The sequence below is a fragment of the Enterobacter sp. JS8-1 genome, from assembly GCF_049187015.1.
In the GTDB taxonomy this organism is placed as follows: domain Bacteria; phylum Pseudomonadota; class Gammaproteobacteria; order Enterobacterales; family Enterobacteriaceae; genus Enterobacter; species Enterobacter mori.
The window spans coordinates 3,996,707-4,224,781 of the sequence record NZ_CP185805.1; the positions used below are offsets into that span (position 1 = coordinate 3,996,707).

The 228,075-nt window shown below is 56.5% G+C and carries 216 protein-coding genes, 2 tRNA genes, 1 other RNA gene, 1 pseudogene and 1 riboswitch (2 of these 221 only partly in view); of the genes and pseudogenes, 103 read left to right on the forward strand and 117 right to left on the reverse strand.

Annotated features, from left to right (window positions below):
- From ACOQH0_RS19010 to ACOQH0_RS19030, 5 genes and pseudogenes are all read left to right on the forward strand, one after another.
- Positions 1–166: the final stretch of a YggT family protein gene (locus ACOQH0_RS19010; RefSeq protein ID WP_010435467.1), read on the forward strand. 401 nt of this gene lie to the left of the window's left edge; the window shows 166 of its 567 coding nt (coding positions 402–567); the start codon falls outside the window, past its left edge; the stop codon is at positions 164–166.
- Positions 163–459: a DUF167 family protein YggU gene (gene yggU, locus ACOQH0_RS19015; protein ID WP_421510991.1), complete on the forward strand. Its 297-nt coding sequence runs from the start codon at positions 163–165 to the stop codon at positions 457–459. Before ACOQH0_RS19010 ends, yggU begins: the two co-directional genes overlap by 4 nt.
- Before the next feature lie 3 nt (positions 460–462).
- Positions 463–1,056 carry an XTP/dITP diphosphatase gene (locus tag ACOQH0_RS19020; protein WP_421510992.1) on the forward strand — a complete coding sequence of 198 codons (594 nt, stop codon included), beginning with the start codon at positions 463–465 and terminating at the stop codon, positions 1,054–1,056.
- Positions 1,049–2,191 carry a radical SAM family heme chaperone HemW gene (hemW, locus tag ACOQH0_RS19025; protein ID WP_010435478.1) on the forward strand — a complete coding sequence of 381 codons (1,143 nt, stop codon included), beginning with the start codon at positions 1,049–1,051 and terminating at the stop codon, positions 2,189–2,191. Before ACOQH0_RS19020 ends, hemW begins: the two co-directional genes overlap by 8 nt.
- Positions 2,192–2,254: 63 nt before the next feature.
- Positions 2,255–2,592: pseudogene (locus ACOQH0_RS19030) on the forward strand (endonuclease domain-containing protein).
- A gap of 76 nt (positions 2,593–2,668) precedes the next feature.
- Here the strand turns inward: ACOQH0_RS19030 and ACOQH0_RS19035 are convergent.
- Genes ACOQH0_RS19035 through trmB form a run of 3 tightly spaced genes read right to left on the reverse strand, consistent with a single transcriptional unit; the run spans position 2,669 to position 4,488 of the window.
- Positions 2,669–3,385, reverse strand: a complete 717-nt coding sequence (locus ACOQH0_RS19035) for a DUF2884 domain-containing protein (protein WP_042714747.1) — start codon at positions 3,383–3,385, stop codon at positions 2,669–2,671.
- A 57-nt stretch (positions 3,386–3,442) separates the two neighbouring features.
- A complete protein-coding gene (locus ACOQH0_RS19040; RefSeq protein WP_010435485.1) occupies positions 3,443–3,769 on the reverse strand; it encodes a YggL family protein in 327 nt (108 codons plus the stop codon).
- Positions 3,769–4,488 carry a tRNA (guanosine(46)-N7)-methyltransferase TrmB gene (gene trmB / locus ACOQH0_RS19045; RefSeq protein ID WP_089599965.1) on the reverse strand — a complete coding sequence of 240 codons (720 nt, stop codon included), beginning with the start codon at positions 4,486–4,488 and terminating at the stop codon, positions 3,769–3,771. The genes ACOQH0_RS19040 and trmB overlap by 1 nt, the downstream gene beginning before the upstream one ends.
- A 144-nt stretch (positions 4,489–4,632) precedes the next feature.
- On the opposite strand from trmB, the gene mutY reads away from it, so the two are divergent.
- The 4 genes from mutY to ACOQH0_RS19065 all read left to right on the forward strand — a co-directional run bounded on the left by mutY (position 4,633) and on the right by ACOQH0_RS19065 (position 8,645).
- Entirely contained in the window at positions 4,633–5,685 is a 1,053-nt protein-coding gene (gene mutY, locus ACOQH0_RS19050) for an A/G-specific adenine glycosylase (protein ID WP_010435488.1), read from the forward strand.
- Positions 5,686–5,711: 26 nt separating this feature from the next.
- A complete protein-coding gene (locus ACOQH0_RS19055) occupies positions 5,712–5,984 on the forward strand; it encodes an oxidative damage protection protein (RefSeq protein ID WP_023309138.1) in 273 nt (90 codons plus the stop codon).
- A 56-nt stretch (positions 5,985–6,040) separates the two neighbouring features.
- Positions 6,041–7,117 carry a membrane-bound lytic murein transglycosylase MltC gene (gene mltC, locus ACOQH0_RS19060; protein WP_421512373.1) on the forward strand — a complete coding sequence of 359 codons (1,077 nt, stop codon included), beginning with the start codon at positions 6,041–6,043 and terminating at the stop codon, positions 7,115–7,117.
- 271 nt (positions 7,118–7,388) lie between these two features.
- Positions 7,389–8,645: a nucleoside permease gene (locus ACOQH0_RS19065; protein WP_421510993.1), complete on the forward strand. Its 1,257-nt coding sequence runs from the start codon at positions 7,389–7,391 to the stop codon at positions 8,643–8,645.
- Positions 8,646–8,724: 79 nt separating this feature from the next.
- Here ACOQH0_RS19065 and citG read toward each other — a convergent pair whose 3' ends face one another.
- From citG to ACOQH0_RS19105, 8 genes are read right to left on the reverse strand one after another with little or no spacing between them, the layout of a single operon-like run.
- Positions 8,725–9,528 carry a triphosphoribosyl-dephospho-CoA synthase CitG gene (citG, locus tag ACOQH0_RS19070; protein WP_421510994.1) on the reverse strand — a complete coding sequence of 268 codons (804 nt, stop codon included), beginning with the start codon at positions 9,526–9,528 and terminating at the stop codon, positions 8,725–8,727.
- The gene (gene citX, locus ACOQH0_RS19075) at positions 9,506–10,045 is read right to left on the reverse strand and encodes a citrate lyase holo-[acyl-carrier protein] synthase (RefSeq protein ID WP_421510995.1); all 540 of its coding nucleotides are present in this window, start codon (positions 10,043–10,045) and stop codon (positions 9,506–9,508) included. Before citX ends, citG begins: the two co-directional genes overlap by 23 nt.
- A gap of 2 nt (positions 10,046–10,047) precedes the next feature.
- The gene (citF, locus tag ACOQH0_RS19080; RefSeq protein ID WP_421512374.1) at positions 10,048–11,565 is read right to left on the reverse strand and encodes a citrate lyase subunit alpha; all 1,518 of its coding nucleotides are present in this window, start codon (positions 11,563–11,565) and stop codon (positions 10,048–10,050) included.
- A 10-nt stretch (positions 11,566–11,575) separates the two neighbouring features.
- Positions 11,576–12,451, reverse strand: coding sequence for a citrate (pro-3S)-lyase subunit beta (gene citE, locus ACOQH0_RS19085; protein WP_010435505.1), 876 nt, complete (start codon positions 12,449–12,451; stop codon positions 11,576–11,578).
- Positions 12,448–12,741: a citrate lyase acyl carrier protein gene (citD, locus tag ACOQH0_RS19090; RefSeq protein WP_008499773.1), complete on the reverse strand. Its 294-nt coding sequence runs from the start codon at positions 12,739–12,741 to the stop codon at positions 12,448–12,450. Before citD ends, citE begins: the two co-directional genes overlap by 4 nt.
- A 16-nt stretch (positions 12,742–12,757) precedes the next feature.
- Entirely contained in the window at positions 12,758–13,780 is a 1,023-nt protein-coding gene (citC, locus tag ACOQH0_RS19095) for a [citrate (pro-3S)-lyase] ligase (protein ID WP_421510996.1), read from the reverse strand.
- A 10-nt stretch (positions 13,781–13,790) separates the two neighbouring features.
- Entirely contained in the window at positions 13,791–14,654 is an 864-nt protein-coding gene (locus tag ACOQH0_RS19100) for a fumarylacetoacetate hydrolase family protein (RefSeq protein ID WP_010435513.1), read from the reverse strand.
- Between the two features lie 17 nt (positions 14,655–14,671).
- A complete protein-coding gene (locus ACOQH0_RS19105; RefSeq protein ID WP_023333366.1) occupies positions 14,672–16,033 on the reverse strand; it encodes a 2-hydroxycarboxylate transporter family protein in 1,362 nt (453 codons plus the stop codon).
- A 345-nt stretch (positions 16,034–16,378) separates the two neighbouring features.
- On the opposite strand from ACOQH0_RS19105, the gene ACOQH0_RS19110 reads away from it, so the two are divergent.
- A complete protein-coding gene (locus tag ACOQH0_RS19110; RefSeq protein ID WP_010435519.1) occupies positions 16,379–18,016 on the forward strand; it encodes an ATP-binding protein in 1,638 nt (545 codons plus the stop codon).
- Positions 18,006–18,698, forward strand: coding sequence for a response regulator (locus ACOQH0_RS19115; protein WP_010435522.1), 693 nt, complete (start codon positions 18,006–18,008; stop codon positions 18,696–18,698). Before ACOQH0_RS19110 ends, ACOQH0_RS19115 begins: the two co-directional genes overlap by 11 nt.
- Positions 18,699–18,752: 54 nt before the next feature.
- On the opposite strand, the gene ACOQH0_RS19120 is transcribed toward ACOQH0_RS19115, so the two are convergent.
- Positions 18,753–20,888: an ornithine decarboxylase gene (locus ACOQH0_RS19120; protein ID WP_421510997.1), complete on the reverse strand. Its 2,136-nt coding sequence runs from the start codon at positions 20,886–20,888 to the stop codon at positions 18,753–18,755.
- A gap of 181 nt (positions 20,889–21,069) precedes the next feature.
- Here ACOQH0_RS19120 and ACOQH0_RS19125 point away from each other — a divergent pair, with 181 nt between their 5' ends.
- Positions 21,070–21,783 (forward strand): DUF554 domain-containing protein, encoded by a 714-nt coding sequence (locus tag ACOQH0_RS19125; RefSeq protein WP_421510998.1) that lies wholly within the window; start codon positions 21,070–21,072, stop codon positions 21,781–21,783.
- Positions 21,784–21,878: 95 nt separating this feature from the next.
- Positions 21,879–21,954: transfer RNA gene (locus ACOQH0_RS19130), tRNA-Phe, on the forward strand.
- A 78-nt stretch (positions 21,955–22,032) separates the two neighbouring features.
- On the opposite strand, the gene ACOQH0_RS19135 is transcribed toward ACOQH0_RS19130, so the two are convergent.
- Positions 22,033–23,820, reverse strand: coding sequence for an ATP-binding protein (locus ACOQH0_RS19135; RefSeq protein WP_421510999.1), 1,788 nt, complete (start codon positions 23,818–23,820; stop codon positions 22,033–22,035).
- Entirely contained in the window at positions 23,817–24,449 is a 633-nt protein-coding gene (locus tag ACOQH0_RS19140; protein WP_421511000.1) for a LuxR C-terminal-related transcriptional regulator, read from the reverse strand. The genes ACOQH0_RS19135 and ACOQH0_RS19140 overlap by 4 nt, the downstream gene beginning before the upstream one ends.
- 175 nt (positions 24,450–24,624) lie before the next feature.
- Here ACOQH0_RS19140 and ACOQH0_RS19145 point away from each other — a divergent pair, with 175 nt between their 5' ends.
- On the forward strand, positions 24,625–24,939 hold the full coding sequence (locus ACOQH0_RS19145) for a lipoprotein (RefSeq protein ID WP_010435531.1): 315 nt from the start codon (positions 24,625–24,627) through the stop codon (positions 24,937–24,939).
- A 114-nt stretch (positions 24,940–25,053) separates the two neighbouring features.
- Complete coding sequence (locus tag ACOQH0_RS19150) at positions 25,054–28,056, forward strand: autotransporter outer membrane beta-barrel domain-containing protein (protein ID WP_421511001.1); 3,003 nt, start codon at positions 25,054–25,056, stop codon at positions 28,054–28,056.
- 61 nt (positions 28,057–28,117) lie between these two features.
- On the opposite strand, the gene ACOQH0_RS19155 is transcribed toward ACOQH0_RS19150, so the two are convergent.
- Positions 28,118–28,645: a helix-turn-helix domain-containing protein gene (locus ACOQH0_RS19155; RefSeq protein ID WP_010435537.1), complete on the reverse strand. Its 528-nt coding sequence runs from the start codon at positions 28,643–28,645 to the stop codon at positions 28,118–28,120.
- 672 nt (positions 28,646–29,317) lie between these two features.
- Here ACOQH0_RS19155 and pgaA point away from each other — a divergent pair.
- Genes pgaA through pgaD form a run of 4 tightly spaced genes read left to right on the forward strand, consistent with a single transcriptional unit; the run spans position 29,318 to position 35,457 of the window.
- Positions 29,318–31,756, forward strand: a complete 2,439-nt coding sequence (gene pgaA, locus ACOQH0_RS19160) for a poly-beta-1,6 N-acetyl-D-glucosamine export porin PgaA (protein ID WP_421511002.1) — start codon at positions 29,318–29,320, stop codon at positions 31,754–31,756.
- 8 nt (positions 31,757–31,764) lie between these two features.
- Positions 31,765–33,702, forward strand: coding sequence for a poly-beta-1,6-N-acetyl-D-glucosamine N-deacetylase PgaB (gene pgaB / locus ACOQH0_RS19165; RefSeq protein ID WP_421511003.1), 1,938 nt, complete (start codon positions 31,765–31,767; stop codon positions 33,700–33,702).
- Positions 33,695–35,026, forward strand: coding sequence for a poly-beta-1,6-N-acetyl-D-glucosamine synthase (gene pgaC / locus ACOQH0_RS19170; protein ID WP_410975355.1), 1,332 nt, complete (start codon positions 33,695–33,697; stop codon positions 35,024–35,026). The genes pgaB and pgaC overlap by 8 nt, the downstream gene beginning before the upstream one ends.
- A complete protein-coding gene (gene pgaD / locus ACOQH0_RS19175; RefSeq protein ID WP_421511004.1) occupies positions 35,023–35,457 on the forward strand; it encodes a poly-beta-1,6-N-acetyl-D-glucosamine biosynthesis protein PgaD in 435 nt (144 codons plus the stop codon). The genes pgaC and pgaD overlap by 4 nt, the downstream gene beginning before the upstream one ends.
- Before the next feature lie 52 nt (positions 35,458–35,509).
- Here pgaD and gss read toward each other — a convergent pair whose 3' ends face one another.
- A complete protein-coding gene (gss, locus tag ACOQH0_RS19180) occupies positions 35,510–37,372 on the reverse strand; it encodes a bifunctional glutathionylspermidine amidase/synthase (RefSeq protein WP_421511005.1) in 1,863 nt (620 codons plus the stop codon).
- Positions 37,373–37,525: 153 nt separating this feature from the next.
- Between gss and ACOQH0_RS19185 the strand changes: the two genes are divergently transcribed.
- Positions 37,526–38,074 carry a DsbA family protein gene (locus ACOQH0_RS19185; protein ID WP_010435551.1) on the forward strand — a complete coding sequence of 183 codons (549 nt, stop codon included), beginning with the start codon at positions 37,526–37,528 and terminating at the stop codon, positions 38,072–38,074.
- Between the two features lie 107 nt (positions 38,075–38,181).
- Here ACOQH0_RS19185 and ACOQH0_RS19190 read toward each other — a convergent pair whose 3' ends face one another.
- Genes ACOQH0_RS19190 through ACOQH0_RS19210 form a run of 5 tightly spaced genes read right to left on the reverse strand, consistent with a single transcriptional unit; the run spans position 38,182 to position 43,564 of the window.
- On the reverse strand, positions 38,182–39,159 hold the full coding sequence (locus ACOQH0_RS19190) for an ABC transporter ATP-binding protein (RefSeq protein WP_421511006.1): 978 nt from the start codon (positions 39,157–39,159) through the stop codon (positions 38,182–38,184).
- Positions 39,156–40,133 (reverse strand): ABC transporter ATP-binding protein, encoded by a 978-nt coding sequence (locus ACOQH0_RS19195; RefSeq protein ID WP_421511007.1) that lies wholly within the window; start codon positions 40,131–40,133, stop codon positions 39,156–39,158. The genes ACOQH0_RS19190 and ACOQH0_RS19195 overlap by 4 nt, the downstream gene beginning before the upstream one ends.
- Positions 40,126–40,971 carry an ABC transporter permease gene (locus ACOQH0_RS19200; protein ID WP_421511008.1) on the reverse strand — a complete coding sequence of 282 codons (846 nt, stop codon included), beginning with the start codon at positions 40,969–40,971 and terminating at the stop codon, positions 40,126–40,128. The genes ACOQH0_RS19195 and ACOQH0_RS19200 overlap by 8 nt, the downstream gene beginning before the upstream one ends.
- A gap of 4 nt (positions 40,972–40,975) precedes the next feature.
- Positions 40,976–41,929, reverse strand: a complete 954-nt coding sequence (locus ACOQH0_RS19205) for an ABC transporter permease (RefSeq protein WP_010435561.1) — start codon at positions 41,927–41,929, stop codon at positions 40,976–40,978.
- A 45-nt stretch (positions 41,930–41,974) separates the two neighbouring features.
- Positions 41,975–43,564, reverse strand: coding sequence for an ABC transporter substrate-binding protein (locus ACOQH0_RS19210; protein ID WP_421511009.1), 1,590 nt, complete (start codon positions 43,562–43,564; stop codon positions 41,975–41,977).
- Positions 43,565–43,809: 245 nt separating this feature from the next.
- Here ACOQH0_RS19210 and yghU point away from each other — a divergent pair, with 245 nt between their 5' ends.
- Together yghU and ACOQH0_RS19220 are read left to right on the forward strand one after the other, a co-directional pair.
- Entirely contained in the window at positions 43,810–44,676 is an 867-nt protein-coding gene (gene yghU, locus ACOQH0_RS19215; protein ID WP_010435563.1) for a glutathione-dependent disulfide-bond oxidoreductase, read from the forward strand.
- Between the two features lie 160 nt (positions 44,677–44,836).
- Positions 44,837–45,169 (forward strand): YMGG-like glycine zipper-containing protein, encoded by a 333-nt coding sequence (locus ACOQH0_RS19220; protein ID WP_042717804.1) that lies wholly within the window; start codon positions 44,837–44,839, stop codon positions 45,167–45,169.
- Positions 45,170–45,214: 45 nt separating this feature from the next.
- Here the strand turns inward: ACOQH0_RS19220 and ACOQH0_RS19225 are convergent, their stop codons facing one another.
- Complete coding sequence (locus tag ACOQH0_RS19225; protein WP_421511010.1) at positions 45,215–45,856, reverse strand: LuxR C-terminal-related transcriptional regulator; 642 nt, start codon at positions 45,854–45,856, stop codon at positions 45,215–45,217.
- 13 nt (positions 45,857–45,869) lie between these two features.
- Positions 45,870–46,472 carry a helix-turn-helix transcriptional regulator gene (locus ACOQH0_RS19230; RefSeq protein WP_421511011.1) on the reverse strand — a complete coding sequence of 201 codons (603 nt, stop codon included), beginning with the start codon at positions 46,470–46,472 and terminating at the stop codon, positions 45,870–45,872.
- 196 nt (positions 46,473–46,668) lie between these two features.
- Here ACOQH0_RS19230 and fucR point away from each other — a divergent pair, with 196 nt between their 5' ends.
- Positions 46,669–47,385: an L-fucose operon activator gene (gene fucR, locus ACOQH0_RS19235; RefSeq protein ID WP_421511012.1), complete on the forward strand. Its 717-nt coding sequence runs from the start codon at positions 46,669–46,671 to the stop codon at positions 47,383–47,385.
- A 37-nt stretch (positions 47,386–47,422) separates the two neighbouring features.
- Here fucR and ACOQH0_RS19240 read toward each other — a convergent pair whose 3' ends face one another.
- Positions 47,423–48,967 (reverse strand): methyl-accepting chemotaxis protein, encoded by a 1,545-nt coding sequence (locus ACOQH0_RS19240; RefSeq protein ID WP_421511013.1) that lies wholly within the window; start codon positions 48,965–48,967, stop codon positions 47,423–47,425.
- Positions 48,968–49,197: 230 nt separating this feature from the next.
- Here ACOQH0_RS19240 and ACOQH0_RS19245 point away from each other — a divergent pair, with 230 nt between their 5' ends.
- The gene (locus tag ACOQH0_RS19245; RefSeq protein WP_421511014.1) at positions 49,198–50,238 is read left to right on the forward strand and encodes an aldo/keto reductase; all 1,041 of its coding nucleotides are present in this window, start codon (positions 49,198–49,200) and stop codon (positions 50,236–50,238) included.
- A 94-nt stretch (positions 50,239–50,332) separates the two neighbouring features.
- On the opposite strand, the gene ACOQH0_RS19250 is transcribed toward ACOQH0_RS19245, so the two are convergent.
- A complete protein-coding gene (locus tag ACOQH0_RS19250) occupies positions 50,333–50,821 on the reverse strand; it encodes a TIGR00645 family protein (protein ID WP_010435582.1) in 489 nt (162 codons plus the stop codon).
- Between the two features lie 81 nt (positions 50,822–50,902).
- Positions 50,903–51,406: an ESA_00282 family adhesion-associated protein gene (locus ACOQH0_RS19255; protein ID WP_042717810.1), complete on the reverse strand. Its 504-nt coding sequence runs from the start codon at positions 51,404–51,406 to the stop codon at positions 50,903–50,905.
- Positions 51,407–51,510: 104 nt separating this feature from the next.
- Here ACOQH0_RS19255 and ACOQH0_RS19260 point away from each other — a divergent pair, with 104 nt between their 5' ends.
- The 4 genes from ACOQH0_RS19260 (at position 51,511) to ACOQH0_RS19275 (ending at position 53,169) form a co-directional block, all read left to right on the forward strand.
- On the forward strand, positions 51,511–51,915 hold the full coding sequence (locus ACOQH0_RS19260) for a hypothetical protein (protein ID WP_348553269.1): 405 nt from the start codon (positions 51,511–51,513) through the stop codon (positions 51,913–51,915).
- Positions 51,896–52,354 carry a cytoplasmic protein gene (locus tag ACOQH0_RS19265; RefSeq protein ID WP_421511015.1) on the forward strand — a complete coding sequence of 153 codons (459 nt, stop codon included), beginning with the start codon at positions 51,896–51,898 and terminating at the stop codon, positions 52,352–52,354. The genes ACOQH0_RS19260 and ACOQH0_RS19265 overlap by 20 nt, the downstream gene beginning before the upstream one ends.
- A 120-nt stretch (positions 52,355–52,474) precedes the next feature.
- Entirely contained in the window at positions 52,475–52,711 is a 237-nt protein-coding gene (locus ACOQH0_RS19270; RefSeq protein WP_421511016.1) for a hypothetical protein, read from the forward strand.
- 38 nt (positions 52,712–52,749) lie between these two features.
- A complete protein-coding gene (locus ACOQH0_RS19275) occupies positions 52,750–53,169 on the forward strand; it encodes a hypothetical protein (protein ID WP_100166416.1) in 420 nt (139 codons plus the stop codon).
- Positions 53,170–53,252: 83 nt separating this feature from the next.
- On the opposite strand, the gene exbD is transcribed toward ACOQH0_RS19275, so the two are convergent.
- Positions 53,253–53,678 (reverse strand): TonB system transport protein ExbD, encoded by a 426-nt coding sequence (gene exbD, locus ACOQH0_RS19280; protein ID WP_010435590.1) that lies wholly within the window; start codon positions 53,676–53,678, stop codon positions 53,253–53,255.
- Positions 53,679–53,682: 4 nt separating this feature from the next.
- The gene (gene exbB / locus ACOQH0_RS19285; RefSeq protein WP_010435591.1) at positions 53,683–54,414 is read right to left on the reverse strand and encodes a tol-pal system-associated acyl-CoA thioesterase; all 732 of its coding nucleotides are present in this window, start codon (positions 54,412–54,414) and stop codon (positions 53,683–53,685) included.
- A gap of 252 nt (positions 54,415–54,666) precedes the next feature.
- Between exbB and metC the strand changes: the two genes are divergently transcribed.
- Entirely contained in the window at positions 54,667–55,854 is a 1,188-nt protein-coding gene (gene metC / locus ACOQH0_RS19290; protein WP_421511017.1) for a cystathionine beta-lyase, read from the forward strand.
- A gap of 142 nt (positions 55,855–55,996) precedes the next feature.
- Positions 55,997–56,656, forward strand: a complete 660-nt coding sequence (yghB, locus tag ACOQH0_RS19295) for a DedA family general envelope maintenance protein YghB (protein WP_089599576.1) — start codon at positions 55,997–55,999, stop codon at positions 56,654–56,656.
- A gap of 39 nt (positions 56,657–56,695) precedes the next feature.
- On the opposite strand, the gene ACOQH0_RS19300 is transcribed toward yghB, so the two are convergent.
- Entirely contained in the window at positions 56,696–57,595 is a 900-nt protein-coding gene (locus ACOQH0_RS19300) for an AraC family transcriptional regulator (RefSeq protein ID WP_336666136.1), read from the reverse strand.
- Between the two features lie 195 nt (positions 57,596–57,790).
- Between ACOQH0_RS19300 and yqhD the strand changes: the two genes are divergently transcribed.
- The gene (yqhD, locus tag ACOQH0_RS19305) at positions 57,791–58,954 is read left to right on the forward strand and encodes an alcohol dehydrogenase (RefSeq protein ID WP_421511018.1); all 1,164 of its coding nucleotides are present in this window, start codon (positions 57,791–57,793) and stop codon (positions 58,952–58,954) included.
- 105 nt (positions 58,955–59,059) lie between these two features.
- Complete coding sequence (gene dkgA, locus ACOQH0_RS19310) at positions 59,060–59,887, forward strand: 2,5-didehydrogluconate reductase DkgA (RefSeq protein ID WP_420984272.1); 828 nt, start codon at positions 59,060–59,062, stop codon at positions 59,885–59,887.
- Positions 59,888–59,976: 89 nt separating this feature from the next.
- On the opposite strand, the gene ACOQH0_RS19315 is transcribed toward dkgA, so the two are convergent.
- The gene (locus ACOQH0_RS19315) at positions 59,977–62,265 is read right to left on the reverse strand and encodes a YgiQ family radical SAM protein (RefSeq protein ID WP_421511019.1); all 2,289 of its coding nucleotides are present in this window, start codon (positions 62,263–62,265) and stop codon (positions 59,977–59,979) included.
- 64 nt (positions 62,266–62,329) lie between these two features.
- Here ACOQH0_RS19315 and ACOQH0_RS19320 point away from each other — a divergent pair, with 64 nt between their 5' ends.
- A complete protein-coding gene (locus tag ACOQH0_RS19320) occupies positions 62,330–63,487 on the forward strand; it encodes a DDE-type integrase/transposase/recombinase (protein ID WP_421511020.1) in 1,158 nt (385 codons plus the stop codon).
- A 116-nt stretch (positions 63,488–63,603) separates the two neighbouring features.
- On the opposite strand, the gene ftsP is transcribed toward ACOQH0_RS19320, so the two are convergent.
- The 4 genes from ftsP to ACOQH0_RS19340 all read right to left on the reverse strand — a co-directional run bounded on the left by ftsP (position 63,604) and on the right by ACOQH0_RS19340 (position 68,757).
- A complete protein-coding gene (gene ftsP, locus ACOQH0_RS19325; RefSeq protein WP_421511021.1) occupies positions 63,604–65,016 on the reverse strand; it encodes a cell division protein FtsP in 1,413 nt (470 codons plus the stop codon).
- Between the two features lie 59 nt (positions 65,017–65,075).
- The gene (gene plsC / locus ACOQH0_RS19330) at positions 65,076–65,813 is read right to left on the reverse strand and encodes a 1-acylglycerol-3-phosphate O-acyltransferase (RefSeq protein ID WP_010435607.1); all 738 of its coding nucleotides are present in this window, start codon (positions 65,811–65,813) and stop codon (positions 65,076–65,078) included.
- Positions 65,814–65,978: 165 nt separating this feature from the next.
- Positions 65,979–68,237, reverse strand: a complete 2,259-nt coding sequence (gene parC / locus ACOQH0_RS19335) for a DNA topoisomerase IV subunit A (protein ID WP_089599583.1) — start codon at positions 68,235–68,237, stop codon at positions 65,979–65,981.
- A gap of 118 nt (positions 68,238–68,355) precedes the next feature.
- The gene (locus ACOQH0_RS19340) at positions 68,356–68,757 is read right to left on the reverse strand and encodes a YgiW/YdeI family stress tolerance OB fold protein (protein ID WP_421511022.1); all 402 of its coding nucleotides are present in this window, start codon (positions 68,755–68,757) and stop codon (positions 68,356–68,358) included.
- A gap of 139 nt (positions 68,758–68,896) precedes the next feature.
- On the opposite strand from ACOQH0_RS19340, the gene qseB reads away from it, so the two are divergent.
- From qseB to lysM, 5 genes are all read left to right on the forward strand, one after another.
- A complete protein-coding gene (gene qseB, locus ACOQH0_RS19345) occupies positions 68,897–69,556 on the forward strand; it encodes a quorum sensing response regulator transcription factor QseB (protein WP_303569238.1) in 660 nt (219 codons plus the stop codon).
- On the forward strand, positions 69,553–70,890 hold the full coding sequence (gene qseC, locus ACOQH0_RS19350) for a quorum sensing histidine kinase QseC (RefSeq protein WP_421511023.1): 1,338 nt from the start codon (positions 69,553–69,555) through the stop codon (positions 70,888–70,890). The genes qseB and qseC overlap by 4 nt, the downstream gene beginning before the upstream one ends.
- Before the next feature lie 104 nt (positions 70,891–70,994).
- Complete coding sequence (locus ACOQH0_RS19355) at positions 70,995–71,576, forward strand: NAD(P)H-dependent oxidoreductase (protein ID WP_421511024.1); 582 nt, start codon at positions 70,995–70,997, stop codon at positions 71,574–71,576.
- 30 nt (positions 71,577–71,606) lie between these two features.
- The gene (locus tag ACOQH0_RS19360; protein WP_421511025.1) at positions 71,607–71,921 is read left to right on the forward strand and encodes a putative quinol monooxygenase; all 315 of its coding nucleotides are present in this window, start codon (positions 71,607–71,609) and stop codon (positions 71,919–71,921) included.
- Positions 71,922–72,074: 153 nt separating this feature from the next.
- Positions 72,075–72,515 carry a peptidoglycan-binding protein LysM gene (lysM, locus tag ACOQH0_RS19365; RefSeq protein WP_421511026.1) on the forward strand — a complete coding sequence of 147 codons (441 nt, stop codon included), beginning with the start codon at positions 72,075–72,077 and terminating at the stop codon, positions 72,513–72,515.
- Between the two features lie 32 nt (positions 72,516–72,547).
- On the opposite strand, the gene ACOQH0_RS19370 is transcribed toward lysM, so the two are convergent.
- The 3 genes from ACOQH0_RS19370 to ACOQH0_RS19380 are packed head-to-tail and all read right to left on the reverse strand — an operon-like array spanning position 72,548 to position 76,876.
- The gene (locus ACOQH0_RS19370; protein WP_089599590.1) at positions 72,548–73,735 is read right to left on the reverse strand and encodes a glycoside hydrolase family 88 protein; all 1,188 of its coding nucleotides are present in this window, start codon (positions 73,733–73,735) and stop codon (positions 72,548–72,550) included.
- A 27-nt stretch (positions 73,736–73,762) separates the two neighbouring features.
- The gene (locus ACOQH0_RS19375) at positions 73,763–75,028 is read right to left on the reverse strand and encodes an oligosaccharide MFS transporter (protein ID WP_089599592.1); all 1,266 of its coding nucleotides are present in this window, start codon (positions 75,026–75,028) and stop codon (positions 73,763–73,765) included.
- 33 nt (positions 75,029–75,061) lie between these two features.
- Positions 75,062–76,876 carry a DUF2264 domain-containing protein gene (locus tag ACOQH0_RS19380; protein ID WP_421511027.1) on the reverse strand — a complete coding sequence of 605 codons (1,815 nt, stop codon included), beginning with the start codon at positions 76,874–76,876 and terminating at the stop codon, positions 75,062–75,064.
- 166 nt (positions 76,877–77,042) lie between these two features.
- Between ACOQH0_RS19380 and ACOQH0_RS19385 the strand changes: the two genes are divergently transcribed.
- Positions 77,043–77,882 carry an AraC family transcriptional regulator gene (locus ACOQH0_RS19385; protein ID WP_421511028.1) on the forward strand — a complete coding sequence of 280 codons (840 nt, stop codon included), beginning with the start codon at positions 77,043–77,045 and terminating at the stop codon, positions 77,880–77,882.
- Between the two features lie 29 nt (positions 77,883–77,911).
- On the opposite strand, the gene ACOQH0_RS19390 is transcribed toward ACOQH0_RS19385, so the two are convergent.
- From ACOQH0_RS19390 to ACOQH0_RS19410, 5 genes are read right to left on the reverse strand one after another with little or no spacing between them, the layout of a single operon-like run.
- On the reverse strand, positions 77,912–78,787 hold the full coding sequence (locus tag ACOQH0_RS19390; RefSeq protein WP_010435624.1) for a MurR/RpiR family transcriptional regulator: 876 nt from the start codon (positions 78,785–78,787) through the stop codon (positions 77,912–77,914).
- Positions 78,784–79,734 carry an iron-siderophore ABC transporter substrate-binding protein gene (locus tag ACOQH0_RS19395; protein WP_421511029.1) on the reverse strand — a complete coding sequence of 317 codons (951 nt, stop codon included), beginning with the start codon at positions 79,732–79,734 and terminating at the stop codon, positions 78,784–78,786. The genes ACOQH0_RS19390 and ACOQH0_RS19395 overlap by 4 nt, the downstream gene beginning before the upstream one ends.
- Positions 79,735–79,744: 10 nt before the next feature.
- Positions 79,745–80,785: a FecCD family ABC transporter permease gene (locus ACOQH0_RS19400; RefSeq protein ID WP_421511030.1), complete on the reverse strand. Its 1,041-nt coding sequence runs from the start codon at positions 80,783–80,785 to the stop codon at positions 79,745–79,747.
- The gene (locus tag ACOQH0_RS19405) at positions 80,782–81,765 is read right to left on the reverse strand and encodes a FecCD family ABC transporter permease (protein WP_421511031.1); all 984 of its coding nucleotides are present in this window, start codon (positions 81,763–81,765) and stop codon (positions 80,782–80,784) included. The genes ACOQH0_RS19400 and ACOQH0_RS19405 overlap by 4 nt, the downstream gene beginning before the upstream one ends.
- Positions 81,762–82,574 carry an ABC transporter ATP-binding protein gene (locus tag ACOQH0_RS19410; RefSeq protein ID WP_010435633.1) on the reverse strand — a complete coding sequence of 271 codons (813 nt, stop codon included), beginning with the start codon at positions 82,572–82,574 and terminating at the stop codon, positions 81,762–81,764. The genes ACOQH0_RS19405 and ACOQH0_RS19410 overlap by 4 nt, the downstream gene beginning before the upstream one ends.
- Positions 82,575–82,957: 383 nt before the next feature.
- Between ACOQH0_RS19410 and ACOQH0_RS19415 the strand changes: the two genes are divergently transcribed.
- On the forward strand, positions 82,958–85,087 hold the full coding sequence (locus ACOQH0_RS19415) for a TonB-dependent siderophore receptor (RefSeq protein ID WP_421511032.1): 2,130 nt from the start codon (positions 82,958–82,960) through the stop codon (positions 85,085–85,087).
- 83 nt (positions 85,088–85,170) lie between these two features.
- On the opposite strand, the gene parE is transcribed toward ACOQH0_RS19415, so the two are convergent.
- From parE to nudF, 5 genes are read right to left on the reverse strand one after another with little or no spacing between them, the layout of a single operon-like run.
- Entirely contained in the window at positions 85,171–87,063 is a 1,893-nt protein-coding gene (parE, locus tag ACOQH0_RS19420) for a DNA topoisomerase IV subunit B (protein WP_029740698.1), read from the reverse strand.
- A gap of 28 nt (positions 87,064–87,091) precedes the next feature.
- On the reverse strand, positions 87,092–87,673 hold the full coding sequence (yqiA, locus tag ACOQH0_RS19425) for an esterase YqiA (RefSeq protein WP_042714984.1): 582 nt from the start codon (positions 87,671–87,673) through the stop codon (positions 87,092–87,094).
- Positions 87,673–88,500: a 3',5'-cyclic-AMP phosphodiesterase gene (cpdA, locus tag ACOQH0_RS19430; protein WP_089599602.1), complete on the reverse strand. Its 828-nt coding sequence runs from the start codon at positions 88,498–88,500 to the stop codon at positions 87,673–87,675. Before cpdA ends, yqiA begins: the two co-directional genes overlap by 1 nt.
- Positions 88,501–88,527: 27 nt before the next feature.
- Positions 88,528–88,950: a DUF1249 family protein gene (locus tag ACOQH0_RS19435; protein WP_003862516.1), complete on the reverse strand. Its 423-nt coding sequence runs from the start codon at positions 88,948–88,950 to the stop codon at positions 88,528–88,530.
- The gene (gene nudF, locus ACOQH0_RS19440; RefSeq protein WP_089599604.1) at positions 88,947–89,579 is read right to left on the reverse strand and encodes an ADP-ribose diphosphatase; all 633 of its coding nucleotides are present in this window, start codon (positions 89,577–89,579) and stop codon (positions 88,947–88,949) included. The genes ACOQH0_RS19435 and nudF overlap by 4 nt, the downstream gene beginning before the upstream one ends.
- A gap of 203 nt (positions 89,580–89,782) precedes the next feature.
- Here nudF and tolC point away from each other — a divergent pair, with 203 nt between their 5' ends.
- From tolC to ACOQH0_RS19460, 4 genes are all read left to right on the forward strand, one after another.
- Positions 89,783–91,249, forward strand: coding sequence for an outer membrane channel protein TolC (tolC, locus tag ACOQH0_RS19445; RefSeq protein WP_192872891.1), 1,467 nt, complete (start codon positions 89,783–89,785; stop codon positions 91,247–91,249).
- 141 nt (positions 91,250–91,390) lie between these two features.
- Positions 91,391–92,533 carry an IS481 family transposase gene (locus tag ACOQH0_RS19450; RefSeq protein ID WP_421510610.1) on the forward strand — a complete coding sequence of 381 codons (1,143 nt, stop codon included), beginning with the start codon at positions 91,391–91,393 and terminating at the stop codon, positions 92,531–92,533.
- A gap of 195 nt (positions 92,534–92,728) precedes the next feature.
- Positions 92,729–93,394, forward strand: coding sequence for a DUF1190 family protein (locus ACOQH0_RS19455; RefSeq protein ID WP_042718999.1), 666 nt, complete (start codon positions 92,729–92,731; stop codon positions 93,392–93,394).
- Between the two features lie 2 nt (positions 93,395–93,396).
- Positions 93,397–94,557, forward strand: a complete 1,161-nt coding sequence (locus tag ACOQH0_RS19460) for a glutathionylspermidine synthase family protein (RefSeq protein ID WP_421511033.1) — start codon at positions 93,397–93,399, stop codon at positions 94,555–94,557.
- Between the two features lie 82 nt (positions 94,558–94,639).
- Here ACOQH0_RS19460 and ygiD read toward each other — a convergent pair whose 3' ends face one another.
- On the reverse strand, positions 94,640–95,428 hold the full coding sequence (gene ygiD / locus ACOQH0_RS19465) for a 4,5-DOPA dioxygenase extradiol (RefSeq protein WP_421511034.1): 789 nt from the start codon (positions 95,426–95,428) through the stop codon (positions 94,640–94,642).
- A 131-nt stretch (positions 95,429–95,559) separates the two neighbouring features.
- Here ygiD and zupT point away from each other — a divergent pair, with 131 nt between their 5' ends.
- The 5 genes from zupT to ACOQH0_RS19490 all read left to right on the forward strand — a co-directional run bounded on the left by zupT (position 95,560) and on the right by ACOQH0_RS19490 (position 101,748).
- Positions 95,560–96,333 (forward strand): zinc transporter ZupT, encoded by a 774-nt coding sequence (zupT, locus tag ACOQH0_RS19470; RefSeq protein WP_010435656.1) that lies wholly within the window; start codon positions 95,560–95,562, stop codon positions 96,331–96,333.
- A 424-nt stretch (positions 96,334–96,757) separates the two neighbouring features.
- Entirely contained in the window at positions 96,758–97,333 is a 576-nt protein-coding gene (locus ACOQH0_RS19475) for a fimbrial-like protein (RefSeq protein ID WP_421511035.1), read from the forward strand.
- Between the two features lie 79 nt (positions 97,334–97,412).
- Positions 97,413–99,935 carry a fimbria/pilus outer membrane usher protein gene (locus tag ACOQH0_RS19480; protein ID WP_421512375.1) on the forward strand — a complete coding sequence of 841 codons (2,523 nt, stop codon included), beginning with the start codon at positions 97,413–97,415 and terminating at the stop codon, positions 99,933–99,935.
- Between the two features lie 14 nt (positions 99,936–99,949).
- Positions 99,950–100,684 (forward strand): molecular chaperone, encoded by a 735-nt coding sequence (locus ACOQH0_RS19485; protein WP_421511036.1) that lies wholly within the window; start codon positions 99,950–99,952, stop codon positions 100,682–100,684.
- Between the two features lie 2 nt (positions 100,685–100,686).
- Entirely contained in the window at positions 100,687–101,748 is a 1,062-nt protein-coding gene (locus ACOQH0_RS19490) for a pilus assembly protein (protein WP_421512376.1), read from the forward strand.
- A gap of 57 nt (positions 101,749–101,805) precedes the next feature.
- Here ACOQH0_RS19490 and ribB read toward each other — a convergent pair whose 3' ends face one another.
- Positions 101,806–102,459: a 3,4-dihydroxy-2-butanone-4-phosphate synthase gene (gene ribB, locus ACOQH0_RS19495; protein WP_010435670.1), complete on the reverse strand. Its 654-nt coding sequence runs from the start codon at positions 102,457–102,459 to the stop codon at positions 101,806–101,808.
- Positions 102,460–102,565: 106 nt separating this feature from the next.
- A riboswitch (FMN riboswitch) is annotated at positions 102,566–102,716 on the reverse strand.
- A gap of 121 nt (positions 102,717–102,837) precedes the next feature.
- On the opposite strand from ribB, the gene ubiK reads away from it, so the two are divergent.
- Positions 102,838–103,134, forward strand: a complete 297-nt coding sequence (ubiK, locus tag ACOQH0_RS19500; RefSeq protein WP_020689465.1) for a ubiquinone biosynthesis accessory factor UbiK — start codon at positions 102,838–102,840, stop codon at positions 103,132–103,134.
- Positions 103,135–103,249: 115 nt separating this feature from the next.
- Here ubiK and hldE read toward each other — a convergent pair whose 3' ends face one another.
- From hldE to ACOQH0_RS19515, 3 genes are read right to left on the reverse strand one after another with little or no spacing between them, the layout of a single operon-like run.
- The gene (hldE, locus tag ACOQH0_RS19505; protein WP_421511037.1) at positions 103,250–104,680 is read right to left on the reverse strand and encodes a bifunctional D-glycero-beta-D-manno-heptose-7-phosphate kinase/D-glycero-beta-D-manno-heptose 1-phosphate adenylyltransferase HldE; all 1,431 of its coding nucleotides are present in this window, start codon (positions 104,678–104,680) and stop codon (positions 103,250–103,252) included.
- Between the two features lie 40 nt (positions 104,681–104,720).
- Positions 104,721–107,579 (reverse strand): bifunctional [glutamate--ammonia ligase]-adenylyl-L-tyrosine phosphorylase/[glutamate--ammonia-ligase] adenylyltransferase, encoded by a 2,859-nt coding sequence (gene glnE / locus ACOQH0_RS19510; RefSeq protein ID WP_421512377.1) that lies wholly within the window; start codon positions 107,577–107,579, stop codon positions 104,721–104,723.
- An 18-nt stretch (positions 107,580–107,597) separates the two neighbouring features.
- The gene (locus ACOQH0_RS19515; protein WP_421511038.1) at positions 107,598–108,899 is read right to left on the reverse strand and encodes an inorganic triphosphatase; all 1,302 of its coding nucleotides are present in this window, start codon (positions 108,897–108,899) and stop codon (positions 107,598–107,600) included.
- A 237-nt stretch (positions 108,900–109,136) separates the two neighbouring features.
- On the opposite strand from ACOQH0_RS19515, the gene ACOQH0_RS19520 reads away from it, so the two are divergent.
- Entirely contained in the window at positions 109,137–109,757 is a 621-nt protein-coding gene (locus tag ACOQH0_RS19520; protein WP_010435686.1) for a TIGR04211 family SH3 domain-containing protein, read from the forward strand.
- Between the two features lie 60 nt (positions 109,758–109,817).
- Positions 109,818–111,059 (forward strand): multifunctional CCA addition/repair protein, encoded by a 1,242-nt coding sequence (locus ACOQH0_RS19525; protein WP_421511039.1) that lies wholly within the window; start codon positions 109,818–109,820, stop codon positions 111,057–111,059.
- A 13-nt stretch (positions 111,060–111,072) separates the two neighbouring features.
- On the opposite strand, the gene bacA is transcribed toward ACOQH0_RS19525, so the two are convergent.
- Together bacA and folB are read right to left on the reverse strand one after the other, a co-directional pair.
- Entirely contained in the window at positions 111,073–111,894 is an 822-nt protein-coding gene (gene bacA, locus ACOQH0_RS19530; protein WP_010435693.1) for an undecaprenyl-diphosphate phosphatase, read from the reverse strand.
- A gap of 106 nt (positions 111,895–112,000) precedes the next feature.
- On the reverse strand, positions 112,001–112,369 hold the full coding sequence (folB, locus tag ACOQH0_RS19535; protein WP_148400548.1) for a bifunctional dihydroneopterin aldolase/7,8-dihydroneopterin epimerase: 369 nt from the start codon (positions 112,367–112,369) through the stop codon (positions 112,001–112,003).
- A 107-nt stretch (positions 112,370–112,476) separates the two neighbouring features.
- Between folB and plsY the strand changes: the two genes are divergently transcribed.
- Both plsY and ACOQH0_RS19545 read left to right on the forward strand, forming a co-directional pair.
- A complete protein-coding gene (gene plsY / locus ACOQH0_RS19540) occupies positions 112,477–113,091 on the forward strand; it encodes a glycerol-3-phosphate 1-O-acyltransferase PlsY (RefSeq protein WP_010435699.1) in 615 nt (204 codons plus the stop codon).
- A 93-nt stretch (positions 113,092–113,184) separates the two neighbouring features.
- Positions 113,185–114,651 (forward strand): MFS transporter, encoded by a 1,467-nt coding sequence (locus tag ACOQH0_RS19545; protein WP_421511040.1) that lies wholly within the window; start codon positions 113,185–113,187, stop codon positions 114,649–114,651.
- 40 nt (positions 114,652–114,691) lie between these two features.
- Here the strand turns inward: ACOQH0_RS19545 and ACOQH0_RS19550 are convergent, their stop codons facing one another.
- The gene (locus tag ACOQH0_RS19550) at positions 114,692–115,114 is read right to left on the reverse strand and encodes a MarR family winged helix-turn-helix transcriptional regulator (protein ID WP_089599627.1); all 423 of its coding nucleotides are present in this window, start codon (positions 115,112–115,114) and stop codon (positions 114,692–114,694) included.
- A gap of 147 nt (positions 115,115–115,261) precedes the next feature.
- On the opposite strand from ACOQH0_RS19550, the gene ACOQH0_RS19555 reads away from it, so the two are divergent.
- The 9 genes from ACOQH0_RS19555 (at position 115,262) to ureG (ending at position 121,903) form a co-directional block, all read left to right on the forward strand.
- Complete coding sequence (locus tag ACOQH0_RS19555; RefSeq protein WP_214598118.1) at positions 115,262–116,275, forward strand: alpha/beta hydrolase; 1,014 nt, start codon at positions 115,262–115,264, stop codon at positions 116,273–116,275.
- Positions 116,276–116,423: 148 nt separating this feature from the next.
- On the forward strand, positions 116,424–117,251 hold the full coding sequence (locus ACOQH0_RS19560) for an urease accessory protein UreD (protein ID WP_421511041.1): 828 nt from the start codon (positions 116,424–116,426) through the stop codon (positions 117,249–117,251).
- 10 nt (positions 117,252–117,261) lie between these two features.
- Entirely contained in the window at positions 117,262–117,564 is a 303-nt protein-coding gene (locus tag ACOQH0_RS19565; RefSeq protein ID WP_006811999.1) for an urease subunit gamma, read from the forward strand.
- Between the two features lie 10 nt (positions 117,565–117,574).
- On the forward strand, positions 117,575–117,889 hold the full coding sequence (locus ACOQH0_RS19570) for an urease subunit beta (protein WP_212474478.1): 315 nt from the start codon (positions 117,575–117,577) through the stop codon (positions 117,887–117,889).
- Entirely contained in the window at positions 117,882–119,585 is a 1,704-nt protein-coding gene (ureC, locus tag ACOQH0_RS19575; RefSeq protein WP_172701228.1) for an urease subunit alpha, read from the forward strand. Before ACOQH0_RS19570 ends, ureC begins: the two co-directional genes overlap by 8 nt.
- Before the next feature lie 9 nt (positions 119,586–119,594).
- Positions 119,595–120,053, forward strand: a complete 459-nt coding sequence (gene ureE, locus ACOQH0_RS19580; RefSeq protein WP_172701303.1) for an urease accessory protein UreE — start codon at positions 119,595–119,597, stop codon at positions 120,051–120,053.
- Between the two features lie 9 nt (positions 120,054–120,062).
- Entirely contained in the window at positions 120,063–120,602 is a 540-nt protein-coding gene (locus ACOQH0_RS19585) for a HupE/UreJ family protein (protein ID WP_010435726.1), read from the forward strand.
- Positions 120,602–121,276: an urease accessory protein UreF gene (locus ACOQH0_RS19590; RefSeq protein WP_421511042.1), complete on the forward strand. Its 675-nt coding sequence runs from the start codon at positions 120,602–120,604 to the stop codon at positions 121,274–121,276. The genes ACOQH0_RS19585 and ACOQH0_RS19590 overlap by 1 nt, the downstream gene beginning before the upstream one ends.
- A gap of 9 nt (positions 121,277–121,285) precedes the next feature.
- Positions 121,286–121,903, forward strand: coding sequence for an urease accessory protein UreG (gene ureG / locus ACOQH0_RS19595; RefSeq protein WP_010435731.1), 618 nt, complete (start codon positions 121,286–121,288; stop codon positions 121,901–121,903).
- 72 nt (positions 121,904–121,975) lie between these two features.
- Here ureG and tsaD read toward each other — a convergent pair whose 3' ends face one another.
- Positions 121,976–122,989, reverse strand: a complete 1,014-nt coding sequence (tsaD, locus tag ACOQH0_RS19600; RefSeq protein ID WP_010435734.1) for a tRNA (adenosine(37)-N6)-threonylcarbamoyltransferase complex transferase subunit TsaD — start codon at positions 122,987–122,989, stop codon at positions 121,976–121,978.
- A gap of 236 nt (positions 122,990–123,225) precedes the next feature.
- Here tsaD and rpsU point away from each other — a divergent pair, with 236 nt between their 5' ends.
- From rpsU to rpoD, 3 genes are all read left to right on the forward strand, one after another.
- Positions 123,226–123,441: a 30S ribosomal protein S21 gene (rpsU, locus tag ACOQH0_RS19605; protein ID WP_001144069.1), complete on the forward strand. Its 216-nt coding sequence runs from the start codon at positions 123,226–123,228 to the stop codon at positions 123,439–123,441.
- Positions 123,442–123,556: 115 nt separating this feature from the next.
- Positions 123,557–125,302: a DNA primase gene (gene dnaG, locus ACOQH0_RS19610; protein ID WP_089599648.1), complete on the forward strand. Its 1,746-nt coding sequence runs from the start codon at positions 123,557–123,559 to the stop codon at positions 125,300–125,302.
- Between the two features lie 165 nt (positions 125,303–125,467).
- A complete protein-coding gene (rpoD, locus tag ACOQH0_RS19615; protein ID WP_010435741.1) occupies positions 125,468–127,309 on the forward strand; it encodes an RNA polymerase sigma factor RpoD in 1,842 nt (613 codons plus the stop codon).
- A 48-nt stretch (positions 127,310–127,357) separates the two neighbouring features.
- Here rpoD and ACOQH0_RS19620 read toward each other — a convergent pair whose 3' ends face one another.
- The 4 genes from ACOQH0_RS19620 to mug all read right to left on the reverse strand — a co-directional run bounded on the left by ACOQH0_RS19620 (position 127,358) and on the right by mug (position 129,706).
- The gene (locus ACOQH0_RS19620) at positions 127,358–127,825 is read right to left on the reverse strand and encodes a hypothetical protein (protein WP_421511043.1); all 468 of its coding nucleotides are present in this window, start codon (positions 127,823–127,825) and stop codon (positions 127,358–127,360) included.
- Between the two features lie 14 nt (positions 127,826–127,839).
- Positions 127,840–128,445, reverse strand: coding sequence for a protein rhiA (locus ACOQH0_RS19625; RefSeq protein WP_421511044.1), 606 nt, complete (start codon positions 128,443–128,445; stop codon positions 127,840–127,842).
- 51 nt (positions 128,446–128,496) lie between these two features.
- Positions 128,497–128,997: a hypothetical protein gene (locus ACOQH0_RS19630; RefSeq protein ID WP_421511045.1), complete on the reverse strand. Its 501-nt coding sequence runs from the start codon at positions 128,995–128,997 to the stop codon at positions 128,497–128,499.
- Positions 128,998–129,199: 202 nt separating this feature from the next.
- A complete protein-coding gene (gene mug / locus ACOQH0_RS19635) occupies positions 129,200–129,706 on the reverse strand; it encodes a G/U mismatch-specific DNA glycosylase (protein WP_421511046.1) in 507 nt (168 codons plus the stop codon).
- A gap of 124 nt (positions 129,707–129,830) precedes the next feature.
- Here mug and ACOQH0_RS19640 point away from each other — a divergent pair.
- Positions 129,831–129,906, forward strand: a tRNA-Ile gene (locus tag ACOQH0_RS19640).
- Between the two features lie 85 nt (positions 129,907–129,991).
- Here the strand turns inward: ACOQH0_RS19640 and ACOQH0_RS19645 are convergent.
- The 25 genes from ACOQH0_RS19645 to ACOQH0_RS19765 all read right to left on the reverse strand — a co-directional run bounded on the left by ACOQH0_RS19645 (position 129,992) and on the right by ACOQH0_RS19765 (position 147,462).
- Complete coding sequence (locus ACOQH0_RS19645; RefSeq protein WP_100166454.1) at positions 129,992–130,192, reverse strand: ogr/Delta-like zinc finger family protein; 201 nt, start codon at positions 130,190–130,192, stop codon at positions 129,992–129,994.
- A 66-nt stretch (positions 130,193–130,258) separates the two neighbouring features.
- Positions 130,259–131,413, reverse strand: a complete 1,155-nt coding sequence (locus tag ACOQH0_RS19650) for a phage late control D family protein (RefSeq protein ID WP_421511047.1) — start codon at positions 131,411–131,413, stop codon at positions 130,259–130,261.
- Complete coding sequence (locus ACOQH0_RS19655; RefSeq protein ID WP_218308297.1) at positions 131,410–131,874, reverse strand: phage tail protein; 465 nt, start codon at positions 131,872–131,874, stop codon at positions 131,410–131,412. The genes ACOQH0_RS19650 and ACOQH0_RS19655 overlap by 4 nt, the downstream gene beginning before the upstream one ends.
- 11 nt (positions 131,875–131,885) lie before the next feature.
- On the reverse strand, positions 131,886–134,165 hold the full coding sequence (locus tag ACOQH0_RS19660) for a phage tail tape measure protein (protein WP_421511048.1): 2,280 nt from the start codon (positions 134,163–134,165) through the stop codon (positions 131,886–131,888).
- Entirely contained in the window at positions 134,155–134,313 is a 159-nt protein-coding gene (locus tag ACOQH0_RS19665; protein WP_421512378.1) for a GpE family phage tail protein, read from the reverse strand. The genes ACOQH0_RS19660 and ACOQH0_RS19665 overlap by 11 nt, the downstream gene beginning before the upstream one ends.
- A complete protein-coding gene (locus ACOQH0_RS19670; RefSeq protein WP_421511049.1) occupies positions 134,310–134,603 on the reverse strand; it encodes a phage tail assembly protein in 294 nt (97 codons plus the stop codon). Before ACOQH0_RS19670 ends, ACOQH0_RS19665 begins: the two co-directional genes overlap by 4 nt.
- Positions 134,604–134,660: 57 nt before the next feature.
- Positions 134,661–135,179, reverse strand: a complete 519-nt coding sequence (locus ACOQH0_RS19675) for a phage major tail tube protein (RefSeq protein ID WP_014833332.1) — start codon at positions 135,177–135,179, stop codon at positions 134,661–134,663.
- 11 nt (positions 135,180–135,190) lie between these two features.
- Positions 135,191–136,384: a phage tail sheath protein gene (locus tag ACOQH0_RS19680; protein ID WP_421511050.1), complete on the reverse strand. Its 1,194-nt coding sequence runs from the start codon at positions 136,382–136,384 to the stop codon at positions 135,191–135,193.
- A gap of 146 nt (positions 136,385–136,530) precedes the next feature.
- Positions 136,531–137,046, reverse strand: a complete 516-nt coding sequence (locus ACOQH0_RS19685; RefSeq protein WP_421511051.1) for a tail fiber assembly protein — start codon at positions 137,044–137,046, stop codon at positions 136,531–136,533.
- A 14-nt stretch (positions 137,047–137,060) separates the two neighbouring features.
- The gene (locus tag ACOQH0_RS19690) at positions 137,061–139,235 is read right to left on the reverse strand and encodes a phage tail protein (RefSeq protein ID WP_421511052.1); all 2,175 of its coding nucleotides are present in this window, start codon (positions 139,233–139,235) and stop codon (positions 137,061–137,063) included.
- An 11-nt stretch (positions 139,236–139,246) separates the two neighbouring features.
- A complete protein-coding gene (locus ACOQH0_RS19695; protein WP_010435777.1) occupies positions 139,247–139,777 on the reverse strand; it encodes a phage tail protein I in 531 nt (176 codons plus the stop codon).
- Positions 139,770–140,678, reverse strand: coding sequence for a baseplate assembly protein (locus ACOQH0_RS19700; RefSeq protein WP_421511053.1), 909 nt, complete (start codon positions 140,676–140,678; stop codon positions 139,770–139,772). The genes ACOQH0_RS19695 and ACOQH0_RS19700 overlap by 8 nt, the downstream gene beginning before the upstream one ends.
- A 5-nt stretch (positions 140,679–140,683) precedes the next feature.
- Positions 140,684–141,034 (reverse strand): GPW/gp25 family protein, encoded by a 351-nt coding sequence (locus tag ACOQH0_RS19705; protein ID WP_421511054.1) that lies wholly within the window; start codon positions 141,032–141,034, stop codon positions 140,684–140,686.
- Positions 141,031–141,672 (reverse strand): phage baseplate assembly protein V, encoded by a 642-nt coding sequence (locus tag ACOQH0_RS19710; protein WP_421511055.1) that lies wholly within the window; start codon positions 141,670–141,672, stop codon positions 141,031–141,033. The genes ACOQH0_RS19705 and ACOQH0_RS19710 overlap by 4 nt, the downstream gene beginning before the upstream one ends.
- A 121-nt stretch (positions 141,673–141,793) precedes the next feature.
- Positions 141,794–142,261, reverse strand: coding sequence for a phage tail protein (locus ACOQH0_RS19715; protein WP_421511056.1), 468 nt, complete (start codon positions 142,259–142,261; stop codon positions 141,794–141,796).
- A complete protein-coding gene (lysC, locus tag ACOQH0_RS19720) occupies positions 142,224–142,469 on the reverse strand; it encodes an Rz1-like lysis system protein LysC (RefSeq protein WP_089601092.1) in 246 nt (81 codons plus the stop codon). Before lysC ends, ACOQH0_RS19715 begins: the two co-directional genes overlap by 38 nt.
- Positions 142,357–142,782: an Rz-like lysis system protein LysB gene (lysB, locus tag ACOQH0_RS19725; protein WP_325827711.1), complete on the reverse strand. Its 426-nt coding sequence runs from the start codon at positions 142,780–142,782 to the stop codon at positions 142,357–142,359. Before lysB ends, lysC begins: the two co-directional genes overlap by 113 nt.
- A complete protein-coding gene (locus ACOQH0_RS19730; RefSeq protein ID WP_029485203.1) occupies positions 142,779–143,288 on the reverse strand; it encodes a lysozyme in 510 nt (169 codons plus the stop codon). The genes lysB and ACOQH0_RS19730 overlap by 4 nt, the downstream gene beginning before the upstream one ends.
- Positions 143,272–143,493, reverse strand: a complete 222-nt coding sequence (locus ACOQH0_RS19735; protein ID WP_006178624.1) for an HP1 family phage holin — start codon at positions 143,491–143,493, stop codon at positions 143,272–143,274. The genes ACOQH0_RS19730 and ACOQH0_RS19735 overlap by 17 nt, the downstream gene beginning before the upstream one ends.
- On the reverse strand, positions 143,484–143,687 hold the full coding sequence (locus tag ACOQH0_RS19740) for a tail protein X (RefSeq protein ID WP_010435799.1): 204 nt from the start codon (positions 143,685–143,687) through the stop codon (positions 143,484–143,486). Before ACOQH0_RS19740 ends, ACOQH0_RS19735 begins: the two co-directional genes overlap by 10 nt.
- Positions 143,688–143,865: 178 nt before the next feature.
- Entirely contained in the window at positions 143,866–144,306 is a 441-nt protein-coding gene (locus ACOQH0_RS19745) for a DinI-like family protein (RefSeq protein WP_089601086.1), read from the reverse strand.
- Positions 144,307–144,415: 109 nt separating this feature from the next.
- Positions 144,416–146,605 carry a replication endonuclease gene (locus ACOQH0_RS19750; protein WP_421511057.1) on the reverse strand — a complete coding sequence of 730 codons (2,190 nt, stop codon included), beginning with the start codon at positions 146,603–146,605 and terminating at the stop codon, positions 144,416–144,418.
- A gap of 1 nt (position 146,606) precedes the next feature.
- Complete coding sequence (locus ACOQH0_RS19755; RefSeq protein ID WP_047347784.1) at positions 146,607–146,828, reverse strand: TraR/DksA family transcriptional regulator; 222 nt, start codon at positions 146,826–146,828, stop codon at positions 146,607–146,609.
- Positions 146,828–147,055: a DUF2732 family protein gene (locus tag ACOQH0_RS19760; protein WP_421511058.1), complete on the reverse strand. Its 228-nt coding sequence runs from the start codon at positions 147,053–147,055 to the stop codon at positions 146,828–146,830. Before ACOQH0_RS19760 ends, ACOQH0_RS19755 begins: the two co-directional genes overlap by 1 nt.
- Before the next feature lie 68 nt (positions 147,056–147,123).
- Positions 147,124–147,462: a DUF5347 domain-containing protein gene (locus tag ACOQH0_RS19765; RefSeq protein ID WP_010435814.1), complete on the reverse strand. Its 339-nt coding sequence runs from the start codon at positions 147,460–147,462 to the stop codon at positions 147,124–147,126.
- A gap of 227 nt (positions 147,463–147,689) precedes the next feature.
- Between ACOQH0_RS19765 and ACOQH0_RS19770 the strand changes: the two genes are divergently transcribed.
- Positions 147,690–148,265 carry a phage repressor protein CI gene (locus tag ACOQH0_RS19770; RefSeq protein WP_421511059.1) on the forward strand — a complete coding sequence of 192 codons (576 nt, stop codon included), beginning with the start codon at positions 147,690–147,692 and terminating at the stop codon, positions 148,263–148,265.
- A 102-nt stretch (positions 148,266–148,367) separates the two neighbouring features.
- Here ACOQH0_RS19770 and ACOQH0_RS19775 read toward each other — a convergent pair whose 3' ends face one another.
- Both ACOQH0_RS19775 and ACOQH0_RS19780 read right to left on the reverse strand, forming a co-directional pair.
- Complete coding sequence (locus ACOQH0_RS19775; RefSeq protein ID WP_421511060.1) at positions 148,368–149,051, reverse strand: outer membrane protein; 684 nt, start codon at positions 149,049–149,051, stop codon at positions 148,368–148,370.
- A gap of 559 nt (positions 149,052–149,610) precedes the next feature.
- Complete coding sequence (locus ACOQH0_RS19780; protein WP_421511061.1) at positions 149,611–149,964, reverse strand: DUF6911 family protein; 354 nt, start codon at positions 149,962–149,964, stop codon at positions 149,611–149,613.
- A 484-nt stretch (positions 149,965–150,448) separates the two neighbouring features.
- On the opposite strand from ACOQH0_RS19780, the gene ACOQH0_RS19785 reads away from it, so the two are divergent.
- Complete coding sequence (locus tag ACOQH0_RS19785) at positions 150,449–150,904, forward strand: SymE family type I addiction module toxin (RefSeq protein ID WP_421511062.1); 456 nt, start codon at positions 150,449–150,451, stop codon at positions 150,902–150,904.
- 42 nt (positions 150,905–150,946) lie between these two features.
- On the opposite strand, the gene ACOQH0_RS19790 is transcribed toward ACOQH0_RS19785, so the two are convergent.
- From ACOQH0_RS19790 to ACOQH0_RS19800, 3 genes are read right to left on the reverse strand one after another with little or no spacing between them, the layout of a single operon-like run.
- A complete protein-coding gene (locus ACOQH0_RS19790) occupies positions 150,947–151,261 on the reverse strand; it encodes a hypothetical protein (RefSeq protein WP_421511063.1) in 315 nt (104 codons plus the stop codon).
- Positions 151,258–161,160, reverse strand: coding sequence for a hemagglutinin repeat-containing protein (locus ACOQH0_RS19795; RefSeq protein WP_421511064.1), 9,903 nt, complete (start codon positions 161,158–161,160; stop codon positions 151,258–151,260). The genes ACOQH0_RS19790 and ACOQH0_RS19795 overlap by 4 nt, the downstream gene beginning before the upstream one ends.
- Before the next feature lie 9 nt (positions 161,161–161,169).
- Entirely contained in the window at positions 161,170–162,819 is a 1,650-nt protein-coding gene (locus ACOQH0_RS19800; protein WP_421512379.1) for a ShlB/FhaC/HecB family hemolysin secretion/activation protein, read from the reverse strand.
- A 288-nt stretch (positions 162,820–163,107) separates the two neighbouring features.
- On the opposite strand from ACOQH0_RS19800, the gene ACOQH0_RS19805 reads away from it, so the two are divergent.
- The gene (locus ACOQH0_RS19805; RefSeq protein WP_421511065.1) at positions 163,108–164,277 is read left to right on the forward strand and encodes a DNA repair protein; all 1,170 of its coding nucleotides are present in this window, start codon (positions 163,108–163,110) and stop codon (positions 164,275–164,277) included.
- On the opposite strand, the gene ACOQH0_RS19810 is transcribed toward ACOQH0_RS19805, so the two are convergent.
- Positions 164,278–165,042 carry a siderophore-interacting protein gene (locus ACOQH0_RS19810; protein ID WP_421511066.1) on the reverse strand — a complete coding sequence of 255 codons (765 nt, stop codon included), beginning with the start codon at positions 165,040–165,042 and terminating at the stop codon, positions 164,278–164,280. It lies immediately after the preceding gene.
- Positions 165,043–165,189: 147 nt separating this feature from the next.
- Between ACOQH0_RS19810 and ACOQH0_RS19815 the strand changes: the two genes are divergently transcribed.
- Positions 165,190–165,684, forward strand: coding sequence for a PadR family transcriptional regulator (locus ACOQH0_RS19815; protein WP_010435828.1), 495 nt, complete (start codon positions 165,190–165,192; stop codon positions 165,682–165,684).
- On the opposite strand, the gene ACOQH0_RS19820 is transcribed toward ACOQH0_RS19815, so the two are convergent.
- Together ACOQH0_RS19820 and ACOQH0_RS19825 are read right to left on the reverse strand one after the other, a co-directional pair.
- A complete protein-coding gene (locus tag ACOQH0_RS19820) occupies positions 165,681–167,240 on the reverse strand; it encodes a methyl-accepting chemotaxis protein (protein WP_421511067.1) in 1,560 nt (519 codons plus the stop codon). The two genes, ACOQH0_RS19815 and ACOQH0_RS19820, sit on opposite strands and share 4 nt — an antisense overlap.
- Before the next feature lie 328 nt (positions 167,241–167,568).
- Complete coding sequence (locus ACOQH0_RS19825; RefSeq protein ID WP_421511068.1) at positions 167,569–169,089, reverse strand: methyl-accepting chemotaxis protein; 1,521 nt, start codon at positions 169,087–169,089, stop codon at positions 167,569–167,571.
- 425 nt (positions 169,090–169,514) lie between these two features.
- Here ACOQH0_RS19825 and ygjG point away from each other — a divergent pair, with 425 nt between their 5' ends.
- Entirely contained in the window at positions 169,515–170,894 is a 1,380-nt protein-coding gene (gene ygjG / locus ACOQH0_RS19830; protein ID WP_421511069.1) for a putrescine aminotransferase, read from the forward strand.
- Between the two features lie 85 nt (positions 170,895–170,979).
- Here ygjG and ACOQH0_RS19835 read toward each other — a convergent pair whose 3' ends face one another.
- Positions 170,980–171,582, reverse strand: coding sequence for a helix-turn-helix domain-containing protein (locus ACOQH0_RS19835; RefSeq protein WP_256458850.1), 603 nt, complete (start codon positions 171,580–171,582; stop codon positions 170,980–170,982).
- Between the two features lie 42 nt (positions 171,583–171,624).
- Between ACOQH0_RS19835 and ACOQH0_RS19840 the strand changes: the two genes are divergently transcribed.
- The gene (locus ACOQH0_RS19840) at positions 171,625–172,311 is read left to right on the forward strand and encodes a B3/4 domain-containing protein (protein WP_421511070.1); all 687 of its coding nucleotides are present in this window, start codon (positions 171,625–171,627) and stop codon (positions 172,309–172,311) included.
- A 12-nt stretch (positions 172,312–172,323) separates the two neighbouring features.
- Entirely contained in the window at positions 172,324–173,172 is an 849-nt protein-coding gene (locus ACOQH0_RS19845) for a dihydrodipicolinate synthase family protein (protein WP_421511071.1), read from the forward strand.
- Positions 173,173–173,261: 89 nt separating this feature from the next.
- Here ACOQH0_RS19845 and lsrG read toward each other — a convergent pair whose 3' ends face one another.
- From lsrG to lsrA, 6 genes are read right to left on the reverse strand one after another with little or no spacing between them, the layout of a single operon-like run.
- A complete protein-coding gene (gene lsrG / locus ACOQH0_RS19850) occupies positions 173,262–173,555 on the reverse strand; it encodes a (4S)-4-hydroxy-5-phosphonooxypentane-2,3-dione isomerase (RefSeq protein ID WP_010435840.1) in 294 nt (97 codons plus the stop codon).
- On the reverse strand, positions 173,552–174,439 hold the full coding sequence (gene lsrF, locus ACOQH0_RS19855; protein WP_421511072.1) for a 3-hydroxy-5-phosphonooxypentane-2,4-dione thiolase: 888 nt from the start codon (positions 174,437–174,439) through the stop codon (positions 173,552–173,554). Before lsrF ends, lsrG begins: the two co-directional genes overlap by 4 nt.
- Positions 174,440–174,450: 11 nt before the next feature.
- On the reverse strand, positions 174,451–175,452 hold the full coding sequence (gene lsrB, locus ACOQH0_RS19860) for an autoinducer 2 ABC transporter substrate-binding protein LsrB (protein WP_042715406.1): 1,002 nt from the start codon (positions 175,450–175,452) through the stop codon (positions 174,451–174,453).
- 1 nt (position 175,453) lies between these two features.
- Positions 175,454–176,431, reverse strand: coding sequence for an autoinducer 2 ABC transporter permease LsrD (gene lsrD / locus ACOQH0_RS19865; RefSeq protein WP_108416165.1), 978 nt, complete (start codon positions 176,429–176,431; stop codon positions 175,454–175,456).
- The gene (gene lsrC / locus ACOQH0_RS19870) at positions 176,432–177,463 is read right to left on the reverse strand and encodes an autoinducer 2 ABC transporter permease LsrC (protein ID WP_100166482.1); all 1,032 of its coding nucleotides are present in this window, start codon (positions 177,461–177,463) and stop codon (positions 176,432–176,434) included.
- The gene (gene lsrA, locus ACOQH0_RS19875) at positions 177,460–178,947 is read right to left on the reverse strand and encodes an autoinducer 2 ABC transporter ATP-binding protein LsrA (protein WP_421512380.1); all 1,488 of its coding nucleotides are present in this window, start codon (positions 178,945–178,947) and stop codon (positions 177,460–177,462) included. Before lsrA ends, lsrC begins: the two co-directional genes overlap by 4 nt.
- A 215-nt stretch (positions 178,948–179,162) precedes the next feature.
- Between lsrA and lsrR the strand changes: the two genes are divergently transcribed.
- The 3 genes from lsrR to ACOQH0_RS19890 all read left to right on the forward strand — a co-directional run bounded on the left by lsrR (position 179,163) and on the right by ACOQH0_RS19890 (position 183,943).
- Positions 179,163–180,131, forward strand: a complete 969-nt coding sequence (lsrR, locus tag ACOQH0_RS19880) for a transcriptional regulator LsrR (protein WP_010435856.1) — start codon at positions 179,163–179,165, stop codon at positions 180,129–180,131.
- Positions 180,132–180,165: 34 nt separating this feature from the next.
- Positions 180,166–181,743: an autoinducer-2 kinase gene (gene lsrK / locus ACOQH0_RS19885; RefSeq protein ID WP_421511073.1), complete on the forward strand. Its 1,578-nt coding sequence runs from the start codon at positions 180,166–180,168 to the stop codon at positions 181,741–181,743.
- A 178-nt stretch (positions 181,744–181,921) separates the two neighbouring features.
- Positions 181,922–183,943 (forward strand): FAD-dependent oxidoreductase, encoded by a 2,022-nt coding sequence (locus ACOQH0_RS19890; protein WP_421511074.1) that lies wholly within the window; start codon positions 181,922–181,924, stop codon positions 183,941–183,943.
- 118 nt (positions 183,944–184,061) lie between these two features.
- On the opposite strand, the gene rlmG is transcribed toward ACOQH0_RS19890, so the two are convergent.
- Entirely contained in the window at positions 184,062–185,198 is a 1,137-nt protein-coding gene (rlmG, locus tag ACOQH0_RS19895; protein WP_023333530.1) for a 23S rRNA (guanine(1835)-N(2))-methyltransferase RlmG, read from the reverse strand.
- Positions 185,199–185,283: 85 nt separating this feature from the next.
- On the opposite strand from rlmG, the gene ACOQH0_RS19900 reads away from it, so the two are divergent.
- From ACOQH0_RS19900 to sstT, 4 genes are all read left to right on the forward strand, one after another.
- Positions 185,284–185,787, forward strand: a complete 504-nt coding sequence (locus ACOQH0_RS19900; RefSeq protein ID WP_010435864.1) for a YgjP-like metallopeptidase domain-containing protein — start codon at positions 185,284–185,286, stop codon at positions 185,785–185,787.
- A 70-nt stretch (positions 185,788–185,857) separates the two neighbouring features.
- Positions 185,858–186,856: a Gfo/Idh/MocA family protein gene (locus ACOQH0_RS19905; RefSeq protein ID WP_421511075.1), complete on the forward strand. Its 999-nt coding sequence runs from the start codon at positions 185,858–185,860 to the stop codon at positions 186,854–186,856.
- A gap of 250 nt (positions 186,857–187,106) precedes the next feature.
- Positions 187,107–188,075 (forward strand): TerC family protein, encoded by a 969-nt coding sequence (locus tag ACOQH0_RS19910; protein WP_221552834.1) that lies wholly within the window; start codon positions 187,107–187,109, stop codon positions 188,073–188,075.
- Between the two features lie 218 nt (positions 188,076–188,293).
- A complete protein-coding gene (gene sstT / locus ACOQH0_RS19915) occupies positions 188,294–189,535 on the forward strand; it encodes a serine/threonine transporter SstT (RefSeq protein WP_010435872.1) in 1,242 nt (413 codons plus the stop codon).
- Between the two features lie 92 nt (positions 189,536–189,627).
- On the opposite strand, the gene ACOQH0_RS19920 is transcribed toward sstT, so the two are convergent.
- On the reverse strand, positions 189,628–191,115 hold the full coding sequence (locus tag ACOQH0_RS19920; protein ID WP_421511076.1) for a UxaA family hydrolase: 1,488 nt from the start codon (positions 191,113–191,115) through the stop codon (positions 189,628–189,630).
- A 17-nt stretch (positions 191,116–191,132) separates the two neighbouring features.
- Complete coding sequence (gene uxaC / locus ACOQH0_RS19925) at positions 191,133–192,545, reverse strand: glucuronate isomerase (RefSeq protein ID WP_421511077.1); 1,413 nt, start codon at positions 192,543–192,545, stop codon at positions 191,133–191,135.
- A 475-nt stretch (positions 192,546–193,020) separates the two neighbouring features.
- On the opposite strand from uxaC, the gene ACOQH0_RS19930 reads away from it, so the two are divergent.
- From ACOQH0_RS19930 to ACOQH0_RS19980, 11 genes are all read left to right on the forward strand, one after another.
- Positions 193,021–194,319 (forward strand): MFS transporter, encoded by a 1,299-nt coding sequence (locus ACOQH0_RS19930; protein ID WP_089600214.1) that lies wholly within the window; start codon positions 193,021–193,023, stop codon positions 194,317–194,319.
- A gap of 132 nt (positions 194,320–194,451) precedes the next feature.
- A complete protein-coding gene (exuR, locus tag ACOQH0_RS19935) occupies positions 194,452–195,228 on the forward strand; it encodes a transcriptional regulator ExuR (protein WP_010435883.1) in 777 nt (258 codons plus the stop codon).
- Positions 195,229–195,572: 344 nt separating this feature from the next.
- Positions 195,573–196,235, forward strand: a complete 663-nt coding sequence (yqjA, locus tag ACOQH0_RS19940) for a DedA family general envelope maintenance protein YqjA (protein ID WP_010435886.1) — start codon at positions 195,573–195,575, stop codon at positions 196,233–196,235.
- Between the two features lie 2 nt (positions 196,236–196,237).
- Complete coding sequence (mzrA, locus tag ACOQH0_RS19945) at positions 196,238–196,621, forward strand: EnvZ/OmpR regulon moderator MzrA (protein ID WP_010435888.1); 384 nt, start codon at positions 196,238–196,240, stop codon at positions 196,619–196,621.
- Positions 196,622–196,764: 143 nt separating this feature from the next.
- Entirely contained in the window at positions 196,765–197,133 is a 369-nt protein-coding gene (locus ACOQH0_RS19950) for a DUF1090 domain-containing protein (RefSeq protein ID WP_108416154.1), read from the forward strand.
- Between the two features lie 29 nt (positions 197,134–197,162).
- Positions 197,163–197,468 (forward strand): DUF883 family protein, encoded by a 306-nt coding sequence (locus tag ACOQH0_RS19955; protein ID WP_010435890.1) that lies wholly within the window; start codon positions 197,163–197,165, stop codon positions 197,466–197,468.
- 2 nt (positions 197,469–197,470) lie between these two features.
- Positions 197,471–197,869: a phage holin family protein gene (locus ACOQH0_RS19960; protein ID WP_010435891.1), complete on the forward strand. Its 399-nt coding sequence runs from the start codon at positions 197,471–197,473 to the stop codon at positions 197,867–197,869.
- The gene (locus ACOQH0_RS19965) at positions 197,866–198,162 is read left to right on the forward strand and encodes a YqjK-like family protein (protein ID WP_010435892.1); all 297 of its coding nucleotides are present in this window, start codon (positions 197,866–197,868) and stop codon (positions 198,160–198,162) included. Before ACOQH0_RS19960 ends, ACOQH0_RS19965 begins: the two co-directional genes overlap by 4 nt.
- 252 nt (positions 198,163–198,414) lie before the next feature.
- Positions 198,415–198,807, forward strand: a complete 393-nt coding sequence (locus ACOQH0_RS19970) for a DoxX family protein (RefSeq protein ID WP_010435893.1) — start codon at positions 198,415–198,417, stop codon at positions 198,805–198,807.
- Between the two features lie 72 nt (positions 198,808–198,879).
- Entirely contained in the window at positions 198,880–199,866 is a 987-nt protein-coding gene (locus tag ACOQH0_RS19975) for a glutathione S-transferase family protein (protein WP_421511078.1), read from the forward strand.
- Positions 199,867–199,972: 106 nt separating this feature from the next.
- Positions 199,973–200,338 (forward strand): DUF805 domain-containing protein, encoded by a 366-nt coding sequence (locus ACOQH0_RS19980; RefSeq protein ID WP_131633430.1) that lies wholly within the window; start codon positions 199,973–199,975, stop codon positions 200,336–200,338.
- 46 nt (positions 200,339–200,384) lie between these two features.
- Here the strand turns inward: ACOQH0_RS19980 and yhaJ are convergent, their stop codons facing one another.
- Positions 200,385–201,287, reverse strand: coding sequence for a DNA-binding transcriptional regulator YhaJ (yhaJ, locus tag ACOQH0_RS19985; RefSeq protein WP_421511079.1), 903 nt, complete (start codon positions 201,285–201,287; stop codon positions 200,385–200,387).
- A 104-nt stretch (positions 201,288–201,391) separates the two neighbouring features.
- Between yhaJ and ACOQH0_RS19990 the strand changes: the two genes are divergently transcribed.
- A complete protein-coding gene (locus ACOQH0_RS19990; RefSeq protein ID WP_010435898.1) occupies positions 201,392–202,093 on the forward strand; it encodes a pirin family protein in 702 nt (233 codons plus the stop codon).
- Between the two features lie 89 nt (positions 202,094–202,182).
- Here the strand turns inward: ACOQH0_RS19990 and ACOQH0_RS19995 are convergent, their stop codons facing one another.
- The 11 genes from ACOQH0_RS19995 to ACOQH0_RS20045 form a co-directional block, all read right to left on the reverse strand.
- Complete coding sequence (locus ACOQH0_RS19995) at positions 202,183–202,593, reverse strand: Spy/CpxP family protein refolding chaperone (RefSeq protein WP_420985822.1); 411 nt, start codon at positions 202,591–202,593, stop codon at positions 202,183–202,185.
- Positions 202,594–202,742: 149 nt separating this feature from the next.
- On the reverse strand, positions 202,743–205,037 hold the full coding sequence (gene pflB / locus ACOQH0_RS20000; protein WP_421511080.1) for a formate C-acetyltransferase: 2,295 nt from the start codon (positions 205,035–205,037) through the stop codon (positions 202,743–202,745).
- Positions 205,038–205,052: 15 nt separating this feature from the next.
- Entirely contained in the window at positions 205,053–206,261 is a 1,209-nt protein-coding gene (gene tdcD / locus ACOQH0_RS20005) for a propionate kinase (protein WP_421512381.1), read from the reverse strand.
- 30 nt (positions 206,262–206,291) lie between these two features.
- Positions 206,292–207,623 carry a threonine/serine transporter TdcC gene (gene tdcC, locus ACOQH0_RS20010; protein ID WP_010435911.1) on the reverse strand — a complete coding sequence of 444 codons (1,332 nt, stop codon included), beginning with the start codon at positions 207,621–207,623 and terminating at the stop codon, positions 206,292–206,294.
- Between the two features lie 9 nt (positions 207,624–207,632).
- A complete protein-coding gene (tdcB, locus tag ACOQH0_RS20015; protein WP_421511081.1) occupies positions 207,633–208,622 on the reverse strand; it encodes a bifunctional threonine ammonia-lyase/L-serine ammonia-lyase TdcB in 990 nt (329 codons plus the stop codon).
- 92 nt (positions 208,623–208,714) lie between these two features.
- Entirely contained in the window at positions 208,715–209,635 is a 921-nt protein-coding gene (gene tdcA / locus ACOQH0_RS20020) for a transcriptional regulator TdcA (protein WP_089599061.1), read from the reverse strand.
- Positions 209,636–210,298: 663 nt separating this feature from the next.
- Positions 210,299–210,675: RNase P RNA component class A (gene rnpB / locus ACOQH0_RS20025), an RNA gene on the reverse strand.
- Between the two features lie 32 nt (positions 210,676–210,707).
- Entirely contained in the window at positions 210,708–211,853 is a 1,146-nt protein-coding gene (garK, locus tag ACOQH0_RS20030) for a glycerate 2-kinase (RefSeq protein ID WP_421511082.1), read from the reverse strand.
- A 76-nt stretch (positions 211,854–211,929) separates the two neighbouring features.
- Positions 211,930–212,820, reverse strand: coding sequence for a 2-hydroxy-3-oxopropionate reductase (gene garR, locus ACOQH0_RS20035; RefSeq protein WP_421511083.1), 891 nt, complete (start codon positions 212,818–212,820; stop codon positions 211,930–211,932).
- Between the two features lie 20 nt (positions 212,821–212,840).
- A complete protein-coding gene (garL, locus tag ACOQH0_RS20040; protein ID WP_421511084.1) occupies positions 212,841–213,611 on the reverse strand; it encodes a 2-dehydro-3-deoxyglucarate aldolase in 771 nt (256 codons plus the stop codon).
- 15 nt (positions 213,612–213,626) lie between these two features.
- Entirely contained in the window at positions 213,627–214,961 is a 1,335-nt protein-coding gene (locus tag ACOQH0_RS20045) for an MFS transporter (protein WP_421511085.1), read from the reverse strand.
- A gap of 411 nt (positions 214,962–215,372) precedes the next feature.
- On the opposite strand from ACOQH0_RS20045, the gene garD reads away from it, so the two are divergent.
- On the forward strand, positions 215,373–216,944 hold the full coding sequence (gene garD, locus ACOQH0_RS20050) for a galactarate dehydratase (RefSeq protein ID WP_421511086.1): 1,572 nt from the start codon (positions 215,373–215,375) through the stop codon (positions 216,942–216,944).
- A 57-nt stretch (positions 216,945–217,001) separates the two neighbouring features.
- On the opposite strand, the gene ACOQH0_RS20055 is transcribed toward garD, so the two are convergent.
- Positions 217,002–217,805 carry a DeoR family transcriptional regulator gene (locus ACOQH0_RS20055; protein ID WP_089599844.1) on the reverse strand — a complete coding sequence of 268 codons (804 nt, stop codon included), beginning with the start codon at positions 217,803–217,805 and terminating at the stop codon, positions 217,002–217,004.
- 239 nt (positions 217,806–218,044) lie between these two features.
- On the opposite strand from ACOQH0_RS20055, the gene kbaZ reads away from it, so the two are divergent.
- The 9 genes from kbaZ to ACOQH0_RS20100 all read left to right on the forward strand — a co-directional run bounded on the left by kbaZ (position 218,045) and on the right by ACOQH0_RS20100 (position 227,274).
- The gene (gene kbaZ / locus ACOQH0_RS20060) at positions 218,045–219,352 is read left to right on the forward strand and encodes a tagatose-bisphosphate aldolase subunit KbaZ (protein ID WP_421512382.1); all 1,308 of its coding nucleotides are present in this window, start codon (positions 218,045–218,047) and stop codon (positions 219,350–219,352) included.
- Between the two features lie 19 nt (positions 219,353–219,371).
- Positions 219,372–219,845, forward strand: a complete 474-nt coding sequence (gene agaV, locus ACOQH0_RS20065; RefSeq protein WP_421511087.1) for a PTS N-acetylgalactosamine transporter subunit IIB — start codon at positions 219,372–219,374, stop codon at positions 219,843–219,845.
- Between the two features lie 10 nt (positions 219,846–219,855).
- Positions 219,856–220,635, forward strand: coding sequence for a PTS N-acetylgalactosamine transporter subunit IIC (gene agaW, locus ACOQH0_RS20070; protein ID WP_010435940.1), 780 nt, complete (start codon positions 219,856–219,858; stop codon positions 220,633–220,635).
- A complete protein-coding gene (gene agaE / locus ACOQH0_RS20075) occupies positions 220,625–221,503 on the forward strand; it encodes a PTS N-acetylgalactosamine transporter subunit IID (RefSeq protein WP_421511088.1) in 879 nt (292 codons plus the stop codon). The genes agaW and agaE overlap by 11 nt, the downstream gene beginning before the upstream one ends.
- A gap of 16 nt (positions 221,504–221,519) precedes the next feature.
- Positions 221,520–221,954: a PTS galactosamine/N-acetylgalactosamine transporter subunit IIA gene (gene agaF / locus ACOQH0_RS20080; protein ID WP_421511089.1), complete on the forward strand. Its 435-nt coding sequence runs from the start codon at positions 221,520–221,522 to the stop codon at positions 221,952–221,954.
- Positions 221,951–223,084, forward strand: a complete 1,134-nt coding sequence (gene nagA / locus ACOQH0_RS20085) for an N-acetylglucosamine-6-phosphate deacetylase (RefSeq protein WP_421511090.1) — start codon at positions 221,951–221,953, stop codon at positions 223,082–223,084. Before agaF ends, nagA begins: the two co-directional genes overlap by 4 nt.
- A 246-nt stretch (positions 223,085–223,330) precedes the next feature.
- Entirely contained in the window at positions 223,331–224,479 is a 1,149-nt protein-coding gene (locus ACOQH0_RS20090; protein ID WP_421511091.1) for an SIS domain-containing protein, read from the forward strand.
- 12 nt (positions 224,480–224,491) lie between these two features.
- Positions 224,492–225,364 (forward strand): tagatose-bisphosphate aldolase subunit KbaY, encoded by an 873-nt coding sequence (gene kbaY, locus ACOQH0_RS20095; protein WP_010435948.1) that lies wholly within the window; start codon positions 224,492–224,494, stop codon positions 225,362–225,364.
- Positions 225,365–225,384: 20 nt separating this feature from the next.
- Positions 225,385–227,274, forward strand: a complete 1,890-nt coding sequence (locus tag ACOQH0_RS20100) for an enterotoxin (RefSeq protein WP_421511092.1) — start codon at positions 225,385–225,387, stop codon at positions 227,272–227,274.
- 18 nt (positions 227,275–227,292) lie between these two features.
- Here the strand turns inward: ACOQH0_RS20100 and ACOQH0_RS20105 are convergent, their stop codons facing one another.
- Positions 227,293–228,075 carry the 3' portion of a Fic family protein gene (locus tag ACOQH0_RS20105; protein WP_421511093.1) on the reverse strand. Its footprint extends 198 nt past the window's final position, so 783 of the gene's 981 nt are visible here — the last part of the coding sequence; the start codon falls outside the window, past its right edge; its stop codon occupies positions 227,293–227,295.

Genomic DNA, 228,075 nt, shown 5'->3' on the forward strand with positions numbered 1-228,075 from the left:
CGAACCGCTGCTGCGCCCTATTCGCAACCTGCTGCCTTCGATGGGCGGTATTGATTTCTCGCCGATGATCCTGGTACTGCTGCTTTATGTGGTCAACATGGGTATCGCTGAGCTGTTACAGTCCACGGGCAACATGCTGCTGCCGGGGCTGTGGATGGCGCTATGAGTGCCGTAAGCACCTGCGCTGACGGGCTGGTTTTGCGGTTGTATATTCAGCCGAAAGCCAGCCGTGACAGTATTGTTGGGCTGCATGGCGACGAGTTGAAAGTCGCCATCACCGCCCCGCCGGTTGACGGCCAGGCGAACGCGCATCTGACCAAATATCTGGCAAAACAGTTTCGCGTCGCCAAAAGCCAGGTCATCATTGAAAAAGGTGAACTTGGGCGGCATAAACAGGTAAAAATCTTCAATCCGCAAGCAATCCCGACGGAAGTCGCGGCTCTGACAGAACAGGACTAAACCATGCAGAAAGTTGTTCTCGCGACCGGTAACGCCGGTAAAGTGCGCGAGCTGGCCTCGCTATTAAATGATTTTGGGCTGGACGTGGTCGCCCAGACCGAGCTTGGCGTCGAGTCCGCCGAAGAGACGGGCCTGACGTTTATCGAAAACGCGATCCTGAAAGCGCGCCACGCCGCACAGGTCACCGGCCTGCCCGCGATCGCCGATGACTCCGGCCTGGCCGTGGACTTCCTGGGCGGTGCGCCGGGGATTTACTCTGCACGCTATTACGGCGTGGACGCCACCGACCAGCAAAATCTGGAAAAGCTGCTTGTCGCCCTGAAGGACGTACCGGACGAACAGCGCACCGCGCAGTTCCACTGCGTACTGGTTTATATGCGTCATGCGGAAGACCCGACGCCTATCGTCTGCCACGGCAGCTGGCCAGGCGTGATTACCCGTGAAGCTGCGGGCAACGGCGGCTTTGGCTACGACCCGATCTTCTTTGTCCCGACCGAGGGCAAAACCGCCGCGGAACTGACCCGCGAAGAAAAAAGCGCGATTTCCCATCGTGGACGCGCACTGAAACTGTTACTGGAAGCGTTACGTAATGGCTAATTTGCCACCACTGAGTCTTTATATTCACATCCCGTGGTGCGTGCAGAAATGCCCGTACTGCGATTTCAACTCGCACGCGCTGAAGGGTGAAGTGCCGCATGATGACTACGTTGCGCATCTGCTGGCCGACCTGGACGCCGATGTCGCTTACGCACAGGGACGTGAAGTTAAAACCATTTTCATTGGTGGCGGTACGCCGAGCCTGCTTTCAGGCCCGGCAATGCAAACGCTGCTGGACGGCGTGCGCGCGCGTCTGAACCTGGCAGCGGATGCTGAAATTACGATGGAAGCCAACCCCGGCACCGTTGAGGCCGACCGTTTTGTCGACTATCAGCGTGCGGGGGTGAACCGCATCTCCATCGGCGTGCAGAGTTTTAGCGAGCCGAAACTGAAACGTCTGGGCCGCATTCACGGCCCGGAAGAGGCGAAGCGCGCAGCGAACCTGGCGACCGGGCTTAATCTTCGTAGCTTTAACCTGGATTTAATGCACGGCCTGCCGGATCAGTCGCTGGAAGAGGCGCTGGACGACCTGCGCCAGGCGATCGAACTGAACCCGCCGCACCTGTCGTGGTATCAGCTCACCATCGAGCCAAACACCCTGTTTGGCTCGCGCCCGCCGGTGCTGCCGGATGACGACGCGCTGTGGGATATCTTCGAGCAGGGCCACAGGCTTCTGACCGCTGCGGGCTATCAGCAGTATGAAACCTCCGCCTACGCGAAGCCGGGCTATCAGTGTCAGCACAATCTGAACTACTGGCGCTTTGGCGACTATCTGGGGATTGGCTGCGGCGCGCACGGCAAGGTGACCTTCCCGGACGGGCGCATACTGCGCACCGCTAAGACCCGTCACCCGCGTGGATATATGGAAGGCCGCTATCTGGAGCGTCAGCACGACGTCGAGGCGGCGGATAAGCCGTTTGAGTTCTTCATGAACCGCTTCCGTCTGCTGGAAGCCGCGCCGCGCGCGGAGTTTGCGCTGTACACCGGGCTGCCGGAATCGGTGATTCGCCCGCAGATCGACGAGGCGCTGGCGCAGGGGTACCTGACCGAGTGTGATGCGTTCTGGCAGATCACCGAGCACGGCAAATTGTTCTTAAACTCCCTTCTTGAGCTGTTCCTCACCGAAGATTCCTGAAGGCTGATTCAGGATTTTGCATCCCGTTCTGCCGGCTGAGGGAAAGGCTGGCAGAGTGTGGGAATGGACAAATCAAAACAACTCCGCAAACAAATGACGCCCGAAGAAATACGCCTCTGGTATTTGCTCAGAGGCCGTCGCTTCTATGGGTATAAGTTTCGCCGCCAGATGCCGATTGGCACGTATATCGTCGATTTTGCCTGCTTTAAGGCGAAACTGATCGTTGAGCTGGACGGGGGCAACATCAGGATGAGGAGAACTATGATTCACGTCGTACCGCGTTTTTGAATACGAACGGATGGGAAGTCGTACGGTTCTGGAATAATGAATTTCGCGTTAACGAAGATGAAGTGTTAAATATCATTCTTCAACGACTGCAATGCCTGATGCCCTCACCCTAACCCTCTCCCACAGGGAGAGGGAACTCTAACGCCCTCTCCCCTGGGGTGAGGGGTGAGGGCCCAGCGCGCACAAATCTTACTTCAGCGTCCCCACCAGCGCCTTCCGGCTATCTTCCAGCGACACCACGCGTTTACACACGTCTTTGCCAAACTGCTGGAAATCATCTTCCTGGTTTTTCCACTCGTTCTGAATCGAGGTCTGCAAGCCGCCAAGGCTACCCAGCACGCCCTGCAGCGGGTTACCGCCGCCTTTCAGCACGGCTTTCGCCCCCATCTCGTTGATGCTGTCCTGCAGGATGCCGCCCATCGCCTGATTCACCAGCTGCTGCCCGTCAGCACGGACCTGATCAATCGCCTTGTAGTGGAACGTCAGACCATCGGTACGATTCTCGATAATCCGGTTCATCTGTTCTTTAAGCTGCTTGTCCAGCTTGGTCAGACGGGTGCGCATATTGCTGCTCTCACCCACCTCTTTGGTGATGATCTTATCCAGCGCCACGCGGCTTTTCTCAACGCGCGTCAGCGCGCCGTCGTTAATCCACGGCAGTGCGGTACGCAGTTCGGCCTGGTAATCCTTCGCCTGCTCGCGCTGGGCGGCAGTCAGGTTTTGCGGTTTGCCGTTAAACGTCACGTTACCATCCGGCGTAATCACCAGATTGCCGTTCTCGCCTTTGACCTGCACGGTTTGCGGGTTTAACACCACATCGTCACGCGGGGTGACGCTACATTTATACTCCGCATGGGCGGTGGATCCGATTGCCAGTAAAGCAACCGCCAGCAACGTTTTGCGCATCTTTAACACTCCCTCAGACAAAATGGGCCAGCTAATGCTGGCCCTGTACTTGCTTTATTAGTCCCACCAAACGTCGAAAAGTTCGCTGATGCGGACATCTTCCAGTTTGTGGTCTTCAAGCCATTTGCGTACCAGCGCCTGATGTTCTTCGGTGCATTTACCGACTTCCTGGGTGCAGATCAGACCTTCCCACGCCAGATAGCCGCTACCGTCGAAGGCCAGCTTGTTTGGCTCGATCACATCATTGATGAACGCGTCAACGTCCTGATCGATCTGCTCAACGCTGGTGCCTTCCGGGAAACGCCAGGCAACAGAGAAGCCCACTTCCTGGAATTCTTCGATGTGCATCTTTTTACGCAGACGACGGCTACGATTCTTTGCCATTATTTCACCCTCTCGAACATTAAGTCCCATACACCGTGACCAAGACGATGGCCACGCTGTTCAAATTTTGTCACCGGACGTGAATCCGGGCGCGGTACATAGTCGTTGCTTTCAGACTGGTTTTTATAGCCATCCAGCGACGACATCACTTCCAGCATATGTTCCGCATAAGGTTCCCAGTCGGTCGCCATGTGGAAGACGCCGCCCAGTTTTAACTTACTTTTCAGCAGCTCGGCAAACGGTGCCTGAACGATACGGCGTTTATTATGACGTGCTTTGTGCCACGGGTCAGGGAAAAAGAGCTGAACCATGTTCAAAGAATTGTCAGGAATCATTTTGTGCAGCACTTCCACCGCGTCGTGACACATGACGCGCAGGTTCTCAACGCCCTCTTCGTGGGCCGTTGCCAGGCATGCACCGACGCCCGGCGAGTGCACTTCGATACCGAGGAAGTTCTGCTCCGGTCGCGCTTTCGCCATGGTCACCAGCGAGGTGCCCATACCAAAACCGATCTCCAGCGTCACAGGCGCTTCTCGGCCAAACAGGTCGGCGAAGTCGACAGGCTGTTCAGTGAACTCAACGCCCATCACCGGCCAGTAGTTGTCCAGCGCGTGTTGCTGCCCTTTTGTCAGGCGGCCCTGACGGCGGACAAAGCTGCGAATACGGCGCAGCGGGCGACCGTTTTCATCAAATTCCGGTGAAATGACGTCGTTTTTCATAAAAGAGTTGTCTGCTTGTGAGAGTGTTCGGGAAACGGGCATTATCCAAAGTTAAGGCTTCTATGCAAGCATGGGAAAGATCCGGTTTACAGCAGATTGACGCTGTGCTGCAATCTGCGTCCCTGATTATGTGAATCGATGACCATGCAAGCCTCTCAATTTTCAGCCCAGGTGCTGGACTGGTACGACAAATACGGGCGTAAAACCCTGCCCTGGCAAATTGAAAAAACGCCTTATAAAGTATGGCTCTCCGAGGTGATGTTGCAACAAACGCAGGTCGCCACGGTCATTCCTTACTTCGAGCGTTTTATGGCGCGCTTCCCGACGGTCACCGATCTGGCAAACGCGCCATTAGACGAAGTGCTGCACCTGTGGACAGGCCTGGGCTATTACGCCCGCGCGCGTAATCTTCACAAGGCCGCGCAGCAGGTCGCGACGCGCCATAACGGTAAATTCCCGGAAACCTTTGACGAGGTGGCCGATCTCCCCGGCGTCGGGCGCTCCACCGCAGGCGCGATTCTTTCCCTTTCATTAGGCAAGCATTTCCCGATCCTCGACGGCAACGTGAAGCGCGTGCTGGCACGCTGCTATGCCGTCGACGGCTGGCCGGGTAAGAAAGACGTAGAAAAACGCCTTTGGGAGATCAGCGAAGCGGTCACCCCGGCGAAAGGGGTGGAGCGTTTTAACCAGGCGATGATGGATCTGGGCGCGATGGTCTGCACGCGCTCAAAACCAAAATGCGAACTCTGCCCGGTGAATAATCTCTGCGTGGCGTATGCCAACCATTCGTGGGCGCAGTATCCCGGTAAGAAACCCAAACAGACGCTGCCGGAGCGCACCGGCTATATGCTGCTGATGCAACACGGCGATGAGGTGTTCCTTGCCCAGCGTCCGCCGAGCGGTCTGTGGGGCGGTCTATACTGCTTCCCACAGTTTGAAAATGAAGATTTGCTGCGGGAATGGCTTAAACAGCGCGGAATAGCCGCCGATAACCTGACGCAGCAGACGGCGTTTCGCCACACCTTCAGCCATTTCCATCTGGATATTGTGCCCATGTGGCTTCCAGTGTCCTCATTCACCTCGTGCATGGATGAAGGCACCGCTCTCTGGTATAACTTAGCGCAACCGCCTTCAGTCGGGCTGGCGGCTCCCGTGGAGCGCCTGTTACAACAATTACGTGCCGGTGCAATGGTTTAGCATCGGCAAGAAAAAGAGGAATGAGTATGGCCAGAACGATTTTTTGTACTTTCCTGCAGCGTGACGCTGAAGGCCAGGACTTCCAGCTTTATCCGGGCGACCTGGGTAAACGCATCTACAATGAAATCTCCAAAGAAGCCTGGGGACAGTGGCAGAAAAAGCAGACCATGCTGATCAACGAGAAAAAACTCAGCATGATGAACCCGGAACACCGGAAGCTGCTGGAGCAGGAGATGGTGAGCTTCCTGTTCGAAGGCAAAGACGTGCACATCGAAGGCTATACGCCGCCGGAAAAATAACAGCGAGCGGGGGAAACCCCGCCGTTAAAGCAAACACAACACGCACTCCCGGAATGATGAAAAAACTTTTAGCGCTAGCTCTTATTGCGCCGTTGCTTGTCTCTTGTTCTTCCAAAAAAGGCGATGATTACAACGAAGCCTGGGTTAAGGACACCAACGGTTTTGACATTTTGATGGGGCAGTTTGCCCACAACATCGAAAACATATGGGGATTTAACGAAGTTCTTATCGCCGGACCTAAGGACTACGTTAAGTACACCGACGCCTATCAGACCCGAAGCCACATCAACTTTGATGACGGTACGATCACGGTTGAAACCATTGCAGGCACTGAACCTGCTGCGCGCCTGCGTCAGGCGATTATCAAAACCCTGCTGATGGGTGACGATCCGGGCTCTATCGATCTCTACTCCGACGCAGACGACATTACCATTTCCAAAGAGCCGTTCCTGTACGGCCAGGTCGTCGATCAGACCGGTCAGCCGATCCGTTGGGAAGGCCGCGCCACGAACTTCGCGGATTATCTGCTGCAAACGCGCCTGAAAAGCCGCTCGAACGGCCTGAAGATCATCTACAGCATCACCATCAACCTGGTGCCGAACCACCTCGACAAGCGTGCGCATAAGTACATTGGGATGGTGCGTCAGGCGTCACGTAAGTACGGCGTGGATGAGTCGCTGATCCTGGCGATTATGCAGACCGAATCTTCATTCAACCCGTACGCGGTAAGCCGCTCCGACGCGCTGGGGCTGATGCAGGTTGTGCAGCACAGCGCCGGTAAAGACGTGTTCCGCTCGCAGGGTAAATCCGGCACGCCGAGCCGCAGCTATCTGTTCGATCCGCAGAGCAACATCGATACCGGCACCGCCTATCTGGCGATGCTGAATAATGTGTACCTGGGCGGAATTGATAACCCAACGTCGCGCCGCTATGCGGTGATCACGGCCTATAATGGCGGTGCGGGCAGCGTGCTGCGCGTCTTCTCCAGCGATAAGGTGCAGGCCGCGAACATCATCAACAGCATGGCGCCGGGGGATGTCTACTCAACCCTCACCACCCGCCACCCGTCTGCGGAATCCCGCCGCTATCTGTATAAGGTGAATACGGCGCAGAAGAACTATCGTCGCCGGTGATCAACACACCTTCTCCTGCAAGGAGAAGGTGTTCTGCTTTCCCTCTCCCCGTGGGAGAGGGTCAGGGTGAGGGCATCAGGCCGCACTCATCCAACCCCACCCATACGAAAATGTTATTTGCATCACAATCCAAACTGCAAATTAATGTGGATTGCATTTTTTTGCGGGAGGTAACAAAACATATCGTTGCCAACTGATAGAATTGCATCAAATAACAACCCTGAATGTTCCCAAAACAACATATCTCCCGCTCACTTGTGAGGAAAGTAACATGAACCTTAAGCTGCAGCTTAAAATTTTGTCGTTTCTGCAGTTCTGCCTGTGGGGTAGCTGGCTGACCACACTCGGCTCCTATATGTTTGTGACGCTCAAGTTCGACGGTGCGTCTATCGGTGCCGTATACAGTTCGCTGGGTATCGCGGCTGTCTTCATGCCAACGCTGCTCGGTATCGTGGCGGATAAATGGTTAAGTGCGAAATGGCTGTACATGCTTTGCCATCTGGTAGGCGCGGGGACGCTGTTTATGGCAGCCCAGGTGACCACGCCGGGGGCGATGTTCATGGTGATCCTGCTTAACTCGCTGGCCTATATGCCAACGCTTGGCCTGATCAACACCATCTCCTACCACCGCATCAAGTCTGCGGGCATGGATATCGTGACCGACTTCCCGCCAATCCGTATCTGGGGCACCATCGGCTTTATCATGGCGATGTGGGGCGTGAGCTTCGCGGGCTTTGAGCTGAGCCATATGCAGCTCTATATCGGCGCGGTGCTCTCCGTGGTGCTGGCCGTGTTTACCCTGACGCTGCCGCACATTCCGGTATCAAACCAGCAGAAAAACCAGAGCTGGAGCGCTATGCTCGGCCTGGACGCGTTCGCGCTGTTTAAAAACAGACGCATGGCGATCTTCTTTATCTTCTCCATGCTGCTGGGCGCAGAGCTGCAGATCACTAACATGTTCGGCAACACCTTCCTGCACAGCTTCGATAACAACCCGCTGTTTGCCGGAAGCTTTATCGTCGAGCACGCGTCGGTGATGATGTCCATCTCTCAGATCTCTGAGACGCTGTTCATCCTGACCATCCCGTTCTTCCTGAGCCGCTACGGCATCAAAAACGTGATGCTGATCAGTATCGCTGCATGGATGCTGCGCTTCGGCCTGTTCGCCTACGGTGACCCAAGCGCGTTCGGTACCGTGCTGCTGGTGCTGTCGATGATCGTTTACGGCTGCGCCTTCGACTTCTTCAACATCTCCGGTTCGGTGTTTGTGGAAAAAGAGGTGAAGCCTGAAATCCGCGCCAGCGCGCAGGGCATGTTCCTGATGATGACCAACGGCTTCGGCTGTATTCTGGGTGGCGTGGTGAGCGGTAAAGTGGTTGAGATGTACACCACCAACGGCATCACCGACTGGCAGCCCGTGTGGCTGATCTTCGCCGCGTACTCGCTGGTGCTGTTCTTCGCGTTTATCGCGCTGTTCAAGTACAAGCACGTGCGTGAACCACACGGTGCGCAGCCGATCGCGCATTGATTGTTGTGCCCGGTGGCGCTGCGCTTACCGGGCCTACAAAACCAGACCGTAGGCCGGGTAAGGCGAAGCCGCCACCCGGCTATTTTATTGCAGAGAGCACCCACCCCACCGACAGCAAATCCGCACTGCCGCCCGGGCTCAGATTGCGTTCAATCAATACCTTATCCATTCTAAGCAACGCCTCGCGATCCCAGCCGTTAGCCAGTAATTCCCGCGCGTAGCCCTGAACGTAGCGCAACCCTTCCATGCCGCCGCGCGACACCAGATTGCTGTCCTGATTAACCGCCATCAGGCGCAACAGCAGGCCATGAAGCGACTGTCCGTTCCACGAATCCAAAGCCTTACGCACCGTCGCGAAGCCGCTCTCCGCCTCGCCGCGCGCGCCGGTAAATCCGTACTGCTGAAACTGCCGCTCGCCCGCCGTCGCCTGTCCGCTGCGTGCGGCCAACTCACGCGATACCAGCCCGCTGCAGATGTTACTCACCTCACAACAGAGGCTGTCTGCGGAGATATTTTTCACACGCCCGGCGGCGAAGCACAGTAAACCCAGGGCAAAAATCCCGCCTTTGTGGGTGTTCACTCCATTCGTTGCGGCGTACATCGCCTGCTCGCAGGCCATCCCCATCGGGCGGAGGATCCGAAGCTGTGCGTCAGCGGGTTTATCTGCATGCACGCGACCGAGCTCGGCAAAGCGCGAAAACCACGGCGTAATCGCCGCAATGCTGCGGACGAACAGCGCGTGGTCCATGTCGCGATGAGAACCGTTATTGAGCTTGTCCACCAGCCCCGGCTTGGGCGTCAGCTCCAGCTCCTGCCACAGCGCCGCTTCGGCAAGCGCGGGCACGTCAACCGGGCGCGGTTTAGTCGCGAGCAAACCAGTCATCGATCGTCTTCTCCACGCGGGAAACCACCTGCTCAACGGGATGCTTTCGCGAACGGGAACAGGCGTGAGCGGGCTCGTCGCAGATCAGGCAGCGTCTGAGATTCGTCCCCAGCGACTGACGCCCGACGTGGCCGTGCTGAGGGCAGATCACGTCCAGATCCCACAGCCTGCCGAGCGGGTGCGTCTGCTCCAGATCCGCACAGTGCGCTTTGATTTCCGCCGCTGGATGGGCCACGCACCACAGGGCTTCTGGCCCTGTCGGGAGCCACAGCACCTGGCGGTCCAGCACCTGCCAGCGGTTCTCCCACAGCAGTTGGTCGCACATCTGCAACGCCACGCCCATGCAGTTGCGATAGCGCAGGCTGTCTTTGATTTCTCCCGGCGTGACCAGCGTGAGGGAAATCACCGGTTGTTGATAGTGCTCAAGCATGTCAGCCTGGCGCGCTGCGCGGCGCTCTTTCGCCGCCAGCAGTTCGTCCAGGCTGACACCCGCCCGCACGGGTGTCGCTGAAATCATACTTACTCCTTCACCTGTCGTACGATGTCGATCACGCTGCCGTCGCGGTAGCGGATCACCCCGACGATTTTGTCGGTAAATTCAATCGGTTTCGGTACGCCCGTCAGGGAAATCGCCCGCTCGTAAAGCGCGCTGATATCCACAACGTTGAGCCCGGCTTCCAGCAGCCGCTCGCGGATCTCCGGGCGCGCCGGATTGACCGCAATGCCGTGGTCGGTGACCAGCACGTCAATGCTTTCGCCCGGCGTGAGGCGCGTGGTGACGCGCTTCACGACCGTTGGAATACGGCTGCGCAGTAGCGGCGCGACCAGGATGGTCAGGTTCGCCGCGGCGGCCACGTCGCAGTGTCCGCCGGAGGCGCCGCGCATCACCCCATCGGAGCCGGTGATCACGTTGACGTTGAAATCGACGTCGATTTCCAGCGCGCTGAGGATCACCACGTCGAGCTGGTCGCAGCTTGCCGCCTTACTGCCGGGGTTAGCGTAGACGTTGGTGGAGATCTCCACGTGGTTCGGGTTGCTCGCCAGCGAAGCCGCCGCCTGGCCGTCAAAGCACTGGGTGTCGAGCAGCTTTTCGATCAGCCCCTTCTCGTGCAAATCCACCAGGCTGCCGGTGATGCCGCCGAGCGCAAAGCGGGCCTTCACGCCGCTGCGCTCCATCTTCTCTTCCATAAAGCGCGTACAGGCGGTCGCCGCCGCGCCGGAACCGGTCTGCATCGAGAAGCCCGATTTGAAGTAGCCGGAGTGTTCAATCACGTCCGCCGCATAGCGGGCAATCATCAGCTCGCGCGGGTTGCTGGTGACGCGCGCCGCGCCGACGCTGATTTTCGCCGGGTCGCCCACGCTCTCAACCTGCACGATGTAGTCCACCTGGTCCTGCACCAGGCTGGCGGGCATATTGGGGAACGGCACCAGTTCTTCCGTCAGCAGCACCACCTTGCGGGCAAAGTGCGCGTCCACCATGGCGTAGCCCAGCGAGCCGCAGCAGGATTTACCGTGCGTCCCGTTGGCGTTGCCAAACTCATCGCTGCACGGCACGCCGAGAAACGCCACGTCGATATTCAGCTCGCCGTCCTGGAGCAGCTTCACGCGCCCGCCGTGGGAGTGAATTTGCACCGGCTCGTCCATCAGCCCGTGGGAGATGGCGTCTGCCAGCCTGCCGCGCATCCCCGAGGTGTAAATCCGGGTGATAACGCCGCTTTCGATATGTTCGATCAGCGCGTCGTTGCAGGTCATCAGCGAGCTGGAGGCCAGCGTCAGGTTTTTGAAACCCATCCGCGCCAGCAGCGCCACGACGGTGTTGATCACCCGGTCGCCTTCGCGAAACGCATGGTGGAAGGAGATGGTCATCCCGTCCTGCAGGCCGCTTCGCATCACCGCCTCTTCAACAGAGGCGCAGAGCTTGCGGCTGTGTTTCGCGTCGCTGTCCGCCAGCCACGGCGTGGCGCTGTGGGCGGTATCAAAGGGCTTCAGGTCCCGCAGATGGGGAAAATTCACGTGAAGAAGTTCTGTCTGATTCATCATCTCATCCTTACCGACGCACGCCGGAGGCCGCCGCGCGCTCCAGCACCACCTGCGCGTGGTTAATAATCGGTGCATCCACCATTTTGCCGTTGAGCGACACTACGCCAAGGCCGTTACGCTCGCCCTCTTCTGCCGCCTCAATCACCCTTTTGGCGTGATCCACCTCTTCCTGAGTCGGGGCGTAGGCGTTGTGCAGCAGGTCAATCTGGCGCGGGTTAATCAGCGATTTGCCGTTGAAGCCCATCTTGCGGATCAGATCGACCTCGCGCAGGAATCCGGCCTCGTCGTTAACGTCTGACCACACCACGTCGAAGGCGTCGATGCCCGCCGCGCGGGCGGCGTGCAGCACGGCGCAGCGGGCGTAGAACAGCTCGGTGCCGTCGCCGCGCTCGGTCTGCATGTCCATCACGTAGTCAAAGGCGGCCAGCGCAATCCCGATGAGGCGCGGAGAGCTGCGGGCAATCGCCACAGCGTTGATGACGCCAATGGCCGATTCAATCGCCGCCATCACGCGGGTGGAGCCGACCTTGCGGCCGCACGCCTGCTCGATACGCTCGAGATGACCTTCCAGCTCGTAGATATCGTCCGGGGTGTCGGTTTTTGGCAGGCGGATCACGTCCACGCCCGCCCGCACGGCGGCTTCCAGATCCAGCAGGCCAAACGGCGTACTGAGCGGGTTAATGCGCACCACGGTTTCGATATCCTGATACATCGGGTGCTGCAGCGCGTGGAACACCAGCATGCGCGCGGTGTCTTTCTCGCGCAGGGCGACGGCGTCCTCAAGGTCGAACATGATGGAGTCAGGACGGTAGATAAAGGCGGTGGAGAGCATGGCGGCGTTGGCGCCCGGCAGGAACAGCATGCTGCGGCGGAGTTTGCTCATTTTAGCGCCCCCCAGTTGATGGCCTGTTCATCGGCGGCACGCATCAGTGCGCTCTGCAGGCGGGCGCGGATCACACAGTCCAGCGCCCCTTTGTCTTCAATAATGATTAATCCCTGGTGCACGTTCATGGCGCGCAATGTGTCGTTGACCACCTGGCGGATCTGCTCGCCAAACTGCTTAATCACTTCACTGTGGATGACAATCTCCAGCTCGCCGTGAGCGGGAGCGATTTTCACCATCAGGTCGCTGGACTCCTGCGTTCCGGCCAGCGCCTCCCTTACAATTTTCATGATAAATTCCTGGTAGTTAAGCGACTTCGGCACTCGCACGGTAATGCGTTTCGAGATGCGCGAAGGTGGAGTCCGGGACAATCTCCCGGATCCGGGAAAACTGCTGTGTCTTCAGTAAGCGGCGCACTTCCGAGGCCGAAATGGCGTTGCCGGTGGCCTTGATGCGCGGCATTTCCACCACGTCGATATGCGAGGCCAGCAGGTCGTGCAGCGTCTGGTTGTACTGGCGGGTGATATCGCAAAACGGCTCCGAGCCGATAAAGCGGTGCGTGATGCCGAGCGCCGGGGCAATAAAGTCCCGGAAGATCAGCACGTCGATCTCGCTCCACGCCTGCTGCACCCTGCCGGTCTCCTTCAGGAAGTAGGCCGGGAAGGTGGCGCGAGAGATGATGTACTGCGAGCCTTCATGCACTACCACGTTCGGCAGATGCGCCACGCCCGCGCGCACCATCTCGAGACGCGCGTTGAACGGGAAGAACGAGGCGTCTTCACGCACCACGAACAGATGCAGGGCATCGCACCGCGTCGCCGCCTGTTCCACCAGATGGCGGTGGCCGAGGGTGAACGGATTGGCGTTCATCACTATCGCGCCAATATTCTCCCCGCAATTGCGCTTCGCGCGCAGGGAACGGCAGTAGCGTTCAATCCCCTGCGGGGTGTTCTCCATCAGCACCGCGTTGTTTCCGCTCTGGGCAATCGGCCAGAAGCCGCTGCGGGCAAAGCGCTCCCGGTTGCACGGACGGGTGCAGAGGAAGAGGTGAAAATGGCCGCGCTCCAGCGCCGCATTTTCCACCTCTGCCAGCAGCCGCGCGCTGAGGTTCTCGCCGCGAAGCTGCTCGTTGACCGCCACGCATTTGATGACGTTGGCAGCAAGCCCTGCGCAACCCACCAGCTGAGAGCCGGACCAGGCTTCGACAAACAGCGTGATGTCGTTGTCCAGGCCAAGGCCGCTGTCTGCCAGCAGGTAACGGATCTGGCTTAAGCGTTCCGGATGCTTCGCCACGAGGGTGTGGCGAAAATCGATGGGTTGACTGTTCATGCCGCCTTACTCAGTGTGCCGCCGCAAGCCCAACGGCCGGCGCTTCCATAATCACGTTGCTCAGGTGACCGATATGCTCGATCTCCACCTCAATGCGATCGCCCTCTTTCATAAACAGCGGCGGGTTACGCTTTTTACCCACCCCGCCCGGGGATCCGGTGATGATCACGTCGCCCGGACTGAGGCGGGTAAAGGTGCTGATGTACTCGATCAGCTCCGCAACCTTGTGGATCATGCTGCTGGTGTTGTCTTCCTGCACCATACGGCCGTTCAGCCAGGTGCGGATTGCCAGCTGATGCGGATCCGGGATTTCGTCCGCTGTCGCCATCCACGGGCCAAACGCGCCGGTCTGACGCCAGTTTTTACCGGCGGTAAACCAGGTGTGCTGCCAGTCGCGGGCGGAGCCGTCCATGTAGCAGCTGTAGCCCGCCACATGGCGCAGGGCGTCGTCGCGGCTGATGTTCTCCCCGCCTTTGCCGATGATCACCGCCAGCTCGCCTTCATAGTCAAATTCGCTGGAGTGGCGCGGCTTCAGCACCGGCTCGTTGTGGCCGGTCTGGGAATCCGGAAAGCGGACAAACAGCGTCGGGGCCGGGTTATGCTGGTCAAATTCCTTGCGTTTGTCGGCGTAGTTCATGCCCACGCAGAGGATTTTTTCCGGCTGCACGATCACCGGTAAGAAGGTGATGGCGCTCAGCGGCACGTCCACGGCGTCGTTCAGATAGCGGGTGGCCTGCGCCAGCCCGTTGCCCTGTAGCAGCGCCTTGAGGTCGCCGTAGCGGTCGCCGAGACGGCGGCCTAAATCAATCACGCCGTCGGCCTGGACGATGCCGTAGCTGCGTTTTCCCTGGTATAAAAAGCTTGCGAGTTTCATTGTTCTTTCCTGAAAACTTAAACGAGGAAGTTGCCCAGAATCAGCAGTGAGATGGAGACGTTAATCGCCCCGCCGATACGGGTAGCAATCTGGGCGAACGGCATCAGGCTCATGCGGTTGCCTGCGGTCAGGATTGCCACGTCGCCGGTACCGCCCTGGCCGCTCTGGCAGCAGGAGACGATGGCGACATCAATCGGGTGCATGCCAATCTTTTTGCCGACGAAGAAGCCGGTCGCCACCAGTGCGGAAACGGTGCTGACGATCACCAGCAGGTTGCTGACGGTGAACGCCGCCACCAGTTCATGCCACGGGGTGATGGCCACGCCGACGGCAAAGAGGATGGGGTAGGTCACGGAGGTCTGGAAGAATTTGTACACCACCTGCGAGCCTTCCAGCAGGCGCGGAGAGGCACCGTTGCAGAGCTTCACCAGCACCGCCATAAACAGCATGCCGACTGGGGCAGGCAGACCAATCAGCTTGTGTCCCAGCATGCCCAGCATATAGAGCAGCACCGCCAGCAGCGCGCCGGAGGCGATAGTGGTGACGTCCGCTTTGCCGGAAAACGCAGGCTGAGAGACAGTAGCATCGGCATTCGCGCGGTTCGGCATCAGCTGGCCTTCACCGGTCAGGTGCGGGTAGCGTTTACCGAGCTGGTTCAGGCAGCCGGAGATAATGATTGCCGTCAGACCGCCGAGCATCACCATCGGCAGCACGCGGCCGAGCGCCACGCCCTGGTCCATGTGCAGCAGGGTGGCATAGCCGATGGAAAGCGGAATTGCCCCTTCCCCGACGCCGCCCGCCATAATCGGCAGAATGATAAAGAAGAAGATCTGGAACGGCTCCAGACCCAGCGCCAGGCCAACGCCCATCCCCACCAGCATGCCGACGATTTCGCCGCACAGCATCGGGAAGAAGATGCGCAGGAAGCCCTGAATCAGCACCGTGCGGTTCATGCTCATGATGCTGCCGACGATAATGCAGCAGATATAGAGATAGAGAATGTTGGTGGATTTGTAGAACTTGGTGGTGGACTCGACCACCACGTCCGGCAGCAGGCCGTAATAGACCAGCGCGGAAGGGATAAAGGTGGCGCAAATCGCCGCCGCGCCGAGCTTGCCGACAATCGGCAGGCGTTTGCCAAACTCGCCGCAGGCAAAGCCGAAGAAGGCCAGCGTGGCCACCATCACCACGATATCGCTCGGCAGTTTCCCACCCAGGCAATCAATGGCAATCAGCGCGCCCGCCAGAACGAACAGCGGCAGAGGAATAATCCCGATTTTCCAGGTATCCATAATATGCCACCAGCGCTCTTTGAGCGAAGGTCGCTGAATTTCAATCGGGTCGTGGGTAACAGAGAAAGAATCGTCAGTTGTGCTCATAATAAGCCCCTTGGTTATTTTGTGCGTTCAGCTTAGAGTCACAAAGGCTTACTTTATGTGAGGAATGGCATATTAAAAGCGAAGTTTTAATGGCAGCTATGGTTTTAATGGTTTCTTTTATTTAATGTGATTTACACCTTATTTATTTCCGTGGTTTTTATGGTTTCTTTTCTTAAATGAACAAATAAATAACATTTATTAATTTAGCCTTAAGACGCCTGGCGTTTCGGATAAATCTTTTACAGGCGCTGCTGTGCAAGGGATCACAAGTTTTCTGCAAAGCAGGCGTCACCACGAGAAAAGATGATATATTAGCCTGCCTTGTTGATACCCGGCGTGATAGTTATGAAAGTGTCATTTCAGATCAAGCTGTTTATTTCGCTGGTCGCTTTTTTCTCGGTACTGTTTGCGCTACTGGGTGGATATTATTACGTCGACGTTGGAAGACAGCTTTATCAGGAAATGAGCGCACGTGCAAAAATACAGGCCGAAGAAATTGCGCTTATTCCTACTTTGCGAAAAGAAGTCGAACAGAAAGATATCAACGGCATCAGCGACTTTATGCAGAAAATAGCGGCCCACAGCGACGCCAGTTTTATTGTGATTGGCGATAATAAAGGGCTGCATCTGTTTCACTCGGTGTTTGCTGACCGGGTGGGAAAAACGCTGGTCGGCGGCGATAACGACGAGGTTCTGCAGGGTAAAAGCACGACCACTATCCGCAAGGGCGGCTTAGGTATTTCACTTCGCAGTAAAGCGCCGATTTTTAACGATGCGGGGCACGTCGTGGGGATTGTCTCGGTGGGCTATCTCACCAGCTATCTGGATACCATTACCGTCAATAAAGTGGTTAACATTCTGATTGCCGCCGTGCTGCTGCTGATCGCCCTGTTTATCTTCTCCTGGTTTTTCACCCGCAGTATTAAGAAGCAGATCTTCTCGCTGGAGCCACGCGAAATTGGCCTGCTGGTACGCCAGCAGAAGGCGATGATGGAATCCATCTATGAAGGGGTCATCGCTATCGATGACGATCTGCGCATCGAAGTGATCAACCAGGCGGCACGCAAGTTATTAGGCTTAAGCCAGCCCGCCCGCGAGCTGCGCGGACAACTGATTAGCCAGGTGATCGATCCTGTTCCGTTCTTCAATACGCATACCATGCTGGCGAAAGACACCCATGATGAAATCTGCCGGTTTAACGATCTTACGGTCATTGCCAGCCGGGTAAGGATCATGCTGGAAAACTCGCTGCAGGGCTGGGTGATCACCTTCCGCGATCGCAATGAGATCGACACGCTCAGCGCCCAGCTCAGCCAGGTTAAACGCTACGTTGATAACCTGCGCATCATGCGCCACGAGCAGCTCAACCGGATGACCACCCTTTCCGGCCTGCTGCACATGGGCCGCTATGAAGAGGCGATTGGCTATATTCAGGCGCAGTCAGAGCACGCGCAGGAGCTGCTGGACTTTATCTCTTCACGCTTTAGCTCTCCGACGCTTTGTGGCCTGCTGTTAGGCAAAGCCGCGCGTGCGCGGGAGAAAGGCGTGGAGCTGAGTTTCGACCCCGCCTGCCGGATGGATAAATCCTTTCTGCCGCTGCTTGAATCGGAACTCATCTCGATTATCGGGAACTTGCTGGATAACGCGATTGAAGCGACGCAGCGCGCACCGCTTCCGCATGCGCCGGTTGAAGTGCTGATAAAACTGAGCGAGCAGGAACTCATCATCGAAGTCGCCGACCAGGGTATTGGCATCAAACCGGAGATCCGTGAACAAATATTTGAACGCGGCATTACCACCAAAACGCGCGGCGATCACGGTATTGGCCTGTATCTGATTGAAAGCTACGTCACGCAGGCGGGCGGCGCCATCGAAGTTGCGGATAACACGCCGCGCGGTGCCATTTTCTCACTGTTTATTCCCGCCACGGGAGCTGCCCGGCGTCCCGCACAAGAACTGGAAGATAATGATTATGCAACATGAACTTATCGACGTACTGATTGTTGAAGACGAGAACGAACTGGCGCAATTGCATGCGGAGCTGATCGGTAAACATCCGCGTTTGAGGCTGGTCGGGATTGCCTCTTCACTGGCTGACGCGCAGACGCAGCTTGAGAGCAAGCAGCCTCAGCTGATGTTGCTGGATAACTACCTGCCGGACGGCAAGGGCATCACGCTTATCAGTAACCCAATGCTGGCCCGCGCCAACTGCTCAGTGATTTTCATCACTGCCGCCAGTGACATGGACACCTGCAGCCAGGCCATCCGCAACGGCGCGTTTGACTACATCCTCAAACCGGTGTCGTGGAAGCGGCTCAGCCAGTCGCTGGAGCGCTTTGTGCAGTTTGCCGAGCAGCAGCGGGTCTGGAAGATTGTCGACCAGCAGAACGTGGATTCACTCTATCAGTTGCAGGCAAAAAATTACCGTCAGGACAACGGCAGCAAAGGCATTGAAGAGAATACGCTGGCACTGGTACAAACACTTTTTAATGCCAAAGCAACGCACTGCTTTTCCGTGGATGAAGTGGTGAGCGAAACCGGTTTGAGTAAAACCACCACCCGGCGCTATCTGGAACACTGCGTGGAGGCGGGGTTTCTCAGCGTAGAGATGCTGTACGGGAAGATTGGGCATCCGAGGAGGATGTATAAACGTAGTGCGGTTTGAAGAAAAGTTCCCTCTCCCTGTGGGAGAGGGTTAGGGTGAGGGCAACAGCCCGCACTATCTCAATACATACCCATACAGCCGCTTAATCCCGTCGGCATCCTTCTCGCTGTACACACCCTGCAGCTCCGGCGAGAAGCCCGGCAGCATATTGATGCCCTCCTCCAGCGCCAGAAAATAGCGCTGTACCGCCCCGCCCCAGACTTCACCCGGCACCACGCACAGCACCCCTGGCGGATACGGCAGCGCGCCCTCAGCGGCAATGCGTCCTCCGGCATCACGAATACGCACCAGCTCCACGTTCCCGCGAATGTACTCCTGGTTGGCATCCTGAGGGTTCACCACGACGTCGGGGAAGCTTTCCCGGCGGAACATCGCCTTTTGCAGATCTTTCACGTTAAAGCTGACGTAGAGATCGTGCATCTCCTGGCACAGCTGGCGGATCGTGTAATCACGGTAGCGCACGGGATATTTCTGGTAGATGGTCGGCAGAACGTCGGCCAGCGGCGTATCGTCTTCAATGTGCTGTTCAAACTGTCCCAGCATCGCCACCAGCTGCGCCAGCTTCTCGCTGCTTTCGGCAGGGGTCAGCAGGAACAGGATTGAGTTGAGATCGCACTTCTCCGGCACGATGCCGTTCTCACGCAGGTAGTGCGCCAGAATCGTCGCCGGGATACCAAACGCGGTGTAGTTACCGGTTTCCGCATCGATACCCGGCGTGGTCAGCAGCAGCTTGCACGGGTCAACAAAATACTGGTCACGGGCGTAGCCCTCAAAACCGTGCCAGTTCGCGCCTGGCTCGAAGCTGAAGAAGCGACGCTCGCTGGCGATGATGTGTGTCGCATGATCCTGCCACGGACGCCCCGCCACCACCGGTGGGATAAAGGGTTTAATCATATGGCAGTTGGCGACAATCGCCTTGCGCGCTTCAATGCCCAGCTCGACGCACTCCGCCCACAGCCTGCGTCCGCTTTCACCTTCGTGGATCTTGGCGTTCACGTCCAGCGCCGCGAACAGCGGATAAAACGGGCTGGTTGAGGCGTGCAGCATAAAGGCATTGTTCAGCCGCTTGTGCGGGCAGAAACGTGCCTGACCGCGAATGTGGTTATCCTTTTTATGGATCTGCGACGTTTGTGAGAACCCGGCCTGCTGCTTATGCACCGACTGGGTCACGAAAATCCCCGGATCGTTCTCGTTCAGTTCCAGCAACAGCGGGGACGTTTCCGCCATCATCGGGATAAATTGTTCGTAACCTACCCAGGCAGAGTCAAAGAGGATGTAGTCGCAAAGGTGGCCGATCTTATCGATCACCTGACGGGCGTTGTAGATCGTCCCGTCGTAGGTGCCCAGTTGAATGATGGCCAGACGGAACGGGCGAGGCGCATCGGCCTTGTCCGGGGCAACGTCACGGATCTGATTTCGCAGATACGCATCGTCGAAACAGTGCTCGTCAATACCGCCGATAAAACCAAATGGGTTACGTGCCGCTTCAAGGTAGACCGGCGTGGCCCCTGCCTGAATCAGCGCACCGTGATGATTCGATTTATGGTTGTTACGGTCGAACAGCACCAGATCGCCGCGGGTCAGCAGCGCGTTGGTGACAACCTTATTCGCTGCTGACGTGCCGTTCAGCACGAAGTAGGTTTTATCGGCATTAAAGACTTTTGCCGCGAACTTTTGCGCATGCTTGGCGGACCCTTCGTGGATCAGCAAATCACCCAGCTTTACGTCGGCGTTGCACATATCGGCGCGAAACACGTTCTCACCGAAGAAGTCATAAAACTGCCGCCCGGCGGGATGCTTTTTGAAAAACGCGCCGTGCTGATGCCCGGGGCAAGCAAAAGTGCTGTTGCCCATCGCAACATACTGGCTCAGGGTGTCGAAGAAAGGCGGCAGCAGATCCTCTTCGTAACGGCAGGCGGCAGCCTCCAGTTCCAGGAACTCCTGCGCTTTTCCTGCTATTACAGCAGTGACACCTTCAGGAACATTCGTCGGCTCCTGCGAGAACATAAATACCGGAAGCTGAAAGCCCGTACGTTTCAGCAGCGCTAGGATGCCGCTACAGCTTTCAGCGACCGTAATGACCACTGCCGCCACATCGGTAAAATCAGTGTTATCCAGCGTCACCATTTCCCGGTGAGTAGACACAGTAGAGACCAGCTCGCGGCTGACGGCAATTTTCATGGTTTTCATAGGCGCAGTTACCCTCACCGGGCGGTGAGACAGGGAGGAGAAAATTCGCGCAATAATGTCACCTTTTATTTTTAGGCGCAAGAAGGAATCAGTATGCACTTAGCCTTGCAAAGCTAAGCGTCATGCAGCGTTGTCGTGTCATAATCATGCAATACCAATGATTAAGTAACAGGAGTTAACGGTGGTAATTGGACCCTTTATCAACGCCGGTGCCGTATTGTTAGGCAGCGTACTCGGCGCAGTGTTAAGCCAGCGGTTGCCGGAACGTATTCGCACCTCGATGCCCTCCATATTTGGCCTGGCCTCGTTAGGCATCGGCATCCTTTTGGTGATCAAATGCGCCAACCTGCCCGTCATGGTGCTCGCGACCCTGCTCGGCGCGCTCATTGGTGAATTTTGCTACCTGGAAAAAGGCATCAATAATGCGGTAGGCAAAGCCAAAAACCTGATTACCCGCCCCGGCAAGGCGAAACACGGCACCCACGAGTCGTTTATTCAAAACTATGTCGCGATAATTATTCTGTTTTGCGCCAGCGGCACCGGGATTTTCGGTTCCATGCAGGAAGGGATGACGGGTGACCCAAGCATATTGATTGCGAAGGCGTTTCTTGATTTCTTTACGGCCACTATTTTTGCCACCACGCTCGGCATTGCCGTTGCCGCGATTTGCGTGCCGATGCTGCTGATCCAGCTGGCGCTTGCCACCTGCGCCACGCTGATCCTGCCCCTGACTACGCCTGCGATGATGGCGGACTTCACCGCGGTTGGCGGCCTGCTGCTGCTGGCGACAGGGTTGCGTATCTGCGGGATCAAGATGTTTGCCGTGGTGAACATGCTGCCCGCGTTGCTGCTCGCCATGCCGCTCTCCGCGCTCTGGACGCACTTTTTCGCTTAAGAGTACGGCGAAATGGTGAGAGATTGCGCAGTCTGTAACGAAAACAACATTTTTCGTTGACGGCAGGGGGCAGATCGGGTTTAATGCGCCCCGTTGCCCGGATAGCTCAGTCGGTAGAGCAGGGGATTGAAAATCCCCGTGTCCTTGGTTCGATTCCGAGTCCGGGCACCAAATTCATATTAACGGACCTCCACGGAGGTCCGTTTTTGCATTCTAAGCCCGCCAAAAACAAGACTTCTTCACGTCCTTTTATCCACGACATCCCGACCACTGCGTCAGCAGCGCATACAATTTAGCTGGCTCCAGAGGCTTACGCAGCACCAGGTACCCCTCCTGCTCTGCCTCCAGCAGAACTGGTGAATTAAATTCGCCGCTGACTATCGCGCCGCTCATATCCGGCAGACGTTCAAAAAGCGCTTTAAGAACGTCGAAGCCGCTTTCACCGGATCGCAGGCGCTGGTCGCACAGCACGGCGAACGGCTTAAAGCCCTCGTCGATTATGGCGAACGCTTCTTCAGCGGAGGCCGCGCAGCGCACGTTGATTCCCCATACGCTCATCAGGCTCTCCCAGGCAGACGTCACCAGCGGGTCGTCATCGACGACCAGGCAGGAACCGTGCAGCGGTGCATAGCGTACCGGCGTGGCGGTGCTATCACAGGCGGGTGCGGTGTCCAGCGTGATGTCTTCGCCAGCATATTGAGTGAAGCGCATCCAGAAGCGTGAGCCTTTACCTTCAATGGATTGCATCCCGTACTTCACCTTCATCAGCTTGGCACAACGGGCCACTACGGCCAGTCCCAGCCCGTGTCCGGCGCTGTCAATCTTCCATGCCAGCTCAGGGCGATAGTAAGGTGAGAAGATTTTACCTTTCTCGTCATCGGCGATACCGACACCCGTATCCCACACCTCTACCATACACTCCTCACCGCGTGGTCGGATGGCGACCAGTACGCCCCCCTGTAGCGTGTAGCGAAGGGCGTTTTGAATCAGGTTAATCAGGGATTGTCGCACCAGCAGCGGATCGCCTGTCACGTAGATGCGGCGTTTGGGTCGACGGGTAGACAGCCGCAGGGCACGGCTGTTGGCCTCTTCGCGAAACAGCGTGATCACCGAGTCAAGCAGAGCGCCGATATCCACTTTGGTCGGGGCAGAAAGGACATTCCCGGATTCAATTTTGCTGAGATCGAGCAGAGAGTTGAGCATTAAATGTACCGAACGAACGCTCTGCTGCAGGTCAAGGAGTTGCGGCGTCAGGCTATCGTCCCGGTTTCGGTGGAGAATGGCTTCGATCAGAAAACCCATGGCGTGCACGGGCTGGCGCAGATCGTGGCTGGCGGTTGTCAGAAACTGATTTTTATCCAGCAGAGCCTGCTCCGCGTCCTCTTTGGCCTGACGAAACTGTTCCGCCAGGCGCGAGCTTTTTTCCTCAAGAAGCGCTTGCTGTATAAAGAAAGCGTGTGAAGTTAATGCATGGCGGTAAATCGCGAAGCCGTAAAGCAGATTCAGCATGAGCACGATGAACATTAACTCATCCAGCCGCCAGATAATGCCGAGGTTCAGCACCCCCCAGGAGGCGAAGAAAAAGCGCGTAAAAGTGCTGATGACCGGCGTCAGATGCGTCGCATTGGCGGCGACGATAGCGGCGATGCTGATATTAAGGAGCAGGAAAAAGTCAAAGTTCTGCGTCTGCGGGGTAATTAAATAGAGTGATGAAATGCCCAGCCCGTGGACAAAGGCGATATTATTAATACGCGGAAGCCAGCGACGCAGCACGTCCTTTTCAATATTGTCTTTCGCTTCGCGCTGATAGCGTCGATGCAATATTCGTATCGCCACTGCACATAGCAGATAAATGATTATCCAGGTAATCGTTGGGCCGAGGTCATCCCCAAGCATATAAATCCAGATGGCGAAAGGGATCCCGACAAAGGGCACCGCGCTAAAGCTAAACACCAGCCGCAGAAAGGTGTTGTTTAGCAAACGGATCTGCGCCGGAGGAGAGATACCCTCGTTCTGTAAGCTCTGGAAAAACCTCATTCCGACGGTTCCTGCTTGCCATGCAGAAGCGTGATGGCCTCTACCCTGCTGTTAACACCTATCTTTTTCAATATATTGCTGATGTGTTCTTTGACCGTGGGCTCAGAAATTGAAAGCTGCGCGGCGATTCTTTTATTTGGCAGGCCACGCATAATCATATTTAATACATCTATTTGCCGCGGCGTTAAGTTAAATTTACTTAACTTGTCATTATTCGACTGAACGGAAAGTTCGCTTCCATCAGGGAACCAGGTCAAATTATTAGTGAGTGCGAAAACGGCCTGTGAGAACATTTCAGGCGGTTCGCTTTTCAATACAAAACCGTGCCCCCCGGCGGCATGAACTTTCCGCCAGAGATCATTATTGTCATCCCCGCTGACCACCAGGAGTCGTATCTGTGGGTAAAGGTGTTTCACTTCTTTGAGTAATTTCAACGCCGTTCCGGACGAGAGCCAAAAATCGATTACCAGCAAACGTGGTGGGCCATTATCCCTAATTTGACGGTAGCAATCGTCTTCATTCGTCACCACATACGCCTGCTTAAATTGGCAATGTGTAATCAGATAATTGGCGATACCGCTAGCTACCAATGGATGGTCATCAACGACCAACGCATAATTCTGTCCCAAAGGGTCCTCCTTTAACCTTCGCATATCTGAGAGTACAGATGAATTATTATCTACCCACCCTACTTTAGGAGGGTTTTTTCGATTAGGAAAGGGAAATATATTATTCGCTGATTTGAGTAAATGAAAACATAAATACAATCAGTAAAATTAACTGATTGGATATCAAGGATAATTTATGAAAAAACCTCTCGTCTTTTTAACCGTTACGTTGATGCTAACCGGTTGTTCCACGCTGAAAACCGATCAGGCTATTCCACTCCTGCAGGCGGAGACCGCTAAAATGCTGGGGCTGGGCTCATCAGATGAAATAACCGTGACCAATGTTAATGGCGCCCAGCCGGACGCACTGGGTGGACAAAAGCTGTCTTATCGCGCCACGACGGAAAAAGGGCGTATTTTCGATTGCTCATCAATGATGATGCCGGGGATTTTAGGATCCGCACCGACACTCAGCGCGCCAACCTGTACCCCTGTCGTCACTCATAAATAATTAACTTCAAATCAAAAGGCGTACATAAATAACGCCTTTTATATTTTCTGACGTATCTGAGTTTTCATAAAAACGATTTTCCAGACATCACGCTAATGAGTACGGAGATAGCCCGTGAATAACTCTACATCGCATGCTTTAGCGGTTAAGACGCCGCTTTCCAGACTTTACCTCGCTCTATTTTCCGCGCCGCTGTTACTGCTTTCACCTGCCGATTTCGCACGTGCAGCCGATGCAATTTTTGATGGCGACGCGCGTATTACCGAAACGCTGGGTTACACCGGAGATGTTTATGTTGGACGTAATCAACGCGGAAACCTGCTGATCGATAATGGCAAAATCACCGCCTATAACATCAATATCGGTCGACTGTTCGACGGCCAAATTTATGAAAGCGTGGTCACGGTTCGTGGGCCAAACGCTGAGCTTAACGCGGTGAACGATCAATACGTCCTGCGCGGTGACCTTAATCTTGGCCTCGGCACCCTGCGTGTCGAAGAGGGCGCGCTGGCGAGCGCGAAGGAGATCGTTGTCGGCACCACCCGCGGCTACGACAGCCACCTTATCGCCACGGGTGCGGGTTCTCGCGTGACCAGTAATTTTCTCAGCGTAGGCACCGATCTGGGGGCACGCTCCACGCTGGCGATTGAAGACGGCGCGGCGCTCAGCACCGCCTACGATGCGCGCATCGGCAACGGTACCGGGCCGGGTGAAACCGACACGCTGAGCCCGAAAGCCACCGTCACGGGGAGCGGCTCACAGTGGAATGTTGGCCGTACATTGACGCTTTATGGCGATCTGGACGTGCTGAACGGCGGAACGGTTAACGTTGGCGGCGTGCAGGTGGCGGGCGTCTCCGGGGCGGGTAAAACCGCCGAGCTGGTTATTGCGGGCAAAGACTCGCGCTTTACCAGCGGCAGCAGCGTGAGCGTGGGCGATTATGGCAATGGCGTGCTGTCTGTGATTGACGGCGGTTCATTTTCCGCTGGTAGCAATACGCTGATCGTGGGGACGTCGGGTTCCGGTTCGAACCGGGGTGCGCTCATCATCGGCAGCCGCGGCAATATGGACACCGGCACGGGTTTAACTGAGCCAACGCTTGGCACAGCGGGCGGCGCGGGTACTCTCGATGCGAATACGGCAATCAGCCTGCGTGGCGGGCTGTTCGGCAGCTATGTCTACTTCAACCATACCGACGGAAATTACGTCTTCAGCAACACGATGAGCGGTGAAGGTGAGGTGATCAATACCTCCGGGCAGACAACGCTAAACGGCGATCTTTCAGCCCTGCAGGCGAACGTGACCGCGCGCGGTGGCAAAGTCATTATTGCCAGCAATATCAACACCCAGCCAGAAGACGATATTTTTGATATTCAGACTCTTAGCGCCGAGAACGGCGGAACGCTGATCCTCAACGCGACGGCGGGATCCGACGTCAGCAACGGGCTGGGCTACAGCAGCGCCGCGTCAATCAAAGCCGGCGGCACGCTGGGGGGGAACGGCACGCTGGGCCAGACCGAGATCCTGTCCGGCGGGCATATCTCGCCCGGTGACGGCAATATCGGTACGCTGACGCTGAAACGCTATCTGAACTTTATCGGCGAATCCTTCTATGATGTTGATATTGCCGGAGATGGTCGCAGCGACCAGCTGCTGGTATCGGGCAAAACGACCATCAGCGACCAGGCTAAAGTACAGGTCACCGCGCTGGACCCGCAAACCAGCTACAAAACGGGCCAAAGCTATCGCATTTTAACCTCGAACGGGGGAATTGACGGTCAGTTCGCCGGAGCGATCTCCAAATCTGCCTTCCTGGACGTAGCGCTCAAGCAGGGCCCCAATGCCGTCGATCTGACCATCGCCCAGAAAGAGACCGGCGGCGAGAATCCGGGAGGTGAGAATCCTGGAGGAGAAAACCCCGGTGGCGAAAACCCGGGCGGTGAGAATCCAGGCGGTGAAAACCCAGGAGGAGAAAATCCTGGCAGCGGCAAGCCCGGGATTTTCCAGACCGTGGCCAAAAGCAGTAACCAGTGGAATACCGCCGGTGCGCTCTCCACGCTGACGCAAAGCGGCCCGTCGCTGGCGCTGTACAACTCGCTGCTGGTGCTGAGCGCGCCGGAAGCGCGCGAAGCGTTCAACCAGCTGTCCGGTGAAGTTTATCCGTCAATGCAGTCCAACCTGATCGCGGGCAGCACGCAGGTGTTTAACGTGTTAAACCAGCGTATGCAGCGCGCGTTTGATAACGACAGCCTGCCGATACCACCGTTAGCGATGTCGCTGGTGCAGCAGCCGGAGCCGCAAAATAACGGCGTCTGGGGTCAGACCTTCAGTTCATGGAGCCGAAACAACGGCGACGGTAACGTGGGCAAGCTGGACGGCAATACCACCGGCTTCCTGCTGGGGGCAGATCGCAAGCTGGCGGATCATAACGTGCGTGTCGGTGGCTACTTCGGCTACAGCCGCGGTGATTACGACGTCGATAGCCGTCGTTCCTCAACGGATACCGACAACTACCATCTTGGCCTGTATGCAGCGGGTCAACAGGATGCGTTCTCCCTGCGCGGCGCGCTGGGTTATACCTGGCACAAGATCGAAGGCGAGCGCACTGTTGATTTCAGCGGCTTCTCGGATCGTCTGAAGTCGGATTACGACGCCAACTCGCTGCTGGCGTTCACCGAAGCGGGCTACCGTTTCGGCCAGCCTGATATGAATATTGAGCCGTTCGTCAATTTATCGTACGTCCGACTGCATACCGACAGCTTCCGGGAAGACGGCGGTGCCGCCGCGCTGAGCGTACGTAACGAAACGATGAACACCTTCTATTCCACCCTCGGGGTGCGCGGTGTGACCGAGCTACCGAAGAACGTTAACCTCTACGGTTCGTTGGGCTGGCAGCACGCCTATGGCGATAAGAACACCTCTTCGCGCATGGCGTTTGCGGGCAGCGACACGTTCATTACTCAGGGTCAGGCCGTGGATGAGGACGTGATGGTGGGTGATATCGGCGTGAGCGTACAGCTGTCGCGAGCGGCGACGCTGGATGTGGGTTATCAGGGGCAATATGGTGCGGATACCCGCGTCAACTCGGTTAACGCGAATCTACGCTGGTCGTTCTGAATCATTTCTATGAAAAGAACCCGCCCTTGTGGCGGGTTCTTGCTTTTGGGCACTCAGGAATTCAGGGATCGTTCCCACCTGCGTCCAGCAGTTTGTTTTTAAAGATAAACAAACACGCCTCGTTGAAGTTCTCCACTCCCAGGCGTTCCGAGAGCGTCGTTCGTTTACGATAGAGGCTTTTCACCGACGTATTCAGCTCCTCGGCAATGGCTTCCATCGACATCCCTGCCCTCAGCAACCGCAACATGATCGCTTCGTGCGTGCCCGGCCGCAAATTAAGTAGCCACCTCGTGGTCAGGCGTCTGCCCTTCATATTAAGAATCAGATTAAACAGCGAGGCCATATCTGGCGCGGTGAGCGACGTGTTCATAAATAACTTCATACTGAGCAGATTCTCCTCGCGGTGTCGCATATCAAGCATAACGCAGCAGATTGTTTTTTTCGTTCTGGCCGGATGGCGTATCAGGTAATCATATAAACGGAGCGGAGCACGACTATCAATCAACACAGAATATTCATCTGCACCGTTATCAAATATGTTTCTGTCAATCTTGTCGAGCAGGATAATATCCGGAAAAAAAATCCGCATCCCCCTCACAAGGTAGCGATCCTGAGTCACTAACACTATTGAAGTTGCCACTAACCATCCCTTTTAGATTAAAGCAAGAACGATCCTTCAGAAAGAAGGCCGCCTTCGTTTTATAGCGCTGTTATTTTAACGATAAATGTATTCTGGCTTTGGATATCCCTCAATACAGACATTGATGAGAAAGACTTCCTGTAGACTATCATTCAATGGCTGCCATTAATTATAAATAAAAAACAATCGCAGAAAAGTCACTTCTCTAAACATTAAGAATTTTTGTCATGAAACTTCCCAAATATGTACCAGAAAGTACTTTAATTGACACAGCAAAACCGCATAAAAAATATATAACAGGCTGTCACAATAAAAATAAAATAAATAACTTTCAATGAGTTACAAATAAACAGTCAATTCAATAAAAACGTTAAAAACCGCTCGATACAGAATTATCTCAAAACGATAAACCCGCTTTTCAACATATTTATCAGGCAACATATCAGGTGTACATTAGCTTTCACCCAATCCCCTGAGATAAGGATCCATAATTACCTTTAGGTAAGTATCCCACAACATCACTGCATTTAGATTTAATGTTCTCATTTATGGCCTTTAACGCTGAGTTTAAAGGCGGCCGTGTTATGCAATGGATTCACGATAAACAAATGGCAAATAGATATGGAAAGATCGCTTCGCTTCAATACGTTATTCTTTTATCGCACCCCAACATTATTGTTCCTGTTATTCCTCTTTCCTGTTCTGGCTCAGGCGACTGAATCCGTTTATGAGCAACAGATTCAACAGGCACGTAACGGTAATTACACGCCGTTTCTCGATTATCTTCAGCGTTATCAGCAGCAGCATGCCCTGACACCTGAACACGTTGCGGACTGGTTACAGGTGGCAGCCTGGGCGGGTCATGATGACGAGGTTATTCAGGTCTGGCAGCGTTATGGCATTTATATGCCGCTGCCTGCCCGCGGCGTTGCTGCCGTCGCGCAATCCAGGCGAAATCAAAAAGCGTGGCAGCCAGCCCTGGCGCTCTGGAAAGAGGCGCGTAGCCTTGCGCCGGATAACGACGATTATCGTATCGGCTATATAAAAACCCTGGCCGATGCCCGCATAGATACGCTTGCCCTGCAGGAAGCCCAACGGCTGGTGGCGGAAAATCCCTCTCAGGCGCATCTTCAGACGCTCTCCTATGTCTGGTTACGCCAGGGGAAAAGCTGGGATCGGCTTCTGGCAGACACGCGCGCGCTGAATATCGCACCTGAAAATAAAGCGCTCCTCAGCGAGCTGATCGACGCGCTTACGGATAACCGGGTGAATACCCCCGCGCTCCAGCTTTCACAAAGCGTGACGCTGTCTCCCGCGGAGCGTCGACGTCTTGAGCGTAATGCCGCCGCCGAACGGGTTCGCCTTGCCGATGTGCCAGGCAGAACAGAAAAGGAGCGCCTGCAGCTTGCCCAATCCGCGCTGAATCGTTACGACACCCTGCTTGCTCGCTGGCAAAACGAGCCGCAGGCGGCGGAAGACGTCGTCCTTGCGCGTATCGACAGGCTTGGCGCGCTGTACGCCCATGCTGATTACCCAAAGGTGATAAGCGAATATCAGGATCTTACGGCAGCCCAGCATCCGGTGCCGGGCTGGGCAATTGGCTGGGTCATCTCCGCGTATCTGCAGGAGAAAAACGCGGCCGCCGCCTTCGCGCTTCTGCAACGCTATCCGCAATATGCTTCCGACCCGCAGGATGAGGAGCACGCGCTTTTTTACGCCTGGCTGGATACGGGAGAGTACGAGGCCGCCCGCCAGTACGTTGAGCGCCAGACCCGCGACGTCCCCTGGACCCGTTACGATTTTGGTTCCCCTACCCCTCAGCCGAACGATCGGTGGCTTACCGGGCAGTCGCTCCGTTTTAACTATTTGCTGGCGACGAATGCCCTGCCGGAAGCCGAAACGCTGGCGCACCGTCTGGCGACAACGGCGCCGGGCAATCAGGGGCTACAGATTGACTACGCCACCCTGCTTCGGGCGCGGGGTCTGCCACGCGCGGCCGAGCAAAAGCTGAAAACGGCGGAGGCGCTGGAGCCGTCCAATACAGAGCTAGAGCAGCAGCAGGCCTACGTCGCGATGGACCTGCAGGCGTGGCGACAGATGGATTTACTCGCCGACGACGTTCTGGCTCGCGCACCCGCCGACCGCAGCGCCAGGCGTCTCGACAGGCTCCGAACGGTCCACCACATGTCCGAACTGCGCCTCAACGCGGGCAAGGGCTTGCACTCAGATAACCCCGTCAGCGGGACACACGACCTGAACTGGGACGCCACGCTCTATGGCCCACCCGTAGCGGATAGCTGGCGGCTGTTTGCAGGTGCCCGCTACGCGCAGAGTCATTTCGATGAGGGCAAAGGTGCCAGCCGTCACCTTTTGGGCGGCGTCGAATGGCGGCCACGCGACTTGCAGCTCGAGGCCGAACTCTCCAGCAACCGCTATCACGGTGAAAACAAGCCGGGCGCTCGCCTCTCAACGACGTACTTTGCGACCGATCGCTGGCAGGTCAGCGGCAGCCTTGAGCGCCTGTCGCGCACTACGCCCCTTCGGGCGTTACGCAACGGAATTAGCGCCAACCGGGGTGAAGGCGGGGTGCGCTGGTACCAAAACGAGCGGCGTGAGTACCAGTTCAGCGCCGCCCTCAGCCGCTTCTCCGATCATAACCGTCGCCAGGAATACACCCTCACGGGTAAGGAGCGTCTCTGGCAGACCCCGTCCCTGACGCTGGATCTCGAACCGGGGATCGCCGCCAGTAAAAACAGCCAGCGGGACACGCTCTATTACAACCCGGCGCGGGATCTGTCCGTGACGGCTGCCCTGGCCGTTGACCATGAGATGTATCGCCATTACGACACCCTCTGGAGCCAGCAGGTCGTGGCGGGAGGCGGCAGCTACTGGCAGAAAAATCAGTCCGCTGGCGCCATCGCCCTGCTGGGTTACGGACAACGCGTTCAGTGGAACAACGTTATCGATACCGGCGTGATGCTGAACTGGGATAAGCGCCCTTACGACGGCAAACGCGAGAGCAACCTCTCCGTCACGTTTGACGCGACTTTACGCTTTTAAGGATGAATATGCTGAACACACGTTTTTCCGTGAGCCTGATACTCCTCGGCTGGCTCTGCCTCAGCGCGAGCGTCTGCGCGCAGGCGATCTCGTTCATTGCGCCCAAAGCGCGGCCGCAGCTGGAGGCAAGTAAACCCTGGCCGAAGAACCAGTTTCTGGTCCTGGCCTATCACGACGTAGAAGATGATGCCGCTGACCAGCGCTACCTCTCCGTTCGCACCAGCGCGTTAAACGAGCAGATAAGCTGGCTTCTGCACAACGGCTATCACGCCATCAGCGTGCAGGACATTCTCGATGCGCATGACGGGAAAAAAACGCTGCCGCCAAAGGCCGTTCTGCTCAGCTTTGACGACGGTTACAGCAGCTTCTACACCCGCGTCTGGCCGCTGCTTCAGGCGTGGAACGTCCCTGCGCTGTGGGCGCCGGTGGGCAGCTGGGTCGATACGCCAGCGAATCAGAAGGTGAATTTTGGCGGCCTTATGACGCCCCGCGATCGCTTCGCAACGTGGGACATGGTGCGCGAGCTCAGCCAGTCACCGCTGATTGAGATCGGATCGCATACCTGGGCCTCGCATTACGGCATTCAGGCTAACCCGCAGGGCAGCCGCGAACCGGCGATCGCCAATCGCTTTTATGATAAAGCAACGGGACGCTATGAAACCGACCAGCAGTTCAACCAGCGGATCGGCGATGACGTTCGCAAAGTGACTGAAAAAATCACGCAGGTGACGGGCAAAGCGCCGCGCGCCTGGGTCTGGCCTTACGGCGCCGCCAGCGGTACCTCGCTCGCTATCGCCAGGCAGCAGGGTTATCAGCTGGCCTTTACCCTTGAGGACGGGCTGGGAAATGTGCAGGATCTGGGCAACATCCCCCGCCTGCTGATCGCCGGAAATCCCTCGCTCAAGGCGTTTGCCAGTACGGTCAGCCAGGTTCAGGAGCACGATCCCGTGCGCGTCATGCACGTCGATCTCGACTACGTTTACGATCCCGATCCGGCTCAGCAGACCCAAAACATCAACAGGCTGATCCAGCGGGTCTACGACATGAAAATCAGCCACGTTTTTCTACAGGCGTTTGCCGATCCGCAGGGCGACGGCAGGATCACGGCGCTCTATTTCCCGAACCGTCGTTTGCCGGTTCGGGCCGATCTCTTTAATTTTGTCGCCTGGCAGCTACAAACCCGCGCGGGGGTAAAAGTCTTCGCGTGGATGCCGGTGCTCTCGTTCGATCTCGATCCTTCCCTGCCGCGCGTGCAGCGCCGGGATCGTCAAACCGGCCAGCTGCACGAAGCCACCGAGCCCTATATCCGGCTCTCCCCGTGGGATCCGCAGGTGCGCCAGCAGGTGACGGACATCTATGAAGATCTGGCCCGCTATGCCAGCTTCAACGGGATTTTGTTCCATGACGATGCGGCGCTGACGGACGTGGACGATGCCGGACAGGACACGACTCGCCAGAAGAGCCAGCGGCTTATCAGCGTTACCCGCACTCTGAGCCAGGCGGTGAAAAACATCCGTGGCCCGCAGATAAAAACCGCCCGCAACATGTTCGCCTTACCCATTCTGCAGCCCGAAAGCGAAGCGTGGTTCGCGCAGAATCTTGATGATTTTCTGGCGGAGTATGACTGGACGGTACCAATGGCCATGCCGCTGATGGAGTCCGTCCCGGCAGACGAGAGCGATGCCTGGCTGACGCGTCTGGTTAACGCGGTCGCCGCGCGCCCCGGCGCGCTCGATAAAACGATTTTCGAGCTGCAGGCCAGGGACTGGGACCAGAAACCGCAGCGCGCCGTTGCCGATAGCCAGCTTGCGCAGTGGATGCGCGTGCTCCAGCTGAACGGCGTCAAAAATTACGGTTACTACCCCGACGACTTCCTCAACAACCAACCTGATATCTCGCGCATCAGGCCTGAATTTTCTTCGTACTGGTACCCTGACAATGACTGATCGCATTATCGCATTCTCTATTTTATGTCTGGTATTCGGGTTGCCGTTGGGCGTGGCCGCCCTCTTTACCGGCGAACTGATTCTGGATTTTGTGTTCTTCTGGCCGCTGTTCATGTCGGTGCTCTGGATAACCGGCGGCCTCTATTTCTGGTATCAGCTTGAACGCCACTGGTCGTGGGATAAAGACACGCCTGCCCCGACGCTCGCCGGTGAGCCGCTCATCTCCATTCTTATCCCCTGCTTCAACGAGGGACGAAATGCGCGGGAGACCATCAGCGCCGCGCTGGAGCAGCGGTATGAAAATATCGAAGTTATCGCCATCAATGACGGCTCGTCTGACAACACCGCTGAGGTGCTGCAGGCGCTGGCGCAGGAACAGCCGCGCCTGCGGGTGATTAACCTCGCGGAGAACCAGGGGAAAGCGCTGGCGCTCAAAGCCGGGGCGGCAGCGGCCCGGGGCGATCTGCTGGTCTGCATTGACGGCGACGCCCTTCTCGATCGCGATACCGCCGCTTATCTGGTGGCCCCGCTGATTCAGTACCCCCACGTCGGCGCGGTGACCGGGAACCCGCGCATTCGCACGCGCTCCACGCTGATTGGCCGCATTCAGGTGGGGGAGTTCTCCTCCATCATTGGGCTCATTAAGCGGACGCAGCGGATCTATGGCCGGGTCTTTACCGTCTCCGGCGTCATCGCCGCCTTTCGCCGACAGGCGCTGGCGGACGTCGGGTACTGGAGCCCGGACATGATCACCGAAGACATCGACATCAGCTGGAAGCTCCAACTGCGCCACTGGGATATCTTTTTTGAGCCGCGAGCGCTGTGCTGGATTTTGATGCCGGAGACGCTGAAGGGCCTGTGGAAGCAGCGTCTGCGCTGGGCCCAGGGCGGCGCGGAGGTGTTTCTGGTCAACCTTCGCAAGATTGTGCGCTGGGAGCATCACCGCATGTGGCCCCTGTTTATGGAGTATGCGCTGTCAACGCTCTGGGCCTTCGCGTACGCGATGACAGTGCTGCTGTTCATCATCAGCCATGTCGCGCCCATTCCACCCAACCTGACCGTGGAGAGCCTTTTTCCACCGGAGTTTACCGGGCTGCTGCTGGGGGTGATGTGCCTGTTGCAGTTCCTGGTCAGCCTGTACATCGAGCGGCGCTATGAACGAAGAGTGGCCAGCTCGCTTTTCTGGGTGATCTGGTTCCCGATGGTGTACTGGATGATTGGCCTGTTCACCACCCTCGTCGCATTTCCAAAAGTCATGCTTAAACGCCAGCGTGCCCGCGCGCGCTGGATCAGTCCGGACCGGGGAAAAGGAAGCCTGCAATGAATGAAAATACCTTAATTTTGACCGAGCATCGGCTCTTGCCACGTCTTTTCGATGCCGCATTAACGCTGGTGGCGTGGGGAGGATTTCTGTTTTTCCTGTATGCCAGGCTCTGGATGCAGTTAACCGAGGAGAGCGACTACCGCTGGGGCGCGATTATTGCGTCCTTTAATACGGTCCTGATCTATTTGCTGTTCGCCGCGCTCAACGGCTGGCTGCTGATTTTGTGGTACCAGTACAACCGCCGCCGCGCCCACGTAAGGCGGCGCCAGCCGGGCTATTTCCACCAGGAGGAGCTGGCCCGCAGCTTTAACGTCTCACCGCAGATCATCTCCGAGATGAGCCAGTACAACCTGCTGACGGTGTACCACGATCAGATTGGCCGCATCATCGATCTGAAGGTAAGCGGGCAGCAGGAAGAGGAAGAACCGTAACAAAAAGCCCCCGCAGGATGCCCTGCGGGGGCTTTGTTAGAGCAGGTGTGCGTTACTTATCCTTCACCACAATCAGCGGTTCAATATCGCTCTCTTTTTTCACCACCAGCGAGTCATCTCCGCGCAGGCAGGTCCCGCCGTAGTTCCCGCCCACGGTAAAGGTGCAAACCTGAATATGCTTGCCGTCGACCTTTGGCAGGCACCACAGCTGCTGGTAAATATTTTTGCGGTCAACAAACTTGCCGCTGGATTTATCCAGCAGTTCGTCCTGGGCGCTGATCAGGTCGATATTGCTGCCGCAGCGGCCGGCAATCGGCTTAACGGCATAGCCGGTCTGTTTCAGCAGCTCGTTCACCTCAAAATCGGTATCGAGCAAGTAACGGTGGTTCGGGAACAGCTGCCACAGTACCGGGAGAATCGCCTTGTTGCCGGGAATAACCGTCCACAGCGGTTCAAACACCAGCACTTCCGGGCGCAGCAGGACGTCAATCAGGCGAACCTCGCCCTCGGGATGTCCGGTGCGGATCGGCACCGCGGCGTATTCGGTTTCGCTGACCTCGCGGATCTGCTCAATTGCCGTTTCCCACGCCCAGGTTTTCCACACGCAGTTGACGTGGCGGCCTTCATCGTCAATCAGCTGTCCGGCGGCATCCCAGCTGAGCGCCTCCAGCCCGTGCAGAATTTTGGTTTCAAACCCGGCCTGCAGCAGAGAACGCTGGATAAAGAGCGCGTGATAGTCCTCTTCGACATCGTTGTCCTGCATGATGTGCACAAACGGACGCGCGTGGCTGTGTTTCCACGCCCCGGTCAGCTCTTCCAGCAGGCCTTCCGCCGGGTTGTGCCCGTTGCCGCGATAGCCGTTTTTGACCCACTCTTCGAGGATCAGCCCGCCTTCCGTGTGACAGGACGCGGAGTCGGCGTTGTACTCGTAAACCTTAATCCCGCGCTCATCCATGCAGAAATCCATACGACCGGTAATCATATGGTGACGACGCCATTGCCAGGAGAGGCGCAGACGCGGCCAGAGGATTTTCGGGATGTCGAAAAGCGCCAGCAGATTATCGTCTTTCAGCACCTTATCCGTGGCGTGCAGGTACATCAGGTGCAGTTCGTTGGTGGCTTTGATCAGCTCCTGCTCGGCGCTTTCGGTGATGGTGAAGTACTGGCAGGGATCTTTATTGATAAAGTGACCGTTCGCGCGGACATACGCCTGCTGGAGCGCGTCATTCTCGTTGAGCCATTTCCCGTCGAACTGACGCTGGTTTTTCAGCCGCGCGCCGCTGATTTTCAGCAGTTCACCGTCGATTTCCGGCTGCGGAATGCTGTGCTCTGTGTCGTCGGTCTGGATCATCCAGCCGAGAATTTCCGTGTCGCTGAACGTGTCATGAAGGGTGTAACAGCCGTTCTCAACGCTCAGACGCAGCTCGCGCGTCCACTGCTGCCCGAGCGGCAGCGGAGCGTGAATGACGTTCTGCTCCGCAATACGCACCTTATCGTCGAGAAGCTGGGTGATCACCGCCACGTGGCCGGTCTCGTGAAACTCTCCGCCCTTTTGCCAGATCAGCAGCGCCCCGGCGCGCGGCGCGCGTTTCGAACCGTTGGCAAAAGCCTGAAGGGGCAGAATGTTATCGTTCACCACCTGGCGCAAAAAGCGCAGGGAGAAGATTTCCCACGCCATGCCGACGTCGGTAAACACAAAGCCATAGTTGAGGAACAGGAAACGGCGGGCAAACTCAACGCACTGCCACTTGTGGCCCATGTATTCGTTACCGATATAGCTGCGAAAATCTGCGTCTTCCGGGTATTTTCGCGGGTCCAGACTGCCGTAATTTGAAGAGTAAATCGCCACGCCACCGGGCGCATAGCCTAACAATGTCCCGAATGGCGCATCACTGCTTAACTTTCCTTTACGCATGTATCCAACCTAAAACAGGCAGGCGGCAATTTTTTGAGGGGTTGTCGTCGTCTGCACGTTGTAATTAACCTGACAGAGGTGGATTTATCATACACCTGCGTGGCAAATTATTCGTCGCAACAATGACTAAAATTCACAACATCTGGAGTCAACATGAGCGAACAGGCGCAAGCGCTGGAATGGGGCCACGGCCCGCGAACCTTTGAAGTGTTCCTGGAACCAACCTGCCCCTTCTCGGTGAAGGCATTCAATAAGCTGAATGCGTTTCTGGAACAGGTTGGGGAAGACAAGGTCACGGTCAAAATCCGTTTACAGTCCCAGCCGTGGCACCTGTTTTCCGGGGTGATTGTGCGCTGCATTCTGGCAGCATCCACGCTGCCGGACGGCAAAGCCGCCGCGCGTAAAGTGATGCAAGCGGTGGCCGACCATCGCGAAGAATTTGAATTTACCGACCACTGCAGCGGCCCGAATATGCAGGCCACGCCTGACGACATTATCGCTCGGATCGAGGGCTACAGTGGGGTGCAGGTTGCAGGCGCGTTTGCCCGGCCGGAACTGCAAAATGAGATTAAATGGCACTGCAAATACGCCCGCCAGAACGGCATTCACGTTTCGCCGACGTTTATGGTTAACGGCCTTGTGCAGGCGGATTTAGGCAGCGGCGATGACGTAGAGGTTTGGGCGAAGCGGGTGTTGGGATAGCGTTGTGGAGCCGTTCATGCCGGGTGGAGGCTTCGCCTTACCCGGCCTACGAAACACAACCCCCCTGTAGGTTGGGTAAGCGAAGCGCCACCCGACACGTTTAAGGCTCAAATCTTAAACAACCAGCATGCCGCGAAATGCCCTGGCGCAATCTCCTGCATCGCAGGCTCCTGAGTCTGGCAAACCGGCATGGCGTGCGGGCAGCGGCTGCAGAACTTACAGCCCGGCAGCGCGGACGTGGGGCCTGGAATATCGCCGCGCAGGGTGACGTCTTCGAGATTGCGGATGCGCGGATCGGGCTGGGGAACCGCCGCCAGTAGCGCGCGGGTGTAAGGGTGCGCCGGGCGCTGATACAGCTCATTCGCGGGGGCTACCTCCACCAGTTTACCGAGATACATCACCCCAATGCGGCTGGAGATATGGCGCACCATGGAGAGATCGTGGGCGATAAACAGATAGGTTAGCCCCAGCTCCTGCTGCAGATCCTGCAAAATATTCACCACCTGCGCCTGCACCGAGACGTCCAGCGCCGAGAGCGGCTCATCGCACAGCACAAATTCAGGATTCACGGACAGCGCGCGGGCAATACTGATGCGCTGACGCTGCCCGCCGCTGAACTCATGCGGGAACCGTTCAAGGTGTTCGTGCTTCAGCCCCACTTTGTAGAGCAGCGTTTCCGTACGTTCTCGCTGTTCTTCGCGGCTGTAGCCGTGGATCTGCATCGGTTCGGCCACCAGCTGTCGCACCGTCATACCGGGGTTAAGCGAGGAGTAAGGATCCTGAAAAATCGCCTGCATCCGCTTGCGCAGCGGCTTGAGCTCTCTTTCGCGGGCGTGGGCGATCGCCTGCCCGGCAAAGTGGATCTCGCCAGAGGTAATATCGAAAAGGCGCAGTATGGCGCGCCCGAGGGTGGATTTTCCGCAGCCGGACTCCCCCACCAGGCCAAACGTCTCGCCGGGCTGGATATCAAAGCTCACGCCATCAACCGCCTTCACGGCCACGCCTTTACGCAGCCAACCGCCGTTGAGCGGATAGTGCTTGCGTAGATCGCGCACGCTCACTAATGGCGCCTGTTGTTCACTCATGCCTGAATCTCCTTATCGGCCCATAGCCAGCAGGCGGCGCGATGGCCCTCTCCGGCGGTGTAAAATGCGGGTTGCCGTTCACACTGGGGCATGCGCTTCGGGCAGCGTTCCGCGAATGGACAGCCCGGCGGCGGGTTAAGCAGGCCAGGCGGCGAACCTTCAATGGGCGATAAACGTTGATTCACCTCATCCGGGCGCGGCAGCGAGGCCAGCAGCCCCTGGGTGTAGGGATGCGCGGGGCGATAAAAAATGTCCTCCACGCTCCCCTCCTCCATCACCAGCCCGCCGTACATCACCACCACGCGGCTGCAGACCTGCGCCACCACGCCGAGATCGTGGGTGATCAGTAAAATCGCGGTCCGGGTCTGCTGTTGCAGACTTTTCAGCAGGCGCAGGATCTGCGCCTGAATGGTCACGTCCAGCGCGGTGGTCGGTTCGTCGGCAATAAGAAGCTTCGGGTTGCAGGAGAGCGCAATAGCGATCATCACGCGCTGGCGCATTCCGCCGCTGAACTCGTGCGGATACTGATTGTAACGGCGTTCCGCTTCGGCAATACCCACCTGATCCAGCATGGCGATTGCTGCCGCTTTGGCCGCTTTTTTCGATAGTTTTTTATTTCGCACCAGGATCTCAGACATCTGCTTGCCGATAGTGAGCACCGGGTTCAGGGCGGTCATCGGATCCTGAAAAATCATCGCGATCTCGTTGCCGCGAATGGCGCGCATCTGCGCGGGGGTTTTCTGCGCCAGCTCCTCATTCTGGAAGCGGATGCTGCCGCCAGTTATCCGTCCGTTGCTCCCCAGAAGCTGGATAATCGACTTACAGGTGACGCTTTTCCCGCAGCCCGACTCGCCGACGACACCGACGAGTTCCCCCGGCTGAACCTGAAAGCTCACGCCGCGCACCGCGTGAACCTCGCCCTCGCGGGTGAGGAACGTGGTTTGCAGGTTTTCAAGCGCCAATAAGTTACTCATCGCGATTCGCTCCTGGCTCAAAGGCGGTACGGAACACATCGCCCAGCACGTTAAAACTGAACACCGTCAGCAGGATCAAAATGCCGGGGAACATCGCCAGCCACGACGCTTCGCCAATATAAGACTGGGCGTTGTTAAGCATGCTTCCCCATGATGCCGCAGGCGCCTGCACGCCCAGCCCTAAGAAGCTGAGCGTTGACTCCATCAGAATGGCCGAGGCGATATTCAGCGTGGCCGCCACGATAATGGTCGGCAGCACGCCGGGAATGATGTGGCGCACGATAATACGCAGCGGATGCGCTCCCGACGCGCGGGCATAAAGCACGTACTCGCGCTCTTTCACCGATAGGGTTTCAGCACGCACCAGACGCGACATGTTCATCCACGTCAGCAGGCTGATAATCAGAATGATGTTATCCACGCCCGGCTTGAGGTAAGCATTCACCACCAGCAGCAGGAAGAAGGCCGGAATGGCCATCAGGATATCCACGGCGCGCATCATCAGGTTATCCAGCCAGCCGCCAAAATAGCCGCTCACCGTTCCTACCACCGTGCCGATAAGCGTGGAAAAGAGCATGGCAAGAAAACCGACCATCAGGGAGATCTGGCCGCCATACAGCGCGCGGGTAAAGTAGTCGCGCCCGTATTCGTCGGTGCCGAACCAGTGCGCGGAATCCGGCGGCAACGTGCGCGCGCCGAGCGCCATCCGATCCGGATCGTACGGACTCAAGCCCGCACAGAGCGCGGCGACAACGAAAATAAAAAGCACAAACAGGGAGAACTGCGCCGGACGGTTGCGGCGCAGCTGGTGACGAACCTGCTGCCAGCGTCTGCTCATCCGGTTACCTCAGCGTACGAATGCGGGGATCGGCGAAGCGATAAAGCACGTCGGCGATCAGGTTACCGACGATCAGCATCATCGACGAGAGCATGATGATCGCCATAATCAGCGGGTAGTCCAGCGAAGCGATCGACTGGATCCCGAGCAGCCCCATCCCCGGCCAGGAGAAGACGCTCTCGGTCACATAAGCTCCCACAATCAGCTCACCGAACGACAGGCCGAACAGGGTAATCACCGGCAGCAGCACGTTTTTCAGCACGTGGCGGAACAGAATACTGGAACGCGTGGCACCGTAGGCAAGCTGGGTCTGCACGTAATCGGCGGAGAGCTGCGAGATGGTGTTGGAGCGGATGTAGCGCACGTAGCTGGAGAGGTTATAGAACGTGAGGGCAATACACGGCAGCACGCCGTGGCGCAGCAGATCCAGCCCGTTGTCCTCCATGCCGATGGTGCGCATCCCCATGCTGGGAAACCAGTTAAGCTGCACGGCAAAAACGGTGATGAGCAAAATGCCGAACCAGAAAATCGGTACCGAGATGCCGATATAGGCAAACAGGTTCAGCAGGTGATCCAGCCAGCGGTGCTTAAATGCCCCCGCCAGCAGCCCCAGCGGGATCGCCAGCACGATCGCCATCAGCAGCGACGCCCCCATCAGCCCCAGCGTGGCCGGAATGCGTTCACCGATCATCTCCAGCACCGGGCGGTGGTAAATCAGCGAATAGCCGAGATCGCCCTGCAGGACGTTTTTCAGCCACAGAACGTACTGCGTGACCAGCGGCTTATCCAGCCCCAGGCTCTGGCGAATACGTTCGATATCTTCCGGGGCCATACGCGGCGTGATGTACGCCGCCACCGGATCGCCGGGCGCGAGCTTGACCAGCAAAAACGCCACCAGCGAAATGAAGAAAAGCATCGGCAGCAATTGCAGCAGCCGACGCGTGAGGAGTGTGTTCACGACGTGCCCTTACCAAAGCCCCGACCTGACGGCCGGGGCAATCGCTTATTTCTGATAGATTTTTGACAGATCCTGGAACAGGTAGACCGGTTTCGGCTCTGCTTCCTGGGTGCCGCCGAAACGCTTGTCCACCGCGACGGTCGCATTGGTATAGGCGATCGGGTAGTAGGTCATCTCGTTCGCCACGGTCTGCTGAATTTGCTTATAGATATCGGCACGTTTCGCGGCGTCGGTTTCCACGGCGCCTTTATCCCACAGGGCATCGAACTGCGGATTTTTGTAGTGCGCGTAGTTATAGGCCTCGTTGCTCATGAACAGCGATTTATAGCCGTCCGGCTCTGAGCCCATGATGTAGCCGCCCAGGTTCAGCTCCCACGCGGTGTTATTCATATCAAGACTGCGCTGAGACATGGCGTTGGAGTCCAGCGGCATCAGCTCCACGTTCACCCCAATGCCCTTCAGCGCCTGCTGAATGTAGAGCGCCATGCTCTCCTGGGTTTTGTTGGTGTTCACATACGCCAGGCGCAGCTTGAGATTTTCCGGCGCGCCGGACGCTTTAAGCAGATCTTTGGCCTTTTGCAGGTCAAATTTGTACTGCTCGACGTCATCCGTCTTGTAAAGCGTATCTGGCGTCAGGAACGAGGTTGCCGGTTTGGCGTAGTCCAGCGAGGTAAACGCGGTCTGGGCCAGCTCGTCCTTGTTGATGGCGTACGCAATGGCCTGACGCAGTTCTTTGCTCTTCATCACCGGCACGTTCTGGTTGAACGTCATATAGGCCAGACGACCTTCCGGATAGACCACGAAGTCGAACTTACCGGTATTTTTCAGGCGGTTCACGTCCTGCGGGTCAACCATCTTGAGGTTGATTTCACCGTTTTGCAGCGCCAGGTTGGCGGCGTTGCTGTCTTTGGCGAAACGGTAGGTGACCGAATCAAGCTTCGCTTTGCCGTTCCAGTAATCGTCAAAACGGGTCAGGGCGTAATACTGACCGGCGCGATACTCTTTAAATTTGAACGGCCCGGAACCGACCGGCGCATCGTTTTTGGTGCTCTTTTCCAGATCGCCTTCACCGGCGAACACGTGCTGCGGGATCGGGTAGATCTGTACCAGGGTGCCGGTAAAGGCCGCGCTGACCTGCGGTAAGGTGAACTTAACGGTGCGCTCATCAACCTTGCTCACTTCAACAGGCTTGCCGCCGTAGGTAAACATACTGCGGAAGAAGCTGTGCTGTTTAGCATCCAGCAGCTTGTTGAACGTAAAGACCACGTCGTCCGCCGTCAGCGGCTGTCCGTCCTGCCATTTCAGATTGGGTTTTAACGTCAGGGTGTAGCTCAGGTTGTCGGCAGAAGGCGTCAGGCTTTCCGCCAGGCCCCACTCAATGTTGCCGTTATTAAAGCTGTACAGCGGGGCATAAAGCGCCTGCATGATCGTTAACGTTGTGCGGTCACTGGCGTAGAGCGGATTAACGGCTAACGGGTCGCCGGAGGTAATACCGATAATGAGCGAACCGCCCTCTTTTGGCGCGTCGCTTTTTGCCGCTGAGGGCGTGCTTGTCTCTTTATTTTTCGCATCATCACAGCCCGCCAGGCCTAACGCGAGCGAAACGACCACTGCCGATAACAGAAGCTTGCGCATCTCACTAACTCCTTGCCTTATAAAGTGTTTATTACTGCATCTTTTATTTATGTTGAAGCATCATATTCAGCTTTAGCGGTTTACGCATTAATTATGAAAATGCGATTTTCGATTAAGCTTATGCCGGATTTGATATATATAAGCAGCAGAAGGAATAGCGGTTAATTGATTGCGCTCACAACGTTAAACGGTTCACAAATCTCCTGCTACACTGCCTCAACACATCACTAAAAAGGCAGGCCAACATGTCAGACAACACGTATCAGCCACCAAAAGTATGGGAATGGAATAAGAACGGCGGCGGCGCGTTCGCCAATATTAACCGCCCGATCTCCGGCGCGACGCATGAGAAGGATTTGCCCGTAGGCTCTCACCCGCTGCAGCTCTACTCTCTGGGAACACCGAACGGCCAGAAAGTGACGATCATGCTCGAAGAGCTGCTGGCGCTGGGCGTGACGGGCGCGGAGTACGACGCGTGGTTGATCCGCATCGGCGAAGGCGATCAGTTCTCCAGCGGGTTTGTCGACGTGAACCCGAACTCGAAAATCCCGGCGCTGCGTGACCACTCTACAAACCCGCCAACGCGCGTCTTTGAATCCGGCAATATCCTGCTTTACCTGGCAGAGAAATTCGGTCACTTCCTGCCGAAAGATCCGGCGGGACGCACCGAGACGCTGAACTGGCTGTTCTGGCTCCAGGGCGCGGCGCCGTTCCTCGGCGGCGGCTTTGGTCACTTCTACAACTACGCACCGGTGAAGATTGAGTACGCGATTGACCGCTTCACCATGGAAGCCAAGCGCCTGTTCGACGTGCTGGATAAACAGCTGGCGCGCGGTCGTTACGTCGCGGGCGAGGAGTACACCATCGCGGATATCGCCATCTGGCCATGGTTCGGCTGCGTGGCGCTGGGTAGCGTTTATAACGCCGCCGAATTCCTGGATGCAGAGAAGTACACTCACGTGCAGCGTTGGGCGAAAGACGTGGCGAATCGCCATGCCGTTAAGCGCGGACGCATCGTTAACCGCACCAGCGGCGAGCTGAACGAGCAGCTCCACGAACGCCACGCGGCGAGCGACTTCGAGACGAATACGGAAGATAAGCGTCAGGCCTGACGCTCTGCCGGGCGGGCCACCGCCCGGTAACAACGATCCTTTCCGAGGGCATGATTAGCTTAAAGGTTGAGCCGGTATTACTGGCACTATTCGCCCTCTTTTCTCACGCCTGGCTGTGAGAAGCGAAGTATCAACCAACGGCTATTACAAAGGATCTGTTATGAAATTCATCAAAACAGCGCTGGTTATCAGCACCCTCATTATTTCTACCTCGGGTATGGCGATGGACAAAACTGCCGCTGGGGCCGTTGCCGGCGCCGCAATTGGCGCAGCTACGGGCAAAGACCTGAAATCCACAGTAGGCGGCGCGGTCGTTGGTGCGGGTACGGGTGCCATGTTTAAAAACGGTGAAAAAGGCAAAGATGCGCGTAAGGGCGGTGCCGTGGGCGCAGTCGTTGGGGCGGGTACAGCAGCAGTGACGGGCAATAGCGTACTGAAAGGTGCAGCCGTTGGCGCAGGCGCTGGCGCGCTGATTGGTGAAGCCACGCACTGATAATTTACGCCGGGCGCTACGGTGCATGCCCGGCGTTCTCTCGCTTTATATCCTCTCGAAACGCCCTGAATGACGCCCGGGGCTATTAACGTATTTGCTTAACGTATTTATTTTTTGGCTTAACTCTACGTCACTCTTCGCGCCGAGCTTTTTCATAATTCTACGCTTATGGCTGCTGACCGTTTTCTCACTGCGATAAAGTAGTCTCGCTATTTCAACACCCGAGTATCCCTGCTTCAGGAATACCATGATCCGATGCTCTGCCAGCGTCAGCCTGGTGGAGGTCTCTTCAGATATCTTCTGCCGAAAGCGCATAATAAGCGGACTGAGGTAGCGTTTGCCGCGCATCGTTACATCCAGAATGTCGCGGAGGTGAAACGTCATTTCATCGACGCAAAGTAATGAACAGCGACACTCTTTCTCAAGGCGTCCTGCCAGCACTTGCTGAAAAGCATTCACTAAAACCAGGGTGGATTTTTTTTGCAGTAAAGAGAGTATGGACTGAGGTATATCCTGCATCGTCTTGTACTGAGTGCCATCCACAATAACTACATTCGCATGGTCATTTAGCCCTAACGGGGATAATTGATAACTCCAGCCTTGATGATGGCTGGCAAGATTGTCCAGGCAGCCACGTATCCCAGAAAGATAAATATCGGTACAGGCTACATAACGGATCTGGCACATAAAAATGACAACCTTAATCATAGAGTGAGGTGAGCTGCGAAAGATGAGACATTAAAAGGGTCCAGCCCGCATGAGTATCAATGTTCATACGAATACGGGCGTTACGCTTGAACGTGAATACCGTTTTGTAACTGCACTTGCGACGGTTCGCGATATCCCGCGTTTGCATTCCGGCCGCGTAATCCAGAACAATATTAAGCTCGGCAGGAGAAAAATATTCTCTACGCTGTTGTATCGCGTCGGCCGCAGCTATCTCTTTAAGCAGTTGACCTTCCAGCACGTCTTCCGTGAGACAGCGCCTGGCTCCCGCCGCTGTAAGCATCTTCGTTAACAACGTATCGTTCATTGGAAGGTAAACCATGGAGGTTAAAGGCATTTTTCGGGAAGAATGGATCAGGCGAACCAGACCTGGCAGCATATTGCCCAGGCCGCCAGCTCCTACTAACAGGTATTTTTGTTCATCGGTTAGCGCACACAGCTCCTCGGTAAGATGTTCTACAGAGCTGCATGGAATAACCTTTACGTTATTCTGTTGTAAAAACGAACAAACTCCAGAGCGTATCAATCCCCGAGGCTCGAAAAGGATCACCCGAATATCCGAATAAAGGCCTTCCATTGCGAAATATCCTATAAAAATTTAGAGATACAGGATAATTCTCAGCAGGGTTTATTCAACGCAAATGGCGTCCAATATTGGATCTCGCCTCCCTTAGATGCCTTATCGAAAGTTCCTCTCTTTTTTCAACAGCATATTTACAAGCCCCGATAAACTAGCAAGAATCATTTTTATTTCTATCAAAGTGGGCTGATGCATGAAGCTGACCCGACAGCAGCACATTATTGACCTCCTGAGCGGCTGCGACTGGCTAACCACTGACGCACTGGCAGAAACGCTCGCCGTCAGCAGGGAGACGATCCGTCGCGATCTGAATGCCCTTCAGCAGCAGGGTAAGATCCTGCGCCAGCACGGCCGCGCGCGGCTTATCCATCTGAACAGCCGCGACAGCGGAGAGCCGTTTGGCGCGCGCTTAAAAAGCCATTACGCCGATAAAGTCGATATCGCCCGTCACGCGCTGGACTGGATCAGCGAAGGGATGACCATCGCCCTCGATGCCAGTTCAACCTGTTTTCACCTGGCGCGCCAGCTCCCGGATATCGAACTCACCGTCTTTACCAATAGCCTGCCGATCTGTCATGAGATGGCCAAACGCGAGCGGATCACGCTTATCTGCACCGGCGGCACGCTTGATCGCAAGTACCGCTGCTACGTCAATCCGGCGCTGCTTACGCAGCTGAAAGGGCTGGAGATAGACCTGTTTATCTTCTCCTGCGAAGGCGTTGATGAGCAGGGCACGCTGTGGGATCCGGTAGAGCATAACGCGGTCTTTAAATCACTGCTGTTAAGCCGCGCAGGCCAGTCGCTGCTGCTGATTGATAAAAGCAAATTCCAGCGGTCAAGTGAGGTGAGGATAGGCCAGCTGTCACAGGTGACGCAGGTGATTCAGCGGGATCGTCTTTCAGGGGGATAAGGGGTCAGGCCGCGACAGGCGACCCGACCCGATAAGGTTATGCGGTGAGGCGGAATTTTTGCACCGAGCGCTGAAGCTCTTCAGTCTGGCGTTCCAGGGCTGCGGCAGCGGCAGAGACCTGCTCCACCAGCGAGGCGTTCTGTTGGGTGACGCCATCCATCTGGGTGATAGCGATGCCCACCTGAGAAATGCCCTTACTTTGCTCTTCTGACGCAGACGCAATTTGCTTCATGATGGTCGTCACTTCGGTCACGTCGCGCAGAATCGCTTCCATCGTCGTGCCGGTGTCGTTCACCAGCCGTGCGCCCTGCTCCACGCGGGAAACGGAATCGGCAATCAGCCCTTCAATCTCTTTTGCCGCATTGGCGCTGCGGCTGGCCAGATTACGCACTTCACCCGCAACCACGGCGAAGCCACGCCCCTGTTCCCCTGCACGCGCTGCCTCAACGGCTGCGTTGAGCGCCAGAATATTGGTCTGGAACGCAATGCTGTTAATCACGGTGGTAATTTCCGCGATCTTCTTCGAACTGTCAGAAATACCGCTCATGGTGGTGACCACGTCTTCTACCAGCGAACCGCCACGGCTGGCGGTCGTCGAAGCCACGTCCGCCAGCTCGCTGGCCTGACGTGCGCTTTCGGCGTTCAGTTTTACCGTCGCCGTAAGCTGCTCCATACTCGCGGCGGTCTCTTCCAGCGCGGCGGCCTGCTCTTCCGTACGGGACGAGAGATCGTTGTTCCCGCTGGAGATCTCCGTCGCGCCGCGCCAGATATTTTCGCTGCCGGAGCGGATGGTGCTGACCGCTTCACGCAGGCTGTCCTGCATGGCGCTCAGTAAGGGAACCAGCTGTCCCACGCAGTTGCGGCCAAACGGCTCAATCGGCTGGCTGAGATCGCCCTGGGCAATCTGGCGGAACTGCTGGCGAATACGAGCCAGCGGTTTCACCAGCATCGCCACCAGGTAACGGTCGGTGAAAAGCAGGATCAGCAGGCCAATAATCGTGGCGACGATAATCACCGTGCGGGTCATGCTGGTCAGGCCGTCCACCACCACGCGGGTGCTGTCGAGCGACTTCGCGGCGGCGTTGTTAAAGTTCTCCGCCGCGGCACCGAACGCGCGGCTCAGCGGTGGCGTGACGTTGTTGGCCTGCTGACGATAGCCGTCCAGCGACTGCTTAGCCTGCTGCATCTGCGGGGTTACGCCCTGATCGAGCAGGGCCTGCCAGCTGCTAATGACCTGAGCAGAAACCTGTTCGTCCATGGGACCGGGGGAGATGGCCTTCATTTCGGCCAGCTTCTTACTCATGTTATCCAGCGCCTGTTGGGCAGAGGCCAGGTCCGGCGTGCCGCCTGCGGCTTTGACCTCCATTGCGCGGCTCAAACGGGTGACGAAACGGAAATACTGATCGTTACCCTGACTGAGTACCGTCATCTGTTTGACCAGCTGCCGATCCACTTCGTTACCATCAGAAACGCGAGACAGTGACCAGGTGCTGTATAGCCCAACCCCCGCCCACATTAAACAAAAGATCCCAAGAATCGTCAGCATGACGAAGCGGATCGTGAAATTACGGAGCATATTCATAAATCTTCCTTGCCGAGAGGGTGAGTTCGCCCAGAGGCGAGTACTACTCTCGTTATCGGCAGGGAGCGCGGAAATTATAACCTTTTGTGATTATTTTTAATTAGTGTGGCTTCACAGGTCACACAGCTGCCGTTAACCATTATGCCCACGCTTAGTGATGTAATGGGTGATGTGATAAGTTCAGAATGAAAACGCTGTTTCGAAAATTCATCGATAAGAAAGGAGACATCATGTCCTGGCACCCTTACACCGGCCGCTATGAGAATATGCAGTACCGCTACTGCGGGAAAAGCGGCCTGCGTCTGCCCGCGCTGTCACTGGGACTGTGGCATAGCTTCGGCCACGTCCAGCCGCTGGATGCCCAGCGGGCGCTGTTGCGTAAAGCTTTCGACCTCGGCATCACCCATTTTGATCTCGCCAATAACTACGGGCCACCGGCGGGCAGCGCCGAGGAGAATTTTGGCCGCCTCCTGCGCGAAGATTTTGCCGCGTATCGCGACGAGCTGATTATCTCCACCAAAGCGGGCTACGACATGTGGCCGGGGCCGTATGGTTCCGGCGGTTCACGTAAATATCTGCTCGCCAGTCTCGACCAAAGCCTGAAGCGTATGGGCGTGGAGTATGTGGATATTTTCTATTCCCACCGCGTGGATGAAAACACGCCAATGGAAGAGACGGCCTCAGCGCTGGCGCATGCCGTACAGAGCGGCAAAGCGCTGTATGTGGGCATCTCCTCCTACTCAACCGAGCGCACGCAGAAAATGGCCGAGCTGCTGCGCGAGTGGAAAATCCCGCTGCTGATCCACCAGCCGTCTTACAACTTGCTTAACCGCTGGGTCGACAAGACCGGTTTGCTGGATGCGCTTGAAGCAAACGGGACGGGCTGTATCGCCTTCACCCCGCTGGCGCAGGGTCTGCTGACCGGGAAATACCTGAACGGAATTCCTCAAGGTTCACGCATGCAGCGCGAAGGCAAAAAGGTGCGCGGCCTGACGGAAAAAATGCTGACCGAAGCCAACCTGAACAGCCTGCGCCTGCTGAATGAAATGGCGAATGCGCGTGGGCAAACCATGGCGCAGATGGCGTTGAGCTGGCTGCTCAAAGATGAACGCGTGACGTCGGTGCTGATAGGTGCGAGCCGTCCAGAACAGCTGGAGGAGAACGTTCAGGCGCTGGAAAACCTGCGCTTTACGGAGGACGAACTCAAGCGGATTGACCAGCATGTGGCGGATGGGGAGTTGAATCTGTGGCAGGGGTCGTCGGATAAATAGTGCGGTCTGATGCCCTCTCCCCGGCCCTCTCCCACAGGGAGAGGGAGCTGACTATCCCCTCTCCCTGTGGGAGAGGGTTAGGGTGAGGGGGAAATTATTTCTTACTGATCTTATCCAGATACCCCATCACAAACGCAGACAGCACAAACGTCAGGTGGATGATCACATACCACATCAGTTTGTTATCCGGGACGTTTTTCGCGTCCATAAACACGCGTAACAGATGAATAGAGGAGATCGCCACAATCGACGCAGCCACTTTGTTCTTCAGCGACGAGGCATCCATTTTGCCCAGCCAGTTGAGCTTCTCTTTGTGCTCGGCGATATCAAGCTGGGAAACGAAGTTCTCATAGCCAGAGAACATCACCATCACCAGCAGTCCGCCCACCAGCGTCATGTCCACCAGCGACAGCAGCACCAGAATCAGGTCCGCTTCGGCGATCGAGAAGATGTCTGGCAAGACGTGAAAAATTTCCTGGAAGAACTTTATGCTCAGCGCGACCAGTGCCAGGGAAAGGCCAAAATAAACGGGTGCCAGCAGCCAGCGAGAGGCGTACATTGCGTTTTCAAAAAAGCGTTCCATAGAGTCCTGTCTGCAATCGAAACCAGCGGGCAGTATATCTCAACGACGCTCACTGTTTGCAACAACTAACCAACACCACGCCTACACCTCTTCCGGGTTAACCTCCGGTCGCGCGTACTCCGGCCAGACCAATACCACCAGCTCCGGGTAGGCTTCCAGACTGAACTCGCGAAAACACTGACGCAGGTTTAATACGTCCAGGTCGGAATACGAGACTTTCTCGCCATTAAGACAGCGCTTTTTGATATTGTCATAATATTTATAGACAGCGGAATTCAGGTCGCTGCAGCGACGCTGCGCTTCAAACAACCCCGGCGTGTCATTAATTTCTGACATTTTCATCCGCTTAATTGTCGCGTGCAAAAAGTCGATATATTCATGGTTCACCCGCCAGTACCAAACCGGTGTCACCGAGTTCATCAATACAGAGAAATGATCTTCTCCTTCCTCTTTTGTCATCAACTCTGGTTGCGGCGGTTCACTGGCGTCTTTCGACACTTTCGTTTTATTGAACTCTTGCATCAATAAAAGCACACCAGCGGTCAGTAATAGTAATGTGATGACCGTAAAGAAAATGCTGTTCATGGGTAGGCTCCATTTTTTTTGATTTTAAAATTGCCTCATGTTATTGTCAACGAATCTCACGCCTTTACCAACCCCACCCTGTTGAAATTAAAGGAAATTAAAAAATGCTGCCCGACAGTCTCGTCCCGGCTAAGTACCACATTACGCCTGTGGAACAGCAACCGACGAAAGAAGAAAAAGAGGCTAATTTTACTCAGGGAAAAAGAAAGCTCTCCGATTTCGAGTCTGACATATTAATTGGTGTTTCCCGAACGGGCAAATCCCGTAATATGGTGTTGGAGGAGCATGACCGCCATATTAAAGACCGTTTATTTCGCGCTGTGAAAATTGAAGCCTTGGCGCACCTGCTGAATGACCTGCAAGCCGAAGGTGAAATAGATGCCCAGCAGCTCAGTCAAATAATGGCTGAAAAGACCAAAGAAATAAACGAAATGGGTAATGAAATTTGGCTTAATTTAATTACTCGAGAAAAAAACGCCCCCATTTTTTATGACTTCGGGGAAGATTAACGTGAAACCAGTTAATGATAATAATGTCTATTTGACTTTAGATGATAAAAAAAGCGATGAATTTATCTTAAAGCAAAATCTCGAAGCATTAAAAAAGAGTAAAAATGAAGAGATGACGCGTATTACCCAGGATCTGGTATCGATCCCGGCCACGCTCGTGCGCCTGAAATGGCAGAACCGCCGCGAAATATACCCGTTACAGGTAAAAGAAGAGATCTACGGTGCCGTGATGAATGCCATCATCGAGCAGCGCCCGGAGCTGAAAGAGAAGCTTCTGGGACGTCTGGAGGCCAATTATCAGTATCTGCTGGCGAGAGAGACCGCGACGCTGCGCCTGACCCGTAAACTGTCTGAGGGGGATTATCGCACCTCAAACATCACGTGCGTTGCGCTTGATGAGGATGCACTGGCAACCCACCCCGCCGAAACTAAAAGCTAAATACTCTTTTCCTCTTTCTGGTCGTAGAAAATCACAACTCCTGCGCGCTTGTTGTAATACGATTGCGCGGAGAAAAAATCACCGCCTTAAATGATGTGTATCAATGTTCAAGGATTGATCATGGGTAAATATCCCCAAAAATCAAACTGCAAGGATGCAATCATGGCTGTACTGCCCCTCATGCCAACCAGAGGAACGAGCGTTGTTTTAGACAACATGCGCGAAGCCAGCACGCATAGCGTGGGACGAAATATGGCGCTACCGCAAACCTATTACTGGTTTTATCAACAGGTCAGAAATCATGGTCCGTGGGATTACAAACAACAGCGCCATGACCTGGCTACCTTATGGGGATGACCCGCACGATCAGTTTTGGATTAAACAAGGAATTGATTATGCCAGGCAGCACGGTTATTAAATGGTTGCATCGCGCGCTGACTGTCGCACTACTCGTTTTTGTGGTATTTCAGTATTACGCCAACCAGCCGCCAGATGATGAACTTTATTCAGAACAACAAATTACATCTGATATGTATTTATACATCACTAAGTACAAGGGCGGAGGAGCGACGGTTTCAGATGTGTACCGCTATTATCTTGACGCCAAGCAACAAGCAAATCCGCTTAACCATCTGAAAAAGAGGACACCGTTTATGGTTGCTGATACCGGCAGCGCCAGAATCACTGGGTACGGTTCGCACGTCAACGCAACCATTACCGGACGTATTTATTCGTTTACTAATTCAGATCTCTTTTACGCCGGTAATGTGGCTATCATGCCCGTTATCAACCTCAACGCGACCGGAACACGTTGAGAGGAAAACCGTATACGCTATTACTCGTTAGATTGGCCGTGCTCCCTCACAATGAAAAAAGCTGGCTTTCGCCAGCTTCCTTATCACTTCGCGGCCGCTTTTTCTTCGCCAACCAGACCAATCTTCAGGTACCCCGCCTGATGCAGCGTGTCCATCACCCTCATCATGGTTTCATAGTCGACGGTCTTATCTGCACGGAAGAAGACGGTGGTGTCTTTCTTGCCGCCGGTCAGCTGATCCAGCGCCGGAATGACTGACGCATCCGTTACCGGGTCGTTACCCAGGAACATGGATTTATCCGCTTTCACCGACAGATAGATAGGCTTTTCCGGGCGCGGCTGCGGCTGGCTGGACGAGGCCGGGAGATTCACCTTCACGTCGACCGTCGCCAAGGGTGCAGCCACCATAAAGATAATCAGCAGAACCAGCATGACGTCGATAAACGGCGTCACGTTGATCTCATGCATTTCACCGTTATCGTCCAGATTTTCGTTTAGACGCATTGCCATACGATCAACCTACGCGCAGTTTAGAGGCCGCATGCACCGGTTTAACGGAGCTGGCGTTGAGGTCCAGGTCACGGCTTTGCAGCAGCAGAACCTGTGCAGCAACGTCACCGAGCGTGGCTTTGTAGCTGCCAATCATACGCGCGAAGATGTTATAGATTACGACCGCAGGGATCGCGGCAACCAGACCAATGGCCGTTGCCAGCAGCGCTTCTGCGATGCCTGGTGCAACCACCGCCAGGTTAGTCGTTTGAGTCTGCGCGATGCCGATAAAGCTGTTCATGATGCCCCAGACGGTACCGAACAGGCCGACGAACGGAGAAATCGCCCCGATGGTCGCCAGATAACCATTACCGCGGCCCATATGACGACCGACGGCAGCTACGCGGCGTTCCAGACGGAAGCCGGTACGTTCTTTAATGCCTTCGTTATCTTCACTGCCTGCGGAGAGTTCCAGCTCGTTCTGTGCTTCATTAACTAACATGCTGGTCAGGCTTTTCGCATGGAAGGATGAGGTCATATCAGAAGCCTGATCCAGAGAGCGGGCTTCGGCCAGCTGCTGCTGTTCGCGCTTAAGGCGGCGCTTCTGAGAAAGCAGCTCGGCGCTCTTGCTGAAGAAAATTGCCCAGGTGACAACGGACGCCAGAATCAGGCCGATCATCACAATCTTAACCACGATGTCAGCATGATGATACATGCCCCAAACGGAGAGATCCGTTTGCATCAAATTATTACCCACTCTGTATCTCCAGGACGCAAATCACAAAATCTGAGCGTAATAATATCAAAACGTCGTCGAATTGATAGTAGTTCTCATTAGTATTTACATAGTGCCGTAATTTTCGCTCACATTCCTTGCGCTTACGCAGTAAAAATTTCTTATGCGTATTTTTCATAATATTTTCTGCTTATTCGATAAGCATCCGGGTGCACATTTTTACAATCGTGGTAGTCTGGACGTCCAGACGTATAAAAAACAGGGTTAGCGAACATGACAAAGAAGCATCTTGATACCACGCTGGTGCAGGCAGGACGCAGCAAGAAATACACCCAGGGATCGGTAAACAGCGTGATTCAACGCGCTTCCTCGCTGGTGTTTGATACGGTTGAGGAGAAAAAAATCGCCACGCGCAACCGCGCGAAAGGCGGGCTGTTTTATGGTCGTCGCGGCACGCTAACCCATTTTTCTCTGCAGGAAGCCATGTGCGAGCTGGAAGGCGGCGTGGGCTGTGCACTGTTCCCCTGCGGCGCGGCGGCGGTTGCCAACACCATTCTGGCGTTTGTGGAACAGGGCGATCATATCCTGATGACCAACACCGCCTACGAGCCAAGCCAGGATTTCTGCACCAAAATCCTCAGCAAGCTCGGCGTGACCACCGGCTGGTTTGACCCGCTGATCGGGGAAGGCATTGCCGAACTTATTCAGCCAAACACGCGCATTGTGTTCCTGGAATCTCCCGGCTCAATCACCATGGAAGTGCACGACGTGCCTGCCATCGTGAAGGCCGTGCGCAGCAAAGCGCCGGATGCGATTATCATGATCGACAACACCTGGGCGGCAGGCGTGCTGTTTAAGGCGCTGGAATTCGATATTGATATTTCGATTCAGGCGGCGACAAAATACCTGATTGGGCACTCGGACGGCATGATTGGCACGGCGGTCTCCAACGCGCGCTGCTGGGATCAGCTGCGTGAAAACGCCTATCTGATGGGGCAAATGGTGGACGCAGACACGGCCTACATGACCAGCCGGGGCATCCGCACGCTGGGAGTTCGTCTGCGTCAACACCATGAAAGCAGCCTGAGAGTTGCCGAGTGGCTGGCGCAGCATCAGCAGGTGGAGCGCGTGAATCACCCTGCGCTGCCGGGCAGTAAAGGTCACGAATTCTGGCAACGTGACTTTACGGGCAGCAGCGGCCTGTTCTCCTTCGTGCTGAAAAAGCGGCTGAACAACGACGAGCTGGCAAGCTATCTGGATAATTTTACCCTCTTCAGCATGGCCTACTCCTGGGGCGGCTTTGAATCCCTGATCCTGCCTAACCAGCCGGAACAAATTGCGGCCCTGCGCCCCGGCGGCGAAGTGGACTTCAGCGGCACGCTGATTCGATTGCATATTGGTTTAGAAAATGTGGACGATTTAATTGCGGATTTGTCAGCAGGGTTTGAACGTATCGTGTAGAGTGCAGGCTGAAAATGTACTCCTGGACGTTTTTGTGAACACTGCAAGCAGAAAAGTCTGCATGAGTTGCGTCCGCGATCAACCCCAGCGGGCCAATTCGGGAGTACAATAGCGTTATATCTGCTGTTCCACAGGAAAGTCCATGGCTGTTATTCAAGATATTATTGCGGCGCTCTGGCAACACGATTTTGCCGCGCTGGCGGATCCGCACGTCGTGGGGATTGTTTACTTCGTGATGTTCGCGACGCTGTTTCTGGAAAATGGATTACTGCCAGCTTCGTTTCTCCCCGGTGACAGCCTGCTTCTGCTCGCAGGCGCGTTAATCGGCAAGGGAGTGATGGACTTCACGCCGACGATGGTGATCCTCACGTCAGCCGCCAGCCTGGGCTGCTGGCTGAGCTATTTACAGGGCCGCTGGCTTGGGAATACCCGCGTCGTAAAAGGCTGGCTGGCGCAGTTGCCGCATAAATATCATCAGCGCGCGACCTGCATGTTTGACCGGCACGGCCTGCTGGCGCTGCTCGCCGGGCGTTTCCTGGCATTTGTTCGCACGCTTCTGCCCACCATGGCGGGCATTTCCGGCCTGTCGAACCGCCGTTTCCAGTTCTTCAACTGGCTGAGCGCCCTGCTGTGGGTTGGTGTAGTCACCACACTCGGCTACGCGCTGAACATGATCCCGTTTGTGAAACAGCATGAAGACCAGGTGATGACCTTCCTGATGGTGCTGCCGATGTTCCTGTTGGTGGCGGGGCTGGTAGGGACGATTGCGGTGGTGATTAAGAAAAAGTACTGCAGCGCCTGATCCCCTCACCCTCTCCCCATAGGGAGAGGGAAAAAAAGCCTAAGCTCCCTGCATGGTTCGGATGCGCGACGCATCTTCTCCCGGCGTGACGCCGAAATAGCGCTTAAACTCCCGACTGAACTGCGACGCGCTTTCATAACCCACCCGCATCGCCGCCGCGCTGGCCTTCATGCCATCGTGGATCATCAGCATCCGCGCCTTGTGCAAACGGTAGGTTTTAAGGTATTGCAGCGGCGAGGTGCTGGTCACCGATTTGAAGTTATGGTGAAACGCCGAGACGCTCATGTTCGCTTCCGCCGCCAGCTGGTCGACGCTGAGGTTTTCCGTGTACTGGCTTTCGATACGCTTGAGCACGCGGCTGATCAGGCTGAAGTGGGTCTGTCGGCTCACCAGCGCCAGTAACGCACCGCCTCCCGGCCCCAGCAGCACATGGTAAATAATTTCACGGATAATCTGCTTGCCGAGAATACGCGCGTCCAGCGGCCTTTCCATCACGTCCAGCAGACGTTCAATGGCGCAGAGGATCTCCTCCGACAGCGTCGCTGAGTTAATCCCGCTTGCCGCCATCGAAGGCTGGAAAAACTCGTCTTCACCAATCTCCATCAGCAGCTCCTGCAGCTGAAGAATATCGACGTTGACGCGAATACCGGCCAGTGGAACCGCCTCTGTCGCGAAGGTTTCACATTCGAAGGGTAAAGGTACTGTCAGAAGCAGGTATTCATTGGTGTCGTAGCGGAACACGCGCTCGTTGATATAGCCAATTTTATGGCCCGAGAAGAGAAAAACGATGCCCGGCTGGTACATCACCGGCGTGCGCGTCCCGGGCTGCGTGCCGTAGAGCAGGCGAATGTCAGGAAGCAGGTTACTGACACCATTTTCGTTATCTATCAGTCTCTTAATCTGCGTAGTGAGCTGATGGCAGATCGCTTCACGGTTCATATTACGTTACTCCGGGTACGGTTTCCGACGCTGACAGTGTGCGTGCTTTTCCGCGCTTTCTCCAGCGCTCTGTAGAAATGGGCAAGACATCGGCAGGAATGTGCATTGAGAGGATAGCCCCGGGCGGCCACAATGTGCAGCATCAGGTAGCCCTCTGCGCCACCACGGTTTTTCACCCACTAAAGGGAACGAGCAATGAACAACTTTAATCTTCACACCCCAACCCGCATTCTGTTTGGTAAAGACGCCATCGCCGACCTGCGCGCGCAAATCCCCGCTGACGCCCGCGTGCTGCTTACCTACGGTGGCGGCAGCGTGAAAAAAACCGGCGTGCTGGATCAGGTTTACAGCGCCCTGGACGGGCTGGACGTGCGTGAGTTCGGCGGCATTGAGCCAAACCCGTCTTACGAAACGCTGATGAACGCGGTGAAAATCGCCCGCGAAGACAACATCACCTTCCTGCTGGCGGTCGGCGGCGGCTCCGTGCTGGACGGCACCAAATTCATCGCGGCGGCAGCGCACTACGCTGACGGCATCGATCCGTGGCACATTCTGGAAACCCGCGGCAGCGACATTAAAAGCGCCATCCCGATGGGCTCCGTGCTGACCCTGCCAGCGACTGGCTCTGAATCCAACAAGGGCGCGGTGATCTCCCGTAAAACGACCGGTGACAAGCAGGCCTTTATGAACGAACACGTTCAGCCTGTGTTTGCCATTCTGGATCCGGTGTATACCTACACCCTGCCTGCGCGTCAGGTGGCGAACGGCGTGGTCGATGCCTTTGTTCATACCGTTGAGCAGTACGTCACGTATCCGGTCGATGCCAAAATCCAGGATCGCTTCGCGGAAGGCATTCTGCTGACGCTCGTCGAAGACGGCCCGAAAGCGCTGAAAGAACCGGAAAACTACGACGTGCGTGCCAACGTGATGTGGGCGGCAACCCAGGCGCTGAACGGTCTGATTGGTGCTGGCGTGCCGCAGGACTGGGCGACCCACATGCTGGGCCACGAGCTGACGGCGATGCACGGTCTGGATCATGCCCAGACGCTGGCGGTCGTTCTGCCTGCCCTGTGGAATGAAAAACGCGACACCAAGCGTGCCAAGCTGCTGCAGTACGCCGAGCGCGTGTGGAACATCACCGAGGGTTCTGACGATGCGCGTATTGATGCCGCCATCGAAGCGACCCGCAGCTTCTTTGAAGGTCTGGGCGTGCCAACGCGTCTGTCTGGCTACGGTCTGGACGGCAGCTCCATCCCTGCTCTGCTGGCAAAACTTGAAGAGCACGGCATGACCCAACTGGGCGAGCACGGCGACATTACGCTGGACGTCAGCCGTCGCATTTACGAAGCGGCGCGCTAAGCGTTTTTGCCCTCCCGACTTTCGTTTTTTGACATTTCGTCCAGACTTAATGCACACCCCATCGCCGGAGTCCCCCTCCGGCGATGCGTACCTGAAGGAGGAAAAATGGCAAACCAAACCGTAATCAAGCTGCAGGACGGCAACGTGATGCCCCAACTGGGGCTAGGTGTATGGAAAGCCGGTAACGACGAGGTCGTCTCCGCCATTCATAAAGCCCTGGAAGTCGGCTATCGGTCGATTGATACCGCCGCCGCGTACAAAAACGAGGACGGCGTGGGGACCGCACTGGCCAGCGCTGGCGTCCCCCGCGATGAGTTATTCATCACGACTAAACTGTGGAACGACGATCAAAAGCGCCCCCGCGAAGCCCTGCAGGAGAGCCTGGAAAAGCTCCAGCTCGATTTCGTCGATCTCTGGCTGATGCACTGGCCGGTTCCGGCTATCGATCACTATGTTGATGCCTGGAAAGGGATGATTGACCTGCAAAAAGAGGGGCTGGTGAAAAGCATCGGCGTCTGTAACTTCCAGGTGCATCACCTGCAGCGTCTGATTGATGAAACCGGCGTTGCGCCTGTCATCAACCAGATTGAGCTGCACCCGCTGCTGCAACAGCGCCAGCTTCATGCCTGGAACGCCACGCATAAGATCCAGACCGAATCCTGGAGCCCGTTGGCGCAGGGCGGCGAAGGGGTATTCGATCAGAAAATTATCCGTGAGCTGGCGGATAAATACGGCAAGACGCCGGCGCAGATTGTCATTCGCTGGCATCTGGACAACGGTCTGGTGGTAATCCCGAAATCGGTCACGCCGTCGCGCATCGCCGAGAACTTCGACGTCTGGGATTTCCGGCTGGATAAAGATGAGCTGGGTGAGATTGCGAAGCTGGATAAAGGTAAACGTTTAGGCCCGGATCCGGATCAGTTTGGCGGGTAGTTTCCCCTCACCCTAACCCTCTCCCACAGGGAGAGGGAATGCTTTCCACCCTCTCCCTGTGGGAGAGGGCCGGGGTGAGGGCATCATCGTTATCCGATCTTACGTTTTCCCGTTTTTTTCGTCCCCGAAGCCCCACCGTTCGAACGCTGATGCACAATCGGCGTGTGCTTGGTCAGCGCCGGGCGCGTATTGCGGTTCTGGCGACGCGCTTCGCGCATCTCATCCAGCGTCGGGGCCGGTACCAGGCAGTCGCGTCGCGAGCCGATCAGGTGTTTTTTACCCATATCTTCCAGCGCCTGACGGATCAGCGGCCAGTTTTTCGGATCGTGGTAACGCAGCAGCGCTTTATGCAGACGACGCTGTTTATCCCCTTTCGGCACCACCACCTCTTCACTCTTGTAGCCAATCTTACTCAGCGGGTTCTTGCCGGTGTAATACATGGTCGTCGAGTTGGCGAGCGGTGACGGATAGAAGTTCTGCACCTGATCCAGACGGAAGCGACGCTGCTTCAGCCACAGCGCCAGGTTGACCATGTCCTCATCGCGCGTGCCCGGGTGGGCGGAGATGAAGTACGGGATCAGATACTGCTCTTTACCCGCCTGCTTCGAATAGGTGTCGAACAGCTCTTTAAAGCGATCGTAGCTGCCCATGCCCGGCTTCATCATTTTCGACAGCGGGCCTTCTTCGGTGTGCTCCGGGGCAATCTTCAGATAGCCGCCGACGTGGTGCGTCGCCAGCTCTTTGATGTAGCGCGGATCTTCCACAGCGATGTCGTAACGTACCCCGGAAGCGATCAGGATCTTCTTGATGCCCTTCAGGTCGCGCGCGCGGCGGTAGAGGTTGATCGTCGGCTCGTGGTTGGTGTCCATGTGCTCGCAAATGCTCGGATAGACGCAGGAGAGGCGACGACAGGTTTGCTCCGCGCGCGGCGACTTGCAGCGCAGCATGTACATGTTTGCGGTTGGGCCACCGAGATCGGAGATCACGCCGGTAAAGCCCGGCACCGAGTCGCGAATCGCTTCGATCTCATTGATGATCGAATCTTCAGAGCGGCTCTGGATAATACGGCCTTCGTGTTCGGTAATGGAGCAGAAGGAACAGCCGCCGAAGCAGCCGCGCATGATGTTGATCGAGAAACGGATCATCTCATACGCCGGGATACGGGCATTGCCGTACGCCGGGTGCGGCACGCGCTTGTACGGCAGCGCAAAGACGCTGTCCATCTCTTCGGTGGAAAGCGGGATCGCCGGTGGGTTGATCCAGATAAAGCGCTCACCGTGCTTCTGCATCAACGCGCGGGCGCAGCCCGGGTTGGTTTCATGGTGCAGAATACGGGACGCGTGCGCGTAGAGCACTTTGTCGGCTTTCACCTTCTCGTAGGACGGCAGCAGCACGTAGGTCTTTTCCCACGGTTTCGGGCGCGGCGGCTGCACAACGATAGCCTTCGCTTCCGCTTTTTTCGGCTCAACCGGTTTGTTATCGGCACACGGCAGATCTTCGCCGTACGGGTGCGGGATCGGGTCGATTTTGCCCGGCATATCAATGATACGGGAATCCACCCCGCTCCAGCCCGGCAGCGCCTCTTTCACCATGAGCGCGGTATTGCGCACGTCGCGGATGCTGCTCACCGGTTCACCCTGCGACAGACGGTGCGCCACTTCCACCAGCGGACGCTCGCCGTTACCGTAAATCAGCATGTCGGCTTTGGAATCCACCAGCACCGAGCGGCGAACGGTATCTGACCAGTAGTCGTAGTGCGCGGTGCGGCGCAGGCTCGCCTCGATGCCGCCCAGGATCACCGGAACGTCTTTCCAGGCTTCTTTGCAGCGCTGGGTATAGACCAGGGTAGCGCGGTCGGGACGTTTGCCCGCCACGTTATCCGGCGTGTAGGCATCGTCATGGCGCAGCTTACGGTCGGCGGTGTAGCGGTTGATCATCGAGTCCATGTTGCCTGCGGTCACGCCGAAGAACAGGTTCGGTTTACCCAGACGCATAAAGTCGTCTTTGCTGTTCCAGTCAGGCTGGGAGATGATCCCCACGCGGAAGCCCTGCGCTTCGAGCATACGGCCACAAATCGCCATACCAAAGCTCGGGTGGTCAACGTAGGCATCGCCCGTGACCAGAATGATGTCGCAGCTATCCCAGCCCAGTTGGTCCATCTCTTCCCGGGACATCGGCAGGAACGGCGCCGGTCCAAAGCAGGCCGCCCAGTACTGGGGCCAGGAGAAGAGGTCACGATCCGGCTGGATCAGGGAAATTGCGCTCATAATGCTTCCGAAGAAAAAATAGACAAAAGGGCGGGGATTATACGCTGGATCATTGCGGGAAATGAAGGGGTATTTATTGCCCGGTGGCGCTACGGTATGAACCGGAAACATGGGTAACACTTTAGACCGGATACATGGGTAACAGTTATAACTGGCATAGAAGAGGAGACTCGCTATGCCCTGGACTGAGACCCGACCTATGCAACGCCTTGATTTTATCCGTGCCTGCCATGCAGGTACGGACTCCTTCTCCGCGCTTTGCCGTCTTTTTGGCATCAGCCGTAAAACCGGCTATAAATGGCTTCGGCGTTTTGACCCCTCTGACCTGTCATCTCTCTCTGACCGGTCGCGCGCACCACACTCCCACTCCCGGACGGTTCCTGATGATATCGCCGGACAGCTTACGGCCCTGAGGCAAAAACACCCTGACTGGGGCCCCAAAAAACTGCGGATGTGGCTGCTCAATCATCATGTCGATTTTACCGTACCTGCTGCCAGCACTATCGGCGATATCCTCAAGCGTGAAGGCCTGGTTCCGGATAAAAAGCGAAAACGCAGGACCCCGGGCAATCGCCAGCCCCTGACCACCATCAGTGAGAACAATCAGGTCTGGAGTGCTGATTTTAAAGGCAAGTTCAGGCTGCTGAGCCGGGAATACTGTCATCCTTTCACCCTGACCGACAATCACAGCCGGTATCTTCTGAGCTGCCGGGGAACGGACCGGGAGAGTGAGCCCTTCGTCAGACAGTGCCTGACGGATGCGTTCCTGGAATACGGTCTGCCGGAAGTGCTCAGAACCGATAACGGTCAGCCCTTCGCGGGAACAGGGATAGCCGGACTAAGTCGTCTTGCCGTCTGGCTAATCAAACTGGGCATCAGGCCTGAGCGTATCAGGAAGGGGCATCCGGAAGAAAATGGCCGTCATGAGCGAATGCACCGCTCCCTGAAAAGTGCGGTGAAACAGGGCAACACCTTCATGACGATGGAAGAACAACAGCGGTGGTTCAGTGACTACCGGGAAGAATTTAACTACGAAAGGCCGCACGAAGCTCTGGCGGGTGCAACGCCCGGAACGGTATGGCACCCCTCGAACCGACACTGGGATGGCCGTGTTCCTGAATACGCGTATCCGGAAGGCGGTACGGTCTACAGGGTGAAATCGCGGGGGACACTCTATATGGGGAAAAAGGGGACGGTGTTCCTGAGTGAAGCGCTGACTGATGAGTACATCATGCTGGAAGAACAGGATGATGGCCTTGAGGCCATCATCTTTAACGGAATAACGCTTGCGTACTACGACCGAAAAACCGAGAGTGTGCTCCGGATAGACTGAAAAGTGTTACCTATGTTCCCGGTCTGATCTGTCACCTATGTATCCGGTCATACACTACGCTTACCGGGCCTACGGGCCTGTAGGTCGGGTAAGGCGAAGCCGCCACCCGACTCGTTTCACGGCGCTGGATTCACCAGCATCTGCCCCACAGATCCCCTGTCCATCATCTCCAGCGTCTGGCTATGGAACAGGAACGGGAAGTGCGGCCACGAAGGCTGACCATAGTAGACGAGCAGTTCAACCTGACCATCCACCCAGACGGTGTCTTTCCAGCCGCGATCTTCCGGGAACGGCATTGCGCCATTGACGTTGCGGATCAGGAATGACACCCCTTCAATATGGAACGACTGCGGCATATCCGAACGAACCGTCCAGCGCTCCCAGGTCCCCTGCTGCGCGGTAATATCGATACGGTTCACATCCCACAGCGCGCCGTTGATGCCCGGATCGTCGCTTAGGCTGATATCTCGGCTGCGCACCGGCGAACCGCTCATGATCTCCTGCGGCAGCAGGCGCATTGGCAGGCTATCGGTCACCAGCGGCAGCAGACCGGTTGGGCGCAGGGTTAATACCAGCGTAGAGACCAGAATGCTCGACGGCTCAAAGAACCCGCGAATGCGGTCAACAATGCTCGCCGCTTCACCACAGGTGACGGAGACTTCATCCCCGTTGGTCATATCCACCAGGATTTCACGACGTTCACCCGGCGAGAGCGCCAGCTGTTTAACGGAAACCGGTGCGGGTAAAAAACCCTGATCGCCTGAAATCACGTGCAGCGCGCGGCCGTCGCTCATCTGCAGCTGATAGCGGCGCGAGTTGGAGGCGTTCAGCAGACGCAGGCGCACCCAGCCACGCGAGACTTCAACATAGGGGCTTTGCGCGCCGTTAACCAACAGCGTATCGCCAACAAAACCACCGCTGCCCGGCTCGCTGTATTCCGGCGTACCGAAATTATCGAGGCGTTTATCCTGAATAATGACCGGGAAATCATCCACGCCGTAGTGATTCGGGATCGGCAGCGATTTACTCACCTCATCCTCAATCAGCCACATACCGGCCAGGCCGTTGTAGACCTGCTGGGCGGTGCGGTTCGGCGTATTGGCGTGGTACCACAGCGTGGTCGCGCTCTGGCGGATAGGGAGGACGGGCGCCCAGTCGGCGTTTGGCGACATCATGCGCGCCGCGCCGCCGATCAGCGGCCCCGGCACCTGCAGCCCGCTGACGGTCATCGCGACATTTTCAGTCGTCCGGTTACTGTATATCAGCTTAACGTCATCGCCGTTCCACACGCGAATGGTTGGGCCAAGGTAGCGCCCATTGATTCCCCAAATCTGCGCGCGCGTTCCCTGAGTAAAGGACCAGTGGCTACGCTGTAGCGTGAGGAAAAGCGGCTGCCCGCGGCGGGATTCAATCAACGGCGGAATAGGCAGCGGCTGTTGCTGCCCGGCGGCGCTGGCTGTCCGCGGTATCGCACCTGCACAAAGGGCGATCCCCGAAGCCTGAATAAACTGACGCCGACTGAATGACATATAAGCTCCATCTGAAACGACTAACAACGCGGGAATTCGTTTTCCCTTATAACGCCGGATTAAATCTTACCGGCGGCTTCTCTCTCTGCGACTTCTTTGTCGAGCAACGCAATATGCTGAGCCATCAGCTCACGGCAATGAGCTGCCAGTTCGCGCACCTGATCTTTGCCATATTTACTGGTATCCACCGGCGGCAGCATTTCGACAATGACCAACCCGTTGTTCAGGCGGTTAAGATTAATCTTATTAGAAGTATTGGAAACACACACAGGAATAATTGGAACACCTGCCGCAATTGCGGCATGAAACGCACCGGTTTTAAACGGCAGCAGGCCACGACCGCGGCTGCGCGTCCCTTCCGGGAACATCCAGATTGAGATTTTGCGTTTCTTAAAGTGATTCACCACTTCCGCAATAGTGCCATGCGCTTTGGCTCGATTATTACGGTCAATCAACAAGTTACCCGTCAGCCAATAGAGCTGACCGAAAAACGGGATCCACAGCAGACTCTTTTTCCCCACCGTCACGGTTGGCGGCAGTACGATGTTTGCGGCGGTCACCATATCGTAGTTGTTCTGATGGTTAGCGATATAGATGGCGTTGCCGAACTGCTCCGCGCCTTCCGGCAGGCGTTTTTCCACCTTCAGACCAAACAGCGGCGCAAGGCGGCCAAACATATGGCCAAAGGTGGCGACATGCTTAGGATTACGCGGACTGAACAGGCAATAGATGCAGCCGAAAACACAGACCAGAATGCAGTAGATAACGGTAAGAATGAGACGAACAATGTATAGCATAGCGACCTCTGAAGCCCTGACAGCTGACAATTATACTTCACCTGTGGCCAGGTAAGGACTTTATTACGAGCGCGTATTGTTAATCGCAACGCACGAATTAACAACGATTTTACGGGAAATTTTCGTGAAATGCCCCCCTCCGGAACGGAGGGGGGAGGCGTTACGTTACTCTTCGCTGTCGCCCGCGGTGCTGCGCGCAGGAGAGTCAATCTCCACGCGGTCAATGCGCTGCAGGCCACGCATCAGCGAGCCACGACGACCGCGCTCGCCAACAACCTTCTGCAGCTCTTCCGGACGCAGTTTGATTTTACGCTTGCCGACATGAATCGTCAGCGTGCTCTGCGGCGGCAGAATGAAGAGGTGCGCCAGGCCATCCTCGCCTTTAGCCGCTTCCGCCGACGGGATGTTGATGATCTTGTTGCCTTTACCTTTCGACAGCTCCGGCAGGTCGCTGACCGGGAACATCAGCATACGTCCGGCAGAGGTGATCGCCAGCAGCATATCGCTCTCGTTCTCAATCACCAGCGGCGTCATCACGTGGGCGTTGTCCGGCAGGCTAATCAGCGCTTTACCGGCGCGGTTACGCGACACGAGATCGTTAAAGGTACAGATAAAGCCGTAGCCCGCATCGGAGGCCATCAGCAGTTTTTGGTCATCCGCTTCCATCAGCATATGGTCAACCGTCGCGCCCGGCGGCAGCGTCAGCTTGCCGGTCAGCGGTTCACCCTGCCCGCGCGCGGAAGGCAGCGTGATCGGGTCGATGGCGTAGCTGCGACCGGTGGAATCGATAAACGCCACTGGCTGGTTGCTCTTGCCTTTCACCGCCGCTTTGAAGCTGTCGCCCGCTTTATAGCTCAGGCCCGGCGCGTCGATATCGTGGCCTTTGGCGCTACGCACCCAGCCGCTCTGCGACAGCACAATGGTCACCGGCTCGGACGGCTGCATGTCGTGCTCGTTCATCGCCTTCGCTTCTTCGCGCTCGTGCAGCGGAGAACGACGGTCGTCGCCAAAGGCTTCGGCATCCGCCTGCAGCTCTTTCTTCAGAAGGGTATTCATCTTGCGCTCGGACGCCAGAATCGCCTGCAGCTGATCGCGCTCTTTTTCCAGCTCGTTCTGCTCGCCGCGGATCTTCATCTCTTCCAGTTTGGCGAGATGACGCAGCTTCAGTTCGAGGATGGCTTCGGCCTGGGTTTCGCTGATGCCAAAGCGCGACATCAGCGCGGGCTTCGGCTCGTCCTCGGTACGGATGATCTCAATCACTTCGTCGATATTGAGGAACGCCACCAGCAAACCTTCGAGGATATGCAGGCGCTTAAGCACTTTTTCCAGACGGTGGTTCAGACGACGGCGCACCGTATCGCGGCGGAACGTCAGCCATTCGGTGAGGATCTCCAGCAGGTTTTTCACCGCCGGGCGACCGTCAAGGCCAATCATGTTCAGGTTAATGCGGTAGCTTTTTTCCAGATCGGTGGTGGCGAACAGGTGGTTCATCACCTGTTCCATGTCCACGCGGTTAGAACGCGGGACGATCACCAGACGGGTCGGGTTTTCGTGATCCGATTCGTCGCGCAGGTCGTCCACCATCGGCAGCTTTTTATTGCGCATCTGGGAGGCGATCTGCTCCAGCACTTTCGCGCCGGAGACCTGATGCGGCAGCGCGGTGATCACCACAGCACCGTCTTCTTTATTCCACACCGCGCGCATGCGTACGGAGCCGCGACCGTTCTGGTAGATTTTGCGGATTTCCGCACGCGAGGTGATGATCTCGGCTTCGGTCGGGTAATCCGGCCCCTGCACGATATCCAGCAGCTCGTCCAGCGAGGTTTTCGGCTGTTCAATCAGGGTGATGGCGGCTTTCGCCACTTCGCGCAGGTTGTGCGGCGGAATGTCCGTCGCCATACCGACCGCGATACCGGTGGTGCCGTTCAGCAGGATGTTCGGCAGACGCGCAGGCAGCATTTTCGGCTCCTGCATCGTACCGTCGAAGTTTGGAACCCAGTCAACGGTTCCCTGACCCAGCTCGCCCAGCAGCACTTCGGCGTATTTAGACAGGCGGGATTCGGTATAACGCATCGCCGCGAAGGATTTAGGATCGTCCGGTGCCCCCCAGTTCCCCTGACCATCCACCAGCGGATAGCGGTAAGAAAACGGCTGGGCCATCAGCACCATCGCTTCATAACAGGCGCTGTCGCCGTGCGGATGGTATTTACCCAGCACGTCACCGACGGTACGGGCGGATTTCTTGAACTTGGCGCTGGCGCTCAGGCCCAGCTCGGACATCGCATAGACGATACGGCGCTGAACGGGCTTCAGGCCATCCCCGATAAACGGCAACGCCCTGTCCATGATGACGTACATGGAGTAGTTCAGGTAGGCGTTTTCCGTGAATTCATGTAGCGCGAGGCGCTCTGCCATATCGCTCATTACGTGTGATTCCTCAACTCAGAAACCGAAGGGTTTCAGGCAATATTGCCGCAGATACTACCTCATCTGACGAATTGAGTCACAAAGAAAAAGGGCCGCACAGGCGACCCTTTTCGGGTTATTTGTTCAGCTTGATGACCTGCTTCACATCGATTTCAAACTCGTTCCAGTCTTTATCGACTTTACCCTGGAGTTCGACCTTATCCTGCGGGCTGACGGTCACGCCGTTCCAGCGCTTGTGGTCAATCTCAACTACCACTGTGCCGGTTTCATCGCGGAAGGTATAGCGGTCATCGGACAGGCGCTCGGTGATGTTCCCGCGCAACTTCACCCAGGCATCGTCCTTCAGATCCTTCACTTTTGCCGCCGTCGTCAGGTTGGCGTTGTTATCCACAAAACCGCCCTGCTGGGTTTGCGTCTGGGTTGCGGTTGCGGACGGGCCGTTAAATCCGCCCTGCGCGGCAAAAACAGGGGCAGTGGTAATCATCATGATGGCAGCAAGTGCAGCGAATTTTTTCATCTTAATCTCTCCCTTTAATGTGGTTACGCAGTCCATTAAACAGGTTAATCCTTAACAACTTCTTAAGGGGAAAATTTATTTATTTTTACTGTACAGCATGTTGATTCAGAGGGTTTACTGACGGCATCAAGGAGGGAACATGCGCATTTTACTGGTAGAAGACGACAGGCTCATCGGCGACGGCATCAAAGCGGGCCTGAGCAAAATGGGGTTTAACGTGGACTGGTTTACCGACGGGAAAACCGGTCAGGCCGCGCTGTATAGCGCGCCCTATGATGCCGTAGTGCTGGATCTGACGCTGCCGGAGATCGACGGACTGGAGATCCTGCGCGCCTGGCGCGAAAGCGGGCGCAGCGAGCCGGTACTGATTCTGACGGCGCGGGATGCGCTGAACCAGCGCGTCGAGGGGTTGCGCCTGGGCGCGGACGATTACCTTTGCAAGCCGTTTGCCCTGATCGAAGTGGCCGCGCGCCTTGAAGCGCTGGTGCGACGCAGCCACGGTCAGACCCGCAGCGAGCTGCGTCACGGTAAGGTCACGCTCGACCCGACGAGCCTTGTCGCCACGCTGGAGGGTGAAACGCTGACCCTCAAACCGAAAGAGTTCGCCCTGCTGGAGCTGCTGATGCGCAATGCGGGCCGCGTGCTCCCCCGCAAAGCAATTGAAGAAAAGCTCTATAACTGGGATGACGATGTCTCCAGTAACGCCGTAGAGGTCCACGTCCATCATCTTCGCCGCAAGCTCGGCAGCGCGTTTATCCGCACCGTGCACGGCATCGGCTACACCCTGGGTGACGCATGAAACTGAGCCTGAAACTCCGCCTGACGCTGCTCTTCCTGCTGCTCTCCCTGACGGCCTGGTTTGCCGCCAGTCTTGTCGCGTGGCAGCAAACGACGCATAAGCTCGACAAGCTCTTTGATACCCAGCAGATGCTGTTTGCCAAACGTCTGCTGACGATGGACCTGGACGAGATCCGCGCGCCGGAGCGCATGCGCGAGGTGCCCAAAAAAGCCAAACACGGGCATCTGGACGATGACGCGCTGGCCTTTGCCATTTTCAGCGCCGACGGCAACATGATCCTCAACGACGGTGAAAACGGGCACGATATTCCGTATCACTACCGCCGCGACGGGTTTGCTGACGGGCGGCTTCAGGACGACAACGACGAATGGCGCTTCTTATGGCTGACGTCGCCAGACGGTAAATACCGCGTGGTGGTCGGCCAGGAGTGGGAGTACCGCCAGGACATGGCGCTGGACGTGGTGAGCTCTCAGCTTACGCCGTGGCTGGTGGCGCTGCCCGTCATGCTGCTGTTGCTAATCCTGCTGTTGAGCCGCGAGCTGAAGCCGCTGAAAAAGCTGGCGCAGACCCTGCGCTCCCGCACGCCGGATGCCACCGATAAACTCCCAACCGAGGGTGTCCCCACTGAAGTGCGTCCGCTGCTCGACGCGCTGAATCACCTCTTTATGCGCACGCAAGAGATGATGAGCCGCGAGCGCCGCTTTACCTCCGATGCCGCCCACGAGCTGCGCAGCCCGTTAGCCGCCCTGAAGGTGCAAACCGACGTGGCGCAGCTGTATCAGGACGATCCCGAGGCGCAGTCCAAAGCCCTTTCGCAGCTTCATGCGGGTATCGACCGCGCCTCCCGGCTGGTGGATCAGCTCCTTACGCTGTCGCGCCTGGATTCGCTGGATAACCTGGACGGCGTCGAGCCGATTGTTATGGCCGATTTACTGCAGTCCGCGGTGATGGATATTTATCATACGGCGCAGCAGGCGGGCATTGATGTGCGCCTGAATATCCATGCGCCAGAGGTGAAACGCGCGGGTCAACAGCTGCTCCTGAGCCTGCTGGTACGTAATCTGCTGGATAATGCAGTACGTTACAGCCCGCGCGGTAGCGTGGTGGACGTGACGCTGGACGGTCACCGCTTCACCGTGCGTGACAACGGCCCCGGGATTTCCCCCGACGCGCTGGCCCGTATTGGCGAGCGCTTTTATCGTCCACCGGGGCAAGATGCCACCGGAAGCGGGCTGGGGTTATCGATTGTTAAACGCATCGCCACCCTCCACGGTATGCGCGTCTCGCTGGCTAATGCGCCTGAAGGGGGCGTTGAGGTCAACGTCAGCTGGTAGGCATTATTGCGCTGTTTGCAAAAGACTTTGCACATTTTGCTTATTTTTCCGCTCCGTCCTCGCGCGTAGAATCCCCGACATATTCTCAACACCGAGGACAAATAATGAGCAACATTTTGATTATCAACGGCGCGAAAGAGTTCGCGCACTCTAAAGGCCAGCTGAATGACACCCTGACCGAGGTCGCGGACGGTTTCCTGCGCGACGCCGGGCATGATGTTAAGGTCGTGCGCGCAGACAGCGATTATGACGTGAAAACCGAAGTGCAGAACTTCCTGTGGGCCGACGTGGTTATCTGGCAGATGCCGGGCTGGTGGATGGGCGCGCCGTGGACCGTGAAAAAATACATGGATGACGTGTTCACTGAAGGCCACGGTTCGCTGTATGCCAGCGACGGCCGTACCCGTTCAGACGCCTCCAAAAAATACGGTTCCGGCGGCCTGATTCAGGGCAAAAAATATATGCTCTCCCTGACCTGGAACGCCCCGATGGAAGCCTTCACCGAGAAAGATCAGTTCTTCGAAGGCGTGGGCGTAGACGGTGCGTATCTGCCGTTCCACAAGGCGAATCAGTTCCTGGGCATGGATCCGCTGCCGACGTTTATCGTTAACGACGTGATTAAAATGCCTGATGTCCCGAGCTATATCGCAGAATATCGCAAGCATCTCGCGGAAATTTTTGCTTAACTGGTAACCTGGAATTAGAAGGAGTTAACCATGCTTACCGTAATTGCTGAAATTCGTACTCGTCCAGGTCAACATCACCGCCAGGCGGTGCTGGATCAGTTCGCGAAGATTATCCCGACCGTACTTGAAGAAGAAGGCTGCCACGGCTATGCACCGCTGGTGGATGCAGCCACTGATGCCAGCTTCCAGGCGACCGCGCCGGATTCAATCATGATGGTTGAACTGTGGCAAACCGTGGCGCACCTTGAAGCGCACCTGCAAACTCCGCACATGAAAGCGTGGAGTGAGGCGGTAAAAGGTGACGTGCTGGATACCCATATCCGAATTCTGGAGCAAGGGGTTTAAGGTTCGTGGAATTTGCCGGGTGGCACTGCGTTTACCCGGCCTACAAAACCTGACCCGTAGGCCCGGTAAGCGCTAGCGCCACCGGGCTTTTTGTATCACCTTAAAGCCCAACTGCTATGCTTATTCTGACTTCATTGTTAACAGGAGGATGGAATGGGTCTTTTTAACTTCGTGAAAGAAGCAGGCGAAAAGTTATGGGATAACCTGACCGATCATAAAGGTCAGAGCGACAAAGTCAGCGAGCACCTCAAAAAGCTGAATATTCCTGGCGCGGATAAAGTCCAGGTCACCGTTACCGACGGCAAAGCCAACGTGACGGGCGACGGGCTGACGCAAGAGCAGAAAGAGAAAATTCAGGTTGCCGTGGGGAACATCGCAGGGGTGAGCGAGGTGGAGAACAACATCACCGCCACCGATGCCGAAGATGAAGCGACCTACTACACGGTTAAATCGGGTGACACCCTGAGCGCCATCTCCAAAACGGTGTATGGCAATGCCAACCAGTACAACAAGATTTTCGAGGCGAACCGCCCGATGCTCTCCAGCCCGGATAAAATTTATCCAGGCCAGACGCTGCGCATCCCGAAAGCGTAACCGCAGAGTCGGGGGGATCTCCCCCGACTGTTTTACCAGTACGATTTCCAGCTTTGCGTAAAGCGCACCAGCGCCTCAACGTAGAAGTAATCTCCCCAGCTTGCGCACTCATCCACCCCTTTATTGCTCGCCAGGTGATACACCGAGTGCTTCAGCAGCCCGTTGCCCTTCTCGTCTTTGCCCATCAGATAGTGCTTCGTCAGCGACGACATGATCCCTTTCGCCCACTCCAGATAGCGCTCGCGATCCGGATCCGTAACCGGCAGATGCTTCACCAGTTCCAGCAGCCCGCATACCGCGATGGCCGCCGAGGACGAATCGCGCAGCGCGTCGGTGCCCACCAGCGCCAGATCCCAGTGGCAGACAGAATCCTCCGGCAGTCGGTTGAGGAAATAGTTAGCCAGCCGCTTCGACAGGGCGATCATCGTCTCGTCACCGGTATAGATATAGCTCAGCAGGAAGCCGTAAATGCCCCACGCCTGCCCGCGCGACCAGCACGAATCGTCGGCGTAGCCCTGCTGGGTATTGCCGTAGCGCGGCGCGCCGGTGTTCACATCCATATAGTAGGTGTGGAACGTCGAGGCATCCTCACGGATGAGATACGTCGCCGCCTGCATCACGTGCGCTTTTGCAGCCTCGGCAAAGCGCGGATCGCCGGTTTGTTCCGTCGCCCAGTAGAGCAGCGGCAGGTTCATGTTGCAGTCGATGATCATCCGTCCGGCCTGTTCAGGATCGGCCAGATCGCCCCACGCCTGAATGATCTTCGCCTTCTCATGGAAGCGCTCCAGCAGGGCTTCCGCCGCCAGCAGGGAGAACCCGCGCGCCTCGCGATTCCCGGTCAGCCGCCAGGCCGCCACGCAGGAGAGCGTGTACAGGAAGCCCAGGTCGTGGGTGTTGGTGTCATTGCGTCCGGCGATGCGCAGGCCGAACGAGCGTACGTGCTTTTCCGCCATCGCGCGGAATTTCGCCTCGCCGCTCATTTCCCACGCCAGCCAGAGCTGGCCGGTCCAGAAGCTGGTGGTCCACTCCACGTTATCGGTCAGCGGGTAAAAACCGTCCTTACAGGTTTCCGCCGGGAACTGCTCGCCGAATTCGGTTAAATGACGGCTAATCAGGTCGAGGACATGGCCGCGTGCCGAGCTGAGTTCATCGCTAAATGCGCGTGGGTCAACGGGCGCGGCAATCGCAGGCAGGCGCTCCTCTTTGATACGACTTAACATATTTCGGTTCCTTCTTTGACGGCGTAATTATCGGGTAGAGGTTTCTGCTACGTTCAGCGTGCGAGGCCCGCGCCATTTGCTCTGACAGGCGGATAACGTGAAGGCAGAAATAAGGGTAAAGGTCAGCGCCGTGGCGCCCATGATGATATAGGTCTGTTCAAAGCCGATGCGATCATACAGATATCCCGCAGGCGAAGAGATGACCACGTTACCGACGTACAGCATTGCCTGATAGCCCAGTAAATACATGGTGGCGTTCACGCGCTTATCGAAATGCTCGGCGATATATTTAAACACCGAGACCAGCAGCAGACAGATTTCCAGGCCGTACAGGGGTTTAAGCACGGAAATTAACAGGTGTGAATCGCACATGCCGGAAATAATCAGACGCGCTCCCACCACCAGACCGACAATTAACAGCCCGCGCTTGGCGCCAATAAAGTTGACGAACAGCGGGATCACCATATACATGACGAACTCCATGCCGGACTGCACGGTGCCCAAATAGCCAAACACCGCGTTGCCCTGGTGAATATCGTCAAAGAAGGTGACGAAATAGCGCGAGAACTGCTGTTCGGCGATAAACATCATCCACGCCACGCCGGCCACGTACAGGCAGAAAGCCCAGAATTTACGGCTGCGCAGCAGAGCGTACACGTCCGAAGGGGCGATTTTCTCTTTGGTCAGCACCTCACCGGCGTGAACGGAGTTAGTGTTCACTTTCAGGCTGAGCAGGACAATCAGCATCACCACAGAGGTCACGCTGCCCATAATAAAGTTATACGCAGGCGAGAGGTTAAACAGCAGTCCGGAGAAGGACGACGCCACCGCCCAGCCGAGCGAGCCCCACATGCGGATCTGCCCGAACTCCATGCCGTTCAGGCGGCTGAAGCGGTCAGAATAGGATTCACACGCCGCCACGCCCGCATACCAGGCAAAGCTCAAATAGAGCGCGCCGATAATTATCCCCAACATGGTGTTGGAGATTAACAGCGGCTGATAGACGTAAATAAAGAACGGCGCCATCAGGGCCGACATGGCGACCACAAAATAGAGCAGGTATTTGCTCATGCCGATTTTATCGAGAATATAGCCGTAGATGGGTTTGAGAATAACGGAGAAAATACCGTTCACCGCGAATACGGTTCCGATCACCGCCCCGCTGAGATTCGCTTTTTGACCGAGCCAGATAGCCAGCAGACCAATACTGGCGGACCAGGTAAAGAAATAGAGAAAAATAAAACTGCTGATTTTGTAATATTCGGTTCTGTTGGTTATCGATGTATTTTTCATACCATCCTCGCCGAGGTGTAGGGGTCAGAATTTTTATAATGTGAACGACAGTTGACGTTCGCCTCCAGGTTCGCGGATCTCGACCTGGTTTTGAGTGATATTCAGGTGCGGCATGGCCGCACTATTTTGCTTTTCGCTGGCAAAGACGGCGCAGCAGAGCCAGCTTTCGCCCTGAGGGATATCGGTTTTTAACAGCGGAATGGTGGCGCACTCCGGGAACATGATGCTGCTGTTCGGCGGCGTAACGATGCTGTCCGGCAGGCGCGTGATGGCGGGCGAAAGATCGACAATCACGCTGCTGCCGTTCTCGGCTGCCAGATAACAGCCGCGCTCGCGGATCTGGTGTTCGGTTTTCATCACCGCAAACCCACCCTCGGCCGTTTGCAGCGCGCGTGCGCTGTTGATGCGGTGCAGGCGCAGATGCCATTCCCCGAACGGCACTTGCCAGGTGTCGATATGCACGTCGTGCCACGGCGACCAGCGCGAGTAGATATAGTTTTCATCCACCCGCACCGCTTCGCATTCGCGGCGACCGCGGTAGTAATCGTCTCCGTCCGCCAGCAGCAGCATGGAATCACAGGCCGCATGCTTCAGGCCAAAGCGCCCGCGCTCAATGGTGAAACCAAAGCGGCTGGAGTAGGCAAATTTAGTGTATTTGGCGTCGGTATTGACGTAGTTATTCAGCTCAAGCTGTCCGGCGGTGAGCATGGTGACGTGCTGCGACTTTTCCGCATGGATAAGGATCTGCTGAGCATTCGGAATCACGTGCTTTTCCGCCAGCGCGGGCAGCGGCTCCTCATCGGCAAGCCAGAACGAGTGCGTCTCCGGCAGCGCCAGAATGAGCCAGGTTTTCAGCGCCCAGTACGGCGAACCGGGCGAGTTGTAGTCCTCGCACATCGCGAGGTTCGGATAGGCAAAGCCGAGGGTCAAAATGCCGTCGCGATCGGTAATCGGCTGCTGCTGCCACCAGCGCAGATGGCGCAGAATAATGCCCTTCACGATGCCCGGCGTGAACACCTCCAGCCCGGAAAAAGCCACCGCGCTCCAGAATGCGACCATCGCAAAACGGTAAGTCAGGCTGCGGCCAAACGGCACCGAGGCACCGTCGGCAGCGGACCAGTAGATAAAGTCTTGCGCAAACAGACGCGAGCGCTCGCGCAGCACATCCGCCCTCGCCTCGTCGCCGCTCAGGGCGGCGTAGATCAGCCCGTAGAAGTGGAAGGCCATTGAAATGTAATAATCTTTCGGACGCCCCGGACCGTCGGAATACCAGCCGTCGCCCAGATAGTACGCGTCCATCAGCGCAAAACGATGGTCGATGGCGCGCTGATCATACGGCAGCCCGGCGCGCCTGAATCCAAGCTGGACCATGATGGCGAAGTAGTTCCAGTTGCTGTCCGGCATCTGCGCGTCGGTAATCTGGCTGAGCCAGGCGTGGAGGTTCATCACTTCGCGCTCGGTGAAACGCTCGAGGAGTTTGTCACCCAGCAGGGACAGCCCCATACCGTAGGCCGCCATCTCCACCAGACGCTGATCGTAGGGGCCGGTTTCACCCCAGTAGCTCGCGCTTTGCGGATCGGTGCCCAGTTTGATGGCGTCCAGGTATTTCTCACTCCACGACTCGCCCTCGCCGCCCACCATCAGCGGAAACAGCCCCCACAGCGCGCGGGAAAGCCCTTCCATCTGCGCGATATCCGTCGCGTAGTGCGCGCAGGTCTCGCCCAGCGGAAAACGTGAACTGCCCGGCGGAAACTGCTTATCCAGCGCGCCCAGCATCCCGTTTAAATACGCCACCACGTCCCGGCGTGAAGACAACAGATTTGATTTTTCTTTGTTTGCCGCCCACATAGGTTTGCCCTCGTAATCAACTGCGGCAAAGCATAGTGAATCCGCAAGGGGCAGAAATGTTAGCCGCGTCACAGGTGAGAACGATGAATAAACCTACAGTTAAGAAAATTTAAAAAGGTGGTTTATAAATAGCATCTGACGGGAAAAAGTTGAGTTCTATTGCACTATGCGTGACACGCCAACGTCCGATCATCTGGAGCTGATTACCCTAAACGACACCGTGGTGTCGTTCAGCCGCCTGTTCGCCAATACCGTACGTTACCACCACTGGCATCAGTGTCTGGAAATTCTCTATGTGGAAGAAGGGTTTGGCGTCGCGATTGTCGGCAACCGGCATTACACCATGCGCCCCGGCCGGCTGTTTTTCTTCCCCCCCTTTACCCTGCACAAGGTGATGGTGGACGCGCAGGCGGAGGCCATTTACCGGCGCACCATCATTCATCTCGATCATCACGCCGTGCTGAAAAACCTGCGTGATTTCCCGCAAACCCGGCAGCGGCTGGAGCGGCTTTCACGCCGCGGCGGTGAGGCGTGGGTCGCTGACCTGGCGCATTGCCATCACCATGTCGATCATCTGTTGAACTGTTATCAGTCGCCCATGAACAGCGAGGCCATTGCCGGGCTGCTGATCGCCCTGTTTGCCATGCTGCCCGACGATAGCGACGGCACGACGGGCAGCAGCCAGGGGATCGCCAGCCAGGTGATGTTCTGGCTGGATGAGCACTATCAGGAGAAGTTCCGCCTGGACGCGCTGGCCGCAGAGCTGGGCAAATCGCGCAGCTACGTGTCGCGAAAATTCCATGCGGAGACGGGCGAGAAGATCCACGACTATCTCAACACGTTACGGCTGCGTAAGGCCTGCGAGTGTTTACTTCACACGGATTCGAGCGTGCGAGACATCGCGGCGCAGACGGGGTTCTCCGACGTGACGTGGTTCATCAGCGCGTTTAAAAAAGGGATTGGCGAGACGCCGCTGCAGTACAGGAAGAACCATCGTGCGGTTTGACGCCCTCTCCCACAGGGAGAGGAGGAAAATCAACCACTCTTCTTCCCCGGCTTTAATCCACGATGTAACTCGTTGATGCGCTTCATCGACTTAATGGTGCGCTGCGGCTCGGTGGAGGCGACGGACAAAATAATCATTTCAAGGCACAGCAGCACCGTGCCGTGGAGCGGAATTTTGCCCTTCTCGCCGCCGCGCGGAACGTGGATCACCACGCTGGCCTCTTTACTGAATCGCGAGTCAGTCGCGTTAGTCAGCAAAATGGTGGGAATGCCCAGACGTTTCGCCTCGCGCAGCGTGGTCTGCCCTTCCCGGTGCGCGGATTTCTGCGCCATCATCATCAGCACGTCGCCGCGCTGAAGCGCAATAAGCTGTTCGGCAAGCCCTATCCCGGTGCGGTTGAGCGGGATCGCAGGAAGTCCCATACGGCTGAACAACCTGGCAGTGTAATCGGCCAGAATACCGGATGCGCCAATGCCAAAAATAGCGACCTGCCTCGCCTGTGCCAGCAGCGACACGGCCTGCGCCATCGCATAGCGGTTGTGGGGTTCAGACAGCACCTCGCAGGTGTGTCGATGCCCCTCCAGCACGAAATCTATGCTCGTATTCACATCGCTGGTCAGCGTATTCACCGTGGAAGACATTTTCTCGCTGGAAGTCACAACCGGGCCGAACCACTGCTCGAGCGTCTGCTTCAGATCGCGCAATCCGGCAAAACCGAGCGCCTGGATAGCGCGAACGACAGTGGCATCTGAGGTGTTAAGCAGCGTCGCGATTTCCATTGCCGTCTGCTCCATGACCGCTTCACGATTTTCATTGATATAGCGCGCCACCAGCAGCAGCCGTGGCGTGAGCTGGTTCGCCCGCGAACGGAAGCGGTCACCGTACACATCGACTTTGCGGATCACCGTGATGCCTCCGGCAGCGGACGTCCCGCAATCTGCGACTGCACCTGCGCGACCATCAGGCCTAACGAGGCGAACGAGTTCGAGATGGCCTCCTCGCGAGAGATGAGCACGTAATGCCCGGTGCGGCAGGCGTTGAGGAACTGGCACCAGCCCGGCATCACAGCGTCCATCGCCGCCAGCTCGTCCTGCGGCTTGCCGCCGGTATCGCCGCGCCAGGTGGCGAAGACGAAATCGGCATCCAGCTCCGGCAGGCGCTCGGCGCTGACGTCGATACGCCCGCCGTCCGGGATGCTCTCAATCAGCGGTGGAAACGTGAATCCTGCGTCGCGCAGCACGCGTCCAAGCGAGTGATAGCTGTGCATGGCGTTGATTTTGCCCTGATTGGCCTGAATCACCGACACGGTTAACGTGCGGGTGTCGATCGTGGCTTTCAGGGCCTTGATTTGCTCCTGATAGCGACGCTCCAGAATCTTCAGCCGCGCCTGCGTACCGGTGAGCTGCGCCAGCTTGCGGTAGATTTCGGGCGCACCGCCGTCGAGGTGATCGATGCTCACCGTCGGGGCAATTTTTTCCAGCTGTTCTACCGGCGTGTTACGGGTCGGCTCGGTGATGATCAGGTCCGGCTTCGCGGCGGCGATGGCTTCAATGTCGATATCCGCAGTGCCGATGAATTTGATGTCGGAATTATCAAAATCGACACCGGTTAACATGCCGCTGGAACGCAGAAAATGGCTGCCGTCCGGTCGGGTGCGGCCATGGCTGGCAACCGGGGGTACCCCAAGCTCAATCAGCGGGATGGTGATATCCAAATCGTGCAACGAGACGATCCGCTTCGGATGGACCGGCACCACCACGTTGCGGTTCAGATCGTCTGTAAACGTCTGCGTCGGTTCCGCCGCACTCGCCACAAACCCTACCAGCAACAGCATTGTCAAAAGTACGCGCATCACACTCCCTCTAAAATCGGTCCCGACGCTGCCAGAGCAGCAGCAGGAAAAACGGCCCGCCAATCAGTGAAATCACAATCCCCGCCGGCAGTTGAAGCGGCAAAAATGCCAGACGCCCGACGTTATCCGCCAGCAGCACCAGCAGCGCGCCCAGCACGGCGCTTCCCGTCAGCAATGCTGTTTGCCCACCGCGCAGCAGCAGGCGCGCCATATGCGGTGCAATCAGCCCCACGAAACCCATACTCCCCACGCAGGAGACGCAGGCCGCGGTGAGCACGACCGGTGCAAGCACGCGCAGCAAGGCAAGTCGTGAAGTGCGCACGCCAAGCCCGGTCGCGGTGTGGTTACCCAGCAACGCCACGTCGGCGGCGCGTGCGGTAAAGAGCAGCAGCGCGAACGCGGGAAGCGCCCAGGCTGCCGCAATGCTGACCAGCATCCAGTTTGCCGCATGCAGGCTTCCCGCCAGCCACAGCATCGCGGTCTGCACGTCGCGCACGTCCGCGGTAGTCATAAAAACGCCCATTGCGGCGGCCAACGCCCATGACACGCCGATACCCGTCAGGATGAATCGCGGACGGGAAATATCGCGTGCCAGCGCCACCACCAGCAGCGCGGTCAGCAGCCCACCGGCCATGCCGACCAGCGGTCGCCAGTAAAGGCTAAGCGCCGGGAATTGAAAAATCAGCAACAGCACCGCCGCGCTACAGCCCTCTTTCACGCCGATAAGCCCGGGGTCAGCAAGGCCATTGCGGGTGATGGACTGCATCGCCGCCCCCGCCATACCGAGCATCGCGCCGCACAGCACCGCCATCAGCAGGCGCGGCAGACGGATATCCATCACGATGTAATGCGTCTCTGCTTCCAGCGTCTGCGGATAAAACAGCGCGCGCCCGACGGCAGAGGCAGGAATGGGCAGCGAGCCGTGGGTCAGACCAAAACTGAGCAGCAAGAAGGCAGCCAGCGATAAAAATGCCAGGCATGCCAGCGCTTTTGGACGAACCAGCGCCGAAAGGGGGCCGACGCGTAGCGCACGCAGTCCCACCCGGCTCATTTGAACATCCTCGACGCCAGGAAGATAAAGACGGGCGCACCGACCAGCGCGGTCATAACGCCGGTTGCCAGCTCATACGGCGTAAACAGCGTGCGGGCGGCAACATCCGCCAGCAGGAGAACCAGCGCCCCACACAGGGCCGAAAGCGGCACCATTGCGCGGATGTCCACCGTCACCAGGCGGCGGATCAGCTGTGGTACCACAAGGCCGATAAAACCAATCGGCCCGGCGATGGAGACCGCCGCGCCGCAGAGCAGTGCAATCGCCAGCAGCGCGAACAGGCGCGTTTTCAGCAATGAGACGCCAAGCCCCTGCGCCATTCTGTCGCCCAGCGCCAGCATGTTGAGCGAGGGCGAGAGCCACAGCGCCAGCGCAAAGCCAGCGGCAGCAACCCCTGCCGCGCTCCCTATCGTCCCGGCGCTGAGCCCCGCTAAATCTCCCGCCAGCCAGGTGCGCATGGCGAGCAGCGTCTGTTCATCAAGGATTAATATCGCGGCAGTCACCGATGAAGCAAATGCCGACATCGCCACGCCGCACAGCGTGACTTTCATCGGCGTCAGCCCGGTGCGACCAGACGAGGAGAACATCAGCACCAGCAGAAACAGCGCCGCGGCACCGACGGCGGCAACGAGCGGGCGACCAAACGGCAGCGACAGCCCAAGCGCGCTGACGATCACCACCGCCAGCGCCGCCCCTGCATTCAGCCCCAGAATATGCGGCTCGCCGAGCGGGTTACGGATCACCGACTGCAGCAGCACGCCCGCCACGCCGAGCGCGGCGCCAGTCACCATTGCGGCGCAGAGACGCAGCAGCCGGAGCCTGATAATCACGTTATGGTCGAAATTGCGCGGATCGAAATGGAAGAATGCATCCACTACCATCCGGGGAGCGATAAAGCGCGCGCCGATGCCCAAATGTGCAATCGCGCCCATCGCCAGCAGCAATGTGAATACAAGGAATGCCAGAGAGGTGCGCATCATGGTTGTTCTGCGACCTTTCGAAACGGCATAAAGAACGGCTTTCCGGTCATTGGGTTAACGGACATATGTACGTCGACGTCAAACACCGTTTTGATCAGCGACGGCGTGCAGGTGTCGCCTTCATGTAATACACCCTCGACTTTGCCCTGGCGTAAAAAGACCAGCGAATCGCCGTAGTTCACGGCAAAGTTGAGATCGTGCAGCACCACCACCACGGTGCGCCCGTGCTGGCGGGTCAGGGTGTGCAGCAGCTCCAGGATCTCCACCTGATAGCGAAGGTCGAGATACGTCGTGGGCTCATCCAGCAGGATATACGGCGTTTGCTGCGCCAGCGCCATGGCGATCCAGCAGCGTTGACGCTGACCGCCGGACAGGCTTTCAACCGGCAGATGAGCAAACTCTGCCGTTCCGGTCAGGCGTAATGCCTCCTCCACCGCCAGCTCGTCTTCATCACTCCACTGACGCATAAAGTTCTGCCAGGGAAAGCGCCCGCGCGAAACCAGTTCAAAGACGGTTAACCCCTCCGGCAACAGCGGAGACTGCGGCAAAATGCCAAGCTGACGGGCGACCGCTTTGGTCGGCTGTTCATGAATGGCTTTGCCATCCAGCACGACGCTGCCGCCAAGCGGCTGTAGCAGACGCGCGAGGGTGCTCAACAGCGTGGATTTGCCACAGCCGTTCGCCCCCACCAGAACGGTCATCTTCCGTTGCGGGATCGCGAGGGAGATATCATCAACGATGATTTTTTTGTGATAACCCGCAGAGAGATTCTCCAGAACCAGTCCCGGTTTTGTCGTGTTATGCGCCACGTGAATGCCAACGTAATGAAAAACCAATAAATAAAAATAAAACTCATTCTCTTTTGAGAAGTTTGCCGCTGCGCCATGTAGTAGTCAAGTGAATAAAAGCCCTGGATAAACCAGGGGTGATCGCAACAGATCACGCAAAGCTAAATGAATAAATATCGCTTTATTTCAGTAACTTAAAAGCAAAACACTTTGATTTTAACGGTACGGAAATCACTGTAGTCATTTTTTTACTTTTTCCATTTACTACTACAATCCCGCATGATTGAATGATTCTCAATTACAAGTTCGATGCCATTCAGGCTAACGAACAGACCGTAAGGGCAATGACTCACACATTTTTCCGCGAAGATTGTTTCGCCGGATATTCTGGGAAAACAGATGTAATGGCTAAGTTCACACCTTCATTCTCTGGGGTAAAAGGGCGCGCGCTCTTTTCTCTGTTGTTTATGGCACCTTTGGTACACGCAGCGGCAAACGACGGCGAGACCCTGACCGTTACCGCCGATCCGAATGCGACTCTCGACGCCACCAGCGGCTATCAGCCCCTGAACACCTCCACCGCCACGCTGACCAACATGCCGATGCTGGACATCCCGCAGGTGGTCAATACCGTCAGCAATAACGTGCTGGAAGACCAAAACGCGACCACGCTCGACGAGGCGCTGTATAACGTCAGCAACGTGGTGCAGACCAACACCCTGGGCGGCACGCAGGATGCCTTTGTGCGCCGTGGTTTTGGCGCGAACCGTGACGGCTCGATCATGACCAACGGCCTGCGCACCGTGCTGCCGCGCAGCTTTAACGCCTCAACCGAACGCGTGGAGGTGCTGAAAGGCCCGGCCTCAACCCTGTACGGTATTCTCGACCCAGGTGGCCTGATTAACGTCGTCACCAAACGCCCGGAGAAAACCTTCGGCGGCTCGATTTCTGCCACCTCGACCAGCTTTGGCGGCGGTACCGGACAGATCGATGTCACCGGCCCGATTGACGGCACGCGTCTGGCGTATCGCCTGACGGGGGAATATCAGGACGAAGACTACTGGCGCAATTTCGGCACCGAACGCAGCACCTTTATCGCCCCGTCGCTCACCTGGTTTGGCGATGACGCCACCGTGATCGTGCTCTATTCGCATCGCGACTATAAAACGCCCTTCGATCGCGGAACGATCTTCGATCTCAACACCAAAAAAGCTGTCGACGTCGATCGCAAAACCCGCTTTGACGAATCGTTTAACGTCACCGACGGGCAGTCCGATCTCGCGCAGCTCAACGCGGAGTATCGTCTTAACAGCCAGTGGACTGCTAAGTTCGACTACAGCTACAGCCAGGATAAGTACAGCGATAACCAGGCGCGCGTGATGGCCTACGATTCAAAAACCGGCAACCTGACCCGCCGCGTGGATGCCACCCAGGGCTCCACCCAGCGGATGCATACGACGCGGGCGGATCTGCAGGGGAACGTGGACATCGCGGGCTTTTACAATGAGATCCTGACCGGCGTGTCGTATGAGAATTACGATCTGCTGCGCACGGATATGATGCGCTGTAAGAACGTCAAAGGTTTCAATATCTACAATCCGACGTATGGGAATCTCGACAAGTGCACCACCGTCTCGGCGTCCGACAGCGACCAGACCATCAAGCAGGAGAGCTACTCCGCCTACGCGCAGGACGCGCTGTACCTGACCGATAAATGGATCGCTGTCGCCGGACTGCGCTACCAGTATTACACCCAGTACGCGGGGAAAGGCCGTCCGTTTAACGTGAATACCGACAGCCGCGACGACCAATGGACGCCTAAGCTGGGGCTGGTGTACAAACTCACCCCGGCAGTCTCGCTATTTGCCAACTATTCCCAGACGTTTATGCCGCAGTCGTCCATTGCGAGCTACATTGGCGACCTGCCGCCTGAAACGTCTAATGCGTATGAAATCGGTGCTAAGTTTGACCTTTTCGACGGAATTACCGCCAACATTGCGCTGTTTGATATCCACAAGCGCAACGTGTTGTACACCGAAAGCGTGGGTGATGAAACCATCGCCAAAACCGCAGGTCGCGTGCGCTCTCAGGGCGTAGAAGTGGATCTTGCGGGGTCGCTGACTGAGAACACCAACATTATTGCCAGCTACGGCTATACCGACGCGAAGGTGCTGGAAGACCCGGACTATGCGGGCAAACCGCTGCCGAACGTGCCGCGCCATACCGGCTCCCTGTTCCTGACCTACGATATTCACAATGCGTTGGCCGGGAATACGCTGACGCTGGGCGGCGGCGGGCACGGCGTAAGCCGTCGTTCCGCAACCAACGGTGCGGATTACTATCTGCCGGGCTATTTCGTGGCAGATGCGTTTGCGGCGTATAAGATGAAGCTGCAGTATCCGGTGACGCTGCAGGTGAACGTGAAAAACCTGTTTGATAAGACCTACTACACGTCGTCCATTGCGACCAACAACCTGGGCAACCAGATTGGCGATCCGCGCGAAGTGCAGTTTACGGTGAAGATGGAGTTTTGACGTAAAAAAGCCCGATGGCGCTAACGCTTATCGGGCCTACGATCCATTCCCTCTCCCTGTGGGAGAGGGTTAGGGTGAAGGCATCAGGCCTCAATATCCGCCATATCGCCTTTCTCCTGCAGCCAGTTACGTCGGTCTTCCGAACGTTTCTTGGCAAGGAGCATATCCATCATGGCGTTGGTTTGCTGTTCGTCTTCGTCGCTGATCGTTAGCTGTACCAGACGGCGTGTGTTCGGATCCAACGTCGTTTCGCGAAGCTGCATCGGGTTCATCTCGCCCAGCCCTTTAAAGCGCTGCACGTTCGGTTTGCCCTTCTTACGCTTCAGCTGTTCCAGCACGCCCGCTTTTTCTTCTTCCGTCAGCGCGTAGTAAACCTCTTTACCGAGATCGATACGGTAGAGCGGCGGCAGCGCCACGTGAACGTGGCCGTTTTTCACCAGCGTTTTGAAGTGCTTCACGAACAGCGCGCACAGCAGCGTGGCGATGTGCAGACCATCGGAGTCCGCATCCGCGAGGATACAGATCTTGCCGTAGCGCAGCTGGCTCAGATCGTCGCTGTCCGGATCGATGCCGATCGCCACCGAGATATCGTGAACTTCCTGCGAGGCCAGCACTTCATCAGAAGAGACCTCCCAGGTATTCAGGATCTTACCCTTGAGCGGCATGATCGCCTGATATTCACGATCGCGCGCCTGCTTGGCCGATCCGCCCGCCGAGTCCCCTTCCACGAGGAACAGCTCGGTACGGTTGAGATCCTGCGCGGTACAGTCCGCCAGCTTGCCCGGCAGCGCGGGGCCACTGGTCAGCTTTTTACGCACCACTTTCTTCGCGGCACGCAGACGACGCTGGGCGCTGGAGATCGCCATTTCAGCCAGCATTTCTGCTGCCTGAACGTTCTGATTCAGCCACAGGGTAAATGCATCTTTCACCACGCCGGAAACGAACGCCGCGCACTGACGTGACGACAGGCGCTCTTTGGTCTGACCGGCAAACTGCGGATCCTGCATCTTCACGGAGAGCACGTAGGCGCAGCGATCCCAGATATCTTCCGCAGACAGCTTCACGCCGCGCGGCAGGATGTTGCGGTATTCGCAGAATTCGCGCATCGCGTCCAGCAGCCCCTGACGCAGGCCGTTGACGTGCGTACCGCCCAGCATGGTCGGTATCAGGTTAACGTAGCTTTCGGTCAGCAGCTCGCCGCCTTCCGGCAGCCACAGCAGCGCCCAGTCCACGGCTTCTGTATCGCCGCTAAAGTTACCGACAAACGGTTTTTCCGGCAGCGTTGGCAGGCCGTTTACCGCTTCGCACAGGTAGTCGTTCAGACCATCGGCGTAGCACCAGGTTTGTGCGGTATTGTTAACGTGGTCTGTAAAAGTGATTTCCACGCCCGGACACAGCACCGCTTTGGCTTTCAGCAGGTGCGTCAGGCGAGAAACAGAAAAACGCGGGCTGTCGAAGAAGCTTTCGTCAGGCCAGAAGTGGACGCTGGTGCCGGTGTTGCGTTTGCCGCACGTGCCGACAACCTGCAGATCCTGCACCTTATCGCCGTTTTCAAAGGCGATGTTATAGACCTGGCCGTCGCGGCGAACGTTCACTTCCACGCGTTTGGACAGGGCGTTTACGACGGAAATGCCCACGCCGTGCAAACCACCGGAGAACTGGTAGTTTTTGTTGGAGAACTTACCGCCCGCATGCAGACGACAGAGGATCAGCTCAACGGCAGGCACGCCCTCTTCCGGGTGGATATCCACCGGCATGCCGCGCCCGTCGTCGATAACTTCCAGCGACTGATCGGCGTGCAGGATAACGTCAACGCGTTTGGCATGGCCTGCCAGCGCTTCGTCCACACTGTTATCAATAACTTCCTGGCCCAGGTGGTTTGGGCGCGTCGTATCGGTGTACATCCCCGGGCGGCGGCGAACCGGCTCAAGCCCGGTGAGTACCTCAATGGCATCAGCGTTATAGGTTTGCGTCATGATTTAAGCTAGCAATTCGCATTGATTGTCAGTGGCTGTGCAGTCCAAGAAAATCGACAATCTGGGTGAAATGATCCTCAAAGCCCGTGAAAGCATGGTTTCCGCCCTCTTCTATAGTCTGGCGGCAGGATGCGTAATACGCCACTGCCTGGCGGTAATCCAGCACTTCATCACCCGTCTGCTGCAGCAGCCAGATGAGATCCGGCGCTTCAAGCGGGTCGACCTGCATAACTTTGAGATCGTAAATATGGCGTGACTCTAGCACATATTGTTGGCCGGTGTAGGGGTTCTCGTTTTCGCCAAGAAAGTCCCTCAGTAGCTCAAATGGCCGTACCGCTGGGTTAACCACCACTGCGGGCAGCATAAAGCATTGCGACAGCCAGGTGGCGTAATATCCTCCCAGCGATGAACCGACCACGCCAAAGGATTCGCCACCGTGTTCGAGGACGATCGATTCCAGCATCTCCGCCGCTTCCGCCGGGTATGGCGGCAGTTGCGGGACAATCATCTCAACGTGCGGATGATGCTCGCTCAGCCAGTGGCGAAACTGCGTCGCTTTCGCGGAGCGCGGCGAGCTGTTGAACCCGTGAAGATAGAGAAGCGTAGACATCAATAGCCTTCTGAAGCGGTATCGGGGCGGAATTTTGCGCCTGACAAACGGCACACTTCTGTCGTCAGGTTGCCATCGGCATGCAGTTCCAGCCAGCGCCAGCCTGGTGCGATGGTGTCCAGGGTGAAGTTGGCGCAATGCGGCTTAAACTGCACGCAAGTGGACGGCGTGGCGAGCATTCTGCGGCCATTCCAGTCGAGATCCTGTTCCTGATGAATGTGTCCGCACAGCAGATTTTTCACGCGAGGGAAGTTCACCAGCACGCTGTCCAGCGCCGCTGAGTTACGCAGGCTGTGTTGATCGAGCCAGCTGCAGCCCGCTGGCAGCGGATGATGATGAAGCAACAGCAGCGTATTGCGTGCTGGTTCGGCAGCCAGTTTGGTTTCGAGCCAGTCAAGCTGAAACTCGCTTAACTCACCGTGCGGGACGCCAAAGACCTGGCTGTCGAGCAGTAAAATTTGCCAGTGGTCCCCTGCAAAAACACACTTCGCCGGGGAGATACCCGACTCCAGGAGCGAACTGTACATGGCAGGCTGGAAATCATGGTTGCCAGGCAGCCATACGCAAGGCACGCTGAAGCTCGCGATGCCTTCAGCAAAATGCTGGTAGGCCGCGGAGGACTGATCCTGCGCCAGATCGCCCGTTGCGACAATCAGATCGCAGGCGCGGTCTTCGGCGTGAATCGCGTTGAGTACAGCCTGATAGCTCTCCCAGGTATTCACGCCCAGCAGAGTTTCATGCTTTTCGGCAAACAGGTGGGTATCGGTGATTTGTAATATCCTGACTGGCGCCCCACCAGCAACAGTCAGGTTCAACAGGCTTTCCAAATGGTGTCCTTAGGTAGGTTTATGACGCTAACAAACCGGAATCGCCATTGCTCCATGTGCTAAACAATATCTTAGCCAGTCGGCTAAAAACTGGTTAATTTGATGCTTTTCGTCGCGTTGATGCAACTTTTTATTCGGGTAATCATACCGCGCTTTGAAGCGAAAGATCTGCTGGCTCGAACACACTTCAGCGACCATCGCGTCGTGATAGAGGCGCACCGTCATCGACGGCAAGCTCCAGTAGCTAATGCTGGGGGCCGTTTGCTCAATCTCTACCAGCGTAGTGTAGCGCGTTGATTCTGTTATCGTTAACCGATACTGCGCGTTGCTCACCTGATAGCTTACCGTTTCGCCGGGTGCGTCGTTTCGCGGCAGCAGGCGGCGCAGCTGTGCGAAATTGGTTTCGCACAGGCGCATCATTTCTGGGAAGTCAGGTGTATAGCGCTTCATTTTTTCCACTCGTTTCGTAATGTCTGATAATGCAGTTGCAGCCATTGCAGGGCGATGACAGACGCTGCGTTGTCGATTTTCCCCTCTTCTACCCACTGGTAAGCCTGTTCCCGGCTCACCACATGAACCCGAATATCTTCGTTTTCATCTGCCAGACCGTGTATCCCTTCCGCGGTCGTGGCGTCCACTTCGCCCACCATAATGGATAAGCGTTCACTTGTGCCACCCGGGCTTGCCAGATAGCTGAGCACGGGTTTTGTTCTTCCGACAACCAGACCTGCCTCTTCCAGCGCTTCGCGCCGGGCAACGTCCTCGACCGATTCGCCCTCTTCAATCATCCCGGCCACCATCTCCAGCAGCCACGGGCTTTCGCTGACGTCATAAGCGGCGATGCGGATCTGCTCAACCAGCACCACTTCATCGCGCACTGGGTCAAAGGGTAGCAAGACTGCAGCATGCCCGCGCTCAAAAATTTCGCGTTTGATTTCGCCGCTCATCTCGCCGTTAAACAGGCGATGCCTGAAACGGTAAAGATCCATTGAAAAAAAACCGCTATAAAGCGTTTCTCGTGCAATAATTTCTACATCGTTTTTGGCGAATGTGACGGGCAACTTCTCTGTTTTTTGCATAAATCATGTCCTGGTAGCAATGGTGATGAAATGATGAATTTCAAGGCTGTTTGGCTGCCGTTTGTAAGGCTATATGATAGATTGGTGCAAATTACCGCCAGATGGCACGTAACGCCAACCTTTTGGTGTGGATGATTCTGTTAGAATCGGCAATTATTTTTAATTAGATCAGCGCTAATACTGCTTCACAACAAGGAATGCAAATGAAGAAATTGCTCCCCATCCTTATCGGCCTGAGCCTGACGGGCTTCAGTGCAATGAGCCAGGCGGAAAACCTGTTACAGGTCTACCAGCAGGCACGTCTGGGCAACCCTGATTTACGTAAATCAGCGGCCGATCGTGATGCTGCGTTTGAAAAGATTAACGAAGCGCGTAGCCCGCTGCTGCCGCAGTTAGGTCTAGGTGCAGATTATACCTACAGCAACGGTTTCCGCGACGCTAACGGCGTTAACTCCAATGCCACCAGCGCATCACTGCAGTTAACCCAGACGCTGTTTGACATGTCCAAATGGCGCGCCCTGACCCTGCAGGAAAAGAGCGCGGGCATTCAGGATGTGACGTATCAGACCGATCAGCAGACGCTGATCCTTAATACCGCCACCGCGTACTTCAACGTGCTGAGCGCGATTGACTCGCTCTCCTACACCGAAGCGCAGAAACAGGCGATTTACCGTCAGTTGGATCAAACCACCCAGCGCTTCAACGTGGGCCTGGTGGCGATCACCGACGTGCAGAACGCCCGTTCACAGTACGACAGCGTACTGGCCAATGAAGTCACCGCGCGTAACAACCTTGATAACGCGCTGGAATCACTTCGTCAGGTGACGGGTAACTACTACCCTGAGTTGGCCTCCCTGAACGTGGACAGCTTCAAAACCGATAAGCCGCAGGCCGTTAACGCCCTGCTGAAAGAAGCGGAAAACCGCAACCTGGCGTTATTGCAGGCGCGTCTGAGCCAGGATCTGGCCCGCGAGCAAATCCGTCAGGCGCAGGACGGCCATCTGCCAACCCTGAGCCTGAGCGCCTCTACCGGTGTCTCTGATACGACCTACAGCGGTTCTAAAACCAATTCAGCCCAGTACGACGACAGCAACCAGGGTCAGAACAAAGTGGGTCTGAGCTTCTCCCTGCCGCTGTACCAGGGCGGCATGGTGAACTCCCAGGTGAAACAGGCGCAGTACAACTTTGTTGGCGCAAGCGAGCAGCTGGAAAGCGCGCACCGTAACGTGGTGCAGACCGTGCGTTCTTCCTTCAACAACGTGAACGCCTCTATCAGCAGCATCAATGCATACAAACAGGCCGTTGTGTCTGCACAAAGCTCCCTGGATGCAATGGAAGCGGGCTACTCGGTCGGTACGCGTACCATCGTTGACGTACTCGACGCGACCACCACGTTGTACAACGCGAAACAGCAGCTCTCCAGCGCACGTTACCAGTACCTGATTAACCAGCTGAACATCAAGCAGGCGCTGGGTACGCTGAACGAACAGGATCTGCAGATGCTGAACAGCACGCTGGGCAAACCAGTGTCGACCTCACCGGAAAGCGTTGCACCGGAGAACCCGCAGCAGGTTGCCGCGGTGGATAACTTCAACGCTGAAGGCAGCGCGCCTGCTGCACAGCCAGCGGCAGCACGTACCAACACCGGCAGCAATCCGTTCCGTAACTAAGAGTGTCATCAGGCCCACTGCGGCCTGATGCCCTCACCCCGGCCCTCTCCCATGTACGGTCCGGGGACATAGTGAACACTTGTTCGGGGACATGGTAGACACTTACAACTAAGGCATAAGAACCCGTTTATGGAGTCGCTTATGCCCTGGGATGCGAGAGATACCATGTCATTACGTACCGAGTTTGTTTTGTTCGCCTCGCAGGACGGGGCGAACATCCGTTCCCTCTGCCGTCGCTTCGGCATTTCACCGGCCACCGGCTACAAGTGGCTTCGCCGCTGGGCGGAGGAAGGGGCTGCCGGCCTTCAGGACCGCCCGCGCATACCGCACCATTCCCCGAACCGCTCATCTGACGACATCACTGCCCTGCTGCGTATGGCCCATGACCGCCATCAACGCTGGGGCGCACGCAAGATAAAGCGCTGGCTCGAAGACCAGGGGCACACCATGCCCGCCTTCAGCACCGTCCATAACCTGATGGCCCGTCACGGCCTGCTGCCGGGCACTTCACCGGGCATTCCCGCCACGGGACGCTTCGAACACGACGCGCCGAACCGCCTCTGGCAGATGGACTTTAAGGGCCACTTTCCCTTTGGCGGTGGCCGCTGCCATCCGCTCACCCTCCTGGACGACCATTCCCGTTTTTCCCTGTGCCTGGCGCACTGTACCGATGAACGGCGCGAGACCGTGCAGCAGCAACTGGTCAGCGTGTTTGAACGTTACGGCCTGCCGGACCGGATGACGATGGACAACGGCTCACCGTGGGGAGACACCACCGGCACCTGGACGGCGCTGGAGCTGTGGCTGATGCGCCACGGTATCCGGGTGGGGCATTCCCGGCCTTATCATCCGCAGACGCAGGGCAAGCTGGAGCGTTTTCACCGCAGCCTGAAGGCGGAAGTGCTGCAGGGCAAGTGGTTCGCGAGCGAGGGTGAACTGCAGCGCGCCTTCGACCACTGGCGGACGGTGTACAACCTTGAACGCCCGCATGAGGCGCTGGATATGGCGGTACCGGGCTCGCGGTATAAGCCGTCTGCACGACAATACAGCGGCAACACCACGCCCCCGGAATACGACGAGGGCGTGATGGTCAGGAAAGTGGATATCAGCGGAAAGCTGAGCGTGAAAGGGGTAAGTCTGAGCGCAGGCAAGGCGTTCAGGGGAGAACGGGTCGGGCTGAAGGAGACGCAGGAAGACGGCAGCTACGAGGTGTGGTGGTACAGCACGAAAGTGGGGGTGATCGACCTGAAGAAAAAGTCGATCACCATGGGTAAAGGATGTTAAAAAGTGTTCACCATGTCCCCGAACACCTGTCTACCATGTCCCCGGACCGTACACCCACAGGGAGAGGGAGCATCTGAATCACACTCGAACGTAAGCCAACGTAAAGATCCCCCTCATTCCGCCCCTCTTCGCTTCATTTTCAACCACTCATCCTCTATCCTGAGCGTTATTACCACTGGGTCCTGGAAGACAAACATGAAACGGACAAAAACGATGAATCACGCGTCGTTCCGCAAAAGCTGGAACGCACGTCACCTCACCCCTGTTGCACTGGCGGTCACCGCCGTCTTTATGCTGGCAGGCTGTGAGCAAAGCGACGAAACGGTCTCGATGTATCAAAACGCAGACGACTGCTCGGCCGCAACCGGTAAAGCCGCGGAATGTACGACGGCTTATAACAGCGCGCTGAAAGAAGCGGAACGTACCGCACCGAAATATGCTTCGCGCGAAGACTGCGTGGCGGAATTCGGCGAAGGCCAGTGCCAGCAGGCCCCTGCTCAGGCAGGTATGGCACCGGAAAACCAGGCGCAGGCGCAGTCCAGCGGCAGCTTCTGGATGCCGCTGATGGCGGGCTACATGATGGGCCGCATGATGAGCGGCGGCGCGGGCTACCAGCAGCAGCCGCTGTTTAGCTCCAAAAACCCAAACAGCCCGGCATACGGTAAATACACCGACGCCACCGGTAAAAACTACGGTGCAGCAACGCCTGGCCGTACCACGACCGTGCCTAAAACGGCGATGGCACCTAAGCCAGCAACCACCAGCACCATCACCCGCGGTGGCTTTGGTGAATCTGTGGCGAAACAAAGCACCATGCAGCGCAGCGCGACCGGGTCTTCGACTCGCTCAATGGGCGGCTGATTATGGAACGAGTCAGTATTGTCGAGCGCCCGGACTGGCGCGAAAAAGCCACTGAATACGGTTTTAACTTCCACACCATGTACGGCGAGCCGTACTGGTGCGAGGATGCTTACTACAAGCTCACGCTGGCCCAGGTTGAAAAGCTGGAAGAGGTCACCGCAGAGCTGCACCAGATGTGCCTGAAGGTCGTGGAAAAGGTTATCGAAAGCGATGAGCTGCTGACCAAATTCCGCATTCCGAAGCACACCTGGAGCTTTGTACGCCAGTCGTGGAAAACAAACCAACCTTCACTTTACTCTCGCCTCGATCTCGCCTGGGATGGCGTGGGTGAACCTAAGCTCCTGGAAAATAACGCCGATACCCCAACCTCCCTGTATGAAGCGGCATTCTTCCAGTGGATTTGGCTGGAAGATCAAATCAATGCTGGAAACCTGCCGGAAGGGAGCGACCAGTTCAACAGCCTGCAGGAAAAGCTGATTGAGCGTTTCGCCGAACTGCGCGAACAGCACGGCTTCAATCTGCTGCACCTCGCCTGCTGCCGCGACACGGAAGAAGACCGCGGTACGGTTCAATACTTACAGGACTGCGCCGCCGAAGCGGAAGTCGCCACCGAGTTTCTCTATATCGAGGATATTGGTCTGGGTGAAAAAGGTCAGTTTACGGATATGCAGGATCAGGTGATCAGTAACCTGTTCAAACTCTATCCGTGGGAATACATGCTGCGCGAGATGTTCTCCACCAAGCTAGAAGACGCTGGCGTGCGCTGGCTGGAGCCAGCATGGAAGAGCATTATTTCGAATAAAGCCCTGCTGCCGATGCTGTGGGAGATGTTCCCGAACCACCCTAACCTGCTGGCGGCGTACTTTGCGGAAGACGATCATCCGCAGATGGAGAAATTCGTCGTTAAGCCGATCTTCTCCCGCGAAGGCGCAAACGTCTCCATCATCGAAAACGGCAAAACGCTGGAAGCGGTTGAAGGACCTTACGGCGAAGAAGGGATGATCGTCCAGGAATTTTATCAGCTGCCGAAATTTGGCGACAGCTATACGCTGATTGGCAGTTGGCTCATCAACGATCAGCCTGCCGGGATTGGCATTCGCGAAGATCGCGCGCTGATCACTCAGGATCTGTCGCGGTTTTATCCGCATATTTTTATTGAGTAAGACTTGCCCGGTGGCGCTACGCTTACCGGGCCTACGCGCGACATGTAGGCCGGGTAAGGCGAAGCCGCCACCCGGCATGTTTTTACCCAATCTGCACCGATAGCATACTTAAGCTCCCCATCTCAATACCGTCGACCGGGATCGTCACCGGTTCCTGACCATCCCACGCGCCAAGCACATACAGCAGCGGCAGGAAGTGCTCCGGGGTCGGGTTAGAGAGCGAACCGCCTTCGTGATCCAGATAGTTCACCAGCGGATGCGCCTCACTCGGGCCTTGCCAGGTCAGGTTCGCTTTTACATAGTCGTTAAACGAGGTCGCCCACGGGTACGGCGTGTTCTCACCGTGCCAGCGCGCCGTACGCAGGTTATGCACCACGTTACCACTCGCCACCAGCATGATGCCTTCATCACGCAGGGTTGCCAGCTTGCGGCCCATTTCCAGATGCCAGGCGGCGGGTTTGGTGCTGTCGATGCTCAACTGCACCATTGGGATATCGGCATCCGGGTACATCTTAATCAGCACGCCCCAGGAGCCGTGATCAAAACCCCAGGCTTCTTTATCCAGTGCAACCGGAACAGGCGCCAACAGCTCCACCAGCTGCTGAGCCAGCGCTGGTGAGCCAGGGGCGGGGTAATGCGTGTCATACAGCGCCTGCGGGAAACCGCCGAAATCATGAATGGTTTCCGGTGCTTCCATCGCCGTAACGCCGGTACCTCGCGTGAACCAATGCGCAGATACCACCACAATGGCTTTCGGGCGCGGCAACGTCTCACCCAGCTGACGCCAGGCTCGGGTATAGACGTTATCCTCCAGGACGTTCATTGGGCTACCGTGGCCTAAAAACAGTGCTGGCATACGAGAAGAAGACATGATGATATCCTTACAGACGGTGTCAATTTGATTGGGCTACATTACGCGCAATCCGGTAAAGATGAACGCTGATAAGCATGAAGAACATCTTCAGGAAATTTGAATATAAGGGACAGATAAAGGAGAGATGAATGTCAGTACCTCTGATGTTGACCGTCCTGGCGGGTGCAGCCACCTTCATTGGCGCGATCCTGGGCGTACTCGGCCAGAAACCCTCTAACCGTGTGCTGGCTTTTTCACTCGGTTTTGCTGCCGGCATTATGCTGCTTATCTCCCTGATGGAGATGCTGCCCGCCGCCCTTGGCACAGAGGGCATGTCCCCACTTCTGGGCTACGGCATGTTTGTCTTTGGTCTGCTCGGGTATTTCGCTCTCGATCGCATGCTTCCGCACGCGCATCCGCAAGATTTAATGCAGGAAAATGTCACCCCCTCGCCGCGTAATATCAAGCGCACGGCGATACTGTTGACGCTGGGCATCAGCCTGCATAACTTCCCGGAGGGCGTCGCCACCTATGTGACGGCCAGCAGCAATCTGGAAATGGGCTTTGGCATCGCGCTGGCGGTCGCCTTACACAATATTCCTGAAGGACTTGCCGTTGCGGGACCGGTGTATGCAGCCACCGGCTCAAAGCGTACTGCCGTTTTCTGGGCCGGTATTTCAGGTATCGCCGAGATTCTGGGCGGCGTACTGGCATGGCTGATCCTTGGCAGTCTGGTTTCACCTGTGGTGATGGCAGCCATTATGGCCGCGGTGGCCGGGATTATGGTCGCACTTTCAGTAGATGAACTGATGCCGCTGGCAAAAGAGATAGACCCGAACAACAACCCGAGTTATGGCGTGTTGTGCGGCATGTCGGTGATGGGGTTTAGCCTGGTCTTGTTACAGTCAGCAGGTATAGGCTGAGCGGTTGCGCTCCCTTTTTTGCGGGAGCGCAATTTTTGGAATTGTCAGTGAGTGCCAACCATTATTATCAATGATATTAAGTCCTGCACCATACTTTCTCGCCGCCATAGAATTCACTCAAGAAATATTATTTATAACTATTTCCCGTAAAATAATTAGCATTTAGTGTATTACATGAACGTCAAAAGGTTGATATTAGTCACTATTTAAACCAAGCGCCCTGGCTTTTTAGTCACAGCACCTATGTCACCTATAACCCCAAAAAATATATTAATAATATCTAACTACCTCATTAAGAAATACTCACGAGATCACTCATATTGTGGCTGATATATTTCACCCGTTTTAATGCAATAAACGTGTTGCAATATTAATTCATGAACCGTATTGCGATTTCCAATTTTAGATAAAGGATTATATCTTCATGTTTAACAAGACTATCCTGGCCGTTGCGACAACTGCACTGCTTTCTGGCCTGTCATTTACTGCTGTAGCAGCAGATAACCAGGGCTCAGGGAAGATCACGTTCACTGGCGAAGTGATCAGTGCGCCTTGCTCTATCACCCCGGGAGATGAAAATCAGACCATTGAATTAGGCGAAGTCGCAGATAGCGTGCTGAATAGCGGTAAAAACTCGCTGCCGGTTGACGTTAATATCCACCTGCAGGACTGCATTCTTTCCGACAACAGCGGGTCAACACCAACCACTATCGATAAAGTGAAGGTGACGTTTACCTCAGCCAGTACCGATAGCGCTGATACCAGCCTGATGCGCAATACTTTGGACGGCAACATCGGTGGTGCAACAGGCGTGGGCATTCGTCTGCTGGATAGCGGCAGTAATAAAGTCACGCTGGGTACGCCGATTGAAGTGTCATTCCCGACCACTAACGCCTATCAGGAACTGAATTTTAAAGCCCGCATGGAACCTGTATCAGGTAAAACGGCCACTCCGGGTAACGTTCAGGCCCAGGCGAACTACGTTCTCGCGTACAAGTAATTCTATTTATCGCCTGAATGACTAGCCGATGAAGGATTCATCGGCTTTTGTTTATTCCTTTAATCAGCGAAACGGATTTATGCTAAAACACTCAGCGCCCCCACTTTCTTTTCTCTCTGCTGTTATAAAGCATTCGCTGAGTGCTACGTTTTACTCAGCACTACTCGTGCTTCCGGTTTCTGCGGTTGAATTCAACACGGATATGATTGACGTTGAAGATCGAAGCAACATAGATATTTCTCAGTTTGAGAAAAAAGGCCACATCGTGCCGGGTAGCTATCTCGTTCGCATTCAGGTCAATAAAAACACGTTGCCGCAACCTGCGACAATGGAATGGATCGCAACGGATAACGACAGCGGCTCGCAAATTTGTGTCAACGCAGAGCAATTATCCGCTTTCGGGTTGAGCGCGGAATTTATTTCAGCACGCCATTATACTCCGGGCGGGCGATGCCTTGATCTTTCAGGTGCTCCAGAACTGGTTTTTTCACTCAATAAGGGCACGATGGTGCTGTCCGTCACCGTCCCTCAGGCATGGATGACGTATCAGGCGCAAAACTGGACGCCGCCTGAATTCTGGGATGACGGCATTGCGGGCGTGTTACTCGATTATAATCTTTATGCCAGCCAGTACGATCCGCACGGGGGCGACGACAGCCAGAATGTTAGCGCTTACGGCACGCTTGGGTTTAACCTCGGCGCATGGCGTCTGCGTTCAGATTATCAATACAATCAAAACTTCCGTAAGGGTGAGTCGACCGGCAGCGACAGCAGTCTGGCACGGACCTATCTGTACCGTCCTGTTCCTTCGCTGTCATCAAAAATGACGCTGGGGCAATATGATTTAAGCTCAGATATATTTGATACCTTCCACTTTACCGGTGCATCGTTGGAAAGTGACGAAAGCATGCTGCCGCCTGATTTACAAGGCTATGCACCGCAAATTACCGGTATTGCGCAGACCAATGCCAAAGTGACCGTCACCCAGTCTGGCCGCGTCCTTTATCAAACAACCGTCGCGCCGGGTCCTTTCACGATTTCCGACCTGGGGGAAACCTACCAGGGGCAGCTGGACGTGACAGTTGAAGAGGAAGATGGACGCAAAACTACCTTCCAGGTCGGTTCTTCCTCTATTCCCTTCCTGACCCGAAAAGGCCAGGCGCGTTACAAAACCTCCGTCGGTAAACCCACCGCAACGGGACATAACGACATCAACAACCCCCTTTTCTGGACAGGTGAACTCTCCTGGGGTTGGCTGAGTAATGTGTCACTGTATGGTGGCACCATGCTGACGGCAGATGACTATCAGGCTATGACTACCGGTATCGGCTTCAACCTGGATGAGCTCGGTTCGTTATCCTTTGATGTGACAGGCGCCGAGGCCACGTTACATCAGGAAAACAATGATAAACAGCGAGGTTTCAGTTACCGCGTAAACTACGCTAAGCGCTTCGAAGCAACCGGTAGCCAGATTACCTTTGCCGGTTATCGATTCTCAGATAAAGAATATGTCTCAATGAGCGAGTATCTTGCCTCCCGCGACGGTGATACCTCAACGACAAACGAAAAAGAGAGTTATGTCATCTCCTTCAACCAGTACCTTGACTCTCTGGCATTAAATACTTATCTCAACGTCACTCGTAATACTTACTGGGATAACAGCAGTAATACGAACTACTCCTTTTCGCTGAGCCGCAATTTTGATATTGGCGATTTCAAAGGGCTATCCGCTTCGCTGGCGCTGAGCCGCGTGCGCTGGGATGACAGTGACGAAAATCAGATCTATTTTTCCTTCACCCTCCCGCTGGAGCAGAGCCGTAGCATTATGTACAGCTATCAGCGCTCAGGTGGCGACAGTGCGTCTCATATGGCTTCCTATTATGATTCATCCGATCGCAACAATACGTGGAATCTCTCTGCCTCTACGACAGAAGAGGATTTACGCGAAGGCGAACCGTCATTGCGTGGCGGATATCAGCACTATTCTCCTTACGGACGTCTCAATCTGTCAGGGAGCGTTCAACCTAATCACTATCGTTCAATCAGCGCTGGCTGGAATGGTTCGATCACGGCTACGCAACATGGTGTCGCCCTGCATGATTACAGCCCGGCAGATAATGCCCGCATGATGATTGATGCTGATGGCGTTTCAGGGATTGAGGTCAACAGTACGCGCACGCGCACTAACGCATTCGGTATTGCCGTTGTGCCCTCGCTCACCAACTACACCACTTCAACGGTGCGTGTAAACAGCAATACATTGCCTGATGGTGTGGATATAGAAAACTCCGTCATACGAACCACGCTGACAGAAGGCGCCATAGGCTATAGCAAGCTCAACGCCACCAGCGGCTACCAAATTGTCGGCATCATTCGTCAGGAAAACGGACAGTTTCCGCCTTTGGGTGTCAGCGTCATCGACAGCGCCTCGGGCAAAGAAGTCGGGCTGGTCGCGGAAGAGGGGTTCGTGTATCTCAGTGGAATTCAGGAAGACAGTCTCTTACGCCTGAACTGGTCTGATAAAACGTGTGAAATCACGCCACCAAATCAGAGCAACCTCAGCGGCGAGGCCATCTTATTACCTTGTAAAACAGTGCATTAATTCAGGATGAAACAATGAACATACCGTTAATTTCAAAAGGACTTATCTGTCTTCTGGGCGCGTGCAGTTCTGCATACGCCACCGTATCCCCAGACAGAACGCGCATCATTTTCAACGCCTCCGCGAAAAGCGTATCGGTCAGGTTGACGAACCAGAGTAAAGCCGCCCCCTATCTGGCTCAGTCGTGGATAGAGGATAAAGCGGGAAAGAAAACACGCGAGTTTATCTCCCCTATTCCGCCCCTGTTGCGTATTGAGCCTGACGAACAGGCGCAGGTGCGCCTGATGGCACAGCAAAAACTCAGCCAGCTTCCGGCCGATCGTGAGTCGCTGTTTTATTACAACATGCGGGAAATACCACCCAAAGCCGAGCAGAAGAACGTGATGCAAATCGCCATGCAAAGCCGCCTTAAGTTGTTCTGGCGACCAAAAGCCATTGAGCTGAAAGAAGGACAGTTTGTGCCACTGGATAAGGTGGTCATATCCCGCGTCTCCGGCACCCTGCAGTTCAAAAACAGCAGCCCGTATTACATTACCGTCGGCTATATCGGCCTGAACGGGAAAACCTTATTGCCGGGTGCGGAGAGCGTCATGATAGAGCCGTTCGGTCAGGCCAGCCAACCGTTAGCTAACCTGCCCGCTGAATTTCAAATTGGCTATATCGGCGATTATGGTGGCCTGGAAATGTTTAAGGTGAGCTGTAACACAGTGCAAACCACCTGCCAGAGCAAACCAGTGAAAAAGGGATAATGATGAAAAAAATATATCTCGCCATGCTCGTTCTTTGCTGTCTGTTTTCATCCTCTGCATGGGCATTAAATTGCTATAAAGATAGTTCTGGCGGCGCAAGCCTGGTCACAACAACACTTCCGACGTTCACCGTACCGGCCAATGCGCCGCCTGGGCAGAAAATCTGGGAAAGCGGCGATTTGCTGGTGACGGTGTATTGCGATAATGCTACCCGCGATCACACTAAACCGGTCGACCAGGATCCCTGGAGTGAGAATATTCATGCCTATATTCTGGACAGCTTTCATAACACCGATAGCCTGATGACCAATAATCCCTATCTGGCATTTGGTGTAACCTATAACGGTGTTGACTATGACATGCCTGATATCAAAATTGATACGGGTGCCTGCCTGGATAAAAAAGAAGATTTTTATGGTGAATATAAGGTCGCAGCGTGTAACGGCACGACTGTTCAAAAAAGCGTGACCTTTACAGTACGTTTTCGTCTCTACGTTAAGCTAAAAGCCGTACCGAAGGAGCAGTTTGACTATACCTTTGCACAAGTCACCGTGCTGACGTTTGACGGTTCTGGTGGGATTAACGTCATGCCTGGCGCAAAAAATCTCCATTACGATATTACCGGTCTGTCTAATATCCATTTTCTTGATTGCGGTGTGGATATCCGAATCTATCCTGAAAATCAGATTGTGAACTTTGGTCAGTTCACGGAGAGCGCAGTCAACGCGAAAGCACTCACTTCGCCATTTAGCATTTCGACGATAAGGGATGCCACGGCTGGATGTTCAGAACAATTTGACGTCACGACAAGTTTTTATACGACAGATACGCTCTACGATAATACCCATCTTGACATGGGAAATGGTTTACTTATGCGGCTCATTGATAAAACCAACGGCGACGTGGCGTACAACCAGTATCTTCCTTTTGCAACCTATCACCCAGATGATACGGTGACGACGCTGACTCACGATTATACGGCTGAGCTCACCCGCAAACCCGGGGAAGCCGTTACTGTCGGCCCATTCAGTAAAGACATTATTATCAAAATTAACTATCAGTAGGCATAACCACTAGACACAAAAAAGCCGGGTTTCCCCGGCTTTTTCATATCAGCCATTTCAGCTGGCTTTGCGCTCGTGCGCCTGGCGATACTCCACCAGATCTTCAATCGTCACCACCGGCATGTTGTGCAGGCGCGCAAAGGTGATGCACTCCGGCGCGCGCGCCATGGTGCCATCATCGTTGGTCAGTTCACACAGCACACCCGCAGGTTTGAAGCCTGCCAGGGTCACCAGGTCGATAGTCGCTTCGGTGTGACCGCCGCGGGTCAAAACGCCGCCCGCCTGCGCACGCAGTGGGAAGACGTGGCCTGGACGATGCAGATCGGATGGCTTCGCACCGTCTGCAATCGCTGCACGTACGGTGGTCAGACGGTCAGCCGCAGACACACCGGTGGTCACGCCATGCGCCGCTTCAATGGTCACGGTAAAACCGGTACCAAAGGCGCTGGTGTTGTTTTCGACCATCATCGGCAGCTCGAGCTGCTTACGACGATCTTCGGTAATACACAGGCATACGATGCCGCTGCCATGACGGATGGTCAGCGCCATCTGTTCAACGGTCATGTTTTCGGCGGCGAAAATCATGTCGCCTTCGTTTTCACGGTTTTCATCGTCAAGCACCATCACACCGCGGCCTTCGCGCAGTGCATCCAGTGCATGTTCAACACGTTGAGTTGAAGTGCCAAAAGAGGAAAGTAGCGTCTGATTCATGGTAAAAAAACCTCATTAACATTATGGTTACCAGAATCAGGGCAGTCTTAGGAGCGCCGTATAAGCGGCAAAAAGATAACGTGAGCGGGCCCATGCCCGACTGGATCGTTACTCTCTCCCATCCGGACTCTAACCGTCGGCCCCGGAATTACACCGGATCTGCTGACCTTTGAGTATTCACCCAAAGCGCTCGCGGGCTTTCAGCGTTAAGCTGATTTACCGCCGGTGGGGAATTTCGCCCCGCCCTGAGAATAAGCGAGATAACTATAACGCTATTGATTAACCTGGGCAATGCATAAGCTTCAAACAAATCTGCTTTATCCTGGAGCATGACGCGCTACAATGTTCATCAACACCGTTTTATCAAGGGAAGCCACTATGATTGACCCGAAGAAAATTGAGCAAATTGCGCGTCAGGTTCACGAGTCCATGCCAAAAGGCATTCGTGAATTTGGTGATGACGTTGAGAAGAAAATCCGCCAGACGCTGCAGGCGCAGTTAGTTCGCCTTGATTTAGTGAGCCGCGAAGAATTCGACGTGCAGACGCAGGTTCTGCTGCGCACCCGCGAAAAGCTGGCGCTGCTGGAACAGCGTTTGACCGAGCTGGAAAACCGCAATACCCCGGAAGAAGTGAAGCCGGCACCGGCGATTCCACCGGTGGATGACCAGGAGTAAGTGCGGCCTCTTGTGCCCGGTGGCGGCTACGCCTTACCGGGCCTACATGAACGCGTAGGTCGGGTAAGGCGCAGCCGCCACCCGACATAAAAAAACGGGCCAAATGGCCCGTTTTTTACTGACTGTCTTTCTGGATCTTCTTAATGATGTTGGTGGTTGAACACCCGTCCTCAAAGTTGAGCACCATCACCTCACCGCCGTTGGCCCAGACCTCTTCGCTCCCCGCGATTTGCTCCGGTTTGTAATCCCCGCCTTTCACCAGCAGGTCTGGCAGAATTCCGGCAATCAGGCGCTGCGGCGTGTCTTCTTCAAACGCCACCACCCAGTCCACGGCTTCCAGCGCGCCAAGCACGATCATACGCTGCTCCAGCGGGTTCACCGGACGCGTTTCACCCTTCAGGCGTTTCGTCGACGCATCGCTGTTAACCGCCACAATCAGGCGATCGCCCAGCTTGCGCGCATTCGCCAGATAGGAAACATGGCCCGCATGCAGGATGTCGAACACGCCGTTGGTCATCACCACTTTCTCACCGCGCTTGCGCGCAGCGGCGACGGCCACTTTCAGCTCGTCTTCGCTCATGACGCCAAAACCGGTATCGGCACGACCGCGCACGGCGTTTTCCAGCTCGATAGGCGAAACGGTAGACGTCCCGAGCTTACCGACCACCACGCCCGCCGCCGCGTTCGCAAAGTAGCACGCTTCTTCGAGGGAATTACCCGCCGCCAGCGTCGCCGCCAGGACACCAATCACCGTATCACCGGCACCGGTTACGTCGTACACTTCTTGCGCCTGGGTTGGCATATGCAGCGGCGCTTTGCCCGGCTGCAGCAGCGTCATTCCCTGCTCTGAGCGGGTCACCAGCAGCGCGGACAGCTCGAAATCTGCAATGATCTTCATGCCGCGCTCAACCAGCTCTTCCTCGGTTTTGCACTTGCCCGCCACCGCTTCAAACTCGGAGAGGTTTGGCGTCAGCAGCGTCGCGCCGCGATAACGCTCAAAATCGGTTCCTTTCGGGTCGATCAGCACCGGCACGTTGGCTTTACGCGCCAGCTTAATCATCGTCTGTACGCTTGCCAGGGCACCTTTCGCATAGTCGGACAGCACCAGCGCGCCAATATTGTCCAGCGCCTGGTTGATACGCTCGTGCAGCGGCTCAGGATCGACGCCCTCAAAACCTTCTTCAAAGTCGAGGCGGATCAGCTGCTGGTTGCGCGACAGCACGCGCAGCTTGGTGATGGTCGGGTGGGTCGGAACAGAAACGAAATCGCACTTCACGTTCACGTCCGCCAGCGACTTGCTCAGCGCGCGCGCCGCATCGTCGATGCCGGTCAGGCCCACCAGACGCGAATGCGCGCCCAAAGAGGCAATATTCATCGCCACGTTTGCCGCGCCGCCGGGACGCTCTTCAATGGTGTCGACCTTAACCACCGGTACCGGTGCTTCCGGAGAGATGCGGCTGGTCGGGCCGTACCAGTAGCGATCCAGCATCACATCCCCAACAACCATTACCCCAGCACGTTCAAACTCTGGCAGTGTTACTTTCATTCCTGACTCCAGAAAGATTCACAATTTGCGCGCGATAATATCACACTTGATTTGTTACGCACGGTTCCACCAGCCACTTCTGCCAGCTGGCCGTTACCTGAGCGCGTTCAGCGATGAAACAGTCCAGCGCCACGTGCCCCGGCTGCTCCTGCAAGGCCAGGTGATGCAGCTCGTCGCGCAGCGTGGTGTAGGCGCGGGTTAAGGCCTGCGCTTCCTGCTCGTCCATAATGTCGTTTTGCGCCAATAGTTCCAGAATGCGCACGTTATCCGACCAGCGCGTCAGCTTCGGCTTGTCGTGCGCGTGCAGCAGCACCAGATACTGGGTAATAAATTCAATATCGGTAATCCCGCCCTCATCGGCTTTAATATCAAAGCGATCGCGATGCTTATTGCCTAAGTGCGCACGCATTTTCTCGCGCATTTCGCGCACTTCGGTCTGCAACGTACTGCCGTCACGCGGGGTGGTCATGACCTCCTTGCGGATGACGTCAAACTGCGTTTTTAGCTGCGGATCGCCATACACCACGCGTGCGCGCACCAGCGCCTGATGCTCCCACGTCCAGGCTTCACTCTTCTGGTAATCGGCGAAGGACTCCGTCGAGGTGACCAGCATGCCCGCCGCGCCGGACGGGCGCAGACGGGCATCCACTTCATACAAAATGCCCGACGAGGTGCGGGTGCTGAACAGGTGCATGATGCGCTGCGCCAGACGCAGGTAGAACTGGCGCCCGTCAATTTCACGCTCGCCGTCGGTCATCACGTCAACCGGGCAATCGTGCAGGAAAATAAGATCGAGATCAGAACTGTATCCCAGCTCCCAGCCGCCAAGCTTGCCGTAGCCCACCACCGCGAAACCGCGACCCTCACGGTCGGCCAGGTGTTTCGGCTGGCCGTAGCGCGCCACCATCTGCACCCACGCCTGATGCACCACCGCGTCGATAATCGCTTCCGCAAGCCAGGTTAAGTGATCGCTCACTTTCATCACCGGCAGCGTTCCGGCGATATCCGCAGCCGCCACGCGCAGCATCTGCGCCTGCTTAAACTGGCGCAGCGCCTCAAGCTGTTGCTCTTCATCTTCTTCCGGCACGCGCAGCAGATACTGTCGCAGCTCGTCGCGGTAGGCATCCGTCGCCGTGGGCTGATACAGCGTGTTCGGGTCGAGCAGCTCATCCAGCAGCAGCGGGTAACGTGCCAGCTTGTTCGCCACCATCGGCGACGCGGCACAGAGGGAAATCAGATGCTTGAGCGCGCCCGGAAACTCGCTCAGGAGCTCCAGATAGGTGGTACGCGTGATAATCCCGCTCAGCAGCGGCATCATGCGCGACAGCGGCACCGGCGCGTCCGCTCGCGAGCAGACCTCGCTCAGCAGGTGCGGCATCAGGTGATCCAGCACCTGACGACCACGCGGGCCAATGGCGCGTTTGTTCAGTTCAAGACGGAAATCCGCGATTAGCGCCACCACGCGATGACGGGCATCGTCACTCAGGTGTGCCAGCACGGGGGTCGTGTCATCTTCCTGAAGCGCGTCCTGCCACAGCTCGCGCCAGTGCTCGGAAAGCGCATCGTCCTGCGACTCACTTTCGTCATCACCAATCAGGTCGTTAAAGATGCGGCGCACGCCTGCCATATGGGCATCCAGCCGTTCGGTCAGCGTTGACCAGTCTTCCGCGCGCATGCCCCAGGCCAGACGCGCCCGGTTCAGGTCGTCGCCCGGCAGAGTCTGGGTCTGTTCGTCGTTGATGCTTTGCAGCAGATTTTCAAGACGGCGCAGGAACAGATAGGCCTCGCGCAGGGTTTGCGCGTCGCCTTCTGGCAGCAGGTGCAGCTGCTCGATGGCGCTCAGCGTCGGCAACAGCGAGCGGGACTGCAGCGATGGCTCACGCCCGCCGCGAATAAGCTGGAAGACCTGCACGATAAATTCAATTTCGCGAATGCCGCCCGCGCCGAGCTTTATGTTGTCCTTCAGACCGCGACGGCGCACCTCACGGGCGATCATCCCTTTCATATTACGCAGGGACTGGATCACGCTGAAGTCGATATAGCGACGGAACACGAACGGGCGCAGCATGGCGCGCAGCTCGTTGGCGTAAGCGTCGTCGCTGTCACCCATGATCCGCGCTTTGACCATCGCGTAGCGCTCCCAGTCGCGCCCCTGCTCCTGGTAGTAATCTTCCAGCGCGGCAAAGCTCAGCACCAGCGGGCCGCTGTCGCCAAACGGACGCAAACGCATGTCCACGCGGTAGACAAAACCGTCCTGCGTGGGCTGATCCAGCGCCTTAATCAGACGCTGGCCGAGGCGGGTAAAGAACTGGGCATTGTCCAGCTCGCGTCGGCCGCCGCGCGTGGAGCCGTTCTCTGGCCAGGCAAAAATCAGGTCGATGTCGGAGGAGAAGTTCAGCTCGCAGCCGCCGAGCTTGCCCATTCCCAGAATCAACAGCGGCTGAGGAACCCCTTCCTCGCTGCACGGCGTACCCCACTCTTTACAGCAGGCGGCGTAGAGCCAGTCGCGCGCGGCGACAATCAGCGTTTGCGCCAGCTCGCTTAGCTGCTGCAAGGTGCTCTCTTCGCTTACCCGCTCCAGGGACTGCGCCCAGGCGATACGCACCATGACCCGACGGCGGAACTGGCGCAGCACGCGCATCAGCGTCGCTTCATCCGCTACGTCTTCGAGTGCGGTTTGCAGCCAGCCAGCATAATGCCGCCACTCATCCGCCTGTGGCGGTGCGTTCTCAAGCTCTGCCAGCCAGCCCGGGTTGGCGGCGATACTTTCCTGCACAAAATCACTGAAGGCGAGCACGCTCTTTGCCTGCTCGCTTAACGATGAGGCCGGTAATGACTCGGGCAGACGTTCGCAAACGGTCTGCCACTGCTGCTGTAATTGCGAAGAAAGCGGCATTATTGGGGTTCCTTGCCAGAGTTAACGTTTTCCGCTGTGCAGCCAGAACGGCTCCTGCGAAATGGCCTCGTTACGGAAATGCTCAATCTCAATATGCTGGCGGGTTTCAATGGCGTGTTTCAGCCCCTGCCAGTTCTCCAGCCAGGCCTGCGCCTTCACGCCGTCATAGGCACCGGACAGCAGCACCATGCTGTCGATATTACGCGAAAGACGGGGAAGCTGATCGCCATACTGATCGCCCAGCGGGTAGGCAAACGTGGTCTTCAGTTCAGCGGCATGGCGGGAAAGATGAATATCCGCGAAACGTTTGAAGTTTTCCGCGATTTTGGTTTGCGCTTTTGCATCCAGGAAAGTACGCCAGCCTCGCGTCACCAGAAACTCGGTCAGCGCCAGTTTTGCCGTGGCGGTTTGCGGGCTGTAGATCGCCGTTTGCGCGGATACGTCCGAGAGCATCAGCGCTTCGGTTTGCGTCAGCAGATCGCGTAAGTGAGCACTTGCTTTGCGAGGAACGATACCGCCGAACAACGCAAGGGTATGACGCACCAGGGCAATAGCCGCCAGCACGTGGGATTTCGCGTTTTTCACATTACGCACCCACAGCTCTTCGTGGTACTGCCACTGGGAAAGCGCCAGCTCCAGCGCGGCTTCCAGACCCTGTTCAACGCTGGCTTTCGGCGCAACGTGCAAAATGGTCGTCTCTTTCAGCACGCGCGGCGCATTCCCCGCCGCCAGGTGGTAGCCGCGCGCGGCTTTGCTCAGGCTTCCCTGACGCAGTCCAGACTGGTTCACCAGCTTGCGCGCCAGCTTCAGCACGTCGTTGGCGTCACCTTCCAGCAGTTCAAGCTCCAGTTCGCAAATCGGTTCCTGGGACTCCCCCGCCTTCACCTCGCCCAGATCGAGGGCGATTTCAATGCGGCTTTTGCCTTCCGTCACCAGCCATTTCTCGCGCCAGAAATCGGTGCTGAACAGCGGCTGTACTTCTGCGGATAAGGTTGCCGGGAGTTTGCCTTCCGGCCAGACCTCAGCCGGAAAACGTTCAAGCTCAAGTTCTGGCTTACTGATGTCGATATTGTATTCCGGGCGCTGGTGCAAACCGCCCACCACGCGACCGGCAATTTTCATCGTCATCTCGTAGCGCCCGCTCGCGCCACGGATGCGCAGGCCCATATCGTGACGACGCAGCCAGTTATCCGGCGTTTCGTAATAGATATTAAGCAGTTGTACCGGTTCATGGTGTTCGCCTGAAAGCGTGTGCAGATGCTGACGGAGTGCGTCAACGCTGTCTTTTTCGACGATAAACTTTAATTCGATTTCTTGTGCCATAGCCTTGTACTTTTGCCTGCGTCACAGACGCGTCGATGAAGGCGAACTTCCTCGCCATTTGTTTGTCAGTACATAGTATTTTGCGCCAAATTACCACGCAATGAGCAATTTGACGGGCGTAAAAGTTTGAAGAGGTGGAAATCACGACACAGATGATTCCGATTGATGACGAATCCTTTGCGTAGAGACACTGATACCACTACTATCGTTCCACTATTTATGAAAATAACGACTGATATGCTTAAATTACGCCTGATTGGACTTACTTTACTCGCTTTTAGCGCCGCAACCGCGGTCCACGCTGAAGAGAAGCGTTACGTTTCTGATGAACTGAACACCTGGGTACGCAGTGGCCCTGGGGACAATTATCGCCTCGTGGGCACGGTAAATGCCGGCGAGGAAGTGGTTCTGTTACAAACCAATGCAGACACCAACTACGGTCAGGTACGCGACAGCTCCGGTCGCACCTCGTGGATCCCGCTGAAAGAGCTGAGCAACGTGCCAAGCCTGCGCACCCGCGTGCCGGACCTGGAAAACCAGGTGAAAACCCTGACCGATAAGCTGACCAACATCGATAACACCTGGAACCAGCGCACGGCAGAAATGCAGCAGAAAGTGGCCCAGAGCGATGGTGTGATAAACGGTTTGAAGGAAGAGAACCAGAAGCTGAAAAACGAGCTGATTGTCGCGCAGAAGAAAGTGAATGCCGCCAACCTGCAGCTTGATGATAAACAGCGCACCATCATCATGCAGTGGTTCATGTATGGCGGCGGCGTGCTGGGCGTCGGTCTGGTGCTGGGTCTGGTGCTGCCAATGCTGATCCCAAGCCGTAAGCGCAAAGACCGCTGGATGAACTAACTCGTCTTCTCTGCCACACTTACGTATTATCTTGCGAAAAGAGAAAACGGGAGCGTTGGTGTGAAGAGTTATCTGGTCGGTGGTGCGGTACGTGATGCGTTGTTAGGTCTGCCGGTCAAAGATAAAGACTGGGTGGTGGTGGGTGCCACCCCCGAAGAGATGCTCGACGCGGGCTACCAGCAGGTAGGCCGCGACTTTCCCGTTTTTCTTCATCCTAAAAGCCGTGAAGAGTACGCCCTGGCGCGTACCGAACGAAAATCCGGCTCTGGCTATACCGGCTTTACCTGCTACGCCGCCCCGGATGTGACGCTGGAGCAGGATCTGCTGCGCCGCGATCTCACCATCAACGCCCTTGCGCAGGACGAGCACGGCCAGATCATTGATGCCTACGGCGGTCAGGACGATCTGCGCGACCGTCTTTTACGTCACGTTTCCCCGGCTTTTTCTGAAGATCCGCTCCGCGTGCTGCGCGTGGCACGTTTCGCCGCGCGTTATGCGCATCTCAGTTTCCGTATCGCTGATGAAACCATGGCGCTGATGACCGCGATGACCGAAGCGGGCGAACTGGAACACCTGACGCCAGAACGCGTCTGGAAAGAGACGGAAAACGCCCTCACGACCCGCAACCCGCAGGTCTTTTTCCAGGTGCTGCGCGACTGTGGCGCGCTGAAAGTGCTGTTCCCGGAAATCGACGTGCTGTTTGGCGTCCCCGCCCCGGAGAAATGGCACCCGGAAATTGATACCGGTATTCATACCCTGATGACGCTCAGCATGGCCGCCATGCTCAGCCCGGACGTGGACGTGCGTTTTTCCACTCTGTGCCACGATCTCGGCAAAGGGTTAACGCCGAAGGAGTTCTGGCCGCGCCATCACGGACACGGTCCGGCAGGCGTGAAGCTGGTCGACGGCATTTGCCAGCGGCTGCGCGTGCCAAATGAGATCCGCGACCTGGCAAAACTGGTGGCAGAGTTCCACGATCTCATCCATACCTTCCCGATCCTGAAACCGGCCACCATCGTTAAGCTGTTCGATAATATCGACGCCTGGCGTAAACCCCAGCGCGTGGAGCAGATCGCCCTGACCAGCGAAGCCGACGTGCGCGGTCGCACCGGGTTTGAGGCATGCGATTACCCACAGGGCCGTTTGCTGCGTGAAGCCTGGGACGTGGCGAAAGCCGTACCCACGAAAGATGTTGTTGAAGCAGGATTCAAAGGACCGGAAATTCGGGAGGAGTTGACGAAACGCAGGACAGAAGCCGTTGCGGCATGGAAGGAAAAGCGTTGCCCTCAGCCAAAAGACTGAGGGCCGTTGGTCATCAGAAGAAGACCACGTACACCGCAGCCGCGACGATAAAGCGGTAGATCGCGAACGGAATGAACGAGATACGCTTGATCAGCTGCAGGAAGGTTTTGATGGCGATCAGCGCCACGATGAAGGCGGTGATGAAGCCCACGGCGAACATCGGAATGTCGCCAGCCGTCAGGAAGTGATAGCTCTTATAGACGTCGAGTACGGTGGCGCCCATCATCATCGGCACCGCCAGCAGGAATGAAAATTCCGACGCGGCATAACGGCTCACACCCATCAGCATGCCACCAGAAATGGTCGCCCCTGAGCGCGAGAAGCCCGGCCACAGCGCCAGACACTGGAAGCAACCAATGATAAACGCCTGACGGTAGGTCATATCATCCAGACCTTCCGCACGTGGGGTTTTAGGTTTCAGCACTTCTGCTGCAATCAGCAGGAAACCGCCAACCACCAGCGCATACATCACGTTAATCGGGTTAAACAGCGATTTGATGGTGTCGTGGAATACCAGCCCCAGCACGACCGCAGGGACCATGCCGAGCAGAATGTGAATCAGCGTCAGACGGCCCTTGCCTTCCCCTTCACGCTGCGGCAAACGTCCAAAGTGAATGCCGATCAGGCCAAACAGACGACGCCAGAACATCACCACAACCGCCAGAATAGAACCCAACTGAATCACCACTTCGAACGTCTTTGCGGTATCGCCCTCAAAGCCCAGCAGGTGGCCGACGATAATCATATGGCCCGTACTGGAAACCGGCAAAAACTCCGTCAATCCTTCGACCACACCCAGTATTGCCGCCACCAGCAGCGAGTGCATATCGCTCATCTATAAACCCCTAAAAAGATATAAAAAAACGGTGTCCCACGTGGACAACCGTGAAAGATACAGCTTTATGACCGGTATAACCTAAAATGGTTTAGCGATTATGACGTTAAATCTTTGCTTTCAGATTATTGCCACGCTCGATAATCACGCCCACGTTGGCAGCGCGCGCTACCGCCCCCGGTTTGCTTAACTTGATGCGTACCCATGGCGAGTTAAATTTGGTCAGCAGTAGCTCCGCCACCTCTTCCGCCACGCGTTCCACCAGCGCAAAACGCTGCCCTTCCACATGGTTGATGACCGTTTCACTGATGTCGGCATAGCTCAGACAGTCATTCACATCGTCACTTTTTGCCGACGCGCGGTTATCCCAGCCCATTTCGATATCGAACACCAGCTTCTGCTCGATGGTCTGTTCCCAGTCGTAAACACCAATAGTGGTGATTACCGAAAGTTGCTCTATAAATACAATATCCATCACGACCTGCCTGCTTTTTGGCTAAACCGGATACCACTTCCGGCGAATTATGCGTATTATCCACAGATGCTGAGAATACAGATACATTTTCAAAACGGAACAGCGTTATGAGTGCAATCGCGCCTGGAATGATTATCCTCGCCTACCTTTGCGGCTCAATCTCCAGCGCCATTCTGGTCTGCCGCATCGCCGGGTTGCCTGACCCACGCGAAAGTGGTTCCGGGAATCCGGGGGCGACCAATGTACTACGAATTGGCGGCAAGGGAGCAGCCGTAGCGGTTTTGATTTTTGATGTTCTGAAAGGGATGCTACCCGTCTGGGGCGCGTATGCGCTGGGCGTCACGCCGTTCTGGCTCGGTCTTATCGCCATCGCCGCCTGCGTCGGCCATATCTGGCCCGTTTTCTTTGGTTTTAAAGGCGGAAAAGGCGTTGCGACGGCCTTCGGTGCGATTGCACCTATCGGCTGGGATCTCACCGGCGTGATGGCCGGGACCTGGCTGCTCACCATTCTTCTGAGCGGCTACTCGTCGCTGGGTGCGATCGTCAGCGCGCTAATTGCCCCGTTCTACGTCTGGTGGTTTAAACCCCAGTTCACCTTCCCGGTGTCGATGCTCTCCTGCCTGATCCTGCTGCGCCATCACGACAACATTCAGCGCCTGTGGCGTCGTCAGGAAACCAAGATCTGGACGAAGCTCAAGCGTAAGAAGAAAGACGCTAAATAAAGCGTTCGTTATGCCTTATAACCAAATGTGATTTTGGTCACCTTCTGCCTGTGGTAACTGTTAGAGACACAACACAACCACACAAAAAGAAAAATGGCAGAAATCACAGATACAACTCCCCTTTCAACGGCAGGAAGCACCCCGGATGGCGACATCAAGTGGGTGCGCAGCGCATCGGACGTTTCACGTCTGGTTAACGACGGCTCTCAGGGCCGGGCCAACGCCCGTATCGTGGTCGGTATCGCGCTGGGCGGTATTTTCCTCGACGCGTACGATCTCGGCGCACTGGCGTTTGGCATCAAGGACATTACCCGCGAATTCAATTTAACCCCTGCGGGCACAGGGATGGTGGCGTCGGCCATTACCTTTGGTGCCATCGTCGGGGCGCTGCTCGGCGGCTATCTCACGGATAAAATCGGGCGCTACCGCGTGTTTATGGCCGATATGGTCTTCTTTGTCGTCGCCGCTATCGCCTGTGCGCTGGCTCCGAACGAATATGTGCTGGCGGGCGCGCGCTTTGTGATGGGGCTCGGCGTAGGGATCGACCTTCCCGTGGCGATGGCGTTTCTCAGCGAGTTCGCCAGACTGAAAGGTCCGGGAAACAAAGCTTCCAGCGTCGCGATGTGGTGCCCTACCTGGTATGCGGCCATCAGCGTCTCCTACCTGTTGGTGCTCTTCTTCTACGCCGTGCTACCGGAAAGCCACAGCGACTGGCTCTGGCGCCTGATCCTTGGCTTTGGCGCGGTGCCCGCGCTGGTGATTATCGCCATTCGCAGCCGCTACATGAGCGAGTCTCCGGTCTGGGCGGCGAATCAGGGCAACCTGAAAGAGGCGGCATCCATTTTGCGGCAGTCGTACAACATCAACGCCCACGTGCCGCAGGATGCCCTTGACCAGCCCGCGCCGGTGGTTAACAAGGCGAAATGGTCGAACTACCTCAACCTGTTCCGGGGCATTTATCTGCGGCGTACCATCCTCGCCACGCTGCTGTCGGTGGTCTCCTCGTTTGCCTATAACGCCGTGGCCTTTGGCCTGCCGGTGATTATTTCAAGCTTCTTCGTGCAGTCGATGCTCACCACCATTTTGATCTCGCTGGTGCTTAACCTGCTGTTTGCGTTTGTTGGCGGATTACTGGCGGTGCGCTATGTTCCACGCTTCGGCGCGTGGCGGATGTCGCTCGCGGGCTATGCCTGCCAACTTGTGGCGCTGCTCGGGCTGGCGCTGACAGGCCGACCGGAAGGTGCCTCTGAAGGGGTGCTTGCTGTTTCGATGCTGGCACTATTCCTGTTCGGTCAGGGCTTTGGCCCGGGTGCGCATACCATGACGTTTGCGTCATTGAGCTACCCGACCTCGCTGCGCGGCGTGGGCGTGGGTCTCAACCAGACGCTGATGCGCAGCAGCTCGACGCTGTCGCTATTCTTGTTCCCGCTGCTGGTTGCTTCGCTGGATACCGCCGTGTTCTGGGTGATAGCGCTGGCACCGTTTATCGGCCTGGCGTCTCTGCTGGCGATCCGCTGGGAGCCGTCCGGGTATAATGTGGATGCGGAGGATTATCGGTAACGACAGGTCACTTCGGTGGGTTCCTCCCACCGAAGGGCGCTTATAAATCGTCCAGCAGAGTTCGGGAGAGTTTTTTTAGCATCTCAAGCTCATCATCATTCATCCGCATGCTGCAACGAATCTGGTCCGGCAGCGCCATCACCTGTTTTTTCAGTGCGTTAGCTTTTTCTGTCAGAACGACATTTTTCATCCTTTCATCCCCCACAACCGCGATACGGTTGAGAAATCCTTTTGCCTCAAGCTTTTGTACAAGCGGGGTCAATGTGCCCGAATCAAAAAACGTCTTATCGCTGAGATCGCGAAGTGGGATGTTGTCTTTCTCATAAAGCGCCATCAACACAACGAATTGCGGATAGGTCAGATCCATCTCCTGCAGTAAGGGGCGATACTGGCGAACGAACGCATTGGTAACCGAGTAGAGCGAGAAGCAAAGTAAATCATCTAGCGTTTTGTTTTCTTTCATTTTTCTATCAACCCCGAATCTGTTGTCTAAAAAAATTATAAATAACGTTTGACTAAAAGTATCTTGCGCGCAAGTATTATACCAACAATTAAGTAGCGCACTACTTAGTTATCTTATCCCATCAAACACGTTTAAAGAGGTATCGTCATGAAAACATTAACCGCCATCCTGGTTTCTTCCGTCTTCGCGTCAGCCGCGGCATCCGCTCAAACCACCAATACCCCTACCCCGACCGCAGGCGTACAGGCATTTCTCAATGTTTTGAATTCTGGCAAGGGTAAACCAATGGAACAGATGACCCCTCAGGAAGCCCGCCAGGTACTGATCGGCGCGCAGCAAGGCGCAAAACTGCCGCCCGCTCAGGTTTCTGAAAAAACGATCCAGGTTAATGGCCAGGCGATCAAACTGAAAATAGTGAAACCTGAAAACGCCAGCGGCACGCTCCCGGCATTTATGTTCTTCCACGGCGGCGGCTGGGTGCTGGGTGATTTCCCAACCCATGAGCGTTTAATCCGCGACCTCGTTCGTGCGTCGGGTGCCGCAGCGGTTTACGTTGATTACACGCCATCACCTGAGGCCCATTTCCCGGTGGCCATTCATCAGGCCTATGAAGCGACAAAATGGGTAGCCGAGCACGGTCAGGAAATTGGCGTGGACGGTAGCCGTCTGGGTCTGGTCGGTAACAGCGTGGGCGGCAATATGGTGGCTTCCGTGGCGCTGCAGGCAAAACAATTTAATGGGCCAAAAATTCGCTACAACGTCATGCTCTGGCCTGTGACCGATGCGAATTTTGATACTGCCTCGTATAACCAGTTCGAGAACGGCTATTTCCTGTCGAAAAACATGATGAAATGGTTCTGGGACAACTACACCACCAACGCAGCCGATCGCAACAATATCCTTGCCTCTCCGCTTCGCGCCAGCGCCGCGCAGCTGAAAGGCTTCCCGGAGACGCTGATTCAGACAGCAGAGTTGGACGTTCTGCGGGATGAAGGTGAGGCATTCGGGCGTAAACTGGATGCGGCTGGCGTCCCGGTGACCGTCACGCGCTATAACGGCATGATCCACGATTACGGCCTGCTCAATCCACTGAGCGAAGAGCCTACGGTCAAGGTTGCCCTGGAGCAGGCTGGCGCAGCGCTGCATGAGCACCTGAAATAACGGCATCGCGATGTTTGTCAGACAGCACGCCTCCCGGGCGTGCTTTTTTGTTTCGTCTTAACCGCCATCCATAAGCGACTCATATGACAGCCTTCATTTCCGCCAGGGCATACTGAAACGACCCCGATGATGAGCAGATGGATACAGCATGTTAGCAGCTCAGGTCACTGATAATTCATACAAAGGCTGGCAGGCATCGCTTGCCCTGCAGTTTTGTCACACCCCTGAGAAAACCCTCCTGTACTCCGCTCATCACGTCGGGCCGCTTACCGTCCAGCGTCCGTTTTACCCCGAAGGGGAAACCTGCCACCTTTATCTGCTTCACCCGCCCGGCGGGATTGTGGGCGGCGATACGCTGGACATTTCCGTTCGACTGAACGCCAAAAGCCATGCGCTTATCACCATGCCCGGCGCCAGCAAGTTCTATCGCAGCAGCGGCCCGCAGGCCCGTCTGAGCCAGCACTTTTATCTCGATGAAGACGCCACCCTGGAATGGCTGCCGCAGGACACCATTATTTTTCCCGGTGCGAATGCCGCACTGCGCTCCGTCTTCCACCTGAAGGCCTCCAGCACGCTGCTGACGTGGGAGCTGTACTGCCTGGGCCGCCCGGTGATAAACGAAACCTTCAGCCACGGCACGCTGGAGAGCCGTCTTGAGGTGTGGGTAGATGACGAGCCCCGCCTGATTGAGCGCCAGCATCTTAGCGACGGCGATCTCACGCCCGTCGCCGGACATCCGTGGCTCGGTACGCTGCTGTTCTATCCGGCTGTCGATGATCACCTCGACGCGGTGCGCGAACGGCTCGCGCCACTGGGAAATTATGCCGGGGCAACGCTCACTGATGGCCTGCTGTCGGTGCGTTTTCTCTCCCACGACAACCTGATTTGCCAGCGGGTGATGCGCGATATCTGGCAGTCGCTTCGCCCGCTCCTCACCACCAAACCCGCCTGTTCGCCGCGTATCTGGCAGACATAAGAGAAACGTTATGGAACTGACCCCCAGAGAAAAAGACAAGCTGTTGCTGTTTACCGCCGCGCTGGTTGCCGAACGCCGCCTTGCGCGCGGGGTAAAGCTCAACTACCCGGAATCGGTCGCGCTGATCAGCGCCTTCATTATGGAAGGCGCGCGCGATGGCGAAACCGTCGCCTCGCTGATGGAGGCGGGCCGCCACGTCCTGAGGCGCGACCAGGTAATGGAAGGCGTCCCGGAGATGATCCCGGATATTCAGGTGGAAGCCACCTTCCCGGACGGCTCCAAGCTCGTCACCGTCCACAATCCAATCGTCTAAGGAGCGCGTGATGATCCCAGGCGAATATCAGATCAAACCGGGCAATATCAGCTTTAACGTCGGGCGAGAAAGCCAAAGCGTGGTTGTCGAAAACCACGGCGACAGGCCGATCCAGGTCGGATCGCACTACCACTTTTACGAGGTCAATCCGGCGCTGAAATTCGATCGGGAAGCCACCAGGGGCTACCGACTGAACATCCCGGCGGGCACAGCCGTGCGCTTCGAGCCCGGCCAGAAGCGGGAAGTGACGCTGGTGCAGGTCTCGGGTGCGCAGCGAATTTTCGGTTTTCGCGGTGACGTGATGGGAGAGGTGAAACATGGCTGAGATTTCACGCCGGGCGTATGCCGATATGTTCGGCCCCACCACGGGGGATAAAGTGCGGCTGGCCGATAGCGAGCTGTGGATCGAAGTCGAAGACGATCTCACGATCTATGGCGAAGAAGTCAAATTCGGCGGCGGGAAGGTGATCCGCGACGGCATGGGCCAGGGGCAGATGACCGCTGACGCCTGCGTGGATCTGGTTCTCACCAACGCGCTGATCGTCGATCACTGGGGGATCGTGAAAGCCGATATCGGCGTCAAGGACGGGCGGATCTTCGCTGTAGGCAAAGCCGGGAACCCGGACATTCAGCCCGGCGTGACGATCCCGATTGGTGCGGCAACGGAAGTGATTGCCGCCGAGGGGAAGATCGTCACCGCTGGCGGGATCGACACCCACATCCACTGGATCTGCCCGCAGCAGGCGGAAGAGGCGCTGGTTTCCGGCGTCACCACCATGATCGGTGGCGGCACCGGACCGGCGGCGGGCACCAACGCCACCACCTGCACGCCAGGACCGTGGTATATCGCCCGCATGCTGCAGGCTGCCGATACGCTGCCGGTGAATATCGGCCTGCTCGGCAAAGGTAACGGCTCCAACCCGAACGCCCTGCGCGAGCAGATTGCCGCCGGTGCTATCGGGCTGAAAATTCACGAAGACTGGGGCGCGACGCCTGCGGCGATCAACTCCTCGCTGGAGGTCGCTGACGAGATGGATATTCAGGTGGCGTTGCACAGCGACACGCTGAACGAATCCGGTTTTGTCGAAGACACGCTGGCGGCCATCGGCGGGCGAACCATCCACACTTTCCACACCGAAGGGGCGGGCGGCGGCCACGCGCCGGATATTATCACCGCCTGCGCGCACCCGAATATTCTGCCCTCCTCCACCAATCCGACGCTGCCCTACACGGTCAATACCATCGACGAGCATCTCGACATGCTGATGGTCTGCCACCACCTTGACCCGGATATCGCCGAGGACGTGGCGTTTGCCGAGTCGCGCATTCGTCGTGAAACCATCGCCGCTGAAGACGTGCTGCACGACATCGGCGCATTCTCGCTCACCTCGTCAGATTCGCAGGCCATGGGCCGCGTCGGGGAAGTGATTATCCGCACCTGGCAGGTGGCGCACCGCATGAAAGTCCAGCGCGGCGCGCTGCCGGAAGAGACCGGCGAGAACGACAACTTCCGCGTGAAGCGCTACGTCGCCAAATACACCATTAACCCGGCGCTCACCCACGGCATTGCCCACGAAGTCGGTTCGATTGAGGCGGGCAAGCTGGCGGATCTGGTGGTCTGGTCCCCGGCATTCTTCGGCGTGAAGCCTGCCACCATCGTCAAGGGCGGGATGATTGCCTGCGCGCCGATGGGCGATATCAACGCCTCGATCCCCACGCCGCAGCCGGTGCATTACCGGCCGATGTTTGGATCGCTGGGTGCCGCGCGCCACGCCACCCGGCTGACGTTTATCTCGCAGGCCGCCAGTGCGAACGGCATCCCGCAGCAGCTCAACCTGCAGAGCGCTACCGCGGTAGTGAAAGGCTGCCGGACGGTGAAAAAGGCGGACATGATCCACAACGGCCTGCAGCCGAATATCACCGTCGACTCACAAACCTACGAGGTGCGCGTCGACGGTGAACTGATAACCAGCGAACCGGCTGACGTTCTGCCGATGGCGCAACGCTATTTCCTGTTTTGAGGAGTGATGATGATCTATTTAACCCAACGCCTGGACCATGCCCACCCCGTCACCGCCAGCGTCACGCTGCCGATTGACGTACGGGTGAAAAGCCGCGCCCGCGTATCGCTGAACGACGGCCGCGAAGCCGGACTGATGCTGCCGCGCGGCCTGCTGCTGCGCGGGGGCGACCTGCTGACTACCGACGACGGTATCGAGGTCGTCGAGGTGATCGCCGCCCCGGAGTCGGTTTCCGTGGTGCGCTGCGCCGATCCGTTCCTGCTCGCCCGCGCCTGCTACCACCTGGGCAACCGCCACGTGCCGCTGCAGATCATGCCCGGCGAGCTGCGCTATCACCACGACCACGTTCTCGACGACATGCTGCGCCAGTTCGGGCTGGAAGTGGCCTACGCCAGCCTGCCGTTTGAACCGGAAGCGGGCGCTTACACCAGCGATGCCCACAGCCACTCTCACGCTCATTCACATTAAGGATTCATCATGCGTAAGTATTTACCTCTGCTGCTTCTGGCCTTTTCCATTCCCGCACTCGCCCACCCCGGCCACGGCACCGACAGCTTTCAGGCCGGTTTTCTCCATCCGCTGACCGGGCTCGATCATCTGCTGATGCTGACCGGTGCGGGCGTGCTCTCTGCGCTGAGCGGACGCAAACTCCTGCTGCCGTTTGCCACCCTCGGGATGATGCTTGTCGGTGCGATTGCGGGCAGCCTGCTCGGCGGCTTTAGCGGCATGGAGATGCTGATTATCGCCTCGCTGGCGGTATCCGGCGTGATGATGTTTAAAACTGAAAACCGCCTGCTGCTGGCGGTGCCTGCCCTGGCGATGTTCCACGGCTGGGCGCACGGCGTGGAGATGTCCGGCCACAGCTTCTGGCTCTTCACCAGCGGCTTTATGCTGGCCAGCGCCACGGTGCTGTGCGCCAGCTTTGCCGCGGGGCTGCTGCTGCGTCGTCACGACGGCCTGCGTAAGACCTTCGGCGGCGGGCTGATCGTTTCCGCCCTGCTGGCACTGATGAGCTGATGGATCATTCCCGCCAGTTGCTGCACCTGATGCAGCTCTCCAGCAGCAGCATGCCGGTCGGGTCGTTTACCTGGTCGCAGGGGCTGGAGTGGGCCGTTGAGGCGGGCTGGGTCACGGACGCCGACGCCTTTAAACGCTGGCAAACCCAGCAGATGGAGCAGAGCTTTTTCTGCGTCGATCTGCCGCTATTTATGCGTCTTTATCAGGCCTGTGAGCAACGCGATCTTACACATGCAAAACGCTGGACGGCATACCTTCTCGCCTGCCGGGAAACGCGCGAGCTGCGAGAAGAAGAGCGAAACCGCGGGGCGGCCTTTACGCGACTGATTAAGAGCTGGGAACCGGATTGTCCGCCCGAATGGCTGCCGCTGTTTATGCAAAGCCAGCTCTGCGGCATGGCCTGGCTCGGCGTGCGCTGGGGTATTGGCGCGCGTGAGCTGGCGCTGAGCCTCGGCTACAGCTGGATAGAGAGCGCGGTAATGGCGGGCGTCAAGCTCGTGCCGTTTGGTCAACAGGCCGCGCAGCAGCTGATTATCGAACTGAGCGACGACTACGCCGCTGGTTTTGAACAGGCATTTTTACGTCGCGACGATGCGCTGGGGGCAGCAACGCCGCTGTCCGCCATCGCCTCCGCGCGCCACGAAACCCAATATTCACGACTATTCCGTTCCTGAGGAGTCAATATGGCTGATTACAAACATCCCCTGCGCGTGGGCGTGGGCGGCCCGGTAGGGTCGGGCAAAACCGCGCTGCTGGAAGCGCTCTGCAAGGCGATGCGCGATACCTATCATCTTGCGGTGGTGACCAACGATATCTACACCAAAGAGGATCAGCGCATCCTGACCGAGGCGGGCGCGCTGGAGCCGGAGCGCATCGTGGGCGTGGAGACAGGCGGCTGTCCGCACACTGCCATCCGCGAAGACGCCTCAATGAACCTGGCGGCGGTGGAAGCGTTAAGCGAGAAGTTCGGCAATCTGGATCTGATCTTCGTTGAAAGCGGCGGCGACAACCTGAGCGCGACCTTCAGCCCGGAGCTTGCGGATCTGACGATTTACGTGATCGACGTGGCCGAAGGGGAAAAAATCCCGCGCAAGGGCGGGCCGGGGATCACCAGGTCCGATTTTCTGGTGATCAACAAAACCGATCTCGCGCCGTACGTGGGGGCGTCGCTGGAGGTGATGGAGCGCGACACCAACCGCATGCGCGGCGAGCGTCCGTGGACGTTTACCAACCTGAAAGCGGGTGACGGTTTAGCGACGATTATTGCGTTTCTGGAAGAGAAAGGGATGCTGCGGGTGTAGTGTGGGTTATTGCACGTTGGCACATGTGGATGTTGTAGGCCCGGTAAGCGCAGCGCCACCGGGCAAAAAAACTTATGCCTCTGGCAGTTCCGCCAGCGGCCAGCGCGGACGCACGGACACGCTGAGGTCGGACGTTGCGCCCGCATTCAGGCGCACCATACCCGCGTAAGCGATCATCGCGCCGTTATCGGTACAGAACTCCGGACGCGCATAGAACACTTCTCCGCGACGCTTTTGCATCATCTCGGCGAGCTTCGCGCGCAGCGTACGGTTAGCGCTCACGCCACCGGCCATCACCAGACGCTTAAAGCCGGTCTGATCCAGCGCGCGCTTGCACTTGATCATCAGCGTATCCACCACCGCATCTTCAAACGCACGGGCGATATCGGCACGCGTCTGCTCGTCGTTATCATTATTGCGGATAGTATTGGCCGCGAAGGTTTTCAGCCCGGAGAAGCTGAAGTCCAGCCCCGGACGGTCGGTCATTGGACGCGGGAAGACAAAGCGCCCTTCCGTTCCCTGCGACGCCATTTTTGACAGCATCGGGCCACCCGGGTAATCCAGCCCCAGCAGCTTGGCGGTTTTATCGAAGGCTTCACCGGCGGCATCGTCGATCGACTCGCCCAGCAGCTCGTACTTGCCAATGCCCGTTACGCTAATCAGCTGCGTATGACCGCCGGAGACCAGCAGCGCCACAAACGGGAATTCAGGCGGATTCTCTTCCAGCATCGGCGCCAGAAGGTGCCCTTCCATATGATGAACCGGGATCGCCGGCACATCCCACGCGAACGCCAGCGAACGGCCAACCGTTGCGCCAACCAGCAGCGCGCCAACCAGGCCCGGGCCTGCGGTATACGCCACTGCATCAATCTCTTTTGCCGTTAATCCCGCTTCTTTAAGCGCCGCCTGAATCAGGGGAACCGTTTTACGCACGTGGTCACGAGAGGCCAGTTCAGGTACGACGCCGCCGTAGTCAGCGTGTAATTTCACCTGACTATACAACTGGTTGGCCAGAAGACCTTTTTCGTCGTCGTAAATGGCGATGCCGGTTTCATCGCAGGATGTTTCAATACCCAGTACACGCATGACTTGTTTTACCTCGTTTCAATACCGCGCAGTGTAGAGCCTGGGCGGGTTGATGTAAAACTTTGTTCGCCCCAGGAAGAAGGCTCGTGTATACTCCTCACCCTTATTAAAGTCCCTTTCAAAATCGCATCGGTGCTTTACAAAGCAGCAGCATTTGCAGTAAAATTCCGCACCATTTTGAAATAAGCTGGCGTTGATGCCAGCGGCAAACCGAATTTATTAAAGGTGAGAGTTACATGCCGGTAATTAAAGTACGTGAAAACGAGCCGTTCGACGTAGCACTGCGTCGCTTCAAACGTTCATGCGAGAAAGCAGGTGTTCTGGCTGAAGTTCGTCGTCGTGAGTTTTATGAAAAACCAACGACCGAACGTAAGCGCGCTAAAGCTTCCGCTGTGAAACGTCACGCGAAGAAACTGGCTCGCGAAAACGCACGCCGTACTCGTCTGTACTAATTGGTTGAGGGCCTCAGCCCTCAATTGACAGACAGAGTAATAGTCGTAAGGCCGTGCTTCCGGAAGGAATGCGCGGCTTGTTTTCGTTTATAAGTCGCTTAAAATTTTGGGGCATATGGCCGGAAGAATCCCACGCGTTTTCATCAATGACCTGCTTGCCAGAACCGACATCGTCGATCTCATCGACGCGCGGGTAAAGCTAAAAAAGCAGGGCAAGAACTACCATGCGTGCTGTCCGTTCCATAACGAAAAAACCCCCTCCTTCACCGTAAACGGTGAAAAGCAGTTCTACCATTGCTTCGGCTGTGGCGCACACGGTAATGCCGTCGATTTTTTGATGAACTACGACAAGCTCGAGTTCGTTGAAACCGTCGAAGAGCTGGCGGCGATGCATAACCTTGAAGTGCCGTATGAAGCAGGCAGTGGGCCAAGTCAGATCGAGCGCCATCAACGGCAAACGCTGTATCAACTGATGGATGGCCTGAATTCGTTTTACCAACAGTCTCTTAAGCACTCTGCGGCTGAGCCTGCGCGTCAGTATCTGAACAAGCGCGGACTGAGCGACGATGTCATTGCGCGTTTCGCTATTGGTTACGCCCCGCCCGGCTGGGACAACGTGTTAAAGCGTTTTGGCGGCAATAGCGAAGATCGTAAGTCTCTCATCGATGCAGGCATGCTGGTCACCAACGACCAGGGACGAAGTTACGACCGCTTCCGTGAACGGGTGATGTTCCCGATCCGCGACAAGCGAGGCCGGGTAATTGGTTTTGGTGGTCGCGTGCTGGGTGATGCCCTGCCGAAGTACCTCAACTCCCCGGAAACCGATATTTTCCATAAGGGCCGCCAGCTGTACGGTCTTTATGAGGCGCAGCAGGATAATGCGGAACCTCCGCGTCTGCTGGTCGTCGAAGGCTATATGGACGTCGTGGCGCTGGCGCAGTACGACATCAACTACGCGGTTGCGTCGTTAGGTACGTCCACGACTGCCGATCATATTCAGCTGCTGTTCAGGGTGACCAACAACGTCATCTGCTGTTACGACGGTGACCGCGCAGGACGTGACGCCGCCTGGCGAGCGCTGGAAACCGCGCTACCTTATATGACCGATGGGCGTCAGCTACGCTTTATGTTTCTGCCCGACGGTGAAGACCCGGATACGCTGGTGCGTAAAGAGGGTAAAGCGGCGTTTGAAGCGCGGATGGAGCAGGCTCAGCCGCTCTCCACGTTTTTGTTTAACAGCCTGATGCCGCAGGTCGATTTGAGTACCCCTGACGGGCGCGCGCAGCTCAGTACGCTGGCGCTGCCGTTAATCAGCCAGGTGCCGGGCGAAACGCTGCGCATCTATCTGCGTCAGGAGCTAGGCAACAAGCTCGGCATTCTGGATGACAGCCAGCTTGAACGTTTAATGCCTAAACAGGCTGAAAACGGTGCGGTTCGCGCCGCGCCTCAGCTAAAACGCACAACCATGCGTATACTGATAGGGTTACTGGTGCAAAACCCCGAGCTTGCTCCGCAAGTGCCGTCGCTGGCGGGTTTGAACCACGAAAAATTGCCCGGACTTGGCTTATTTTCAGAACTGGTCAACACTTGTTTGTCTCAGCCAGGTCTGACCACCGGACAACTTTTAGAACATTATCGCGGCACAAAAGAGGCCGCTACCCTTGAAAAATTGTCGATGTGGGACGATATAGCAGATAAGGACATTGCAGAAAAAACGTTCACCGACTCGCTCAACCATATGTTTGATTCGATGCTTGAGTTGCGCCAGGAAGAGTTGATAGCTCGCGAGCGCACCCACGGTTTGAGCAGCGAAGAACGCCGGGAGCTCTGGATGATTAACCAGGAACTGGCGAAGAAATAAGTCAAAGACAAAAGTATTTAACGGCTTAAGTGCCGAATATCGATCGGGAAGCCCCCGGCAGCCGCACTGAGAGGCAGCGGCAAAAATATAAGTACGCCCTCGCTTTAAATGTTGGTAGCCCCATCGCCGACACCAATCAAACGAAATAAGTGTGGATACCGTCTTATGGAGCAAAACCCGCAGTCACAGCTGAAACTTCTTGTCCAACGCGGTAAGGAGCAAGGCTATCTGACCTATGCCGAGGTCAATGACCATCTGCCGGAAGATATCGTCGATTCAGATCAAATCGAAGACATCATCCAAATGATCAATGACATGGGTATTCAGGTGATGGAAGAAGCACCGGATGCCGATGATCTGTTGCTGGCTGAAACCTCCAACAACACTGACGAAGATGCGGAAGAAGCTGCTGCACAGGTACTGTCCAGCGTGGAATCTGAAATCGGGCGTACCACTGACCCGGTCCGCATGTACATGCGCGAAATGGGTACCGTTGAACTGTTGACCCGCGAAGGCGAAATTGACATCGCTAAACGCATCGAAGACGGGATCAACCAGGTTCAGTGTTCTGTTGCTGAATACCCGGAAGCCATCACCTATCTGCTGGAACAGTACGATCGCGTTGAAGCTGAAGAAGCTCGCCTGTCCGATCTGATCACCGGCTTTGTCGATCCGAACGCTGAAGAAGATATGGCGCCTACCGCCACTCACGTCGGTTCAGAGCTGTCTCAGGAAGAGATGGATGACGACGAAGACGAAGATGAGGAAGAAGAAGACGACAGCGACGACGACAACAGCATCGACCCTGAGCTGGCACGTGAGAAGTTCGGTGAGCTGCGTACCCAGTACGAAGTCACGCGTGACACCATCAAAGCGAAAGGCCGCAGTCATGCCGCCGCTCAGGAAGAGATCCTGAAGCTGTCTGAAGTGTTCAAACAGTTCCGCCTGGTGCCAAAACAGTTCGATTACCTGGTGAACAGCATGCGCGTCATGATGGATCGCGTGCGCACCCAGGAACGTATCATCATGAAGCTGTGCGTTGAACAGTGCAAAATGCCGAAGAAGAACTTCATCACCCTCTTCACCGGCAACGAAACCAGCGAGACCTGGTTCAACGCGGCTATCGCGATGAACAAACCGTGGTCAGAAAAACTGCATGATGTGAAAGACGATGTGCAGCGCGGCCTGATGAAACTTCAGCAGATCGAAGAAGAAACTGGCCTGACCATTGAGCAGGTAAAAGACATTAACCGTCGTATGTCCATCGGCGAAGCGAAAGCCCGCCGTGCGAAGAAAGAGATGGTTGAAGCGAACTTGCGTCTGGTTATCTCTATCGCCAAGAAATACACCAACCGTGGTCTGCAGTTCCTGGATCTGATTCAGGAAGGCAACATCGGTCTGATGAAAGCGGTAGATAAGTTTGAATACCGTCGTGGTTATAAGTTCTCTACCTATGCGACATGGTGGATCCGTCAGGCGATCACCCGCTCTATCGCAGACCAGGCGCGCACCATCCGTATTCCGGTGCATATGATTGAGACCATCAACAAGCTCAACCGTATCTCCCGCCAGATGCTGCAAGAGATGGGCCGCGAGCCGACGCCGGAAGAGCTGGCTGAACGCATGCTGATGCCGGAAGACAAGATCCGTAAAGTGCTGAAGATCGCCAAAGAGCCAATCTCCATGGAAACACCAATCGGTGATGATGAAGATTCGCATCTGGGTGATTTCATCGAGGATACCACCCTCGAGCTGCCGCTGGACTCTGCCACCACCGAGAGCCTGCGTGCTGCCACGCACGACGTCCTGGCTGGCCTGACCGCCCGTGAAGCAAAAGTACTGCGTATGCGTTTCGGTATCGATATGAATACCGACCACACGCTGGAAGAAGTGGGTAAACAGTTCGACGTTACCCGCGAACGTATCCGTCAGATCGAGGCGAAGGCGCTGCGTAAGCTGCGTCATCCAAGCCGCTCTGAAGTGCTGCGTAGCTTCCTGGACGACTAATCTGCAGTCCTGCAGTATGAAGCCCCGATTTTTCATCGGGGCTTTTTTTTAGATTTTCGCCGGACGCCATTTTGGATCGCCGGGAAGCGGAATTAACCCAGAACTGTCGCCATTGATACCGTAAACCTGCGTATTCAGCGAATGGAGCAGGAACTGATGCTGCAGGGTGGTAATAAAGCTGTCGATTTTTCGAGAACTTGTTGCCGATTTACACGCGTCCACATAGACATTTCCCTTATAACCCGGTGGGAGCAAGGGTTGAATATTGATAAAGCACTGCTCACCATTGAGACAGAAGGCACGGTTAATATCCCGATCGCCGATCTCCGGCTTACCTTCACTGCCCTGAAACGCGCCGTGTGCAATGATAAATAAATTTTCATTTACTCCCAGCGGTGGAATAGGATTTTTAAAGGGTTGATAGTAGCTGATAAATACATCTGGCTCATCGAGCACACAATCAGCGGCAATCTCCACCAGCTCCGGATCGTCAGTACATACGATAAAAATCATCATCACTCTCCTCTGAATTATCTCACTGTCCAGGTGTTGTCGAGATTGAGCACGACATCCACGTTATAGACGTTAGGGTTAAAGCTGATCTGCTGGGCGTTGGTGATGCTCTCCGTGTCCAGCACTTCGCCCGTTTCATAATCGCCAAAGGTCACCCAGTAGACGGGATGCGGCGTATAGGAGAACTGCAAATTGGGCTGCGCCTCTTTGGCAAAGGTGCCCGCTCCCGACATGGCGATCCCCACGGAGACCTGATCGAAAGGCACCGTATTATCGTTATGAACGTAAAGCGTGCCCGGACGCCCGCCCGTTACCTGATCCCGGAAAGTCAGCGCCCTGCGTGAAGAGGTCAGCGTAACGTTGTTATTTTTAGTGAGATCGGCAGGCCACGTTTGCGATGCATCAAATGTAACCCCCGGCACCAGCGGACCGGTTTCATCCCAGATAAACGCGTAGTCAATGGTCCAGTTAAACTGTACGCGGGTAGTGGGATGCGCAGGCTCGGTAAACCATGCCAGAGACATCAGTTGCGGGTCGGCAATATCTGGCGCTGTCTGGTAGACACAAATTTTGCCGTAGTTGCGCGTGTTGTTTTGAAAGGTTAGCGTGTATTGTTGTGACATTTTCAGTTCCTCTTTACGTTGTGATAGTGTGTTTATTAAAAATAAAAATGACTACAGTGCTTCACCTCCTTTTTGTTTATCTGTGTTAGAACGAATCATTCTTATATTTCGCATGCTCACCCCAAAAGTGCGTGTTAATTCCGTCGAGGAGACATTATCCCGCATAGCCATTTGCATGGCCGCGCGGCGGATAGCGATAAAAACGCCCCAGGCAGAAGGCAACTCAATATTTCCGGCCGAGTCTACGCGTTTTAACAAACGGTCATACTGTTCTGCTGAAATATCAATACTGTAGATTTTTTTAAAACGGTCCTGTTTTTTTGGCAGATATATTTTCCTGCCGCCAAAGTCATAAATCATATGAAACAGCGTTGAAAACCCACAGACTCCTGCGATCTCCGCTGCCGCCCAAGGCATTGCAGATAAAACGTAATGTGGATAGCGTTCACAAAACTGAATCAGTTCCTTTTCATTTTCTGAGCTCATTGCTGGTAAGCCGGAAAAAATGACAGGATAAACCTGTAAAAAATGGTCGTTAATTTTATTATTCATACTTACCCCATGATCTTTTTTATTCACTGCTAACAGGCAATCTGAATAAGACAGGTAAAGTATTAATCGCATAAAAGAATATAGACACGGAGGAAGCGTTCCCCCGCGTGAGAAAGGCGTGTATTTAATGAAGCTTTGATTAATTATATTTAAGAGGCGCTACATAAAAATGCAATGCAACGCCGAATAAAACTCAGATATATTAGAGACCTCTACTCACCAGCGCGTCGTCCAGCTCCCGGTATGCTTCGACAAGTTTATCCAGCGTTGCCCGATTGAGCCCACTCGGGTTGGGAAGTACCCACACCTGCGTTACGCCGATGCTAATGCTCTGTTTACCCCACTGCGCCCCGCGCTGGCTAAACGCCTGCTCGTAAGCCTGCTTGCCGAGGATAGCCAGCGCAGCTGGCTGATAATCCTCTATCTTCTTGACCAGTTCCCGCCCGCCGCTGCGTAGTTCATGCAGATTGACCTCGGTTGCCTGCACCGTAGGACGCTCGACCAGCATGGTGATCCCACAGCGCGTATCCAGCAGGTGTTGCTCCTCTTCTGGCTTGAGTAGCCTGTCGGTAAAACCTGCCTGATAGATCACCTTCCAGAAGCGATTTCCCGGATGAGCGAAGTGAAAACCGGTGTGCGCCGAGGATTTCCCCGGGTTGATACCGCAAAATACTACCCGCAGGCCAGGGGCCAGAATGTCGTTAATCATCTTTACTCCCACTGATACATCGTTATGGAAGTATAAAGGATTGATTATGCATTGTTTATAAAAACAGCAGGCAGGAGTGAATGGCTGGATTGCTGCGGGGAGTTACTTTATAATTCACCGCCACGGCCCCTTAGCTCAGTGGTTAGAGCAGGCGACTCATAATCGCTTGGTCGCTGGTTCAAGTCCAGCAGGGGCCACCAAATTTTAGCTTTAGAATCATATAATTAAGCCACTCTAGCGAGTGGCTTTTTTATTGGTTTTTTTCAACGGTCGGAAGCGAAGCCGCTAACCGTGGGCCAGCGAAGCTGTTCGCGCATTCCCGGCGTCGCCAGGGGTTGCGATCAGACGCTCCACGGACTCCATCGTCACGAACGTACAGCTGCAGTCAACATTGGTGCACTGGTGATAGCGCTCTTTGGTGTTTTCACTTAAATAGCGACTGGTACGCGCATGCGCGGAATGCTTGCACTTAGGACAATGAAACATGTACCCCTCCGTTAATTCACATTTTGTGAATTAATAATACTCAAAAACAACGTAAAGGCAAATCAATTACTCACTGTCGACAGAAAATTTTTCGTCGGTGGCGTTCAACTCGAGGTTAAGCCTGGTGGTAAATCCGCTTTCGCTGAGGGTATGAACCACCTCGCTGATGATCCACGCCTGCTCGTCAATGACGCGTTTAAAACCGTTTACAAGCACCGGCGTTTCGGGAAACAGATCGGCTCGCCCCAGCGCCAGCTGGATGGAAAATTTCACGGTCCCCCGCTGGAGCGCACGCCACTTTGCCTCTGCAGCTCTGAGCGCCTGCTCTTCAGAGGCGTAGACCGTAGTGAGCTCAAACACGTTCTCCGCCGATCCCACCAGCATCTCCTGCGGCTTCTGCGCCTTGTCTACTGCTCCCGCTGTCGGCGCGGCGGCATCCGGGTGCATTAATGCCTCTGGCACCTGCCCCTCAGGCAATCGATTAATACTCAATTGAGGATTTTGTTTTTTAGGATCGCGCGTTTGCAGCCATTTGGCCGTCACGCCAGAATAGTTTTCACGATCGGCGACGGAAAAAAGATGCCGGTCGCCATCCCCACGTTCAATCACCATTAAGGGAATCGTTTTGCCGCTGGCCGTCACGGCCTGGCCCGCCTTCATAAAAATAACCTTGCCGGCTTTGATTGAAACAAATGCGCCGTTGCGTTCGGCCAGGCGGGTGAGAAACGCCGCGTCTGTCTCCTGAGACTGATCGATATGCGAAATGGTGATAGACGAAAGTCCCGCCGCGACGCTGGCGGTCAACTGGTTACGCTGTGCGATAGTATTAACGATCGCGCCGATCGTCGTGTCATGCCACGACTGCTCGCGCCGCACGTTTAGCTTCCCGCGGAAATCCGCGCTGCATCCCCGAATGGTCAGCTTGTCCGGTGCGCCCTGAAATTCAATCGTATCGATCGTGAAGTTCCCTTTTTGTAGGAGTGGGGCGCCCTCCCATCCCAGCCATAACGAGAGCGTAGCCCCCCGGGCAGGCAACACTAACCGTCCATCGGAATCATCGAGTTGAATATCCAGCTGATCGGCTTCCAGCCCGCGTTTGTCGGTCATGGATAAGCTGATAAGACGAGGACTGACGTTTTGCGTGATATCACGATCGTCAAGCTTGAGCATAAAATCAGGGGCGATTTTCCCACCCGCCCGGATATTCATTTCGGTGATCATCCCACCAGCCCTCCAATGCTATTGCGTGCGCTCGTCACCAGCTCTTCAGCCTGCGTTCTCAGGTCGCCAAACATCGCCATTAGCGATTCGTCCACGCGTTTCAGCTCCAGCGTAAAATTAATTTTTCGCGCAGTGCCATCACTGTAAAAATCCGAATGCGTATGCGTGACTTTCTCAATGATAAACATGCCGTGAATGATGCCGGTGCCGTCTATCAGCGGCCATGCCCGCCCTTCATTTGCCATCAGCTCAAGCGACTTAAGAGAAAGCCGCCCTCCCGTGAGCTCCGGGTAAAGTAATCCGGACAGGCTGAAGGAGGTCTCACCTTCGCCAAGATACTGCCAGGCTTTAGGCTTCCCGATGCGATCGTTGGATGCCCAACGATAGCCCTTTGTAAACTGCATTGTCTGATACGGTAAGGTTCGTCGTTCAAAGACAAACAGACCCAGCACCATTAACATTTTCTCTCTCCTCAACCGTACATAAAGCTGGCTTGCTGCTGTCTCGCTTTCTCACGTTCACTGTTCTCTATTGCCTCCTGGATTTGACGAGTCAGATCCGTTCCGGAGGCCACGCTTCCCTGCAGCGTAATGTTGTATTCGCTTTTGCTCTGATCGACGTATGAACGCCCTCCCGCGGCAGCCGTTGGCTGGTATCCCATGAAGCCGCCGTAAACCGGTGACGTCGGGTCCCAGGCACTGCCGGCATCAGCAGAAGATGTGTCTGCTTTCGGCACGACCGGGTCGATATTGCCCGACTCTTTTTTTATGACGCCGAGTTTCTCCAGCAGCCAGCTGGCCCTGCCGCTCAGGCTGTTAAAGAGATCAAGCGGAGCCATTAGCGCATTTCCCAGCGCCTGACCGAACGCCACGCCAACATTTTTGCAGCTGTCGAGCGTTTCCTGCGTCGCCTTGATCGGCGCAATCAGATCGGTGAACCATTGCCAGATCCCGCTCAGTTTTTCTGCGATGAAATCAAACGCCTTTAACAGCGGGGAGAACAGCTCGCCCAGCGGCGCGAAGGCCGCAGAAAGCCCCTCAATCACGCCGCCAAAGAAGGCGCTGATAGGCTCCCAGTATTTAAAGATCAGCAAGGCACCGGCGGCAATCGCCGCGCCAAGGGCAATAACCGGCCAGCTAAGGGCTCCCAGCACCGTCATGATGGTGCCCCCCACCACGCTGAATCCCGTACCCAACATTCCTGCGGCGGTGATGATCATATTCAGGCCAGACAAAACCGGCGCGACGACCATGCCTAACCCGCCCAGTACGCCTGTAAACGCCTGCGCGCCGATAACGACGCCGACCAGACCTTGCGTCAGCTCAGGGTTAGCGTTCGCCCAGAGAGAGAGCGTACCGAGCCACCCGGTCGCGGTGGCGATCAGGGTGCGCAGGGCACCGTCCGCGTTATCAAATACATCTATCTTTAACCCGCTCCACGCGGCCTGGAACCGGTTGATATCGCCGTCAAGATTATCGGTCTGTACGGAAGCCGCGAGCGCGGTACTGCCCTTCGCCGCCTGCAACTGCTGACGTTTTTCATTAAGCGATCCATCACCCGCCGCGGAAGCCAGCACCCCTGCGGCTTTTATGGCATCCGGAGTCTGAACATGGCGCAGCATCGCGCTGAGCGCGTCCCCGGCAGCGGCACCTTTCATCCCTTTTTCCGCCAGGACGCCGAGCAGCGCGGTGGTCTCTTCAAGCCCCAGACCGGAAGCCTCCGCAGCGGGCGCAGCGGAGGTGACGGCGTCCTGCATCTCTGCGAGGCTGGTTTTCGAAGAGGTAAAACCGCGCGTCAGAACGTCTGCGATGCGCCCCGCATCCTGATCGGCCAGACCATACGCGGCCTGCGTACTGGCGATCATATCGGCCGCTCTTGCCGCGTCGACATTCCCCGCCAGGCTAAGGTTGACCGCTGGCGCGGTGGCCGCAAGCAGCCCATCGGCGTCAAAACCGGATTGGGCCAGCTCGCGCTGTGCCAGCGCGATCGTATCGACAGGGACGCCGGTGCTGGCGCTGACCTCCCGCGCCTGCTGTCGGATGGCCTCAAGCCGGGCGTCGCCCTTCGCCAGACCAAGGTTCGCCTGAATGGATGACATCTGCTTCTCAAAACTGATGCCAGGGGCCATAAACCGGGACGTCTGGTCAAAACCTGCCTTTGCCATGCCCACGCCCGCATTTGCCAGCTGATGCACCCGCGAGGCCACGCGTTTGCCTGACTCGTAGCGAGTCTGAACGGTATTCAGCCGCTCCTGCTGCTGATTGACGCGGGCCAGCGCATCCCGCTGTCGGTTAAGCTGCTGCGTTTTTTCGCTGATGTGGGTGCGTAAACGACGCTCATCCGACGAGAGCGTGCGCGTGTTTATTCCCGCCTGGGCGAGTTCGGTGCGCTGGCGTTGTACCGCGTAGCGCAGGCTGTTGTACTCGAGCTTAAGGTCGGCTGCTGATTTTCGGGCAGCGGACAGCGCATCTGCCTGCGCCTGGGTGGGGTTTTGCGTGTTCTTAAATTGCACCGCCAGCGCCGCGGCCTGCTGTCTGGCCTGGTCAAGCGACTGTTCCGTCACGGCGAGCCGGGCGTTTGCTTTCCTGAAGCCGTCAATACGCCCCGCCTGCTCATCAAGCGCGCGCAGCGCCGCCTGCGAATCACGGATCTCGCCCTCGAGAGAGAGGCCGGCATGTTGGATAGCCTTGAGCGGTCGGGTGGCCCGGTCAACGGCACTCAGCAGCTCCTGAAGTCTGACATTATTGCTCATGGTAGTTTCCGCTTCGCTGCAGCGCCTTTTCGCGCCATATAAGGAGTTCGGTCACGCTCAGGGAGTACAGTTCTGACAGCGGCCAGTGAAAGATCACCGCGATATCCGCCATCAGGTCGTCGACCGACAGGTTTTCAGGAAATTTCAGCGAGCCGAAGTCGGTGACAAAAAACCGACCACCTTACCGGCAAAAGAGAGCAGGTCGGAGGCATCCAGACGCGCAATCTCATGCTCGGTTAATGCGGGTGAGGTCATCCGTGGCAGTACCTTAATCAGGGCATCCACATCGGATTGCGCCAGCGACGCCAGCGAGACGCCACGCAGGGTGCCGGCATTGGGTTTGAGGACGGTCACTTTTTCGATTTTTTGTTCACCGCGCTGAACGGGGCTATCAAGCATGACGGTGTGAGGATTTTCGCTTTCGTTGATATTTTCCATCTCGTTACTCTCAAAAAAAGGGGAGTAACCGGCCAGCAATTCTGGCCGGTTAAGAAGTTACAGGCCGATGGCCTTACGATGTTCCGCCAGACGATCGACGCCGTCGACTTTCAGCACCATGTTGATGATGTCAATCTCGATGACCTCTTTGCCATCAATGGTGAGCTGGTAATAAGCACACTCGGTCGACATCTTGGTGGTGCCGCTTTCACCCTGCTTGTTCTCACCACCGTCAAACTCTTTGTGACGGCCGCGCATCACAATCTCGACCGCTGAGATTTCACCGGTGTCGTCACGCTGGAAAGAGCCGGTAAAACGCAGCGGCACGCTGTCCGCGCCCGGAGAGGCATACTGCGCCCACAGCGCGACGTCAGGGAGACCGCCGATGGTCCACTCCAGCGCCAGGGCATCATCGTCCAGGCCGAGGTCGACGGAGACCGAGCCCGGCATACCGCCGCCGCGATACTTCTCCAGCTTGCGGGTCAGCTTCGGTAAGGTGACGGACTCAACCACGCCCATGTAGCTCAGGCCATCGTTGAACATATTCAGATATTTAAGTTTGCGTGGTAACGCCATGCTTCAGCTCCTTAGCTGTTAACCGAATCTGACAGATCGGCCAGATAGGTATCGGTGATGCGCTGGCGCAGGGTCAGATTCTCCAGCGGCGGAACAGGGGTGTAGTCGTAATCGATATACAGTTTCCCCGCTTTCAGGGTCGACACGTCATTGGATTCCGGGTCATACCAGCAGGAGCCGTCAACAATGTAGCCGTTGGTTTTCAGTTCGCGGAATTTGGCGTTAATGCCGGAAATGATGTCGCGAATCAGCGTTGGAGTAATGGGCTTATCCATTGCCCATGCGTGCGCTTCCGCCATGGTGTCGGCCAGTACCTGCGCGGTACGGGTGTAGTTTTCAAACAGGAATAACGGGTCGTCAGAGCAGGTGCGGTTGCCCCAGAATTTGAAACCGTCATTGCGAATCAGCGTCGTCACGCCAGCCTGGTTAAGCAGGTTGGCATCGGTGGCCTGTTCCTGCAGATCCCAGGAGACGGAAGCGCTCACGCCGGTGACGCCGTTGACGCCCACGTTTGACAGGGTTTTATGCCAGCCGGTGGTCTGGTCGATTTTGGCGCGCAGGCCAAGCGCGCGCGCGGTTGCCCAGGCCATTTTAGTGGCGTTCGTCGCGGTATCCCACGCCAGGAAGTCCGGGTGGATGACCATCAGCTCACGCTGGCTGAAGTTTTTGCGGTAGGCGATCGCCTCAGGAATGGTTTTACAGCCCCATGCGCTAACATAGCCAAACGCACGCAGGCTCTGGCACATCGCGGCCAGCGCGGCGGCCACTTCCAGCGAATCCAGCCCCGGAACGCCGAGAATACGCGGCTTAACACCGGTAACGGTTTTTGCGGTCAGAAGCGCCTTCAGGCCGGTGTATTTACCGTTTTCGTCGGTGGTACCGATGATGTTAGAGATAGTCTCTTTCTGTGCCGCTTCAGGATCTTCCGGATCGTCGATACCTTCGGCCACGCGGACAACCACAACGACCGGCTTGCACTGGTCGGCGATAGCCTGAAGGGAAGCGGACAGCGTCCCCTGTTTACCGGCTTTCGCAATGGCGGATTGCACATTGGTAATGAGCACCGGCTCGTTAAGCGGGAATGTCTGTTCGTCAGCATCGCTGGCCGTACAGACCATACCGATGATTGCCGTCGAGACGGTGGAAATGGTGCGCGTGCCATCGTTGATTTCGATGACTTCCACGCCGTGGTGATAGTCGCCCATCTGTTTAACTCCGTGGTTAAGGTGTAAAACTATTTTCTGCCACCCTCTCATTCCATGCACTTCATCATGTTCCACCTGTCATTCACACAACAAACAAAAAGCCCTCTTAACAGAGGGCTGGAGTTATTTCGTCTTTTCAAATTAAATTACTGCGGGGGATCCGGGAAACTAACGGGCATTACGGTGATATCACAGGCCTCCAGAGCATCAATATAATCAAGCCAGGCGTTTAACAGGTTTAACTGTCCCTCCGTCAGCGTTCTGCCTGCCATTAACCTGGTCTGAGGTACAACTATTTTTTCTCTTGCCTCGCTAAGTAAGCGTTCGAGCTCGTCTTTTGCTAGTTGAAGCAGTTCTTCATGTGAATAAACAAACGGGGTAATTTTTTCACCATCAAATACCCAGCGCATTTCCGGCTCGAAAAAATTCTCCGGCACACTATTTTTTTCAATTTCCGAAACGGACAGATTTTCAGGTGCCAGCATGGAGGCATCCCATGAAGCGGCAACAATATTGCCTTTTCCATCAAACATAAATTTTAAAGAGGAGGCCGAAAATTTGGTCTGTGATGCATACCAGTCATTTCCATCCTCATCAGTGAATACCATGACTGTAAAGCCATCCATTTTTTTTGTTGAGGCAGTGAAATTTTTCATTAACATCGAATTAGTTATCCTTATGCGTAGGCCGCAGTAACCCATGAGCCGCCATTGATCTGATATTGCAACGGACGAAGACGAATCCAGTAATTAGAACTTCCCCGGTCAGCAAAAGATGTCATCACCCCACCGGTCAGGCGCTCAGCGTTCCCACGCTCTTGATATTCAGCGGATGCGCCAAAACGAATGCCTGTTATATAGCTGCCTTTGCCTTGATAGCGAGCTTCGCTTTCAGCCTTGGTATATGAATCTCCCACCTTTAACAATGTAACAACAGCGTTACTGGCTTCATGCCTCATGTACGGCCTTGACGCATCACCGTTCGCAAAGCCAGCATAAGAGGCACTGTCGCGTAGCAGGAAGCGCGTATCTGCAAGCGTTTTGGTATAAAAACGCCCATCAAAATTAGCAAAACTGCCCGGTATAATTTGTCCTGGCGCAGAAAAATTACCGCTGGTATCCCATTTATAGTTAACATCCTGACCGCCGCTGCCTTTCATGTGCAGATGCCATGAAAGAGCGGTATCGGCAACAAGAGACCCCATGGAAAAAGCCCATGAATTGATTCCGGAAATACTTGCCTGCTGTTTTAGCGCTGGATGGTATTCACTCGATCCAGTTGTTGAATAGGTGCTATAAAATGGTGCCTTTGTTTTGTACTGCTCGGCCCATGCAAATGAATTGCTATAACCCGCTGTAATTTCCTTCGAGGCGTAGATGGTATTGCCTACAGTAAAAGGTGTTTCGGATTGCAACGCCCCGGTTTCAAGACTCACACGTAAAGGACGCAGCGCATTGTAATTTCCGTAGGCATCGCCCTTATTGGTCAGCATCAGATAAAGATTATAACCATCATTACGCCAGAAGCAGCCGTAGTCCCCATATGCAATCCGATAGCTATTGGCTGAAAGAGATTGCACTTCCCCGTTTGAACGTAAATAACCGCTGAATTGCCCCGCACCGTTTGTCTGAAACAACAGCGAGCCGTCTTTATTTCGCTGTGAGTATAAATGGTAGCCGGTGTCGTCCCCCAGTTCGACTACAGATGGCCGGTCTACATTACCCCAGAGTCGCAAGGCTGCATTCTTGTCAGAGGTATTAGATGAATAAAAAGAGAGTTTTTTCGTATTCCCTGAATAAAATCCACCAAGTTGTGAGGTTAAATTACCTCTCACTCTCAGGCCGGTACTTGTGCTAATCGCCAGCTCCTCCTGCGAATCGGTACTGCCTGTCGCCAGACGGTATTCGCCCCCCTGAACGGTTTCGTGCCAGATAGTGTCCGTCGCTCCGCCGCGCATTTTACGCAGATAATTTTTATTGCCTGTCGTCGCGTTAGAGAGTGCCGTTAAGTTATAGGTTGACTGTGTTATAGCGTCCTGATTCAACGTTCCGGTCATACTGTCGCCGAATTTGCTGACTCGCTCACTGGCATTTTTATTGGCCGCAGCGGCGCTGTCGTTAGCGACTTTTACCGCCTTCGGCGTCGCCGCCAGCACCTCAGACACACTGTCAGTCGCGCTGCTAAGCTGGACAATCCCCTTTTGCGTCGTGGTGGCGTCCTGAGCCGCGTATTTCCCTTTCGCCAGGTCGTACGCCGCCTTCACCGCTTTCGGCGTTGCAGCGAGCACCTCGGAGGCGCTGTCAATGGCGCTGCTGAGCTGTGTAAAGCCCTTCGCTGTTAGGGTCGCGTCCGGATGGCGGCGCGACTGCTCGTGCTCCGCGAGCTTCCCGTCAACGTAATCCTGCGTCGCCATTACCGTTGAGGTGTCTATCGTCAGCTCGACGGATGCGATATCGCTGACCATAATGACCATGCGCAACGTCTGCGCGCGCCCCGAGCCCTCCACCAGCGTGGGTTTATAGCTTTCAGCCATGTTCCCGACGGCAATCAGCGTTCCGGCATCGTCATACAGCCCCATCTCGCGCATCCAGAAACCGCCGACCTCAGGCGGGATCAGCAGCTCTGCTACAACGTAGTTTTTGTTCTTCTTGTCCTGGCTGATTTTATTCAGCGCGTGGCGCCAGACTTCCTTCACCAGCTTTGTCTGGCTGGCATCAGGCACCGGCAACGCACCGCCACCGTCGCCGACCGCCATCGCCATAAAGTTCACTTTCTTCCCGTTCGGGACGGTTGCTGCAGCCAGTTTTTCCGCACCGGCTTTGGTGATAACCGTTTTATATTTCACTGTCATTGTGCTCTCGCTTATCCGGGGTAAACCGTGATGATGTCGCCGTCATAGCTCAGGGCGCCGGTATAGAGATAACCCGGGATGTCCTGGATGATATTCAGGCCGATAAGGTGACGGCTGGCAGGCTTTGCATCAGCAATAAGCCTCTCCATCTCGTAATACATTTCCTCGGTGATACCCGTGTCTAACACGCCGATATCAAGGCGGAAGGTGCCGGGCGGATCGTTGGTTTGCCACCACTCGGTGACGTTAATCAGATAACCCAGCGGCTCCACTACGCGACGCACGGCGCCTATCGTTCCCTTGTGGGCATGAATAAACCACGCCGCGCGGATCACGTCACGCTTGGTGGCCTCCGGCCAGTTCTCATCCCAGCGGTCGACCGAGAACGCCCAGGCCAACCACGGCAGCAAGTTTGCCGGGCAGGTATCTGCGCTCCAGAGATGGCGCAGCGGCACCGGCGTTTTTTCGATCTCCGCGCAGGCGCGCGCGGCCGCCACCTCAAGAGGCGACGAACCAACCGGCAGAAGACGGGTATCACTCATCGTTCCCCCCTACGGTTACGCTGTACTGGCTGCACCATGAGGCCTGCGTCTCATCGAGCACGATATCGGCTGCCGGCGCCGTCAGCTCCACGCGCTGCACCCCTTCCACATGAAGTGCGGCGTAAATAGCAGACTTGCGGATATCGCGCCCCAGCCGGTGCTGCGCCGTGATATAGGCCTGCAGCCGGGCTCTGGCCGCGTTGAGCACGGGTTCACTTTCAGGGCCAGGGAATAAGAACAGCGAGGCCACAATGCTGTAGTCGACAATGTTGGCTGACTGGACGGTCACGCGGTCGGCGACGGGCCTGACGTCCTCATCGTTCAGCGCATTGCGAACGGCGGTGAGCAGCGCTTCGGACGCCACGCCGTTATTCTCCCGGGAGAGCACGGAAACCGTAACGTTCGCAGGCTGGGGGCTAATCACGGAAATGTCTGCCACCCGCCCATCCGCGCTGCGGCCATGGAACTGATAAGCGCCCGTCGAACCGGCCACGCTTAGCCCTTCCGGCGCCTGCTGGATCCGCAGACGAAAGTCGGTATCGGATTCCATGACCGCAGGCGTGGGCGGGAACGTGGTGTCGTCGGCGGGCGTAATCACCAGACGCTCAAGGTTAGCGTTTGCCCCAATCTGGTCGAGATCGCTGCCCGCAGCGTAGGCCAGCATGACCGCACGCGCGGCCTCGTTAACGCGCTGGCGCCAGATAACTTCCCGATACGCGTTTTCCTGCAGCAGCTTCACAATCGGCTCTGACTCTAAGGTCAGCGTGCGTGCGATCGCCTCTTGCTCCGCCTCAGGATAGAGCGAGACAAAGGTGGCCTTACGTTCTGCCAACAGCGTCTCATAATCCACCTCCTCCACGACATCAGGCGCGGCGAGCTGGCTCAGATCAACAATAGCCATAGGGTTTAACTCAGTGAAATGGTGATAGAAAAGGAGCGATCGGACGTTGGTCGCGTGCCGGTGATATCGACATACAACGTCCCGTCATTCTCCGAGCGTTCGAACGCGATTGCCGTCAGGGTCATCCGCGGTTCCCACTTCTGGATCGCGGAGTAACAGGCGGCCATAATTTGCAGGCGCAGCGCCGGACTCTGGGGCTGGTCGATCATCGCCGCCAGCAAGGAGCCGTACTCCCGACGCATGACCCGCGAGCCAACGGGCGTCACCAGAATGTCGCGCACGCTTTGCCTGATGTGTTCAGCCTCTGAAATGCTGAGCCCGGTTTGACTGTTCATTCCCGTGTAGCGCACCGTCATTGTGTCCCCTTAGTCCAGCTTCCGCCGCTTTGCACACTGCCGTGGGCATGGTTGTCCACCTGAACCCCATTGGAGGTGAATTGACCGCCGGAGTGTTGGATATTTCCGGCCATCACCCCGCCCTTTTGCACCTCAAGCGAGGCGGTAATTAACTTGTTGGTACATACCACTTCGGGTGTATCAAGCGTGATGCGGGTCGCGGATTTCACGAGCACCACCGGTACGGTCGCGCTCAGTGATTCCGATGCGGTGATGGCTGCCGTTTTGATGCCGGTTGCCGTCAGCGACCCGCTCCCGGGCTCGTACTCAATAACCGCCCCGTCGGGAAAGCTAACGTGAAGCGCATCGGGTGACGTCGACGGTGCCGGATGCTCGTCAGAGAAAATGCCCGGCAACACAAAGGCGGTATCCAGCTCTCCGCCGATGGCCAGCAGCAGTACCTGTTCGCCCTCGGACGGTGCCCACCACACGCGCGAACGGCCAGCGCGGCAGGTCATCCAGTTCAGCCAGGTGGTGTTCATCCCACCGGACTGGACGCGACAGAGCCCTCTTTTGAGGTCAACATCGGTCACAACACCGACACGAATAAGATTGCGGATCGCGCGAGCGATACCGTGTATGGAGGTTAATGTATTCATAAGAAGAGAATGCCGTGCAGGGCGATCGGCAGCAACGAGACGGGGTTTGATGCGGGATGAAACAACAAGCAGTATTGCCGACTGGCCAGCCAACAGGGCTGCGGGCTGGCCATCAGCGCAGTCACACCTCCCAGCGGCTCACCAGCTCACCGTTGATGTACAGCTCCATCGGGCGCGTGACGGGTTCCGGCAGCGGCGGCTCCGGGGAATAGGTGGCGAGCAAGGTCCCCTCCTCCTGGGAAACCAGAATGCGCTCGGTCAGCTGCAGGCTAAAGCCGATCTCTGCCGTTTCATCGTCATTTAAGGCGACCTGAAAGAGAAAGCCATTTTTTTGCCCCTGTTCGAGGGTAAACATGTCCGGCTGGTTTTCCCGAAGCCAGGCCAGCACCGGAACAAAAATGCCCTCGCTGTCGCCGGAAAAACCGCTGACTTTCGCCTTCAGCTCATATTTCTTTTCAAACGAGAGCGAGGACGCCAGGCGTGCATCGATATTCCCGCTCCCGACGGACATCGCCAGGCGCTCCGGGTTTGCGCGCAGTTGTGGAACAGCGTCAATTAAGGCCTGACGCAGGCTTTTGAGTTTGTGCATCGCGTGTATCCTGACAGTCTTTAATGGTTTCAACCTGCAACGCGCAGGCAGTAAGGGCATGCTCAAGCCTGCGAATATCGGCACTCAGATCGCCGTTAGTGGCGGGCTCGCTTGCCGGCATCGGGCAGAGGCTCACCTTCGGGCAAGCGTGGTAAACAATGTGCGGCGGAGGCGCAGGCGGCGCGGACGTGCAGCCTGCGGACAGCATCAGGCAGCTGAGCGGTATACCAGCGGCGTAACTCTTCATTTTCATTTATCAACTTCCCAATGGCCACTTCGCGTCTGGCCAACGTTTCTCCGGCAGCGGCAAGCTCATCGCGGAGCCTGACCTGCGCGTTTTCATTTTCTCTGGCCAGCCGCTGCGAGACGTTAAGCTGTTGGTTCAGCGTGTTGATCGCGCTTTTTTGTTCGCGGACGATCTGGTTGGTTTTGGTCAGGGAGCGGGACAGGTTCTGATTGTCATGTCGATACCACAGGGTCATGGCCACCAGCGCGGCCAGCATCAGAAGAAGCGTTCTCATCGGCCCTCCTTCAGACACCAGGCCTTTTCACGGGCGCGACGGTTTTCAAGCCCAGCGTTTTTGTTCCCGTTGACGTACACCCAGCGGGTCAGCTCACCGCACGCCTGCGGCCACTCCTTGCGATTTATCAACGACACCAGCGTCGAACGGCAGGCGGCTCCGGTTCCCACGTTAAAGGCAAAACTGACCAGCGCATCATAGACACGGGGCGGCATCTCCACCGGTGCGCAGGCGGCAAGCCGTTTCTCAACCTTCATGACGTCGGCAATCAGGTTCGCCGCCGCGTCACGTTCGGTAATGTCTCTCGTCGGCACGACACCGGCCGTGTGGCCAATGCCTGACGTCCATACGCCCGCGCTACACCGGTAGGGCGACAGACGACACCCTTCGAGATCGGCGATCAGCGCCAGCCCTTCGGGCGAGGTTTTCAGTAGCCGAAAGTCCGGCATGAGCACCGCCAGCGCAAGCACGCTGGCGATGCTGCAACGCTTAATGATTGAGTTCACGAATGCTCTTCTTATCGAGGCCTAACGATTTGAGATAGCGCCAGGTTTTTCGCTTAAACCAGTAATTCGTCAGCGCGGTAAAAATGGCGCAGAGACTTCCCACGTAGAGCGCGACTTTCTCAGGAGACATCGCCCCAAACCAGGCCAACGCCACGGCCAGCCAGTAGGCAATAAACGTGGTGATTTTCTCCAGACTCAGTCCCATAGGTTCACGGTTTCTTTTCTGGGTGCGCTATCCACCTCAGGCATGTCTATTTCGCAGCCATGAGGCAGAACAACGCCGTACTCAGCGAGGCCAGGATTGGCTTTCAGAACGGTTTCGACGACGCCTGCCGTGCGCCCGTAATAACGGGCACAGATGGCATCAAGCGTATCGCCCTGCATTGCATAGATCTTCATCAGACGCTCCAACATCCGGATTACCAGGTACGGTAGAGTTTCCAGAGCCAGCGCCCTTTCCGCTAGCGCTGGCGGATGGACAATCGCGGACACAACAGGCCGTCCGCGAGCCGCGAGCGGCCGCCTGGCGAGCACAAAATCTGAATGAAGCGCGTCGTGCCGGTATAAGAGGCTGAGGCTAGCGCCAGCTCTCGTCTTCCCAGACTTCGCGGAGAATGGTGTCCAGTGCTTCGCGTTCGGCCTCGCCGTCAACGCCCAGCAGCTCAACGCCGGTCATGGAGCCTTCTTTCACCGTCACCCGCGTTGACGGGAACAGGGGCCTAATCCTGCGGGTGAGTTCGCACTGGAATGCCGCCACGATGGACGGGCCAACGTGCTGATCTTTATCCAGCGTGATATTCACCCGCACATTGCTTTCTTTTTTGATTCGTTCTGGAACAGGCGATGCCGAGAAAACAACGGTAAACGCATTGTTTTTGATTAAATTCCCTCTCGCAATCTCAGCAATTAAATTCAGGGCAATCTCACGATCTCTCTCCTGACAGGTTCCTTCTGTCGTCAGTCGCGCAATCATCTCGACTCGTTCAATCATGACTTGCTCATTCAACTCTCTGTCCACACAACCTCCACCACGAGATACTGTATAAACATACAGTAGCACGTATTCATAAAAAGAGTGAAGCGAAAAATCAGAATGCCTTGCGGTATGTACATGATATCGATGGAGATTAGCGTTCCCGTTGGGTGAGCAGGCCCGTTAAATGCCCAATACGTTCAAGGATTTTCCGCGCCTTTGCCTGATAAGAACGCGCTGCCGGAAAGAGCGAACCGTCAGCGGCGCCTCTGCACCATTTGTCGTTAAAGCGGCTGACGCCGCCCGCCATAAGATGCAGGGCCTCTCCCCGGCTGATGGCGATTCCGGTGGCGAGCCGGATCTCGTCAATCACCCTCTCCGGAACCCCGTTCTGCGGATCCCGCTCATAGACAAAGGGTGCCGATGCGCCGGGCCGGATGCGTTTGATGCGCTCGGTTAATGCCCGTCGCGCACGCCGGTTAAGGGGTTGAGAGGGATCGCTCACCGTACAGTTAATGACAGAACTCCGAGGAGGTGCAGGCGCAACCTGAAGGTCCACGGCCCGCTTCGGCACAATTTTCCACTGCGTGAGCCGGGTCAACACCGGGCTGCCCGCACCGACGGCGGAATCGTACACGCCGCGGATGCGAACGGTCTCCTCGCCGTACTGGTTAAATTCGGCGCGCGGTTCATACAGCATGCGCACCTGCAAATCATCGCGACGCACAAACGGCCCGCCCTGTGCGGTGACGTAACCCGCCCAGTCCCCGGCGTCCGCCGCGTCATGGACGGCTGCAAACTCCACGCTCAGACCGCGCGCGGCCTCGGTGTCCGTCAGTCGACGCAGCTCGCGGTAGACCGTTACCGGCGCGCCGCCGATGAACTGAAACTGGCGAATGTGCCAGCGCCCTGCCCAGGCCGATACGGCGCACGCCGTCTCCTTCAGCAACCCGCCGCTTTCGTTATCGGTTTCGCCATCCAGCGCATAGCCGTCGATGTTCTTTGAGATGTATTTGGCGATATAGCCAGTAGCACTGCCTTTTTGCGGATCGATGGCGTCCGCGTGAAAGCGCACCCGTGCGGCGCTTTCACTCTGCAGCTCAGCGGCATCCTCCTCCCGCGCGTAGTCCCCTATAATCTGGCGTACACATTCGACATCTTCCGGCAGCATAAACATCAGCATGTGCCAGTGGGGCGTACCGTCGTGATGGGGTTCCGCAACGCGGATACCAAAAATGCGCCGCCCCTCCCGGTGCAGCTTTGCGCGAATGCGCGCCCACAGCCGCGTGAAGTAGCGTTGCGTATCCGCCGGGCTGGCCCCGTCCCACTTCGCGTTGGGGTAGCCCGCGCTCACGGTCGCGTGATACCGCGCGGGCGCGGTTAACGTATAGAACTCGCCCACATAGCCCAGCGCCTGGCAGATGTTTTCGAAGCCGCGAATGCGGGTCATCAGTTCACAGCGACGTATCGCCGGATTGGCTACCGAGCTGTCGTATTTATCAATCAGGCTGATGCGATTGCCCTCTTCATCTTCCAGCTCCATGCCCTTGAGAAATTCGCGGGTGCGGCGCTTCTGCTCGCGCCATTCCGTCACGCAGCGCTTGCTCGCATACGCCGTTCTCTTTTTGCTGACGTTGCCGAGGGCAATCTGCACATGCTCGCGCCAGGAGGCCGCGATCCGACGCAATCGCCCGCGCCACCACGCCTCGGAAAACAGGCGGATCACCGCCGCGGCAACATCATCTTTGTTGAAAAACGTCGTCGACACCCGCTCCCAGTGCGGGGGCGATACGTTAAACTGCCGTGCGATCAGTCCGGCGCGCTGATACCAGACGTACAGCGTCTGGTATTCACCCATGTCAGCATCGTTAATATTCGCCAGCTCGCCGCGAATAAAGCTGGCGATATCGGCGGCCAGCAGGTCGATATCCGCGCGGGACATATCGGGAAGTCGGTTATAGCGGGCAACCAGCTCGACCATCCGCGAGGCAAGGTATTGCAGAAGTCGGGTGTCGAAATGGCCTTCAAATACGGCCCGGGAGACCGCGTCGTGCAGGCCCGCGCAGGCATAGCGTTCAGAAACCTGCCGCAGGCGGGGCAGTATCCTGTTGCAGAAGCGGATCAAAAAGGCATTGGCCTGCGGGCTGCCCCGACGCTGTTCGAGAGCATCGACCGTGCGCCAGACGTCAACGCGCACGCAGTCAGGCTGCTGTGAGAGGGCAATTCTTGCCTGCTGCAGCGCCGCGAAAAGGCGATCGCGGCGCTGCAACTGGGCATGGGTAAGGTAGGGGCTGACAACGGCCGACCGCGGAGCGTTCCACGGATACGCAAATGACGTAGCCAACTCATCCTCCCCGGACGTGTTTATTTTTCATCTCCGCGATCTCCTGGCAGGTGACGCACAGCGCCACGCCGGGTACCGCCATGCGGCGCGCTTCGGGTATCGGGGCCTCGCAGTCCTCGCAGAGGAAACGCGAAGGTGATGCGGGCCGTCTGCGGGCGTGATTAATGTGCCGCTCTCTGTCTTCCTGCTCGCGCGCCTGCGCAAGATCGATAAAATCGGCCATCAGTGCAGCTCCTGTGATTCACGCTCGTTGCGGGCCGCTTCGAGGCACAGCAGTTCGGCAACGTCTTCTCCGCTCATGCCGGTTTTAAAGATATGGCTTGCCAGCGCCTCCAGGCGCAGGGAGACCGCACGGGCTCGCGCGCATCGTTCCTCTGTTTTTGCCTCCTTCAGCAGGCGTTTCAGTTCTTCACTTCCGAGTGGATAAGAGCGGTTTTCACTGTTTCGCATCACGCGTTCTCCTTAATTTCAGGCAATAGGGTGCCCGGCGGGTTTACGCCATTCGTTTTTGGGTTGGGTTACATCGGCATGGTCAGCCGTTCAGGAAATAAACTCACAACAGCACGAAAATGGTTCATGGCGGTAATCAGCGCCCGTTTCTCCTCAGTCGTCAGCTCGCTGATATCGCACTCGTGGCGGGCGACGGGCAATCTCGCCAGGAAAAAGATGGCGGCCAGCGCCCTGCAGTTCTCCTCAAAACAGGGATCGCGCTTATCGCGCAGCTCGGCCATAAACCGCGCCAGCTCTTTTCCGCTATCGCTCCCGTATCGGGCGCGCAGTTCAGCGACGTGGTTAAGCCCGCTAAGACGAGCCCCCACGCTAAGTGGAACCCTCGCACGGGCAGCTTCTATCGCCATATCACCCCTCGCGTAAATTCACGCACGCTAATGCGCTGATAACGGGCACAGCACGGCTTTTTCCGCCGTTTGAGGATTGCGATTTCAGAAGCCATGCTGCATGATTCCCATTTTGATACTGTCTGCAATCATTAGCCTCTGTTTGCCAACGCCTGCCGCTGATTGCCCGAATTTGTAATGATATTAATACCCAAGTGAGTATTAGTAAACACCCAAAGGAATATATTTTGATACTAGATTCTCAAGTGAATAATGAAGAGTTACTCGATAGAATCTGTCAGGTATATGGTTTCACGCAGAAAATCCAGCTGGCCCGTCACTTTCATATCGCCGCCAGCTCGCTTCAGAACCGCTACGCGCGCGGTACCGTCTCTTACGACTTTGCGGTTCAGTGTGCGCTGGACACTGGTGCCAGCCTTCGCTGGCTGATGACCGGACAAGGTGCGCAGTTTGAAGGTAGCCCCGCGGCGGACGATCCCGTTTCGGTTTCTGCATTCACCCTTAGTGATGGAAGACTGGAAGAAAATACTATTTTGAGTATCGACTCAACTTTCTTTAGCAAACCGCTGGCACGTGGCATCGCCGTTCGGGCGGAGGGAAAACTGCACTTTATCGAAAAAGAGGCGTCGTTAACCGACGGTCTGTGGCTGGTTGAGATTGAAGGCACCACCAGCATCCGCGATTTGACGCTGCTGCCGGGCAAAAAACTCCACGTTGCGGGTGGAAAGATTCCCTTTGAATGCGGTATCGACGAGATTAAAACGGTGGGTCGTGTGGTGGGGATTTACAGCGAGGTGAGCTGATGGCGTGCGGGTAATCAAAAACATATGCTCGCAATAAAAAAAGCCAACCCCGCACTTCCGCGGCGTTGGCCCTGTTTTTAAGGCAGTGACGCTTACAACAGGTTAAAAGACATAACGCATGCCAAGGGTAAATTCATTAGAGACGATGTGTGCTTTCATCTGTTCGTCTTTTAAGCCACGCGCATTAGTGAAGTTGTTATATCCGCTTTCGATCTTGCCCATATCAATATAGCGATAGCCCAGATCGACATACAGACGCTCTACCGGCGTGTAGCTTACACCCGCGCCTAACGCGTAGGTCAAATTGCTTTGGGTGGTAGACGCATATTCACGACCTGCATTACCCTGCCAGCCGCCCGCTTTGATCTTACTCACGCCTAGCCCTGCGGTACCGTACACGGAAACACCGTAACCCAGCTCATAATCGCGATACACGTTGAGCATCAGACGCTCGGTTTCAGTCTGCAGGTGGTTATAGCTGTTGGCGAACGTGCTGGAACCGCTGGTGTATTCCGTTTTCTGCTTAAAGGTATATTCACCTTCGGTGCGCCAACCGTTACCAAACTGATAGCCCGCAGCAATCGCCGCGCCGCCAAAATGCTCTTTCTCTTTACCACCGACGAACTGCCCGACACCCGGGCGCGCGCTGGTATCCATCTCTTTCGCACGCTGTTCAATTTGCAGGTATTTTGCCGAACCGTAATACCCTTCCTCGGTATTTGCCGCCAGAACGGTCATAGGGATTATCGCGATCGGCAGGGCGACTACAATAGCTTTCATCTTCATCTACACTCCGTTGAAAAATTATTCCGCTCGTCGAACCCTCGTTCGCCGATGCCAGGAAAACACACTCAGTGAGACGAATCATAGGCAGTCCCGAAAGGGCAAACTATTAGGATGAATACGCGTTTAACCTGGTAATTTTACGTAGGGATTTGTCTCGATTTTTATCCCGATCTTTTTACTTTCAATTATTTATTGGTTGGGGAAAACGCAGCAGGACAATCGCGCCATCGGTCGGAACCGTTTACAGTTCCGTCACATCCAGCGTGGTATTTTCCGGCACGCTCAGGCTATCTATCGTTATTCGGTTCACCCGCCATGATGTTTTTTTGATGTTGGTTGAGAAAGACCATTGCAGCCCCCCCTGAGCTCAGGGAAGTGGCGTTTAATGCCCGAAAAAGTACAGCCCGTCAGCATTTTTGAGGAGGGTGAGATAATGCAGTTTTACCGTATCAATTAATACATGACTATCACCTACTGTGCATTATTCATAATGCCGTGAAGTCATACAAACGAGATTAGATAACCTGATATAACCGAGTTGTTTTCTATGCAGAAAACACTAAGCCTGTCCCGTAATGAAAAATTCCCTGGTCACCTCAGTGACAAAATCGAAATCATTTGTCACTTCATGAGAGCGACTCCAGGAAACAGGTAATACAGGACTCTCCACCCTTGAAAAACAGGCATTTTGGATATTTTTTATTTTTATTTCATCGTCCATACATTCAATTAATGAAAGTAAGAAATGCATACCATCTGAATGAATGCTGAGCGTTTTTTGATTATCAAAATATTTAATATTTACGCTTCCAGTATGAGTCCTGAGCGTATGAAGCGCATCACAGATATCAGCCCACAAAGGACAATCCTTTTTACTGAAACCAGTATCTTCGCAAAACAGGAAAAGCTTCATATTCATCATTCATCCTTTAACAAAGTTGTTCTCCTGGCATTTTAACATGGAAGATAAATAATCAAGAGCAGGATGAAGAAAGATCAAGTGATGACGCTTGAAAATTACAGATTTTAGGAATTTTATGGTAAAGCGGGAGAATGGATGACAGGGTGTTTTGAATGACACCTGCGAACAAGCGCGACAACTGGTAATGGGGCGAATGTTACGGTTGAAAAAGAGATTCCAGCGCGGAGACACTGATCATTTATTCAAAAATATTGTTCAGGGATATTTTCTGAAGCCACTTCGCAATTCTCAAAATTTTCTCCCTACCAGATACTGAATTTTTATACAGTCCGGTATAATCAACGCAAAGAAAATCACTTCACAGTAAAGGAAGCGTTAACAAGATATAATTTTTCAGATAATTAAAGAACGCAGCATGAAGGTGTACCACCACCTCCATGCCACTAACCACAAAGCAACTTATACGGAGTTGAATATGGCTGAGACGAATTTTAAGCCAGAGTTTACTGTTTTCAAAACAGAATCAGACGCTTTTAACAGTATTACCGAAAACCGCGATCTGATACGCAAAAATGATATTCGCCGTTTGCACGGAAACCGGACTGATGCTGCCCCCATTCATCCCCGTGCGGAAACGCAGGATGACAGTTCTGCCTGTTGTGAGCTTTATTCACGGGTGGACTGTCAATACCTTCCCCTTAGCGGCAAGTGGCTCACAAATGCAGGTTTTATCAATGGGATGCCAGTCAAAACCCGGGTCATGAAGGATTGTATTGTCATTACGCCGCAACATACACGTGAGTTATGGGGATGTCTTGAAGGTATGAGTGTGGTGAATATTAATAAAAAGAAAGTGGCGCAGTGGTTGAAGACGTTTCCGGGAGCGCTGAATGATTTGGGGGATGTGCCGGTGATTAAACGGGATAAATGAAAGTTAAAAAAGATCCCGGCCAGCGGCCGGGATCTATGACGATTAATAAAAATCTTGATCTACAAGACCTTCTGTTTTCAGTATCTCGAGAAAACGTTTGTAGGCAGTTTCATCTCGCTCTAATATATCGTCTAATAAAAACTCTTTAATTAGAGCCCAGTGATAAAGACCATTTATATGGGTTGAGAAATACTCAAATTTACCATGTAGTGTGGAATCAACTATCTCGACATTTCTCGAATTATAAGCGAGCAATCCTCCATAATTCTTGGGGAACCCCAAGAATAGCGTCTCATCTCTAAGCCAATAAATAGCAAAAACATTTATTACCGTTCCATCTCTCTCTTTTACTTTCATTTAATCAGCCCTTTAATATTTTCTATTACATCTGCCGGGTTAGGATTAGCTCTTTGTGGGGTATCAATTTTCATATCATAGGCTTTGCCAGTATTATAGTTGTACTGATAATGAATAGTGATTGATTCTCCCTTAGCATTTTTCTGGACTACCTGCATTTTTTGGAATCCTGCACTTGCAGGGAAACGCGGATCTTTGTTCATCCCAGGTAATATTTGACCGCCTGCTGGGTTTTCCTGCACTTGTTTCCATACAATTTGTTCATTCAAATCCCTCGGTGCTGTAAATTGTTTACCTGGTTTCGCCGTCGAGATCTTCTCCGCTGCGCTGATCAATATCTTGTTATCAATGACCTTCGCGGCTTTACCCGCCAGTAATAAAGCTTTTTCCGCCGGGATCGACGTCAGCAGAGCCAGCGCATAATCCTTCGCTTCTTCCGCCGTAAGCAACGCCATCACGGTATCTGAGCCAGGGTTATTACTCAGGATAGCCTTGATAATATCAGCACTTTCCGGTAAGTCACCACGCACTATATCCGTCAGTCCGGCCTGTACCTGTTCCGGTGAAAGATTATTGTCCTGAGCATATTTAACCCAGGATGTTGCCGACTGGGCCGAATCAGCAAGACCTTTACCGAAGTCATTCGGGCTAAGTGCATTCGATTCCGCCGCATTCTTCCCGCCCTGCGCCCCCGCAGCTGCTGAAGCCGTACTGTCTCCCGCTATCCCTCCGGCCATCCCCGCCGATATCGTTGCCAGCGTGCTGACCGTCTGCTTCTGCTCCTCGCTCAGGTCACTGACCGCTTTACCCGGATACATCGCCGTCATAATGGCACGCGCCGCAAGCTCACCCGTCGCCGCACCGGCCGCACCCGCCGCTGCACTGTTCCCCTGCAGGGCCGCAACCGCGCCGCCCAGTATCGCGTGCGCGATGGTGTTGACCGCCGGATTACCCTCGGTTGATTTCAGCAGATGCGCCAGTTCCGGTGCCGATGCCCCAGCCAGTGCACCGGTAATATCTCCCCCCGCCAGCCCCTGAAGCGCCGCTGTCGCCGCCTGGATACCCCGCTGGATATCACTGCCCGTGCCGTACTTCGCCTGTTCGTCCCGGTACTCCGGCGTCTTTTTCAGTTGCTCAACCGTCAGGTCAGGGTGCGTCTTACGCGCCTCCTCCAGCGCATTAAGCTCGCCCTGCGTTCTGGCGATGTCTGCCACCTGTCCGCCGATATCGCTGATGGCGCTCGCCTGCGCAAGACGCTGCTGCTCCTTCTCCTTGTCAAATATCGGGCTGATGCTGTCGTTCGCATGCTCCGTATCCCGGCTCAGGTTAGCCACATCCTGCTGCTGGTTCGCGGTATCACGGATGGTGATGTTACCCTCGCCCACTGCCGCCTGCGTCGTGCCTTCCGCATGACCGCTGCTGCCCGCTGCCGATACCACCCCACCCGGCAGGTTGCCCTTGAATGCGTCGCCGCCAAAGTCGCCGCCGCCGCTCAGGCTGACGCCGCTGTGGCTGACCTTATAATCCGCCTCGTTGTGGATATCACGGAAGCCCAGCGTTCCCGTGTCCAGACTGTTTTTGTCCGCCGTCGCCGTCGAGGCAATCACCGCGCCGTCAAGCTGCGTGTGGCGTCCCACCGTCACATCAAAGCCGCCTTCACCCGCGAAGAGCCCTGTCTGCTCCTGCACCGAGTCATACGTGCTCTTCATTTTGTCCTGGCTGGCGCTGATGTAGCCGGATCCCGTCATGCTGCCGAAAGAGAAGCTGCCGCCTGCCGCCGCGCTGTTCTGCGTCGATTTATAATCGTTGCTGTCCTGCTGGCTGCTCATCCACAGGTCACGTCCGATATCCGCAACGATTTTATCGCCGCTCACCTGCGCACCGCTCAGAATGGCGTCCCGCCCGCTGGTCAGGCTGACCGTCCCGCCGCTGTCCAGCGTCGTTTCCGTCCACGCCGTACCGTCGCCCTTTTCGTGACCTTTCGACGCGTTTCCATTGGCAAAAACACTGATGCCGTAACCGCTCTTCCCGCCGCCAATGCTGACGCCCGCACCGCCACCGCTGCTGCTGTTCTTGCCGGTCGTCTGCTGTGTGCTGGCTGCACCGCCCAGCACAATATCGTTCGCAGCGACAAGCGCGGTGTCGCCGCCCGCCTTCAGCTGGCTGCCACCGATAAGAATGTCGCCGCTGTTATCGTCTTTCCCCTTTCCGGTCGCGGTGATGGACAGATTATTCCCCGCATTCAGCGTACTGCCCGCAACCGTGTCACTCTGCATGTGCTGTTCGGATTTCGATTTCTGCGAGGAGAGCGAAACGCTTACGCCGATACCGCTGTTGGGATCGCCATTAATCTGCGCCATTTCCGCACCCTGCGACGCCTGCACACCTGACAGCGCCGCTTTGGTGACCTTCAGCGCCGCAAGGCGGTCATCGCTTTCGCCTTTTGCATCCCGCGCCGTCTGCACCGCACTGTTCACCGCGCTCCCCGCCGCCCCCGACAGCGCCACCGTCAGCCCGCTGCTCTTCTGCTCGAACGTCTCATCGCGGGTACGCTTGTCGTGCCCCGGCTCAATTACCACGCTGTCGCCGGTCAGGCTGATATCCTTCTGCGCGATGATATCCGCCCCGCCAATATGCGCCTGTTTGCCCGCCGTAATGCTGACGCTGCCGCCCGTCGAGCCGACCGTGCTGAAGCTTTCACTCTGCGTCGTGCCCTGTTCCCGCAGGTCGTGGGTGGTTTTGCTGCTGCCGATGGTGAAGCCGATACCGCCCGTACCCATCAGACCGGACTTTTTGGTCTCCTTAAAGCGCCAGGAGGTGTCGGTGTTGGTGGCCGCCACGATATCCACATTGTTGCCCGCCGACAGCGCAACGTCTCCGTCACCCGCCACCGCCGAGCCTGACACCCGCAGGTTGTTCCCCGCCGACACCGTCACGTTGTCGCCGCTCAGCAGCGAGCCCTTCTCCCTCGTCGCGCTGTCTTCCTCAATGGTGTGGGTGGTCTTCTTGCTGAGGAACCCTTTTTTGGTTTTGGTTTCTTCCTTAAAGTGGTAGTCACTTTCCGTCGCCGTGGTCAGGTTCACGTCGCGCCCTGCCGCCACGCCGATATCACCCTGCGCTGTCACCTCTGCCGCCTGTGCGGTCACGTCCCGCCCGGCAAGAATGACCGTATTACCGCCGCTGGCGATTGCCGTACCCTGCTGGCGTACGGACTCATCGATAACGGTTTTCTTACCGCCCTGGCTGCTGCTACGCGTGGTGGTGGCTTCTGCCAGCAGGTTCACGTCGCGTCCGGCCTGAATGCCCACATCCCCTTCTGCCGCCATCGCCGCCGCACGGGCATTCACGTCGTTACCCGCCTGCAGGGTGAGGTCGCCGCCTGCGGTCAGCGTGCTGCCCTGATGCGTGACCGACGCCATCTCCGTTGTCGTGCGGTTGTGCCCGGAACGTCCCTCGCTCGTCGCCATCTCGTTGGCGGTGATGTTGATATCGTTCCCTGCCGCCATGCCCAGGCTACCGCCCGCCGACACGTTTGCGCCCGTCACGTTGATATCCTGTCCGGCACGCATCACCAGCCCGTCTGTCGCGGTGATGGATGCCGTTTTGCCCACATCCGTACCGCCAAAATGCACGTTCCCCGCGTCAACATTCCACTTCCGGGTGTTGGTGATGTTGTTGATACTGCCGGAAACGCTCTCAAGCCCGACGGTTTTACCGCTGATGGTGGAGCCGATGTTGTTGATATCCCCCAGCGCGCTCAGGTTCAGCCCGCCGCCCGCGCTGATGAGCCCGGCGTTGAGGTTGCTGATGCTGTTGCTGCTGTCGATGGACAGGGCATTCTGCGCCGTGATGGTGCTGCCGCTGTTGGTGACGTTGCCGCCCGCCAGCTGCACGTTATTACCGCTAATCACGCTGCCGCTGTGAACGGTGACATCCTTCGGTGACAGATAAACTTTCGGGACCATCACCGTCTGGCCGTTAATGGTCGCCGCTTCCCACCACAGCAGGCTGTGGTCAAGCGCGGCAACCTGCGCCGCCGTCAGCGCCACGCCGAATTTCAGTCCCAGCGTTTTCTGCTGCTCTGCGGCGCTGTCCATCAGATAGCGCATCTGGTCGAGATCGGAACCGATGCCGTTGATATACCGGCTGCCAGTCTGGTTCAGAATGGCGTTGCTGACGTAACGGGTATCGAATGCCGCGTCGCCGAGGAAACGGTAATCGCGATCCGGGTTCAACCCCAGACGGTCGAGGAAGTACGCCGAGCCAAGGAACTGGTTCCGATCGGTGTAAGCACTGTTGGTCTCACGCGGTGCATCGCCAGGCTTGATGCCGAGCATGCCATAGAGTCCATCAAACAGGCTGTTGTCCACCTTCCCGAGGCCATCAAGCTTAGGGTTCACCGTTATCAGATACGGGCTATCGGGGTCGGTAGATGGCACGAAGTAACCGTTATCACCGGACGGCAGTGGATAATTTCCACTGCTACCATTTTGGTCGGAAAGTGATGAACCGCCGGAGATATCTTTCAGGGCGTCGCTCAGCGCATCACGCCATTGCGGCGTGGTGATGTCCTGCGCATCTGCTTCGACAAGAGACTGCGCCTGCTCGCCGTTGGCGATGGACTGGTTGCTGAGTGGGGTCAGCGTAGGGGCGGCAATCGTATTGCTAAAGCCGTCCGTGTTCGCGGTGACGAGCGTGTTGCTGATGTCGTCAGTGAAGGTAGCAGAGACATTGCCGCCAGCCTGTATTACTGCCCTAACAACGTTAGCGGTATTTTCTGATTCGACCTCACGTCCACTCAGTGTATAGGTTATACCACCGGCATTAATGGCTGATGCCGTGTAGACAAGATACTCAGTCTCAGAACTGGCCTGATAGCTTTGGTTGTTGAGTTGCGCACCTTTTAGGCTAATGTCGCGATTAGCAAGTATATTGCTACCGCTATTGTCGAGATAATTTGCAATGATATTTAGATTATTAGCTGATGCTATGCGCGCTGCCTGACCAGTACTGCTTACATCAACCTCAGTTCGTTTAATAGCAAAACGTTTGGTTTGACCCGAATCATTAATCCGGTAAGAGATGGTAAAGAAAGGCTCATCCATGCTGCACGCACCTGGATAGGTCGGAAAACTCATACAGCTTCCAACCCAGACATCCGTGCGATTTTTTATTGTGGAATAGCTCCCCTCATCCATATCATCAAGGCTTACAACAAAGGATGATTCCCCCACCCAGGAAGGGTTTTCCAAATCAACTATCTGGGTATTTGAATTGCTTCCATCCCGCTTATTCAATAAATGCGCGGTCCTAATCGCAATATCACCCTTCTGTGTCTCAATATTCCCAGATTTATTCACTACTTCACTGTTCGCCGCCCCCGCCGCATTTTTCTGCATCCACAGGCTATTCCCTGCCAGAATATCGCCATAGACGTTATGGATACGGTCAGCGAAAAGCTGCATATTATTCGCAGCATAAATCAGTGCGGTATTGAGCAAGGTGCCTACAGCATTCATCGTCAGGCTGCCTGCCGTACCGGTAAACCCATTAACAGTGATGTCGCTCAGGCTGCTAAAGACCACGTCACCGCCTGCTGAGAGACTACCTGTAGCGTTGAGCAGAATATTCTGCGCATTGAACGTGCTGCTGCCGTTACCGGTGGTGAGCGTACCGCTGTTCGTGAATGCTCCGCCCGCGCTGAGGGCGATGGCATTGCCCTGGATAACGCCGCTGTTGGTGATGGCGTTTTGCGAGGAGAGCGACAGCGTTCTACCTGCGGCCAGCGTACCGGTGTTCACGAGAGCATTGACCAGCTTCAGCGTAGCGTCGCCCAGGGAAACCACCTGACCATGACCGCTGAAGTCGGCGACATCGAGCAGCAGATTGCCCCCGCTGTAGAGTTTACCGCTGACGGTATCGGTGAGAGCGTCACCCGCTACCGTCAGCGAGGCAGTACCCAGCACCGTGCCTCTGTTGGTGATGTTCCGGTATTTCACCCCCAAATCCGCACCCTGAAGCGTGCCGCGGTTATCGAGCGAGCTGCCACGCAACTCAGCGCTGCCCGTAGCCAGGACATTTCCGCCATTCACGGCATTCACCACATCCAGCAGCAGCGTGACGGCCTGAACCAGGCCGCCGCTACCGTTTGCCAGCTCTGGCGTGGCCAGCGTGAGCTTTCCACCGGAAAGAATTTTGCCGTCATTCTGTAAACGGGTGGTGGCTTTCACCGTGGATTCACCGCCGCCCTGCACCGTCCCCTGATTATTCAGCGTGGCGGACGACGCCTTCAGCGCGTTCTGGCTCAACAGAACGCCACCAGCGGTGTTGTTCAGCGCCCCGGAAACATCCAGCGTCAGCGCTTCACCCTGAAGCCGTCCGCTGTTGATCAGTTGCCCGGCTGTGATTGCGGTCGTTTTACCCTGAATCTGTCCGGCGTTCGTCGCGTTACCGGCATTCATCGACAGGATGCCAGCCGTGAGTAATTTCCCGCCGACCTGGTTGGACAGCGTCTGGTTCAGCGAGGCGGAAAGCGCATCAACCCCGGAGATTTCACCGCTGTTTGTCAACGTATTCGCCTTCAGCGTCAGATCCTTGGCTATCCACTGCCCGCTGTTTGCAAGCGTCAGTGCTGAGAGCGCCAGTTCTCCGTTTGAGGTGATTTTGCTGCCCGTCGTACTGATAAGATTGCTGTCGAGCTGCGCATCCAGTACATCTGCCGCCTGGATCGCACCGCCGTTCGTAAGCGCCTGCGCATGAATAAGTACCCGTTTACCCTGCCATTGCCCGGCGTTACTGAGGTCACCGGCCGTCACCGCCAACTCACCCGCCGTCAGCAGCGATCCCGATGCTTCATTCACCAGCGAGAGGAGCGGTGCAGCCATCTCCAGACGAGCAGCCAGCGTCAGCGCGGCGATCCCGGTGAGCGTGCCGCTGTTAGTGATACTGTCCTGATGCGCGGTGACACGGTTCCCCTGAACCGCTCCGCTGTTGCGCAGCGTATTCCCCGTGAGCGAGAGCGTGCCTGCCGATAACAGATTGCCGTTGTTAACGGTATTGCCCGCATTCAGCGTGATGTCGCCCTGGCTCATCAGTTCACCGGTATTGCTGAATGTCCCGGTGGTGGAGGCATTAAAGGAGCCGGTTGCCAGCGAACTTCCGCTGTTATTCCAGTCGCGGCCGCGGAGACTGACATTCTGCCCCTGCAGCTGGCCTGCGGTGGTCAGCGTGGTGCCTGAAAAGGTGAGGTTCCCGCCCGTAAGCGTGCGCGAGCCTGCCGCTAAATCCAGCACACTGGCGGTCACGGATAACGCGGTATCACCCTGCAAAAGACCGCGACTGTCGAGGCGATCGGCATTCAGCGTCAGCGTGTTCCCTACGATACTGCCTGCACTGGACACCGATTGTGCCGTGATGCGGTTTGCTCCCTGCGCCAGCAGCAGGCCTCCTGCGCTGTTATTCAGCGTGTCGTAATCAACAAGGAGTGACGCGCCACTCAGCTCACCGCTGTTGGACAGGCGCGAACCGGAAAGGGAGAGCCCGGCATCGCTGGTGATAATGCCGCTGTTTTTCACCTCATCAACTGAAAGGGTGAGTGCCGCCGGGCTGTACAGCACGCCGCTGCTGCGGTTATCCAGCAGACGGGTAACCAGTGACAGCGTCTGCCCCGCGTGGATCAAACCACCGTTAATGACTGCAGGACTGCTGATGGCGAGCGAAGACGCCGTCAGCGTCCCCCTGTTATTGAGATCAGTGGTTTCAATCTTCAGGACTGACGCAGAAGATTTTCCCCCGTGACTGAGAGCGTCAGTGGCTGTCAGGATAAGCCCATCTTTCGCAGCCTGCGTCCCATCAAGCTGCGCATTCTGTACGTCCACGCTGACGCTGTTACCCTGCGTCTGTGCCGTTGCCGTGGTCGTCAGGCTGTGACCCCGAACGCTCACGGAGCCGCCCGCGCTGGTTTCGCCTGCAAGAGTGGTAGCCGTATTGTTCAGCGCCAGATCGCCATCGCTGTGGATTACTGACTTTTCGGTGGTGATGAACGCGTCTGCTGAGCCAGCAAGCCCTCTGGCACCGGAAAGCGTGCCGCTGTTTGTCACCTGTGCAGCCTTCAGCGTCAGCGTGTCATCGCTGACGAGCGCGCCGCTGTTATCCAGCTTACCGCTCGCGATAACGGTCGTTTTACCTTTCGCGCCGGTGTCACCAGACAGCGTGGCGTTGCGCGCGTTGATACCCAGCGTGGAGGCGCTTTTCAGGGTGCCGGAACTGGTGATGTCGGTTCCTGAAACGTCCAGGCTGTTGCCCTGAACGGTGCCGGTATTGCTGAATGTCCCGGTCTTCAACGAGGCATCCGTCCCCGCGGACAGCGTCCCGCTGTTGATCAGGTTCCCCGTGTTTATGACAAGAGATTTTCCGGCCGTGGTACTGCCTTTCAGCAGGGTGTTCCCGGACGTGAAGAGCGCGATATTCCCGCTGGCACTGGTTCTGCTGCTGCTCTCCTGAGTCAGCGCCTGACCGCTGAGCGAGATATCTGAGGCGCTGACGTTTCCGCGCTGCGTCAGCTCACCGCCTTTCACCGACAGTTGCTGACCCGCAACGACAGAGCCGTTAAGCGCGGCACGCTGCGACGCCTCCAGCGAAATATGGCGTGATGCGGTCAGCTGCGTCCCGGTTTCCAGCGTTTTCGCGTTAACCGTGGCATCCTGCCCGGCGATGTTTTTCCCCTTAAGCGCCGCGTTTTCTGCCACGTTCACGGCAAGGTTACGACCGGCACCGGCCTGGGCATCCGCACTCTGGGTGAGGGCGTTTGCCGTCAACGTGGTGTCGGTTCCCGCAGTGAAGGCGCCGCCGCTTTGCGTGAGGGTACCGTTGGTCGCTAACTGAAGATTTTTCTCGGCGGCGATATGGGCCTGGTCGAGCGTCAGGGCGCTCTGCCCGGAGACTGTGAGGTTATCCCCTGCTTTATGGTCGCCGGTTAACGTCACCTCTTTCGCAGAAACGCGGGTGCTGCCGCTGGCTAGCGTGTTTTTCAGCACCACTTTCCCCGCGCTGCTGAGCGTAATATCGCCCTGACGCGCGTTAAGATCCCCCAGGTTTACCCCCAGGCCTGTTTCGCTGGACACCAGACGAATACGGTTGGCGTACATCCCGCCCAGCGCACCCGTGTCTACCGCCACCTTCGGCGCGTCACCTTCTCCTTTCAACGCGCTGACGCTACCGTCTGCTGCGACGCGGTTCGCCCCGGCGACCACACGTACCTCTTTCGCATGCAGCTGGGCATTGATCTCGGTCGCGCGGGAAATAATCGATACGGCATCACTCTGGCTGCCATCCAGCCCGGCGCCCTCAATGGTGACCGCACCTTTAGTCACATCAAGCGATTGCAGCTTCCCGCTGGCGTCGAGCACCGGTTTCCCCGTGGTGAGCGTCGCATTCGGCGTATTGATAAATCCGCAGCCGTTACAGGTGATACCGTAGGGGTTCGCCACAATAACGTTTGCCGCCTTGCCCGCCACTTCGGTGTAGCCCTGTAAATGTGAGCGGTTCGCGCCAGTGACTTCGTTGATGATCCCCTTGGCTTCCTGCCCGGCTTTCAGGTTGGGGTTGTTTTGGATAATCCCGCCAAGCTGGGTCTGGTTCAGCTGTCCCGTGGCGTTATTCAGGATCAGCCCTTCTTTGCCGACGTTGTAATCATGGTATTTATTATGGGAAATACCGGACTGATTCGGCGTAGCAATGTTCACGACCGGAACACCGTTGGCCGCCTTATCCATCTGCGTATTTCCGGACGGGGAGATCGTGGCGGCCACCGCAGGCAGCAGCGGCTGGGTTGCCAGCAATACGCTCAGTAACGCGCTAAGCGCACGCTGTGAAAAACGAACCTGATCCTTTTCCATCATCCCTGTCCCTTAAAAAGCCACTGAAAAACGGTAATAGATCACGAGGTGATCCGGTGCCAGCCAGTCCGGATAGTCCACCGGTGTGCCGACGGTAAACTGGCTGGAGTACCCGCGATTCGTCGCGGTAAGCCCCAACGCGGTTCCCCACAGCGTGCCGGAGGCGTAACGATCCTGGCCGTCCTTCTTCAGCCAGCCGCCGTCAATTGCGGCAAGTACGCCAACATCGCCGACCCACGGCAGCGTAAAGAGCGACCAGTTCAGCTCGTTTCGCCAGTAGCCGCCGTTATCCCCGGAGATGTACTGCTCCTTAAAGCCCCGAACGGACGTTTCGCCGCCCAGCGTCAGACGCTCGCTGCCGTACAACCTGTCCGGTGACCACTGAAAATAGACGCTGGTGAGCCACCAGAGTTTGTCCGCCACGGGACGCTGAAAGCTGCCGTTCAGGCTCCATTTGCGGAATTCGGCTTTTGGCACATCACCCTGTTTGTCGTTATCGTCTTCCGCACCCAACCACGGCACGCCCTGCGTAAAGGTTGGGTTCAGGGTCGCCACGCCCGAGGCGATTTTTTGCGTGTGGTTAATGCCTAATGAAACACTGGAGAGTTTGCGGCTGCTGGTGGCCAGCAAAACATCATCGAGATAATTCCGGTTGATGCGGTGAGTGATGCCCGCCGACACGCCGGTTTTGATATCGCCATTGCGGAACAATACCCAGGAGCCCGTCAGACGGTGCGTTTCGGTATCCCCCGTCGACCGCCAGAGGTAGCCGTTATTATCAATAGTGCTGAGGTAGTTGCTCCAGCTGTAGCTGTAGTCCAGCAGTCCGTAGCCGTAAGGGATGCTGACGCCTGCTGCAAAATTTTGAGCATCCTTGCTGTTGGAAAAATCACTGCTGCGCCCGCCGCTGATAAACCACTTATCCGCCAGACCCAGCAGGTTATTTCCGTACAACGCGCCAGTAAGCTGCCCGGTCCCGGTGCTCTTTTGCCCGCTGTTATCAAAACTGACGGAGCCGCTAAGGGGGAACTCTGGCGTGGCGGTCAGATTAACCACCGAGTAGCCCTGCCTGTCGCCGGGCAAAATTTCAATCTCAACGGGCCGCTGACGTACCCGGTTGAGCTGTTCCATGCCCTGTTCGATATCGCGCAGGTTAAGGATCTTCCCCTCAAGCCCGGGGAAGGTTATTTTCAATGTGCGGTCCGGCACACCTTCGAGGCGAATGTGCTGAAGCTTTCCTTCCAGCACGGCAAGATGGAGCACGCCGCCGGAGAGATCCTGCTCGGTTAAAAACGCGCGGCTGGTGATATAACCCCGGCTGATGTACCAGTCAGACACGGCGTTAGTCAGGGTATTTAAGCCAGCAATATCAAGGCACTGATTCAGCCACGGCGCAACCAGCCGTTCTTTAGCTAACGGAGACAGAAGGTTGGCACCCGTCAGTTCGATGCGCGAGATAGCAAAACAGGGGCCTTGTGGAGTCGCGGTACTGTCGGGCTGAACGGGACGCGGTACCACCACGCTGCGCTCCAGCGATTCACGCTGACGCTGGCTCTCATCCAGCAGCTGCTGCTGTTGCTGCTGGATGGTATTACGGTCGGTCGGTGACAACGGGGCGGCGAGTGCGATCCCTGGCGCCAGTAACAGGATGGCCGCCAACAGCGCGCATGCTGATGTTTTCCCTAACACTCTTTACTCTCCGCTTAAAGTCCGTTTTCAAACTTGACTGTTAAAAAACGAGCAACTTATTTCAAAAAGTAAATAGTGTAAATATCAGCAAAGAGAATAAGGATATTTCTGGCGCATTTTCAGATTTTTGCAGGGGTATATCTGAAGCAAGATTAAAGAAATCCCCTGTCGCGCCGATCATCATCCGTGTGTATTATTTCCTGTAGCGTTTACAACAACTAACCTTAACTCAAATACTTAAGCGCCAAAGCGAAAGGCATCATGAGCACACCGATCAAACGGCTAGAAATCATAAAAAATGCCATCGAACTGGAAGATGACGACATCATCCAGAGCCAGCTGACGCGGCTGAAAAATGAAGCGTTTGACGAGGAGCTACAGGCAATCGTCATGGCGCTTGAGAATAAGAACTACACCGCAGCTATCAGGGCCATCACCGCGTGGCTGCAGGGCCAGCGCGCCGTGACCCCGTGGCGTGACCCGCAGGTGGCCGCCAGCAAGCTGGAGCTGAAGGCGCTGGAAGAGCGTCTGCGCGACCTGATTGACCGCCGCAACGCCCGCGTGCAGCAGCTTGATGAGTTCAACGATCTCTATTTCTCCCGTCTCGGGCCGCTGATGCAGCAGATCCTCGCCCTGCGTAAAACGCTGGCGGAGTTAAACCTGCGCCGTCAGCAGGCGGAGGCGCGTCGTCGCGAAGAAGATTATCGCCGCTGTCAGCGCTATATGGCGCAGGCGGTAGAGGTGCTGGCAACGCTCACCCAGCGCTGGCGCGATCTCCCGGCCGATTCCGTACAGGCTGCCGAGGCGCGTAAACAGCTGCAGCAGCAAAGCAACCTGATTGCCAATCTTCTGGCCGAAGCGCTGGAACTGGAGAGCGGCTTAACGCGTGAAGAAGAGCCCGCGCGCCAGGCGCGCGATGAGGCTAACGAAGAGTACGAGAAGTATCGCGAGCAGCATCACGATGCCGAAGTACGTCTGCGCAAAGGGAAAGATCTCTCGGAAGAGGATCGGAACGAGCTGAAACGCCTGTGGCGTCAGGCGAGCAAGCTGTGCCACCCGGATCTGGTGGCAGACGATCTGAAAGAAGAAGCTAACACCATGATGGTGCAGCTTAACCAGGCCAAACAGCGCGGGGATGTGAAAGCGATCCGTTCACTGGTGGCACGCCTGCAGCAGGGCTTTGAGCCAATGATGGCGAGCGACAGGCTGAACGATCTGGAGCGTATCCGCAAAAAAATGGCGCAGGTGCGCGAGCAAATCGACACCTTAGTGAACGAGCTGGCGGAGCTGGAGAAAGAAGAATCCTGGCTGCTGGTGTCGTCGCTGAACAATATGGAAGCCTACTTTGCCCAGCAGGAGAAGGCGCTGCATGAGGTCCGCGCCTCGCTCGAACATCAGGTGAGCGAAGCGCAGCTGGAGTCCGCAGCCTGACTATTTAGCGTGCCAGTATGCGCTGGCACGCACCAGCTGTTGGTCAATCGCGTCGGTTTCAAACTGGCGGCTCAGGTTTTTCACCACCTTCCCTTCCCCGGTCAGCCAGATAAAGTAATCCTCTTCGGGCACGGCCAGCGTCGCCAGATGATCGGCCACCGCCTGCGGGTTGTGGCCCACAATCCAGGTGAGGTTGAATTCACTCAGGTGCGCCAGATAGTCCTTATAAGATCCGTCACCCACGGTCACGACCGCATGAACGTCCGGGCGTACCGGCAGTTTTGCGATGCCTTCTAAACGGCGGCGCAGCGCGGGCATCCCGGATTCATCGCACACGTACAGCTGCCAGGCGTAATCTTCCGGCACCACCAGCGATCCGCGCGGCCCACCGATAGTGAGTTTGTCGCCAGGTTTGGCCGCTACCGCCCAGCTGCAGGCAACGCCGCCATTATGAACGAAGAAATCCAGCACCAGCTCATTTTTCTCCTCATCGAACAGGGGCGTATAGTCACGCGCCTGCGGGCGCACGCCGTCGCCCCACTCGATGCCTTCATCGGTGACAACGGGCGGAACAAAGGTCGCGCCCGGCGCAGGGAAAAAGACCTTGGTGTGGTCGTCGAAACCGCGGGAGCTAAAGCCTTCCAGCGCCTCACCGCCGAGGACAACGCGCTGGAAGCCAGCGCTGACGCGCTCGACGCGGAGCACGTTCAGCTCGCGAAAGCGCAGGTCATTGCGGACACGTTGAGGGTAACGGGTTGATGTCATTTTTATGCCCTTCTCAGGTGAATACGATATATCGAAATTGATTTTTTAATGATAATGATTGCTATTAACCAAGAATGCAAGATCTTTTAGATTGCATCTGAATATATCTAAGATATAGTTTAGATATATCAAATTAAGAGAGTCACTATGCGACACGAACATGAAGGCGGTGGACGCCGACCGCGCTTTTTCGGCCACGGCGATCTACGGCTGGTGATCCTGGATATTCTGACCCGCAATGCCAGTCACGGTTATGAGCTGATCAAAGAGATCGAGAACCTGACGCAGGGGAACTACACGCCGAGCCCGGGCGTGATCTACCCAACCCTGGATTATCTGCAGGATCAGACGTTTATCACCATTACGGAAGAAGAGAGCGGTCGTAAGAAAATTGCGATAACCGCTGAAGGACAAAACTGGCTGGATGAAAACCGGGAACAGCTGGAACAGATCCAGGTGCGCATCAAAGCGCGCAGCGTCGGCTTCCAGCTGCGCAAAAACCCGCAGATGAAGCGGGCGCTGGAAAACTTCAAAGCGGTGCTGGACCTGAAGGTGAATCAGGGAGAGCTCAGCGACGCGCAGCTCAAGCAGATCGTCGGCGTGATCGACCGCGCGGCGCTGGAGATCTCCCAGCTGGATTAAGCGAGCGCGCGCTCGCTGACGCGGAACACTTTTACCAACTCTTTCAGGTGCATCGCCTGATCGTTCAGCGATGCCGCCGCCGCAACGGACTCCTCCACCAGCGCCGAGTTCTGCTGGGTGGTGGCGTCAATCAGGCCAATCGCACTGTTGATCTGCGAGATGCCTTCCGTCTGCTCATGGCTGGCCTGACGGATCTCACGCAGGATCACGTCCATCTCCTCCACGTTGCCGACCATCCCGTTGATCAGCCCGCTGGCTTTTTCCACCAGGTTCATCCCGTCCTGAGTCTGGCTGGTGGAGCTTTCAATCAGCTGGCGGATTTCACTCGCCGAAGAGGCGCTCTTCTGTGCCAGCTGGCGCACTTCGCCCGCGACCACCGCAAAGCCACGGCCGTGCTCTCCCGCACGTGCCGCCTCGACTGCTGCGTTCAGCGCCAGAATATTGGTCTGGAAGGCAATGGCGTCGATCAGGTCGATAATGTCGGACATCCGGTTGGATGTTTCGTTAATCAGGCGCATTTTGCTGGTCACCTGTTTCATCATCTCACCGTTGTTTTTCACCACCGTGGCGGCATCGGCAGAGAGGGTGGTCGCTTCCCCGGTGTGCGACGCGGTGTTTTTCACCGTCGCGGTGATCTGCTCCATCGAGGCTGCCGTCTGCTCGACGGAACTGGCCTGCTCTTCGGTGCGCGCGGCCAGATCCTGGTTGCCTGCGACAATCTGCGCGGCGGCGCTGGAGATGTTTTCCGAGCCGGTTTGCACCTGCTGCACAATCTCCAGCAGACGGGTTTTCATCTCCATCAGCGCATGCAACAACAGGCCGGTTTCGTCTTTACCGTGAGACGTAATGCTGTCGGTCAGATCGCCATCGGCAATGGCTTCTGCAAAGCTCACCGCCTCGCCCAGCGGACGGGTAATGGAGCGTACGATAAACCAGCCGATCAGGCTGCCCGCCGCCACGCTGAAGAGCGTGATCAGGAGCAGCAGCATGCGGTTGGTTCGGAAATCACCGTCCACCTGCGCGCCCGCGCTCTGCATCTCGTTGTTTTGGATGGCGATCAGCGCCTGCACCTTCGCTTTGTAAGCCTGCTGCACGGTGAGGGTGTTGGTCATCATCTCCTGGATAGCGCCCGCACGGTTGTTGTTCTGTACCGCCTGTAAAATGCGGTAGCGCGAGTCCAGATACTGCTGGCGCACGCTGCGGATATCCGCCAGCACCTGCTGAGACTTCTGATCCTGCAACGCGTTGTTCAGCTCGCCCAGGATCACCGTAATGTGCTCGCTGATCTCTTTCAGACGCTGCTGAGATTGCCCCGTGTAGGTGCCCTGCTCGTCCAGCAGCATAAGCTGCTGCGTGCTTATAAATTCCTGGAAGTTGTCGATTAGCTGGTTGGCTTTTACCGTGGTTGGATAATCGTGGGTAATGATAGTCTGCATCCCGTTGTTCGCCCGATTCAGGCTCAGCAATGAGACACTCGCACTGACGATCATCAGAACAATAAAGAACCCAAACGCCAGAAATAATTTCGTGCCGATCTTTACGTCATGTAAGAACATATTTACTCCATCGATGTGATTATTTCTCAGACGATCACCGTTATCGGTAACGAACGCGCTAACTTTATGACTTTGATCGTTTTTTTATTTCATAACCATCACAATGGATAGGTACAGTCTATTAATTTTGGCGCATCGATCGTTGCGTAACCACCAGAGAGGGCATTTCTGAAATAGCATCGGGGAAAACTGACTTAGGCAGGCATAAATAACTGAGCGGATTTTTTTAGTTATTTAATATCACATTAACAATAAACATTAAAAATAATCACATTAAAACGCCGTTTAGACCTGGTGGCATAAACGGCTTTTCTGGAACATTACTGGCTCAATGGAGCACGGTCACGGCATCTTTGAGACGCCCCGCACGGTGCTTCACCATGGCGGAGATCTGCGCGCTCTCCTCTACCAGGTCCGCATTTTTCTGGGTAATACTGTCCAGTTCGGCAACGGCCCGGGTTAACTCGGACAGCCCGGTAGCCTGTTCAGACGTGGCGTGGCTAATCTGGGCAATAAGCTGCGTGACGTTTTTCACCTGCTCAACAATGTCATCCATTGTGCGGCCTGCCGCGTGAACCTGATCGGAGCCGGACTGTACCTTACTGGCGCTGGCGTCAATCAGCTTACGGATATCGTTAGCCGCACTGGCGCTGCGGCTGGCGAGGTGACGAACCTCACCGGCCACGACCGCAAAGCCTTTGCCCTGTTCGCCTGCGCGTGCCGCTTCCACTGCCGCGTTCAGCGCCAGAATATTGGTCTGGAAAGCGATGTCATTGATAAGCGAAGTGATCGAGCCAATCCGCTGGGTGCTGTCAGCAATATCATCCATGGTTTTCACCACCGTCTGCATCGCATTTCCGCCTTTGGTCGCCGCGTTGCTGGCCGCCACGGAGAGCTTATCGACTTCGGCAGCGGTTTCTGAGTTGCTTTGTACCGAGGCGGCCATTTGATTCATCGTCGCCACGGTCTGCTGCACATTGGTGACGGTCTGACGCGTGCGGTCGTTGAGATCGTCATTCCCCTGCGCCAGCTTATCGCTGCCATCGCGCACGCTCACCACCTGGCTTGAAACATCATTGATTAACCAGCGACACATCAGCCCCAGCTGTCCGATCGCGCGCAGCGTCAGCCCCAGCTCGTCGCTGCGGTTCAGGTGCTGCACGCTGTTACGCTCACCGGTCGCGACCTTCAGCGCCTGACGCGTGACATTTTCCATCGGTCGGACAATCTGCTGCTCGAACAGCATCGTCCCGACGACCATCACGACGGCAGCAGCCACCAGCGATGGCCACCCCGCAGAGGTTAACGCCAGCGTGGCAGCCATCACCGTAAACAGCGCCGCCATGACGCTACGAACCCGCCAGCGCAGCGGCATAGCCGGTAACTTCCCGAGCCAGCCTTTGCGCACCACCAGCCCTTTATGGATACGTTTTTTACAACGGCCTTCATTGAGCGCCTTATATAAAGGCTCCACGGTCGCAATCTCTTCAGCCGTCGCTTTTGTGCGAATCGACATATAGCCGGTCATTTTTCCGTGGCGCACCATCGGCACGGCGTTCGCTCGCACCCAGTAGTGGTCGCCGTTTTTACGGCGGTTTTTGACAATCCCGCTCCACGGTTCCCCCTGTTGCAGCGTGTACCACATGTCGGCGAAGGCCGCTTTCGGCATGTCGGGGTGACGCACCATATTGTGAGGCTGTCCCATCAGTTCCTGGAGCGTATAGCCACTTACCTGCACAAAGGTGTCGTTGGCATGGGTCATGTAGCTCTGGAGATCGGTGGTAGACATAAGAGTGGTGTCACTATCCAGAGGGAATTCATTCTGGGTGACAAAGGATGGAGAGGACATGGCGGGCATTCCTTGCAGGTTATTCGAGTGTTAATTTTGTGGTTTATTGTTTTTTCGGCGGTTACAAATTTATCTTTAGTTGTTAAATCCGATCGAGATCGCAAATTTCGGGTAAACCGCACTTTCTGTACGCTTTTCTAATCGATTGATTTAAAATACTTTCGTAGAGAAATTACCTGTAAAGCATGATCTATTAACGCCCACTTAAGTGGCATCTTTCGCACCACTCCGGTGCAATTGACCCCATCCATCGCGCTCTCCCCTCCGGCCTTCATCCCATCAGGCTGGTATCGGCATGATTAAATATTGCGCAACATTATTTTAACCTGGTATTTATCCCGATTTTCGTTAAGTCCGCTGAAGTGGCGTAATCCCTGCAATACTTAACGCAGTATCATGTGATACGCGATCCCCGGGAGCACATTTTGAACAGGTTACCTTCCAGCGCCTCGGCTCTTGCCTGTACCGCGCACGCACTGAATCTCATTGAGAAGCGAACGCTCGATCATGAGGAGATGAAACAACTTAACCGAGAGGTCATCGATTACTTTAAAGAGCATGTGAATCCTGGTTTTCTTGAGTATCGCAAATCTGTTACCGCCGGCGGGGATTACGGAGCCGTAGAGTGGCAAGCGGGAAGTCTGAACACGCTTGTCGACACCCAGGGACAGGAATTTATCGATTGCCTGGGGGGTTTTGGTATTTTCAACGTGGGGCACCGTAATCCAGTTGTGGTTTCCGCCGTACAGAATCAACTTGCGAAACAACCTCTCCATAGCCAGGAACTTCTCGACCCGCTTCGCGCCATGCTCGCGAAAACGCTGGCGGCCTTAACGCCCGGCAAACTGAAGTACAGCTTCTTTAGCAACAGCGGCACGGAATCGGTCGAAGCGGCGATTAAACTCGCCAAAGCGTACCAGTCACCGCGCGGGAAATTTACCTTTATCGCCACCAGCGGCGCGTTCCACGGGAAATCCCTGGGCGCACTGTCGGCGACCGCCAAATCCACCTTCCGCAAACCGTTTATGCCGCTGCTGCCGGGCTTCCGCCACGTGCCGTTCGGTGACATTAACGCCATGCGCACCGTGCTGAGTGAATGCCGTAAAACCGGCGACGATGTGGCAGCGGTGCTCCTGGAGCCTATCCAGGGTGAAGGCGGCGTGATCTTGCCTCCGCAAGGCTATCTGCCCGCCGTGCGACAGCTGTGCGATGAGTTTGGCGCGCTGCTGATCCTCGACGAAGTGCAAACCGGCATGGGGCGCACTGGCAAGATGTTTGCCTGCGAGCATGAAAACGTTCAGCCGGACATCCTGTGCCTGGCGAAGGCGCTCGGCGGCGGCGTGATGCCAATAGGCGCGACGGTTGCGACGGAAGAGGTGTTCTCGGTGCTGTTCGACAACCCGTTCCTGCATACCACCACCTTTGGCGGCAACCCGCTGGCCTGTGCGGCGGCGCTGGCGACCATCAACGTGCTGCTGGAGCAAAACCTGCCCGCGCAGGCGGAGCAGAAAGGCGACATGCTGCTGGACGGCTTCCGCCAGTTGGGCCGGGAATATCCGGACCTTGTGCAGGAGGCGCGCGGTAAAGGGATGCTTATGGCAATCGAGTTTGTCGACAACGAAATCGGCTACAGCTTCGCGAGCGAGATGTTCCGCCAGCGGGTGCTGGTGGCCGGGACGCTCAACAACTCGAAAACCATCCGCATTGAGCCACCGCTGACGCTGACGATTGAGCAGTGTGAGCAGGTGCTGAAAGCGGCGCGCAAAGCGCTGGCAGCGCTCAGGGTCAGTGTGGAAGAGGCGTAATCAACGCCGGGTGGCGCTACGCTTACCCGGCCGACAAAATACTGCATATGTAGGCCCGGTAAGCGTAGCGCCACCGGGCTGCTTTTTAACGGTGAAACTCCGCCACCGTCATAGTGAAGCGCAGTACGCTCTCCCCTTCGTTCGCATAACCGTGCGCCGCTTCGGTTTTCGCCACCGCCGACGCGCCAGCGTTCAGCTGCGTAACCGTCTCGTCCACCGTCAGCGTCAACACGCCTTCGTTCACGTGCAGCAGCTCAAAGGTTCCCGCCGGATGCCCTGTCGAGGTGAAATACTCCCCCGGATGCATCTCCCACTGCCACAGCTCAATCATGTCCGGGCCCGCGGTGCCTGCCAGCAGCCTGGCGTAACCGCCCTGTGCGCCCTGCCACAGAACCGGGATCGCCGCTTCTTCGATAATGTGCACCAGCGGCTCGCTGGAGACATTGACGATATCCGCCACCGAGATGCCGAGCGCGGCGGCCAGCTTGCACAAAATGGCGATGCTGGGGTTGGCTGCGCCCTTTTCGATCTCCACCAGCATCCCTTTGCTGACGCTGGCGCGGCGGGACAGCTCGTCCAGCGACAGCTTTTTCTCTTTGCGCCAGCTGCGGATGCGGTTCGCCACGGCCAGGCTTACCTGGACAACATCGGCACCCTGCGCAGTCATTATATTGACTTTATCAGTCATTGGTCACTACCATGGTATAAAACAGTCAATACAGGATTATTTATGTCTCTCGTAACGCCGTCAATAGATTCGCGACTTGCCGACATTGCGCCCGGCTTTCGGGCGCTGAGCATTCTGGTTGAAGCCGCGCCGATTACCCAACCGGAGGTTGCGCCCGCCGCGCTGGCGCAGGCCTGCCAGCAGATGTTGAATGACGATGTGCCGTGGGCTGACGCACACCTTTCAGACTGGGATGAGGTGTTTAAAGCCTTTGGCGCGAAACCGAAACGCACGCCCTGTTCCGCCGCGGCCCTGCGCAAGCGGGTGCTGAAAGACGGTTCGCTGCCGTCGCTGGATCCGGTGGTGGATATCTATAACGCGGTGAGCATTCGCTATGCCATTCCGGTGGGCGGGGAAAATCTCGCGGCGTACTCGGGTGCGCCTCGCCTGACGCTGGCCGACGGCAGCGAGCCGTTTGATACCTTTAAAGAGGGCCAGCCGGTGGTGGAATACCCGGGTGCTGGCGAGGTTATCTGGCGCGACGACCTCGGCGTCACCTGCCGCCGCTGGAACTGGCGACAGGGGGTGCGTACCCGACTGGACAGCCAGGCACAATCTATGTGGTTTATTCTTGAAAGCCTGCCGTCAATGCCGCTTGCGGCACTGGAAGAAGCGGGAGAAGAGCTGGTCAACAACCTGCAGCGGCTGATGCCGGGGGCCAAGGCTCAGGTTCAACTGCTGGAACTATAAGAGGACAACACGATGTTTCGCGGATTAAGCGCCTTTCCGTTAACGCCCCTGAAAGAGGGGACATTTGACGAGCAGTCCTTCATCAATCTTCTGCGCCCCGTGGTCGACGCAGGCGTGGATTCCCTGGGCATTCTCGGCTCAACGGGAAGCTATGCCTATCTGACCGTTGAAGAGCGTGGCCGGATCGCACGCTGCGCGGTGGCGCATGCTGATGGCATTCCGGTCATCGTCAGCATTGGCGCATTACGGCTGGACGATATTCTGCGCCTGGCTGACGATGCGCAGGCGGCAGGCGTCTCCGGCGTGCTGCTGGCACCCGTGTCGTACCAGCGATTAACGGAAGACGAAGTGTTTACTCTCTATGAAACGGTGACCCGCCAGCTCTCCGTACCGCTATGCATTTACGATAATCCCGCCACGACCAGTTTTACGTTTAGCGATGAATTGTTATTTGCCGTCGCGGCCCTGCCGAATGTGGGATCCATTAAGCTTGGTCGCGTGCCGGAGGACCTCTCGCAGGTACGCGCTCGTCTTCCTGATACCGTCACGCTGGGCATCGCCGGTGACTGGCGAGCGGCCTCCGCCCTGCATGCGGGGTTTGACGTCTGGTACTCGGTGGTCGGCGGGTTGTTTCCGCAAACAGCGCTGGCGATTGCCCGTTCGAAAGAGGCGGCACTATCCGAGCGGCTGGAGCCGCTTTGGGAATTGTTCCGCCGTTACGGCAGCTTACGGGTGGTAGCGGCAGCGGCAGAAATGCTGGGGAAAGTGGAAACACCCGCGCTCCCCTTCCCGCTTCAGGCTATTCAGGGTGAGCCGCGCGAAGCGCTTGCTGCGATACTTGCGGATCTGGCGCTGGCCTGAACAATGCCGGGTGGCGCTAACGCTTACCCGGCCTACCGCACCGTCCCGCCCCGTAGGCCCGGTAAGCGCAGCGCCACCGGGCAAAGCCGCTACTCCGGCAACAACCCCACAAAACTGCGTTTCTTACGCGGCTCCGACATCAATTCCTCAAGCTTATCCACGCACGCCAGATAGTGCGGCGTTTGCTTATGCGCCAGCACTGCCTCTTCGTCTTTATAGGCCTCGTAGATAAAGAACCGGGTTTTCACCCTCGGGTCCTGCAATACGTCAAAGCGCAGATTCCCCGGCTCCTTGATTGCCCCCTCGTGGTTGGCGCGAAACACGTCCAGAAACTCGTCCACCCGCTCGGGTTTGATGTTGATCTCCACTAACGTCACATTCATTTTGCTTCTCCCTGTTTCTCTTCCTGCCAGAACTGGAACGCGTCCCGGGCGCTCATGTTCTCGTGCACCACTTTCTTCACCGCCTTCAGCATGGCGAGCGGCGCGCTGGACTGGAAGATGTTGCGTCCCATGTCCACGCCGGATGCGCCCTGGTCAATCGCGCGCCAGCACATCTCCAGCGCCTCGTGCTCCGGCAGCTTTTTGCCTCCGGCGATCACAATCGGCACCGGGCAGCTGGCGGTCACTTTTTCAAAGCCCTCGTCCACATAGTAGGTTTTGACGAACTGCGCCCCCATTTCGGCGGCGATGCGGCTGGCCAGCGAGAAATAGCGCGCGTCCCGCGCCATCTCTTTACCCACACCCGTCACCGCCAGCGTCGGCATGCCGTAGCGCGCGCCCGCATCGACCAGCTTGATGATGTTGTTGATTGACTGATGCTCAAACGGGCTTCCGATATACACCTGTGCCGCCACCGCGCAGACGTTCAGGCGCAGCGCGTCCTCCATCGCCACCGCCACGCACTCGTTCGACAGCTCGCCAAGAATCGAATTCCCCCCCGAGGCGCGCAGCACCACCGGTTTGTTCGTCGCGGCAGGTACCTGGCTCCTGAGGATGCCGCGGGTGCACATCAGCACGTCCGTTTCGCCAAACAGCGGCGCGATGGAGAGATCGATACGCTCAAGGCCGGTGGTCGGCCCCTGAAAGTAGCCGTGGTCAAAGGCCAGCATCACTGTACGGTTGCTCTGCGGATTGAAGATGCGCGAAAGCCTGGACTGCATACCCCAGTCCAGCGAGCCGCAGCCCTTCAGGGTGTAAGGCACATTCTGCTGCGGCGTGCCGATGCCAAAATCTTTGCCGTCTTTGATGTCGTCTAAATCAGCCATTTGCTCCCCCGTCAGAAATCGTATTTGCTGATGTTCTCTTTGGTGAACACCACGCGCTCCGGCAGCAGCACGATGCCGTTGCCCTTCGCCTCATACTGGTAGCCCTGCACGCTGTTCGGCTCGACCTTCAGCGCGCCGATGTCTTTTACGTCCACGCTGTCGCCGACGTTAAGATCGCCTTTTTTCAGCAGGCGATCGGCGACATTGACTGCAATTTTGCCCTGTTGTACGACATCCCACAGGCCGAAGGCTTTTACCGTGCCGCGCTCAACGTACGGACGCATCACGTTCGGCGTGCTGAAACCGACAATCGCCACCCCTTCGCGCTTCAGGTTTTCCGCCGCCTGCGCCGCTGCTGGCAGCGCGTTGGCGTCCGGGGCGATGATCGCATCCAGATCCGGATACGCTTTTAAGATCCCTTCGGCGGTTTGCAGAGATTTGGTGGCATCGTTATAGCCAAACTGGGTGGTGACGACCTGCCACTGAGGATGATCTTTCTCGATTTTGGCCTTCGCCTCTTTCACCCACTGGTTCTGGTCGGTAACGGTCGGGCTGGAGTAGAAGAACGCCACTTTAGCGTTCGGTTTGGTGACCTGTTTGCCCGCCATCTCCACCAGCAGGCCGCCGAGCTGCTCCGGCGTTCCCTGGTTGATATAGATGCTGCGGCACTCCGGTTTGGTGTCGGAATCCCAGGTCAGCACCTTGACCCCGCGCTGCATCGCGCGCTTCAGCGCCGGGCAGAGGCCGTCCGGCGACACGGCGGAGACGATAATGGCGTTATAGCCCTGGTTGACGAAGTTATTGATGAGCTGCACCTGGCCGGAGACGCTCGGCTCGGTTGGGCCGTCGTAGGTGACGTCCACGCCGAGATCTTTCCCCGCCTCTTTCGCGCCGTTGCCGCCGCTGGTGAAGAAGCCCACGCCCACCAGCTTCGGGATAAAGGCAATGCGGTCCGCCGCCTGCGCCGAGGCGAAGCTGAGGGCCATTGCCAGGACGAACAGTTTTGTTTTCATCTTACGCTCCGGATAGTTTTCTAAAGAGAGATCGCACCCATTCACGGTGCAGACTCAGCGAACGTCCCATCACCACCACAACCAGCAGCGCCCCTGACAGCGCGCTCGACACCTGGTTAGGTATGCCGACCATCTGTAAACCCTGCTGCAGGTAGCCCACCAGCAGCGCCGCCAGCGCCGTACCGACAACCGAACCTGACCCGCCGTAGATATTGGCCCCACCGAGCACGGCGGCAGTGAGCGCTGGCATCAGTAAATCGCGCCCCAGATCCGAACGCGCGGAGCCGAAATAGGAGACCATCACCAGCGCGGCAACCGCCGAGGCCACGCCCACCAGGCCGTACAGCGCATAGGGCATGCCGTTCACCGACAGCGCCGCATAGCGCGCCGCGCGAGGATTCTGGCCGATTAAAAACAGGTGACGACCAAAGCGCCCGCGATGGGTAATCAGCCAGAAGAAAAACGTAATCACCGCGAACAGCACCAGCGGGATCGGCAAGCCCAACACCGTGAGGTTAGCGAACGCGGTGAAGCTGTCCGGGAATCCGCCGATGCCCTCGTAGCCCGTCGCCCCCGCCATGCCGGAGAGCAGCAGCGCGCCGCCGCCGTAGAGATAGAGGGTGCCGAGAGTGATAACCAACGGGCTGATGCCGGTATAGTGAATAAGCGCGGCATTAAATAATCCGCACAGCAGGCCGAGCAGCAGCGTCAATGGAACGGCGAACGCCATCGGCCACCCCGCCTGCATCATGACGCCCAGCGCAATGGCACACAGGCCGATGGTCGAGCCGAGGGAGATGTCGATCCCGCCGCTGATAATCACCAGCGTGAGCGGCAGCGCCACAATGCCAATACAAATGAAGTCGCTGGTGCTGAACAGCAGCATGTTGATATCAAGCATGCGCGGGTTGATGGCGCCAAAGAGCAGGATCTCCAGCACCAGTAAAATGAGCAGCGCGCTTTCCCAGTTAAGCCTCATTTACGCCACCTCTTTTTTGCGTTTTGGAAAAGGGGTGACGTGCTTTCCCCCTCTGTTGCCCGGCTGGAAGCGGCCATACTTCAGCGCCCGCTGGTGGCGCGCCAGCGCCTGGCGCAGGCGCCCGTCGAGCACCAGCACGCCCAGCAGCACCAGCCCGGCGATAAAGTCGTTCCACCACGCCGGGAGCCTGAACAGCACCAGCACGGTATCGATTTGCGTCAGGAAGAAGGCGCCGAGCAGCGCGCCCACCAGCGTGCCCGTGCCGCCCAGCAGCGAAATGCCGCCGAGCACGCAGGCGGCGATGGCCTTCATCTCCAGCCCGCTGCCGGTCTGGTTCGGCACAAAGCCAATCTGCGCGGCAAAGACAATTCCGGCGCAGGCGGCCAGCATGCCGTTCAGGGTAAAGGCAATCATGCGGGTGCGGTTCACCGCCACGCCCAGCTGGCGCGCGGCGGCGAGGTTATCCCCCACCGCGTAGAAATCACGCCCGAACGCGGTACGCGACAGCGTCCATGCGCCAACGACGGCGATAATTAATACCAGCATGCCGAGCGGCGATATGCCGATGGCGGCAGGCTCAGAGAGGGATTTCAGCGCTGGCGGTAGTCCTTCAATCCACTTCCCGCCCGTCCAGAGCAGCATCGCCCCGCGGTACAACCCCAGCGTGCCGAGGGTGGCGACAATCGCCGGAATGCGCAGCCCCACCACCAGAAACCCGTTGAACGCCCCGGCCAGCGCGCCAGTCGACAGCGCGAAGAGAATGGAAACCGGCAGGCTGTAGCCGCTGTTCAGCGCCACACCCACGGCGATGGCGGACAGCCCCACGGTGGAGCCAACGGACACGTCGATATTGCGGGTCAGCATCACAAGCGCGGCACCGATGGCCAGCAGGATCAGGATCTGCGCGCTGGCGAAGATCATCCCCAGCGTCTGCAGGCTGAAGTAAGACGGGTTCAGCGCCACCAGCACGGCGAACAGCGCCAGAATGGCGAGAAACGCGCTCAGCTCGCGGTTTTTGAGTAAGGTCTTCATGATTGCCCTCCGAACGCCAGCGCCATCATCTTGTCGATGCTGACGGCGTGACGCGGCAGCTCGCCGCTGAGCACGCCCTGATGCATCACCAGCACCCGGTCCGCAAGGCCCGGGAACTCGTCGAGATCGCTTGAGATCATCAGCACCGCCACGTTCTGCGCCGCCACGCTTTTTATCAGCTGGTAGATGTCGGCGCGCGCCGAGACGTCCACCCCGCGCGTCGGTTCATCGACGATCAGCAGTAAAGGGTTGGCCTCCAGGCAGCGCGCCAGCAGCACCTTCTGCTGGTTGCCGCCGGAGAGCGTGCGTACGGTTTGATCCGCATGGTTAAGCTTGATCCCCAGCGCCCGATGGTAACGCTCCACCACCGCAGACTCCCGCTTGCGCTGCTGCCAGAGAGACGGCTCGTTCAGCGCCACGGTGTTCCAGCGGATTGGCGCGTCGAGGAACAGGCCGGACACCAGCCTGTCTTCCGGCAGGTAGACCAGCCCTTTTTCCAGGCGTGAACTTACCGGATCGCCGGTAATCTCCTGGTTCTCCAGCCAGACGCGGCCGCCGCGCACGGGCCGCAGACCGTAGAGCGTTTCCGCAAACTCGGTGCGCCCGGATCCCACCAGCCCGGCCAGGCCGACGATCTCCCCGGCGTAGATCTCAAGACTGAGATCGATAAACCCCTCCCCGGTGAGCTCGTCCACCCGCAGCACCGGGAAATCCTGCGGCTGGGTGCGGCGGTTGCCCGGCAGCGCCAGCCACAGCTTCTGCGTATCGCTGAGAGATTTATCGCGGCTTACCGGCGTCATGGCGGCGATCAGGGCGCTGTCGTCAAACTGCGCGGTTTCGCCGCTCAGCACGACCGCACCGTCGCGCATCACCGAGACGTGGCTCGCCAACTGGCGAATTTCCGGCAGCTTATGCGAGATAAAAACAATCCCGACGCCGAGTGTCTGCAGGGCGCGGATCTGGCGAAACAGCCGCTCGGTTTCGCCCGGCGTGAGGGAGGCCGTGGGTTCGTCGAGGATCAGGATCCTGGCGTTGCGCATCAGGCCGCGCAGGATCTCCACCATCTGCTGATCCGCCACTTCCAGGGTGCTGGCGGCGGCGTCGAGGTTAAGCGGGCACTGCAGCTGCTGGAGTTTCTCCGCCAGCCGCGTTTCCCGATCGCGTTCGCGCGGCAGGCGGAACAGGATGTTTTCCCGCACCGTCAGGTTGGGGAACAGCAGCGGCTCCTGCGGCACCAGGTAAATGCCTAACCTGTGCGCCTGCACGGGCGTGAGCCGCGCATATGACTGCCCCTCGACAGAAAGTTCACCGCTGTCCGGCGTTTCCACCCCGGCGATGATCTTCATCAGCGTCGATTTTCCCGCGCCGTTCCCGCCCATCAGGGCGTGCACCTGGCCCGCAAGCAGCGTGAAATCAATGCCTTTCAGAACCGGCACCCCTGAGAACTGCTTGCTGATATTTCGCGCGTCGAGAAGTGGTGTCATCATCGCTCCGCTATTGAACAAATGATTTTTAAATTTAATAATGTTCAAAAGCGTAGACGGTGAACTATATTTACAACCGTGCAGGGATCACAGTTTTATCGATTGAGATACAGATAAACCAGAAACGATCTAAAAGATCCGTTTTGTCGCGTGGCTCACATTTTCCCTTCGCGCCATCACGAACATATGATCTAAATTTTTATAAGAGTTCAACTATGAGCGATAAACGCACTGCGGAAGAAGGACGTTTTGCCGGGCTGGCACTGGCGGAAGAAGAGCTGGTGGCGCGCGTGGCCTGGTGCTACTACCACGACGGGCTGACCCAAAACGACATCGGCGAGCGACTCGGGCTGCCGCGCCTGAAGATCTCCCGCCTGCTAGAGAAGGGCCGTCAGTCCGGGGTGATCCGCGTGCAGATCAACTCCCGCTACGAGGGCTGCCTGGCGCTGGAAACCGAGCTCCAGCAGCGCTTTGGCCTGAAGCTGGTGCGCGTGATGCCCGCCCTGAATACCCCGCCGATGAACGTGCGGTTAGGCATTGGCGCGGCGCAGTCGCTGATGGGCGTGCTGGAGCCCGGCCAGCTGCTGGCGGTGGGGTTTGGTGAAACCACCATGAGCAGCCTGCAGCACCTGAGCGGCTTTATCAGCTCGCAGCAGATCCGCCTGGTGACGCTCTCCGGCGGCGTGGGGCCGTATATGACCGGTATCGGCCAGCTGGACGCGGCCTGCAGCGTCAGCATGATCCCCGCCCCGCTTCGCGTGTCATCTGCCGAGGTGGCCGGGATCTTAAAGCGTGAAACCAGCGTGCGGGACGTGATCCTCGCCGCCACCGCTGCCGACGTGGCGGTGGTCGGGATTGGTTCGGTGAACCAGCGACGCGATGCCACGATACTGCGCTCCGGCTATATCAGCGAAGGTGAACAGCTGATGTACGCCCGCAAAGGGGCGGTCGGCGACATTCTCGGCTATTTCCTCAATGCCGAGGGCGAGTGCGTTGAAGAGCTGGAGATCCACAAAGAACTGCTGGGCGTCACGCTCGATGAACTGGCGCAGCTGCCCACCATCGTCGGCGTGGCCGGAGGAGAAGAGAAAGCCGATGCGATTTATGCCGCACTGAAGGGCCGCCGTATCAATGGCCTGGTGACGGAGGAGACGACAGCCCGCGCGGTGCTGGCCCTGACGTAACGGGGTTGCCCTGCGCTAACAACGAGGCAAGCTCATGAGTTACCTTTTAGCGTTAGATGCAGGGACAGGCAGCGTTCGCGCCGTGATTTTCGATTTACAGGGCAACCAGATTGCCGTCGGTCAGGCCGAGTGGAAGCACCTGAGCGTGGAGAACGTGCCGGGGTCGATGGAGTTCGACCTGGAGACCAACTGGCGGCTGGCCTGCCAGTGTATTTATCAGGCGCTGGAACGTGCGCACCTGAACGCGGCGGATATTCAGTCCGTCGCCTGCTGCTCGATGCGCGAAGGGATAGTGCTGTATGACCGCAACGGCGAGGCCATCTGGGCCTGCGCCAACGTCGACGCCCGCGCCAGCCGCGAGGTGGCCGAACTCAAAGAGATCCACGACGACCGTTTTGAATCCGAAGTGTATGACGTTTCCGGCCAGACGCTGGCGCTGAGCGCCATGCCGCGCCTGCTGTGGCTGGCACACCATCGCCCGGATATTTACCGCAAGGCCGCCACCATCACCATGATCAGCGACTGGCTGGCGGCGAAGCTCTCGGGCGAGCTGGCGGTCGACCCGTCTAACGCGGGCACCACCGGCATGCTGGATCTCTTCTCTCGCGACTGGCGGCCGGCACTGCTCGACATGGCCGGCCTGCGCGCCGATATCCTCTCCCCGGTGAAAGAGACCGGCACCGTGCTGGGCGCTATCACCAAAGAGGCCGCGCAGCAGAGCGGCCTGCGCGAAGGCACCCCGGTGGTGATGGGCGGCGGCGACGTGCAGCTGGGCTGTCTGGGGCTGGGCGTGGTTCGCGCCGGACAAACCGCGGTGCTGGGCGGTACCTTCTGGCAGCAGGTCGTAAACCTGCCGCAGGTGCGCACCGACCCTGACATGAACATCCGCGTGAACCCGCACGTTATCCCCGGCATGGCGCAGGCGGAGTCGATCAGCTTCTTTACCGGGCTGACCATGCGCTGGTTCCGCGACGCCTTCTGCGCCGAGGAAAAGCTGATTGCCGAACGGATGGGGATCGACACCTATTCCCTGCTCGAAGAGATGGCGAGCCGCGTGCCGGCGGGCTCCCACGGGGTGATGCCGATCTTCTCCGACGCGATGCATTTTAAGCAGTGGTACCACGCCGCGCCGTCGTTTATTAACCTCTCCATCGACCCGGAAAAGTGCAACAAAGCGACGCTGTTCCGCGCCCTGGAGGAGAATGCAGCGATCGTCTCGGCCTGCAACCTGGCGCAAATTTCGCGCTTCTCCGGCGTGACGTTTGAGAGCCTGGTGTTTGCAGGCGGCGGGTCCAAAGGGGCGTTGTGGAGTCAAATTTTAAGCGACGTCACCGGGCTGCCGGTGCGCGTGCCGGAGGTGAAAGAGGCAACAGCGCTCGGCTGCGCAATTGCGGCAGGCGCGGGCGCGGGGCTGTTTGCGGATATGGCCTCGACGGGCGAGCGGCTGGTGAAGTGGAGCCGCGAGTTCACGCCGAACCCGCAGCACCGCGAGCTGTACGACGGGATGATGCAGAAGTGGCAGGCGGTGTACGCCGACCAGCTGGGGCTGGTGGACAGCGGGCTGACGACATCGATGTGGCAGGCGCCGGGGCTGGTGCGGGCATCCCCCTAAGGGAGAGGGAGATTAAGTCCCCTCTCCCTGTGGGAGAGGGTTAGGGTGAGGGCATCAGGCCACACCAATATTTGAATCCCATCACAATCACTGCATTCCCCTTTTCCCTTTTACTTCGTGCTGGCTAAATTAGTAACTCATCCGACCACATAACAATAATTTTACACTGGAAGAGACTATGAGCCGCTACCCGTCGTTATTCGCCCCCCTCGATCTGGGGTTCACCACACTCAAAAACCGCGTGCTGATGGGCTCAATGCACACCGGGCTGGAGGAGCATCCGGACGGGGCCGAGCGTCTGGCGGCCTTCTATGCCGAGCGCGCCCGTCACGGGGTGGCGCTGATTGTCACCGGCGGCGTGGCCCCGGCGCCTTCCGGCGTGGGCATGGAGGGCGGCGCGGTCCTGAACGATGCGTCACAGCTGGCGCACCACCGCATTGTGACCGACGCGGTACACCGCGAGGGCGGTAAAATCGCCCTGCAAATCCTGCACACCGGACGCTACAGCTATCAGCCGAACCTGGTCGCGCCGTCGGCTCTTCAGGCGCCGATTAACCGCTTTAAACCTCACGCTCTCACCCACGACGAGATCCTGGCATTGATTGACGACTTCGCCCGCTGCGCGGCGCTGGCGCGCGAGGCGGGCTACGACGGCGTTGAGGTGATGGGCTCAGAAGGCTACCTGATTAACGAGTTCCTCGCCGCCCGCACCAACCAGCGCGACGACGAATGGGGCGGCGACTATGCCCGCCGCATGCGTTTTGCCGTGGAGGTCGTGCGCGCCGTACGCGAACGTGCGGGCGCTGATTTTATTATTGTTTTCCGCCTGTCGATGCTCGATCTGGTAGAGGGCGGCGGCACCTTCGACGAAACCGTCCAGCTGGCGCAGGCGATTGAAGCCGCTGGCGCCACCATTATCAACACCGGCATAGGCTGGCACGAGGCGCGCATCCCGACCATCGCCACGCCGGTACCGCGCGCGGCGTTCAGCTGGGTGACGCGCAGGCTGAAAGGCAAAGTATCTGTTCCGCTGGTCACCACTAACCGCATTAACGATCCGCAGGTGGCGGACGATGTGATTTCGCGAGGCGACGCCGATATGGTGTCGATGGCGCGTCCGTTCCTGGCGGATGCCGAACTGCTGTCGAAAGCGCAAAGCGGCCGTGCGGATGAAATCAACACCTGCATCGGCTGTAACCAGGCCTGTCTGGATCAGATCTTCGTCGGCAAGGTCACCTCTTGCCTGGTTAACCCGCGCGCCTGTCACGAAACCAAAATGCCGATCGTTCCGGCGCAAAACAAAAAACGCCTGGCCGTGGTGGGCGCAGGCCCGGCAGGGCTGGCGTTTGCCGTGAATGCCGCTTCCCGCGGGCACAACGTGACGCTGTTTGATGCGCTGGCGGAGATTGGCGGCCAGTTTAATATCGCCAAACAGATCCCCGGCAAAGAGGAGTTCTATGAAACGCTGCGCTACTACCGCCGGATGATCGAGCTTACAGGCATCGATCTGCGGCTTAACCAGTTTGTCAACGCGGCGGATCTGATCGGTTTCGACGAGGTGATCCTGGCGAGCGGGATCGTACCGCGCATGCCGGCGATCGAGGGTATCGATCATCCGAAGGTATTGAGCTATCTGGATGTATTGCGTGACAAAACGCCGGTTGGCGAGAAGGTGGCGATTATCGGCTGCGGCGGGATCGGCTTTGATACCGCCATGTACTTAAGCCAGCCGGGCGAGGCCACCAGCCAGAACATTGCCGAGTTTTGCGTGGAATGGGGTATCGACACCAGCCTGAGCCAGTCCGGCGGGCTACGCCCGGAAGGGCCGCAACTGCCGAAAAGCCCGCGCCAGATCGTGATGCTCCAGCGTAAAGCCAGCAAGCCGGGCGAAGGGCTGGGCAAAACCACGGGCTGGATCCACCGCGCCACCCTGCTCTCACGCGGGGTGAAGATGATCCCGTCGGTCAGCTACCAGAAGATCGACGACGAGGGGCTGCACGTCACGATCGGCGGCGAACCGCAGCTGCTGCGTGTGGATCATGTCATTTTATGTGCCGGGCAGGAGCCGAAGCGCGATCTGGCGGATCCGCTGCGCGAAGCCGGTAAAACGGTGCATTTGATTGGCGGGTGCGACGTGGCGATGGAGCTGGACGCGCGGCGGGCAATTGCGCAGGGGACGAAGTTAGCTCTGGCGATCTAGGGCATTGCCGGGCGGCAGGGTAAAAGCAAAACGGCAACCCAGTTGCCGTTTTTAGTGTTTGCGCCCTCTCCCTGTGGGAGAGGGTTGGGGTGAGGGCATCAGGCCGCACATAACAATCTTAACGACGACGCCCCAGCTTCACCGCCTTCAGCACCACGAACTTGTTATTGGTCGCAATGGTGACGCAGTTGCCGAAAATCTTCTTCAGCTTGTGGAAATAGTCCAGGTGGCGGTTCGCCACGATGTACAGCTCGCCGTTGATTTTCAGGCAGCGGCGCGCGTGGTGGAACATCTCCCACGCGACGTTATCCGTCAGGGCGTGCTTCTGGTGGAACGGCGGGTTGCAGAACACCGCGTTGAAGCGGAACGGCTCTACGCCCGACAGCGCGTTGTTGATCATAAACTCGCAGCGATCCAGCGCTTCCGGCATGTTGGTTTCCACGTTCAGACGGCTGGAGGCCACCGCCATCGGCGACTCGTCGCTGAACACCACGCTGGCGTCCGGGTTCTTCGCCAGCAGCGTCAGGCCAATCACGCCGTTACCGCAGCCCAGATCGACAATCTCACCTTCCAGATTTTCCGGCAGGTGTTCCATGAAGAAACGCGCGCCGATATCCAGCCCGGTGCGGGAGAAAACGTTCGCATGGTTGTGGATGGTCCAGTCGGTGCCTTCCAGTTTCCAGCTCAGCGTCTCCGGCGCGTCGGCCAGTTCCGGCGCGCTGAAGGTGCAGTTGATCAGGCGCGCTTTTTTCCACGCCAGCGTGGTGGTGGTTGGGCCGAGGACCTTCTCAAACAGCTCCAGCGTCGAGGTGTGAATATCGCGCGCTTTGGCACCCGCGATAATGCGGGTTTCTGGCGTGACGACCTTACGCAGCGCGCGCAGCTGCTGCTCCAGCAGCGCCATGGTTTTTGGCACCTTAATCAGCACTACGCCCGGCGCCTGCGGGTAATCCGCGGTGCTGTCGAGGAACTTGACGCTGGACTCTTCGATGTCGTTATGACGCAGGTTTTCACGCGTCGCCAGCTCGCTCAGGTAGGAATCGCCGATGCTGTATGGCGTGTGCTCCGCCAGGGCGCAGCCCAGCGCGCCAAACGCGTCATTCAGGATCAAAACCGGGCCGCGGATTTCAGTCTCATCCAACTGCTGCAGCAGATATTCATCTGCCGCTTCCCACGCCATGAGCGGGTTGACGTCGTCCGTTTCCGGGAAACGTTTAAGGTTGAGTGAACGGAAACCGTTGTCTAAGTGGCTCATCGGCCCTCCTGAATGGTAAAATTTCGGCGTTATCCCTGAAAAGGGTGCGTGAGTATACCCGTTTTCAACTTATTTTGGGGTTTTGATGAACCAGCTGACTTATCTCCAGGGCTACCCGGAGCATCTGCTTTCCCAGGTACGCACGTTAATTGCCGAGCAAAAACTGGGGGCGGTGCTGGAAAAACGCTACCCCGGCACGCACGATTTCGCGACCGATAAAGCCCTCTGGCAGTATACGCAGGATCTGAAAAGCCGTTATCTGAAGAGCGCGCCGCCGATCAACAAGGTGATGTACGACAACAAGATCCACGTGCTGAAAAACGCGCTCGGCCTGCACACCGCCATCTCCCGCGTGCAGGGCGGCAAGCTGAAGGCGAAGGCCGAAATCCGCGTCGCGACGGTTTTCCGTAACGCACCGGAAGCCTTTCTGCGGATGATCGTCGTCCATGAGCTGGCGCATCTGAAAGAGAAAGAGCACGACAAAGCGTTCTATTCCCTGTGCTGCCACATGGAGCCGCAGTACCACCAGCTGGAGTTTGATACCCGGCTATGGCTTACGCATTTATCGTTAAATAGTAATGCGGAATAGCGCACGCGAATTGTCATGATGACGTGCTACAGTGGCTAAAGGTTCCCCGCTACGGAGTACGTAAACGTTTATGATACGTTTCGCAGTCATTGGAACGAACTGGATCACGCGCCAGTTCGTCGACGCCGCCCACGAAACCGGCAAATATAAGCTTACCGCGGTCTATTCCCGCAGCCTCGAGCAGGCGCAGAGTTTTGCTAACGACTACCTCGTTGAGCATCTCTTCACCTCGCTCGACGAGATGGCGCAAAGCGACGCCATTGACGCGGTCTATATCGCCAGCCCGAACTCCCTGCACTTCCCGCAAACGAAGCTGTTCCTCAGCCATAAAAAGCATGTGATTTGCGAGAAGCCGCTGGCATCGAATATTCAGGAAGTGGAAGCGGCCATTGCGCTTGCCCGCGAAAACCAGGTGGTGCTGTTCGAAGCGTTTAAAACCGCCAGCCTGCCGAATTTCCTGCTGCTGCAGCAGTCCCTGCCGAAAATTGGCAAAGTGCGTAAAGCCTTTATCAACTACTGCCAGTACTCGTCGCGCTACCAGCGCTACCTGGACGGCGAGAACCCGAACACCTTTAACCCGGCCTTTTCTAACGGTTCGATTATGGATATCGGCTTCTACTGCCTGGCCTCTGCCGTGGCCCTGTGGGGCGAGCCGCATGGCGTGACGGCCACCGCCAGCCTGCTGGAGAGCGGCGTGGATGCGCACGGTTTAGTGGTGCTGGACTACGGCGATTTCAGCGTCACGCTGCAGCACTCCAAGGTGAGCGATTCCGTGCTGCCGAGCGAAATTCAGGGCGAAGCGGGCTCGCTGGTTATCGAGAAGATCTCCGAGTGCCAGAAGGTGAGCTTTGTGCCGCGCGGCGGTAAAGCGCAGGAGCTGACGCAGCCTCAGCATATTAACACTATGCTCTATGAGGCAGAGGTCTTCGCCCGTGTGGTGGAAGACAACGAAGTGAATCACCCGGGCCTCGCGGTGAGCCGCACCACGGCGAAACTGCAAACGGAGATCCGCCGTCAGACCGGCGTGGTGTTTCCGGCAGACGACGTGAGCGCGGAAGCTATCGCGTAAAACTGTGTAATGAAACCGTGCAGACCATTGACGAAACCAATGGTCTGACATATTTTGTTACCTGCAAAGGGGAGTAACTTCTTCGTCGGTGGATCGTCATTACGATGCGTTAAACACGCATCCGGTCGCCGGGCAACCCTCGTGGTTGTAAGTGAGACCTTGCCGGAAGGCGAGGTCTATGCATAAAAAGCTAACGGCTATCGTCTTCTGACCATGGCCGTTTTTGTTTTTTATGTGTAAGGAAAATAGTATGCATTCTGTCGGCACTCCAATGCTGTGGGGCGGATTCGCGGTTGTCGTGCTCATCATGCTGGCGATCGACCTCTTTTTGCAGGGTCGTCGCGGCGAGCACGGCATGAGCGTTAAGCAGGCCGCCGTCTGGTCACTGGTGTGGGTTAGCCTCTCACTCCTTTTCTGCGCCGCCTTCTGGTGGTATCTGGCCTCGACCGAAGGCCGCGCGGTAGCCGATCCTCAGGCGCTCGCCTTCCTCACCGGCTATCTGATTGAAAAAGCCCTGGCGGTCGATAACGTCTTCGTCTGGCTGATGCTGTTCAGCTATTTTGCCGTGCCTGCAGCCCTGCAGCGCCGCGTGCTGGTCTACGGCGTGCTGGGTGCCATTGTCCTGCGTACCATCATGATCTTCGCCGGCAGCTGGCTGATCACCCAGTTCGAATGGCTGCTGTATGTATTCGGCGCGTTCTTGCTGTTCACCGGGGTCAAAATGGCGCTGGCGAAAGAAGACGATACCGGTATCGGCGATAAGCCGCTGGTGAAGTGGATCCGCGGCCATCTGCGCATGACCGACAAGATCGAAAGCGAGCACTTCTTCGTGCGCAAGAACGGTCTGCTGTTTGCCACCCCGCTGCTGCTGGTGCTGATTCTGGTCGAGCTGAGCGACGTGATTTTTGCCGTAGACAGCATCCCGGCTATTTTCGCGGTGACCACCGACCCGTTCATCGTCCTGACCTCAAACCTGTTTGCGATCCTCGGCCTGCGTGCGATGTACTTCCTGCTGGCGGGCGCGGCGGAACGCTTCTCGATGCTGAAGTATGGTCTGTCGGTGATCCTGGTGTTTATCGGTATCAAGATGCTGATCGTCGATTTCTACCACATCCCGATCGCCATTTCGCTCGGCGTGGTGTTCGGCATTCTGATCGTGACGCTGATTATCAATACCTGGGTTAACCGCCAGCACGATAAGAAGCAGCAGGTAGAGTAATTCCCTCACCCCGGCCCTCTCCCATAGGGAGAGGGTGAACACACTTTTGTAACGCAGCAGTTAAAAAATATGATGCACTACGTAAAATCCAGCATTTTACGCTTCCCTCCTTTCGTGCATTCCCTATACTCGACCAGGCAAACATTTACTTACATCCGGACATAAATGTGACTTAGAGCACATTCGGAATGGAACGCAATTTCACTCAGGAATAATGTATGAGCACACAATCAACGGGGCTTTTTGCGCGCCTGGCGCAGGGGAGCCTGGTTAAACAAATTCTGGTAGGACTGGTACTCGGGATCCTGCTGGCGCTGGTGTCAAAACCTGCTGCTATCGCGACGGGCTTGCTGGGTACGCTGTTTGTTGGTGCACTGAAAGCCGTCGCACCGGTTCTGGTACTGATGCTGGTGATGGCGTCAATCGCTAACCACCAGCACGGACAAAAAACCAACATTCGCCCTATTCTGTTCCTGTATCTGCTGGGAACCTTCTCTGCTGCCTTAACGGCCGTGGTGTTTAGCTTCCTGTTCCCGTCCACGCTGCACCTGACCAGCGCGGCCGGTGATATCACCCCGCCGTCCGGCATTGTCGAAGTGCTTCGTGGCCTGCTGATGAGCATGGTCACTAACCCGATTGATGCCCTGCTGAATGCAAACTACATTGGCATCCTGGTCTGGGCAATTGGCCTGGGCTTCGCGCTGCGTCACGGCAACGAGACCACGAAAAACCTGGTTAACGACGTGTCGAACGCCGTGACCTTTATGGTGAAAATTGTTATTCGTTTTGCGCCAATCGGGATTTTCGGTCTGGTCTCCTCCACGCTGGCAACCACCGGGTTTGAAACCCTGTGGGGATACGCACAGCTTCTGATCGTGCTGATTGGCTGTATGCTGCTGGTCGCGCTGGTCATTAACCCACTGCTGGTGTTCTGGCAGATCCGCCGCAACCCGTATCCGCTGGTGCTGACCTGCCTGCGCGAGAGCGGCGTGTACGCCTTCTTCACCCGCAGTTCGGCGGCGAACATTCCGGTCAACATGGCGCTGGCAGAGAAGCTGAACCTGGACCGCGACACGTATTCCGTGTCGATCCCACTGGGTGCAACCGTGAACATGGCGGGCGCAGCAATCACTATTACCGTGCTAACACTTGCGGCGGTGCATACGCTGGGTATTCCGGTGGATCTACCGACCGCACTGCTGCTGAGCGTGGTGGCGTCGCTCTGTGCCTGTGGCGCATCGGGCGTGGCGGGCGGTTCGCTGCTGCTGATCCCGCTGGCGTGTAATATGTTTGGCATCCCGAACGAGATCGCGATGCAGGTTGTGGCCGTCGGCTTTATCATCGGCGTGCTGCAGGACTCCTGCGAAACCGCGCTGAACTCCTCTACCGACGTGCTGTTTACCGCAGCGGCCTGTCAGGCGGAAGACGCGCGTTTAGCGAAGAATGCCCTGCGAGGTTAACAGCAAAACGGCAACCCTGAGGTTGCCGTTTTTAGTGTTTGTTCCCTCTCCCCGTGGGAGAGGGCCAGGGTGAGGGCATCAGGCCGCACCGATTAAAGCGTCACACCACTCTTAAAAATCGCCAGCTCGCGGAAGTCATTCTTTTCGTTACAGGTCTGCTTCCCGTTCGCAAATTCCACGATAGTGTCCACAAACTCCGTCAGCAGCTGTGGCATCCCTTTACCGTGGATCAGTTGGCCCGCATCAAAGTCGATCCAGTGTTTTTTCTTTGTCGCCAGCTCGCTATTGGTGGCGATTTTCACCGTCGGCACAAACCCGCCATACGGCGTACCGCGACCGGTACTGAACAGCACCATATGACAGCCCGCTCCCGCCAGCGCGCTGGTGGCGACCGCATCGTTGCCCGGTGCGCTGAGCAGGTTCAGCCCGTGCGTTTTCAGGCGCTCGCCGTAGCGCAGCACGTCCACCACCTGGCTCGCGCCCGCTTTCTGTGTGCAGCCGAGAGATTTCTCTTCCAGCGTGGTAATCCCGCCCGCTTTGTTGCCCGGCGACGGGTTCTCATAAATCGGCTGATTATGGGCGATGAAGTACTGTTTGAAGTCGTTCACCATGGTGACGGTTTTCTCAAACGTCTCTTCGTCGCGGCAGTGGCTCATCAGAATACGCTCCGCGCCGAACATTTCCGGCACTTCGGTCAGCACCGTGGTGCCGCCGTTAGCGATGACATAGTCGGAGAAACGGCCGAGCATCGGGTTAGCGGTAATGCCGGAAAGACCATCAGACCCGCCGCACTCCAGACCAAACTTCAGCTCGCTCAGCTTGCCCGGCTCGCGCTTGTCATGGCGTATGACGTCATACAACTGATGAAGCTGCTCCACGCCCGCTTCCACTTCGTCATCCTGATGCTGGCACACCATAAAATGCACGCGCTCAGGGTCGAATTCCCCCAGCGTGTCGCGGAAAGCGTCAACCTGATTGTTCTCGCAGCCAAGGCCAATCACCAGCACCGCGCCTGCGTTCGGGTGGCGCACCATGTTTTGCAGCATGGTGCGGGTATTGATGTGGTCGTCGCCCAGTTGCGAGCAGCCGTAGGTATGGCTGAACAAATGCACGCCGTCAGTGCCTTCGGCATCGTTGGTCTCTTTCAGGAAACGCGTCTGAATTTGACGCGCAATCCCGTTCACGCAGCCGACGGTCGGGAGGATCCACAGTTCATTGCGGATCCCCACCTCGCCGCTGGCGCGACGGTAGATCTGCACGTCACGATCTGCCGCCTGTCCGGCTTCCGCCTGGAAATCAGGTTGATAGCTGTACTCGTCCAGATCGCTCAGATTGGTGCGAGTATTGTGGGAGTGAATATATTCACCCGGTGCAATATCCGCCAGCGCATGACCGATGGGCAAACCGTACTTCACCACGTTCTCCCCTTTCGCAATGGGGATCAGGGCAAACTTGTGTCCACGCCCAATGGCCTGGCGCAACGTGACCGACTGACCGTCGAACGTGACGTTCGTTCCTTCGGTCAAATCCGCCAGCGCGACGGCCACGTTATCCAGCGAATGGATTTTGATGTATTGCATATCAACCTCAGACGGCCTTAGTTCAGTTCAATGGCGAAGTAGTCACGCGCATTGTTAAAGCAGATGTTTTTCACCATTTCGCCCAGCAGCTGGATATCCGCTGGCGCTTCGCCCGCGTGCACCCAGCGGCCAATCATCTGGCACAGAATGCGGCGGAAGTATTCATGGCGGGTATAGGACAGGAAGCTGCGGCTGTCGGTCAGCATGCCGACAAAGCGGCTCAGCAGGCCAAGCTGCGCCAGCTGCGTCATTTGACGCTCCATGCCGTCTTTCTGATCGTTGAACCACCAGCCGGAGCCGAACTGCATCTTGCCCGGCATCCCTTCGCCCTGGAAGTTGCCGACCATGGTACCCAGCACTTCGTTATCGCGCGGGTTCAGGCAGTAGAGGATGGTTTTTGGCAGCAGATTTTGCTCGTTCTGTTTGCTCAGCAGTTTGGACAGCTCTTCCGCCAGCGGACGGTCGTTAATGGAGTCGAAGCCCACATCCGCACCGATCAGTTTGAACTGGCGCTGGTTGTTATTGCGCAGCGCGCCGATATGGTACTGCTGTACCCAGCCGCGACGGGCGTATTCCGCACCGAGGAACACCAGCACCGCCGTTTTGAATTTGGCAATTTCATGCTCGCTCAGCGTTTCGCCGGAGAGACGACGCGCCAGGATGCTGTCCAGCTCGGCTTCGTTTGATTCGGCAAACAGCACCACGTCCAGCGCGTGGTCAGAGACTTTACAGCCGTGCGCCGCAAAGTGATCCAGGCGTTTGGTCAGCGCGGTTTGCAGGTCAGTAAAACGACGAATATCGGTATCGGACACTTCCGCCAGCTTCGCCATGTAGTCAGTGAAGGTGGCCTGCTCAATGTTGAAGGCTTTATCCGGGCGCCAGCTTGGCAGCACTTTAATGTCGAAAGAGGTGTCTTTCGCAACGACGGCGTGGTGCTCGAGCGAATCGACAGGATCGTCGGTGGTGCCGACCATCTTCACGTTCATCTGCTTCATGATGCCGCGTGCGGAGAACTGTTCCTGCGCCAGCAGCGCGTTGCATTGATCCCAGATTTCATCCGCAGTAGCGGGAGAAAGCAGTTTACCGGTGATGCCAAATGGACGACGCAGTTCAAGATGCGTCCAGTGGTATAGCGGGTTGCCGATGGTATGCGGAACGGTGGCCGCCCAGGCGTCAAACTTCTCCCGATCGGTGGCATCGCCGGTGCACAGGCGCTCAGCGACGCCGTTGGTGCGCATCGCGCGCCATTTATAGTGGTCACCCTTCAGCCAGATATCATACAGGTTTTTGAATCGGTAATTTTCGGCAACCTGCTGCGGCGGTAAATGGCAGTGGTAGTCGAAAATCGGCTGGTCCTTTGCGTAGTCGTGGTACAGGCGGCGAGCAAATTCAGTGTCTAACAGAAAATCGTCGGTCATAAACGGCGTCATTATCGTCTTCCTCATTACGGGAGCGTCAGAAAGCGTATGTTCATATGCTGCAAAGTTATCACACCAATTTCCACCCACCGAAGTTTTTTTCGTGAGTCAGATCAATAAACGTCGACAAAAAAATTACCCCAAATGGAGTAAACCCTCTCACAAGCCGCGCCAATACTGGCTTTGCTCGCACCGCGGAATATCCCTACAAAGATTCACACATTTGTGATGTCACTCACCTTTTAAAGTTGTATGACAAGTTATCGTTTCGCCGTCGCAAACACTACGCCGACGGAATGCATTGCTGGTGTCAATAACATCAGATTTAACGGTACGGAAACCGACTTATGCACGATGACTTATGGCAAGGTTCGGGCCGTTCCGGGACATATCCCGGTTATGCCCCTCCCGTTACTGAACAACTCCCGGCAACGGTTGAGTTGTTACCGTGTTCTGGCACGGAAATAACATAACGATGAGGTTTTACATGCGTAAAATTAAAGGGTTACGTTGGTATATGATCGCACTGGTGACGCTCGGCACCGTGCTGGGCTACCTGACGCGTAACACAGTGGCAGCAGCGGCTCCAACGTTGATGGAAGAGTTGCACATCACCACGCAGCAATACTCCTACATCATTGCGGCTTATTCCGCGGCTTATACCATCATGCAGCCTGTTGCAGGCTATGTTCTGGATATTCTGGGTACCAAAATCGGCTATGCCTTCTTCGCCGTAGCATGGGCGATTTTCTGCGGTGCAACCGCACTTGCAGGCAGCTGGGGCGGCCTGGCGCTGGCGCGTGGTGCAGTCGGTGCGGCTGAAGCCGCCATGATCCCGGCGGGCCTGAAGGCTAGCTCCGAATGGTTCCCGGCAAAAGAGCGTTCCATCGCTGTAGGTTACTTTAACGTCGGCTCGTCTATCGGCGCGATGATTGCGCCGCCGCTGGTGGTCTGGGCTATCGTGATGCACAGCTGGCAGATGGCGTTCATCATCTCTGGCGTACTGAGCTTTGCATGGGCAATGGCGTGGCTGGTGTTCTATAAACACCCGCGCGACCAGAAAAAACTCTCTGAAGAAGAACGTGAATACATCATTGGTGGTCAGGAATCTCAGCATCAGACCAACAACGGCAAAAAAATGACCGTCTGGCAGATCCTGGGCACCCGTCAGTTCTGGGGTATCGCCCTGCCGCGCTTCCTGGCAGAACCGGCCTGGGGTACCTTCAACGCCTGGATCCCGCTGTTCATGTTTAAAGTGTACGGCTTTAACCTGAAAGAGATCGCGATGTTCGCCTGGATGCCGATGCTGTTCGCAGACCTGGGCTGTATCGTGGGCGGCTACCTGCCACCGCTGTTCCAGCGCTGGTTTGGGGTGAACCTGATTGTCTCCCGTAAAATGGTCGTCACCATGGGCGCCCTGCTGATGATCGGCCCTGGCATGATCGGCCTGTTCACCAGCCCATATGTGGCTATCGCCCTGCTGTGCATTGGTGGCTTTGCGCACCAGTCCCTGTCCGGCGCGCTGATTACGCTCTCGTCTGACGTCTTCGGTCGTAACGAAGTGGCAACGGCCAACGGCCTGACCGGTATGGCGGCATGGACCGCTAGCACCATGTTTGCGCTGGTGGTCGGTGCCCTGGCAGATACCATTGGCTTTAGCCCGCTGTTCGCGGTGCTGGCTATCTTCGACCTGATGGGTGCGGTGGTTATCTGGACGGTGCTGAAAAGTAAATCCGCAGACGAACTGGCGAAAGAGTCCCTCGGGAAACCCGCTACGCAGAGTTAGCATTGTTGTGCCGGGAGCCGGCAAAATCTCCTCAAAAGCCGCCTCCGGGCGGCTTTTTTCATGGCGAAATCTGGAGACTGGCTCGCAAAAGTGGTATAACAAATCATCCGCCGTACCCTGCCTGGAGCGCATATGGAAATCACCGAACCACGTCGTTTATATCAACAACTTGCTGCCGAGCTGAAAGATCGCATCGAGCAAGGCGTCTATCTTGTCGGTGATAAACTTCCCGCTGAGCGCTTTATTGCGGATGAAAAGAGCGTGAGCCGCACGGTGGTGCGAGAAGCCATTATCATGCTGGAAGTGGAAGGCTACGTTGAGGTACGCAAAGGCTCCGGCATTCATGTGATTTCCAACCAGGCAAAACACTCCCCGGCACCGGACGAAAATCTGGAATTTGCCAGCTACGGTCCGTTTGAGCTGCTCCAGGCTCGCCAGCTGATCGAGAGTAATATTGCCGAATTCGCCGCTACGCAGGTCACCAAGCAGGACATCATGAAGCTGATGGAGATCCAGGAAAACGCGCGTAAAGAAAAATGTTTCCGCGATTCAGAATGGGATCTTCAGTTCCACGTCCAGGTAGCGCTGGCCACGCAGAATACGGCGCTGGCCGCAATCGTGGAAAAAATGTGGACTCAGCGCGTTCATAACCCGTACTGGAAGAAACTGCACGATCATATCGATTCGCGCACCGTGGATAACTGGTGCGACGATCACGATCAAATCCTTAAGGCACTGATTCGCAAAGATCCGCATGCGGCTAAACTGGCGATGTGGCAGCATCTGGAAAACACCAAACTGATGTTGTTTAACGAGACCAGCGACGACTTCGAATTTAACGCTGACCGCTATCTTTTTGCCGATAATCCCGTGGTTCATCTCGATACCGCATCCAGTCAGGCAAAATAGTCTCCCTTTCTGCTGGCAGGCGCTTCGCTGCGCCTGATGCCGAACAGGGGTAAGCAAAACATATATAGTGTCAGCCTTTGTAAAATCCCTCGCTCCCTTCCAGGCCTTACGCCAAAATCACTTCACCCCTGCAAATTCTGTGACGCAGAACGTCGGGCTTTGTTACAATTGGATTCACTTCGTTATTTTGTAAGTTAGTGCTTGCTAACCAGCCAATTAACAGGGAACAGTGTTGGCCACACACCAATGTGTCCGCGAGCGACCATAATGAAATCACAACAATGTCGCCGTGCTGTTTTTCCCGGATTACAGGCGTGACGTTAACCGATTTCCAGGAACACTGAATGGAACTTTTGACCCAACTACTGAATGCCCTGTGGGCTCAGGATTTCGAAACGCTGGCCAACCCTTCCATGATTGGCATGCTTTATTTTGTCCTGTTTATGATTCTGTTCCTTGAGAACGGACTGCTTCCTGCCGCCTTTTTACCGGGCGACAGTCTGCTGGTGCTGGTAGGCGTACTCTGTGCGAAAGGGGCGATGGCCTTCCCGCAAACCGTATTGCTGTTAACCATTGCGGCCAGCCTGGGCTGCTGGGTGAGCTACATTCAGGGGCGATGGCTGGGCAACACGCGGATCGTACAAAACTGGCTTTCGCATCTTCCGGCGCATTACCACCAGCGCGCGCACCATCTTTTCCATAAGCACGGGCTTTCGGCGCTGCTGATGGGCCGTTTTATCGCTTTTGTCCGTACTCTACTTCCCACCATCGCCGGGCTGTCCGGTCTGAGCAGTACCCGCTTCCAGTTCTTTAACTGGATGAGCGGCCTGTTATGGGTACTGATCCTTACCACGTTGGGCTACGCGCTGGGCAAAACCCCGGTCTTCATGAAGTATGAAGATCAGTTGATGTCCTGCCTGATGTTGTTACCGGTGGTCCTGCTGGTCTTTGGCCTGGTGGGCTCGCTGGTTGTCCTGTGGAAAAAGAAATACGGCGCCAGGGGTTAACCATGGTTATCTCCCCGCTCGCCCTGCGTCGCGTCTCTTACGCCATGATCGCGCTGATGATGTTCAGCGTCCTGATCCTGGCATGGGCTGCGCTGCAGCATCAGGAATCGACGCTGGCAATACGTCCGGTGAATCAGGGCGCCAGCGTGCCGGATGGTTTTTCCATCTGGCATCATCTGGACGCCAACGGGATCCGCTTTAAAAGCATTACGCCGCAAGACGACGTGCTGCTGATAAAATTTGACTCCAGCGCGCAGAGCGCAGCGGCAAAAGCCGTGCTCGACAGAACGCTGCCGCAGGGTTATATCATTGCGCAGCAGGAAGACGACAGCCATGTTGCCTCCTGGATGTCGCTGCTACGCGATACGTCGCATCGGTTTGGTTAATTACCAGGATTCCGAATCTTTTCACTTACTTTGGTGATTACGCCGTTTACTTACTATGCTTAAGTACGCGGAGCACCCCTCAGATGTTCTCCGCATAGTTCTGGATCACGGCTCACGCCGTAACACAATGGAAGGTTTCGATAATGAAATTCCGCATTACCCTGGCTCTGGCCCTTTTTTCTTTAAGCACAGCTTCATACGCCACCTCTCTCTGTCAGGAGAAAGAACAGGATATTCAGCGCGAGATCGGTTATGCCGAAAAGCATAATAATCAGCACCGCGTTGATGGCCTGAAGAAAGCGTTAAGCGAAGTGAAAGCCAACTGTTCCGACAGCAAGCTGCGTGCCGATCACCAGAAAAAAATCGCTGAACAGAAGGACGAGATAGCCGAGCGCCGTCAAGACCTGCAGGAAGCGAAAGAGAAAGGGGATGCGGAAAAAATTGCCAAGCGCGAGAAGAAGTTGAAAGAAGCGCAGGACGACCTGAAAGCGCTGGAAGCTCGCGATTATTGAGTTAACGGAAATCTCAACAGGAGAGAATCATGTCAAAAGATACTACGTCAGAAAACCTGCGCGCTGAACTGAAATCACTGGCAGACACCCTGGAAGAGGTACTTAGCTCTTCTGCCGATAAGTCGAAAGAAGAGGTCAGCAAACTTCGTAGCAAAGCGGAGCAGGCGCTGAAAGAGAGCCGTTATCGCCTCGGTGAAACCGGCGATGCGTTAGCTAAACAGACCCGTGAAGCCGCCGCGCGCGCTGACGAATATGTTCGCGACAATCCGTGGACGGGTGTGGGTATTGGCGCTGCCGTTGGTGTAGTGCTGGGTGTCCTGCTGACGCGTCGTTGATTATGGAAGATCCTCGTCACGCACAAGGGCCTGCTAATAACGTCCTCGGTATCGGCCAGCGTATATTAACCACGCTGGTCGGCATTGCCGAAACGCGCGTCCGGCTGGCAGTGGTTGAACTGGAAGAGGAGAAAGCCAATCTCTTCCAGATGCTGCTCATGCTCGGGCTCACCATGCTCTTCGCCGCGTTCGGTCTGATGAGCCTGATGGTATTAATCATCTGGGCTATCGACCCGCAGTATCGTCTTAACGCGATGATCGCCACCACGGTGGTGTTACTGGTTGCGGCATTGATTGGCGGCATCTGGACAATGCGTAAAGCACGCAGGTCCACCTTCCTGCGCCACACGCGCCAGGAGCTGGCTAACGATCGTTCGCTGCTGGAGGATGACAAGCCGTGAGCGATAAAGCCGAACGTCAAAAGCGAAAAGCGTATCTGCTAAGCCAGATCCAACAGCAACGGCTGGATCTGTCCGCCGGTCGTCGCGACTGGATCGAGGCAACACGTCCGTTCGACCGGGGCTGGAACACCTTCCTGAGCCTGCGTTCCTGGGCGCTGGTGGGCAGCAGCGTGATGGCTATCTGGACGGTTCGTCATCCTAATATGCTGATCCGCTGGGCACGTCGCGGCTTTGGTGCCTGGAGCGCCTGGCGTCTGGTGAAAGCAACGTTGCGGCAGCAGCAGCTGCGGTGATAAAAGCAAAACGGTAACTCAGGTTACCGTTTTTTGTTTTTGCGCCCTCTCCCTGTGGCAGAGGGTTGGGGTGAGGGCACCAGCGCGCACCTCCCTTACTCAATATCTTTGATAAAGATTGACAGTTTTCCTTGCTAACAATTGTCCCCCGCCCCGTTTATTATCCTCTCCATCGACAGCAAAGCCGCGGTATCTACCCGGAATTGCAGACAAATAAAGTTCAGCCGCTGATGTGGTTTCCTGGAGAGTAAAATGAAAAAATTAGAAGATGTTGGTGTACTGGTAGCACGTATTCTGATGCCAATTCTGTTCATCGTGGCAGGTTGGGGAAAAATCACCGGTTACGCGGGTACCCAGCAATATATGGAAGCCATGGGCGTGCCGGGGTTCCTGCTGCCTTTGACCATCCTGCTTGAGTTCGGCGGCGGCCTGGCAGTGCTGTTCGGCTTCCTGACCCGTACCACCGCGCTGTTCACCGCAGGCTTCACCCTGCTGACGGCTTTCCTGTTCCACAGCAACTTTGCGGAAGGCGTGAACTCTCTGATGTTCATGAAAAACCTGACCATCGCGGGTGGCTTCCTGCTGCTGGCCATCACTGGCCCAGGCGCATACAGCATCGACCGCCTTCTGAATAAGAAGTGGTAAGCACGCTATACTGATTGAACCCAAAGCGAGGAGATATCTCCTCGCTTTTGCTATCTGACGGAGGAGAAAAAAATGGGACAACTCGTAGACGGCGTCTGGCAGGATGTCTGGTATGACACCAAATCCACCGGGGGTCGCTTCAAGCGCTCTGTTTCGGCCTTCCGTAACTGGCTGACCGCCGACGGCGCACCTGGCCCGAGCGGCGAAGGCGGCTTCGCGGCAGAAAAAGACCGTTATCATCTCTATGTTTCTCTCGCCTGCCCGTGGGCACACCGCACGCTGATTGTGCGCAAGCTTAAGGGGCTCGAATCCTTCATTCCGGTTTCGGTGGTCAACCCGCTGATGCTGGAAAACGGCTGGACGTTCGACAGTGATTTTCCTGCCGCCACCGGTGACGACCTTTATCACCACGATTTTCTCTACCAGCTTTACCTGCGCGCCGATCCACACTACACCGGACGCGTCACCGTACCGGTATTGTGGGACAAGAAAAACCAAACGATCGTCAGCAACGAATCGGCGGAGATCATCCGCATGTTCAACACCGCGTTTGATGCCCACGGTGCCCGCGCCGGTGATTATTACCCGGTTGAGCTACGCGATAAAATTGACGAGCTGAACGGCTGGATCTACGACAACGTGAACAACGGCGTCTACAAGGCCGGTTTTGCCACCAGCCAGGAAGCGTATGACGAAGCGGTTGGAAAGGTGTTTGAATCGCTGGAGCGCCTGGAGCAGATCCTCGGCCAACATCGCTACCTGACGGGCGACCAACTGACGGAAGCGGACATCCGCCTGTGGACGACGCTGGTGCGTTTTGATCCGGTGTACGTCACCCACTTTAAGTGTGATAAACACCGCATCAGCGATTATCTGAACCTGTATGGTTTCCTGCGCGATATCTACCAGATGCCGGGTATCGCCGAAACGGTCGACTTCGACCATATTCGCACCCACTATTTCCGCAGCCACAAGACGATTAACCCAACGGGCATCATCTCCATTGGGCCATGGCAGGATCTGGATGAACCTCACGGGCGCGACGTCCGTTTTGGATAAATATTCAGGGAATCAATTGATTCCCTTTTTTAATTTATAACATGCATCTATCCTTACCTCGATCGCTTAGAAAACAAGTGATTGACTGACTAATGAGGCAAGGAAAATGGACTGGTATTTAAACGTACTGCGCAACTACATTGGATTTGGTGGCCGCGCCCGCCGCAAAGAGTACTGGATGTTCGTTCTGGTGAACTTCATCCTCGCCCTGGTGTTGAGTATTGTGGACAAAATTCTGGGCTGGGAGCGTGCCGGGGGAGAAGGCATTCTCACCACGATTTATGGCGTATTTATTATGCTGCCTTCCTGGGCGGTTCAGTTCCGACGCCTGCACGATACCGATCGTTCAGCCTGGTGGCTCTTGCTGCTGTTGATCCCGATCGTGGGCTGGATTGTGATCCTGGTCTTCAACTGTCAGAACGGCACGCCGGGTGAAAACCGCTTTGGTCCGGATCCGAAGATCGGCGCATAAAAAAAGCCCGGTGGCGCTTCGCTTACCGGGCCTACAAATTACGATTTTATTTATTGTGGTGGACAAAAAGCTTTGGTATTTCGCGCAGGCACCAGGATTTGGCTTCGCCCATGCTGTCGCGTCGCCACGCCATAATGATATCCACCTCGCTGGTGTATTCCGGGCTGACAACGCGCAGCCGCCCTTCCGCAATGTCCTTTTCAACAAAAGGATAAGGCATCGTCGCGACACCCAGCCCGGCCAGCAATGCCTGACGCTTATCTTCCAGCGACGTGACGGTTAAACGCGGCTGTTTATCCAGCAGCTGTACCGTTAACACCGGACGTTCACGGGCGGTATCCGCTACCGCAACGCCACGATACTTCACGCGCGTAACCTCCGAAAGCGGCTCCGGCTCCTGATGGATCGGGTGATCAGGCGCGGCGACATAAACGTTCATCACGCTATAGAGCTTGCGGGAGTTAATTTCTGACGAAGAACGGAAGTGCATGTCCGGCGCAATAACAATATCCGCCCTGCCCGTTTCCAGACGCTCCCACGCCCCTGCCAGCACCTCGGTAATGATCGACAGCTGCGTATTGGCTTTCGCAGCCAGGCGGTCCACCAGCGGGAACAGCGCTTCACTCGGCACCAGCGCTTCGGTAACTAACGTCAGATGGGTTTCCCAGCCGCGCGCCAGCGCTTCGGCGTCCGTCGTGAGTTTATCCGCCGCTTCCAGCAGCACACGACCGCGCTCCAGCAGCATGCGGCCAACGTTCGTGAATTTTGTTCGATGGCCGGAGCGGTCAAACAGCACCACGTCCAGCTCTTCCTCCAGCTTCTGCATGGTGTAGCTCAGCGCAGACGGAACGCGCCCCAGTTCATCTGCCGCCGCAGCAAAACTGCCGCGTCGGTCAATCGCGTCCATGACGCGCAGCGCCTCAAGCGTCAATGCTCTCTCTTTAGCCATCTCGTTCTCATTCAGGAAATTTGAACATACCGGGCAGAATATCTGGCTAACAATGCAGCGTCCATACCTTTACCATTGTTTTAGTGTAAAGAGAGGTCAAGTTTATGATTACGACAAGAACAGCTAAACAGTGCGGACAAGCCGATTTCGGTTGGCTGCAGGCCCGCTACACCTTTTCCTTTGGACACTACTTTGACCCTAAACTCCTCGGTTACGCTTCATTGCGCGTGTTGAACCAGGAAGTGCTCGCTCCGGGCGCCTCCTTCCAGCCGCGTACGTATCCGAAAGTCGATATCCTGAACCTGATCCTGGAAGGCGAGGCAGAATACCGCGATAGCGAGGGCAATCATGTCCAGGCAAAGGCTGGCGAAGCGTTGTTAATTTCCACGCAGCCGGGCATCAGCTACAGCGAGCATAACCTCAGCAAAGACAAAACGCTGACCCGCATGCAGCTGTGGCTGGACGCCTGCCCTGAGCGGGAAAATCCGCTGGTGCAGAAGATAGATTTAACGGACGATAAACAGCAGCTGATTGCGTCGCCGGACGGCAGCAAAGGCAGTTTGCAGCTGCGTCAGCAGGTGTGGCTGCACCACATCGAACTGAAGAAAGGTGAACAGGCGAGCTTCCAGCTTCACGGTCCGCGCGCCTATCTGCAGTCGATTCACGGTACGGTGCATGCAGTGACTCACACGGAAGAGAAAGAAGCGCTCACCTGCGGTGACGGGGCGTTTATTCGTGATGAAGCGAATATCACCCTGGTGGCGGATACGCCGCTGCGCGCGCTGCTGATTGATTTGCCGGTTTAGAGAACGCCCTCACCCTAACCCTCTCCCACAGGGAGAGGGAACCGATCGAGCCACGGCAGAATCATCCAGCACCGTACGCGACGACGAAATTACTCTGCCAGCGCGTTAGCCATATCGGTTCTGATCTGCTTACGCTGTTCCGGCGTCAATACCTGGCTGACGTCGAAGTAATATTTCACGCGGTAATAACGGGTCTGCTCTTCAATTTTGCTGAATGCGGTAAGCTGGCTTTTCACCGTACTTTCGTCCCATTTACCCGCCTGGAACATGTCGATCAGCGCGCCGTCCTTTACGCCCGTCATCGGGATCTTACTGACATTCTGTTCCAGTTGCTCATGCAGACCTTCAATTTTCTTCACCTGCTCATTGCTGAGCTTCAGGTGCTGTACCAGCGGATCCTGCGATGGAGACGGGGCTGCCTCAACGTTCGCGGCCTGCGCGGTAAAACTGCACACCGCCAACGACGCTGCAACCAAAGCAATACGGGTCATTTTCATCATCTTACTGTCCTTACATTTTGTTATTGGGAAAAGCAGGAACATTGTTTTTCAAGAGCGGATGAATATGTGTGAGTAATTATATAAACAATTTTGTATGTTTAGCGGGCAAAAAAATGCCCCCTGCGTTGAGGGGGCATGAGAACTCGCTTTTAGATAGACTGGGTAAACGTTCTCGAAATCACATCCTGCTGCTGCTCGCGCGTCAGGGCGTTAAACCGCACCGCATAACCCGAAACGCGGATGGTCAGGTTCGGGTAATTTTCCGGATGCGCAATGGCATCCAGCAGCATTTCCCTGTTCATGACGTTGACGTTCAGATGCTGCCCGCCCTCGATGGCCGCTTCGTGATGGAAATACCCGTCCAGCAGCCCGACAAGATTGGTTTTGCGCACCAGCTCATCCTTGCCCAGCGCCTGCGGCACGATGGAGAAGGTGTACGAGATCCCGTCTTTGGCATAGGTGAAAGGCAGCTTGGCAACCGACGTTAGCGATGCCACCGCCCCTTTTCTGTCGCGGCCGTGCATCGGGTTCGCGCCAGGCGCAAACGGCGTGCCGCCGCGGCGTCCGTCCGGCGTGTTCCCGGTCTTCTCGCCGTACACCACGTTGGAGGTGATGGTCAGGACCGACTGGGTTGGCACCGCGTTGCGGTAGGTTGGCAGCGCCTGAATTTTCTTCATAAAACGCTCCACCAGGTCGCAGGCGATGCTGTCCACGCGGTCGTCGTTGTTGCCGTACTGCGGATAGTCCCCTTCAATCACGAAATCGACCGCCAGACCGGTATGGTCGCGCACCGGTTTCACCGTGGCGTATTTAATGGCCGACAGGGAATCCGCCGCCACCGACAGCCCGGCAATGCCGCAGGCCATGGTGCGATAGACGTCCCGGTCGTGCAGCGCCATCAGCGAGGCTTCGTAGCTGTACTTATCATGCATGTAGTGAATGAGATTCAGGGCGCTGATGTACTGCACCGCCAGCCAGTCCATAAAGTGATCGAGGCTCGCCATCACGGTGTCGTAATCCAGCACGTCGTCCAGCAGCGGCTCGGTTTTCGGACCGACCTGAATCTTCAGCTTCTCGTCCACCCCGCCGTTGATCGCGTACAGCAGCGTTTTGGCGAGGTTGGCGCGCGCGCCAAAGAACTGCATCTGCTTGCCGATGACCATCGGGCTGACGCAGCAGGCAATGGCGTAGTCGTCGCTGTTGAAGTCCGCACGCATCAGGTCGTCGTTCTCATACTGCAGCGACGAGGTGACGATGGATACCTGCGCGGCGTATTTCTTGAACGCGATCGGCAGCTGTTCTGACCAGAGGATCGTCAGGTTCGGCTCCGGTGCAGGCCCCATGGTGTGCAGGGTGTGCAGATAGCGGAAGCTGTTTTTGGTCACCAACGTGCGCCCGTCCAGCCCCATGCCGCCGATCACTTCCGTCGCCCAGATCGGATCGCCGGAGAAGAGCGTGTCGAACTCCGGCGTGCGCAGGAAGCGCACCATGCGGATCTTCATGATGAAGTGGTCGATCAGCTCCTGCGCCTGGACTTCATTCAGCCTTCCTGCCTGCATGTCGCGTTCAATGTAGATATCGAGGAACGAGGCCGTGCGCCCCAGCGACATCGCCCCGCCGTTCTGGGATTTCACCGCGGCAAGGTAGGCAAAATAGACCCACTGCACCGCTTCCTGGGCGTTTATCGCCGGACGTGAGATATCAAAGCCGTAGTTCGCCGCCATCTGCTGGATCTGCAGCAGCGCGCGTTTGTGCTCCGCCAGCTCCTCACGCAGTCGGATCGTCGCCTCGAGATCTTCCCCGCGCTCCAGTTTCCCCTGCAGATCCGCAAACTGCAGTTCACGCTCGCGCACCAGATAAGCGATCCCATATAGCGCCACGCGGCGATAGTCGCCGATGATGCGCCCGCGCCCGTAGCCGTCCGGCAAACCGGTCAGTACGCCGGATTTACGGCAGCGCATCATCTCCGGCGAGTAGACGTCAAACACGCCCTGGTTGTGGGTTTTGCGCAGGTCGGTAAACAGGTATTCGAACTGCGGATCCATCTCGCGGCCATAGGCTTCGAACGAGCTGCGGATCATGTTGATCCCACCGTACGGGTGCAGCGCGCGCTTGAGCGGCTTATCGGTTTGCAGACCAACGATCGTCTCCAGATCCTGGTCGATGTAGCCCGGCCCGTGGGCCGTAATGGTGGTGGCAATGTTGGTGTCAAAATCCACCGGGGCGTGGGTGGCATTCTCCTGGCGAATGCCGACCATTACCTTCTGCCACAGCGCCGTCGTTGCTGGCGTCGCCTGCGCGAGGAAAGCTTCATCGCCTTCATAAGGGGTGTAGTTATGCTGAATAAAATCGCGGACGTTGACGGCGTTTTTCCATTCTTCACCGCGAAACCCGGCCCATGCGTCGCTGTAGGGTGCGACGCCCGTATCGATTGTTACTTTCATGTGATTCTCGCTTTATCAGGCGTAAGCCGCAGCCGGGGCAACCTTCCCAAGACGGAGGGCGTCCAGCGCGATCATTTTTTCTTCGTTGGTAGGGACAACCGCGCAGGCCACGCGGGACGACTCGGTGCTAATGACGCGCTCACCCGCGCTGCCCGGCAGGGCATTTTTGGCATCGTCGAGGATGATGCCAAAGACTTTCAGGCGTTCCGCCACCAGCGCGCGGACAAGCTTCGAGTTTTCGCCAATGCCGCCGGTAAAGACCACCCCATCCAGGCGGTGCAGCGACGCCGCGTGACCCGCAATGTGCCGCGCAATACGGTGAACGAAGGTATGGATAGCCAGCTGTGCCCGCTCGCTGCCTTCGTGCCAGGCTTTCTCCAGCGCGCGCAGGTCTGAAGAGATGCCGGAGATCCCCAGCAGCCCGGACTCTTTATTGACCACGCGCTCCAGATCTTCAAACGACTGGCCGGTCTGCTGGGCAATCCACGCCATCGCACCGAAGTCCACATCGCCGCAGCGCGTGCCCATCACCAGCCCTTCCAGCGGCGTCATCCCCATTGAGGTATCGACGCTTTCGCCGTTGCGCACCGCGCAGATGGACGCCCCGTTCCCGAGATGGGCAATCACCAACCCGCTGTCATCGGGGGACAGCCCGAGAAGCGTATGCGCCTGCGCGGCCACGTAACGGTGAGAGGTCCCGTGGAAGCCGTAGCGGCGCACGCCCAGCGCTTCAAAATAGCGGTACGGTAGACCGTACAGATACGCCTGCGGCGGCAGCGTCTGGTGGAAGCTGGTATCAAATACCGCCACCTGCTGCACGCCCGGGAACAGGCGCTCTGCGGCTTCCACGCCGCTCAGGTTGGCGTAGTTATGCAGCGGCGCCAGCGGGGAGACCTGGCGGATCTGCGCAATCACCTCTTCCGTGATCAGGGTCGACTCGCTGAAGAGGTCGCCGCCGTGCGCAATGCGGTGGCCAATTAAGGCCACGCTGCTCATCAGGTTACGCTTCTCCAGCTCCAGGGCGATGGCAGCCAGCGCCCCTTCGTAGTCCTGGTGAGCCAGTCGGACCGGCTCACCCCCGTTCACGGAAATAAAGGCCTTCTCGGTGTTGATCCCGTCCGCAATCCCCGTCATCAGGGCATCGCAGCTGCTGGCGTCGAGCACCGAAAACTTAACAGAGGACGATCCGCAGTTAATAACCAGTACTACCGGAAACTCAATCATCATGTGACTCCGCTCTTCCTGAGCAATGGGTTAGAACAGTTTGTAAACGATATTCAGAATGGTCAGCAGGCCAACCACAGTAACGAAGATGTTCTCGGTACGGCCTTTGTATTTCGCCAGCGCCGGTGCTTTGCGGATGGCGTACATCGGCAGCAGGCACAGCAGAGAGGCGATGATTGGCGCGCCCATGGCTTCAATAAGGTCCAGAATGTTCGGGTTGGCGTAGGCCACAACCCAGGTGGAGCCCATGATGAAGATCATACTGATGGTGTTCAGCTTGCCGACGGAAACTTTCTTCTTATCGCCCTTATAGCCGAACTTAAGGACCAGACCGTTCAGCCCTTCCAGCGTGCCGAGGTAGTGACCAAAGAAGGATTTGAAGATAGCGACCAGCGCAATGATGGACGCGCCGTATTCCAGCACGGTGGCGAAGGTAGATTTAGTGCCTGACAGCGACGCGAAGTGGTTCGCCAGATAAGAGAGCACCGGAATGTTCTGCGCTTTGGCGTCCGCCATGTTCTGCGGAGAGAGGGTGAACAGGCAGCTGAAGGCGAAGAACATCACCACGGCCACCATCAGCAGGCTGGCGCGGCCGATGATTTTGGAACATTTCTGCTCGGTGAACTCTTTCCCGAACTCAGGTTCGTACTCTTCGCGCTTGGAGACCACAAACGAGGAGACGATAGGCGAGAAGTTGAAGGAGAAGACCATGATGGAGATCCCCAGCCATACGGTGACCAGAATGCCGTCATGACCGGTGAAGGCGATATCGCTCAGGTTGACCTGGTCGATCACCGCCGAGTTCCAGTAAGGGATCAGCGACAGGGAAATCAGCACCAGGCTGGCGATAAACGGGAACACCAGGAAGCTCATGACCTTCACCATCAGGTCTTTACCAAACCAGATAACAAAGGCCATCAGCAGCAGCAGGAACAGCGCCACAAAGCCACGGTTCAGCGCGGGCAGCTGGAGCTGGTTTTCCCAGAAGGTCATGAAGGTGTTGGTAATAGTGACACCGTAAATCCACAGCAGCGGGCAAATCGCAAAGAAGTAGAGGAACGTGATCACCACCCCGCCGGTCTTACCGAAGTGCTCTTCTACCGTTTCGGTGATGTTGCCCGAGACGTTACTGCCTGACAGACACAGGCGCGCCAGCGCCCGGTGGCAGTAGAACGCAATTGGGAACGCGAGAACCAGCATCAGCAGAATAGGGATCAGGCCACCGAAGCCTGCGCGAATGGGGAAGAACAGCACGCCCGCGCCAATGGCGGTACCAAACAGGCCAAGCGTCCAGGTGGTATCAGACTTACGCCAGGAGGACGTTTTTGTCTGGCCAACGATAATGCTTTCTGTGTTGCTCATAGGTCACCTTTATGCGTCAACGAAGCCGGTAATTTGGGAAACACGGGAGAGATCGATATTGCCGCCGGAAATAATGCAGACGGTTTTACGACCCTGAATATAATGGTCAAGTTTGCCGCTTAATAACGCCGCGCAGGCCAGCGCGCCAGCACCTTCTGTCACCACTTTATTTCGCTGAATGAGCGCGATCATGCTGTTGCGAATATCGTCCTCGCTGACCAGAACAATGTCGTCAACTAATTCACGAACAATTTCGAAGGTTAATTTACCGGGACGAGAAACATCGCAACCGTCCGCTAATGTGCCGGTGACGCGATGATTGACGATTTCCCCGGCCTGATAAGACGCTGCCATACCGTGAACGTTCTCAGACTGCACGCCGATAATATTAATGGTCGGGTTGATGGATTTAATCGCCGTCGCAATCCCGGCAATTAATCCGCCGCCGCCGATTGGCACAATGACGTTATCCACGTCGTATAAATCTTCAAGAATTTCCAGACCGATGGTTCCCTGCCCGGCGATCACTTTTGGGTCATCGTAAGGCGGAATAAAAATGCGCCCTTCCATTTCGACGATTTCGCTCACTCTGGCGATGGTGTCGTTAAAGTTTTCGCCGTGGAGCACCACTTCGGCGGAGTAGTCGCGCGTGGCGGCAACCTTGGATTTCGGCGCGCCCATCGGCATCACCACTTTGCCGTCGATACCGAGCATGGCGCAGGAGAGCGACACGCCCTGCGCATGGTTTCCCGCCGAACAGGCGACCACGCCTTTGCGTTTTTCAGCATCGGTCAGCGAGCTTAACTTATTAAACGCGCCGCGAATTTTGAATGAACCGGTACGCTGCATGTTTTCAAACTTCAGGAATATCTCACCCTTACAACGTTCGCTGAGATAATTCGAGCGCGGCATACCGGTTTTATAGATTTTTCCTGCCAGTCGTTTTCTGGCATCCTGAATATCTTCAATCGTTACCGGGAGATCGTAGGTAATGTGCATAATATCCTCGTTATAATAATTCATTGTTTTCAGGCAAAGTCAGGGTATCAGAGCGTTAAGCTCCGGGTGTTTTAAAAATGAATGCTGCTAATTTATCGTCGTCTTTCGATATTCATCGACGAATATTGTTTTGCCAATTCAACTAATACTGACGCTGATTTTTTAATACTGTAATTTTTAGACCACACCGCGGCGTAACGCGCCACGGGTAATTCATCTTCCACCGGCAAGACAATAAACTGGTCAGAACCGAACGGCGCAATCATATCGCGGGGAATCACCGTCAGATAATCGGCATTGAGGACAAGGTTATAAATGGTAACGACGGAATCGGTCTGGACGATGTTTTCAATGCTGATGTGGTTGTCTTGCAGGGTGGTCAGAAGTTCTTTGTAGTAGCCCATATCGGTTTGCGGCATCACCCACTGCTCGTGCGTGAGCGATGCCAGTGTCGTCGGGCCGGTGCACGTTCGTGATTTGCTGGCGACCAGCACAAACTCGGACTCAAACAGCGGCTCGACGTGCAGGTCCTGCAGCAGCATTTCATCGCTTAACGTACCGATGGCAAAATCCAGTCGGCCATCGCGGATAGCGGGCAGGAACGAAGAGAGCTGTGCTTCGTACATCGAGACGCGCGCTTTCGGGAACACTTCCTTGAATTTTTTGATCATCTCAGACAGGAAGGTGAAGCCTATCAGCGACGGATAGCCAAAGGAGACGTCCATAACGGTGCTAAAACTGAGGCTGTTGATCTCGCTCACCATGTTTTTCATTTCGCGGGTGATCGACTCTGAATACGAGAGCAGAACCTGGCCTGCTGCGGTCAACTTAACGCCCGTGTTTTTACGAATCATCACTTCAACACCGAAGTAGGACTCGATATCGCTGATGATTTTGCTGACGGCCGGTTGCGTCAGACCCAGTTGTCTTGCCGCAGAACCTATGGAGCCACTTTTAATGACTTCCTGAAATACCACGAGGTGCTGTGTTTTCGGTAGAATAATAGTGTTCATAATATTCTGCGCTTATTTCCCTATGACGGAGCGAATTCTACCTAATAGTGTTTCAGGGGGTATGTGCTGTTACTCACAATTTGACTTTTCGCATCATTACCTACCTCGCAAAAACACCGATAAAACATATATATATCAATGAGTTGATAATATAAAAACACACCAATACGCTGATATTGATCAACAAAAAAGGCGGTAATAACTTTATTTTATGGTGATAACCACGGTGGATTTTTTGTATTTTAAAATATCAATAAAGACTATCTTTCAGACAATTAACGGCTAATAAACAACCACTATCTATTTAAAACATTTTTGTGTTTTATCAAATAGAACAATAATGATGTTGCCCGCGCATACAAAAGGGTCGAATACATCACACATTCACACTGGGAATGTTTTTGAATTCAATATTCACATATCAAATGTGAAAACTATGAGCACCATTACCGCAACATCAGCAACAAATTAACAACACTGAGAAAGCGTTCTTTTTTGGCGGGAAATTTTGTGATTGGGATCGTATAGGGTAAATGAACGAATTCATTAACCGCATAAACAGTGAAATGTGCTTAGCGTCGCATTTTTGATAATTGGTATCATTTGCCCACATGGCCGGATAACCTGAAAGCAAAAACCCCGCCGAAGCGGGGTTCTTTAAGAAGTTGAAGCTGACCGATAAGCCGGGTTCTGTCGTGGACAGTCATTCATCTAGGCCAGCAATCGCTCACTGGCTCAAGCAGCCTACCCGGGTTCAGTACGGGCCGTACCATGTGAACCCCTATTTGGCCTTGCTCCGGGTGGAGTTTACCGTGCCACGGACTGTTACCAGCCGCGCGGTGCGCTCTTACCGCACCCTTTCACCCTTACCTGATCCCGCTTGCGCGGGCCATCGGCGGTTTGCTCTCTGTTGCACTGGTCGTGGGTTTCCCCCCCAGGCGTTACCTGGCACCCTGCCCTATGGAGCCCGGACTTTCCTCCCCTCCGCCCGTCTCCCCCGAAAGGGACGACGACGAAGCGGCGACTGTCTGGTCAGCTTCGGCGCGCAGTATAGAGGGTTTGCGCGCCGCTGTCACCCTTGGGTGTGCATCCCCACCTGCAAAGTCGCGGCGATATTGCGTGAGGCGCGGTAAATGTTGTCATAGGCGCCACGAAACGCCTCTTCCAGTGAACCAATGCTGGTCAGCACGCTGAACACGGCGTCAATACCGTACTGGTGCACGACGCCCACGTCCGGGGTGAGGCTACCGGCAATGCCAATCACCGGCTTATGGTATTTTTTGGCGACGTTCGCCACACCAACGGGCACTTTGCCGTGAATGCTCTGGCTGTCGATACGCCCTTCCCCCGTCAGCACCCAGGTGCAGTCGTGGATATGCTCTTCAAGGTTGAGCGCCTGGGTGACAATCTCAATCCCGCTCTTAAGTTCCGCGCCGAGAAACGCCATCAGCGCTGCACCCATACCGCCAGCAGCACCGGCTCCCGGTACGTGCTTTACGTCAATACGCAGGGATTTTTTAATCACGTCGGCAAAGTGGCTGAGATTGGCGTCCAGCTCGAGGATCATCCCCTCGGTCGCCCCTTTTTGTGGGCCGAAGACGCGCGACGCGCCTTTCTCTCCCACCAGCGGGTTGGTGACGTCGCAGGCGACGCGGATTGCGCAGCCCTTAAGCCGGGCATCCAGCCCTGAGACATCAATACTGTTAAGCGCCATCAGGCTGCCGCCGCCGTAGCCGATCTCCGTGCCGTTGGCATCGCTGAGCTTCGCCCCGAGCGCCTGCATCATCCCTGCGCCACCGTCGTTGGTCGCGCTGCCGCCGATACCGATAATAATATTGCGCGCGCCTTTATCCAGCGCGCAGAGGATAAGCTCCCCGGTGCCGCGTGAAGTGGTAACCAGCGGGTTACGCTGTGCCGGAGGGACTAATGCCAAACCGCTGGCTGCCGCCATCTCGATAAACGCCGTACTGCCGTCGCCGGACATTCCCCAGCAGGCATTCACCTTCTCCCCCAGCGGTCCCGTGACGACGGCATAATGTTCGCTGCCGCGGGTGGCGGCGATCATCGCTTCAACCGTGCCTTCCCCGCCGTCGGCGACGGGAACAGAAACATAAAGTGCATCGGGGAAGATTTCCCGAAATCCTTTTTCTATCGCCTGAGCTACCTCGGTGGCAGAAAGGCTTTCTTTATAAGAGTCTGGCGCGATTACGATTTTCATAGTTGTAGCCTGTTACAGCACGGATCCGGCCTGGACCGTAGGCCCGGTAAGCAAAGCGCCACCGGGCAGGACGTCATTAGCGAGCAACTTCCACTTTCGCCAGTTTTTCGTAGTAGCACGCGATAGCGCTATGGTCGGCGGTGCCCAGACCGTCCGCGCGCAGCGCCTGCATCATCTCCATGACTGCAGCGGTCAGCGGCAGCTGTGCGCCCACGCCGTGAGAGGTATCCAGCGCGTTAGCCAGATCTTTAATGTGCAAGTCAATGCGGAAACCCGGCTTGAAGTTACGATCCATCACCATCGGCGCTTTCGCATCCAGCACGGTGCTGCCCGCCAGGCCGCCGCGGATCGCCTGATAGACCAGATCCGGGTTGACGCCCGCCTTGGTGGCCAGCGTCAACGCTTCTGACATCGCCGCGATATTCAGCGCCACAATCACCTGGTTCGCCAGCTTGGTGACGTTACCCGCGCCGATTTCACCGGTATGCACCACGGAACCGGCCATGGCTTTCATCAGCTCGTAATATTTGTCGAAAACTGCCTTGTCGCCGCCCACCATCACCGACAGCGTGCCGTCGATGGCTTTTGGCTCGCCGCCGCTGACCGGTGCGTCCAGCATCTCCACGCCTTTCACCTTCAGCGCCTCACTGATTTCACGGCTGGCCAGCGGGGCAATAGAGCTCATGTCGATAACCACCAGGCCCGGCTTCGCGCCGTCGATAATGCCGTTCTCGCCCAGAGCGACCTCTTTCACATGCGGGGAGTTTGGCAGCATGGTGATGATCACATCGCACTGCTCGGCAACCGCTTTGGCCGTGGTTGCCGCTTCTGCCCCGGCTGAAATCACTTCAGCCACGGCGTCTGCATTACGGTCTAACACCACCAGTGAGTAACCCGCTTTGATGAGGTTCTTACTCATTGGTTTACCCATGATACCTAAGCCAATAAAGCCCACTTTCAGCGTCATAATCTTTTCCTCAGTGATGGTTATTTTTTAAAAGCGTCTGCTAATTTCTGCGTGGCGGAGCGGAACACGCCGAGATCGCTACCCACGGCAACGAACGTCGCCCCCCACTCCAGATAGCGGCGGGCATCGGCTTCAACCGGGGCCAGAATGCCGCAGGGTTTGCCGTGCGCTTTGGCGCGAGCAAAGATGTGCTGAATGGCGCGCTGCACGTCAGGATGACCCGCATTGCCCAGATGCCCGAACGCAGCGGCCAGGTCGCTTGGACCGACAAAGATGCCGTCCACGCCGTCGGTTGCGGCGATGGCATCGACGTTATCTACGCCCTGCTGGCTCTCGATCTGCACCAGGATGGTGATGTTCTTGTTGGACTGGGCGAAGTAGTCCGGCACGGTGCCAAACATGTTGGCGCGGTGCGATACGGACACGCCGCGAATGCCCTCCGGCGGGTAGCGGGTAGAGGCCACGGCCAGCACCGCCTCTTCTTCCGTTTCCACGAACGGGATCAGGAAGTTGTAGAAACCGATATCCAGCAGGCGCTTGATGATGACCGGCTCGTTCGTCGGTACGCGTACCACCGGCGCGCTCGGGCTGCCCTTCAGCGCCATCAGCTGCGGAATAAAGGTGCTGATGTCATTTGGCGCATGTTCGCCGTCCAGCACCAGCCAGTCGAAACCGGCCAGTCCAAGCACTTCAGTGCTGATCGGGCTTGCCAGCGCAGACCAGCAGCCAATCTGGATCTGGTGTGCCGCGAGGGCCGCTTTAAACGTGTTCGGGAAGATATCGTTACTCATCGCTTATACCTTTGCTTATTTCTGCAATTCCATACGTTTGATGTCGCCTACCACGAACAGGTAGCAGAACATCGCCATCAACGCTGAACAGCCAACAAATACCAGTGCCGCGTTGAACGAATGCAGCTCACTGACCAGATAACCAATGACCAGTGGAGTCGCGATGGACGCCACGTTGCCAAAGACGTTAAATACCCCGCCGCACAGGCCAACAATCTCTTTTGGCGCGGTGTCGGAAATCACCGGCCAGCCCAGCGCGCCGAAGCCTTTGCCGAAGAACGCCAGCGCCATCAGGGCTATCACCAGCGTGGTGTTGTTGGTGTAGTTGCACAGAATGATGGACGACGCCAGCAGCATGCCGAGCACAATCGGCAGCTTGCGCGCCAGGGTTATCGACTTGCCCTGCTTAATCAGATAATCCGAGAACACGCCGCCCAGCACGCCGCCAGCAAAACCGCACAGCGCCGGAATGGAGGCCACCAGACCCACTTTCAGAATCGACATCCCTTTTTCCTGCACCAGATAAATCGGGAACCAGGTAAGGAAGAACCAGGTGATGGTGTTGATAAAGTATTGACCAAAAAAGACGCCCAGCATCATGCGGTTGGTCAACAACTGTTTGATGTAATGGAGTTTAGGACCGCCTGCGACCTGCGCTCCGGGCTTTTTATGGTCCATATCCACCACCGCACCGCCTTCGGAGATGAACTTCAGCTCCTGCTCTGACATGCGCGGGTGATCGGTCGGGTTATGGATATACTTCACCCATACGCCGGTCAGCACAAAGCCAATCACGCCCATCACGGTAAAGACGTGCTCCCAGCCCCAGGCGAAGGTCAGCCAGCCCAGCAGCGGAGAGAAGATGGCCAGCGAGAAATACTGCGCGGCGTTAAACAACGCAGACGCGGTGCCGCGCTCTTTGGTTGGGAACCAGGCCGCCACGATACGGGCGTTTGCCGGAAAAGACGGCGCTTCCGAGAAGCCGAGCATAAAGCGCATGATGAACATCGACACGCCCGCCCAGGCCAGCGGGAAGACATCCACAAAGCCCTGCAGGAAGGTGAACAGCGACCAGAAGAACAGGCTGTAGGTATAGACCTTTTTGGAACCGAACTTATCCAACAGCCAGCCGCCGGGAATTTGCATGAGCAGGTAGGCCCAGCCGAACGCAGAGAAGATATACCCCATCGAGACGGCACTGAGCTGCAGCTCTTTTGCCACTTCCGTACCGGCAATCGACAGCGTCGCACGGTCAGCGTAGTTAATGGCCGTGACGATAAAAATAATCAGTAATATTAAATAGCGAGTGGGTACACCCTTTTTCGATTCTACAACGGTATCCAGAATCATATTTATTTCCTCAGGCACAGCGAAATTTATATTTATAATTTTAGAAAACATATTTCCTGATTATTTATCGATAGCAGGCAATATCAGGTAATTAACCAGACGCAATATTAATGTGATTCAGTATAATCACCACTTTATGGCATCGCACTGGATTAACGCTCAATTATCACACCTGAAATGAATAAGTTTTTGAGCATATGCACAAAGCACTGGGCGCTGCTGCACAGAATCACGTATTCACAGCCACAGTGCGCTATCTCTCGCTTTAGGGGGTGACCTGGATCACATTCTTATATCTCAAGTCCTGACATTCTTTATTTAAGTAAGCAGCGTCTTTATTTCGAAAATAAGTAAATTACTATCTGTGTGGCTGCATTAATGATCAGACACTTTGCTGGAGAATAGTGAACAATGGCCGACATTGAAATTCGACAGGCATCGCCGACGGCGTTTTATATAAAAGTACATGACACCGATAACGTGGCGATTATTGTCAACGACAACGGCTTAAAAGCGGGAACCCGTTTCCCGGACGGCCTGGAACTGATTGAGCATATTCCGCAGGGGCATAAGGTGGCGCTGGTGGATATCCCGGCGCACGGTGAAATCGTGCGCTACGGTGAAATTATTGGCTATGCCGTTCGCGCTATCCCGCAGGGGAGCTGGATTGAAGAGTCGCTGGTTGAACTGCCAAAAGCGCCGCCGCTGAATACCCTGCCGCTGGCGACGCGCGTGCCTGAACCGCTGCTGCCGCTGGAGGGCTATACCTTCGAAGGCTACCGCAACGCGGACGGCAGCGTCGGCACCAAGAACCTGCTCGGCATTACTACCAGCGTGCACTGCGTGGCGGGCGTGGTGGATTACGTGGTCAAAATCATCGAACGCGACCTGCTGCCGAAATACCCGAACGTGGATGGCGTAGTAGGTCTGAACCACCTCTATGGCTGCGGCGTGGCGATCAACGCGCCCGCTGCCGTGGTGCCGATCCGTACCATTCACAATATTGCCCTCAACCCGAACTTTGGCGGTGAGGTGATGGTCATCGGTCTGGGGTGTGAAAAACTTCAGCCTGAGCGCCTGCTGCAGGGCACCGAGGATGTGAAAGCGATTCCGGTCGACGAGGCCAGCATCGTGCGCCTGCAGGACGAGCATCACGTCGGCTTCCGATCGATGATCGACGATATTTTGCAGGTGGCTGAACGCCATCTGGACAAGCTCAACAAGCGCCAGCGCGAAACCTGCCCGGCCTCTGAGCTGGTGGTGGGCACCCAGTGCGGCGGCAGCGATGCGTTTTCCGGCGTGACCGCCAACCCGGCGGTGGGCTATGCGTCCGATCTGTTCGTGCGCTGCGGCGCCACGGTGATGTTCTCCGAAGTGACCGAAGTGCGTGACGCCATCCATCTGCTGACGCCGCGCGCCGTCAACGAAGAGGTGGGCAAGCGCCTGCTGGAAGAGATGGCCTGGTACGATAACTATCTTGATATGGGGCAAACCGACCGCAGCGCCAACCCGTCGCCGGGCAACAAAAAAGGCGGCCTGGCCAACGTGGTGGAAAAAGCCCTTGGCTCGATTGCTAAATCCGGCCAGAGCGCGATTGTCGAAGTGCTCTCTCCGGGCCAGCGCCCGACCAAACGCGGCCTGATTTATGCGGCAACGCCTGCCAGCGATTTCGTCTGCGGTACGCAGCAGGTGGCGTCCGGCATTACGGTTCAGGTCTTTACCACCGGGCGCGGCACGCCGTACGGCCTGATGGCGGTGCCGGTGATTAAAATGGCGACCCGCACCGAGTTGGCAAACCGCTGGTTTGACTTGATGGATATCAACGCGGGCACCATCGCCACCGGGGAAGAGAGCATTGAGGACGTGGGCTGGAAGCTGTTCCACTTCATCCTGGATGTCGCCAGCGGCCGGAAGAAAACGTTCTCTGATCAATGGGGATTACATAATCAGCTGGCGGTGTTTAATCCTGCACCGGTGACGTGATGGCCCCTCACCCTGCCCTCTCCCCACTGGGGAGAGGGTAAAAACCGCACTGAGCCTTTAAACAAGCACCACGTCAATCCCGCTCTTCCGCAACCCGTCCAGGCTCTCAGCCGGAATCCCTTCGTCAACAATAATCATATCGATACGCTGTGTATCGATGATTTTATGCAGGCTCGAACGGTTAAACTTGCTGGAGTCCGTCACCACGATAATACGCTCTGCCACCTCGCACATTTTGCGGTTCAGGCGGGCTTCGTCTTCATTGTGCGTACTTACACCGCGATCAAGATCGATGGCGTCCACGCCCAGGAATAAAAGGTCAAAATGGTAATTCTGTAGCGACTGCTCCGCCTGGTCTCCGTAGAACGATTGCGATTGACGGCGCAAATGCCCGCCGGTCATCAGCAGCTCTACCCCTTCCGCTTCCAGCAACGCATTCGCGACGTTCATGCCGTTGGTCATCGCAATCACGTCCGTATGCTGGCGCAGCATGCGGGCGATTTCAAACGTCGTGGTGCCGGAATCCAGAATAATGCGATGGCCTGGCTTTACCAGCTCAGCGGCGGCCTGCGCAATACTGCGCTTCACCGCCGTATTCAGCGAACTTTTATCCTCCACGGAAGGCTCAGCGCCCGTGGCATTGCCTTCACATATCAGGGCGCCGCCGTAGGCACGTACGGCAATGCCCTGCTTCTCAAGGAAGGCCAGATCGTTGCGGATCGTCACCGTCGACACGCCATACAGATGAGAAAGATCGTTAACCTGCACGCTTCCCTGCGCCCGCAACCGCTGAATAATATGCTCTCGCCTTTCACTGGTGCCGGTGATGCGCTTTTCCGCGGCTGAATCGGTGCTGCTCATAAGAGCTCCTTAATAAAAAAACTTTCGTTTCATTTCGTTTCACCTATTAAGGCCTTTCTTTTACGGGAATGCAAGCCCTGTCTGGCGACCAGACGCAAGCCGATCGGCCGCTGAAACCTTTCATTATGTTTCTTTTGTGAAACAGATCGGAAAACTATTATCTTTCGTTTTATTTTTACAACACCATAATGCAGTATCAAATGAAATAAAACGAAAGATGAATGCCAGCACCATCCGAAATGGAGAGGAAAGTGAAACATCTGACACACATGGTGGAACAACATAAACGGGGGAATGCAAACGGGATTTACGCCGTCTGTTCCGCACATCCCCTGGTACTTGAAGCCGCAATTCGTTACGCACAGTCGCATCAAACGCCGCTATTAATTGAAGCCACCTCCAACCAGGTGGATCAGTTTGGCGGCTATACGGGCATGACGCCCGAAGATTTTTACGGGTTTGTCTGCTGTCTGGCCGAGTCGCTCGATTTTCCGACGTCACAACTGATCCTCGGGGGGGATCATTTAGGGCCGAACCGCTGGCAAAACCTGCCTGCACAGCAGGCGATGGCCAATGCTGACGACCTCATCAAAAGCTATGTTGCCGCCGGATTCAAAAAGATCCACCTCGACTGCAGCATGTCTTGCGAAGACGATCCGGTGCCGTTAACCGATGCCATCGTTGCTGAACGCGCGGCTCGTCTGGCGAAGATTGCCGAAGCGACCTGCCGCGAACAGTTCGGCGTCACCGATCTGGTCTACGTTATCGGCACGGAGGTTCCGGTTCCCGGCGGCGCACACGAGACGCTCACCGAGCTTGAGGTTACTACGCCAGACGCGGCCCGCGCCACGCTTGAGGCTCACCGCCACGCGTTCGAAAAAGAGGGGTTAAACGACATCTGGCCGCGCATTATTGGCCTGGTGGTTCAACCTGGCGTTGAATTTGACCATGCGCACGTCTGTGATTATCAGCCTCATAAAGCCGTGGCGCTGAGCAAAATGGTTGAAACCTACGACACGCTGCTGTTCGAAGCACACTCCACCGATTACCAGACGCCGCAGGCGCTTCGCCAGCTGGTGAAAGATCACTTCGCCATTCTGAAAGTTGGCCCTGCCCTGACCTTCGCCCTGCGCGAGGCGCTGTTCTCGCTGGCCGCCATTGAAGAGGAGCTGCTGCCGGCAAAAGCCAGCTCTGGCCTGCGCCACGTGCTGGAAAACGTCATGCTCGATCGCCCGGAATACTGGCAAAGCCACTACCACGGTGACGGCAACGCGCGACGCCTGGCGCGCGGCTACAGCTACTCCGACCGGGTGCGCTATTACTGGCCGGATAGCCAGATTGACGATGCTTTTGAGCGACTGGTGCGCAACCTGGCGGATGAACCTATCCCGCTGCCGCTGATTAGCCAGTATCTGCCGCTGCAGTACGGCAAAGTTCGAGAGGGCGCCCTCAAGTCGACACCACGGGAACTCATTATCGACCACATTCAGGACATACTTCAGCAGTACCACGCCGCCTGCGAAGGCGTAACGACCCAAAACGCATAATTAAAAAGAGGAAAACGCTATGCCAAACATTGTTTTATGCCGCATCGATGAACGTCTGATCCACGGTCAGGTGGGCGTGCAGTGGGTGGGGTTTGCGGGGGCAAACCTGGTGCTGGTAGCAAATGACGAGGTGGCTGAAGATCCGGTACAGCAAAACCTGATGGAAATGGTGCTCGCGGAGGGGATCGCCGTGCGCTTCTGGTCGCTGCAAAAAGTGATCGACAACATTCACCGCGCCGCTGACCGCCAGAAAATCCTGCTGGTCTGCAAATCACCCGCCGATTTTCTGACTCTGTTCAAGGGCGGCGTGCCCATCACCCGTATCAACGTGGGAAACATGCACTACGCCAATGGCAAACAACAAATTGCCAAAACGGTCTCTGTCGACGCGAACGATATCGCCGCGTTCAACGGCCTGAAATCTGCCGGAGTGGAATGCTTCGTTCAGGGCGTACCAACAGAAGCTGCTTTGGATCTCTTTAAACTGCTCTGAGGGATTCACAATGGAAATCAGTCTGTTGCAGGCGCTGGCGCTGGGCGTGCTCGCCTTTATCGCCGGTCTGGATATGTTTAACGGCTTAACGCACATGCACCGCCCGGTGGTACTCGGGCCGCTGGTCGGCCTGATTCTGGGCGATTTGCATACCGGTATTTTGACCGGCGGGACGTTAGAGCTGGTCTGGATGGGCCTGGCACCGCTGGCGGGCGCGCAGCCGCCTAACGTCATTATCGGCACCATCGTGGGTACCGCCTTTGCCATAAGCACTGGCGTGAAGCCAGAAGTCGCGGTTGGCGTCGCCGTACCGTTTGCCGTTGCGGTTCAGATGGGGATCACCTTCCTGTTTTCGGTGATGTCCGGCGTGATGTCCCGCTGCGATCGCATGGCGGCAAATGCCGACACCAGCGGCATTGAACGGGTCAACTATCTGGCGCTGCTGGCGCTCGGCATCTTCTATTTTCTGTGTGCGTTCCTGCCGATCTACTTCGGTGCAGAACATGCAAAAACCGCCATTGACGTTCTGCCAGCTCGCTTGATTGACGGCCTCGGCGTGGCGGGCGGCATCATGCCAGCTATCGGCTTCGCCGTACTGCTGAAGATAATGATGAAAAACGTCTATATCCCTTACTTCATTATCGGCTTTGTGGCTGCAGCCTGGCTCAAGCTACCGGTGCTGGCGATAGCGGCGGCCGCGCTGGCAATGGCGCTGATCGACCTGATGCGCAAATCACCTGAACCGACGGCGCCTGCCGCTCAGAAAGAGGAATTCGAAGATGGCATCTAATCAAACAACGTTGCCGGGCGTGTCTGAAAGCGAAGAGACGCTGCTGACCGGCATGAATGAAAACGTCTACGAGGACCAAAGCATCGGTGCCGAGCTGACGAAGCAGGATATTAACCGCGTGGCCTGGCGCTCCATGCTGCTGCAGGCCTCGTTTAACTATGAACGTATGCAGGCCTCCGGCTGGCTGTATGGCTTACTGCCCGCGTTGAAAAAGATCCACACCAACAAGCGGGATCTGGCGCGCGCCATGAAAGGCCATATGGGCTTCTTCAACACCCACCCGTTCCTGGTGACCTTTGTTATCGGCATTATTCTGGCGATGGAGCGCTCCAAGCAGGATGTGAACAGCATCCAGAGCACCAAAATTGCCGTCGGCGCCCCGCTCGGCGGTATCGGCGACGCCATGTTCTGGCTAACCCTGCTGCCCATCTGCGGCGGTATTGGCGCTAGCCTGGCGCTGCAGGGATCAATTCTGGGCGCGGTGGTCTTTATCGTGCTGTTTAACGTGGTGCATCTTGGCCTGCGTTTTGGCCTGGCGCACTACGCGTACCGGATGGGCGTCGCGGCTATTCCGCTGATTAAGGCCAACACCAAAAAGGTCGGCCACGCGGCGTCTATCGTCGGGATGACAGTGATCGGCGCACTGGTGGCAACCTACGTCCGCCTCAATACCACGCTTGAAATCAAGGCGGGTGATGCGGTCGTTAAACTGCAGGCCGACGTGATCGACAAGCTGATGCCCGCGTTCCTGCCGCTGGTCTATACCCTGACCATGTTCTGGCTGGTACGCCGCGGCTGGAGCCCGCTGCGTCTGATTGGTATCACCGTGCTGCTGGGCGTAGTCGGTAAGTTATGTCACTTCCTGTAAAAGCAAAGAGGTAGCGATGTTAGGCATTATTTTGACGGGTCACGGCGGCTTTGCCAGCGGGCTTGAGCAGGCAATGAAGCAGATCCTCGGCGAGCAGCCGCAGTTCATCGCCGTCGATTTTCCGGAAAGCTCCACCACCGCGCGACTGACCGCTCAGCTTGAGCAGGCGGTGAGCGAGCTGGATACGCAACATGATGTTGTCTTTCTTACCGACCTGCTGGGCGGCACACCGTTCCGCGTGGCGTCAACGCTCGCCATGCAAAGGCCGGGCCGCGAAGTGATAACCGGCACCAACCTGCAACTGCTGCTGGAGATGGTGCTGGAGCGCGACGGGCTAAGCAGCGAAGCGTTTCGGCGGCAGGCGCTGGAGTGCGGGCATCGAGGGCTGACCAGCCTGGTGGACGAGCTGGGACGCTGTCGCGAGGAAACGCCGGCTGAGGAAGGAATATGAGCCAGCTGCTGCGCGCGCATCGTTTGCTCACGGAGCAGGGCTGGCTGGACGACCACCAGCTACGCATTGAAAATGGAACGATTGCGGCGATTGAACCTATCCAGGCAGGCGTTACGGCGCACGATGCTGAGCTGCTTTGTCCGGCGTACATCGATACTCACGTGCACGGCGGCGCGGGCGTGGACGTGATGGACGATGCGCCCGACGTGCTGGACACCCTGGCAATGCATAAAGCCCGCGAAGGGGTGGGCGCATTTCTGCCCACCACCGTGACCGCGCCGCTGGAGATTATACACGCCGCGCTGATGCGTATCGCCCGTCGTACTCAGTCCGGCGGCCCCGGCGCGCAGATCCTGGGCAGTTATCTGGAAGGACCTTACTTTACGCCGCAGAACAAAGGGGCGCATCCGCCGGAGCTGTTCCGGGAGCTGGATATCGCCGAGCTGGACAGGCTGGATGCTGTTTCACAGAGCACGCTACGGGTAGTGGCGCTCGCGCCGGAAAAAACCGGCGCATTACGGGCGATCCGCCACCTTAAGCAGCGCGGCATACGCGTAATGCTGGGCCATAGCGCCGCCACTTACGATCAAACGCTTGCAGCATTTGATGCGGGTGCGGACGGGCTGGTGCACTGCTATAACGGCATGACGGGGCTGCATCACAGAGGGCCCGGCATGGTCGGCGCGGGGCTGACGGACAAGCGGGCGTGGCTGGAGCTTATCGCCGACGGCCACCACGTCCATCCGGGCGCGATGCGTTTATGCTGCTGCTGCGCGAAGGATCGCGTGGTGCTCATTACCGATGCCATGCAGGCTGCGGGTATGCCCGACGGACGTTACGCCTTGTGCGGTGAAGAGGTCACTCTGCAAAACGGCGTAGTTCGAACCGGCTCAGGTGGGCTGGCCGGGAGCACGCTCGCGTTGGATGCCGCCGTACGCAATATGGTGGAACATACGGGCATTACCGCCGAAGACGCGATTCATATGGCCTCGCTGCACCCCGCCCGCCTGCTGGGTATGGATAACCAGCTCGGCTCGTTAGCTCCGGGTAAACGCGCGAATCTCATCGCGCTGGACAGGGGTTTGCACCTCCATAACATCTGGATTCAGGGCCAGGCTCTTCCCCTTTAGCCCTTTCATTGTGTCTCCCGTTGGCCTTACGGAACGAGATCGTAAGGCCTTTCTTTTCCTTTCCTTCCTTATTACCTTTCCTTTGGCGATCACACTTTACGTTTTATTTCTTTCCTTCCATTGAACTTTCGATTTCTTTTCTATAGATTTTATTTAACTGCTAAAGTGAACAAGTGAAACGAAACGAAAGATAGCGACACGATTGCCAGCGTCTGATGTGGAATTCACACGACTAAGGAATGAGTTATGCAACAAACCACTACCGCCGCCACAACCGGCACCTGGACCGAGGAAGAGATCCGCCAGCAGCCTGCAAGCTGGAGCCGCTCACTGAATAATATCGATAGCCTGCGATCCTCGATCGACAGTTTCCTGACGCCGCTGCTGCGCAAGCGCGATCTGCGGATCGTCCTGACCGGCGCGGGCACGTCGGCGTTTATCGGCGACATCATTGCACCATGGCTTTCCAGCCACACCGGGAAAAACTTTACAGCCGTTCCAACCACCGATCTGGTCACGAATCCAATGGACTACTTCAGCCCTGCGCATCCGCTGCTGCTGATCTCCTTCGCCCGCTCCGGCAACAGCCCGGAAAGCGTCGCTGCCGTCGAGCTGGCAAATCAGTTCGTGCCGGAGTGCTACCACCTGTCGATCACCTGCAATGAGGCGGGAAGCCTGTATCAAACCGCGGTCGACAGCGATAACGCCTATGCCCTGCTGATGCCTGCCGAAACGCACGATCGCGGGTTTGCCATGACCAGCAGCATTACCACCATGATGGCCAGTTGCCTGGCCGTGTTCGCTCCGGAAACGATCAATAGCCGCACCTTCCGCGACGTCGCCGATCGCTGTCAGGCGATCCTCACTACGCTCGGTGATTTCAGCCACGGCGTCTTTGGCAACGAGCCGTGGAAACGCGTTGTCTATCTGGGCAGCGGCGGCCTGCAGGGCGCGGCGCGCGAATCGGCGCTGAAGGTGCTGGAGCTGACGGCGGGCAAGCTGGCGGCGTTTTACGACTCCCCGACGGGCTTCCGTCACGGGCCTAAGTCTCTGGTGGATAGCGAAACGCTGGTGGTGGTGTATGTCTCAAGCCATCCGTATACCCGTCAGTACGATCTGGATCTGCTGGCCGAGCTGCGCCGCGATCGGCAGGCCCTGCGCGTCGTCGCCATCGCCGCTGAAAACGATCCGAGTATTGAAGCAGGCCCGCATATCCTGCTGCCGCCTTCCCGTCCGTTTATCGATATGGAACAGGCGTTCTGCTTCCTGATGTACGCCCAGGTCTTTGCGCTGTCCCAGTCCCTCAGCGTGGGCAATACGCCCGATACGCCATCTGCCAGCGGCACGGTTAACCGCGTGGTCCAGGGCGTAGTTATTCATCCGTGGCAGGCTTAAGAGGATCGCACTATGAGCATTATCTCAACGAAATATCTTCTGCAGGACGCGCAGGCAAAAGGATACGCGGTGCCGGCGTTCAACATCCACAACGCGGAGACGATCCAGGCGATCCTCGAAGTGTGCAGCGAAATGCGATCGCCGGTGATCCTCGCGGGCACGCCGGGCACGTTTAAGCACATTGCGCTGGAAGAGATCTACGCCCTGTGCAGCGCGTACTCGCTAACCTACGACATGCCGCTGGCGCTGCATCTCGATCATCACGAATCTCTCGACGATATTCGCCGTAAGGTCAACGCTGGCGTGCGTAGCGCGATGATCGACGGTAGCCACTATCCGTTTGAACAAAACGTGAAGCTGGTGAAGTCGGTGGTCGATTTTTGCCACCTCAACGACTGTAGCGTCGAGGCTGAGCTGGGGCGTCTTGGCGGCGTGGAAGATGACATGAGCGTCGACGCCGAAAGCGCGTTTCTCACCGACCCGCAGGAAGCGAAACGCTTTGTCGAGCTGACCGGCGTCGATAGCCTCGCCGTCGCCATCGGTACCGCACACGGCCTGTATACCAAACGCCCGAAAATCGACTTCCAGCGGCTGGCCGAGATCCGCGAAGTGGTCACCGTGCCGCTGGTGCTGCACGGCGCGAGCGATGTGCCAGATGAAGATGTTCGCCGCACCATCGCGCTGGGCGTGTGCAAAGTCAACGTGGCTACCGAGCTGAAAATCGCCTTCTCTGACGCGGTGAAAGCCTGGTTTGCCGAAAACCCGCAGGGTAACGATCCGCGCTTCTATATGCGGGTCGGTATGGACGCCATGAAAGAGGTGGTCAGAAGCAAAATCACCGTTTGCAGCTCGGCAAACCGATTGCTGCTTCCGGCAGAAGCCTGATTAAAATGGAGCTTACGCTGATGAAAAAAATTCTCGCATTCTCAGTGCTGGCCCTGTGCGTTTCCCATAGCGCGGTGGCCGCGAACTACACGCTCAATAACGACAATATTGCCCTGTCATTTGATGATGCAAACTCAACGGTTGTGGTTAAGGACAGCAAAGCTAACCATCCGCTCACGCCGCAGGAGCTGTTCTTTCTGACGCTGCCGGACGAGACTAAAATCCACACCGCAGATTTTAAAATCAAGCATGTCGAAAAGCAGGACAGCGGGATTGTCGTTGATTTCACCCATCCGGAATTTAACGTGACGGTGAAGCTGAACCTGGTGAAGGGCAAATACGCCAGCATCGACTACACCATAGCCGCCGTTGGTCAGCCCCGGGACGTGGCGAAAATCACCTTCTTCCCGACCAAAAAGCAAGCTCAGGCACCTTACGTAGACGGGGCAATTAACAGCTCGCCGATCGTCGCAGACTCGTTTTTTATTCTGCCGGATAAGCCCATCGTTAACACTTACGCCTATGAAGCGACGACCAACCTCAACGTGGAGCTGAAAACCCCTATTCAGCCCGCAACCCCGGTCAGCTACACCACGTACTTTGGTACCTTCCCGGAGACCAGCCAGCTGCGCCGTAGCGTAAACCAGTTTATCGATGCCGTCCGTCCGCGTCCGTATAGGCCTTATTTACACTACAACAGCTGGATGGATATCGGCTTCTTTACCCCGTACTCCGAGCAGGACGTGCTGGGGCGGATGGATGAATGGAATAAAGAATTTATCACCGGACGCGGCGTGGCGCTGGATGCGTTCCTGCTTGACGATGGCTGGGATGACCTCACCGGGCGCTGGCTGTTTGGCCCGGCTTTCAGCAAGGGTTTTGGCAAGGTACGGGAGAAAGCTGACAGCCTGCACAGCTCCGTCGGCCTGTGGCTCTCACCGTGGGGCGGATATAACAAACCGCGCGATACGCGCGTCTCGCATGCAAAAGAGTACGGTTTCGAAACGGTAGACGGGAAGCTGGCGCTGTCAGGCCCGAACTATTTTAAAAACTTTAATGAGCAGATCGTTAAGCTTATCAAAAACGAGCATATTACCTCGTTCAAGCTCGACGGGATGGGCAATGCCAACTCGCATATTAAGGGCAGCCCGTTCGCCTCGGATTTTGACGCCTCTATTGCTCTGCTGCATAACATGCGCAGCGCCAATCCGAATCTGTTTATTAACCTGACGACCGGTACCAACGCCAGCCCATCCTGGCTGTTCTACGCCGATTCCATCTGGCGTCAGGGAGATGATATCAACCTGTACGGCCCCGGCACACCGGTGCAGCAGTGGATGACCTACCGCGATGCGGAAACGTATCGCTCCATTGTGCGTAAAGGGCCGCTGTTCCCGCTGAACTCCCTGATGTATCACGGGATCGTCAGCGCGGAGAACGCGTATTACGGTCTGGAGAAGGTGCAAACGGACAGCGATTTTGCCGACCAGGTCTGGAGCTACTTCGCCACCGGCACCCAGTTGCAGGAGCTGTATATCACCCCTTCAATGCTCAACAAGGCGAAGTGGGATGTCCTGGCGCAGGCCGCGAAGTGGTCCCGGGATAACGCCAGCGTGCTGGTGGATACCCACTGGATTGGCGGTGACCCGACGGCATTGCAGGTTTACGGCTGGGCATCATGGAGCAAGGACAAAGCGATCATCGGCTTGCGTAACCCGTCGGATAAGCCACAAAGCTACTATCTGGATCTGGCAAGAGACTTTGAGCTCCCGACAGACGGCACGACGCACTTCAATTTGAAAGCGGTGTACGGCAGTAACGATAGCGTGCCGGAGGAGTATAAAAACGCGGTGGTGATTACCCTGAAACCGCTGGAAACGCTGGTGTTTGAGGCATTACCAGGAAAATAAAAGTGTTCAGCTGGCAGGTTAAGCCATAACCTGCCAGCTTCCCCCTTTCCTTGCCCCCAGGCGTTTTAATTTACCTTTTGTTTGCAAAGAACGGAGATAACGTTCCGCGGTGCGGGAAGTCACGCCCAATACGGATGCCAGCATTACCGCAGTCATTTGCGGTTGAACGCTAAGAAGCTCAAGGATAGCCTTTTCCTTTTCCGACATTTCTTCCGACATCTTTTCCGACATTACGGACGGCATGCCTATGCCTTCCCGCAAAGCATCGGCCATATTTTGCAGCATAAACTCCACGAATGCCGTGCAATCACTGGCCCGATCGCATTGTCCTAAAATCTGGTAATAGCGCGTTTGCTTGAAGTGAATGAGCGTCTCTACGGGCAGCCATGCAAGTTCTGCCCGCCATTGGCTTAAGATCAACGTTTGCCACAGCCGCCCCATGCGGCCATTTCCATCTGAAAAAGGATGGATGAATTCAAACTCGTAATGAAATACCGAGCTGGCAATCAGCGGGTGAAGGTCGGTTTGCTTAAGCCAGGCAAGAAGATCGTCGATAAGGCGGTTCATCTGCGAGGCTGGCGGAGCCATGTGGACTAACTGGTTCCCACGGTATATCCCTACATCCCCATGCCTGAGCTTGCCGGGATTATCGACCAGACCCGTCATTAATAAACGGTGTGCAATGAGTAAGTCTTTAAGCTTCCAGGGCTTCCATTCGGGCAATTTTTCATAAGCAAGAATCGCGTTACGCACTTCCTGGATATCTTTTTCAGGTGCGAGCACGCGCTTACCCTCCATGAT

What these genes read in the sequence shown, in the direction of transcription:
- yggU (WP_421510991.1), top strand. Translation starts at nt 163, where the DNA reads ATGAGTGCCGTAAGCACCTGCGCTGACGGGCTGGTTTTGCGGTTGTAT.
- ACOQH0_RS19020 (WP_421510992.1), top strand. Translation starts at nt 463, where the DNA reads ATGCAGAAAGTTGTTCTCGCGACCGGTAACGCCGGTAAAGTGCGCGAG.
- hemW (WP_010435478.1), top strand. Translation starts at nt 1,049, where the DNA reads ATGGCTAATTTGCCACCACTGAGTCTTTATATTCACATCCCGTGGTGC.
- ACOQH0_RS19035 (WP_042714747.1), bottom strand. Translation starts at nt 3,385, where the DNA reads ATGCGCAAAACGTTGCTGGCGGTTGCTTTACTGGCAATCGGATCCACC.
- ACOQH0_RS19040 (WP_010435485.1), bottom strand. Translation starts at nt 3,769, where the DNA reads ATGGCAAAGAATCGTAGCCGTCGTCTGCGTAAAAAGATGCACATCGAA.
- trmB (WP_089599965.1), bottom strand. Translation starts at nt 4,488, where the DNA reads ATGAAAAACGACGTCATTTCACCGGAATTTGATGAAAACGGTCGCCCG.
- mutY (WP_010435488.1), top strand. Translation starts at nt 4,633, where the DNA reads ATGCAAGCCTCTCAATTTTCAGCCCAGGTGCTGGACTGGTACGACAAA.
- ACOQH0_RS19055 (WP_023309138.1), top strand. Translation starts at nt 5,712, where the DNA reads ATGGCCAGAACGATTTTTTGTACTTTCCTGCAGCGTGACGCTGAAGGC.
- mltC (WP_421512373.1), top strand. Translation starts at nt 6,041, where the DNA reads ATGAAAAAACTTTTAGCGCTAGCTCTTATTGCGCCGTTGCTTGTCTCT.
- ACOQH0_RS19065 (WP_421510993.1), top strand. Translation starts at nt 7,389, where the DNA reads ATGAACCTTAAGCTGCAGCTTAAAATTTTGTCGTTTCTGCAGTTCTGC.
- citG (WP_421510994.1), bottom strand. Translation starts at nt 9,528, where the DNA reads ATGACTGGTTTGCTCGCGACTAAACCGCGCCCGGTTGACGTGCCCGCG.
- citX (WP_421510995.1), bottom strand. Translation starts at nt 10,045, where the DNA reads ATGATTTCAGCGACACCCGTGCGGGCGGGTGTCAGCCTGGACGAACTG.
- citF (WP_421512374.1), bottom strand. Translation starts at nt 11,565, where the DNA reads ATGAATCAGACAGAACTTCTTCACGTGAATTTTCCCCATCTGCGGGAC.
- citE (WP_010435505.1), bottom strand. Translation starts at nt 12,451, where the DNA reads ATGAGCAAACTCCGCCGCAGCATGCTGTTCCTGCCGGGCGCCAACGCC.
- citD (WP_008499773.1), bottom strand. Translation starts at nt 12,741, where the DNA reads ATGAAAATTGTAAGGGAGGCGCTGGCCGGAACGCAGGAGTCCAGCGAC.
- citC (WP_421510996.1), bottom strand. Translation starts at nt 13,780, where the DNA reads ATGAACAGTCAACCCATCGATTTTCGCCACACCCTCGTGGCGAAGCAT.
- ACOQH0_RS19100 (WP_010435513.1), bottom strand. Translation starts at nt 14,654, where the DNA reads ATGAAACTCGCAAGCTTTTTATACCAGGGAAAACGCAGCTACGGCATC.
- ACOQH0_RS19105 (WP_023333366.1), bottom strand. Translation starts at nt 16,033, where the DNA reads ATGAGCACAACTGACGATTCTTTCTCTGTTACCCACGACCCGATTGAA.
- ACOQH0_RS19110 (WP_010435519.1), top strand. Translation starts at nt 16,379, where the DNA reads ATGAAAGTGTCATTTCAGATCAAGCTGTTTATTTCGCTGGTCGCTTTT.
- ACOQH0_RS19115 (WP_010435522.1), top strand. Translation starts at nt 18,006, where the DNA reads ATGCAACATGAACTTATCGACGTACTGATTGTTGAAGACGAGAACGAA.
- ACOQH0_RS19120 (WP_421510997.1), bottom strand. Translation starts at nt 20,888, where the DNA reads ATGAAAACCATGAAAATTGCCGTCAGCCGCGAGCTGGTCTCTACTGTG.
- ACOQH0_RS19135 (WP_421510999.1), bottom strand. Translation starts at nt 23,820, where the DNA reads ATGAGGTTTTTCCAGAGCTTACAGAACGAGGGTATCTCTCCTCCGGCG.
- ACOQH0_RS19145 (WP_010435531.1), top strand. Translation starts at nt 24,625, where the DNA reads ATGAAAAAACCTCTCGTCTTTTTAACCGTTACGTTGATGCTAACCGGT.
- ACOQH0_RS19155 (WP_010435537.1), bottom strand. Translation starts at nt 28,645, where the DNA reads ATGCGGATTTTTTTTCCGGATATTATCCTGCTCGACAAGATTGACAGA.
- pgaA (WP_421511002.1), top strand. Translation starts at nt 29,318, where the DNA reads ATGGAAAGATCGCTTCGCTTCAATACGTTATTCTTTTATCGCACCCCA.
- pgaB (WP_421511003.1), top strand. Translation starts at nt 31,765, where the DNA reads ATGCTGAACACACGTTTTTCCGTGAGCCTGATACTCCTCGGCTGGCTC.
- pgaC (WP_410975355.1), top strand. Translation starts at nt 33,695, where the DNA reads ATGACTGATCGCATTATCGCATTCTCTATTTTATGTCTGGTATTCGGG.
- pgaD (WP_421511004.1), top strand. Translation starts at nt 35,023, where the DNA reads ATGAATGAAAATACCTTAATTTTGACCGAGCATCGGCTCTTGCCACGT.
- gss (WP_421511005.1), bottom strand. Translation starts at nt 37,372, where the DNA reads ATGCGTAAAGGAAAGTTAAGCAGTGATGCGCCATTCGGGACATTGTTA.
- ACOQH0_RS19185 (WP_010435551.1), top strand. Translation starts at nt 37,526, where the DNA reads ATGAGCGAACAGGCGCAAGCGCTGGAATGGGGCCACGGCCCGCGAACC.
- ACOQH0_RS19190 (WP_421511006.1), bottom strand. Translation starts at nt 39,159, where the DNA reads ATGAGTGAACAACAGGCGCCATTAGTGAGCGTGCGCGATCTACGCAAG.
- ACOQH0_RS19195 (WP_421511007.1), bottom strand. Translation starts at nt 40,133, where the DNA reads ATGAGTAACTTATTGGCGCTTGAAAACCTGCAAACCACGTTCCTCACC.
- ACOQH0_RS19200 (WP_421511008.1), bottom strand. Translation starts at nt 40,971, where the DNA reads ATGAGCAGACGCTGGCAGCAGGTTCGTCACCAGCTGCGCCGCAACCGT.
- ACOQH0_RS19210 (WP_421511009.1), bottom strand. Translation starts at nt 43,564, where the DNA reads ATGCGCAAGCTTCTGTTATCGGCAGTGGTCGTTTCGCTCGCGTTAGGC.
- yghU (WP_010435563.1), top strand. Translation starts at nt 43,810, where the DNA reads ATGTCAGACAACACGTATCAGCCACCAAAAGTATGGGAATGGAATAAG.
- ACOQH0_RS19220 (WP_042717804.1), top strand. Translation starts at nt 44,837, where the DNA reads ATGAAATTCATCAAAACAGCGCTGGTTATCAGCACCCTCATTATTTCT.
- ACOQH0_RS19225 (WP_421511010.1), bottom strand. Translation starts at nt 45,856, where the DNA reads ATGTGCCAGATCCGTTATGTAGCCTGTACCGATATTTATCTTTCTGGG.
- ACOQH0_RS19230 (WP_421511011.1), bottom strand. Translation starts at nt 46,472, where the DNA reads ATGGAAGGCCTTTATTCGGATATTCGGGTGATCCTTTTCGAGCCTCGG.
- fucR (WP_421511012.1), top strand. Translation starts at nt 46,669, where the DNA reads ATGAAGCTGACCCGACAGCAGCACATTATTGACCTCCTGAGCGGCTGC.
- ACOQH0_RS19240 (WP_421511013.1), bottom strand. Translation starts at nt 48,967, where the DNA reads ATGAATATGCTCCGTAATTTCACGATCCGCTTCGTCATGCTGACGATT.
- ACOQH0_RS19245 (WP_421511014.1), top strand. Translation starts at nt 49,198, where the DNA reads ATGTCCTGGCACCCTTACACCGGCCGCTATGAGAATATGCAGTACCGC.
- ACOQH0_RS19250 (WP_010435582.1), bottom strand. Translation starts at nt 50,821, where the DNA reads ATGGAACGCTTTTTTGAAAACGCAATGTACGCCTCTCGCTGGCTGCTG.
- ACOQH0_RS19255 (WP_042717810.1), bottom strand. Translation starts at nt 51,406, where the DNA reads ATGAACAGCATTTTCTTTACGGTCATCACATTACTATTACTGACCGCT.
- ACOQH0_RS19260 (WP_348553269.1), top strand. Translation starts at nt 51,511, where the DNA reads ATGCTGCCCGACAGTCTCGTCCCGGCTAAGTACCACATTACGCCTGTG.
- ACOQH0_RS19265 (WP_421511015.1), top strand. Translation starts at nt 51,896, where the DNA reads ATGACTTCGGGGAAGATTAACGTGAAACCAGTTAATGATAATAATGTC.
- ACOQH0_RS19270 (WP_421511016.1), top strand. Translation starts at nt 52,475, where the DNA reads ATGGGTAAATATCCCCAAAAATCAAACTGCAAGGATGCAATCATGGCT.
- ACOQH0_RS19275 (WP_100166416.1), top strand. Translation starts at nt 52,750, where the DNA reads ATGCCAGGCAGCACGGTTATTAAATGGTTGCATCGCGCGCTGACTGTC.
- exbD (WP_010435590.1), bottom strand. Translation starts at nt 53,678, where the DNA reads ATGGCAATGCGTCTAAACGAAAATCTGGACGATAACGGTGAAATGCAT.
- metC (WP_421511017.1), top strand. Translation starts at nt 54,667, where the DNA reads ATGACAAAGAAGCATCTTGATACCACGCTGGTGCAGGCAGGACGCAGC.
- yghB (WP_089599576.1), top strand. Translation starts at nt 55,997, where the DNA reads ATGGCTGTTATTCAAGATATTATTGCGGCGCTCTGGCAACACGATTTT.
- ACOQH0_RS19300 (WP_336666136.1), bottom strand. Translation starts at nt 57,595, where the DNA reads ATGAACCGTGAAGCGATCTGCCATCAGCTCACTACGCAGATTAAGAGA.
- yqhD (WP_421511018.1), top strand. Translation starts at nt 57,791, where the DNA reads ATGAACAACTTTAATCTTCACACCCCAACCCGCATTCTGTTTGGTAAA.
- dkgA (WP_420984272.1), top strand. Translation starts at nt 59,060, where the DNA reads ATGGCAAACCAAACCGTAATCAAGCTGCAGGACGGCAACGTGATGCCC.
- ACOQH0_RS19315 (WP_421511019.1), bottom strand. Translation starts at nt 62,265, where the DNA reads ATGTTTCCGGTTCATACCGTAGCGCCACCGGGCAATAAATACCCCTTC.
- ACOQH0_RS19320 (WP_421511020.1), top strand. Translation starts at nt 62,330, where the DNA reads ATGCCCTGGACTGAGACCCGACCTATGCAACGCCTTGATTTTATCCGT.
- ftsP (WP_421511021.1), bottom strand. Translation starts at nt 65,016, where the DNA reads ATGTCATTCAGTCGGCGTCAGTTTATTCAGGCTTCGGGGATCGCCCTT.
- plsC (WP_010435607.1), bottom strand. Translation starts at nt 65,813, where the DNA reads ATGCTATACATTGTTCGTCTCATTCTTACCGTTATCTACTGCATTCTG.
- parC (WP_089599583.1), bottom strand. Translation starts at nt 68,237, where the DNA reads ATGAGCGATATGGCAGAGCGCCTCGCGCTACATGAATTCACGGAAAAC.
- ACOQH0_RS19340 (WP_421511022.1), bottom strand. Translation starts at nt 68,757, where the DNA reads ATGAAAAAATTCGCTGCACTTGCTGCCATCATGATGATTACCACTGCC.
- qseB (WP_303569238.1), top strand. Translation starts at nt 68,897, where the DNA reads ATGCGCATTTTACTGGTAGAAGACGACAGGCTCATCGGCGACGGCATC.
- qseC (WP_421511023.1), top strand. Translation starts at nt 69,553, where the DNA reads ATGAAACTGAGCCTGAAACTCCGCCTGACGCTGCTCTTCCTGCTGCTC.
- ACOQH0_RS19355 (WP_421511024.1), top strand. Translation starts at nt 70,995, where the DNA reads ATGAGCAACATTTTGATTATCAACGGCGCGAAAGAGTTCGCGCACTCT.
- ACOQH0_RS19360 (WP_421511025.1), top strand. Translation starts at nt 71,607, where the DNA reads ATGCTTACCGTAATTGCTGAAATTCGTACTCGTCCAGGTCAACATCAC.
- lysM (WP_421511026.1), top strand. Translation starts at nt 72,075, where the DNA reads ATGGGTCTTTTTAACTTCGTGAAAGAAGCAGGCGAAAAGTTATGGGAT.
- ACOQH0_RS19370 (WP_089599590.1), bottom strand. Translation starts at nt 73,735, where the DNA reads ATGTTAAGTCGTATCAAAGAGGAGCGCCTGCCTGCGATTGCCGCGCCC.
- ACOQH0_RS19375 (WP_089599592.1), bottom strand. Translation starts at nt 75,028, where the DNA reads ATGAAAAATACATCGATAACCAACAGAACCGAATATTACAAAATCAGC.
- ACOQH0_RS19380 (WP_421511027.1), bottom strand. Translation starts at nt 76,876, where the DNA reads ATGTGGGCGGCAAACAAAGAAAAATCAAATCTGTTGTCTTCACGCCGG.
- ACOQH0_RS19385 (WP_421511028.1), top strand. Translation starts at nt 77,043, where the DNA reads ATGCGTGACACGCCAACGTCCGATCATCTGGAGCTGATTACCCTAAAC.
- ACOQH0_RS19395 (WP_421511029.1), bottom strand. Translation starts at nt 79,734, where the DNA reads ATGCGCGTACTTTTGACAATGCTGTTGCTGGTAGGGTTTGTGGCGAGT.
- ACOQH0_RS19400 (WP_421511030.1), bottom strand. Translation starts at nt 80,785, where the DNA reads ATGAGCCGGGTGGGACTGCGTGCGCTACGCGTCGGCCCCCTTTCGGCG.
- ACOQH0_RS19405 (WP_421511031.1), bottom strand. Translation starts at nt 81,765, where the DNA reads ATGATGCGCACCTCTCTGGCATTCCTTGTATTCACATTGCTGCTGGCG.
- ACOQH0_RS19415 (WP_421511032.1), top strand. Translation starts at nt 82,958, where the DNA reads ATGGCTAAGTTCACACCTTCATTCTCTGGGGTAAAAGGGCGCGCGCTC.
- parE (WP_029740698.1), bottom strand. Translation starts at nt 87,063, where the DNA reads ATGACGCAAACCTATAACGCTGATGCCATTGAGGTACTCACCGGGCTT.
- yqiA (WP_042714984.1), bottom strand. Translation starts at nt 87,673, where the DNA reads ATGTCTACGCTTCTCTATCTTCACGGGTTCAACAGCTCGCCGCGCTCC.
- ACOQH0_RS19435 (WP_003862516.1), bottom strand. Translation starts at nt 88,950, where the DNA reads ATGAAGCGCTATACACCTGACTTCCCAGAAATGATGCGCCTGTGCGAA.
- nudF (WP_089599604.1), bottom strand. Translation starts at nt 89,579, where the DNA reads ATGCAAAAAACAGAGAAGTTGCCCGTCACATTCGCCAAAAACGATGTA.
- tolC (WP_192872891.1), top strand. Translation starts at nt 89,783, where the DNA reads ATGAAGAAATTGCTCCCCATCCTTATCGGCCTGAGCCTGACGGGCTTC.
- ACOQH0_RS19450 (WP_421510610.1), top strand. Translation starts at nt 91,391, where the DNA reads ATGCCCTGGGATGCGAGAGATACCATGTCATTACGTACCGAGTTTGTT.
- ACOQH0_RS19455 (WP_042718999.1), top strand. Translation starts at nt 92,729, where the DNA reads ATGAAACGGACAAAAACGATGAATCACGCGTCGTTCCGCAAAAGCTGG.
- ACOQH0_RS19460 (WP_421511033.1), top strand. Translation starts at nt 93,397, where the DNA reads ATGGAACGAGTCAGTATTGTCGAGCGCCCGGACTGGCGCGAAAAAGCC.
- ygiD (WP_421511034.1), bottom strand. Translation starts at nt 95,428, where the DNA reads ATGTCTTCTTCTCGTATGCCAGCACTGTTTTTAGGCCACGGTAGCCCA.
- zupT (WP_010435656.1), top strand. Translation starts at nt 95,560, where the DNA reads ATGTCAGTACCTCTGATGTTGACCGTCCTGGCGGGTGCAGCCACCTTC.
- ACOQH0_RS19475 (WP_421511035.1), top strand. Translation starts at nt 96,758, where the DNA reads ATGTTTAACAAGACTATCCTGGCCGTTGCGACAACTGCACTGCTTTCT.
- ACOQH0_RS19480 (WP_421512375.1), top strand. Translation starts at nt 97,413, where the DNA reads ATGCTAAAACACTCAGCGCCCCCACTTTCTTTTCTCTCTGCTGTTATA.
- ACOQH0_RS19485 (WP_421511036.1), top strand. Translation starts at nt 99,950, where the DNA reads ATGAACATACCGTTAATTTCAAAAGGACTTATCTGTCTTCTGGGCGCG.
- ACOQH0_RS19490 (WP_421512376.1), top strand. Translation starts at nt 100,687, where the DNA reads ATGAAAAAAATATATCTCGCCATGCTCGTTCTTTGCTGTCTGTTTTCA.
- ribB (WP_010435670.1), bottom strand. Translation starts at nt 102,459, where the DNA reads ATGAATCAGACGCTACTTTCCTCTTTTGGCACTTCAACTCAACGTGTT.
- ubiK (WP_020689465.1), top strand. Translation starts at nt 102,838, where the DNA reads ATGATTGACCCGAAGAAAATTGAGCAAATTGCGCGTCAGGTTCACGAG.
- hldE (WP_421511037.1), bottom strand. Translation starts at nt 104,680, where the DNA reads ATGAAAGTAACACTGCCAGAGTTTGAACGTGCTGGGGTAATGGTTGTT.
- ACOQH0_RS19515 (WP_421511038.1), bottom strand. Translation starts at nt 108,899, where the DNA reads ATGGCACAAGAAATCGAATTAAAGTTTATCGTCGAAAAAGACAGCGTT.
- ACOQH0_RS19520 (WP_010435686.1), top strand. Translation starts at nt 109,137, where the DNA reads ATGCTTAAATTACGCCTGATTGGACTTACTTTACTCGCTTTTAGCGCC.
- bacA (WP_010435693.1), bottom strand. Translation starts at nt 111,894, where the DNA reads ATGAGCGATATGCACTCGCTGCTGGTGGCGGCAATACTGGGTGTGGTC.
- folB (WP_148400548.1), bottom strand. Translation starts at nt 112,369, where the DNA reads ATGGATATTGTATTTATAGAGCAACTTTCGGTAATCACCACTATTGGT.
- plsY (WP_010435699.1), top strand. Translation starts at nt 112,477, where the DNA reads ATGAGTGCAATCGCGCCTGGAATGATTATCCTCGCCTACCTTTGCGGC.
- ACOQH0_RS19545 (WP_421511040.1), top strand. Translation starts at nt 113,185, where the DNA reads ATGGCAGAAATCACAGATACAACTCCCCTTTCAACGGCAGGAAGCACC.
- ACOQH0_RS19550 (WP_089599627.1), bottom strand. Translation starts at nt 115,114, where the DNA reads ATGAAAGAAAACAAAACGCTAGATGATTTACTTTGCTTCTCGCTCTAC.
- ACOQH0_RS19555 (WP_214598118.1), top strand. Translation starts at nt 115,262, where the DNA reads ATGAAAACATTAACCGCCATCCTGGTTTCTTCCGTCTTCGCGTCAGCC.
- ACOQH0_RS19560 (WP_421511041.1), top strand. Translation starts at nt 116,424, where the DNA reads ATGTTAGCAGCTCAGGTCACTGATAATTCATACAAAGGCTGGCAGGCA.
- ACOQH0_RS19565 (WP_006811999.1), top strand. Translation starts at nt 117,262, where the DNA reads ATGGAACTGACCCCCAGAGAAAAAGACAAGCTGTTGCTGTTTACCGCC.
- ACOQH0_RS19570 (WP_212474478.1), top strand. Translation starts at nt 117,575, where the DNA reads ATGATCCCAGGCGAATATCAGATCAAACCGGGCAATATCAGCTTTAAC.
- ureC (WP_172701228.1), top strand. Translation starts at nt 117,882, where the DNA reads ATGGCTGAGATTTCACGCCGGGCGTATGCCGATATGTTCGGCCCCACC.
- ureE (WP_172701303.1), top strand. Translation starts at nt 119,595, where the DNA reads ATGATCTATTTAACCCAACGCCTGGACCATGCCCACCCCGTCACCGCC.
- ACOQH0_RS19585 (WP_010435726.1), top strand. Translation starts at nt 120,063, where the DNA reads ATGCGTAAGTATTTACCTCTGCTGCTTCTGGCCTTTTCCATTCCCGCA.
- ACOQH0_RS19590 (WP_421511042.1), top strand. Translation starts at nt 120,602, where the DNA reads ATGGATCATTCCCGCCAGTTGCTGCACCTGATGCAGCTCTCCAGCAGC.
- ureG (WP_010435731.1), top strand. Translation starts at nt 121,286, where the DNA reads ATGGCTGATTACAAACATCCCCTGCGCGTGGGCGTGGGCGGCCCGGTA.
- tsaD (WP_010435734.1), bottom strand. Translation starts at nt 122,989, where the DNA reads ATGCGTGTACTGGGTATTGAAACATCCTGCGATGAAACCGGCATCGCC.
- rpsU (WP_001144069.1), top strand. Translation starts at nt 123,226, where the DNA reads ATGCCGGTAATTAAAGTACGTGAAAACGAGCCGTTCGACGTAGCACTG.
- dnaG (WP_089599648.1), top strand. Translation starts at nt 123,557, where the DNA reads ATGGCCGGAAGAATCCCACGCGTTTTCATCAATGACCTGCTTGCCAGA.
- rpoD (WP_010435741.1), top strand. Translation starts at nt 125,468, where the DNA reads ATGGAGCAAAACCCGCAGTCACAGCTGAAACTTCTTGTCCAACGCGGT.
- ACOQH0_RS19620 (WP_421511043.1), bottom strand. Translation starts at nt 127,825, where the DNA reads ATGATGATTTTTATCGTATGTACTGACGATCCGGAGCTGGTGGAGATT.
- ACOQH0_RS19625 (WP_421511044.1), bottom strand. Translation starts at nt 128,445, where the DNA reads ATGTCACAACAATACACGCTAACCTTTCAAAACAACACGCGCAACTAC.
- ACOQH0_RS19630 (WP_421511045.1), bottom strand. Translation starts at nt 128,997, where the DNA reads ATGAATAATAAAATTAACGACCATTTTTTACAGGTTTATCCTGTCATT.
- mug (WP_421511046.1), bottom strand. Translation starts at nt 129,706, where the DNA reads ATGATTAACGACATTCTGGCCCCTGGCCTGCGGGTAGTATTTTGCGGT.
- ACOQH0_RS19645 (WP_100166454.1), bottom strand. Translation starts at nt 130,192, where the DNA reads ATGTTTCATTGTCCTAAGTGCAAGCATTCCGCGCATGCGCGTACCAGT.
- ACOQH0_RS19650 (WP_421511047.1), bottom strand. Translation starts at nt 131,413, where the DNA reads ATGATCACCGAAATGAATATCCGGGCGGGTGGGAAAATCGCCCCTGAT.
- ACOQH0_RS19655 (WP_218308297.1), bottom strand. Translation starts at nt 131,874, where the DNA reads ATGTTAATGGTGCTGGGTCTGTTTGTCTTTGAACGACGAACCTTACCG.
- ACOQH0_RS19660 (WP_421511048.1), bottom strand. Translation starts at nt 134,165, where the DNA reads ATGAGCAATAATGTCAGACTTCAGGAGCTGCTGAGTGCCGTTGACCGG.
- ACOQH0_RS19670 (WP_421511049.1), bottom strand. Translation starts at nt 134,603, where the DNA reads ATGGAAAATATCAACGAAAGCGAAAATCCTCACACCGTCATGCTTGAT.
- ACOQH0_RS19675 (WP_014833332.1), bottom strand. Translation starts at nt 135,179, where the DNA reads ATGGCGTTACCACGCAAACTTAAATATCTGAATATGTTCAACGATGGC.
- ACOQH0_RS19680 (WP_421511050.1), bottom strand. Translation starts at nt 136,384, where the DNA reads ATGGGCGACTATCACCACGGCGTGGAAGTCATCGAAATCAACGATGGC.
- ACOQH0_RS19685 (WP_421511051.1), bottom strand. Translation starts at nt 137,046, where the DNA reads ATGTTAATGAAAAATTTCACTGCCTCAACAAAAAAAATGGATGGCTTT.
- ACOQH0_RS19690 (WP_421511052.1), bottom strand. Translation starts at nt 139,235, where the DNA reads ATGACAGTGAAATATAAAACGGTTATCACCAAAGCCGGTGCGGAAAAA.
- ACOQH0_RS19695 (WP_010435777.1), bottom strand. Translation starts at nt 139,777, where the DNA reads ATGAGTGATACCCGTCTTCTGCCGGTTGGTTCGTCGCCTCTTGAGGTG.
- ACOQH0_RS19700 (WP_421511053.1), bottom strand. Translation starts at nt 140,678, where the DNA reads ATGGCTATTGTTGATCTGAGCCAGCTCGCCGCGCCTGATGTCGTGGAG.
- ACOQH0_RS19705 (WP_421511054.1), bottom strand. Translation starts at nt 141,034, where the DNA reads ATGACGGTGCGCTACACGGGAATGAACAGTCAAACCGGGCTCAGCATT.
- ACOQH0_RS19710 (WP_421511055.1), bottom strand. Translation starts at nt 141,672, where the DNA reads ATGAATACATTAACCTCCATACACGGTATCGCTCGCGCGATCCGCAAT.
- ACOQH0_RS19715 (WP_421511056.1), bottom strand. Translation starts at nt 142,261, where the DNA reads ATGCACAAACTCAAAAGCCTGCGTCAGGCCTTAATTGACGCTGTTCCA.
- lysC (WP_089601092.1), bottom strand. Translation starts at nt 142,469, where the DNA reads ATGCTGTCCGCAGGCTGCACGTCCGCGCCGCCTGCGCCTCCGCCGCAC.
- lysB (WP_325827711.1), bottom strand. Translation starts at nt 142,782, where the DNA reads ATGAGAACGCTTCTTCTGATGCTGGCCGCGCTGGTGGCCATGACCCTG.
- ACOQH0_RS19735 (WP_006178624.1), bottom strand. Translation starts at nt 143,493, where the DNA reads ATGGGACTGAGTCTGGAGAAAATCACCACGTTTATTGCCTACTGGCTG.
- ACOQH0_RS19740 (WP_010435799.1), bottom strand. Translation starts at nt 143,687, where the DNA reads ATGAAGATCTATGCAATGCAGGGCGATACGCTTGATGCCATCTGTGCC.
- ACOQH0_RS19755 (WP_047347784.1), bottom strand. Translation starts at nt 146,828, where the DNA reads ATGGCCGATTTTATCGATCTTGCGCAGGCGCGCGAGCAGGAAGACAGA.
- ACOQH0_RS19760 (WP_421511058.1), bottom strand. Translation starts at nt 147,055, where the DNA reads ATGCGAAACAGTGAAAACCGCTCTTATCCACTCGGAAGTGAAGAACTG.
- ACOQH0_RS19765 (WP_010435814.1), bottom strand. Translation starts at nt 147,462, where the DNA reads ATGGCGATAGAAGCTGCCCGTGCGAGGGTTCCACTTAGCGTGGGGGCT.
- ACOQH0_RS19775 (WP_421511060.1), bottom strand. Translation starts at nt 149,051, where the DNA reads ATGAAGATGAAAGCTATTGTAGTCGCCCTGCCGATCGCGATAATCCCT.
- ACOQH0_RS19780 (WP_421511061.1), bottom strand. Translation starts at nt 149,964, where the DNA reads ATGAAGCTTTTCCTGTTTTGCGAAGATACTGGTTTCAGTAAAAAGGAT.
- ACOQH0_RS19785 (WP_421511062.1), top strand. Translation starts at nt 150,449, where the DNA reads ATGGCTGAGACGAATTTTAAGCCAGAGTTTACTGTTTTCAAAACAGAA.
- ACOQH0_RS19790 (WP_421511063.1), bottom strand. Translation starts at nt 151,261, where the DNA reads ATGAAAGTAAAAGAGAGAGATGGAACGGTAATAAATGTTTTTGCTATT.
- ACOQH0_RS19795 (WP_421511064.1), bottom strand. Translation starts at nt 161,160, where the DNA reads ATGATGGAAAAGGATCAGGTTCGTTTTTCACAGCGTGCGCTTAGCGCG.
- ACOQH0_RS19805 (WP_421511065.1), top strand. Translation starts at nt 163,108, where the DNA reads ATGAGCACACCGATCAAACGGCTAGAAATCATAAAAAATGCCATCGAA.
- ACOQH0_RS19810 (WP_421511066.1), bottom strand. Translation starts at nt 165,042, where the DNA reads ATGACATCAACCCGTTACCCTCAACGTGTCCGCAATGACCTGCGCTTT.
- ACOQH0_RS19815 (WP_010435828.1), top strand. Translation starts at nt 165,190, where the DNA reads ATGCGACACGAACATGAAGGCGGTGGACGCCGACCGCGCTTTTTCGGC.
- ACOQH0_RS19820 (WP_421511067.1), bottom strand. Translation starts at nt 167,240, where the DNA reads ATGTTCTTACATGACGTAAAGATCGGCACGAAATTATTTCTGGCGTTT.
- ACOQH0_RS19825 (WP_421511068.1), bottom strand. Translation starts at nt 169,089, where the DNA reads ATGTCCTCTCCATCCTTTGTCACCCAGAATGAATTCCCTCTGGATAGT.
- ACOQH0_RS19835 (WP_256458850.1), bottom strand. Translation starts at nt 171,582, where the DNA reads ATGACTGATAAAGTCAATATAATGACTGCGCAGGGTGCCGATGTTGTC.
- ACOQH0_RS19840 (WP_421511070.1), top strand. Translation starts at nt 171,625, where the DNA reads ATGTCTCTCGTAACGCCGTCAATAGATTCGCGACTTGCCGACATTGCG.
- ACOQH0_RS19845 (WP_421511071.1), top strand. Translation starts at nt 172,324, where the DNA reads ATGTTTCGCGGATTAAGCGCCTTTCCGTTAACGCCCCTGAAAGAGGGG.
- lsrG (WP_010435840.1), bottom strand. Translation starts at nt 173,555, where the DNA reads ATGAATGTGACGTTAGTGGAGATCAACATCAAACCCGAGCGGGTGGAC.
- lsrF (WP_421511072.1), bottom strand. Translation starts at nt 174,439, where the DNA reads ATGGCTGATTTAGACGACATCAAAGACGGCAAAGATTTTGGCATCGGC.
- lsrB (WP_042715406.1), bottom strand. Translation starts at nt 175,452, where the DNA reads ATGAAAACAAAACTGTTCGTCCTGGCAATGGCCCTCAGCTTCGCCTCG.
- lsrD (WP_108416165.1), bottom strand. Translation starts at nt 176,431, where the DNA reads ATGAGGCTTAACTGGGAAAGCGCGCTGCTCATTTTACTGGTGCTGGAG.
- lsrC (WP_100166482.1), bottom strand. Translation starts at nt 177,463, where the DNA reads ATGAAGACCTTACTCAAAAACCGCGAGCTGAGCGCGTTTCTCGCCATT.
- lsrA (WP_421512380.1), bottom strand. Translation starts at nt 178,947, where the DNA reads ATGACACCACTTCTCGACGCGCGAAATATCAGCAAGCAGTTCTCAGGG.
- lsrR (WP_010435856.1), top strand. Translation starts at nt 179,163, where the DNA reads ATGAGCGATAAACGCACTGCGGAAGAAGGACGTTTTGCCGGGCTGGCA.
- lsrK (WP_421511073.1), top strand. Translation starts at nt 180,166, where the DNA reads ATGAGTTACCTTTTAGCGTTAGATGCAGGGACAGGCAGCGTTCGCGCC.
- ACOQH0_RS19890 (WP_421511074.1), top strand. Translation starts at nt 181,922, where the DNA reads ATGAGCCGCTACCCGTCGTTATTCGCCCCCCTCGATCTGGGGTTCACC.
- rlmG (WP_023333530.1), bottom strand. Translation starts at nt 185,198, where the DNA reads ATGAGCCACTTAGACAACGGTTTCCGTTCACTCAACCTTAAACGTTTC.
- ACOQH0_RS19900 (WP_010435864.1), top strand. Translation starts at nt 185,284, where the DNA reads ATGAACCAGCTGACTTATCTCCAGGGCTACCCGGAGCATCTGCTTTCC.
- ACOQH0_RS19905 (WP_421511075.1), top strand. Translation starts at nt 185,858, where the DNA reads ATGATACGTTTCGCAGTCATTGGAACGAACTGGATCACGCGCCAGTTC.
- ACOQH0_RS19910 (WP_221552834.1), top strand. Translation starts at nt 187,107, where the DNA reads ATGCATTCTGTCGGCACTCCAATGCTGTGGGGCGGATTCGCGGTTGTC.
- sstT (WP_010435872.1), top strand. Translation starts at nt 188,294, where the DNA reads ATGAGCACACAATCAACGGGGCTTTTTGCGCGCCTGGCGCAGGGGAGC.
- ACOQH0_RS19920 (WP_421511076.1), bottom strand. Translation starts at nt 191,115, where the DNA reads ATGCAATACATCAAAATCCATTCGCTGGATAACGTGGCCGTCGCGCTG.
- uxaC (WP_421511077.1), bottom strand. Translation starts at nt 192,545, where the DNA reads ATGACGCCGTTTATGACCGACGATTTTCTGTTAGACACTGAATTTGCT.
- ACOQH0_RS19930 (WP_089600214.1), top strand. Translation starts at nt 193,021, where the DNA reads ATGCGTAAAATTAAAGGGTTACGTTGGTATATGATCGCACTGGTGACG.
- exuR (WP_010435883.1), top strand. Translation starts at nt 194,452, where the DNA reads ATGGAAATCACCGAACCACGTCGTTTATATCAACAACTTGCTGCCGAG.
- yqjA (WP_010435886.1), top strand. Translation starts at nt 195,573, where the DNA reads ATGGAACTTTTGACCCAACTACTGAATGCCCTGTGGGCTCAGGATTTC.
- mzrA (WP_010435888.1), top strand. Translation starts at nt 196,238, where the DNA reads ATGGTTATCTCCCCGCTCGCCCTGCGTCGCGTCTCTTACGCCATGATC.
- ACOQH0_RS19950 (WP_108416154.1), top strand. Translation starts at nt 196,765, where the DNA reads ATGAAATTCCGCATTACCCTGGCTCTGGCCCTTTTTTCTTTAAGCACA.
- ACOQH0_RS19955 (WP_010435890.1), top strand. Translation starts at nt 197,163, where the DNA reads ATGTCAAAAGATACTACGTCAGAAAACCTGCGCGCTGAACTGAAATCA.
- ACOQH0_RS19960 (WP_010435891.1), top strand. Translation starts at nt 197,471, where the DNA reads ATGGAAGATCCTCGTCACGCACAAGGGCCTGCTAATAACGTCCTCGGT.
- ACOQH0_RS19970 (WP_010435893.1), top strand. Translation starts at nt 198,415, where the DNA reads ATGAAAAAATTAGAAGATGTTGGTGTACTGGTAGCACGTATTCTGATG.
- ACOQH0_RS19975 (WP_421511078.1), top strand. Translation starts at nt 198,880, where the DNA reads ATGGGACAACTCGTAGACGGCGTCTGGCAGGATGTCTGGTATGACACC.
- ACOQH0_RS19980 (WP_131633430.1), top strand. Translation starts at nt 199,973, where the DNA reads ATGGACTGGTATTTAAACGTACTGCGCAACTACATTGGATTTGGTGGC.
- yhaJ (WP_421511079.1), bottom strand. Translation starts at nt 201,287, where the DNA reads ATGGCTAAAGAGAGAGCATTGACGCTTGAGGCGCTGCGCGTCATGGAC.
- ACOQH0_RS19990 (WP_010435898.1), top strand. Translation starts at nt 201,392, where the DNA reads ATGATTACGACAAGAACAGCTAAACAGTGCGGACAAGCCGATTTCGGT.
- ACOQH0_RS19995 (WP_420985822.1), bottom strand. Translation starts at nt 202,593, where the DNA reads ATGATGAAAATGACCCGTATTGCTTTGGTTGCAGCGTCGTTGGCGGTG.
- pflB (WP_421511080.1), bottom strand. Translation starts at nt 205,037, where the DNA reads ATGAAAGTAACAATCGATACGGGCGTCGCACCCTACAGCGACGCATGG.
- tdcD (WP_421512381.1), bottom strand. Translation starts at nt 206,261, where the DNA reads ATGATTGAGTTTCCGGTAGTACTGGTTATTAACTGCGGATCGTCCTCT.
- tdcC (WP_010435911.1), bottom strand. Translation starts at nt 207,623, where the DNA reads ATGAGCAACACAGAAAGCATTATCGTTGGCCAGACAAAAACGTCCTCC.
- tdcB (WP_421511081.1), bottom strand. Translation starts at nt 208,622, where the DNA reads ATGCACATTACCTACGATCTCCCGGTAACGATTGAAGATATTCAGGAT.
- tdcA (WP_089599061.1), bottom strand. Translation starts at nt 209,635, where the DNA reads ATGAACACTATTATTCTACCGAAAACACAGCACCTCGTGGTATTTCAG.
- garK (WP_421511082.1), bottom strand. Translation starts at nt 211,853, where the DNA reads ATGAAAATCGTAATCGCGCCAGACTCTTATAAAGAAAGCCTTTCTGCC.
- garR (WP_421511083.1), bottom strand. Translation starts at nt 212,820, where the DNA reads ATGACGCTGAAAGTGGGCTTTATTGGCTTAGGTATCATGGGTAAACCA.
- garL (WP_421511084.1), bottom strand. Translation starts at nt 213,611, where the DNA reads ATGAGTAACGATATCTTCCCGAACACGTTTAAAGCGGCCCTCGCGGCA.
- ACOQH0_RS20045 (WP_421511085.1), bottom strand. Translation starts at nt 214,961, where the DNA reads ATGATTCTGGATACCGTTGTAGAATCGAAAAAGGGTGTACCCACTCGC.
- garD (WP_421511086.1), top strand. Translation starts at nt 215,373, where the DNA reads ATGGCCGACATTGAAATTCGACAGGCATCGCCGACGGCGTTTTATATA.
- ACOQH0_RS20055 (WP_089599844.1), bottom strand. Translation starts at nt 217,805, where the DNA reads ATGAGCAGCACCGATTCAGCCGCGGAAAAGCGCATCACCGGCACCAGT.
- kbaZ (WP_421512382.1), top strand. Translation starts at nt 218,045, where the DNA reads ATGGAGAGGAAAGTGAAACATCTGACACACATGGTGGAACAACATAAA.
- agaV (WP_421511087.1), top strand. Translation starts at nt 219,372, where the DNA reads ATGCCAAACATTGTTTTATGCCGCATCGATGAACGTCTGATCCACGGT.
- agaW (WP_010435940.1), top strand. Translation starts at nt 219,856, where the DNA reads ATGGAAATCAGTCTGTTGCAGGCGCTGGCGCTGGGCGTGCTCGCCTTT.
- agaE (WP_421511088.1), top strand. Translation starts at nt 220,625, where the DNA reads ATGGCATCTAATCAAACAACGTTGCCGGGCGTGTCTGAAAGCGAAGAG.
- agaF (WP_421511089.1), top strand. Translation starts at nt 221,520, where the DNA reads ATGTTAGGCATTATTTTGACGGGTCACGGCGGCTTTGCCAGCGGGCTT.
- nagA (WP_421511090.1), top strand. Translation starts at nt 221,951, where the DNA reads ATGAGCCAGCTGCTGCGCGCGCATCGTTTGCTCACGGAGCAGGGCTGG.
- ACOQH0_RS20090 (WP_421511091.1), top strand. Translation starts at nt 223,331, where the DNA reads ATGCAACAAACCACTACCGCCGCCACAACCGGCACCTGGACCGAGGAA.
- kbaY (WP_010435948.1), top strand. Translation starts at nt 224,492, where the DNA reads ATGAGCATTATCTCAACGAAATATCTTCTGCAGGACGCGCAGGCAAAA.
- ACOQH0_RS20100 (WP_421511092.1), top strand. Translation starts at nt 225,385, where the DNA reads ATGAAAAAAATTCTCGCATTCTCAGTGCTGGCCCTGTGCGTTTCCCAT.